The organism is Pseudomonas laurylsulfatiphila, from assembly GCF_002934665.1.
Taxonomy (GTDB): Bacteria; Pseudomonadota; Gammaproteobacteria; order Pseudomonadales; family Pseudomonadaceae; genus Aquipseudomonas; species Aquipseudomonas laurylsulfatiphila.
The window spans coordinates 115,343-346,028 of record NZ_NIRS01000007.1 but is presented as its reverse complement, the minus strand read 5'-3'; the positions used below and the strand labels follow the sequence as shown (position 1 = coordinate 346,028).

Below are 230,686 nucleotides of genomic sequence, written 5' to 3'. Positions count from 1 at the left end.
GAACACGCCGACCACATAGCCGGTTTTTTCATTGGCGAACCAGACGTCGAGCAGCGGTTTGTCCGCGCCCTGATCGACCAGCTTCTGGCCTTCGGCGACCAGTAGCGGCCATTGCTCGTTGCCCGGCTCGGCCTTGGCCTGCGCCGAGTAATGCTTGATGAGCAATTCGCCGATCTGGCGACCATCGAGTTGTTTGTTCCAGGTCGCGCCGGCGTCGCTGCTGTGCAACACCACGCCATCATTGCCCACCGCCCAGCCTTGGGCTGGCGTTGAAAAATTCACGGCGGTGAGATCGGCGCTGACCGGCACGGCGGCCTGCTGCCAATGCTGACCGGCATCATCGGAAAACAGAATATGGCCACGCTGGCCGACGGTAATCACGCGCCCGCCGGCGCGGGTCATGCCGGACAACGGGCTGTTGATCGCCAAGACACTGGCCCTGGCGGGCAGGTCCAGCACATCGACGTAATCGGCCGCCTGGGTGACGCCCTGCGACAGGCCGAGCACAACGCCGAACGCCAAACGCACAATATTATTTTTATACGAACACATGCTGCGTCCTCTTCGGAAAACCGCGTCGTGCAGGTCATGTGGGAGCGAGCCTGCTCCGGGCGGCGTTCCGACGATGGACGTTAACGATGACGCGTGCTTTCTGGATGCCCGCGTCGCCCTCTGGTCCATCGCGAGCAAGCTCGCTCCCACAGTGGATCGTGGCTTAGCGAATGCCGGCGCCTGCCAGCGATTCCGAAGACCACTGCGCCTTGGAGAGCGGCTCGATGTACTTGATGCCGCCGTAAGGACCGACCACACCGTTGATGTTGTACGAACCACCCACCAGGTCGTAGATCATGAAGGGCGTCGAATCCGGAACCTGCTTGTCATAGCTCTGGCTCAGGAAGGCGAAGGAACCGCGATAGAGCTGACCACGGGCGTCATATTGATCCGAGGCCAGAGCGGTCCAGCTGTCTTCGTCGAGGTAGAAGCGGCGCTTGGCGTAGATGTGACGGGCACCGGCCTTGAGGTTGCCTTCGACGACCCACACGCGGTGTTTTTCCCAGCGCACGAAGTCCGGCGCGAGGTGGTTGGCGGTGGTCAGCGACTTCGGATCCTGGACATAGGTCAGCTTGTAGGTGTTGTAGGGCACGATCATTTCCTGCTTGCCCACCAGCTTCCAGTCGTAGCGGTCCAGCGCACCGTTGAACACGAACACGTCATCGTAGGTGCCCGCGCCGGCGGTACCCGGGTTAGGCGTGTCGTAGGCCAGGCTTGGTGCCAGTTTCACCCGACGCTGACCCGGCAAGTACTGCCAGGCACGACGCGGCTGCTGCAACGGGTTGGCGGCGTCCTTGAGCATGATCGCCTCACCGGCCCGGCGCGCAGGGCCGGTATACGCCAGCTTCATCTGGTAGTACACGTCGGCGCTGCTGATCGGCTGCGAGAGGTTTTCGTAGATCGGGTAGGAGATGTTCGCTTGCCCGGTGGTTGCCAGGCTCGGCACGCCGGCGGAGTCGACGTTCCAGGAGTCGTACTTGGAGCTGATGCTGACGCCCTGGTAGCGCAACAGGAAGTTCCACATCGCTTCGTTGCCCGACTGCGGAATCGGGAACGGAATGCCCGGCAGCACGTTGTCGATGGCCAGGCCACCTTCGAGGGACTTGGCGCCGCTGGCGTTCTTCACGCCGTTATCCAGAATCGCTTGAGGCAGCGAAACGGTGCGGTGCGTCGGGAACACGTCGACACGGAACGTCGGGAAACGCTTGGCCAGTTCTACCGTGGTTGCCGTGAGCAGGCCCTTGTACTGATCGACGTTCTTGCCGTCGATCACCACCAGCGGTTTTTCACTGGCAAACGGATCCGGACGCATGCTGTCGCCGGCTTTGAAGCTGGCCGGTGCGGTGGTCAGGCCACCGTTGTAGGCGGGAATGGAACCATCGGCGTTCCCGGCTTTTTCGGCGCCCACCAGCGTCAGGCTGGTGCCCAGTTTGGCAGCTTCCTGGGCTGAAACAGCGGCCTGTGCCTGGGCGGCAAGGACCATGGCCAGCGAAGCGGCCAACACGGTTTGTACAAATTTCATCTTGTTATTCTCCTGCTTGCATTGAGCAAATCAGTGGTGAATCAGAATGTTGTTTTCATCGTCAGGTACACGGCACCACGGTCCTCGGTCGTGGCACCACCACCGGAGAAGGATGAGTAGCCGCCGGCGTAGCAGGCGTAGTTTTCGTTGCCGCTGAAGGCGTTCGGGGTGGAGCCGTCGCCGCCGTTCGGGCCGGTGCTCACACCGCTGACGTTGCACTTGTCGGTCTGGCCGAAGGAGTCCACGTACTTCAGGTCGACAAAGTATTTGTTGTAGACAATGGCGCCCACGCCCACGGCATAGTTGCCGGTGTCCTTGGCACCACCACCGGAGACCGGCGACACGCCATCGAGACCGACGTTGACGGACATCGGTGCGTTGAGGTCGACACCCGGGAACACCTGGTACCAGGTCGGTGTGAAGTTGACTGCCAGGCCCCAGTTGTCACGGGTCGGCGCGTCGATGCCGCGATAGCTGTCCTTGCCCTTGTAGAGCGCCTCGTTCTTGCTATCGAGCTTGAGCAGGTTGCTGTAGTACAGCTCGGCCAGCACGGTGGCCTGATCGAACACCGGCGTTTTCGGCAGGGTCATCAGGCCGTTGAGTGTCCAGTGCAGGGTGTCGCCTGTGGCGCTCATGCTGTCGCCACGGCTCGGGGTGTCGTAGACCACACCGGTGGCGTCCGTACGTGCAGGCAGCAGACCCAGACCTTGACCCAGGCCCAGCGGGCTGCGGGTACTGACGATCGCCGGGATACTGGCCAGCGGCATGTTGTGGCGAACGTTAAGGTCCGAACCGACGCTGATCCCGCCGACATCCTTGGACAGGCTCAGGCCAAGGATCTTGATGTTGTCGGCATAGGCCAGTTGATAGGTGGCGGTGTCCAGCGAATTGAGGGTGTTGATCACCGCCGGCACTTGCCCCGCCGGACGGGTGCCGTTCGGGTTGGCCGAGGTAATGCCTCTGGCGTCCAGATAGGCTTGCGGCAGGATTTCCGAGGTTTCGCGGTAGTAAACGCCGAGGGTGCCATCCAGCCACGCCGGCGACCACTTGGCCATGACGCCCCAGTCGCCGCTGTCATGCGGTGTCAGGTCCTTGCCGCGACGCACATTGGTCAAGGCGTTGCACGGTGCCAGGCCACAACCCAGCGGGCTGCCCGGTACCACGGCGTTGGTGTTGCCCAACAGGAACGATTGCGCGCCGAAGCCGACCAGGTCGGAACCACCGTAATAGGTGCCCGCTTCCGGCAAGCGCGCGGCATCCCAATTGAGGAAATACTGGGCACCCACGGTCAGCTCGGGATTGACGGTGAACGTCATCGACAGCTGGTTACGCGGAACGAACAGTTCCTTGGCCTCGGTACCCGGCGATGCGGCAAGCTTGGCCAGGTCGAGGCCGGACTGGCCATAGCTGACCGAGTGCACCGGGTTGAGAATGGTCTCGCCCCAGAACACGTTGTGCTGGCCGGCCTTGGCGCTGAACATCGACTCCTCGCCCACTTCGGTGCTGTAGAACACGAAGGCATCGAGGATTTCGCCCGACGGACCGCTGTAGTAGCGCTGGGCATAGTTGCTCAGGTGCGGGCTGCCGTTGCCGACGTTGTCATGGGTGACCCCGGCCAGGCGCGGGTCGTTGGCAATCAGGCCCGAACGCGCATCGTTGCCGTTGACGAACGGGTTGGAATTGGAGCCGGTGTTGTCATAGGCCTTGTCGTACCAGCTGGCGGCGCTGACGCGAAAACCCATGGCGTTCTTGTAGACCACGTCCATTTCGGTCAACAGGTCGACACGGTTGGTGATGTTCGTGCCGGCCTTGCGGAAGTTGTAGTCGCCGTCGTTGTTGTTCGGCGTTCCCAACATGCGTTTGTCGGCGCTTTCGGTACGCACGCCATAGTTGTACTTGATGGTGTTATCCACCCGTACGTTCCAGTCCGGATTCCCCGTCTCGATTTCGGCCCCATGGGCCACCGGTAAGCTTGCCGCGAGAATGGCCGAGGCGAGCAAGGTGTAGCGTGGAGCGGTGAAGCCGTGACTCTTGTTGTTGTGCATTGCGTTGTCTCCGCCTTTTTGTATTTGTTTTTAGCGCAGCCGCCCTCACGCAAACCTCTTCGTGTTTGCGTTTAAGGAATGAGGGCAAATGCCGGTGGCGTACTGCCAGTCCAGCTCCTTGTACTAGCGGTCCAGCTCCAGGATGAGTGCTTCGGCTTGCGGCCAGTGGCCAAATCCTGCGGCCGGATTGAGGTGACCGACATCGCCCAGATTGAGCAATTCGGCGCCCCAGCCTTCTGCCATGCGGGTGACCGCAGGCAGCGTGGCAAGGTGATCGTTGGTGCTGCCGGCCACGATGCTGCGAAATGGCAGCGGGCCTTGTGGCAGAGGATTCCAGCCCTGGCTACGCAGGGTTTCGGAGGATGGATAATTTGCCGGCCAGACCGCATCGAGGTCCGGTGGCGCGGCCAGCAAAGCGCCCTTGATCGGACGGCTGTAGTGCGCAGCCCAGTGCGCGACCATCAGTACGCCGGCACTGTGGGCGACCAGAATCACCGGCCCGTCGATCTGTTCGAGTTCGTGCTGGATGGCCCGCACGCGAGCCATGCAATCGAGCTTGTCGGTCTCCAGCGGAGGGACGCTACGTACGTTGCTCAGCCTGGCTTGCAGCAACGTTTGCCAATGTTCGGCCACGTGCTCGCGCAGACCTGGAACGATCAGAACGGTGGCGGCAGTTTGCAGTTTGTCCACGGTCAACACCTTCGCTTTCTCGATAACTCGACTGGCTGTTTTCGCCAGGGGCTTTTTGTAGGGTCGACATTAAATTGCGCCCACCCGAAGCGCTTTACATTGGACGTCAGGCACTTTTCTTTTGATGACAAATTGTCGGACACTCGGACGCGTGACCGCCGGTCTAAAAACCCCGCAGGTTGGCGCAAGGTCACTGTAATCAACGGATGAGCGCTGATGGCTCCATGCAGCGTAGAAGATGGGTGAGCGCACAGCATGAAAACCATCGACGACATGACAACTGTTCAACTGTTGATACGCTGGATATAGTCGCCACGCTCACGCCAATCACCACCGGCACAGGGAAGCCCTCGCATGACCAAGCTTGTTCGCGCCGCCGTCTTGACCAACTACCTTGAGGTCACCCAGTACCTGGGTTTCAACCCGCGCGACGTGCTGGCCGCTGTCGGCCTGAGCAGGGCCCAACTGCAAGCCCCTGAACACCGCATCCAGATCGATGCCGCCGTACGCCTGCTGGAAGACTCCGCCACCGCCAGCGGTTGCCAGACCTTCGGCCTGAGCATGGCCGAGTCGCGCCAGCTTTCGGACTTCGGCGTGGTCAGCCTGCTGCTCAGTCACCAGCGCACCCTGCGCGATGCCTTGCAGGTCGTGGTGGATTACCGACACCTGATGAACGACTCGCTGGCCATCTTCATCGAAGAGGCCGGCAAGATGGTGATCATTCGCGAAGAGGTGGTCACCGAAACACCCATGCCCAGCCGCCAGGCCACGGAGCTGGCCATCGGCGTGATGTTCCGGCTGTGCTCGGCCCTGCTGGGCTCACACTGGCACCCCTACAGCGTCAACTTCATGCACCAGGCACCGGACAACCTGCACCTGCACCGCCGGTTGTTTGGTTGCAAACTGGAGTTCGGCAGCGAGTTCAACGGCATCGTCTGCCCCGACATCAGCCTCGACATGACCAACCCCAACGCCGACCCGGCCATGGCCCGCTACGCCCAGAGCTACCTCGACTCGCTGCAGGGCCACGAAGGCACCTCGATGCTGTTCGAAGTACGCAAGGCGATCTACCTGCTGCTGCCCATGGGACGCGCCACCATCGAACAGGTCGCCCAGAGCCAGGGCATGAACGTGCGCACCCTGCAACGCCGCCTCAAGGACGACGGCTGCGCCTTCAACGACGTGATCAACGACGTGCGTCGAGATCTGGTGCTGCGCTACCTGGACAACCCGAACTACTCGCTGAGCCGCATTGCCGACATGCTTGGGTATTCGATGGCGAGTTCGTTTACGCGGTGGTTTATCAGTCAGTTTGGGATGCCGCCTGCGACTTGGCGGGCTCAGAAGCAGGGGGCTGCGAAAGTGCAGGTGGATGCTGTGGGGCAGGTTGTTCCGAAAGAAACCTGATTCGACGGAACAATGGAAATCCCGATATGGCACTTGCCGTTGAGCAGCAACTAAATGGCATGTAGAAGACGATGCTTGCGAAGTTGATATGCCCACTTAAATGCTTCGTTACATCCCGGCTCCTTGCAGTCAAAGGGCCGCTTGTCGGTATGTTCTACCTGATGTCGGGCGAGATCCCGTGAGTGCTTGAACGATTTCGGACATCCCGGCTCCGTGCAGGGAAAGCGCTCGCCGGTATGTGCTCCCTGATGTGCTGTAAGATGGTCTTTACGCCTGAACCATTTCGGACATCCCGGCTCCGTGCAGGGAAATGGCCGCTCGCCGGAATGTATTCGCAGATGTGTGGTGAGACTCCCTGACTGCGTGAACGATTTCTTACATCCCGGCTCCTTGCAGCGAAAGCGCTCGCCGGTATGTATTCGCAGATGTGTGGTGAGTCCCCCTGACTGCTTGAACGATTGCTGACATATCTCGCAGGTAAAGGGCCGCTCGCCGGTATGCTTTCTTAGATGCTGTTTAAGGTTTCCCTTACTTGAATAAGACCCGCCGCAGGTGAGACAGACATGAGGATTTGGCACTCCGGATGAAGCACCCGACGAGCCGGGGATGGAAGACGACGGATCGACCGTTGTCAGTGGAGCCAACTTTATTTCCTCCAAGCCTGAAGGTGCATCTAGATCCCCTGCCAAGCCTGCAAACGATAACAACCCTGCCTCAGACCCGATGGAACTCACAGACGCTTGGGAATCGACATCGTAACTTTCGATGATGGCCGACGATGCTAGGGCAGCGAGGGCTGGTTGAAGTTCTTCTACAATCAAACCCCGCGTGACCTGTTGTTTATCCGACGCCAATTCATCTTTGCTACGGAACACTCCACCAGCTTTTCGAAACTCTTCGGCAGACATCTTTCCTCGTCCATCACCGTCCGTAAAACTCAACGGCGAATTACCCACAAACCCATACAGATTCAACCCATCCACCGCCCCAGCCGGATCGGGATTGATCCAGCGACTCAACCACGGCGCAAAATACCGATAGCCGTAGTAATACAACCCGGTCGCATCCCGTTCCTTGCCCGAATAACGAAGGCTTTTCCAGGCGCCGCTCTGGTCGCTGTGGTCCTCCCACGCCGTGCCGCCGAACGGGTAATAGGCTTCGCGGCTCTGCACGTTGGCGTGGTCGTCGAGTTCCAGCGTGCCGGAGCCCAGATGGTCGGTCAGGTGGTAGCGCAACGCGAACGTCGGCGCATGCGGCCCTTGCAGCCATGTCACCCGATTGCGTCCGGCCTCCAGGTCAAGCACCTGATGCGCAGGGGTGCCGTTGCGAAAGTGGATTTCCAGCCCCGGCAGGTAGCGCACTTCGCTGGTCACGGTTCGAGCATCGGTCAGGGCCGTGCGGACTTTGCGCAGGCGCTTGCCCCCGCCGCCGTAGAGGTAGCGTTCGGTGTCGTCGGCTTCATTCTCCCGTTGTACCGGCGACACGCTGGTCAGTTGGTTGCGCAAATCCCAGGTCATGGTTTGGCCACGCTGCAGGAAGCGCAGGTTGCCATTGCGGTCGAAGTGGTTGTCGAAATCCGGCGGTTGATCATCTTCGAGCAGGCTGCGATTGCTGTTCGCGGCAACGGCCCAGCTCCGGGTGAAGGGTTGCGCGCCGAGATGCCGCAGTTCGGTCATGTTGCCGGCCGGGTCGTATTCGTACTCTTCGCGGTAATTGAGCACAGCGTTGGTATCGGTCGCGGTTCGATACTGACTGAAGGGATAAACCGAAGATCGCTCGGCCTCCCAACCCGTGGCACTGATCAGCTGGCCCAGGCTGTCATAGTCGAAGGTGCGCAACGCCTCTATGCGCTGGTTCTTGAAGAAGCGCACCGGCAATGCGTGGTCCTTGATGCCCACGATGTTGCCAGCTGCATCGACTTCGTAACTCAGATCCTGCACGGGCGACGCGCCAGGCAACCCGGCGGCCAATCGCAGCAAGCGGCCGTCGCTGGGGGCGAACTCGGCCTCGGTGACCACGCCGTTGCCGGCGGTTTCCCGTTCGACCTGATGGCTCGGGTTGTAGCGAATGTCGTGGACCAGGCACTGGCCGGGGGCCGGGCTATTCGCCGGTTGCAGCCAACCCTCCTTGAGCTGCCCAGCCACGGTGTAACCGAATCGCCGACGGTGGCCGCTGGCATCGACAAGGCTCAGCAAATCTCCGGCGGGGTCATAGCCCCAGCGGCTCTCCAGCCCCACCCCAGGGTCAAGTAATGCATCACGTGCCGACTCGTCCAGCGGCCAATCGGGCGTGTCCAACTCAGTGAGAAAGTGGCTGATTTCACTTTGCGCCAGCCCCATCAAATCGTACTCGGGCATATGCCGGGTGCCGGCCGGATCGTCGTGGCGAATCAGTCGACCACATTGATTGCCGACCTCGATATCGGCGGCGCCATACTTGAATCGCTCGACCACGCGGCCCGCCTCACCACGCGCCTGCTCCATCACTGCCGTTGAGCGTAGCGACGTGTCGTATTCAAAGTCCTGCCGCGAGCCTCGGCTGTCCCACTGGCTCAGGGTTTCACCGGCCTGCCCCAGCAGTAACACCCGCCAACCGGCATCGACACTATCCGTCGCCAGCACAGTCCCTGTCAGGCTGAAACCGTGCCCCATCGCCGGAATCGGCAACCGTGGATCCCACTGTTCGACCCCATGTCCCGCCGCATCGAACACCTGCCGCGTGACCCGCGCCTCGGGCGTTTGTCCGACCGCCGCGCGCCAGTAGGTCACACCACGCACAGCGAGCCCTCGCGGATCCATGACCGCGAGAGTGGGCGTGGCGTGATGCACAGAGGGGTTGTTCATCGACTCTGGATAGCATTCGCGGTCGGCCAGCGTCTACTGTCAGAAATTACAGGTGAAGCCAGGGCATGAACGTGCGCACCCTGCAACGCCGACGACGGCTGCGCCTTCAATCGCTGGCAAGCCAGCTCCCACAGGGGACCCTGCCCACGCTAAAACTGTAGGAGCCAGCTTGCTGGCGATGGACTCAAGTGCGCCGCGTTCATCCAGTTCACCCGCGTTATCGTTAACGACCATCGCTGGCAGGCCAGCTCCCACAAGGGGTGTGCCCACACCGAAACTGTAGGAGCCAGCTTGCTGGCGATGGGCTCCGGTGCGCCGCGTTTATCCAGCTCACCCGCTTCATCGTTAACGACCATCGCTGGCAGGCCAGCTCCCACAAGGGCCATGCCCACGCTGAAATTGTAGGAGCCAGCCTGCTGGCGATGGACTCCAGTGCACCGCGTTCATCCAGTTCACCCGCGTTATCGTTAACGACCATCGCTGGCAGGCCAGCTCCCACAAGGGCCATGCCCACGCTGAAATTGTAGGAGCCAGCCTGCTGGCGATGGACTCCAGTGCGCCGCGTTCATCCAGCTCACCCGCTTCATCGTTAACGACCATCGCTGGCAGGCCAGCTCCCACAAGGGCCATGCCCACGCTGAAATTGTAGGAGCCAGCCTGCTGGCGATGGACTCCAGTGCACCGCGTTCATCCAGTTCACCCGCGTTATCGTTAACGACCATCGCTGGCAGGCCAGCTCCTACAAGGGACCGAGCCCACGCTGAAATTGTAGGAGCCAGCCTGCTGGCGATGGACTCCAGTGCACCGCGTTCATCCAGTTCACCCGCGTTATCGTTAACGACCATCGCTGGCAGGCCAGCTCCTACAAGGGGCCATGCCCACGCTGAAATTGTAGGAGCCAGCCTGCTGGCGATGGACTCCAGTGCGCCGCGTTTATCCAGCTCACCCACGTTATCGTTGACGACCATCGCTGGCAGGCCAGCTCCCACAAAGGACCGAGCCTACGCTGAAACTGTAGGAGCCAGCCTGCTGGCGATGGACTCCAGTGCGCCGCGTTCATCCAGTTCACCCGCGTTATCGTTGACGACCATCGCTGGCAAGCCAGCCCCTACAAGGGACCGAGCCCACGCTGAAATTGTAGGAGCCAGCCTGCTGGCGATGGACTCCAGTGCGCCGCGTTCATCCAGCTCACCCGCGTTATCGTTAACGACCATCGCTGGCAGGCCAGCTCCTACAAGGGACCGAGCCCACGCTGTAACTGTAGGAGCCAGCTTGCTGGCGATGGACTCAAGTGCGCCGCGTTTATCCGGTTTATACGCGTTATCGTTGACGGCCATCGCTGGCAAGCCAGCTCCTACAAGGGGCCATGCCCACGCTGAAATTGTAGGAGCCAGCCTGCTGGCGATGGACTCAAGTGCGCCGCGTTTATCCGGTTCACACGCGTATCGTTAACGACCATCGCTGGCAAGCCAGCGCCTGCAAGCGACCGCGTCCGCGTCCAAACCTGTGAAAGCCCCCATAAAAAAACGGCGACTGCTGGTACAGTCGCCGCGAAAGACCGGTGTTTGTGACACCGGTCGAGAGCCCCACGGCATGAGGAGTCAACGCCGTGTGGCCCTGCCATAAAACGTATGGGTGATGACGCGTTCAGAGCCCCCAGCGCAGCAGCAGCAACACCAGCACGACGAGGAAGACCGTCTCCCCCACCATCAGCAGGATCGGCTTGATCCCGACCGCCGCCAGCTCGCGCAAGCGGGTCTTCATGCCCAGGGCGCTGATGGAAATCACCAGGCACCAGCGCGACAGTTCGTTGACCGAGCCTTGCACCGCAGGCGCTACCCATCCGGTGCTGTTGATGCAGGCCAGGATCAGAAAGCCGACGGCGAACCACGGCAACAACGGCGGGCGCTTGCCGGTCGGGTCGGCGCCTTGCATGCGGGTGATCATCGCGGCGGTGACGATCACCGGCAGCAGCATGGCAACGCGCATCAGCTTGACCACCGTGGCCGTGTCGCCGGTCTCGGTCGACATGCTGTAGCCGGCGCCGACCACCTGGGCCACGTCGTGGATCGTGGCGCCGAGGAACACGCCCGCCACCTGCGGCGACAACTGCAACCAGTTGGCGATCATCGGGTAGACGATCATTGCCAGGGTCGACAGCGCCGAGACGCCGATCACAGTGAACAGTGTGGCGCGCTCTTTCTGCGGATGGTTCGGCAGCGCCGCTGCCAGTGCCAGGGCCGCCGAGGCGCCGCAGATGGCGGTCGCGCCGCCGGTGAGCATGCCGAACAGGCGCTGGAACCCCAGGGCCTTGGCGGCGACCACCGACACACTGATGGTCACCACCACCAGGATCACCACCAGCGCGATCGGCTTCCAGCCCAGCGCGGCCATTTGCTCCAGGGTGATGCGCATGCCCAGCAGCGCCACGCCAATGCGCAGCACCGTGCGGGCGGTGAACTCGATACCGGCCTTGCACGGGCCGTCATCGGCGAGAAAATTCAGGGCCATGCCCAGCAGCAAGGCGAACAGCATGACCGGCGCACCGTAGTGCTCGGACAGGAACGACGCGGCGGCCGCCACGATCAGGCTGACGATAAACCCCGGTGCCAGTTCGCGCGTGCGACTGTGGATGCGGGTGAGAGCAATGGCGCTCATGGCGCGACCTCCTCGGAAACGATGACGATAAACGCCTGGCCGTCGATGATCTCGACCGGGTAGTTGGTGACTTTGACTTGCCTGGAGTTGAGCAAATAACCGCTGTGCAAATCGAAGCGCAGACCATGGGCGCAGCATTGAATCACCCGGCCCTCAAGGCGCCCGCCACACAGCGAAGCGCCCTGATGCGGGCAGCTGTCGTCGATGGCAAACAGCTGCCCGTCGACGTTGAACAACGCCAGGCTTTTGTCCTCGAATTCGAACAGCGCCCGGCCACCGGCCTGCGGGTGTTTGCCGGCCGGCACGGGAATGCGCCGGGTCATGCTGGCTGCCGCTCGCGATCACTTTCCTTGAGGGCCTCGTTCATGGCCCCGAGCAGCGCCTGAGCGGGTTGTGCACCGATCACTGTCATGCGGTTGTCGAACTTGAAGCTCGGCACGCCACTGGTCGCGCCGGGAGATCCTTCAAACGGCGTGGCATCGCCCTTCAGGCAATCGAGCAGCCCGTCCGGAGCGACGCCGCAGGAGCGGGCAATGGCCAGCAAGGTCTCGCGGCAACCGAGGTTTTCGCGTCTCAGGAAATAAGCGGCGAACAATCGTTCGAGCAACATTTCACGCTGACTGGCATTGCCCAGTTCGCTGACACGCTCGAACAAGCGATGGGCGTCTGCGGTGTTGGGCATCGTCTCGATACGGCTGAGGTCGATGGCCAGGCCAACCGCACTGGCAGCCTGCTGCACCTGGGCCTGGCGCATGGTCATGGCGTCGGCATTGCCCAGGCGCTTGCGGTAGAAATCGGCAAAGGGTTCACCCTCTACCGGTATCTGAGGCAACAACTGCACGCCATGCCACACCGTGGTGATCTGCACGTCCGGGTGGCGACTGCGAAACTGCACCTGCGCATGCTCCAGTTGGCGTTTGCCGATCAGGCACCAGGGGCAGATAAAATCGAAAAACACATCAATACGTAAACGACGACTCACAACTTCACCTCTAAACCCGCTTCACCGACAGGGTCAGGCACGCTCTGACCCTGAAGCCGGGCAATATCTCTGTGGTAATGACACTTGGCATAAAAGAACACCGCCGCCGCCGCGAGGCTGACCAGTGGCACCAGTTGAAACGCGGCATGCAGACCGATGAGGTCGGACACCCGGCCGGTGATGAACGGTCCCGGTGCCAGCCCCAGCATGTTGTTGGCCAGGGTCAGCGTGGCGAACGCCGTACCGTGCACCGAGTAATGTGTCAGGTTGGCAACCATCGCACCGGCGGGGCCGGTGGTGCCGGTGGCAATCGCCATGCCCAGGCAGATCAGCAGCAGTTGCACTGGCCCTGCCGGCAAGGCAAACGCCGCCGACAACAGCAGGCAACTGCCCAGGCAGAAACCGATGGCCAGGCTGACCTTGCGCTCCGGCGAGTTGCGGCACAGGCGATCGCTGAGCATGCCGCACAGGATCATGCCCGCACCGCTGCACAACACGATGACCGCCGCCATGCCGCCGGCCTTGTCGGTGGGCATGTCGTAGTAGCGGTTGAGGTAGCTGGGAATCCACACCATCACCGTGCCGCCGACGAACAACTGCAAGCCGCTGGCGATATAGGTCGACACCACCGAACGGCTGGACCAGAGCGTGCGCAGCGGACGCTTGACCGCGGCAGCCGTCTTGTTCGCAATCTGCGCGGCACGTTGTGGTGCAATGCGCGCTTCCTTGACGATGAGCGGATAGAGCACCGCCAGAAACAGGCCAAACAGCGACATGCCGGCGAACGACCAGCGCCAGCCGAGCTTGGCGGCAATCGCACCACCCAACGCCATGCCCAACACCGAACCGAACATCCCGCCCGCCATGAAGGCACTGGCCAGGGTGGCCCGCATGTGTTTGGGGAACACCGAAATCACCACCGCAATGCCCACGCTGCCGTAGGCGGCTTCGCCGACACCGACCATGAACCGCGCGATGAACATCTGCTGGTAGTCCTGCGCCAGCGCGCAACCCAGGGTTGCCACGCTCCACAGGAACGCCATCAGCGCCAGGCTCTTGACCCGGCCGAAGCGGTCGGCCATCAACGACAGGGGAAACGTCAGCAGGCCAACCATCAGGGCGACGATGCCGCTGAGCAGACCCAACTGTCCGTCGCTCAACGCCCACTCAGTCTTGAGCAGGGGGAATACCGCGTTCAGTACCTGACGCGACATGTAATCGGAAATCAACAGGCCGAACGTCAAGGCAAAGACGATCCAGGCATATTGGCGCGCAACGCCGACTCCGCTGGAGTCGTCATCGTCAGCGGCTATTGGGTGAAAGGCCATGCAGCCTCCTCAAGAGCTTTGTTTTATTTTTGTTATCAAGCGTGTAACGGTCAGGTGGACGAGAGGTCACGGCCTCTCGCCCCGACCCTCGGTCAACCGCGTTGCGGTACACCTTTTTGCCCAGCCTTGCGGTTGGGGGCCATGCCGTTGGCCAACAGGGTTTCTTCGATGGTTTCGTACTGCACGCCGATGCGGTAGATCTCGCGGGCTTCTTTGCCGGTGGCGATTTCGCGGCCCAGTTCATGAGCGATGCGCACGGTCTGCTGGATCTGTGCCACCGAGCCGAAACGGTCGCCCTTGTGATCAATGATAGTGTCTTCATTGCCCACGCGCGGGTGCATGCCCATGGCCATCGACATGGTGTTGAATGGCATGACGTTCTTGAGCAACGATTCGGAGGTCAGGGTGCAACCGTCCGGCGCGCGGTGGATGAAGTTGAAGAAGTTGAACGGGTTCGGGCCGTCGAAGCCGCCACCGATGCCGATCCAGGTCAGGTTCAGCGGGCCCTTGTAGATGCCTCTGCGCACCAGGCGCTCGAGGGTTTCCATGGCGTGCATGCCGGTCAACTGGAAGTGCGGCTGGATGCCGTTGTCCATCAGGCGCTTGAGGTGCTCGGCAACCCAGGCAGGGCCGGCCGGTACGGTCATTTCGCTGTAGGCAGCCTGAGTCAGCGGATTGGCCAGGGAAGTGCCTTCCAGGTATTCCGGATACAGCAGCTCCATGATGTTCATCTGGGTGGTGTTGATCGCCACGGTGACCTGATCCGGCTTGGGGGTCAGCTCGGCCAGCATGTGGCGAGTGTCGTCGGACAGCCACTTGGCCGCTTCGCCGTCGCTTTCCGGGGCGAAGGAAATCGAACCGCCGACCTGGATGATCATGTCCGGCACGGCTTCACGCACACCGGCGATCAGCTCGTTGAATTTCGACAGGCGCTTGGAGCCCTTGCCGTCCAGTTCACGCACGTGCAAGTGCAGAACCGTGGCGCCGGCTTCATAGCATTCGACCGCTTTCTGGACTTGCTCGTCCATGGTCAGCGGGATGTCTTCCGGGAAGTCTTCCGGCATCCACTCCGGGCCGTACGGGGCCACGGTGATGACTACCTTTTCCATGTTTTCCGGGTGCAGCGAATCGTCGAAGAATTGCATGGTCTACTCCAGTTCTTATGATTGTCCCGCCCACCCGGGGTCGAGCCGGGCTGGCGTGTTTACGAGTGCGAATGCAGGTGGCGTTCGATCAGAACGTCTTGTCGCCGATGATCCCGGCACGTTCCATCTTGCGATGGCAGGGCGGGTAATCCATGACGGCGTAATGCTGGGTACTGCGGTTGTCCCAGATGGCGATGCTGTTCGGCTTCCAGCGCCAGCGCACCTGATACTCAGGGATGTACGCCTGACTGATCAGGTAGCGCAGCAACTCGCCAGCGCCGGGGTTGGCGTCCTGGCCGAAGCGCACCCGCTCAGGGGTGTGGTAGTTGCTGAAGTGGGTGGTGAACGCGTTGACGAACAGCACCTTCTCGCCGGTTTCCGGATGGGTGCGCACCACCGGGTGTTCGGCGTCCGGGTACATCGCCTTGAGCGCCAGGCGTTTTTCAATCGGCATCGCCGCACCGAAGCTCGCTTCGATGCTGTGGCGGGCACGCAGGTCGGCGATCTTGACCTTTACGTCTTCCGGCAAGTTCGCATAGGCCTGGACCATGTTGGTCCACATGGTGTCGCCGCCCACTGGCGGGCATTCCACGCAACGCAGCACACAGCCCATTGGCGGTGCTTCGCGCCAGGTGGCATCGGTGTGCCAGGCGTTTTCATAGCGATCCATCGGCTGGTCAGGATTCTTGTAGATCCGCACCAGTCCAGGATGATCCGGATCACTGCCGGCCACCGGATGATCTTCCAGCTCGCCGAAGCGTCGGGCGAAGGCCACGTGCTCGGCGCGGGTGATGTCCTGATCGCGCAGGAACACCACGCGGTGCTTGAGCAACTGGGCACGAATCTCGGCAAACAGACCGTCGTCATGCACCGCGTCGGCCAGGTTGACGCCGATCAGTTCGGCGCCAATGCTGCAGGTCAATTGTTCGACTTTCATGGCTGGCCGCTCCTTAAACGACGAAAATCGAAGAGCCGGTAGTCTTGCGCGATTCAAGGTCGCGATGGGCCTGCACCGCGTCCTGCAAGGCGTAGTGCTGGTTGATCTCGATCTTGATCCGGCCGCTGCCGACGTGGTCGAACAACTCGCCGGCCAGGGCGGCTTTTTCGGCCGGGTCGCTGATGTAGTTGGCCAGGGCAGGACGGGTCAGGTACAGCGAACCTTTCATCGCCAGCATCACTGGATCGAATGCCGGGATCGGTCCGGATGCGGTACCCACGCAGACCATCAGGCCACGGGGTTTCAACGAATCCAGCGAACCCATGAAGGTGTTCTTGCCAACACTGTCGAACACCACGTTGACGCCCACGCCGTCGGTCAGTTCGCGAACGCGAGCGGCGACGTCTTCATGGCTGTAATTGATCGTATGGTCGCAACCGTGAGCCCGGGCGATTTCTGCCTTTTGCTCGGTCGAAACCGTGCCGATCACGTTCAGGCCCAGCAACTTGGCCCACTGCGAAACGATCAGGCCGACACCACCGGCAGCGGCGTGCAGCAGGATGCTGTCGCCGGCCTTGAAGTCGTAGATGCGGCGCATCAGGTACGAAGACGTCAAACCGCGCATGGTCATGGCGGCGGCGGTTTCGAAGCTGATGGTTTCCGGCAGCTTGATCAGCGGCGCGGCCGGGATCAGGCGCTCGGTGCTGTAGGCGCCGAGGGTATTGAGAAAACCGGTGTAGGTGACGCGGTCACCGACTTCGACGTTGGTGACCCCTTCACCAACGGCCTGGACCACGCCGGAAGCCTCGACGCCCATGCCATTAGGCAGCGGAATCGGATAGGTACCGTTACGGAAATAGGTGTCGGCGTAGTTCAAGCCAACCGCCACATGACGGAGACGAACCTGGCCTGGACCGGGTTCGCCGACTTCGACGTCCTCGTAACGTAGAACTTCGGGACCACCGGTTTCATAAAAGCGTACGGCTTTGGCCATTTTTCTTATTCTCCAATCTGCAATATGGGCGTGTTGCATCGAATTGCGCTGATTGGACTGTAGGACGAGGCCTGTTGAGACGCTTCTCATCAGACGACAATGGCTTTTCATTTGGTGACAGGCAGAAACGGGATCGTTCCAGCTGGTTCTGCCACCTGCGCTATCATCGCCCGCCTCGATGCCCCAAGAGTCTTGACCCCGGATGTCCGACACACTGCCACTGCCCGATTTTCACCCGGCCCTGCCACCGGTCCTGGCGGGCCCGCTGCTGCGGCGCCTCGAGCCCACGCGGCTGGTGCTGTGGCTGGTGGGTTCCCGGGCGCTGGCGCTGACCTTGCGCTTGCAGGGCGTCGGTGACATCCGCCTCGACAGCGGGCAATGCACGGTGATTGCCGTCGGGGCTCATGCCTTTGTGCACTTGATCGACGTGCGACTCGATTGCACCCTGCCCTGCGACGAGTCGATCGACTACGACCTGCTGATCGATGGTGCAGAACAAGGCATCGCCGACTGGGCGCCGCACCTGCTGTACGGCGATGCCCGCTGCCCGAACTTCGTCCTGCGCGCACGGGTCGATCAGTTGCTGCACGGCTCTTGCCGCAAGCCTCACCACCCAGCGGCAGACGGCTTGCTCTGCGTCGACCGGTTGCTGGCGCAGGAGCATGCAGCCAGGGACCGCCCGGCACTGCTGATGATGACCGGCGATCAGGTCTACGCCGACGATGTCGCGGGGCCGATGCTGCGGGCGATTCACGCCTTGATCGAGCGCCTGGGCCTGTTCGGCGAACACCTCGAAGGCGCCGTGGTCAGCGACAGCGCCAGACTCTACGAGCATCCGGCCAGCTACTACCACCGTGCGGATCTGTTGCCGGCGCTACAAAGCAATGAAACCCTGCGCGAGCGTTTCTTCGGTGGCGCACGCAAACCGATCTTCACCAGCAGCAGTGCCGACAATCACCTGGTGACCTTCGCCGAAGTCATGGCCATGTACTTGCTGGTCTGGTCGCCAGTGCCCTGGACCCTGATCGCGCCCCAGGCACCGACGCTGACGCCGGAACGGCTCAAGCGCTACGCCCTGGAAAAAACGCGCATCGATGCCTTCACGGCCGGCCTCGGCAACGTCGCGCGGGCACTGGCGCATCTGCCGACGCTGATGATGTTCGACGACCACGACATCACCGATGACTGGAACCTGTCCGCGCAATGGGAGGAAACGGCCTACGGCCATCCGTTCTCCCGGCGCATCATCGGCAACGCGCTGCTGGCGTACATGCTGTGCCAGGGCTGGGGCAACAACCCGGATGCCTTCGCTGCCACGCTGCACAAGGCCGCTGCGTTGAGCGCCAACACACAGGAGCGCCACCTCGACAGCAGGGTTCAGGACGACCTGATCGATGATCTGCTGAAATTCCAGCACTGGCATTACGTGCTGCCGACCACCCCGGCCATGGTCGTGATCGACACCCGCACCCGGCGCTGGCGCAGCGAAATGAACCTCAAGCAGCCTTCCGGCCTGCTCGACTGGGAAGCCCTGAGCGAACTGCAACAGGAACTGCTGGACCACCCGAGCGCGATCATCGTTTCACCGGCGCCGATCTTCGGCGTCAAACTGATCGAAACCGTGCAGCGGGTCTTCAGCTGGTGCGGTTATCCACTGCTGGTGGACGCGGAAAACTGGATGGCCCACCGCGGCGCGGCCCAAGTGATCCTGAACATATTCCGCCACTCGCGCACGCCGGGTAACTACGTGGTGCTGTCGGGCGATGTGCACTACTCCTTCGTCTACGAAGTGCTGATCCGCCATCGCAAGGCCGGGCCACGCATCTGGCAGATCACCAGCAGCGGCATCAAGAACGAATTCCCGGCCACCCTGCTCGAATGGTTCGACCGCCTCAACCGCTGGCTGTACTCGCCACGCTCGCCACTGAACTGGCTGACCAAACGTCGACGCATGCGCATCGTGCCGCATGTCCCGGAACACGCCGAAGCCGGAGAGCGGCTGTGGAACTCGGCGGGGATCGGGCAAGTGTTCTTTAATGAAAAGGGTCAGCCGCAGGACATTTTTCAACACAACGCCAATGGCTCGCCAAAGACACGAATGGTTGCGCCGGAGGGTGAGTACTAAAGGTATAACCCCTGTGGGAGCGAGCTTGCTCGCGATGGCGGCGTATCAGTCGACATCGATGTTGGCTTTGAGTCCGTCATCGCGAGCAAGCTCGCTCCCACAGTGATCCTCGTCAGGCACATAGGTAGAGGCAACTCGACATGAACCTCACCCGCACCCTGATCATCGGCAACTCCGGCTCCGGCAAGAGCTGGCTGGCGCAGCGGCTGGCCGAGCAATTGCGTGAGCCCTGGACCGATCTCGACCGGATTCACTGGCTGTCGGACGAACACAGCATCCCCCGCCCCCGCGCCGAAGCATTGGCCATGGCACGGATCGCGGCCGACGAACAGCGCTGGGTAATCGAAGGGGTTTACGGCTGGATCATCAGCGAAATCCTCCACCGCGCCACGGCCTTGATCTGGCTAAGTGTCGATGACAAGGAATGCGTCGCCAACCTTCACCAACGGGAAACACAGGATGACGAACGGTTGGTGGCATTGCTGGAGTGGGCGGGCAGCTATCGCACCCGTGACGACTCAAGTGGATTTGCTGCGCACCAGCGCCTTTTCGATGGGTTTTGCGGCGAAAAAATCCGATTGGCAGATCGAAAGGAAATCGCGGCGCTGATTCATCACCTGTAGGTTTGCGCAGCTGTGGTCGGACACAAACCCAATGGATGGCATGTAGCTCAGAATGGGATTACATCAGTCACGGAAACGTCCCGAGGAATATTCGGCGATACTCGATACAGACGTGGATGCACTGTCTGCGTAACAACCACTCGTAGGTATCGCCTTGCTAACATGTACTCATTTCTGTACGTTCTTTGCATCAAGCGAGGACAATCACATGGAAACCATCAACTACACCAACGCTCGGGCACACCTGGCGCAAACCATGGACCGGGTGAATGAAGATCGCGCCCCGCTACTGGTAACCCGTCAGAAAGGCGAGCCGGTAGTGATGATGTCATTGGCCGAATACAACGCTCTCGAAGAGACCGCCTATCTGCTGCGCTCTCCAGCCAACGCTGAACGCCTGATCAAATCAATCGGTAACCTGCGAGCCGGCAAAACCAAAGCCAGGCAACTGATTGAAGAATGAATATCGAGTTCACCCCTGAAGCCTGGGACGATTATCTCTGGTTCCAGCAGAACGATAAGGCCGGGCTCAAACGTATCAACCTGTTGATCAAGGCTATCCAGCGTGAGCCTTTCGACGGTCTGGGAAAACCCGAACCGCTCAAGCATAACTTGAGCGGATTCTGGTCACGCCGGATTACGGCTGAACATCGTCTGGTCTATGCCGTTGAAGACGGCGAAATACGCGTCGTGATGTGCAGATACCATTACTGAGCAGAACTTCAGCCCTCTTTCACCACACCACTCACCCCCCTGACAATCATCTCCACCTCCCGCCCATCAATCGTCAGCGGCGGTAGCAGGCGAATGGTTTTCCCCCGCGTGACGTTGATCAGCAAGCCATGATCCCGCGCAGCGATCAGGCTCAGGTCGCGGATCGGTTGCTTGAGTTCGATGCCGATCATCAGCCCCAGACCACGGATCGCCACGACGTTCGGGTTGCCCGCCAGTTCTGTGCGCAATCTGTCGAGCAGCCGAGCGCCCTGAAGGCGTGCGTTTTCCAGCAGCCCTTGTTCTTCAACGATATCCAGCACGGTGCAACCGACCCGGCAGGCCAATGGATTACCGCCGAAGGTGCTGCCGTGGCTGCCCGGTGTGAACAGTTCGGCCGCTTTGCCACGGGCCAGGCAAGCGCCGATGGGCACGCCGTTGCCCAGGCCTTTGGCCAGGGTCATGACGTCCGGAACGATACCTTCATGCTGGAAGGCAAACCACTGGCCGGTGCGGCCGATGCCGGTCTGGATTTCATCGAGCATCAACAGCCACGAGCGCTGGTTGCACAGTTCGCGCACGGCCTTGAGATAACCCGGTGGCGCCAGTTGCACGCCGCTTTCGCCCTGGATCGGCTCCATCAGTACCGCCACGATCCGTGAACCGTAAGCCTGTTGCACCTTGTCCAGCGCATCGAGGTCGCCGAACGGCACTTTGACGAAATCCCCCGGCAGCTGGTTGAACCCCAGACGCACCGCCGGGCCGTCGCTGGCCGACAAGGTGCCGAGGGTGCGGCCATGGAACGCGTTCTCCATGACCACCACCAGCGGCTGTTCGATACCTTTGTGCCAGCCATGCAGCCGGGCGATTTTCAGTGCGGTTTCGTTGGCTTCGGCCCCGGAGTTGTTGAAAAACACCCGGTCCATGCCCGCCAGCCGTGTCAGTTTTTGCGCCAGCCGTTGTTGCCAGTCGATGCTGTAGAGGTTCGACGTGTGCAGCAGCAACCCGGCCTGCTCGGTGATGGCGGCGACGATTTTCGGATGGGAGTGGCCGACGTTGGTCACCGCCACACCGGCGACCGCATCCAGGTATTCGCGACCGGCTTGATCCCACAGGCGAGTGCCCAGGCCCTTGTCGAAGCTCAAGGCCAGGGGTTGGTAAGTGCTCATCAGGCAGGCGGCGGTCATGACGTCAAGCTCCAGCAAGGGTCGGTGTTTTTGCAGTATGGTTAGCCACCTGAGCTGGATAAACCCTGTAAAACTTCAATCATTTAAAAGCTGGGCTTGATAATGGATCTGTTCCAGGCAATGAGCGTCTACGTCAAGGTGGTGGAGACCGGCAGCATGACCGCCGCCGCTTTGCAGTGCGATATGTCCACGACCATGGTCGGCAACCACCTCAAGGCCCTGGAGCAGCGGCTGGGTGTGCGCCTGCTCAACCGCACGACGCGGCGTCAGCGGCTGACCGAATTCGGCGTGGCGTATTACCAGCGTTGCCTGGAAGTGCTGGGGCTGGTGGCCGATTCCGAGCGTCTGGCCGAGCAGGCCCTCGACGAACCGAGCGGGACGCTGCGCATTACCGCTCCCCTGACCTTCGGCACCGAACGCCTGGCACCGGCACTGAGTGAGTTCAGCCGGCAAAACCCGCGGGTGAAACTCGACGTGGTACTGACCAACCGGCGCCCGGATCTGCTGGAAAACGGTCTGGACGTAGCCTTTCGCCTCGGCGCGCTGGAGCCCTCCAACCTGATCGCCCGCCCGCTGATCGACTACACCCTGACCATGTGCGCGTCACCGGACTATCTGGCCCGTCGCGGCACACCGCAAACGCCTGAAGACCTGCGACACCACGACTGCCTGTCCTTTGCCTATCCGGCCGGGGATGACTGGCAATCGGTGCAAAAGGAATGGCGCCTGGCCGGTCCCGAGGGCGAAGTCAGCGTGGGGGTCAGCGGGCCGATGCTGATCAACAGTTCGGCCGGTTTGCATCAGGCGGCGCGGACCGGCATGGGCATCGTGATGATGCCCGACGCCCTGGTCGAGCAGGACCTCAAGGACGGAAAGCTGTTGGCCTTGATGCCCGATTACTGCCCGCCCAGCCGGCCGATGCACCTGGTCTATGCCCAGGATCGCCACCGTCTGCCGAAACTGCGCCGCTTCGTCGAATTCGCCGTACAGAGGTGGGGCAAGCACTAGTCGGCCGAGCAGGCCATGCAGTCGCTGATCGCCATTTACCTCCCCGCCTTCACCAGCACCGGCTGTTCCTGATAACGATTCGGGTACAGCTGCTTCAACTGCGCGACCTTCGGCAAGTCATTGATCACGATGTACGGATAGGTCGGATGCTCGGTCAGGAAATCCTGATGTTCCTCCTCCGCCGGATAGAAACCGTTGAAGGTTTCAAGCTTGGTCACGATCGGTTTATCGAACGAATGGGCGGCGTCGAGCTGGGCGATGTAGGCCTGTGCGACCCGCTGCTGCTCGGCACTTTTGGTAAAGATCGCCGAACGATACTGGGTGCCGGTGTCCGGTCCCTGGCGATTGAGCTCGGTCGGGTTGTGCGCCACCGAGAAGTAGATTTGCAGCAAGGTGCCGTAGCTGACCTGGCTCGGATCGAAAGTCACTTCGACCGACTCCGCATGGCCGGTATTGCCGTTGCTGACACGCTCGTATTGCGCCGTGTCGGCCGCGCCACCGGCGTAACCGGAAACCGCATTTTTCACGCCTTTGACGTGCTGAAACACCCCTTGCACACCCCAGAAACAACCGCCGGCGAACACTGCTGTTGCGCTTTGAGCGTGAGTGGTTTCGTCGAGGGCCGGCGGCGGAATAACGACGGAGTCTTCAGCACCACTGAGAGAGAACGCCGAGCATGTCCCGATAACGCCAACGGTGGCCAGTGCCAACAGCGTACGGCGCCAGGTGAGCAGGTTTTTCATGTAAGGAACTCCTGAATGATCCAAAGGGGCAGGCAGTCAAAATTCAGACGGTTCGGGGCTCGAATTTCATCGCCAGGCCGTTCATGCAGTAACGCAGGCCAGTGGGTTTCGGGCCGTCATCGAAGACATGGCCCAGATGCCCGCCACAGCGCCGGCAGTGCACCTCTTCGCGGACCATGCCGAACGCACGGTCCTGGCGGGTCGCCACGGCCTTGTCCAGCGGTGCCCAGAAACTCGGCCAACCGGTACGGCTGTCGAACTTGGTGGCCGAGGAAAACAGCGGCAGGTCGCAACCGGCACAGGCGAATGTACCGTCGCGGTGCTCGTTGTTCAGCGGGCTGCTGTAGGCCCGTTCGGTGCCCTCCTCGCGCAGAATGTCGTACTGTTCGTCGCTGAGAATCGCGTGCCACTCGCTGTCGCTGTGGGTTACTTCGAACGCCTCGGCTGCGCTGGCCTCACTGATCAAGGCCGAGCCTGTGGAAAACTTCGGCAACAGGCCGATCGCCAGAGCTGCAACGCCCAGCCCGCCACTCGCTAGAAAAAATTGCCGTCGTGAAAACATGCTCGCCTCCAAAAATCCAGGGGTATTTCATGGAACACAGCCTAGGCTTTGGGTGATCGCCAAATCCTCACGGGAAGTTAAACAATTCGTGATAACTCGGACCCCGAAAAACCCGCACAATGCCTGTGCATTCCAATCACTGTAGGAGTGAGCCTGCTCGCGATGGAGGCCAACGATGACGCGGGACACCTGATACCCCTTGGTGCTCTCAGGTTCTTCGCGAGCAGGCTCGCTCCTACAGTGGCATTACGCACAATGCGCTGAAGGATTGACCTGGATGGAACAGACCAAACGCGTCCTCGTGGTCGAGGACGACCAGCACATCGCCGACCTGATCTGCCTGCACCTTCGCGATGAGCAGTTCGAGGTGGTGCACAGCGCCGATGGCGATGAAGGCATGCGCCTGCTGCAACAGGGCAACTGGGACGCACTGGTCCTCGACCTGATGCTGCCCGGTGTCGACGGCCTGGAAATCTGCCGCCGCGCGCGGGCCATGGCGCGCTACACGCCAATCATCATCACCAGCGCGCGCTCCAGCGAAGTGCACCGGATTCTCGGCCTCGAACTGGGTGCCGACGACTATCTGGCCAAACCCTTTTCCATGCTCGAGTTGGTGGCCCGGGTCAAGGCCCTGCTGCGCCGGGTCGATGCCATGGCGCGCAATCTGAAGATGGACGCCGGCAGCCTGCTCACCGACGGCCTGGCGATCGACCCGATCACCCGCGAGGTGTCCCTCGACGGACGACGCCTGGACCTCACACCCCGGGAATTCGACTTGCTGTACTTCTTCGCCCGCCAGCCCGGCAAGGTGTTTTCGCGCATGGACCTGCTCAACGCCGTGTGGGGCTACAGCCACGAAGGCTACGAGCACACGGTCAACACCCACATCAACCGCCTGCGCGCCAAGATCGAGGCCGACCCGGCGCAACCGGTGCGCATCCTCACGGTCTGGGGCCGCGGCTACAAACTCGCCACCGGGGAGGAGCCGCAGCCATGAGGCTGACCCTGACGCAACGCCTGTCCCTGGTGTTCGCCGTGCTGCTGCTGGTGTGCTGCGGCACGTCGGCGTGGATGCAGGTGCGCTCCAACCAGATGCATGAACAGGAAGTGGTGCAAGGCTTGTCCCGCGACCTGGCGCAGCACATCGCCAGCGACACGGTGCTGATGGACACCCAGGGTCTGATGCCCAATGCCGTGCGCGATTTGTTCAGCAAGCTGATGCAGGTCAACCCCAGTGTCGAGGTGTACCTGCTCGACACCGAGGGCAAGATTGTCGGCAGTGCCGCGCCCGAGGGCCGGATCCGTCGGGAGCGGGTCGACCTCGCGCCGATCCAGCGCCTGCTGCGGGGCGATCCGCTGCCCATTCCCGGCGACGACCCGCGCAGCGTCGATGCCCGTAAAGTATTCAGCGCAGCACCGCTGAAGGTGGATGGCAAACCGGCGGGCTATCTCTACGTGGTGCTGCTCGGTGAGGATCACGACCGCTTGGCCGAACGCGGTGCAACCAGCGCGGCGCTCAACACAGCGCTGCTGTCCATCGGCCTGGTGGCATTGCTGTGCCTGATTGCCGGCCTCACCGCGTTTGCCCTGATCACCCGGCCGTTGCGCCGCTTGACCGAAACCGTCAGCCAGTTCGACATCGATGGCGTACCGGTCACACCGGCCCTGCCCGTCGCGGTGGAAAAAGCCGCCAGTCACGATGAAATCGCCGTGCTCGATGCCGCGTTCCGGCAGATGCAGGCCCGCCTGGGCGAGCAATGGCGTTCGTTGACCCGCCAGGACCAGGAGCGCCGCGAGCTGGTGGCGAACATCTCCCACGACTTGCGCACGCCGCTGGCCTCGCTGCACGGCTATCTGGAAACCCTGTCGCTCAAGGACGCCACACTGTCCCCTGCCGACCGCCGGCGCTACCTCGGCATCGCGCTGGACCAGAGCCGCAAGGTCGGTGGTCTGGCGCAGTCGCTGCTGGAACTGGTGCGGCTGGAACACGGCTTCGTGCAACCGGTGCTGGAACGCTTTTCCCTGACGGACCTGGCCCAGGACATCTTCCAGAAATTCGAACTCACCGCCGAAGCGCGCCAGGTCGAACTCAAGGCCACGTTTGCGCCAAACGCCTCGGCGGCCTGCGCGGATCTCGGGTTGATCGAACGGGTGCTGACCAACCTGTTCGACAACGCCCTGCGCCATACACCGCCGGGTGGAGACGTCGAACTGGGCCTGCGTCCGCAAGGGTCATTCATCGAGGTCACGGTCAGCGACACCGGCCCGGGCATTGCCCCGGAACTGCGCGAAGGTTTGTTCCTGCGCCCGTTCAATATCGGCGGCGCACGGCGTGATGGCGGGTTGGGGCTGAGGATCGTGCATCGCATCCTGCAATTGCACGGGCGCGAGATTCAGTTGATCGATGTGCCGGGGCGGGGGGCGACCTTTCGCTTTTCGTTGCCGATCGATGAAGAGACAGCGTCGGCGTTGGCGGTGCGGTCGATGAATCTGAATACGCCGAGGCAAGCCTGACAGACCGCGGTGCCTGCTTCGCGAGCAAGCTCGCTCCCACATATGACCTGATTTGCCGCGGATGTTGTGATCGACAAATACCCCCTGTGGGAGCGAGCCTGCTCGCGAAGGGGGCCAGCCCAAACAACCGAGAATCCGGATCAGCCCCGATAGTCCGGTGCAATGCGCTCCAACATTCTCAACAACGCCGCCCAAGCCAGTTGCATGGCATCCGGATCGTTCAACTCCCCATCCTCCAACGGCCGCCCCGGATCATTGAACTGTCGCTCGGTGTGCGCGCAGACATCATGCGATGGCAGAACAATTTCACCGGCAGCCTGCGCAGCCAGTTGAATGTCGCAGGCCTTTTCCAGGTAATACATGCGCATGAACGCCTGCCCCACCGTCTCGCCCACCGTCAGCAAGCCATGGTTGCGCAGCATCATCACCGGCTTGTCACCCATGTCCGCCACCAGCCGTTGTTGCTCACTCAAGTCCAGCGCTACGCCTTCGTAATCGTGATAAGCGACGCGACCGTAGAACTCCATGGAAATCTGATTGACCGGCAACAACCCGCACTTCAACGCCGCCACCGCGCACCCGGATTTGGTGTGGGTGTGCAGCACGCATTGCGCGTCTTCCCGAGCACCATGGATCGCACTGTGGATCACGAAACCGGCCGGGTTGACCGGGTACGGCGATGGCTCCACAGCGTGGCCATCGAGGTCGATCTTCACCAGGTTGGACGCGGTGATTTCGTCGAACATCAGCCCATACGGGTTGATCAGAAAGTGATGCTCCGGCCCCGGAATGCGCACCGAGATGTGGGTGAAGATCAAGTCGGTCATGCGAAAGTGCGCAATCAAGCGGTAGCAGGCCGCCAACTCTTCACGCAGACGTTGCTCTGTCGATGTCATACCCCGGCAACCTCTTTCACAGTGCAATCTTCCAGCCCTTGCCCCAAGGCCTCCCAGCCATCGAAACCCCGGCGAGCGATGAACACCAGGCGTGTGGTGTTGGCCAGGGCGTCTTCCAGTGCCGGCAGAAACTGACTGCGGGTGCCGACATGTTGCAGCCAGTGCGCCGTGCTGCCCGGCGTCAGCAACACCAGGCCTTTGACCCGGAATACATCACTGGGCAGCGCCCTCAACCAGCCACGCAAGCACTCGACGTCGAGGGCCGCGTTGCTCTGCCACAGCCAGCTGCTGAACATCTCGCCGTGATCACCATCGGCCACCCGGGTCAGCGGTTTCTGTGCCCGAGGCTCAAGGTCCAGATCGGTATCCAGCCACAACGCATCGGGCAACTCGGCTTGCACACTTTCATGCACACGCGTCCTGGCGCCCAGTGCATCGCGCAACGCCTGCAACTGCGCCTCGTCGACCAGGTCGGTCTTGTTCAGCAACAGCAGGTCGGCAGCGGCCACCTGCGCCCGAGCCAGGCGCGCGTATTCACCGTCGAGTTGCAGATGGCGGGTGGCGTCGACCACGGTGATGACCATGTCCAGTTGCATCTGGCTGCGCAGTTGCGGGTAGGCCAGGGTTTGCACGATGCGCTGCGGGTCGGACACACCGCTGCACTCGATGACGATGCGCTCCAACCTTGGTTCAAGCTGCGCCAGGCTGGCGAGTTGCGCCAGCAGGTCTTCCTGCACCGTGCAGCAGATGCAGCCGTTTTGCAGGCTGTACACCGCGTCGGTGACTTCGGAAACGATGGCCGCATCGATGTTCAACTCGCCGAAATCGTTGACGATCACCGCCAGCCGACTGCCTTCGGCACGGCGCACCATACGGTTGAGCAAAGTGGTTTTACCGGCGCCGAGAAAACCCGACACCACGGTCACGGCGATACGTGGGGAAGTCATTCTGCCTTGCCCTCCAGCACCGGTGGTTCGCCCTGCCAGACGGCTTTTAGGCCGACGGTTTCCAGGGTTGAGTGGCGGTCGTAGACCAGTTGCCCTTCAACGAAGGTCAGCAGCACCTGGGTCTTGTGGATGTAGTTGCGTGCCGGTGCAGCGAACAGGTCGCGGTCGATGACGATCAGGTCCGCCGACTTGCCCACTTGCAGGCTGCCGGTGCTGTGTTCCAGGCCCATGGCCACGGCGCCGTTGCTGGTGATCACGGTCAGCGCCTGTTCGAGGCTGATCGGGTCGCCGAAGCACGCCGGGTCGTCGTTCCACGGGTTCTGCCGGGTGATCATGGTTTCCAGCGCCAGCCACGGGTCGATGGACGCCACCGGCCAGTCGGTGCCCATCACCGCAGTGCCACCGGCGGCGAGCACGCCTTTGAAGTCGTAGATGCGCTTGAGGCGTTCCTGGCCGTAACCGGAACGCGCACCGCTGGCGAATGGCGTCGGGTACCAGGCGGCCGGGGAAAACTCGGCGATGACATTCAGTTCCTTGAAGCGCGGCAGGTTGCCGGGGTGCAGCAAGGTGCTGTGGGCGCACTGGTGGCGCACACCGCTGAAACCGTTGCGACGACGGGCCTCGGCCACGGCATCGAGGAACACGTCGGACGCGCCGTCACCGGTGCAGTGGGCGATCACGCGTATGCCCTTGCGGTCCATGTCCACCACCATGTCGGTGATGTGTTCCGGGGTCAGGTTGAGCTTGCCGCGCCAGCTCTTTTCCTGCGGCCATGGGGTCAGTAGGTACGAAGACTTCGGCTCCACGGTGCCGTCGAAGTGGAACTTCACCGCGTTGGCGCTCAGGCGTGCGCTGCGGTAGTAGTGACGTTCGCCGGCCAGCAGCTCCCAGCGGCGACGCACCGGGAAGATGTCGTCCTGCCAACTGATCGCCGCTTCGATGCGCACGGTCAGTTCGCCGCTGTCGTCGAGTTCCTTGAGGGCCTGCAAACGCTGTTCGCAGACGTGCACGTATTTGCTCGCCGTGACACCGCGCGAACTCTGGAAGTGCACGCCATCGCGGTAGGCACGGCGCAACACGCTGACCGGTGTCGGTGGCATGGCGGCATGGATCATCGCGTAGGCACCGTCGATCATCAGGCCGGTGGGTTCGCCACTCAGCTCGTCACGCTCGAAATAACCGTTGCGCGGGTCGGACGTGTGGCGGTCGATACCGGCCAGTTCCAGAGCCTTGGAGTTGACCATCATGGTGCCCCACATGCGGTCGAGCAGTGCCACCGGGCGGTCCGGCATGACGCTGTCGAGCCACTCGCGACCCGGGGTCAGGCCGGCCTCGCGGAAGGTGTAGCGCACCCAGTACTGGCCGTAGATCCAGCCGTCGCCGGGATGGCTGTCGGCATAGGCGAGGATGCTTTCGCGCAACTGCTCCGGGGTCGGGTCTTCGATGCCGACGTCGAGGTCATCGGCGTAGCGCGGCGCCAGTGCGAGGTCGGGGTGCGTGTGCATGTCGTGCAGGCCCGGCATGCAGAATGCGCCTTGCAGGTCGTGCACACGGGTGCTCGGGCCCTTGAACATCTCGATCTGGCCGAGGCTGGCGACTGCGATCAACTTGCCGTCGCGGATGGCCACGGCCTCGGCCCACGGGTTGGCCGGGTCCTGGGTGTAGATACGACCGTTGGCCAGGATCAGGTCGGCGTAGGTCCCCTGCACGGAATGGGTAGAGGAAAAGTTATCGGACTCAGCCATGTAAGCCACCTTTGAGCTCAGGAGATTGAAAGGTCGGCCGGACGATGTGCGTGTCGGCGACCTGAAAAAATTGTTGTTGTTTTAGCCTGCCAGAAAGGTTGTGGCGTCGACCTCGATCATCACCGGCTCATCGCTGCTGCCGAGTTGCCCCAGCAGCTCGCGCAAACCGTCCAGGTCGCGTGCCCGGTGATGGGCCACATGACAGCTTTGCGCGAGGGCGGCGAAGTCCGGCGTGAGGATGTCCACCCCCAGCAACGGCACCGCCTTGGCGTTCATGTAGTCGCGGATTTCGGCGTAGCTGCTGTTGTTCCACAGCAGCAGGATCACGCCGACGCCGGCCTCTTTGGCGGCGATCAGTTCGGCACTGGAAAACTGCAAGCCACCGTCGCCGACCAACGCCACCACCGGGCGCAAGGGTTGGGCCAGCTTGGCGCCGATGGCGGCGGGCAAACCGTAGCCGAGGGTGCCGTAGCCGCTGCCAGCGTTGAACCAGCTATTGGGGGTTGGCGCCCGGTAGCCGAGCGCGCCCTGGTACACCGGTTGGGTCGAATCGCCGACGATCAGGGGCTGCGGCAAGTGATCGCGCAGGGTATCGAGCAGCGCTTGCATACGGGATTGTCTGGCGCTCCAGCCCGCGTGCTCGAGGGCGTTGACCTTGCTCACTCGCTCAGCCGCCCAGGCTGGATCGGCCTGGCGCTGCGGCAGGCGATCGAGCAACAACAGCAAGCCTTGACCGGCATCTCCCAGCAAGCCGACCGTGGCCGCTTGTACGCCGAGTATTTGCATGGGATCGATGTCCAGGCGAATCAACGGTGCCTTGAACTGCACAGGGCCCAGACCGAAAAAGTCGTAGTCGGTTTCCCCGAGCTCGGTGCCGACGGCCAGCACCAGGTCAGCCTCGGCAAACAGTTCGCGACCATGGGCCGAGGACTGCACACCGTCGAGCAACAAAGGATGTTCGGGGGCCAGCAAACCGCGGGCGTTGGTGGTCAGCGCCACGGGGGCCTGCAGGCGTTCGGCGAGTGCGGTCAGGGCTTCACTGGCCCGGCGTGCGCCACCACCGGCGAGAATCAAGGGACGCTTGGCGTTGTTGATCAGGGCCACGGCGTCATCGATGGCTTCCGGTGCCGGGGCCGGCGCGGCCGGCAATGAACGCGCACGCAGGTCCAGCCCGTCGGCAGACATTTCCAGCACATCCAGCGGAATCTCGATGTGCACCGGACGCGGCCGCGTACAGCCGAACAACGCAAAGGCCCGTGCCAGCACTTCCGGCAATTGCGACGGGTGTTGCAGCGTATGGCTGAAGGCGCAGACCCCGGCGACCAGCGCGCGCTGATCCGGCAGTTCATGCAGGTGGCCATGGCCCAGGCGCAGGTGTTCGCGACGGTTGCAGGTGGAAATCACCAGCATCGGCACCGAGTCGGCATAGGCCTGGCCCATGGCGGTGATGATGTTGGTCATGCCCGGTCCGGTGATGATGAAGCACACCCCGGGCTTGCCGCTGGCACGGGCATAACCGTCGGCCATGAACCCGGCGCCCTGCTCGTGGCGCGGGCTGATGTGCTTCAGGCGACTGCCGTGCAGGCCACGATACAACTCGACGGTGTGCACGCCGGGAATACCGAAGACGGTTTCAACACCATAGCCTTCCAGCAACTGAACGAGCGCCTCGGCACAACGGGTCATGCAGCACCTCTTGGATAAGGGGCCAGCTCGGCCCAACGACGAATGGGGCTAGTATTGTTGAATCAACCGATACAACAATCGATTTTTTTTGGCCTGACTGTTCGATTTACGTCACCATACAAGAGAGCTGTGGCGAGGGAGCTTGCTCCCGCTCGGTTGCGCAGCGACCGCAATGGTGGGGGCCGCTGCGCGCCCCAGCGGGAGCAAGCTCCCTCGCCACAGGGGTTCAGCGTTTGCCTGTTTCCTTCAACTTTGAGCGGGATGATTTATGCGTTTTCCTTCGATGACAGCCCTTCGTGCGCTGGATGCGGTTGCCCGTCTGGGCAGCGTGTCGGTCGCGGCCCGTGAACTGAACCTGACCCGCAGCGCCATCAGCCACCAGATCAGCAAGCTTGAGGAGTGCGTCGGTTTCGCCCTGACCGAGCGCATTGGCCGAGGCATCGGCCTGACGTATCAGGGCGAACGCTATGCGCGGGAAGTGCACGGGATTCTGTTGAACCTGCTCGACGCTGGGCAGTTGGTTGACGACCAGGAAATCTCCGGGCGGCTATGCGTCAGTTGTGCGCCGGGGTTCGCCACCTATTGGTTGTGTCACCACATCGGTGCTTTTTTGCGGCAGTACCCGCAAGTGCAACTCCAGCTGATTTCGCCCCGTACGCCGGATGACGTCAACAACCCGGCTGCCGACCTGAGCATCGCCTACGGGATTGGCGACTGGCCGGAAATGAATGTTGAAGAGATCGTGGCATTGCGTTTCTTCCCGGTGTGCAGCCCGCGGCTGATCAACGCCTTGGGCGGATTGAAAAGCCCACAGGAACTGAGCAGCTACCCCTTGCTGCACATGACCGACTACTCGGACTGGCGCGTGTGGCTGACCGCCGCGGGGGCTTCCGGGGTCAATGCGACGAGCGGCATCCTGTTCTCCGATGCGCACTGCGCCCAGTCCGCATGCATTGCCGGCCAGGGCATCGCCATCGGCGACAACCTGATCAGCGGTGATGCGTTATCCAAGGGTTTGCTGGTCCGCCCATTCGACATCGACATCGATTTGCACCGTGGCTACTACCTGGCGGCAGACCCGCAAAAGGCCGACCGCGCCGTGGTCCAGGCCTTCAGCAACTGGGTCAAGACACAGCTGCAGTCGTCCCGCCAGACCTGGCAGGACACCCTGTAAAAGCACATCACATTCCCCTGTGGGAGCGAGCTTGCTCGCGATGAGGCCACCACAGTCACCATTGATGTCGCCTGATAAATCGCTATCGCGAGCAAGCTCGCTCCCACAGGGTAGAAGCTCTATTTCGGGGCATCTGGCCGAGGCGAAATACACAGCTTATTTGTTCAATAAAACTAACCAATACGAGCAAAATAATTCCATTGATGTAGCGATATTTTTAACAATAATAAGTCCCCAAAGCCCATTTCGGATTCGCATCCGTCCTCGTACGTCTTATGGGCAATAAAAAGAGGAACCTCATTGTGTCCAGCCGTTCAGCGATCCAGCTCAGCGCTCAAGGTATCAGCCAGTATTACGGCCGTTTCGCGGCGCTGGATAACGTCGATCTCGACGTTCGCCAAGGCGAATTTCTTACCCTGCTGGGTCCGTCCGGCTCGGGCAAGACCACCTTGCTGATGATTCTGGCCGGTTTCCTCAGCCCGACCTCGGGCAAGCTGATGGAGCAAGGCGTCGACATCATCCGGCGCTCCGCCGAGAAGCGGAACTACGGCATGGTGTTCCAGGGTTATGCGCTGTTCCCGCACATGACCGTGGCCGACAACGTGGCCTACCCGCTGCGCATCCGCAAAGTCCCCGCTGAAGAACGCAATCGCCGGGTCAAGCACATCCTTGAAGTGGTCGGCCTCGGTGCACACATGCACAAGAAACCCGCCGAGATGTCCGGCGGCCAGCAGCAGCGCGTGGCGATTGCCCGGGCGCTGGTGTTCGAGCCGGAACTACTGCTGCTCGACGAACCGCTGTCGGCGCTGGACAAGAACCTGCGCGAACAACTGCAAACCGAGCTGCAACGCATCCACCGTCAGGTCGGTACCAGTTTCGTGTTCGTCACCCACGACCAGAACGAAGCGTTGGCGCTGTCCTCGCGCATCGCGATCTTCAACCACGGCAAGCTGACTCAGGTCGACACCCCGGAAAACATCTACAACCGCCCCGAGAGCCGTTTCGTCGCCGAGTTCCTGGGCAAGATGAACCTGTTCCCGCTGGACAACCTGACCCGCAACGGCCAGAACGCCAGCGGCCGCTGCGGCACCAGCGTATTGCATGCCCAGGCGCCGAACGCACTGAGTGCGGCACCGATCGTGCTGGCCGTGCGCCCGGAGCACATGGAACTGCACAGCGAGTGCCCGACTCGCGACGGCTACAACGTGATGCCCGCGCAACTCACCGACAAGGTCTATCAAGGCTCCAGCACCCATCTGGCACTCAAGGTCGGCGGCGACACGCTGCCGATCAACCTGTCCGTACCCGGCAATCACCCGGGCGCGTCGATGCCCAGCGGCGCGCCGGTGTGGCTGAGCTGGCCGGTGCAGCAAAGCTTCCTGCTTCAAGCCTGACCCCCAAAAAACTGCGTCACAAAGCTCTCTTCCAATGACAACAAAAAGGCCGGTGCCCACGCAGGCAACGGCCGACTGAGGACTTGCCCATGCGCCAGGATCACCAACAAGACTGCATCGAAGTGCTTATCGACAAGGCCCGCGACGGTCAGATCAACCGCCGCACCTTTATCCAGGCCATGGGCCTGCTGGCCGCGGTGCCCCTGGCGCTGCGCAGCGGCATCAGCTGGTCGGCGGACAAGCCGCTGGTGGTGGTCAACTGGGGCGGCGACGCCCTGAATGCATTCCGTTCGGCATGGACCGACACCTTCACCAAAAACACCGGCATCCAGGTGCGAATCGACGGTGCCGGCCCGACCGAGGGCGCCATCCGCTCGCAGCTGGCCAGCGGCCAACCGAGCTGGGACGTGGTCGACGTCGAGAGCTACAGCGCCATCGTGCTGGGTCGGGAAAAGATCCTGCAGCCACTGGACTACAACACCATCAAGCGCGATCAGGTGGCCCCGGCGCTCTCCTCCGATTTCGGCATCGCCAGCTACCAGTTCAGCTACGTGATGGCCTGGGACAGCGAAAAATTCGGTGAAAACGGGCCCAAGACCTGGGCCGATTTCTGGGACGTGAAGAAATTCCCCGGCAAGCGCACGCTGTACAAGTGGATGAACGGCATGCTCGAAGCGGCGTTGCTGGCCGACGGTGTTCCGGCTGACCAGCTGTACCCGCTGGACGTGCCACGGGCCATGAAGAAGATCGACGAGATCAAGCCGCACGTCCTGTCGTTCTGGAGTTCGGGTGCCGAAAGCCAGCAACTGATGGTCGACGGCGAAGTGTCGGTGGGTGCGATCTGGCACACCCGCGCCAAGCTGCTCAGCGAGGACACCGACAACCGCGTGCGCTGGAGCTTCGACAACGGCTTCATCAATTCCAGCAGTTGGGCGGTACTCAACGGCAACCCGGGCGGCACTCAACCGACCATGCAGTTCATCCAGCAAGCCTTGCAACCCGAAGGCCAGCTCAAGCTGTTCGAACTGCTGGGCAACGGGCCGTCCAACAGCGCCACGGAGAAGCTGATGTCGGCCAAGCAACGGGAAGCCAACTGCGCCTCTGAAGAAAACCTGAAGAAGCAGATCGCTCTCAACGCCCAGTGGTACGCCGACAACTACTCCAAAGCCCTGGAAGAGTACCTGACGCGGTTGTCCAAGTGAGCCTGTGACCATGACCACCACCCTGACCTCCACCCTGACCGCCCCCAAGCCCCGCTTCAGCTCGCCGGGCCTGGAGCGCGGCCTGCTGCTGTTTCCGCTACCGGTGTTGCTGCTGGTCTTCTACGTGCTGCCGTTCCTCGGCGTGGTCGGCTGGAGTTTCTCGCTGCCGACGCCGGGCATCGAGCAGTACCAGCGCATCGCCACCGACCCGGCGATCCACGAAATGCTCTGGCGCACCTTGCGCCTGTGTCTGACCGTCAGTGGCCTGGCCTTGATGATCGGTTACCTGCTGGCCTACTGCTGGGTGTTCAGCCCGCCGTTCTGGCAGCGCGTGGTGGAGATCTGCATCTTCATTCCGTTCTGGATTTCCGTGCTGGTGCGGGCCTTCGGCTGGTTGATCGCCCTGCGCAGCAACGGCGTGCTCAACAACGGGCTGATGGGCATGGGGCTGATCGACCAGCCGCTGCAACTGAGCCGCAATGAGATAGGCGTAGTCATCGGCATGCTCCACGTGATGATCCCGTATGCGGTGTTCCCGCTGCTGTCGACCATGCGTCAACTCGACCAACGTGTGCTCATGGCCTCTCGCGGCCTGGGGGCCGGTGCCTTGCGCACCTTCTGGCAAGTGCTGCTGCCGCAGACCCTGCCGGGCATTCTGGGCGCGTTCATCATGGTCTTCGTGTTCTGCCTGGGCTTCTTCATCACCCCGGTGCTGTTGGGTGGCGGGCAAACGGTGATGATCGCCGAGTATGTGTTCCTGCAAATGTTCCAGACCAGCAACTGGGGCTTGGGCGCGGCACTGAGCGTGGTGTTGCTGGCCTTGGTCAGCGCGCTGATCTGGGTGCTGTTGAAAATGACCCGCGTCAACCGACTGGTAGGCTGAGATCACTATGAATACCCATCGCACAAGCCTGAGTACGCGGCTGTTGGCCGTGGTCGCCATGGCCTTCATGCTGTTCCCGCTGCTGACGGTCATTCCGGTGTCGTTCACCAGCAAGCGCTTCCTGTCGATGCCCGAAGGCAACTGGTCGCTGCGCCACTACGAAGCGCTGGTGAGCAACCCGGACTGGTTCCACGCCATCAGCCAGAGCCTGACCATCGCCTTCGCCACCAGCGTCATCGCCACCTTGCTGGCCGCGAGTTTCAGCCTCGGCATCTGGTACATGCGCTCGAAATGGGCCACGGCCCTGATCGGCCTGGTGCTGCTGCCGATGGCGATCCCGCCGGTGATTTCCGCGCTGGTGCTGTACTTCATGGAGACCAAGCTCGGTCGCTTCGCCCCGGGCATGGGCTACGACACCCTGACCGGCGTGGTGATTGCCCACGTGATCATGGTGGTGCCGTACGGCGTAGTGACCATGTTGGTGGCTCTCAGCCAGATTGACCGGCGCATCGAACTGGCCTCGCGCAACCTTGGTGCCAGCCTGATGCAGACCACGTTCATGGTGATCCTGCCGAACCTGAAACTGGGCCTGGCCTCCACCGCGCTGTTGGGGTTTGCCCTGTCCTGGGAAGAAGTGGCGGTGACGCTGTTCATCACCAGCGTCAACGTCGACACCCTGCCCAAGCGCATCTGGAGCGGCTTGCGCGATAACGTCGACCCGAGCGTCGCGGCGATTTCGGTGTTGCTGATCTCGCTGACGTTGCTGGTGCTGATCGGACGGCTGGTGGTTCAGCATCTGGCGGATAAACGGGCGCAGAAACTCCTGCATCCGTAAGCACTTCAAAAAAAGCCCTGCGCTTGCCATACAAGCGTGGGGCTTTTTTTGTTTTTCCGCTGCCACTCCTGTAGGAGCGAGCCTGCTCGCGATGTTCTCAAGGGCACCGCGCTCATCCAGAATGAACGCGTTATCGTTAACGTCCATCGCGAGCAGGCTCGCTCCTACAGAGGAGCAAAAACATGACCAGCCGCCTGTTGATCCGTGACAACGCGGTCCCGGTCCAATAGATTAGGCGGCCTGAAAAAGCCCCCGGGCTTTCTCGCCCCTATTCAAGCTGAAAAAAGTAGTGAAATTTCAATGTCCGATTCCAACACCGCTGAATCCGTAGTCACCTTGTCGTCCAAAGCGGAATACGAAAACTCCATCAATCTTTCACAACACGTACCCCAGGCGAAAACCATCAGCGAGATGGTGCTGGACGCTTTCCAGTCCACCCGCGAAAGTGACCAGATCCGCGAACTGCGCGCCGCCATTCGTCAGGCCCACGACAGCTTCGACGACGACAAGGCCTATGAACTGATGGGCCAGCTCAAGCAACTCAAGGACGCCGAAGCCGCCGACATCGCCGCGCTGGAAGACCTGAGCAGCAAGTTCCCGATCAGCCGCATCCTCTCCAGCTTCAAGGACGACCCGGCGTTCCAGGAAATCGTCTACGGCCTGGCCCTGAAGGTGCTGAACCAGACGCACCAGGCCATCAGCAACCCGAGCGGCGGCAAGAGCAAGGCCGCCAAGGCCAAGAAAGAAGTCGAAGTGTTCACCATCAGCAAGGACGGCATCAGCGTCACCCTGCCGCTGCGCACCCCGCGCTCGCGACTGAACGTCGACCGTGAAGCCCTGGAGTTCCTCGGTTTCACCTTCGTTGGCGAAGGCGATGAAGCGGAACTGGAAAGCGAGACCTTCCTGGACAACAGCGGCGCCGAGCAAGCGGTCAACCGCAAGAACATCATCACCGCCCTGCAACAGCAGACGGCGTTCGATGGGTATAGCATCGCTGCGCAGTAAGGCGCCCCTCGCCACAAGGTCCTCAGCGACTGACTCAAGAGCCCCGCCATCCGTGCGGGGCTTTTTATTGCCCGTGATTCGGGCAAAACCGCGATTACTCTTCCAGTATCGACGCAGAACAACACTTCCCTTCACCCATGAGCACCACGGGTCCGCCTGCGGGGAGCGTCAACTCACTTTCCAGCCCAGACCTCGGTGGTGCAACTGCTGAGGTCATCATGAACACGACCCCTTTGTATCGCCAACTGGCCAATCACTATCTGGACGCTATCCGCAGCGGCACCTTGAAAACCGGCGAACGCTTGCCCTCGATCCGCTTGATGATGGAAAAACACGCCGTCAGCCTGTCGACCGCGGTGCAGGTGTGCCGGGAACTGGAAGACTGCGGCGTGCTGGAAGCCCGACCGCGTTCCGGCAACTACATTCGCCAGCCCGACACCCTGCCCAGGCCCGCCCCGGTTGCCTCGGCGCCAGCGCTGGATACCAGCGCCTATGTCGGCATTCATCAACAGGTTTCAACGGTGCTCAAGGCCAGTCAACGCGCAACGATCAAGGTCAATTTCGCCAGCGCCTACTGCGCGCCGGAGCTTTATCCGCTGAAGACCTTGCAAGACAACATGATCAAGTCGCTGCGCTACGACACCAGCCTGCTCGGCGCCGCGGGCTCGACCTGCGGCAACAGTGCATTGCGCCACCTCCTGGCTCGGCGGGCGCTGGCCAGCAAGACCCACCTGGCCCCGGAACGGATCGTGATCACCAACGGCGCCACCGAAGCGATCAACCTGGCCTTGCGTGCGGTCACCCGCCCCGGCGACACCGTGGCCGTGGAGTCGCCGACTTTCTACGGTCTGCTGCAAATTCTCGAAAGCCTGAGCCTGCGGGTACTGGAAGTCCCGGCCTCGGCCCACACCGGGCTCAATTTGTCGGCCCTGGAAGGGCTGCTGCAAGGCCCTGAACCGGTCAAGGCGTTGATCGTCATTCCCAACCTGCAAAACCCGCTGGGCAGCATCATGCCCGACGCCAACAAGGCACGACTGGTGAAACTGTGCGCCGAGCACAACACCGTGCTGATCGAGGACGACACCTACGGCGACCTGGTGGACACCGAGCAGCCGCTGTCCACGCTCAAACATTGGGACCGCACCGACAACGTGATCTATTGCGCCTCGCTGAACAAAACCCTGGCACCCGGCATGCGCCTGGGCTGGATCAGCGCTGGGAAATGGCACGACCGTGTGGAGATGCTCAAGCACACGCAGTCGCGGGGGTGCGAGCTGTTATCGCAACTGGCGGTCAGCGAATTCATGCGTACACCCTCTTATGAACGTTACCTGCGACGGCTGAGGAAAACCCTGACCGTACAACGCGCGCAGATGAGCACGGCGATCGCCCGCTATTTTCCCATCGGCACCAGTGTGACCCACCCGCAAGGCGGCACGTTGTTATGGGTGGAATTGCCTCGTCGGCATTCATCCATGGCGTTTTTTCACGAGGCGCTGAAGGTCGGCATCCAGATTTCCCCTGGGGATATCTTTTCCAACACCGAGCGTTTCGATCACTTTGTGCGCATTGGCTGCGGCGCGCCGTATTCGCCACGGATCGATGAGGCACTGCAGACGTTGGGACGTATCCTGAAAGCTCAGGGTTAACACCGGCACTGTGGGAGCGAGCCTGCTCGCGAAAGCGGTGTATCAGTCACATCGACTTTGAATGTACTGACGCCTTCGCGAGCAGGCTCGCTCCCACGGGTTGGGGGTGGTCTTCAGATTGGATTCTGGTGCAGGCAAATGATATGTGGGTCGTCATTCCAGTGCGGGAAGCGCTCGGCGATCAGCGGGTCGTGGCCGGGGATGACGTGGTCTTCGCCATCGGCCAGGCGGTCGATCTCGGTGAAGGCTTCGAGGGTTTGCGCCAGGTTATCGAGGATCGGAAACGGGCTGCGCTCACGAATGTTGACCCACAGGTGCGCGGCATCCGAGGCCAGTACAATCCAGCCGCGCTCGGTATTCACCCGTACCACCTGGCTGCCGGGCGTATGCCCGCCCACCGGATGCAAGGTCACGCCAGGAACCACCTCGACGACGCCCGTGTGCAAACGCATCCGCCCTTCGAACAGCGGCGGCAGCGCCGACATCACGTCCTCGACCTCGTAGGTTTTGTTCAGCGTGCGATGGGACATTTTCGGCCCGGTGCAAAAACGCAGTTCCGCTTCCTGCAAATGCACGGTCGCCTTCGGGAACAGCCCGAGGTTGCCGGCATGATCCCAGTGCAAATGGGTCAGGATCAGGTGTTCGACCCGGGCCGGATCGATGTCCAGCTGCCGCAGGGATTCTTCCGGCAGGCGGTACATCTGGCGATTGCGCCGGTCCGCCGTGGCCGGTTGGAAACAGGTGTCGACCACGATCACCTGCTGCTCGTTGCGGATGACCCAGAAGTAGTAATCCAGCGGCATCGGCGCATTCGGATCACCGCAACAGGCGTCGTAGAGAAAATTCTCCCGGGCGGTGCGCTGGGCGTTTGCGCCGACACGGATGGCGAACACTTCGTACACAGGCGTGGACATAGACACCTCCGGGCTCAGGCGGCCGCCGTGGTTTTGAGGGTCGGACGGAAGTCGAAATCGATCTGCTCGCTGATGCCCAGGTCCTGTGCCAGTTTATGCAGGCCGCTGTAGTCGCGCATGATGGTCGCGTTCCTGTTGCTTTCGCGGGTGTCGGCAATGATCAACGCCGCCTCCTCGGCCCCAAGCTGCGTCAGAATTGCCTCCCACATCGAGTAGTCCTGAGCGATAAAGGCACTCAGCGCCACCGACAGGTTACGTGCGAAAAACTCCCGCTGGGTCGGCTGCATATTGGCGTACATGACCTTCGCCACTTCGGCCAGCACCTTGCTGTGGGCGTATTCGTCGCGGTTGTGCTGCTCGGCCACCTGGCGGTTCTGCGGCTGGATGGTCTGGTCATCCGCCAACAGATCCAGATAGGCGTTGACGCTGATCTCGGCCACCACCGCAAAGGTGATCGCCGCCAGATCCCGCTGCCACTGCTCGGTCAGCTCTGCCTGCAAGGCCTTCAAGCGCAGGTAAGTGACGGACGGCGGCAGATCCAGATTCTGATCCAGCGCCCGCTCCAGTCTGGTCCGCTCGATGGCGCGCAGGTGCATCAGCGTGTGGTAGTGCTCGTCGATCAGGGTCTGTTGCATGGCCTCGCGAAAATGCCAGTCGTCCTTGCCAAGGTACTGATTGGCAATGACGCTGAGGGCCGGATTGACAATGTGTTCTTCGGCGGTGACGGTGCGCAGGTTGTAGCCGATCCAGCCCCAGGTCACCACGCTGCTTTTGAGCTCGTCACTCAAGGCCTGGAATGTCGGGTGATGGAAAAACGGCACCATGCACTCCGGGTAATCCGGGCGCAGCGGGTCGAATGCTTCAATGATCTGAGCCCTGTCCGGCGCACAAACGGCGGCGCGCCTGGTCCAGGCCTGGTTGAGCCGCACGATCAGTTGATGATCGACCTGGGCGATCTCGATTGCTGTTTGCATGACGCGATACCTGTAAGACGCGTACCCGCCAAGGGGTACGCCAAAAGAATGAAGGGCGCCGGAAAAATCAGGCCAGCCAATAGCGGGTCAGGTTGCGCGCCGGATCAGTGTAACGACTGCGGGCGTGAATCATCCGCCAGTTGTCCCAAATCAGCAGGCATCCGTCGGGAATCAGCACCGGAATGTTGTGCTCGACGAAGTACGCCTCGCCGAGCGCGGCAAACCTGGCCAGCGGCGAAGTGCTGTTGGCGACCAGGGATTGTTGTAGAGCTTCCCTGGACGGGTTTACATCGCCGTAGTGAAACTGGTTGTAGCTGAAACGGAAAATATCCCCATCCTCCGTGGGCGTGAGGATGTACTCCTTGACCCGCCGTTGGCCCGGTTCGCCCGGTTTGGCGGTGGCGACAAATTCTACCGGCGTGTCATCCAGCCATTCACGCAGCTGTGGGTCGCTGCGCTCCAGGGAGCGCAGGAACGCGTAACCATCCACCAGCCCGGTGTGCCCACCCCCGCACGTCGCCTGCTTATGGCAATGCAACGCCAGATAACGCGGCGGCGGCCCGTACACCGGCGCCTCGGTGTGCGGGCCAATGCCGTTCATGCTCTGGGAATACGGCAAGTCTTCGTAACCTGGCTTGCGAGTGATGGGAAAGGCCATCTGGCCGTTGAACTGCGGAATGATCGGACCGAACTCATGCAAGGTGCCTACGACATCATCGGCAAATTCTTCCGGGGTCAGCACAGTCCAGCCCAACGTCGACAGCTCTTCATGACGATGGCCGAGCGAAATGTAAGGTTGAGACGCAACAATCCCTTGATCTGACATGGTGAGATTCCTGGCAGGTGATCAGGCGGTTACGGTTGAGGTGTAAGCGGCAATGAAGTCGCGGCAGGCCCCGCCCGGTCGATATCGCCGCTCATCGATGCTCTGCACCGGGGTGATTTCGGCAGCGGTGCCGGTGAGAAAACACTCGTCGAAGTCGCCGAGTTCCGTAGGCAAAATCGTCCGCTCGACCACCTGATAATCCAGCGCCCTGGCCAGTTCGATCACGGTTTGCCGGGTAATGCCGTTGAGAAAACAATCCGGCAGCGGGGTGTGCAGCGTCCGGCCTTTGACGAAAAACACATTGGCGCTGGTGGCTTCGGCGACATGGCCGCGCCAGTCGAGCATCAGCGCATCGTGGTAACCCGTGTTCTCGGCGTCGTGCTTGCTCAGCGTGGCGATCTGGTAATGCCCGGAGGCCTTGGCCTCGAACGGGCTGCTGCAGGGTGGTGGACGGCGCCAGCTCGCGGTTTTCAAGCGGATGCCGGCCATGCGCGCTGCCGGGTCGAAATAGCTCGGCCACTGCCAGCAGGCGATGGCCAGGTGCACACGGTTGAAGCGCGCCGAGGTGGAGATCATTTCACTGCCGCGCCAGGCCACCGGGCGCAGATAACCGTCGACCACCTTGTTGCGTTGCAGCAGTTCATGGCTCGCCGCCTCCAGTTCGGCCAGCTCATAGGGGATGGCAAAGTCCATCAGGTGCGCCGAGCGGTACAGCCGCTCGCTGTGCTCGCGCAGCTTGAAGATCCTGCCGTTGTAGACCCGCTCGCCTTCATACACGGTGCTCGCGTAATGCAGGCCATGGGTCAGTACATGCAACTGCGCCCGGGACCACTCGACGAACTCGCCGTCGAGCCAGATAACACCCTCGCGCTGATCAAACGGGATACTGCTCATCTCCCTATCTCCCCATTGTTCATGAATGTTCCTACGCCGTTTCCAGCAACACCGGTATCAATTCCGGCACGGCGGCGAGCTCGGTCTGAAAGAAAAACGAGCGCTCGCCGAAGGCCGGTTGCAAGTCGTCGAACCAGGTCACCTGCGGATCGAAGCGCGCGTAGAACGTGCGCAACACCCATTGCGGATTGCGTGCCTGGAGGAACTGCAAGACAAAGACTTTTTCCCCGGCGACGGTCTCGATGCCGTTGATCAACACCTTGCCGTAGAAGGTGCTCATGGACGGCCCGCGCACCGTTCGCGCAAGCCCCGACACCGTGCGGTACGCCGCCTGGAAGATCTCGAAGGCCCGGGCCAGCGGCATCGCGAAGTAGTGGCTGGGGCCGGTGTCACGCTCGACGAACATGTAATAAGGCACAGCCCCGAGCCGCACGCCTTCGGTCCACAGCGCGGCCCAATCGGCGGGGCTTTCGTTGATGTGGCGGATCACCGGCGCCTGCATGCGCAGCGTCGCGCCCGTCGAGCGGATGCGCTCGACGGCCTGGCGGGCAATGGCCTGGCGGATCTCCACCGGGTGGTTGTAGTGGCCCATGATCGACAGGTTTTTACCCGCCGCGACGATGCGCTGGAACAGCGCCAGCAGCTCGGGCGCATCCTTGTCGCTGACAAAACGCTGCGGCCAGTACGCCACCGATTTGGTGCCGATGCGGATGCTCTTGAGGTGTGGCAATTGCAGCAGCGGCTCGATGTATCCGGCCAGCGAGCGGGTGTTCATGATCATCGGGTCGCCGCCGGTAATCAGCACATCCGTGACTTCGGTATGCACCCGCAGGTAACTGACCAGCTCCTGGGACTCGCGAGCGTTGAACTTGAGTTCTTCCTCGCCGATGAACTGCGCCCAGCGGAAACAGAAGGTGCAGTACGCGTGACAGGTCTGACCGGCACCGGGGAAAAACAGCACGGTCTCGCGGTACTTGTGCTGGATGCCCGGCAGGACTTTGCCATTGAGGGTGACGCCGTTGTGGGTCAACTGTCCGGCCGGATGCGGGTTCATGCGCAGCCAGATCGCCTCGATCCGGCGCTTGATCGCCGCGCTGTCATCCAGCTCGATCAGTTGCTTGAGCGAGGCATATTCCTCTGGCAGCAACATGTCCTTGTGGGGGAAGGTCATGCGGAAAACCGGATCGTCCGGAATGTTGTTCCAGTCGATCAGCGTGCCCAGCACATAGTCGTTGGTGCGAAACGGCATGACCCGGGCCACGACGGTCATGGCCTCCTGCAACGCCGGCGTCAGCTTGTGCCAGTAAGGTGTGTCGCGGATGGTGCGTGAGTTATAGGGTTTGTAGCGTTCGTGCTCCGACAGTCCTTGCATGGCCGCGCTCCTGGTGGTTGCCCTGAGTGTTGTTAGGCGATGGCCGGCGCTTTGCGCTCTATGTCCATCCACGCCCGGACGCTGTCGCGGTCCCACTGGCGACGCACATAAGCTTGGAGCCGTGCCGGCACCGAATCACCGTTGGCAACCAGGCGGTTGAGCATGATTGCCAGGTCGGTGTCGGCAATGCTCCAGTCACCGAACAGATGCTCGGCGCCCTCCTCCAGCAAATGGTCGGCGACGAACAACAGGCGCTCGACGGCGGCTTGGGCCTCATCGGACAGCGCAGTGTTTTTCTTGCCGAAGTACACCAGGTCAAACGGGCGCTCCTTGCGCACCACCAGCAAGTCACTGCGCAACCAGGCCTGCAATTGACGGGCGCGGGCGCGCTGCTGTAGGCCCTGTGGATAGAGTTTTTTATGCCCAGGGCAAAGTTCATCGAGGTACTCGGCAATCACCGAGGATTCCGACAAGGCAAAATCGTCGTGAACTAAGGTTGGAATTTTGCAGGTCAGCGAAAGATCGCGATAACTCGCCCTATAGTTTTCGCGTGATTTCAGATCAACCGTGACAAGTTCAAATGAAAGTTGCTTTTCCTTGAGCGCGACAAAAGCCGACATCGCAAAAGCGCTGACATGATCGGCGCCGACATACAGTTTGAGCTTCCTGTTTTCCATAGAGCACTCCATTCACTGACTGCAGGGATTAACGTGCATTGGAAGTGATCGTAGTTAGTTGAATGCAGGCTGAATAGATACAGAATTTGTCCGTTTCAATCGATACAGAAAGTTTGTTTACGTGGGTAAACACGCAGGCAAAAAGCGGGCTCGGGAGCGTGTTTCGACGGATACAAAAAACACAGGAGCCGGCTTGCCGGCGATGGCGATCTCAAGGTCGCTATCGCCGGCAAGCCGGCTCCTACGAAAAGCGGTGGTGGGGAAATTACGGCTGGGTGGTAATCAGGCCATGGCTGTCGGCAAAGTTCGACAGCAGTGCCATTTGTGGCATGTTGCTCATGTTCAGCATCGCCAGAGGCTCGTGTTTGCTGGTGTTGACGAAGCCATGCCGCGTCCAGGCCGGCACCAGCAGCACGTCGCCGCTGCTGACGCTGACCTCATCGGCATCGCCGAGGGTCAGCACGCCGCTGCCACACTGGATAACGAACAGATGCCACCAGGAATGGGCATGACCGTTGAGCGTCACACCGGGGTTCAGCCATTGCATGGCGATCGCCATCCCGGGCGTCACTGCACAGCCGTCAATGCTCTTGTCGTGAGCCAACGCGACAATATCAACGTCGCTGGCTTCGAGGGTCTGACGCAAACCCGCCAGTTCGGTGCCTTTCCACACCTTGGCACTTTGCTGTCGATGATGCAGGCTCTGACGAAAGTCCTTATATGAAAAAAACGCACCTTGAAAGTTATCCATTCGCACGTCCTTTCTTTTTATTTCCCACACTTTAGCGCTAAACCTTAAGTTATAGGTTCAGCGCTGTAAAGTCTGGAGGTAATTTACAAAACCGATGGACGCAAGGCGGCAATCATGTCCACTTCTATCGCGGCGTTCTTCGGTAGTTGATAAACACCTACTGTAGTGCGCGTATGTTTACCGGCATCGCCCAACACGTGGCTGAACACATCCGAGGCGCCGTTGGCCACTTCGCTCAAGTCGATAAAATCCGCCGTGGACTTCACATAGACCGTTACCCGGATCAATGACTTGATCTTGTCCAGCGAACCGATGGCATCGACGATCAACGCCAATCCGCGCATCGCACTGATGCTGGCGGCTGCTTGCGCATCGGCCATGCTGAGGTCCAGCCCGACGCGGCCGGGGTAATGGATCTTGCCGTTCATGCGTGGCACCAGGCCGCTGATGTACAGCTCATCGTGATGACGGATCAGCGGCGCGTAATGCCCGCCTGCGGTGTTTTCGCCGTAGATGTCATAGCCAAACTCTTTGGCCAGGGCGATGAAGCGTTCATCGCAGGTCATGTGCTGGATCATTGATCGAACCCTCTTAATCAGTAATGCAAAAAACGGGTGCTTGCGGGCTCAGCACACGGCGCGGGTGGCCGGTGCCAGGCAAGTCACCACAATGCGTGACTCAATCGACTCGGCCAGACGCAACAGGTCGTTGCTCAGTTGCCCGTAGTGTTCGTTGAACAACACGATTTGGCCGATGAATGAGAAGTTGTCTTTGACCAACGCGCTGACCGAGTCGCCAATCCGCTTGGCGTACTGCCCTTCCACCAGGTCGATGCGCAGTGCGCGGGCCAGAGCCTCGATGTCTGGCGTTGCCCGCAGGATGCCGCCGGCCGGCGCCCTGAGCAGGCGAATGCCGCAGTAGCCGCGAGCCACTGGCTCATGCTGCTCGGTCTTGCCCTCCACCGCCCAGCGCACCCAGCGTTCCCACGGATCGAAATTGACGAAGGCGCGCTTGGCCAGGTCCCAGATGTGCATGCCGCCGGGGCGCATGTTGGTTTCCACGGCGCTGGTCAGGTTGTCGCGGCGCAGGAACACTTCGTTGTGCCAGGCACCGTTGTCCCGGGACACCAGACCCGCCATATGCCGACCGGCTGCCATCAAGCGTGCCTGGACCTCAGCCGGCAGCGGTGCGGGGACGACTTGCTGGATCTCTGCGCGGTAGGCGCCTTCGGTGGTGGTTTTTTCAGTCACCCAAGTGCTGCCGGCCACGCAGTCCCAGCTGTATTCGCGGGCGTTCTGCACCAGCTCTTCAAGGACGATGCCGCCTTCGCGGTAGGGCTTGAGGGCGAGCCAGGCGTCATCGCACTCCGAAGGGTGATGGATCACGCGACAGCCTCGGCTCGCCCCTTCGCAGGCCGGCTTGATGAAGGCCTTGCCGCCCAGTTCGACGACGCGTTGGCGCAGTTCCGGCAGGCTGTCGACCCGCACGGAAAACACCGGCCGGTATTCTTCAGGGGAGGTGCTGGCAGTTGCTTCAAGCCTGCGAAAGATCTGCTTGTCCAGGCCCGCCCGCGCTTCGTCCCGGGTGATACCCGGCAGGCCGAAGTGACTGGCCAGCGCGGCACCGAGCAGCACGCCGCGATCGGAGAACGGCAGCACGCCGATCAGCTTCCAGCTGTCGGCATTCAGGCACCCCACCACCAGTTCAAGGGACGCCGCCACGTCTTTCTCGGCCAGCGAAGTGCTGCAGACGTGATCGGCCACCTGGTCGTCATGGGGCTGAATCTTCTCGACCAGCAGGATGAGCCTGGCGTTGTAGAGCGACTTGCACAGCTCGCGCAATTTCTGGATGTCGTGAACCCGATTGCCGTTGTAACCGACCACTACCACGCATGAAGTCGTATTCATAATGCCCCCGACCTGCAAAGTGAAAACCGCAACGGCGCTGACTCAGTCATGCAACGACGCATTGGATTTACGGTTGAGCCAGTACCAGGCCAGGATCCCGCCGGCGCCGATGGCGGCGAGGACCAGCGCGTTGTCCGGCGCCGGCACTACTCGCATGATCAACACGGTCAGCCCGGCCCCCACACCCAGGGACACTTCCTTGACGAACATGTTGTTTTGCTTGACCGAGAAGTAATCGAGGTAGCTGAAGGCGCATTCGGCGATCGACAGCAACGCCACCCAGATCAGCGCCCCGGCAAGGGTTTCGACGTGGAACGCGGCTGGCGAAGACAGCACGGCAAAGCCGCCGACGATGATCCCGATCACCGCCACGACCTTGAAGCGCCCGGTGCGCTCGATCAGCTTCATCACCGGCACCTGGGCGAAGACCACCACGGCGCTGTTGAGGATCAGCATCAGGCCGTACCAGGCCGGCAGCTCGCCGGTCTTGAGCAGGATCGCCTGTGGCAGGATCGAGAACACTCCGAACAGCTTGATGCCCATGATGATCCCGGCGATCACCCACGGCAGTTTGTTGCCCCAACTGCTGCCGACCTGGCTGGCTGGACGGGCCAGCACCGGTTCGGTGGTGAAGGTCGCGCCGAGGGCGATCGGCAGGCACAGCAACACGAACGCCGCCGCACCGAGGAAAAACATCGTTGGCGTGAGCAGTGGCGACAGCAGGATCAAACCGGCCATCAGGCTGCCCATGTTCATGGCGACGCGGTTGTAGGCCGCGCCTTCCTTGGTCTGGGCCGCTTCGCTCTTGATCAGGTAACCGGCAATGGCAATGCCGTAGGCAAAGAGTGCGGCGGCAAACATCACCATGCCTTGATTGCTGGTCAGCGCCAGCAGCACCAGGCCAAGGCCGGCACACAGCAGCGTGACGCTCAGGGAGCGGCGCCCAAGCACCAATAAAGTCAGGGGCAACAACAGCAACAAGGCACGATATCCAAGGGCCAGGATGCTGTTGGTGGCCGTGTCGAGCCAAACGTTGGCCTTGCCCAGCACCGCAAACAGCGAAACAGCCGTGATGATCCGGATCGTGAATAACCGCAGGTTAATGACCGGCTTGGCCACCGCGACCGTTGTTTCGACACTCATGCAGCGCACCTCAGGAACCGGATGAACGCCCGCCAACCAAGGCCGACATTCAGAAAAGTCTGTAAGGGCATGGTAGAGAGAGAGGCTTGTCCTGATCAGGGCAAGTTCGTATAGAATCCAACGAACTTTACTGCCGGAGAGACCAGTAAAATGCAGGTTCAACGTGCAGTCATCAAAGCCATTGAATTCCAGCCCGGCGCGCCGCTGGTGCAGCAGATCGTCGATCAGCTGACCCAGGCGATCAGTACCGGTGGCCTGCCCCACGGCGCCAAGCTGCCGCCGATTCGCGAACTCTCCGACTTGATGAACGTGGGCAAGTCTACGGTGGTGGATGCGCTGGACCGCTTGCGCGCCAAGGGGCTGGTGGTGTCGCGCCAGGGCTCGGGGCATTACGTGCATCGCTCCGAAGCTGCGCTGAAAAGTGGCACCGGCCCGGACCTGCAACCCCAGGACACCCTCAGCGTGATTCGTCGCGCACTGCTGCTGGACAATGGCGCACTGCGCCCCGGCTGCGGTTTTCTGCCAACCTCGTGGCTACCCGCCGAAGAATTGCAGAAAGCCGTGCGCGGCACCCTGCGAGCAACCTCGTTGCGCATGGGCGAGTACGGTGTGGCCGGCGGTTACGTGCCGTTGCGCCAGGCCTTGCGGGTCAAACTGGCGACCTTCGGCATCGAAGCGCCGGTGGACCAGATCATCACCACCGCCAACACCATGCAGGCCATCGACCTGCTGATGCGCCTGCTGGTCAAACCCGGCGACACCGTACTGCTCGACGACCCCTGCTACTTCAACATGCACGCCAACCTGGCGCTGCACGGGGCCAAAGTCATCACCATCGCCCGGGACTGCGACGGCATGGACCTCGACGCGCTCGAGCAACTGCTGATCGCCCACAAACCCGTGCTGTACATGACCAACAGTACACTGCATAACCCCACCGGCCACTCGTTCACCCCGGCCCAGGTCTACCGCTTGCTGGAACTGAGCCACCGCCACGGCTTCCACATCGTCGAAGACGATCTGTACTGCGACATCCAGCAACGCCGCACCCCGCGCCTGGCAGCCAGCGGGCTGGACAATGTGAGTTATGTGTCGGGCTTCTCCAAGACCCTGACCGCCAACAGCCGTGTCAGCTACACCGTGCTCTCACCACAACTGGCGGCGCGGATGGTCGCATTGAAGATGGCCTGCGGCGGCGTGACCTCGGAACTGGCGGAGCAGATCACCTGCACCATGCTCAGCGACGGCAGCTACGCCAAACATGCGCGGCGCACGGTGGACCGGTTGTATGAATCCAACAGTCGAGTGGCCGGTTGGTTGGCGGAGGCCGGCTGCTCGCTCTCCTCGTTGCCCGGTGAAGGGGTGTTTATCTGGGCGCGGTTGCCGGAGGGCTTGCATGCCGAGAACCTGGCTCGCCAAGGGCTGGAGAACAACATGGTATTGGCACCGGGCACCTTGCTGAGCAAAGCCCCGAATGCCAGTCAGTTCCTGCGCTTCAATGTGGCGCACAGCGATAGCTTGCAGGTGCGTGAGCGGTTTTTCCGGTTGCTGGATAAACCCCATAAATAACTGACTGCTCTCAATCCTGTAGGAGCTGGCTTGCCAGCGAAGAGGCCATCACAGCCAACATCCATGTCGCCTGACATACCGCCTTCGCTGGCAAGCCAGCTCCTACAAGGGTGTGCGCTGATTTTCGCGTTCAACGTAGTTCACCTGTGGGAGCCTGCTCGGGAAGAGGCCGTCACATCCAGCATCAATGTTGCCTGACACACCGCCTTCGCGGGCAAGCCCGCTCCCACAGGGATTGCGGTGTCCCGGCCATCCCCGGCCAGCAGATTGCTACGATTGCCGACCCCATCCTTGCCGGCTAACTTCGCCCCCCGTCGCTGCCAACTCAGCGACCGGGCCTGATAACCCGAGTAACATATAGGCGCCTCAGCGCCCCAAATCACGATTGCCGGCGTTTTTTTATGCCTGCGCACTCGTGCAATGGCGGCTGTGCGCGGGAGACCTTCGGGTCTGCCGGGTGCCTATGACCGGTTTATCAGCCTGTGCACAGCTGCCACCCATTCGCCTGATAACGAATGCGGCCGCTCTACTAAACCATAGGAGTTACTTATGAACGCTTTTGATCCGTCTGCTACACCAGTCATGCCCCTCCACCTCCAGCCCAACAGGAGGTGAAGCCCAATGACCAACCCCCAAGACCTGAAAACCATCGGCCTCACCCCCTTCTCCTACCACGCCAACGAACCACTGTTCCGCATCAACGCCGGCGTCCCGGTAATCGAAGCCCTCTACCACGCCTCCGACCTGCTCCACCTCGCCAAACTGCTCGCCTCAGACGCCGCCATGGTTCGCGACTCCGACCGGCACGCCTGGGCGTCGCACTTTTTGCAGGACATGAGCAAGGCGATCATCGATGACGTGGTGAAGGTGCTCGATGCGCCGTGTAACAACCGCGCATAAACAAAAAACCCCACCCTCCTCTCGAAGGGTGGGGCTTACAAGCTGACGATTGTTGTCACTTCAGGGCGGAACGAGGCAGTCGTTTTGTTGCAAGCTGGGATCAGGAAAACATTGCCCGCTGCTCAGCTTCGTAGTGCCGGGTCTGGAAAGGCATGAGGGTTTGGGCTTTCAGGCCGAGGCCCTCACTCAATCCCCAAGAGACAGCGAGCTCATCACGACGTCGACGTAATGGCGTGACGGCTTGTAGCGTCGCAACTTGCCTGGAAGTCGAATGTGCAAATAGCTCGAGGACATTTAGGGTCTCCGACACCCGGAGATCCGATAAGCAAGTAAATCGAGTGAATCGCTCGAGCAGATAGCCCGCGCGCCGAACCTCAACGTCGTCAGTGTGACGATTCAAAAAAGCGGTTATCTCGCTTTCAAGATTTGAGTCCGAGTACCAGACCGCTTTGGCGGCGCTCACGAGCGCTGCGTCATCCGCTTGATTCAAAGGTCTTGTTACCAGCGTGTCCAATGCGGCTGAGAGGACGTGGCCGTTAAGGGGCTTCGTCATCTGGGTTCTCCAGGTAATCGTGCAAAATATTCGTAAGAACGGAGATGGGTGGCTCTTTATTGCCAACATATACATCAATTGCCTGCAACGCCAGTCGACGGAATTCGCTGGTCAGTATGAAGCCCGCCCTTAGAAGTGCCTTGATATCACCAATGTCCTGATCAGTCGCTCTGCCCAGCTTGGAGATGGCAATGTCGACAGGTGCTGCAATATGAACGTGCAGCGGGGATTCAACCGGAAATTCCTCAAAGGGAAGGCTCCGCTCCCAATAGTCCTCGTGAATCGGGCCAAAACTGGTGTTGTATTGAAGGTCGTAGTTCAGCTCCATCAAACGACCTGATCGCTCATCGACATATTGTTCGGGTATCTCTGCAAGCATGGTTTGCAGGTGCAAACCGTCGGGGACATGAGCCTCATAAATCTCGGCATCGACGTCGGTGGAAACGCGATGATGGGTGTAAAGGTGAACAGCGCAGCCACCGAAGACGATGATTTTGACCGCCCCGGGTCCTGCGTTCTCAAGTTCCAGCTCCGCTTCGACAGATTTGAACATCGAAATCAAAGCCTGCCCTAACGCTGTATTCGTATTAACGCGCGGGGTGATTACCTATGGCAGTTCCATCGTAGAGCCTCTGGGATGCTTGTAATGACAGCATTCCGAGGCTAGAGATACGACTTCCGACCCTCAACCTGAAAGCCCCGCAGGACAGTGCTGGTACATTCGTAAGCATCTTCGCCTGTCCGCTCGCCCCATGGTCCGCGAGCCTGCTCGTGGTGGCGGTACCAGAAAAATCCCAACAAAAAGCCCCGCTCTTCTCTCGAAGGCGGGGCTTTTCTTTTCAGCATCCGACGCTTAAGGCGCGTACGTCAGCAGCAACTCGGTCGGCACTTTGAAGTCCAGGGACATCATCACGCTCAACGCGGTAATGGTGAAGATCGAGAACACGAACAGCTTGCGTGCCCAGACCGTGTCATCCACTGCCTTATAGCCGGTCCAGGCCATGTACAGCCAGTACATGCCCATGGCCGCGGCGACGGCGAGGTAGCTCATGCCGGCGTAGCCGCTGAAGGTCAGCATCAAGGTCGCCACCAGGAAGGCCAGGATGTAGATCAGGATGTGCTTCTTGGCCACTTCGATCCCGCGCTTCACCGGCAGCACCGGAATCGATGCGGCCAGGTAATCGTTGAAGCGAAAGATCGCGATGGCATAGGAATGCGGCATCTGCCACAGGCTGAACATCACCAGCAGGGTCAGCGCGGCCATGTCGAAGGTGTTGCTCACCGCGACGTAGCCGATGACCGGCGGCATGGCGCCCGACAGGCTGCCCACCAGCGTGCCGTGAACCGACTTGCGCTTGAGGTACAGGCTGTAGAAGCCGACGTAGATCACGAAGCCGATGACGGCGAACAGCGCGGCCAACGGGTTGGCCACCTTGTACAACAGGGCAACGCCGGCGACACCCAGGACGGTTGCATAGATCAGGGCCAGTTTCAGGGAGATCAAGCCCTGGACCAGCACCCGGTTCTTGGTGCGTTCCATCTTCAGGTCGATGTCGCGGTCGATGCAGTTGTTGAACACGCAACCGGAGGCAACCACCAGGGACGTGCCGATCATGGCGGCCAGGAAGATGGCCAGATCGACATGCCCTTTGGAGGCCAGGAAAAATCCGCCTGCCACAGAAAGCACGTTACCGAAAATGATCCCCGGTTTGGTGATTTGGATAAAGTGCTTAAGGGACATGCGGATCTACCTCACTTCGCCATCATGAACGTGTGGATGCTGAACATGATCCACAGCGACAAGCCAACCAGCAGGACAATCACGATCGCGGCAAAGACAAACGCAATCACGTTGTTACGCTGCGCGGCCGAACGGTCCAGGTGCAGGAAGTACACCAGGTGCACCAGCACCTGGATAACTGCGAACGCGACGACGATCATCAGGGTGATCGACTTCGGCAGCGTCGGGTACATCACCAGACCGAACGGGATCAGGGTCAGGATCACCGACAGGATGAAGCCGATGGCGTAGGACTTGACGCTGCCGTGTCCGGCGTCGTGGCTGTCATGGCCATTGTGGGAATGAGCTGCGTTAGCCATTTACATAGTCCCCATCAGATAAACAACGGTGAATACGCAGATCCACACTACGTCCAGGAAGTGCCAGAACAGGCTCAGGCAGCTCAGACGGGTCTTGTTGGTCGCCGTCAGGCCCTTTTTCTGCACCTGGTACATCATGATCGCCATCCAGATCAGACCGCTGGTCACGTGCAGACCGTGGGTGCCGACCAGGGTGAAGAACCCGGACAGGAAGCCGCTGCGGTTCGGGCCGTAGCCTTCGGAGATCAGCATGTGGAACTCGTTGATCTCCATGCCGATGAAGCCGGCACCGAACAGGAAGGTCATGGCCAGCCAGCCCAGGACCTGCTTCTTGTTGCCACGGAAGAACGCCAGCATGGCGAAGCCGTAGGTGATCGAACTCAACAGCAGCAGAGCGGTTTCGCCCAGTACGTATGGCAGTTCGAAGATGTCGTGGCCCGACGGGCCACCCGCTACGTTGTTAACCAGTACCGCGTACGCCGCGAAGATCGACGCAAACAGAATGCAGTCGGTCATCAGGTAGAGCCAGAAACCGTATACGGTCATCTCGCCCGAGTCGTGGTGATGGTCATCATGCCCATGTCCATCGACATGGGTGTGTCCAGCATTGGTCACTAAGTTCGACATGGTTTAAGCCTGTTCCAACGAGGTTTCAACACGGGTGGCGGTGGCCGGGATTTTCCCTGCCGCAACCAGACGCTTGTGCTGCTCGGCTTCGATGCGCTCGATCACGTCGACCGGCACCATATAGCCTTGATCATCACGGGCCGCGTGGATCGCGAAGTAGATCACGGTGCCTGCCAGGCTCGCGATTGCCAGCCACCAGATGTGCCAGATCATCGCAAAACCGAACACGGTCAACAGCGCGCCCATCACCACACCGGTCGCGGTGTTGTTTGGCATGTGGATCGGCTCGTACTTGGTCGGAACCTTGTACGCGGTGCCGTTTTCCTTGGCTTCGGTGAACGGGTCGACAACGTCGGCTTTAGGCAGCACGGCGAAGTTGTAGAACGGAGGTGGCGACGAGGTCGACCATTCCAGGGTGTGTGCATTCCACGGGTCGCCGTGTTCGCACATGTTTTCCGGCTTGTTGCGGTCACGCACGCTGACGTACAGCTGGATCAGCTGGCAAGCGATACCCACGGCGATCATCACCGCACCGAACATGGCGACGTACAGGTACGGCACCCACTCAGGGTTGGTGGTGGCGTTCAGACGACGGGTCATGCCCATGAAGCCCAGTGCATAGAGCGGCATGAACGCGACGAAGAAGCCCGAGATCCAGAACCAGAATGCAGCCTTGCCCCAACCTTCGTGCAGCTTGAAGCCGAACGCTTTAGGGAAGTAGAAGCCGAAACCGGCGATGTAACCGAATACCGCACCGCCGATGATCACGTTGTGGAAGTGCGCGATCACGAACAGGCTGTTGTGCAGAACGAAGTCAGCACCCGGGATGGCCAGCAGTACGCCGGTCATGCCGCCGATGGCGAAGGTCACCATGAAGCCCAAGGTCCACAGCACCTGGCTGGTGAAACGCAGACGGCCCTGGTAGATGGTGAACAGCCAGTTGAACAGTTTCACACCCGTCGGGATGGAAATCAGCATTGTCGCCAGACCGAAGAAGGCGTTGACGCTGGCCCCCGAACCCATGGTGAAGAAGTGGTGCAGCCAAACCATGAAGCCCAGGATCGAGATCGCGCCCGATGCGTAGATCATCGAGTGGTGGCCGAACAGTTTCTTGCCGGTGAAGGTCGAGATGACTTCGGAGAAGATACCGAACGCCGGCAGGATCAGGATGTACACCTCAGGGTGACCCCAGGCCCAGAACAGGTTCACGTACATCATCGGATTGCCACCAAGTTCATTGGTGAAAATGTGGAAATCCATGTAACGGTCGAGGGTCAGCAGTGCCAGGGTAGCGGTCAGGATCGGGAACGAAGCCACGATCAGGACGTTGGCCCAGGTGCAGGTCCAGGTGAAGATCGGCATGTCCATCAGCTTCATGCCAGGGGTACGCATTTTCAGCACGGTGGCCAGGAAGTTGACCCCCGTCAGTGTCGTACCCAGGCCCGATAGCTGTAGCGCCCAGATGTAGTAGTCCATCCCCACGCCAGGGCTGTATTGCAGGCCCGACAGCGGCGGATAGGCAACCCAGCCGGTCTTGGCGAATTCGCCGACGCCCAGGGACAGGTTGATCAGTACCACGCCGGAAACCAGCAGCCAGAAGCTCAGGGAGTTCAGGAACGGGAAGGCAACGTCACGCGCGCCGATCTGCAGCGGCACTGCAAGGTTCATCAGGCCGGTGAAGAATGGCATCGCCATGAAGATGATCATGATCACACCGTGGGCGGTGAAGATCTGGTCATAGTGTTCAGGTGGCAGGTAGCCAGGCGAACCCTCGGTGGCCATGGCCAGCTGGGTACGCATCATGATGGCGTCGGCAAAGCCGCGCAGCAGCATGACCATGGCGACGATGATGTACATCACGCCGATTTTCTTGTGGTCGACCGACGTCAACCACTCGGTCCACAGGTAGGTCCACTTCTTGAAGTAGGTGATTGCAGCGAACAACGCCAGACCACCGAGCGCGATCATGGAGATGGTCACCATGACGATCGGCTCGTGGAACGGGATCGCTTCCCAACTTAATTTACCAAACATCGTTTACTCCTCTGCCCCGGCAGCTGAATGCGAGTTCATGTCCGTAGCGGCCACTTCTTTCTCTTTCTTCTCGTGGTGCACCTTAGGACCCGGTTTCATGCCTTCGTACTTGTCGACGATGGTCTGGAACAGGTTCGGCGTCACCGAGGAGTAGAGCTCGACTGGGTTGTTCTGGCTTGGCTTGGCAAGGGCTGCGTATTCAGCTTGTTCAAGCTGTTTAGGTGCCTTTTTGACTTCACTTACCCAGGCGTCGAAATCTTCCTGGGAAGTTGCGATCGCTTTGAATTTCATGCCGGTGAAACCAGCGCCGCTGTAGTTGGCGGAGATACCGTCCATTTCAGCGTTTTCGTTGGCGATCAGGTGCAGCTTGGTCTGCATGCCCGCCATCGCGTAGATCTGGCCACCCAGCGCAGGGATGAAGAACGAGTTCATCACGGCGTCAGAGGTAATGCGGAAGTTGATCGGGGTGTGCGCCGGGAACACGATCTTGTTGACCGTGGCGATGCCTTGTTCCGGGTAGATGAACAGCCACTTCCAGTCCAGCGCGACCACTTCGATGGTCACCGGCTTCACGTCCGATTCCAGCGGCTTGTACGGGTCCAGAGCGTGGGTCGACTTGTAGGTGACGTAACCCAGGGCAATGATGATCAGCACTGGAACGGCCCACACCGCGATCTCGATCTTGGTGGAGTGGTTCCATTTCGGGGTGTAGGTGGCGTTGGTGTTGGACGCGCGGTATTTCCAGGCGAACAGGAAGGTCATGACGATGACCGGAATCACGACCAACAGCATCAGCAGCGTTGCGGTGATGATCAGGTTTCGCTCGTCCAGACCGACCTGGCCCTTGGGATTGAGCAAGGTCATGTTGCAGCCTGACAGCAACAACGTGCCGATCAGCGGCAATAAGCCTAGTAGTCTGGGGTACCTGTTTTTACTCATCTCACGACCTCTAAAGCAGCTTGCGCAATGCAGTTGGGTTTTGATCGCCAACACTTCACCCTGCCAAGGGTTGGCATTTTTCTTGGATTGAATAAGGGCATGCCCGTCGTGCGTCAGACGCTGTACGACAAATCCCGGGCCTGCGGTGAGTTCTTATTCGAATTCGTGGTCAAAGGCCTTGTTACAGACCAATTCCATTTGGTGCGGGTAGTTGGAGGCTCCGACACCTGGGCATCGCATGAAGCCACCAGACCTCTCGACACCCTGTTTCTGCTCATACCTGGTTAAGATTTGAGCAGCGTCGGGAATTCAGTGCGGGCGATTGTAGATATGTAGCGTTTTATAAACCATGTCTCATCCCGAAATAATTTTTATCCGAACCGGCAACAATCATTCACCGTTTTCGCAAAAGTGGCGCATCTTATCGAAATTGATTCTCAACAAAAACACCAAAATAAGTAGGTCTTCCGCCCACAGTTCAGACAGTATCGGGGGCCTCCCTGCTGCCCTTGATCCTGCCAGAGGCCCGGTATGACGGGGACTCCGGCCATTCGCCAGGCCCTGTTAAAACTGCCTGTTCGGGTTCGGAACGGAAAAAACCGGGAGCCTGCAAAACAGCCCAATTTCGTTACGATTCCATGTGCCAATCCGGCTTCCATGAACGCCCTGCGACACTGACTCTGTGACAACATGTCGCACATGTGTCGCACCCTTGGCTGCCCCACATCACGGCCTTTTTACCTGGTCTCTGGAATGCGCCGCTCACCACAAAAAAAGCCCCGTTCCTCTCTGCAAGGAACGGGGCTTTTTTGTCCGACAATGTGTGGCGGCAGATGACCTCAGCGCAGCGCTTTGCGGTTACGCGACGTCAACAGCGGCACCAGCACCACGATCAGTACGAACGCCACCAGCGCCCACTGCGCCAGCGACAAACCGAGGATCGGCGGGTATGGCGTGGAGCAGAAACCATCGACCTGGAAACCCAGCGGGAAGATCTTCGCCAGCGGCAAGTCATCGACAATCGGTTGCAGCACATCGATGCCGCAGCTGACCGCCGGATAGAACTGCGTATAGACGTGGTGCCCGGCAACGCCTGCGCCTGCCAGTGCACAGATCACCACCAGGGTTTCGAACACCGTGATGCTGCGACGGTTGCGCATGGCCGCGCCGATGAAGGCGAAGATCGCAATCAGCAGCAACGCATAACGTTGCAGGATGCACAGCGGGCAAGGCGCCTCGCCCAGGACAATTTGCATGTACAGCGCGCCGCCGATCAACGCCAGGCAAATGATGCCCAACAACACCAGGTAGCGCCGTTCACGCCCCAACCGCATGGATTCATCGCTCATCGCGTTTCCCTTCAAGATTCGAGTGCCCGCCAGTCTACACGCTGGCCCGGACCTTTGAGAGTCTGGAGCATGTCCGGGGGATTCGGGGGGAATAGACGACAAGGCGGTTAAGGAGGGATTAACTTTCGAGCGTTTTTTCAATTCAGGACCGCAGTGCGGCATTCGCGAGCAGGCTCGCTCCCACAATTTGGTCTGCATACGACGCGAACCAATGTGGGAGCGAGCCTGCTCGCGATGAAGGCGACGCGGTGAGGCTGGCTCACCGCGCCAACCGCTTACTCCAGCGCCGCTGCCGGCCCGAAGAACTCATAGCGGCTTTGCTTCTCCGGCACACCCAGTGCCTTGAGATGGCGCTTGATGGACGCCATGAAGCCTTTCGGCCCCAGGAAGTAAACATCCAGGTCACGCTGCTCCGGCAGCCATGCATTCAACTGCTGCTGGCTCAACAAACCGACCTTGTGCGCCGCCGGGCTCACGCCGTCGTCCTCGGAATAGCAGTAGAAGCGCTTGAGTTGCGGATGACGTTCGGCCAGGCCATCGATCCAGTCGCGGAAGGCATGGACGCTGCCGTTGCGCGCGCAGTGGATGAAATGCACTGGCCGCTGAGTTTCCAGCGCGGCTTCGAGCATCGCCAGTGTCGGGGTGATGCCGACGCCGCCGCTGATCAGTACCAATGGTTTGTCGCTGGCGGTCAAGGTGAACTCGCCCGATGGCGGGAACAACTGGATGCTGTCGCCGACATGCATCTGGTCATGCAGGTAGTTGGACGCGCGACCACCGGCTTCACGCTTGACGCTGATGCGGTACTGGCCTTTGTTCGCCAGCGCCGACAGCGAGTAGTTACGACGGACCTCTTCACCGTCGAGGATCAGTTTCATGCCGATGTACTGGCCGGGTTCTGCGGCCAGGATAGGGCCTTTGTCCGCCGGTTCGAAGTAGAACGAAGTGATCTCGGCGCTCTCCTCGACCTTGTCCACCACGATGAATTCCCGCGCCCCGCGCCAGCCGCCGTGGGCCTGTTCTTTTTGGTCGTAAACGCTGGCTTCGGCACCGATCAGGATGTCCGCCAGTTGGCCGTAGGCCGCGCCCCAGGCCGCGATCACTTCAGGGGTGGCGATCTCTTCGCCCAACACTTCCGCGATGGCCCGCAGCAGGCAGCTGCCGACAATCGGATAGTGCTCAGGCAGGATCTGCAGGGCCACGTGCTTGTTGATGATCTTGGCCACCAGGTCGCCCAACTGGTCGAGCTGGTCGATATGGCGCGCGTACATCAATACGCCGTTGGCCAAGGCACGCGGCTGGTCACCGCTGGCCTGGTGGGCCTGGTTGAACAGCGGGCGGACTTCCGGGTATTCGGAGAGCATCATGCGGTAGAAGTGCGTGATCAGCGCCTCACCACCGCTTTCGAGCAGCGGCACGGTGGATTTGACGATGGCACGGTCTTGAGCGCTCAGCATAAGGTGACTCCTGGTCTTCTTGGATTGCTAACGGATTACCCTGTGCGTATCAGCTTTCGTGCCAACTATTTAATCGTTAAAAATCAATACTTTAATAACGTAATAGTCATTTCGACACTGTCTGCTTTATAGTCATATCGACTACATGGAGTCACTATGACTGCAAAACCCCTGCTCACCGCCTTGCTGCCCCTGGTCTCCGACCTGTCCCGCGAACTGCCCGAGGGCGAGCGTTATCGCCGCCTGCTGGAGGCCATGCGCGCCCTGCTCCCGTGCGATGCCGCCGCCCTGCTGCGCCTTGATGGTGAATGGCTGGTGCCACTGGCCGTCGACGGCTTGAGTACCGACACCCTCGGTCGGCGCTTCAAGGTCAGTGAGCACCCGCGTTTCGCAGCGCTGCTCAGCGGCCCCGGCCCGACCCGTTTCGCTGCCGACAGCGACTTGCCTGATCCCTATGACGGTCTGGTCGATGGCCTGGATGATCATCTGGAAGTCCACGACTGCATGGGTTGCCCTTTGTTCATCGACGAGCGCCCATGGGGTCTGCTGACCCTCGACGCCCTCGATCCGGAGCGCTTCGAGCCGATCGAACTGGATGCCCTGCAAGCCTTCGCCAGCCTCGCGGCCGCCACGGTCAACGCCGCCGAGCGCATCGAGCGGTTGAACAACCGGGTCGAAGATGAGCATCAGCGCGCCGAGGTCTACCGCCAGGCCAGCGGCCAGCAGAATCGCGAGTTGATTGGCCAGAGCAAGGCCCACAAGCGTCTGGTCGAAGAAATCAGCCTGGTGGGCGGCAGCGACCTGACCGTGCTGATCACCGGCGAAACCGGGGTCGGCAAGGAGTTGGTGGCCCAAGCCATCCATGCCGCCTCGCCCCGCGCCGACAAACCGATCATCAGCCTCAACTGCGCCGCGTTGCCCGACACCTTGGTGGAAAGCGAGTTGTTCGGCCATGTCCGCGGCGCCTTTACCGGGGCGATGAACGACCGCCGTGGCAAGTTCGAGCTGGCCAATGGCGGCACGCTGTTTCTTGATGAAGTCGGTGAGTTGTCGCTGACCGTGCAGGCCAAGTTGTTGCGCGTGTTGCAGAGCGGTCAATTGCAGCGACTGGGTTCGGACCAGGAGCATCAGGTCGACGTGCGCCTGATCGCGGCGACCAACCGCGACCTCGCAGAGGAAGTGCGCAGCGGTCGTTACCGTGCCGACTTCTACCATCGCCTCAGTGTTTATCCGCTGCTGGTGCCGGCCCTGCGCGATCGCGGGCGCGATGTGCTGCTGCTCAGCGGTTATTTCCTCGAGCAGAACCGCTCGCGCATGGGCCTCAATAGCCTGCGCCTGAACAGCGACGCCCAGGCCGCGCTATTGGCCTACGACTGGCCCGGCAACGTGCGCGAGCTTGAACATTTGATCGGCCGCAGCGCCTTGAAAGCCCTGGGCAATTGCAAGGAACGGCCGAAGATTCTCAGCCTGAGCGCCGCCGACCTGGACTTGCCCAACGCCAGCGTTGAAACCGCTGCCGAGCAACCTGTCGCCACCGTCACTCAAGCGCCGATCGGCGATTTGCGTGAGGCCACCGAGCGATATCAGCGTCAAATGATCGGTGCCTGCCTGGAACGGCATAACAACAACTGGGCAAGCGCGGCCCGTGAGCTAGGCTTGGATCGGGCGAACCTGGGGCGAATGGCCAAGCGGTTGGGGATGAAGTAACCCGGCATTTGTTTTTTGTAGGAGCCGGCTTGCCGGCGATAGCGTCCTTGAGGGCGCCATCGCCAGCAAGCCGGCTCCTACCGTTCGAATCACCCTTTGGTGGACAATGGAGGCATTTGCCCTAAAGCCTGCCCCCGACAAGTCGATAACCCGGCATCGAAGTCATGGCGATCCCGAGATTGCCCGTCACCTTTTTCCAGAGAAGGTTCCTATGTCCTCCACCAAAGCCCGCGCAGACTCACTTTCGCTTCTGCTGTTTACCTTGCGCAGCGGCAAGCTGATGGCGATCAACCTGCTCAAGGTCAGTGAAATCATTCCCTGCCCGCCGCTGACCCGGCTGCCGGAGTCACACCCCCACGTCAAAGGCATCGCCACCCTGCGCGGTGCATCGCTGTCGGTGATCGACCTCAGCCGCGCCATTGGCGAGCGCCCGCTGGAAGACCCGAACGGCGGCTGCCTGATCGTCACGGATGTCAGCCGCTCCAAGCAGGGCCTGCACGTGCAGGCCGTGAGCAAGATCGTCCATTGCCTGACCACCGACATCCGCCCGCCGCCCTTCGGCTCCGGTGGTTTGCGCGCCTACATCACCGGCGTGACGTCGGTCGATGGCACCCTGGTGCAGGTACTGGACATCGAAAAAGTCATCCACGGCATCGCCCCGGCACAAATCGAGATGGCGCCGACCGAACTGAGCATGGAAGACGCCGAACTGCTCGGCAACGCGCGCATCCTGGTAGTCGATGACAGCCAGGTCGCCTTGCAGCAATCGGTGCACACCTTGCGTAACCTTGGCCTGCAATGCCATACCGCCCGCAGCGCCAAGGAAGCCATCGACTGCTTGCTGGATCTGCAAGGCACCGCGCAGCAGATCAACCTGATCGTCTCGGACATCGAAATGTCCGAGATGGACGGCTACGCCTTCACCCGCACCCTGCGGGAAACCCCGGACTTCGCGCATCTTTATGTCTTGCTGCACACGTCGCTGGACAGTGCGATGAACGCCGAGAAAGCCCGACTGGCGGGGGCTAACGCGGTGCTGACCAAGTTCTCTTCGCCGGAATTGACCCAGTGCCTGATCACTGCGGCCAAGGCTGTCGCCGAACAGGGATATTGAGCCTTGGCCGAGGACTTTTGCTGGCTGATGCGGCGCGACCTCACTGAAGTCGTGCCCTCACCCGATTGGCCAGCCGGCCTGCAACTGAGCGAATACCGTCCCGAAATCGGCGCAGCCGTGCACCGGTTGATGGAGTTCGGTTACCTCGAAGGTGGCGGTCGCGTGGCAGCGCTGGACATGTGGCAATGGCAGTTTGAAAACGACCCGGAATATGACCCGGCGCTGTGCTTCATCGCCCGGGATGCCGAAGGCATTGTTGGCGTATGCCAGTGCTGGACCAGCGCCTACATCAAGAACCTGGTGGTGCATCCACGGTTTCAGGGCCGAGGATTGGGACGTGCCTTGTTGTTGCAGGCGTTCAAGGTGTTCGAGCAACGGCGCGAAGGATGTGTGGATTTGAAGGTGCTGGAAGACAACCACCGGGCGCGGCGATTGTATGAAAGTGTCGGGATGCGTGCCGTTCGCCGGGAGCCGGTTCCAGACTGATACGCCGCAATCGCGAGCAGGCTCGCTCCCACAGGTTACCCGTCGTACACAGAATCTGTGGCCACACTCGGTTACTTTAAGAGCGGGCTTGCTCGCGATGAGGCGTCAAGTCTTCAGGCATACTCACCTTCCGGCCACAGCCCCAAGGACGCCTGAACCATGAAAACAGCAACACTGACTTTTCTCGGCCTCACCGCCCTCGCCTCTCAGGCCCACGCCTCCAGCCCCGATGCCTGGGCCGCCTACGACAAGGCCGTACTCGCCAGTTGCACCAAGGCCAGCAGCCTGAAAGACGCCAAACCCGTGGGCAACGCCGCACAGTTCGATGACCGGGTTGGCTATACCGCGCTCCTGCTCCAGGGCCAGTATCCGCAAAAGCACATGAAAGGTGCACAAGGCACCGAGCTGTGCCTCTACAACAAAAAGAGCAAAACCGCGTACGTCACCGAATGGGACTCCATCCGCCCGACCGCCAAGGCCAATTGAGTGGCGCACATTTCTTTGCGGGCAGTTTGATCAAAAACTTGGGCTACCGGCAATGGCCCATCGCGAGCAGGCTCGCTCCCACAAGGGATCTTCAGTGAACATGGAATTTGTGTACGACACAGATTCACTGTGGGAGCGAGCCTGCTCGCGATGACAGCAGGCCAGGCACTGGAAATTTCAGCGCTTGCCCATCGACCGACGAGTCCCCGGCGGAGCCATGCCCGGCGTCTTGGTGTGGCCGTTCTTGGCGCCGTTCTTGTACCACGGCTGGTTCGAGCCCTTGGCTGCCGCCAGTTCGCCCGGCTTGAACGGGAACTTGAATGCCGGGATTTCGGCTTTGGTTTCGCTGTCGGCGCTGGAGTCGACGCTGTCTGGCAGCTCTGCCTGCACGTCGCTCTGGGTGTCGGCGACCGGCGGTTGTTTCGGGGAAGTCATGAAAGCTCCGGGTGATGCATGAAATGTCGGGCCCGGTGAGTGAGCCGCGAAAGACGGCAGTATAACGGAACGGCAGCGACAAGCTTCAAGCGGCAAGCTTGAAGTTAAAAGCGATGAGGTCGACTTTTAAACTTGCAGCTTGCCGCGTGAAACTTGTAGCTTGCTAAGCATTCTTCACCGCCCGACGAGCCCGCCTCTCATGAAAAAGACTGTCCTGGCCTTCAGCCGCGTCACCCCGGCAATGGTCGAACGCCTGCAACAGGATTTCGACGTCATCGTGCCGAATCCGAAAAACGGCGACATCAACGCCCAGTTCAACGAAGCCCTGCCCCACGCCCACGGCCTGATCGGTGTCGGTCGCAAACTCGGCCGCGCCCAATTGGAAAACGCCGCCAGACTGGAAGTGGTGTCCAGCGTCTCGGTGGGCTACGACAACTATGACCTGGCCTACTTCAACGAACGCGGGATTATGCTGACCAACACGCCAGACGTGCTCACCGAAAGCACCGCCGACCTGGCGTTCGCGCTATTGATGAGCAGCGCGCGTCGCGTCGCCGAACTGGATGCCTGGACCAAGGCCGGGCAATGGCAGGCCACTGTCGGTGCGCAGCTGTTCGGTTGCGATGTGCATGGCAAGACCCTGGGCATTGTCGGCATGGGCAATATCGGCGCGGCCATCGCCCGACGCGGTCGCCTGGGGTTCAACATGCCGATCATCTACAGCGGCAACAGTCGCAAGACCGGGCTGGAACAGGAGCTCGGCGCGCAGTTTCGCAGCCTCGATCAATTGCTGGCCGAAGCCGATTTCGTCTGCCTGGTGGTGCCGCTCAGCGAGAAAACCAGACACTTGATCAGCCATCGCGAACTGGCGCTGATGAAGCCGAGTGCCATTCTGGTGAACATCGCCCGTGGCCCGATAGTGGATGAACCGGCGCTGATCGAAGCGCTGCAAAACAAGCGCATTCGTGGTGCCGGGCTGGACGTGTACGAAAAAGAACCGCTGGCCGAGTCGCCGCTGTTTCAGCTGAACAACGCCGTGACCTTGCCGCACATCGGCTCGGCCACCCATGAGACCCGCGATGCCATGGCCAACCGTGCCTTGGCCAACTTGCGCAGTGCCCTGTTGGGCGAGCGCCCGCAGGACCTGGTCAACCCGCAAGTCTGGAAGGGTTGATCTAAACGGGCAGGCGTTACAAGCGCCTGCCCTTCGCCCTCAGAAGTTCGATTAAAACAAACTTTAAATCAACTAATACACACTTTGCAATTCAGCACATCACCCTACAATAGAACCATCCGCTAAAATCCGTTACTTGAAAGGAAACCTTCCTCAACAATAACGGAGAAAAATCTTGAACTCACTCAATACCAACCAGGTCATTAGAATCAGCAAAACCTCGATTCTGCTATTTATCAGCTTTTTCGGGCTATTGACGACTTACAACAATTTCGCCGACTACTCCACAAACTACGAATATCTCGGCCATATACTGAGCATGGACACGACCCTGAACCAACTCAAGCACAGTAATAGAGCCATCACATCGCCCCTGCTTCATCATCGGATCTTTTGGCTGATCATTACACTTGAAATCATGTTTACACTCTTCTGCACAATAGGAACCTACCATCTTTATAAAAACATAAACACCAGCAAGGAAGCGTTCCACGAAGCAAAGAAATTTGCAGTTATCGGGTTACTGATTGCTATTTTTATATATTACGTTTGTTTTCAGGCCATCGGTATCGAATGGTTCAATATGGACGAATCAGAAAATTGGAACTACAGGGACTGGGGTCGGCAAGCCGTTGACTTCATACTGTTATCCCTGATCTATATTGCCTTGCCGATCGAGAGCGGAGAGCCGCCGATCTCGCCCGCCTCTGCTGAATCACGCTAACTTGCCAGTTCCCTGCGTCAACGGCACTTTGGGTTTGCGAAACACCAGTACGTTCCCCGACATCACCAACACCAGCCCCAACAGCGCCGGCATTGTCCATTGATAGCCCTCGGCAAACGCCGACACATTGAGCGCCACCACCGGAAACAGCACTGTGCAGTACGCCGCCCGCTCAGGCCCCATGCGGCCGACCAGTGTGAGATAGGCGGTGAAACCGATCACCGACCCGGGAATCACCAGGTACAACAGTGAGCCGATGTAACGCGCGCTCATTTCAATGTCGAAGGGAATGCCTTTGACCAGACACCACACCGAGAGCATCGCCGCCCCGTAGGCCATGCCCCAGGCATTGGTGGTCAGCGGCTTGAGACCGGCCTTCTGTTGCAGGCTTGAGAGCATGTTGCCCGCCGAGAAACACAAGGTGCCGCACAAGGCCAGGCCAAGGCCGAGCAAGGTTTCCGGACTGGCGGTGTGCCCGGCCAGTTCCGGCCAGAACAGCAGTCCCAACCCAAGCAGGCCCAGCGCACCGCCCATCAGCACGTTGCGGGCGATTCTCTGGCCGAAGAACACTCGCGCGTTGAGGGCATTCCACAGGGTGGCGGTGGAAAACACGACGGCCACCAGACCGCTGGGGATCCACTGGCTCGCGGTGAGGAAGCACATGAAGTTGACGCAGAACAGGCACAGGCCCTGAGCCAGGCAAATCAAGTGCCCGCGACGGTTCATCACTTGCAGGCGCCGACTGAGCAACAGGATCACGAACAACACCAGCGCGGCGAGGCCGAAGCGATAGACGATCGACACGGGAATCGCCACCACGCCCAGTTGCCATTTCAAGGCAATCCAGGTGGTGCCCCAGATCAGCACGGTCAGCAGGTACAAAGAAAGGTTCATGGCAAAGGCTCCTCGATAGGCGCCCAGTGTCCGGCGTCACGCCTTGGGGCACTTGCATAAACTTGCGCTTTTGTCTGGCGACGGGCTGGCAGGCGCACGTCTACGGAGTAGGATGCAGGGCGTTGGATGCAAGTGTTAGAGAACAACGATCATGGCCGCACTGGATACCCTACAGGTCTTTCAAGCCCTCAACCGCTCGCCGAATGCTCGTCTGGAGCACAGCGCCGAGCTGGGTGACGGCTTGTCTGCAGCCTTGTGGAGCAATCACCACGACGCCCAGGAATACGAAGCGCCCAGCCACCACACGTTGTCCTGTTACATAGCCGGCGGCACCGGCACCTTCCGTCGCGATCAGCCCGGCAACAAGGGCGGCCCGGACAAACTGTGCATCCTGCCGGCCGACCACCAGTCAGGCTGGGTGATCAACGGCGACATCCGCTTGGCACACCTGTATTTCAGCCCCGAACAATTTGCCCTCGGCTGCGTCACCCTGCTTGATCGCGAGCCACGGGAAATGCAGCTGCGCGAGCAGACCTTTCTCGATGACCCGCAGCAGGCGCTGCGCTTTCGGCAGTTGATCCGCTTGAACTGGGACGAGCCGGGCGAACGCCTTCTGACCAGCAGCCTGGCCCACGAACTGCTCAGCCATGCCCTGCTCAGCCAGGTCAACGCCCGGCAAGGCCTGCGCCTTAAAGGTGGATTGGCCGCGCATCAGCGCCGGCATCTGGTGGAGTACATCAACAGCCATCTGGACGAGGCCATCAGCCTCGGTCAGTTGGCGGCTTTGTGCGCGTTGTCGGAGTACCACTTCGCGCGGATGTTCCGCGAGAGCTTCGGCTTGCCGCCCCACCAGTACCTGTTGGCGCGGCGCCTGAACCGGGCGCGGGAATTGCTGCGCACGACCTCGCAACCACTGGGGGAGATTGCGCTGGCTTGTGGCTTCTCCAGTGCCAGCCACTTCACCAACCGCTTTCGCCAGGCATTGGGCGCAACGCCCGGCGAGTATCGACAGGCGTTTTTGCGCTAGAGCATTGCAATCCCTCTGGCTGCGATCTTTCAACCCACCACAGATCCCCTGTAGGAGCTGCCGCAGGCTGCGATCTTCCAACCCACCACAGATCCCCTTGTAGGAGCTGCCGCAGGCTGCGATCTTTACCTGCCACAGCAAGATCAAAAGATCGCAGCCTTCGGCAGCTCCTACATTAGAACTCCAGCTGCGATCTTTTAACCCACCACAGATCTCCTGTAGGAGCTGCCGCAGGCTGCGATCTTTTAACCCGCCACAGCAAGATCAAAAGATCGCAGCCTTCGGCAGCTCCTACATTAAAACTCCAGGGTGCTGGACAGTGTCACCTGCCGCGAATCCCCCATGGAAACAAAGAACCGGCTCGCCGCCGAGGTGTAGTAGGTGCGGTCAAACAGGTTCTTCACGTTGAGCTGCAACTTGACCTTCTGCCCGTCGACCTGGGTGTCGTAGGTGGCGAACGCATCGGCCACGGTGTAGCTCGGCAAGTCGAAATCGTTCACCGCGTTGCCCGCGCGCTCCCCCACAAAACGCGCCCCGGCGCCGACCCGCAGCTGATCACCGCCAATGACGCTGCCGAAGTCATAGACCGCTGACAACGAGCCGCTGTTCTTCGCCACGTTTTGCAGTTGATTACCCTTGTAAACCGGGTCTTCGGTGACTTCGGCATCGGTGTAGGCGTAGCTGCCGATCATGCTCCAGCGATCGGTGAGCTGACCGCTCAAGTCCACCTCAAGGCCACGGGAACGCACTTCGCCAGCGGCGCTGTAGATCGTGGTCGGGCCTTCGGCGTTGGCCACCAGCACATTGCGTTTCTTGATGTCGAACAGTGCGATGTTGCCGGTGACGCGGCCCGGCAGATCAAGCTTGGCCCCCAACTCCCAGGACTTGGCTTCTTCCGGCGCGATGCCGCCGTCAAGCACGGTACTGCTGCCGCTCAACGGCGCGATGGTCGAGTTGGGTTTGAACGACTCGGTGTAGCTGCCGTAGAACGACAAGGCATCGGTGTACTTGTACACAAGGCCCGCGCGCGGCACCCATTTCTGCCCGTTGCCGTCGGTGTTGGCGTGGAAGGGCACGCCTTTGCCGGCATATTGGTCGTACGCCTGGAAACGCGCGCCGGCCACCAGAATCCATTGCTCATTGAGGTGGATGGAATCCTGCAGGAAGGCCGAATCGCTGCGCAGTTCATCGGTCTGCGCGCTGTCGGCCGGGCTGACAGTGGTGCCCGGCACTTCCTGGCCATAGATCGGGTTCACGTAGCTGAACTGGGTGCGGCTTTTCTGGCGGATCAGGTCTTCGCGATAGATCTTGCGGTATTCGTCGTCGATGCCGAACAGCAGGTCGTGCTGCATACCCAGCACATTCACGTTGCCTTCTAGGCTGACGGTGGTGAATCGGTCGGTGCTGATCGCGTTTTGAGTACCGTCCATGCTGCGGGTCAGGGTGCCCTTTTTAGTGTCGATGGCGGTCACGCGCACCTGGCTGGCGTCGTAGGTTTCGCGGTTCCAGCTGTAGCCGAAATGGGCTTTCCAGTTGTCGTTGAGTTCGTGATCGGCCTCGAAGTGATAGAGGTCCGAACGCCCCTCCATGTTGTTGAACGGCTCGTCGAGACGCTCGTTGCGCGAGATGTCCAGCGGGTGGTTGGTCCGTGGGTCGATCAGCGTGCCACGGTCGAACGGTGTGAGGAATTCGCGATGCTCATAGGCGAACAGCAGCTTGGTGCTTTCGCCGTACCACGCCAGCGACGGCGCAATCAGGCTTTCGCGATGCACGCCAAAGTTGCGCCAGTAATCTTCGTCTTCGTAGTCCAGCACCATGCGGTAGGCCAGCCCGGAATCGCCGAGGGCACCAGTGCTGTCGAGAGTGCCGCCGCTGCCGTTCTTGCCGTCGCCATAGCTCGAACCGCGCGCGGTCAGCGCGTTGTACTGCTCAAGTTCGGGCTTCTTGCTGACCATGTTGACCACGCCGCCCGGATCCTGGATGCCGTAGAGCAACGAAGCCGGGCCCTTGAGCACTTCGACCCGGTCCACGCTGGCGTTGAGGCCGCGGCCCTGCACGATCGGCATGCCGTCGCGCATGATCGAGCCGTTACGGTTGTCGCCAAAACCGCGAACCATCACCGAGTCCTGGGTGCTGCCCAGGGTATTGGCCTGGGTGATACCGCTGACATTGGCCAGGGCGTCATCGAGATTGCGCGGCGCCTGATCGCGGATCACCTGGGCCGGGACAACATTGATGGTCTGCGGGATGTCCTGAATCGGAGCCGAAGAGCGCATCACTGAAGAGGTCGGCGGCGGCTGGTAGCTCATGGACTCATCCATCACCGAGGTGATGGTGGTCGCGCCCAGGTTCAACGCACCTTCAGTTGGCCGCGGTTCCAGCGCCATGGTATGGCCGTCGGTGCGGCGGAACGTCAATCCCGAGCCGGTGAGCAGACGTTGCAAGGCCTGTTCGGCGCTCATCTGGCCATTGACCGCCGGCGCATTGAGGCCGTACGGCGCTTCATCGGTATAGACGACGCTGATGCCGGTTACCCGGCTGAAATCACTCAGGGCCTGGGGCAGCGGTTTGGCGGTCAGCGAGAAACTGAACTGCGCACGCGGCTGGCTACTGCCCGTCTCTGCGGCCAGCGCCAGGCCAAGCGGCCACAACGCCGATGCCGAAAAACTCAATGCAGACACACCCAACCATTGTTTGACCGAACCCGATTTTGCCCTGGACTTCATGACTCATGACCTGTGTAGAACCGCAACGGATGCGAATGACTCGCAGTTTCAGTCACTACACGGATGGCGCTGGGGTTTACCTCACAACGATTTGAAAATATTTTTTTTCAGGGTGATGCGGTGTTTGAACTGGCCTCTTCGCGAGCAGGCTCGCTCCCACGGGTGAATGCATTCCAAATGTGGGAGCGAGCCTGCTTGCGAAATGGTCAGCAGCTTCAGCGCAAAATAATCAGATGCCCCAACACCTGATGCTGCTCAAACCCCAACACCCCCTGCAAAGAACTCAACACCGCCTGCGGGTTCCTGCTCGGGAAGCTGCCACTGACCCGGCGTGCCGCCAGTTCACTATTGAGTATTACGATACGTCCCGGGTAATAGCGCCCCAGATCCCGCACCACATCGGCCAGCGTCGATTTGTAGTAATTGAGCCAGCCCTGGCGCCAGGCCAACTGCGCCTCGCTGTCCACTGCGTGGAGCATTTGTGCCGAGCCTTCGCCGTAGGCGACTTGCTGGCCGGCGGTGAGGATTTGCTGTTCGGCGTCCTGATCCGCCAGCACCCCGACTCGCCCGGACAGCACCGTGACCTGTGCACCGTGGGGCTGCAAACGGACTTCGAACTGCGTGCCCAGGACTCGCGCCTGGCCTTTCTCGGCGTCCACCACAAACGGCTCACCGGTGTGTGTAACGCTGAAAAACCCGGCGCCGCGACGCAGTTGCACATGCCGCTCGCCGCGACTGAAATCCACGGCGATGGCACTGTCGGCATCCAGCGTCACCTGCGACTGATCGGCCAGAGTGACGGTGCGGATTTCCCCCGGTGCCGAGACGAAGTCCGCGCCCAGGTCATCGATCCAGCGCGAGGGCTGCCAGCCTGTACCGAGACTGACCATCAACAACAGACACGCCGCCATCGCCAGCGCACCGGACCAGCGCCCGACCGTGCGGCGTCGAGACTTGTCCATGGCGTTGAGATAGCTGTGCAAGGCCAGGGCATCTTCATCGGCGAGCGTGCGCGCCGGTCCTTCGCTCAGCTCCCACAAGACCTGCGCCCGGGCATAGGCCTCGGCATGGGCGGGATCGGCCTGCAACCAATGACTGAACGTCGCCTGATCAGCACTGCTGGGCTGGTCATGCAACAGACTCAGCCAGGCCAGCGCTGCCTGTTCCTGAGCGGGCGTCGGGGTGACGCGTTCGAAGTGGTTCACGGTGCTTTCCCTGGCGTACGCGGTTCGGGTTCCCGAAGGCTGGCCTTGCAGGCTTCGAGGGCGCGCATCATATGTTTTTCCACGGCACTTTGGGACAAGCCCATGGCCTTGGCGATCTCGGCGTATTTACGGCCGTGAATGCGATTGAGCAGAAAGATTTGCCGCGTGCGCTGCGGTAATGCGCGCAATGCGGCTTCGACGTGAAGCAGATCGTTGCCCGCCTCCAGCGCCGCTTGCGGTCCGCTGCCATGGCTGTCCGGCGCTTCCACCAGCATGCCTTCACTGGCCCGGACCCGCGTACCTTCACTGCGCAAATGATCGATGGCGATATTGCCGGCGCAGCGCAACAGATAGGTACTGAGTTCCTCGACTTGCACCAGCGGCCGCCGCCAGAACCGCAGGAACAAGTCCTGAACCAGGTCCGCCGCCGTCGCCCTGCAACCGACACGCCGACTCACCAGCGCTTCCATTTGCGAACGCTGGGAGAGAAACACCTGGAGAAAATGTGCACGGTCGCCGCGCTGTTGATCACGCTCGATATCGTGGGGGTCGGGTGGGAGAGTCATCATCGTTCATGTTTCGACCTGAAAACCGGGGAGGCCACGACAGCGTCAGGGGACCGGCAAGGCCGCAATATTAATGATAAATATTCTCATATGCAAAAAGATCGGGTGCTGCCCTCCATCTCGCGCATTGGCTCATCGCAAACCTGGCTGTCCGACAACCCATGCCAATGACCCTGGCTCCAAAAGCCACCTAAACAAAAACGGGCCTGCAATGCAGGCCCGTTCTCATGGGAAGGTAAAAAGTGAATCAGGTGTCAGCCGTTAAGCGCCGCCTGTTCGTTTTCCAGAAACTCTTCTTCCAGCAGCTGGTCGGCATGGGCGCCACTCTCGATGGGCACCACATTCGCTCGTTTGCCGCGTAATTTGCCGAACATATGCTCCAGCGCATGTTCAAGTTTGGTGGCTGCTCCGTCGATCGCCTGCTCCATGGTGGAGGCTTTATGGGTGACGGAAACCGGTTGATGGCCTTTTGGCCGCGCCTCCAGCTGGCAGCGCATGTCGTGGGGACCCGGCTTGTCGCCGTTCTCATCCCGCAGGTGAACCTCGACGCGTGTCAGGTCCTCTTCGTAGCGTTCGAGCGTGCTCTCAATGGTCGTACGTACCCACTCCTCCAGTCGTTTACTGCCTTGAATATGGTTATCGCTATTGACTTGGATTTGCATAGTTCATCCCTTATTTCAGCTAGCTCGCGAGAGGCCGGTCAGCTAAGCCCTTGGGCGTCATCACCGTGACCTCTTGGTTACACAATCGGTCTGTACGCTGAACAATTCAACCCCCTAAAAAAGATAAATTTTCAATCGCAAAAAAAGCCGGACAACCGGTAAAAGCGCTGGTAAGGTCGGGAGTTGGGTCGCCCTGCTCTTACGTAACAATTGCTCACATTTGCTGCTCCCCCAACGGGTGCAGGCTGCGAAAAACCCCCGCTTCCTCCACCAACCAATCGTGCACCGCGCGCACACCCGGATGGCTCAAAGCCCCTGGTGCGTAAAGCAGCATGTAGCGCTTGTGGTTCGGCACCGCCAGACCAAACGGCACGATCAACGCTCCACGCTCCAGCTCATAATTGAGCAAGGTTCGTCGGGCAATTGCCACGCCCATCCCGGCAATGGCCGCTTCGATGGTCAGGTGATTGCGATTGAAGGTATGCCCGCGTCGCACATCTGCCCCTTCGAAGCCGATGGCGTTGAGGTAAAACTCCCATTCCGCATATTCGTAGCTGCCGCGCCAGGCGGTGATGTCGTGCAACAACGGAAAGTGCATCAGGTCTGCCGGACCGTGCAGCGGCGGACGCCCACGCAACAGGCTCGGCGCACACACCGGAAAAATCTGTTCATCGAGCAAGGCTGTGGATAACAGGCCCGGGTAGCTGCCGTCGTTCAGGTCGATCGCCAGATCGAAGTCGCCCTCATGCAACGGCACGCTGCTGTCCTCGGCCACCAGGCGCAACTGGATGTCCGGAAAGCGCTGCTGCAAGCGCGGCAGGCGCGGCGTCAGCCATTTGCTCAGGAACGACGGAATCGAACGCACCCGCAGAATCCCGCTGATCATGCCCGCATCCAGTCGGCGCAATTCCGCGTCGATGCTGCCAAAGGCCTCGTTGACGGTAATGGCCAGGCGCTGGCCCTCGGCGCTCAGCTCCACGCCACGGGCGCGGCGGTGAAACAGGCGAAAGCCCAGGCGCTCTTCCAGCTGGCGGATCTGCTGGCTGACCGCCCCTGGTGTGATGTGCAGTTCTTCGGCGCAACGGGTGAACGACAGGTGCCGCGCGGCACAGGCAAACACGTTCAGCCAGACATAGGTCTGGGCATGTAATTGACGGCTCATCGTTTAGTCCTGCTAAAGGATGTCTTAGGAAATTTCGTTGGTCACGTAGGACCTTGGCGGGCAGTATCGCCGACATAGCGCTTGTCCTACAAAAATGGCGGCGATTCCCCTTCCATTGCTTGTACAGGCTTTAGCATGGCTATCAGTGTTTTCGATCTCTTCAAAGTTGGCATCGGACCGTCCAGTTCCCATACCGTCGGTCCGATGCGCGCCGCCGCGACCTTCGCTCAACAACTGCTCGAACAGGGTTTTCTGACGGACGTGCGACGCGTGGAGATTCGCCTTTACGGCTCTCTGTCGGCGACCGGCGTCGGTCACGCGACGGACCGCGCCTGCGTCATGGGCTTGATGGGAGAATGGCCCGACAGCATCGACCCCACCACCATCGACAGTCGCATTCACACCCTGCGCGAAACCGGCAAATTGCGTCTGGCAGGCGTTGCGGACATTGCCTTCGACTGGCAACGCGATCTCCTGCTGCTTGACGAGAGCCTGCCCTACCATCCCAATGCCATGTCCCTGACGGCTTTCAGTGAAACCGGCGAGTTGTTCGAGCAAACCTATTACTCGGTGGGCGGCGGCTTCATCATCGAAGCGGCCGAAGCCGAGTCCGGGATCGCACCGGCCGGCGATGTGGTGCTGCCTTACGATTTCTCCAGCGCTGCCGAATTGCTTAGGCTGTGCAACGAGCACGGGATGCGGGTCAGTGAACTGATGATGGCCAACGAACGGGCATGGCGTGGGGATGCCGAGATTCGCCAGGGCCTGTTGCATATCTGGTCGGTGATGCGCGAATGCGTCGAGCAGGGCTTGCGTCACGAAGGCATCCTGCCCGGCGGCCTGAATGTTCCACGCCGAGCGGCGAAACTGCATCGCAGCCTGCAGGAAATCGGCAAGCCGAATGTCATCACCTCCACCTTGTCAGCGATGGAATGGGTCAACCTGTACGCCCTGGCCGTGAACGAAGAAAATGCGGCAGGCGGGCGCATGGTCACGGCCCCGACCAACGGCGCAGCGGGCATCATCCCGGCGGTGCTGCACTACTACATGAAATTCAATGCCGATGCGTCTGACGACGACGTGGTCGCGTTCTTCCTGGGTGCAGCCGCTGTTGGCATCCTGTGCAAGAAAAACGCATCGATCTCGGGGGCCGAAGTCGGCTGCCAGGGCGAAGTCGGCTCTGCCTGCGCCATGGCCGCCGCAGGCCTGGCAGAGGTGCTGGGGGCCAGCCCGGAACAGTTGGAAAACGCCGCTGAAATCGGCCTGGAACACAATCTCGGCCTCACTTGCGACCCGGTGGGCGGACTGGTGCAAGTGCCGTGCATCGAACGCAACGCAATCGCCGCCGTGAAAGCCATCAACGCCACGCAAATGGCCCTGCGCGGTGATGGCAAGCACTTCATTTCCTTGGACCGGGTGATCCGCACCATGCGCGATACCGGAGCCGACATGCACGACAAATACAAAGAGACGTCACGGGGCGGTCTGGCGGTGAACTGGGTGGAGTGCTGACCGTTTTGGTTGCACGCCCGCCGTTATTGCCCTGAAACGTGCAGAAAACGCGGCCCCCTGTAGGAGCGAGCTTGCTCGCGAAAAACCCTCAGGCGCCGCAAGCCATCTGGTTTGACGCGTTATCGTTGACGACCATCGCGAGCAGGCTCGCTCCTACAGAACGTGTTTTTTGTCCGACGATTTTTCCGGCATGGGCCTTGCTACTTCCCTGCTGGAACAATGATGGCGAGATGGCCGGTGGTCTGGCGTTGCGAACCAACCTGATCACGGCCGGTCAACAACTGCACGTTCAATCAGGCGGTGACGCATCATGGACAACCCTTTCCAGCTCATTACCGATGCCTTTGCAGCGGATTACCAGATCAACCTGAGCATTCAGGGCCTGGACGGCAGCATCATGCTGACCCTTTCCAACAGTGGCCGCGTAGTGGCCAAACGCATGATCAGCGCCGAACAACGCAATGACCCCCAACGCCTCAAGCGCCTGGTTCAAAGCATTCAATTCGGCATTGCCATCGAACAGGGCCACAGCGCCGTGGCCATCCTCGAAGCCATGACCACTGGCAGCGGACCGGCCTTGCCGCCCCCTCCCCTCAAAGGGCGGCTGCGCCCCACGCTCGGGCTCTAGATTTCGCCTTTCTCGACCTCTGGATGTTCACTGGAACCCGCGCCGGTCTTGCGTTGCGGGTTTTCGATCTTCACCGAGGGAAATTGCGACGAAGCGTAACGCACCACCAGAATCGCAAATGCCAATAGCAAGATCCCGCCGCACAGGTAAATGATCCCCAGGTCCGGCGGGTTGTGGTGCGAAACGTTGGAAATCAGCAGCCGCGTCAGCGCGGTGATCGCCACGTAGATCAGGAAGCGCACGGGCATGTGGTTGGTCTTGAAGTAAATCCCGACCATCGCCCCCAACTCCAGGTAGATGAACAGCAGCAGGATGTCATCGATCTTGATGTGCCCCTCTTCGATCATCCCGAGAAACTCCATCACCGCTGCCCACGCGGTCACCGCACCGATGGCGAACAGCGCCAGGTAATGAAAGGTCTCGACGAACAGATTGCCCAGGGACTCGGCCAGTTCATGCACGCTCTGCCGCAGTTTTTCGGCCCAGTTGATTTTCACGATGATGCTTCCTTAGGTCGGCTCGACCGGATGATGCGGGTTGGACGTGACGGTTTTTCTGCATGCAGAAAAAAGGCCAGCCCATGATGGCGAGCTGCTCTGGATTGCGCGCCGTGGCGTTTGGTCGCACCTGTGCAGCGTCTCGCCTGACAAATGTCGAAACCGGTCTACATTAAAAAGCCACTACCCAAACGACAGGGTTTCGCTTATCCTTTTAGCTGTATATAGATACAGTAGTCGAAACTGACAACCAATGTGAAGGCATGTGAGGTGGTGAATGGCCGTCGAAGTGGTATACCGCAGCAGCCGAGATCTGGAGCGCTTGTTCATGGATAAAGCCGAAGCTGACCGTCATGACAAAATGCTCGAACTGGCCGAATTGCTGGCTGAAGTGTTGCAAAAAGCCGTTCCGTCCCTGACCGAGCAGCAAGTGGAAGAAGCCGGGATCTACATGGCGAAGAATCGCGATGTGTTCGCCAAGGCGTTCAAGAGCCAGCCGGACGCCCTGTCCGAACTGCTTGCGGCACCTGTTGAAGTCGCCGCGCCGGTTGCAGTGGCCGCTCCTGTGGAAGAGGCAAACGCTGAGCCGGTTGCCCCCGCCAAGCCAGCCAAGGCTGCGAAAACAGCAAAATAGGCGACAACCGAATTGAATAGGCCCTGAGTCCGATGGAGTCAGGGCCTTTTTCATGTCCGAAGATCAAAAGATCGCAGCCTTCGGCAGCTCTACAGGTGCTCGTCGATCCCTGTAGGAGCTGCCGAAGGCTGCGATCTTTTGCTCTTATTATCGATACAGCACCTTTTCCGCCAACTCGTCCGCCACCCGTGCCGGCGAACGTTTTTCCGCCTGGGCGTGGGCAAACACCTCGGTCAGGCGCGAGCTGATTTTCGACAGGTGTGCGGTGATGGTCGACAGTTCTTCACCACGGTGCTTGAGCGATACATAGATCAGCCCGCCAGCGTTGATCACGTAATCCGGTGCGTACAGGATGCCGCGACGTTCCAGTTGGTCGGCGACATCCAGATGCGTCAGCTGATTGTTAGCCGAACCGGCCACTGCCGAGCAGCGCAATTGCGTCACGCTGTGGCTGTTCAGCACCCCGCCCAACCCGCATGGCGCAAGAATATCGCAAGGCGTGCTGAGCAGTGCGTCGTTGGCAATGGGGTGAGCCCCGAGTTGTTCCATCGCCAGTTGTACCTTGCCGTGATCGATATCGCTGACCAGTAGTTCGGCCCCGGCGGCGTGCAACTGTTCTGCCAGGGCATAACCGACGTTGCCCAGGCCTTGAATGGCGACGCGCAGGCCTTCGAGGTTATCGCTGCCCAGTCTCGCCATCGCAGTGGCGCGAATGCCGGTGAATACGCCCATCGCCGCGTGCGGCGCCGGGTCACCTGCCGAGGTGGTGCTGGTGACGTGTTGGGTCTGTTGGGCGATGCAATCCATGTCCGCCACTGAGGTGCCGCTGTCGATGGCCGTGATGTAGCGCCCGTCCAGCTGATTGATACAGCGTCCGAAGGCTTCGAACAGCGCGGCGCGGTTGGCCACATGAACGGGGCGAATGATCACCGCCACGCCGCCGCCCTGGGCCAGGCCGGCCAATGCCGCCTTGTAACTCATGCCTTGGGCCAGGCGCACCGCATCCTCGACCGCAGACTCGTCGCTGGGATAGGCAAGATAACGACAACCACCCAGGGCAGGCCCCAGTCGGCTGTTATGAATGGCAATGACCGCCTTCAACCCGGTGACCGGGTCAACGCTCAGATGCAGCGATTCAAGGCGAGTGCTTTGCATGAGAGCGAACATCGTAGGGCTCCCGAATCACTTCTTGTAGACGCCAGTATAGGCTTGCGCCCGAAAATTGCAGAAGCGCACCGGAATAAGCGCGGCCGCGATGCAGGTTTTCGGAAATAACCGGAATTCGCGCTTGTACAGCACTGGACGAATGCCGGAGAGGGGACTAAAACGAGGCATTGCCCGGAGATTTTGATGACCCCGCGCCAATCGTTCTTCGCCTGCCTGCAACGTTCACCGCCCGCGCTGTTCGAGGCGGCGCTATGGATTGCGGTCGAGCATGACGGTGAAGTGAACCCCCAAGCGGTACTGGCCGATTTCCAGGAATTGCAGCAACGGGTCAGCGGTGGCTTGCCGATGCTGCCGGTCAGTGAACTGGCCCAACCGCTATTGCGGCGCATGAACGACCTGGGCTTTGCCCAGGACGATTTCACACCCTTGCGCCCGCAAGTGGCATTGCTCGACAAAGTACTGGAACGCCGACGAGGGCAACCCTTGACGCTGGGGTTGATTGCGCTGGAGTTGGCCAGGGGCCTGGAGATCCCCATGGTCGGGGTCAACTTTCCCGGGCATTTCCTGCTGCGGGTGCCGGGCGCCGATCATTTGCTCGACCCCTGCGGCGGCCGTCGCCTTTATCCGAACGATTGCCGAGAGTTGTTGCACCGCCAGTATGGCCCGAACATGAAGCTCAGCGCCGACCATCTGGTCACCGCCGAGCCGGTGCAGATGCTGCAACGGCTGTCGCGCAACCTGCGCCAGTTGTACCTCTCCCACGACGACTTCATCAATGCCCTGATCGACGCCGGGCGCGTCCTGGAACTGGGCAATGCCAGTACCGCCGACTATCTGGCCCGGGCCAGCCTGTACCAACGGCTGGACTGCCCGAACGCCGAGCGTTTTGACCTGGAGCATGCCCTGCTGCTCAGCGATGATCCCATCCAGCGGATTCGCCTCACGGAACGGCTGGGGCACCTACCGCCGAACGCCATCGTTCATTGATCAAAAATCATTGTGGGAACGAGCCTGCTCGCGAAGAGGGAGTGTCAGTCAAATCAATATGACTGACATGCCGCTATCGCGAGCAAGCTCGCTCCCACATTGGGTTGGTGTGAACCGTTATGGCGTATCTGGCTGATTCGCCGGATGCGCCTGGATGAACGCCGGATGCGTCGCCGCCAACACTGCCACTCGACGAATCCGCGGATAAGCCTCAAGAGAAACATTGAAACGCTCGGCCGCGTACAGCTGCGGGATCAGGTAGACGTCCGCCAGCCCCGGCTCGGGGCCGAAGCAGTAACCGTCATCGCCGATCAACTGCTCTACCGTGGCCAGGCCTTGGCCGACCCAGTGACCGATCCACTCCACCACCTGAGGTTCGTCGTGGCCCGACTGGCGCAGCCGGTTGAGCACGCTGACGTTGTGCAGCGGGTGCACATCGCAGCCGATCACTGCCGCCACGCCACGCTCATGTGCGCGGGTGGCGAGGTCCTTGGACAGCAGTGGCACCTGTGGATAACGTTCCTCCAGGTATTCGATGATGGCGGGAGACTGGATCAGCAACTCGCCTTCATCGGTACGCAAGGCCGGCACGCGGCCCTGCGGGTTGATGCCCAGATAAGGCGGCTGTCGATGCTCGCCGCCTTCGGGTGCGATCAGGTTGACTGGCAAGGATTGATAATCAAGGCCCTTGAGCGCCAACGCGATACGCACCCGGTACGACGACGTCGAACGGTAGTAAGTATAGAGTTCCATGCCCCGCTCCTCTCAGCGCGCCGGCAGCACTTTGCCACGGCACTCACCGAAACCGATGGACGCGAAACCGTCGCGACGGCAACGGCCGCGCAGGATGATTTCGTCACCGTCCTCAAGGAACTTGCGCACCTCGCCCGAGGCCAGTTCGATCGGCTTCTTACCGCCTTCGGTGATTTCCAGCAGGCTGCCGAACTGACCGCTCTCCGGCCCCGACAAGGTGCCCGAACCGAACAGGTCACCGGCCTGCAATTGGCAGCCGTTGACGCTGTGGTGCGCGACCATTTGCGCCACGGTCCAGTACATGTGCTGTGTGTTGCTCAGGGTCAGGCGATGGGCCGGCAGGTTCTGCTCGCGCATGGCCTCGGTGAGCAGCAGCACTTCCAGTTCGATGTCGAACCCGCCAGCGGCCTGATCGCGCTTGTCGAGCAGGTACGGCAGCGGCTGCGGATCGCCTTGCGGACGCGCTGGCTGGGCGCGACGGAACGGCTCCAGCGCTTCGGCGGTGACGACCCACGGCGAGATGCTGGTGATGAAGCTTTTCGACAGGAACGGCCCCAGCGGCTGGTATTCCCAGGCCTGGATGTCCCGTGCCGACCAGTCGTTGAGCAGGCAGAAACCGGCGATGTGATCGGCGGCGTCGCCGATGGCAATCGAGTCGCCCATGTCGTTGCCCTGGCCGATCCAGATGCCCAGTTCCAGTTCGTAGTCCAGGCGTGCGCAAGGGCCGAACGTCGGTTCGCTCTGACCGGCCGGCAACGTCTGGCCTTTCGGGCGGCGGACATCGGTACCGGACGGGCGAATGGTCGACGCACGACCGTGGTAGCCGATTGGCACGTACTTGTAGTTCGGCAGCAACGGGTTGTCGGGACGGAACAGTTTGCCAACGTTCTGCGCGTGCTCGATGCCGACGTAGAAGTCGGTGTAATCATTGATTTTTGCCGGCAGGTGCATTTCGCAATCCGCCGCCAGCGGCAGCAGTTTTGCGCCCTGGGCTTCGATCTTGCCGTGCAGGGTGCTGCCCTCGGCGAACAGTTCCAGCAAACGCTCGCGCAACGCGACGCGAGCCTCGCGGCCCAGTTCGAAGAAGGCATTCAACTGACCGCCAAGGGTCGCTTCGACCGCTGTTTTCGCGGCGCCATCGAACAACCCGGCCTCCAGGGCCGCTTGCAGGTCAAAGATATGCTCGCCAATAGCCACGCCACTGCGCGGTGCCGAGCCGTTGAGGCTGAACACGCCCAGCGGCAGGTTTTGCAGAGGGAAATCCGCATGGCCGTTGGCGGATACAACCCAGCTGCGAGTGATGGAAGTCTGCGTCATGGGTTATCTCCGGGTCGGGTCGAAAGTGGCGGGCAGCGTAGCCCAGCAGGCATCGTAAGTGTTTTGCAGTTGCGGGCAATCGAGGGCGAAACGGCTCGGACGCAATACCTGGCTGGTCTCGAACATGAATGCCATGGTGTTGTCTATTTTCGCCGGTTTGAGGTCAGCGTTAACCGCTTTGGTGCAAGTCTCTCCGTCGGGACCATGGGCGCTCATACAGCTGTGCAGCGAAGCACCGCCGGGCACAAAGCCTTCGGCCTTGGCGTCGTATTCGCCCTGGATCAAACCCATGAATTCGTTCATCAGGTTGCGATGGAACCACGGTGGACGGAAGGTTTTCTCGGCCACCATCCAGCGCGGAGGGAAGATCACGAAATCGAGGTTGGCCAGGCCATGGACGCTGGTAGGCGAGGTCAGCACGGTGAAGATCGACGGATCCGGGTGATCGAAACTGACGGTGCCGATGGTGTTGAAACGGCGCAGGTCATATTTGTACGGCACGTTGTTACCGTGCCAGGCAACCACGTTGAGCGGCGAATGATTGAGCTCGCATGCCCACAGCTGGCCGAGGAATTTCTGCACCAGCGTAGTGGGTTGTTGCAGGTTCTCGTAGGCCGCCACCGGGGTCACGAAGTCCCGCGGATTGGCCAGGCCATTGCTGCCAATCGGCCCCAGGTCCGGCAGACGCAACGGCGCGCCATGGTTTTCGGCGACATAACCACGGGCCTGCGGGTCGAGCAGTTCGATGCGGAATTTAAGACCGCGTGGCAGCACGGCAATTTCCAGCGGTTCCAGTTCAAGCACGCCGAGTTCGGTGGCAATGCGCAGGCGCCCCAGTTCAGGCACCAGCAACATCTCGCCGTCGGCGTTGAAGAACGCGCGCTCCATGGAACGGTTCGCGCGGTAGTTGTAGATGCTGATACCGGCCGGTTTTTCCGCGCCCGAGTTGGCGGCCATGCTCACCAGGCCGTCGATGAAGTCGGTCGGCTCGGCGGGAATGTCCAGCGGGTTCCAGCGCAGGCGGTTGGGGGTCACCTCACCCAGCGGGCCGCCGGCCAGTTGCCGGTCCAACTTGACGAATGCCGGGTGATTGGCCGACGGCTGAATGCGGTACATCCACGTCCGCCGCGCCTCGCTGCGCGGCATGGTAAACGCCGTGCCGGAGAACAGCTCGGTGTAGAGACCGTACGGGGCTTTTTGCGGGGAGTTCTGGCCGACAGGCAGTGCACCGGGCAAGGCTTCGCTGCTGAATTCGTTGCCGAAGCCTGACAGGTAGGCCAGCGCTGGCATTGTTGAATCGGGGTTCATGGAGCCTCCTGAACAGGGAGTCGGCAGTGGCCGCTCGCTCTGTTGCAGAGGTCGAGGCACGCCTGGGTTATTTTTATCGTAATTTGATTACGCATAACGTAATTTGATTGGAATTGACCGTCAAGCTATAAAGACGCCCATTCGTAACAGGATCAAACTGCCTCCATGCAAAAGCCCACCAGCGACAGCAACGGTAAACAGAAAGTCCGCTCGGCCGAGGTGGGCACTGACATCCTCAAGGCTCTGGCCGAGTTGTCGCCTTCGACTTCGCTGTCGCGCCTGGCCGAACACGTGCAGATGCCGGCGAGTAAGGTCCACCGCTATTTGCAGGCGCTGATCGCCAGCGGGTTTGCCGAACAGAACGCGGCGACCAACCATTACGGCCTGGGTCGTGAAGCCTTGCGCGTGGGGTTGGCAGCACTCAACAGTATGGACGTGCTGAAAGTCGCCGCCCTGCCCCTGGCCGAGCTGCGCGATGACTTGAACGAAACCTGCTTTCTGGCGGTATGGGGCAATCAGGGCGCGACCGTGGTGCACATCGAACCGGCAGTGCGTGCGGTGACGGTGGTGACACAACTGGGCTCGGTGCTGCCGCTGCTCAGCTCTTCGACGGGACTGGTATTTGGCGCCTACCTGCCGAAACGCGAGACCGAGGATCTGCGCGTGCAGGAGTTGCAGGCCCACGCAGCCCATGTGCTGGCAGACAATCAGGCCTACGCGGCCCAGTGCGAACAAATCCGCGCACGCGGTTTGCACCATGTACATGGTTTGCTGCTGCCAGGGGTGGATGCCTTGTCGGCACCGGTGTTCAACGCGATGGGCAGAGTGGTTGCCGTGCTGACGGTGGTGGGGCCAACATCGTTGTTCCATGCCGATGAAAACGGGCCGGCGGCGCAGCGGCTGTTATCCGCCAGCCGTGCTGTCAGTTGGCGCATGGGTTATGAACCCGCCGCCGCAACCTGATTGCGACAGCTGCGCCAACCAAGAGGGGGTTGGCACAGCTGCTTTTATGAAAACACCAATCAGCTCAAAAATTCCGGAGCGATTTCGATCACCAGGTCACTGATGTCCTTGATCGTAAGCTGCGGATGCAAATCAGATTCCTGGGCACTGTAAGCGATCGTATAAATACCCACTCCTTCGCCGTGATAGTAAGGAATTTCATTCTGTTGAAAACGAGCAAAGACATCTTCGGCCAGGCTTTGGGATTGAAGTATCTTTCGCCCACCCGCTTCCGCAACAAAACGGGTCAAGTACAGGTTATCGATATTGATTTCCGGTAGCTGATACTTCAACGCTGCGTGGACCGCTTCGATGCCGGATACTTTGATCGAGCGTTTTGAAAGGTTGATTGACGGCGCTTCGGTCAACCAACGGACGATTTCAATGACTATGCTTTCAAACGCTATCAGGTCCAGCCCTTCAACCCGATGCTCCGGCTCGAAAGAATACTGCCGATTGAAAACCCCATTGATACCCTGGATATAGTTTGGCAGTGTCTCTTTCTCAACCCACTCCAGTGTCTCATCGAATAACGTCCTGGATTCGCTGACGTCAGTGCCAACAAGATCAACCAGCGTACTCAAATAGGTCTTGAACGGGTTGATCCCGAGTTCTCCCAAGCGCGAAACCAACAGCACTTCGACTGCGAAATCCGCACGAATGCGCTTCAATAGCAAAACCTTATTGTAAGAAAAAAAACTGTCGCTCATACAGACTTCCTGTCTTGAATAGCCGAACATCCTGCTCGGCGAATCGAATCAATGTACTGACAGTACAACAAACTTCTGATCTGTCAGCGCCGGCAACCATACTAATCAACACGATTATTTATGCACGCAACAGTATGTTTTAATTCATGTCCCGACTAAAAACCAACACTTACCAAACTTGCATTATCAACCCCAACTTCTTCGCCATGGCAACTGCCTGTGTGCGTCGTTCCACACCCAACTTGCTGTGAATGCGCCGGGCATGGGTTTTCACCGTATGCAACGAAATGAACAGTTGTTCGGCGATTTGCTGATTGGAGTTGCCTTGGGCAATCAGGTCCAGTACTTCAAGCTCTCGCCCGCTCAGTAAACTGACATCGGAGTCCCTATCGACCACGGGCGCCGTTCCCTGTAGACGACAGATCAGACTCGGCTGGCGCAAATTCAAATCACGCAATGCCTGTTGCCCATGACAACGCTTCACCAACGCCAGGCCAGCCTCCAGTGCGGCATGAGCCATGTCCGGCTCGCCCGTCAGGTCCGCCACTTCGCAGATTGCCAATTGCAACTCCGCTTCCAGCGCCAGCATGGCCTGTTGTTGCGCCTGCTTGAGTAACGCCTTGAGGCGATCCAATGGATTTTGCGCCAATTGAAGTTGAGTCTCGGCCAACACCAACTGGTATTCGATACGCGCAATCAGTTGCAGCGTGGCGGGTGGTGCCTGGCGTGCATGGGCCCCGCGATAATGACGCAAGACTCGGGTCAGCGCTTCCCGGACCAACTCCGGGCGCCCTTGTTGCAGCCAGAAATGACTGCTGATTTGCAGCAGTACGCTGCGATACACCGTGTCGGGGATCTGCCGTTGCTGCATCAACCGTTCGGCTTCGCGCAGACGATCAAACGCATGGGCATAATCGCGCTGGTTGGCGGCCATCTGCGCCTGCCCGAGAAAGCCATACAGCGCGTGCTTGTCCTGGCTTTGCAGGCAGTCCTCCAGGCCGGACTGGAAGAAACCGGCGGCCAGCTCATCTTGTCCCTGACAGAGGGCCAACCGTCCTCGCCGCAGGGCAATTCGCCCCAATAGCGGCGTCGGTCGATCAGCCTCTCGAGACAACAGCGCAACCGTATCAGCCAACAAGCTCTCGGCGCGTCGGGGCGCTCCGCGCATCTCCAGCAACTGTGCGTGATCGAGTTCAAGCAGCCCTTCGAACAATAGCGAGCCTTGGGCGCGCGCCAGGCACAGTGCCTCACGATTGAACGCCTGTGCCACATCGAGTTCGGCGTTGAGCAATGCCTGCTGGGTCAGTCCTGAGAGGCACAACACTCGCGCCGGCCAGGCATCGACGCCCAGCTCGGCCAGCGCATCGAGAAAGTGCGTACGGGCCGCCTCCATACGGCCTTGCAAATGCAGCAGCCAGCCCTGTTGCGCCTGCCAGCGTGCCAGCAGTTGCCGTTGCTGCGCCTGCGTAGGCTGCGGGGCAAATCGTGCCAGTTGCTCAATGCACGCGGCGGCAGGATCGAAACGTCCGGCAAACAACAACGCCGCGCTGACCAGCCCCACCAATTGCGGTGTAACAAGGGTCAGCTCAGCCTGTTGACGCTCGTGGAGTTTCAACAGCAGACAGACATTTTCGCGCCGGAACAAATGTTCGAGGCTGAAGTGCTGCAAAAGACTGACCGCCACTTCGAACTCCTGCGCCAACAGCGCCTGCTCGAACGCACCTTGCCAGTCCTCTTCGGCGCTGAACCATTGGCACGCGCGGCGATGCCAGGATCGCCCGGCCGGGGTCGGCTCCTCCGCCATTGCCCGGGCCAGTGGCTCGCAGATCCGCAACCACTCGACGGAGTCTTCCCAAGGCTCAATGAAGCAGCCCATGTCCTGCAATGCGTGCAGCCACTGCGCTCCCTCACCCGTACCGAAAAGATGCTCGCACAAGCTGGCATTGAAGCGTGGCAGATGAACCAACACCTGCCAGACCTCAACCAACTCCGGCGGCAAGGTGTTGAACAACTCGTGCTGCAGATAATCGAGCAGCGTTGCCGAACGCCCCTGTTCACCCGACCACGGGCAACCATTGAGTAACGCGATCCGCACGCCAGCGCACCAGCCACCGCTACGCTCAACCACCCTCTTGGCGGTCCGGGCCGCCAGGGTTGGGTCGACATGACCGAGCAACTGCCCGACCTCGGCCTCGGTAAACGCCAGCGCCCGGCCTTCGCACTCGTACACCTCATCATCGAGCAGCAGCCGCGGCCAGTTGCAGGATGGTCGACGACGGGAACCCAGCCACCAGGTCAGCACCGGGTTGGCGACGGCCAACAGGCGATCGAGCATCCGGTCGAGTTCCGTGTTGGGTGCGCGGCAGTAATCATCCAGAAACAGCCAGGTCGGCGTCTGTAATCGGGCCAGATGCGCCAGCAGCCCGGGCTCATCCGCCGAGGGCAGATCCAGCGCTTGCGTCAGGCGCAACAGAAAATCGGCAGCACTCAACGACGCCCCCGCCAGCGGCAGCCAACAGACCCGACAGTGCTCCGGCGCCCGCAGCAGGCATTCGCTGAGCAACGCGCTCTTGCCACTGCCGGGCGGTGCGCAAAGCAACTTCACCCTCGCGGTCGACACCAGCATGGGCTCGACCAGCCGCTCGCGGGACAGATGATGGGACGACAGTCGGGGCACAAGGCCAGGGCGGTCCAGACAGTGCGTCATTGCAGTCATTGTGATGCGCCTTTTTTTATAATTCTGGCGCCACCCTAGACCCCTCCCGAGTGCTTGTTGAAGAAGTATTCAACACACTGATCGCCCCCTATAAAAAAGGTGACCGCAAAGTCACCCTTTTGTGTAGGAGCCTGTAGGAAACCTACCTGACCCCCGTGCTACGCAAGGCTGCCGGTGTGTAGTCCCCCGCTTTTGCATCGATGTTGAACTCGAAGCTGCGCTTTTCTTCGTTCTTCATTCCCAGTGCGATGTAGCGACCGGCAATCAGGTCATACAGCGCTTCGACGGTATAGGCCGGCACCTGGTGATCGTAGTAGAACTGGGCATGCCCTTCGGCGACGCGCCAGAGCTGTCCACGCCCGTCGTAGTGGTCGGCCAGCGCCACTTGCCAGCTGTCTTCGTCGATGTACATGTGGCGCTTGGCGTACACGTGCCGTTCGCTCGGCTTGACCGTAGCGACGACTTCCCAGACCCGGTGCAGCTCATAGCGAGTCAGGTCCTGGTTGATGTGCCCGGCCTTGATGACATCGGTGTACTTGAGGTCTGGCGAGTCGAGCTTGTAGCTGTTGTAGGGGATGTACATCTCCTTCTTGCCAATGAGCTTCCAGTCGTAGCGATCCGGCGCGCCGGAAAACATGTCGAAGTTGTCGGTGGTGCGCAGGCCATCGGATGAGGTGCCGACCCCGTCATAGGCGACCTGTGGCGCACGCCGTACCCGACGCTGACCGGCGTTGTAGATCCAGGCCTTGCGCGGTTCCTTGACCTGATCGAGCGTCTCGTGGACCAGCAGCACGTTGCCCGCCAGGCGCGCCGGTGCGGTGACTTCCTGCTTGAAGTAGTTGAGGACGTTATCGTCGCTGCCCGGTTTCAGATCACTGAGCAACGACGGCACGGCGACTTCGTCCTTGAAGCGGATCACTGTGAAATCACCATTGGATTGCGGTGTCGCCTGGGTGATGGTGCGACGCAGATTGCCGCCGTGGTAACGGGTGACGTGGTTCCAGATCACTTCCACGCCATTCTTCGGAATCGGGAACGCGTAATAGCGATTGCCGGTGAAGTTGGCCAGACCGTTACCGTCGTTGATCGGTGTTACGTTCAGCGCACTGCGCTTGGCCGACTCATAGATTTCTGCCGGTAACGCCACGGTACGATGGCTGGGATAGACCGGAATCTTGTAAGTCTCGGGATAGCGTTTGAACATCGCGATCTGGCCGTCGGAAAGCTTGTCCTTGTACTTGTCGACGGTCGCTGCGGTGATCACGAACAACGGCTTTTCGTTGGCGAACGGGTCGGCCAGGAAACCCTTGCTGTCCACCGCGCCAGCGTTTTTCGGGATGCCACCGGTCCAGGCCGGAATCGAACCATCGGCATTGCCGGCCTTCTCGGCACCGAGCGGGGTCAGGCTGGTGCCGAGCTTGTTGGCTTCCTCTGGCGACACCGCGGCCATCACCTTGGCGGCCAGCAGACTCAGAGCCAGAACGGTGCCCAATTGCAGAATCATCTTGCGCATTGAATTCATCCTTTTCAGCCAGATCAGAAGTTCACACCAAAGCTCAACGCCACGAAGTCACGGTCGGTGAGGACGTTGTAGTCCCCGCCGAAAAAGTCGGTGTAGCTGAGGCTCGCGGTATAGGTGTTGCGATAGTCCGCATCGACACCGAGGCTGATGGCCTTGGCGCCTTCGTTGAACAGACCGTTGGGGCCATAGCCGGAGACGTCGTGGGACCAGGAGAGATTGGGTCTGACGTTGATCCCGGCGATGAGGTTGTTGTAGTCGAGGATGGCCCGAGCGCGATACCCCCAAGAAGTCGAGGTCACAAAGCCGTCGGTATCGCCGTGGAAACCATACTGGCCATACACCGAGTCGCGGCCGTAGCGCAGTTTGCTGCGTGCTTCCAAACCACCGACCCGAACCACCGCCGCCTCGCCCACCAACGTCAGGCGATCTGCACCGGCGACCTGATCGATGAAGTGCGTCAGGGTGCTCTGGATCTGCGTCACTTCCTTGCGGCGGTAACCTTTGTTGTCAGCCCCCGGTGACGTGGCGATGGGCGACGCCGCACCGCCTGCGATCGGATTGAGCATGGCCAGAGTCAGGTCATTGGTGTTGACCTGCACCGGGAGGTTGGGGCGGTAGCTGATTTCCCCGCTCCACGCAGTGCCGGTCGATAAGGTGGTGGCGAAGCTGGCGCCGTAGAGGCGGATGTCCTCCGGGTATTCGAGGTAATACTGGCCGCGACCGAGCATCACACTCTGGGCCAGGCCTGAACCGCTGCCGGGGGCGATTCGGTTGGCGGTGGCGACGATTCCCGGAAGGCTTGCCAGCGTACTGAGCCCGGCGGTGGTGGTTCCGACGTTGGGGCTGCGGCTGTGGTAGTTCATGAAGTACAGCCCGTACTCGGTGTCGTCCCCCAGCCAGCGCAACGCCGTACCCCACTGTCCAGAATCCCGGGCATCACGGTCGCCGCCACGGGGAACGATCACGCCCTCTTTGCTGACCTCGAAGCCCTGGCCAAAGGCAGCCGCAATCGGCTGCAAGGGTGCAATGGCCGGGCTGGCGACGGTGTAGCCCTTGTTGCAGCCATCGGCCACCACATCGACACCAAAGAAGGTGCCGCAGTTATCGACGACCGTCTGATCCCATTCCAGTTGATAGAAGCCTTCCACTGTCAACTTCTCCGTCAGGCCCTGGGAGGCGAACAGCATGTTGACCGGGATCAGGCCCTCCTTGATCTCGGCTCCAGGGCGACGGAACGCGGACACATCGACCGGATTGATGCTGTTGATCGAGTTGCCGATGAAGGTGCTCTCACCCCAACTGACCACCTGCTTGCCGGCACGCACCGTGCCCGGCAAATCGGCGAGGGAGTAGTTGTGATAGACGAATGCGTCGAGGATTTGTCCGCCTGAAGACTTGGCGCCTTCTTTGCGATTGTGATCGCTGATGTCCTTGAATGGGCGGCTTTCATCCTTGAGCTCGAAGTCGTACCAGTACTTGCCACGCACAAACGCGCCTGTGTCGCCGTACTTCAGTTCGAGGTCGTGAATCCCCTTGAAGATCTTCGAGAAGGTTTCGCCCTTCTTGAAGTTCAGGCGCCCGTCGTCACCGGTCGAAGACTGACCGGAACCGCCATTGACGGTGCCTACCAGGGCATCATCCGCATCACGCATGCCCCAACTCGCGCCGACCGACAATGAGGAGTCGAACGTCCCCTCGATTTCCCCGATGCTGAACGAAATGGCCTGAGCCTGGGCACAGCAGCCCAATGCGACCGCGGCCGCCAGTGCCTGCGGTGTGAAGATGGCGCGCATTGTTGTTTTTGTCATGCGTCTTCCCCGGTGAGTGACAGAAGGCGTCACCCTACTGCCGGGGCACCGGGATCGATAAGCGCACCAAAGAGGTATTCGTGGTGTACCTCTAAAGGATGACTGGCACAGGGTCATCACCCGGACGTCGAGCAGCCGAATCCTGACTGTTGCCCGGGCTGCAACAGTGCATGTCGGGAATTAGTATTTTTCCTACAGTGCTGAGGGCTTATTCTTACCTGGCTGTCACGGAGCCTGCGCCGTGACTGAAGGATTTCAGATGAATCGAGGATTCGGTTCATCACCCCGTGTTCACTGACGTTGATTTGTAGCTCCTGATCCAACGTCTTACTTTGGCCGCTGCGTTTGCAGCGGCCTTTTTTATGGGACTCATTTTCAGCGTGGGCACGGTCTCCTGTAGGAGCTGGCTTGTCGGGTCGCCGCATCGCAGCGATGGTCGTTAACGATAACGCGTGTGAACCGGATAAACGCGGCGCACTTGAGTCCATCGCCAGCAAGCTGACGCCTACATTTCTTTCAGAACGCACCTACAAGCATAGGTAAACACCTATCGCACTCGGGCCATTAAGTTGACCAGCAAGTCGGCGAACAACCTTGATCTTCGTCCGGCTTCAAAATTACTTATTGCGAGTGCAACCATGAAGCCCATCAACTACAACCACTATCGCTCAGCCAGAAGCTTCAACAGCCGAATACGCTTTCTGGTTCTTCACTACACGGCCGCTGACTTTGCGAGCTCTGTCAGTGCCCTGACCGGCCCGAATGTCAGCGCGCACTATCTGGTTCCGGATATCACTGACCCCAGTTACCTGAAAGCCGGTTATACCGGGCAAGAAGTGTTCAACCTGGTGGGTGAAAGTCATCGCGCGTGGCATGCGGGCGTCAGTCAGTGGGGTAACCGCAGCAATCTGAATGACACGTCTATCGGCATTGAAGTGGTCAACCTGGCGACTGACAACAACGGCGAATTCACCTTCCCGCCGTATCACCCAGAGCAGATTGCCGCGATTGAACAACTGGCGCTGAACATCCTCAAGCGCTACCCGGATATCACGCCGACGCAGGTGTTGGGCCACTCCGATATTTCAATCGGCCGCAAAAGTGACCCGGGGCCAATGTTTCCCTGGCAGGCGCTGTACCTGAAAGGCGTCGGCGCCTGGTTCGATGAAGCCACTCGGAACGAGTATCTGAACCAATACACCACATCGGGCGTTCCAGGCCGAAGCGAATTGCTGGGGCTGTTCAAGTCCTATGGATACGAGGTTTCGGGCGCCTCGACGGAAGGTGGTTTTCAACAGTTGGTGCGGGCATTCCAGATGCATTTTCGCCCGGAAAAATTCGACGGAAAAATGGATGCACAGACAGCCGCCAATCTGAAGGCACTGGTATTCAAATACTTTTCCGGCTGATCGAGGGCAAACGATTTTCCAACCGACAGATGCAGCCACCGGCAAGGTCAGTCAATGTGACCTTGCCGACAAGGTCAGAGCGAATACTTCTGCAAATTCCCCATCATTTCCTTCAGCGCTTCGATGTTGTCCTTCGGATGCGCCGCGCCTTCGAAGTCACAAATCTGCTGCCAGTTCGCCGCCACGTCTTCCGGTGAGAAGCCGGCCCGTGGATCGAACCCGACACCGAGGCTGCGCTCCCAGCGGACCTTGCCCATCCAGCCACCGCCGACCTCGAACAGACCGGAGGTTTCCTGGCAGTTCTCGCTGGCCAGGTACACCACCAGGGGGCTGACCAGTTCCGGCTTGAGCTGTTCGAAGACTTGCGGCGGGATCAGGCCTTCGGTCATGCGCGTGCCGCCGGTGGGGGCGATGGCGTTGACCAGGATGTTGCTCTTGCGGCCTTCGATGGCCAGGGTGCGGGTCAGGCCATAGAGGCCGAGCTTGGCCATGCCGTAGTTGGACTGGCCGAAATTGCCATAGATACCCGAGGTCGACGCGGTGAAAATCACCCGGCCGTAGTTCTGCTCGCGCATGTGCGGCCAGGCGGCACGGGTGACTTTGTAGGCACCTTCGACGTGGACGCGGTAAACCAGGTCCCAGTCGGCGTCTTCCATTTTGTGGAAAGTCTTGTCACGCAGGATCCCGGCGTTGTTGACCACCACGTCGACGCGACCGAAGACGTCCAGGGCGTGCTGGACCAGCTTGTCACCGTCAGTGACCGAATCGTGGTTGGCCTCGGCGATGCCGCCGGCCTCGCGAATCTCCGCTACCACGCGGGCGGCGGCCGAAGCGTTGGCGCCTTCGCCCTGGGTCGAGCCGCCCAGGTCGTTGACCAGAACCCTGGCGCCCTGTTTGGCGAACAGCAGTGCATGCGCCCGTCCCAGGCCGCCACCGGCACCGGTGATGATCACGACTTTATCTTCGAAGCGCACAGACTCATTCATGGGGGGACTCCAGCAGGCCAAGGGACGATGAGTCCGAGTGTCCGGCACGGCGCAGCGGGTCACAATCAACACGGGGGAGGCTGAATGGTGCGCGATAAGGCTGGGGGATGATGATCGCGTCAACAGGTTGCGCAGCCCTTGTGGCGAGGGAGCTTGTCGGATCGCCGCACCTTCCCGCTCGGCTGCGAAGCAGTCCTAAAACCTGTGTCCCGGATTGAATGCCTCAGGGCCGCTTCGCGACCCGACGGGAGCAAGCTCCCTCGCCACAAAAGCCCAGCAGGTTCAATGCTGCGAATCAGGAGCAGGCGACTTTGCGTGGCGGCAAAAGCAGTTGATCGCGAAACGCCAGGTAGTGCCTGAGGACCTCGCAGGGTGCCTCGATTTGCGGGTAGTGACCGATGTCGGGCAACACCACGGTGTCCGCATCCGGAATCAGTTCCCGGTAACGCTCGACCATATGCACACCGGAGATCGGATCGACCCCGCCATCGATCACTCGCAGCGGCACTTCACCGCGCTGCATCGCGCGCACCCAGCGGTTGCGCCAGACACGTCGCTCCGGGATGTAGGCGATCAATTTGTGCATGATTCGTGGCCCGCGATGGCTTTCGACCAGGCTCCAGAAATCATCCATCTGGCTTTCACTGGGCCGGGTTCGCGGACCGAAAATCTGCCGAAAGCTTCTCACCAGGCCATCACGGCTGAAGGCGCGGCCGATCATCCAGCCCAAAGGGCTGAGCAAGAGTTTTTGCATCAATACCGGGCGGTGGGTTTCCGGAAACAAACCGCCGTTGAGAAACACACAACTGGCCAGCTCCACCCGCGACTCGTAATGCCGGGCCAGCAGTTCCTGGGCCACGCTGTCGCCATAGTCGTGGGCGAACAGGTGCACCGGCTGCTCGACATTCAGGTGCTCAAGCAGTGCCTGTTGCAGATCCGCTTGCTCCAGCAGGCTGTATTCGTGATTCGCCGGTTTGGCCGAATCGCCGAAGCCGAGCATGTCGCAAGCGATCACGCGAAAGCGCTGGGTCAATGGCTGCCACAGGTAATGCCAGTCCCAACTGGCGGACGGAAAACCGTGAATCAGCAACAGCGGCTCACCCTGCCCCGCCGTCCAGTAACGGATGCTGTGGCCACGGAACAAGAACGTCTGGCTGCGTTTGCGCCAGACACACAGAGGAATCTCGGCGAGTGCCATTAGAGTTTATAACCCGGGTCAAGTTTATCGAGCTTGCGCAGCAGCGCCGGCCACGCCAGCGCTCCGCCCATTCCTTGAGCACTTCTGGTGACACCCGCGATCATGGCTTTGGCGCCGGCCAGAATCTGCGGTTCGATGGCAATCAGTTCAGCCGCACCGTTTTGCGCCATGACCTGAATGTCACAGGCACGTTGAAAGGTAAACATCATCAGGAACGTATCGGCGATGGTGCTGCCGCAGGTCAGCAGACCGTGGTTATGCAGCATCAGGAAATTGTTTTCACCGAGGTCCGCCTGCAGCCTCACTTTCTCTTCATGGTTGAGCGCCACACCTTCGTAGGCGTGGTAGGCCAGGCTGGAAAGCACGAACAACGATTGTTGGCTGATCGGCAGAACGCCCTGCTTCTGGGCCGAGACCGCCACCCCTGAAGCCGTGTGGGTGTGCAGCACACAAACCACATCGTGACGCACTTCATGCACGGCGCTGTGGATGGTGTAACCCGCCGGATTGATCTCGTAAGGACTGTCCATCAGCTTGTTGCCGGCCTGGTCCACCTTGACCAGGCTTGACGCGGTCATTTCGTGAAACATCAACCCGAACGGATTGATCAGGAAATCTTCGGTGCCGGGCACCTTGGCGGAGATGTGGGTAAAGATCAGGTCATCCCAACCGTGTTGAGCGACCAGGCGATAACAGGCCGCAAGGTCAACGCGAGTCTGCCACTCGGCAGCACTGACCTGGTCTTTGACACTGTGTGGCGATTGGACGGGAGCGACAGTCACGGCAAGGAGCCTCGGTGTTTTTTATTATGGAGTGTTTCCTATGTTTACCGAGTCTAGTCAGCCCTTGAGGTTCGTGTAGTTGCATTGGCAGCCAGCTTGATGTCCCAGCGAGTCAGTCACCCTGCTGCTCTGGATCCATGTCAAACGACCGGCGCCAGCAAGGGGCTGACAGGCCGATTTTGCCGCACTGTCAGAACCCTGACTGGCGTTGATGGCGGGTTATCCGTCACTCGCGCAGTGCGCTGATCAGCTCCGCCAGCCAAGGCTCGGCGTCTGTTTCGGGGGTCACGCTTTCGCTGGCATCCAGGCGCAGCATTGGCAGCACTTCGCGAATGCCCAGTTCACCGAACAATTCACGCATCTGCTCGCCGCCGCCACAAAAAGTATCGCCATAACTCGCATCGCCCAATCCGATCACTGCCCCCGGCAAACCGCGCCAGGCCGCTGGCAATTGGTCACGAATGGTCGAATACAGTGGTTGCAGATTGTCCGGCAGCTCACCCATGCCGGTGGTCGAGGTCACCGCCAGAAAGGCTTCGGGGCCAAACGCCTGGATATCGGCGAGGGCCGCACGCGGGTTGTGCCAGGTTTCGAAACCGGCGGCTTTCAACAGGCTGGCGGCGTGGCGGGCAACTTCTTCGGCCGTGCCGTACACCGAGCCGGAAATGATGGCGACTTTCATCAATCTGATCCTGAATCCGAGTAAAAGACCCGGATATTAACAGCACAGTCGTGATTATTCTCTTAGAATGCAATTGACAATCAATCAGGAAAGGATGCTCCGATGATTAATGCCCAACTGCTGCAAATGGTGATCAACGCCTCCAACGACGGCATCGTGATTGCCGAAAAGGAAGGCGATCAGGACAAAATCCTCATTTACGTCAACCCCGCGTTCGAACGCCTGACGGGTTACTCCAGCGAAGAGATCCTCTATCAGGATTGTCGTTTCCTGCAGTCGGGGGATCGCGACCAGGAAGCCCTGCCGTTGATTCGCAACGCCTTGAACAGTGAAGGATCCTGCCGGGAAATATTGCGAAACTACCGCAAGGACGGCACACCGTTCTGGAATGAGCTGTCCCTTTCAACGGTGAAAAATCCAGCGGACGGGCAAACCTATTTTGTCGGTGTGCAGAAAGACGTCACGGTGCAGGTCAAGGCGCAACAGCGCGTGGCTCAACTGGAGGGGCAGGTCGCTGAACTCCAGGCCGAGCTTGCTGCGCTCAAGGCGACGAACGGCGCAAACGAAATTCAGAATTAATGGTCAGTAACTACAATCACCAATGACTTTGTAATTATATCTTTCGAGCTGGCCATGCAACGTGACGCACTCCTGACCCAGGATGAGCTGGATTTCATCCAGACCATGCAACACAACCCGCAACTCAATGTGCGGGATGCGACGTCGAGCCTGCTCGTCAACGGTGGATCGCAAATCCGTGACCTGCTCACCCGCCTGGCGGCCCATGAACAGGTCACCATTCAAGCCAGCTTCGAAAACCAGCAAATGACCTTCCCCCTGCACCTGGTGGAAGACGAGTTCCATGCGCTGCATTTGCGTCTCGGCGTGCCGAGCATCTATGAAGACGGGCCAATGGTCCGGCCCTGGCGTCTGGTACTGGACGAGCCGGTAGCGCTGGAAAACGCCCAGGGTCAACCCGGCACCCTGTGGGTACACGAAGTGTCGTGCAAAGGGGTTTTGCTGGAGGTTCGCAACAAGACCAAGCCACCGAAGCATTTCGCCTTGTGGTTCAGCCCCTCAGGCTATGAGCGGATTGCCTTGCGCGGCACCTTCGAGAAAGAAAACGAACAGGGCTTCTACGCCTATCAACTGAACCAGAGCGATACGGACGAAACCGAGCGTCTGCGCCAGTTCATCCTGCAACAGCATCGTTTGACCCATCCAACGCTGCATCTCTGAACTTCAAGTATCCAGATTTCCCGCCAGGAACTGCTTCAGACGCTGGCTCATGACCGTCCCTTCATTGCCCAGGCAACCGATCGATGACCCGGCCAGGCTTTCCTGGGCCAGGTCGGAAGCATCACCGGCCAACAACAATCGACACTCCAGGCCCATGGCCAGGCGATTCAAGCGCCGCGGCAACTCGGCATTCGGCACCTGATTGGAAAACAGCACCAGTGCCATGGGCTTGATCCTTTCACACATCAGCGCCAGTTCCTCGAATGGCTGGCCTATGTTCAATACGCGAATGGCCGATGGCCCGGAACTCAGGAACAGGGCGGCAACCAACAGCTCCAGCTCCCGGCAGTGACCATCCAGGGCACAGATGACCACGCGGCGCGGCAGTTTCTCGCGCGTCAACAGCAAGCGCTGCACTACCCGGGAACGCAGAAAACCATCCAGGAACAGCCACTCGCTGGTTACGCCGAACTGGTCCTGGCGTTGCAACAACTGCTTCCAGACGGGGATCAGAATGTCCTGAAACACCACCGAAAGGGCATAACTGGAAAAGATTTGCCCGTAAAGCTGCTCCAGCCGAAGGTCGTCAAACCCGTTGACCGCCGCAAGAACCTGCTGCTGCCACTGCGCGTAATCGGCTTCCACGAGGCTGTTGGGGATAATGTGCGACAACGCCTGGAGCGGCTCGCTCCTGGCCAGGATCTTGCCGATCCTGCTGACCGCGACACCGCGTTCGATCCAGCCGAGGATGCTACGGACACGCTCAATATCGGACATCGAATACAGTCGATGCCCGCTATCGGTGCGTGTTGGAACAATCAGGCCATAACGTCGCTCCCAGGCGCGAAGCGTGACCGGGTTGACGCCTGTCAGGCGCGCCACCTCGCGAATGGGGAAGAGCTCTTCCTGTTCGAGAGCGACGACCTGCGTGGATCCTGAAGCGACATCTGTATGTATCGGCATCCTGTTGAAACATCCCTGTATCGTCCGAGCGTTATTCTAACGCCCCCGCCCCGTAAAGTTTCCGTAAAAAATCGAAACTGCGGATGAGCGGATAAACGTCACAGACGCCACGGGCAGAATCAGGAATAATCCTTGCTTGTTTCAAGTCGCAGCCCACCACCCCGGCGCTGCGCCTGGCGAAGCGCCTATCCGGAGCGACGCAAATGCCTTATGGAGATACACAATGTCTACCCCACCCGTCACGCTGATGGTTGCGCGCCGCGTTGCCAATGGACGTTATCAGGACCTGATCGCCTGGCTGCGCGAAGGCGAACAATTGGCCACCGACTTTCCCGGCTACCTCGGCTCCGGTGTGCTCGCTCCGCCGCCCGAGGACGACGAATTCCAGATCATTTTCCGCTTCGCCGACGAGCAGACCCTGCACGTCTGGGAACATTCCGTCTCTCGCAGCGCCTGGCTCGGACGCGGCAGCGACCTGTTCGCCCACCCGACAGAACACCGGGTCAGCGGTATCGAAGGCTGGTTTGGCGTCGCCGGCCAACGCCCGCCGCGCTGGAAACAGGCCGTGGCGATCTGGCTGGCGTTCTTTCCGGTCTCGCTGCTGTTCAACTTTGTGCTGGGGCCGTTGCTGGGCGAGATGACACTACTGCCCCGCGTGCTCGTCAGCACCCTGTGCCTGACGCCGCTGATGGTGTATTTCTTCATTCCTTTGTCGACTCGACTGCTTGCTACCTGGCTGAACAACACGCCGGCACGCGCGTTGCCCACCGAGTCAGCCCCTCAAAATCACTAAAAGGTCGCAAGCTCCTACAAAAGCGGGACGCTAACGCGCCCTTGTAGGAGCTGCCGCAGGCTGCGATCTTTTCAGGGCATAGCACGGCTCGTCGCTGGTATAGTTTTGCTCTCACCGCGACGCGAGCCGTTCATGACTTCTTCCGCAGCCCCTATCCTGATTACCGGCGCCGGCCAGCGTGTCGGCCTGCACTGCGCCCGGCGATTGCTGGAAGACGGCCATCGCGTGATTTTCAGCTACCGCAGCGAGCGGCCCGGCGTACAAGCCCTGCGCGACCTGGGGGCCACCGCCGTGTTCGCGGACTTCGCCAGCGAGGCCGGGATCCTCGCCTTCATCAGTGAACTGAAAACCCACACCGACTGTTTGCGGGCGATTGTCCACAACGCCTCCGAATGGCTGGCCGAAACACCGGACACTGACGCCGCCGCATTCACCCGCATGTTCAGCGTGCACATGCTGGCGCCCTACCTGATCAACCTGCATTGCGCCGACCTGCTGCAACGCTCAAGCCCCGCAGACATCGTGCACATCAGCGATGACGTGACCCGCAAGGGCAGCAGCAAGCACATTGGCTATTGCGCCAGCAAAGCCGGACTCGACAGCCTGACCCTGTCCTTCGCCGCCAGGTACGCACCGGACATCAAGGTCAACGGGATTGCGCCGGCCCTGCTACTGTTCAACCCTGAAGACGACCCGGCCTACCGCGCCAAGGCACTGGCCAAGTCCGCGCTGGGCATCGAACCCGGCTGCGAAGTGATCTACCAGAGCCTGCGTTATCTGCTCGACAACCCTTATGTCACCGGCACCACCCTGACCGTCAACGGCGGAAGGCACATCAAATAAGTGTCCCGCGAGGATTTTCCATGACGTTATCCCTGCCCCAGAATTATCGAGAGATCCTCATCGGCCTCGGTGAGAATCCAGACCGCGAAGGCCTGCTCGACACCCCGGTGCGCGCAGCCAAAGCCATGCAGTACCTTTGCCATGGTTACGAACAAAGTGTCGAAGAGATCGTCAATGGCGCGCTGTTCGCTTCCGACAACGATGAAATGGTGATCGTCGACAACATCGAGCTGTATTCGCTTTGCGAACACCACATGCTGCCCTTCATCGGCAAGGCGCATGTGGCTTATATTCCAACCGGCAAGGTGCTGGGGCTGTCGAAGATTGCGCGGCTGGTGGACATGTTCGCCCGGCGCCTGCAAATCCAGGAAAACCTCACCCGGCAAATCGCCGATGCCGTGCAACAGGTGACCGGTGCGGCAGGCGTCGCAGTGGTCATCGAAGCGCAGCACATGTGCATGATGATGCGCGGCGTCGAGAAACAGAATTCGACCATGAACACCTCCGTGATGCTCGGCGCCTTCCGCGAGTCGAGCAACACCCGCCAGGAGTTCCTGCAATTGATTGGACGGAGCAAGTAGCAATGCCACAACTTCAGCCAGGCATGGCACGTATCCGGGTCAAAGACCTGTGCCTGCGTACCTTTATCGGCATCAATGAGGATGAAATCCTCAACAAGCAAGATGTGCTGATCAACCTCACCATTCTGTACGCGGCCCAGGAAGCGGTACGTGACAACGACATCGATCACGCGCTGAACTACCGCACGATCACCAAGGCGATCATCGCCCACGTGGAAGGCAACCGCTTTGCGCTGCTCGAACGCCTGACCCAGGAAATTCTCGACCTGGTGATGGCCAACGCATCGGTGCTCTACGCCGAAGTCGAGGTCGACAAGCCCCACGCGCTGCGATTCGCCGAGTCGGTGTCGATAACACTCGCAGCAAGCCGCTGAGCTTCAAGATTCAAGCTTCAAGCGGTAAGCTAGAAGCCACCGCAATCCAATTCTTGCAGCTTGAAGCTTGTCGCTCAAAGCTGTCTCGCAGAGACCCCCATGACCGATCAACAACGCCTGGAACTCGAAGCCGCCGCCTTTCGTCGGCTGGTGGCCCACCTGGACAGCCGCAAGGATGTGCAGAACATCGACCTGATGAACCTCTCGGGCTTCTGCCGCAACTGCCTGTCCAAGTGGTACAAGGCGGCGGCCGACGAGCGCCAGATCGACGTCAGCCTCGACGAAGCCCGCGAAGTGGTTTACGGCATGCCGTACGCCGAATGGAAAGCCCAATATCAGCAAGAAGCCAGCGCCGAACAACAGGCGGCGTTCGCCAAAGGAAAACCCAATGAGTGATTTGAACACCCTGCGCGCCAGCCTCAACAGCGGCGAACACGCCTTCGCCGATACCCTGGCGTTCATTGCTGGCGGTTACGACTACCAGCCCCAGGCCTTCATCAATGGCGGCGTGGAAAACGCGGTCGGGCAGAACGAAGGCTCATGCAAGACCCTGGGTCTGGCGCTGCTCGAAGGCTTGAGCGATGAGGAAGCCCTGCTGGCGTTCGGCGAGCATTACCGCTCGGTGCTGGCAACGCCAGAAGGCAGCGACCACGGCAACATCCGTGCGCTGATTGCCCACGGCCTGGCGGGTGTGAAGTTCGCCCAACAGCCGCTGACACGCCGCTGATTTGATTTGTAGGAGCGAGCCCGCTCGCGATGGACTGAAGAACGCCACGGGGTGTCAGGCTCCCAGCGTCATCGTTCACCACCATCGCGAGCAAGCTCGCTCCTACAGGTTTTGCGTTCATGGCGCGGAATTGATCACAAGCACAACCCGACTTTTAAGATTGACCCGGCAACTTTATTTCGTTTGCCCCGCAGCACCGCTCACGGCTTAGATAAAAAGAAGTCCTCCTTCTTCCGAGCCGGTCATTCATGCGCAGCGAAACCATCAGCCAGTCGATCAACATCGTTCACCCTGTCACGCTCAGCCACGGCAAGAATGCCGAGGTCTGGGACACCGATGGCAAACGCTACATCGACTTTGTCGGCGGCATCGGCGTGTTGAACCTCGGCCATTGCCATCCGCGCATCGTCGAGGCCATTCGCGAACAAGCCACCCGACTGACCCACTATGCGTTCAACGCGGCGCCCCATGTGCCTTACCTTGAACTGATGGATCGCCTCAGTGCGTTCATGCCGGTGGGTTACCCGGTCAGCGGCATGCTCACCAACAGCGGCGCGGAAGCGGCGGAAAACGCCTTGAAGATCGTCCGTGGCGCCACAGGTCGCAGTGCGGTCGTCGCCTTCGACGGGGCTTTCCACGGCCGCACACTGGCCACCCTCAACCTCAATGGCAAAGTGGCGCCCTACAAACAGAAGATCGGCGTGCTGCCGGGGCCGGTGTATCACCTGCCCTTTCCCGGTCCGGACAATGGCGTGACCTGCGCCGAAGCCCTCAAAGCCATGGAGCGCCTGTTCAGCGTCGAGATCGATGTCGAAGACGTCGCCTGCTTTATCGTTGAACCGGTGCAGGGCGAAGCGGGATTCCTGACCATGGACGTCGAGTTCGCCCAGGCCCTGCGCAAGTTCTGCGACGACAAGGGCATTGTGCTGATCGCCGATGAAATCCAGTCCGGTTTCGGCCGCACCGGCCAGCGCTTCGCGTTCTCACGGCTGGGCATCGAGCCGGATCTGATCCTGCTCGGCAAAAGTATCGCCGGCGGCGTGCCGCTGGGGGCGGTGGTCGGGCGCAAATCGCTGCTGGATAACCTGCCCAAGGGCGGACTGGGTGGCACTTACTCGGGCAATCCCATCGCCTGCGCCGCCGCGCTGGCGACGCTGGATGAAATGACCGATGCCAACCTGCACGCCTGGGGCACACAACAGGAAGAAGCGATTGTCGGCCGCTATGAGACCTGGCGCTTGAACAACCTGACGCCGTATCTGGGCCGTCTGACCGGCGTCGGTGCGATGCGCGGCATCGAGCTGATCAACGCCGATGGCTCGCCCGCACCGGCACAATTGACCCAACTGCTGGCGCTGGCCCGGGACGCGGGTCTGCTGCTGATGCCCAGTGGCAAATCGCGGCACATCATTCGCTTGCTGGCGCCGTTGACCATCGAGGCTGCGGTGCTGGAAGAAGGGCTGGATATTCTTGAAGCCTGCCTTGCAAAACTGACTCAAGCATAAAGCCCCTGTAGGAGCTGCCGAAGGCTGCGATCTTTTGATTTTGATTTTTACAAACAAGATCAAAAGATCGCAGCCTTCGGCAGCTCCTACAGAGTTGAGTGCATTGTTCTTCACCATAAAAAACCGGCCGAAGCCGGTTTTTTCATTTCGACGAAAGCAGAATCAAGCGTTCTGCAGATTGTCGAGGTAACGCTCGGCATCCAGTGCCGCCATGCAACCGGCGCCAGCCGAGGTGATGGCCTGGCGGTACACGTGGTCGGCCACGTCACCGGCGGCGAAGATGCCTTCGAGGTTGGTGGCGGTGGCGTTGCCGTCACGGCCGCCCTGCACAACCAGGTAACCGTCTTTCAACGTCAGCTGGCCTTCGAACAGCGCAGTGTTCGGGGTGTGGCCGATGGCGATGAACACGCCGTCGACTTTCACTTCGTCGAAGCTGCCGTCGTTGTTCTTCAGGCGGGCACCGGTCACGCCCATGTTGTCGCCCAGCACTTCGTCCAGGGTCGCGTTCAGCTTGAGCTCGATCTTGCCTTCGGCAACACGGGCGTTCAGCTTGTCGATCAGGATCTTCTCGGCGCGGAAGGTTTCGCGACGGTGGATCAGGGTGACTTTGCTGGCGATGTTGGCCAGGTACAGGGCTTCTTCGACAGCGGTGTTGCCACCGCCGACCACGGCAACCGGCTTGTTGCGATAGAAGAAACCGTCGCAGGTTGCGCAGGCGGAGACGCCTTTGCCCATGAACGCTTCTTCGGACGGCAGGCCCAGGTAACGAGCACTGGCGCCGGTGGCGATGATCAGGGCGTCGCAGGTGTAGGTCGCGCTGTCGCCAGTCAGGGTGTATGGCTTGGCAGCGAAGTCGACGGCATTGATGTGATCGAAAACGATCTCGGTTTCAAAACGTTCGGCGTGCTCGCGCATCCGCTCCATCAGCGCCGGGCCGGTCAGGCCGTGGACGTCGCCCGGCCAGTTGTCGACTTCGGTGGTGGTGGTCAGTTGACCGCCGGCTTGCATGCCGGTGATCAGCAGCGGCTTGAGGTTGGCACGGGCGGCATAGACCGCGGCGCTGTAACCGGCAGGGCCGGAACCGAGAATAATCACTCGCGAATGACGGACTTCAGACATGACCTGCTCCTGTTGACCGGCCCGGAACACCTGGCGCGGAACGCCGGATTGCCGGCTGGAATAAAAAAGAACGGTTGAAAGCACTTGGGGAAGGCTTGAACCCGACCGTCCTGTAAAAAGATTGGGTGCAGCGTATCGAGGGGGCGAAGATTAAGGAAATACGGATTAACAATCCAGCTCATAGGTGGTCTCTATGCAATCTGCCCGACGACATCGACGTCTTTGTTACAGTGAATGTCGATACCGCCACCGCGCTTTCGCCTGTGAAGCAAAGCCGGTAAGGTCGGCGCGTTTTCCCTCTGCCCGGAGCACCTTATGCCCGCCCCTGTTCTGTCCGGCCCGCAATACCTGCGTGAAGGCCTCAAGCTGGTGCTGAGCCCCAGCCTGCGTTTGTTTGTGTTGTTGCCGCTGGCGATCAACCTGGTGCTGTTCGTCGGATTGATCTACCTGGCCGGCCATCAATTCAGCCTGTGGGTCGACACGCTGATGCCGTCCCTGCCCGACTGGCTGAGTTTTCTCAGCTACATCCTCTGGCCGCTGTTCGTGGTGCTCGTCGTGCTGATGGTGTTCTTCACCTTCACCATGCTCGCCAACGTCATTGCCGCGCCATTCAACGGCTTCCTCGCGGAAAAAGTCGAAGTGGTTGTGCGCGGCACCGATGATTTTCCGGCCTTCAGCTGGGGCGAACTGATTGCGATGATCCCGCGCACCCTGGCCCGGGAAATGCGCAAGCTCGGCTACTTCCTGCCGCGGGCGATCGGGCTGTTCATCCTCTCGTTCATCCCGGTGGTGAACATCATCGCCGCGCCACTATGGCTATTGTTCGGGGTGTGGATGATGGCGATCCAGTACATCGACTACCCGGCGGACAACCACAAGCTGGGCTGGAACGAAATGCTTGGCTGGCTGCGCGAGAAGCGCTGGCAGAGCATGAGTTTTGGCGGGATTGTTTATCTGGTGTTGCTGATTCCGGTGGTCAACATCCTGATGATGCCGGCGGCAGTGGCCGGGGCTACGTTGTTCTGGGTGCGTGAGCGGGGTGCCGAGGCGCGGGGGATTCCTGCCCGATGACAGACGTCATGCAGGCAGCAAACTGGCAGAACCAGACCCTTCATCAGCGGACCTGATTCTCCCAGAGACGTTTGGTAAAAAACCTGCGGTAAGGACGCTTGATCCTTGCCGCAGATTCCTCAGGAGGGGCCGTACTCCGTCACCTTCGAATTTGACCGCCTGCAGCGGGGAGATGAAAACAGTTTCGCGAATTGCCCTCTCCGACTCGATTATTCAACTTGAAACATAATCATCCCGCTAGGCGAAGACATGCCGTTCACAAACGCCACCGCTTTGACGCCCTTGTGACCGCGGTCCCACGAACGGTTGTAACGCCAAAGACCAGGCATTAATTTTGTGGCCTCGCCCAGGAAACTACCGTCATAGTTCTGTATCTGAACAGCGCTCGCTGCAGGGTCACAGCCCACGACAATTGGCACAGGGCCTTGCCGGTATCGGCTATCGTCCATGGGTGCCGCAATCAATGGCGCATCGCTTTTTACGGACACAGTGAACCTTCGCTCTACGCTTGGATAGGAGGGCTCTCCATTCACAATCTGTCCAGTCCTGACGGACCACTGACCCACGATCCACTTATGGAGGTATCGCCACTTTTTGCCTTCAACGATAGCCTCGGCCCAGATGGTGTTATCCGGATTCAAAATGTGAACCTTGGCACCTTGTAAACAGTCCCCCGCTAACATCACGTATCCAGGGGCATGTTGACTGTCTTGTTGGGGGTGAAGAGTCGTTGGCGGATCCACCGCGACTGCGTCAGTTCCTTCTGCCACCTCTGACGAAAGTTGTAATTGATATGGATTTTTTGTCTGGTCGGTCATGATATTAGTGCTCCAGTTCGCGGCGGAATTGCCGGTAAGCGGTACCTTTTTAGCGCTGCGACAGCGTGCAAACAACCTCTCAAAACTGACAGTTCAGGCGAACGGTGCGCTGTTTCCTGAATCGGATTCTGCGTAACCGGCCTCGGTTTCAACTGCCCAGGCTTGATGAACACAAGTTTGCATCGTCACAAATCCATCATCCCGACGTCACACTGACGACATGGCCCCAGCCGACACTGAGGTCATGACGACAGCTCTGCATATCACCCTGATCACCGAAACCTTCCCTCCGGAAATCAACGGCGTGGCCAATACCCTGGGTCGCTTGTGCGACGGTTTGCGCGCGCGCGGGCATCAGGTGGAACTGGTGCGACCACGCCAGGGCTGCGACCAGCAGTTGGGCAGCGACGATGAATTGCTGCTGTGCCGCGGCTGGCCGCTACCGGGCTATCCCGGTCTGCAATGGGGTCAGTCGTCGATGCACAAGCTGCTGCGGCGCTGGACGCGTCACCGCCCGGATGTGCTCTACATTGCCACCGAGGGCCCGCTGGGCCTCTCGGCCTTGCGTGCGGCACGGCGTCTGGGGATTTCCGTGGTCAGCGGTTTCCACACCAATTTCCAGCAGTACTCCAACCAGTACGGCCTTGGCTTGTTCACGCGCCTGCTGACTCACTACCTGCGCTGGTTCCACAACCGCTCGACCATGACCCTGGTGCCCAGCGTCAGTCAGCGCATGGAGCTGGAACGACGGCATTTCGAGCGACTGGCGTTGCTCTCCCGAGGGGTCGACAGTGAGTTGTTTCACCCGGCCAAACGATTAAGTGCCCTGCGCGAGCAATGGGGACTGACCGAGGAAGACATCGCCGTCATTCACGTCGGACGCTTGGCCCCGGAAAAGAATCTTGGCTTGCTCAAACGCACCTTCAATACCCTCAAGGCCAGTTATCCCCAGCGCACCCTGAAACTGATCGTGGTCGGCGACGGTCCGCAGCGCCAGGAACTGCAAAACGAAATGCCCGAGGCGATTTTCTGCGGCACCCAGCGGGGTGAGGCCCTGGCTTGTCACTACGCGTCGGGCGACGTATTTCTGTTTCCGAGCCTGACTGAAACCTTCGGCAATGTGGTGCTTGAAGCGCTGGCCTCAGGGCTCGGCGTGGTGGCCTACGACCAGGCAGCGGCCGCCCAGCATATTCGTCATGGCTACAACGGTGTGTTGGCGATGCCGGGGGATGAAGAAGCGTTCTGCGATGCAGCGGCATGGCTGCTGGAGGACAGGGAGGCCTTGCGCAATGTGCGGCTCAATGCACGCCAGCATGCCAGTCGCCAGGGTTGGGCGACGATCATCGAGCAGTTCGAGGGACAGTTGCGGGGGGCTTGTGCCGGGGAGATGGTGGTGCCGAATGCACCCACCGTGCCTTGAATCTCTGGTGTTTTGGCGAACGTTATCGCCGGCAAGCCGGCTCCTACAGATTCTGAAAACACCTGTAGGAGCCGGCTTGCCGGCGATGGCGTCGATGCAGACGCTGCTTAAACCAGCGTCATCAACGCCTCGCGGCTGAACGGCAGGATGTCTTCCTCACGACCATCGCGCACTTTCTGTGCCCAGTCTGGGTCCACCAGCAACGCACGACCGACCGCCACCAGGTCGAACTCGTCGTTGTTCAGGCGCTCCAGCAGTTTTTCCAGGCTGGCCGGTTGTGCCACCTTGTCGGTGTTGACCATGAACTGCAGGAACTCGCCATCCAGGCCGACACTGCCCACGGTGATGGTCGGCTTGCCGGTGAGTTGGCGGGTCCAGCCAGCCAGGTTCAGCTCGGAACCCTCGAACTCCGGCTCCCAGAAGCGGCGGGTCGAGCAGTGGAAAATATCCACGCCAGCATCGGCCAACGGCTTGAGGAACTCGCCCAGCGCCTCCGGGGTTTGCACCAGACGGGCGGTGTAGTCCTGCTGCTTCCACTGGGAGAAGCGGAAGATGATCGGGAAACCTTCACCGACCGCGGCACGCACGGCCTGAATCAATTCAATGGCGAAGCGCGAACGGTTGGCCAGGCTGCCGCCGTATTCGTCGGTACGCTGGTTGCTGCCTTCCCAGAAGAACTGGTCGACCAGGTAACCGTGGGCACCGTGGATTTCCACGCCATCCATGCCGATGCTCTGGGCATCCTTGGCAGCCTGGGCGAATGCGGCAATCACGTCCTGAATATCCTGTTGGGTCATGCCGTGCACAACGACCTGGCCGTCCTTGATTTTTTCCGACGGGCCATAGCCTGGTACGTTGGCGTCCGGCTCGGTGCCGATACGACGTACGCTGCCCACATGCCACAACTGCGGAACGATCTTGCCGCCTTCGGTGTGAACGGCGTCGACGACTTTCTTCCAGCCGGCCAGGGCCGCGTCACCATAGAAATGCGGAACGTTCGGGTAGCCGTTGGAAGCCTTGTGACCGACGGTGGTGCCTTCCGTGATGATCAGGCCAACGCCTGCAGCGGCGCGGCGACGGTAGTATTCGATCACTTTGGAATTCGGCACGCCGCCCGGAGAAAAGGAGCGGGTCATCGGCGCCATGACGACACGGGTCGGCAATTCGAGGGTGCCGAGGTGGAACGGTTTGAACAGGGCTTTTACGGGCATGGGACGCTCCACGGAAGAAGGACTTTATGACGGTGATAATATGGAGAGTCCAACACATTGAACAGCATTATTGATCAGCGTGATTAAGGGTCAAAAGGCAGGGAGTACTGTAGGAGCAGCCGGTCGACGCTCGAGCGCTCGCGATGGGCTTGAGAACGTTGCGGGGTATCAGACTAGCAGCGTTATCGTTGACGACCATCGCGAGCAAGCTCGCTCCTACAGGGGGGGAGAATTTCAGCTCAGCGCTTTTTCAATCGCATGAACAATGGTCGGATCATCCGGCGCCGTACGTGGCGAGAATCGCGCCAGTACGCGGCCGTCCTTGCCCAGCAGGAACTTCTCGAAGTTCCAGGTGATATCGCCGGGGAATTCCGCGCCCTCGCCCGCCAGCAAGCGGTACAACTGATGACGGTCATGCCCGTTGACTTCCAGCTTGCTGGACAACGGGAAGGTCACACCATAGTTGAGGCTGCAGAAATCCTTGATCTCCTGCTCGGTCCCCGGTTCCTGCCCGGCAAACTGGTTGCACGGCAGGCCCAACACGCTGAAGCCTTTGCCCTTGTATTGTTGGTAGAGGTTTTCCAGCGCCGCGTACTGCGGGGTCAGGCCGCATTTGGAGGCGACGTTGACCACCAATACGACTTGGCCTTTGAAAGGTGCCAGAGGTAGCTCCTGTCCATCCAGGGCTGTCAATTTAAGGTCGTGAAAAGCACTCATGGCGTACTCCAGATTCCCGTGTTCTTCTCGAAACAGCCACTTGGCGGTGTCGTCAGGGACAGCCGCAGACTAAAAAGGCGCCCTCGGGGCGCCTCTCCAGTTATCTGAGCTTAGCGCAGAAATCAGTGATGATGGCCACCTTCGCCATGGACGTGGCCATGAGCGATTTCTTCCTGGCTGGCGTCACGGATGGCAACGATCTTGACCTGGAAATTCAGGCGCTGACCAGCCAACGGGTGGTTGCCGTCAACGGTCACGTCGTCGCCGTCCAGATCACGGATGGTCACGATCTGCATCTGGCCGTCCGGAGCGGAAGCGTGGAACTGCATGCCCACTTCCAGCTCGTCGACGCCTTCAAACATGCTGCGGCTCAGGGTGCTGACCAGTTCGGCAGCGTATTCGCCGTAAGCGTCTTCCGGTTCAACGGCTACGGTCAGCTCGTCGCCGACAGCCTTGCCTTCCAGAGCCTTTTCCAGGCCCGGGATGATGTTGCCTGCGCCTTGCAGGTAGACCAGCGGCGCGCCGCCGGCGGAGCTGTCGATGACCTCACCAGCGTCGTTGGTCAGGGTATAGTCGATGGAGACAGCCTTATTGGCGGCGATCAGCATGGGGCGAGACCTTTTGCATAAGAAGATTGAAAGGCCAAGTTTAGCGAAGCAATCGACCGAAAGCGAACACAACCCGGACAAACGGGATTCGACGGTCACAGGCTTCCATCAGGACGAGGACAGCCACTGGGTGGCCGAGCTTTCCTGCGGCCACACCCAACACCTGCGGCACCAGCCGCCTTGGCAATCGCGCGCCTGGGTCATGGACCCTGTGCAGCGACAGGAAAAAATAGGCCAGCCCTTTGATTGCGGTTGGTGCGCACAAGGCACGGTTAGCGATAACCTTGGCGACTGAATTTCGGTAATCGACCAGCCATAGGTCGTGACCATTGCCATGCACCTTCCAGAGAATCCGCATGCAAACTTTTTTTATCGCGCCCACCGACTTTGGTGTGGGTCTGACCTCCATCAGCCTCGGGCTGGTGCGTACCCTTGAGCGCGCCGGGCTCAAGGTCGGCTTTTTCAAACCGATTGCCCAGCCGCATCCGGGCGACACGGGCCCGGAACGTTCCACCGAACTGGTGGCGCGCACCCACGGCTTGAAACCGCCTCAGCCACTGGGCCTGGCGCATGTCGAGCGCATGCTCGGCGACGGCCAGCTCGATGAGTTGCTCGAGGAAATCATCACCCTGTATCAGCAGGCTGCCGTCGGCAAGGACGTGCTGATCGTCGAAGGCATGGTGCCGACCCGCAGCGCCAGTTACGCCGCGCGGGTCAACCTGCACCTGGCCAAGAGCCTCGACGCCGAGGTGATCCTGGTCTCGGCGCCGGAAAACGAAGTGCTGACCGAGCTCTCCGGTCGCGTCGAGTTGCAGGCGCAATTGTTCGGCGGCCCGAAAGACCCGAAAGTCCTCGGCGTGATCCTCAACAAGGTCAAGACCGAGGAAAGCATGGAGGCCTTCGCCACGCGCCTGAAGGAGCATTCGCCGTTGCTGCGCAGTGGTGATTTCCGCTTGCTCGGCTGCATTCCGTTCCAGCCGGAACTGAACGCCCCGCGCACCCGCGACGTCGCCGACCTGATGGGCGCGCAAGTGTTCAACGCCGGTGATTATGAAACCCGGCGCATGACCAAGATCATCATTTGCGCCCGCACCATGCGCAACACCGTGGAGTTGCTCAAGCCCGGCGTGCTGGTGGTGACCCCCGGCGACCGCGACGACATCATCCTCGCTGTCAGCCTCGCGGCCTTGAACGGCGTGCCGCTCGCCGGCCTGCTGCTGACCAGCGACACCCTGCCCGACCCGCGCATCATGGACCTGTGCCGCGGCGCCCTGCAGGCCGGGCTGCCGGTGCTGTCGGTGAGTACCGGCTCCTATGACACCGCCAACCTGCTCAATGGCCTGAACAAGGAAATCCCCATCGACGACCGCGAGCGCGCCGAAATCATCACCGATTTCATCGCTGGCCACCTCGATGCCAACTGGCTGCACCAGCGCTGCGGTACACCACGGGAGATGCGCCTGTCGCCAGCGGTGTTCCGCTATCAATTGATCCAGCGCGCCCAGGCGGCCAACAAGCGCATCGTGCTGCCCGAAGGCAGCGAGCCGCTGACCGTGCAGGCCGCCGCGATCTGCCAGGCCCGCGGCATCGCACGTTGCGTGCTGCTGGCCAAGCCCGAGGACGTGCAGGCCGTCGCCCGCGCCCAGGGCATCGAGCTGCCGCCAGGCCTGGAAATCATCGATCCGGACTTGATCCGCGAGCGCTACGTCGAGCCGATGGTCGCGCTGCGCAAAAGCAAAAGCCTCAACGCGCCAATGGCCGAGCAACAACTGGAAGACACCGTGGTGATCGGCACCATGATGCTGGCCCTGGATGAAGTCGATGGCCTCGTGTCGGGCGTGATCAACACCACCGCCAACACCATCCGCCCGGCCCTGCAGCTGATTAAAACGGCGCCCGGCTGCACCCTGGTGTCTTCGGTGTTCTTCATGCTGTTCCCCGAAGAAGTGCTGGTCTACGGCGACTGCGTGATGAACCCGCACCCGAGCGCCAGCGAACTGGCCGAGATCGCCCTGCAAAGCGCCGACTCGGCCGCCGCATTCGGCATCACCCCGCGGGTGGCGATGATCAGCTACTCCAGCGGCGAATCGGACAGCGGCGAGGAAGTCGAAAAGGTCCGCGAGGCCACTCTGCTCGCCCACGAACAACAGCACTCGCTGCTGATCGATGGCCCCTTGCAGTACGACGCCGCGGCCAACGAAAGCGTCGCCCGGCAGCTGGCGCCGAACAGTCAGGTGGCCGGTCGTGCCACGGTGTACGTGTTCCCCGATCTCAACACCGGCAACACCACCCACAAAGCCGTGCAGCGCAGTGCCGACTGCGTCAGCCTCGGGCCGATGCTGCAAGGCCTGCGCAAACCGGTGAACGATTTGCCGCGCGGCGCGCAGGTCGACGACATCGTCTACACCATCGCCCTGACTGCGATTCAAGCCGCCAACCGACCTATGGATGTGTAAATGCTGGACTTCCTACCCGCCCCGTTGCGCGGCGTGATCGCCTCGCTGCTGCTGGCATTGAACACGATTTTGCTCTGCTCGTTTCTGTTCTGCGTGGCGCTCGTCAAGGCATTGCCGTTCGCCCTCACCCAACGCATCGCGGGCTGGCTGATGAGCCATACCCATGAAGCCTGGATCAGCCTCAACAAAGGCTGGATGAACCTGGTTCGCCGCACGCGCTGGCATATCAGCGGCCTGCAAGGCCTCGACTACCGGCACTCGTACCTGATCACCAGCAACCACCAGAGCTGGGTCGACATCCTGGTGCTGCAATACGTGCTCAACCGACGCATTCAACCGTTGAAGTTCTTTCTCAAACAAGAGCTGATCTGGGTCCCGGTGATTGGTCTGGCCTGGTGGGCGCTGGGCTTTCCGTTCATGAAGCGCTACTCCAAGGCCTATCTGGAGAAGCACCCGGAGAAAAAAGGCAAGGACCTGGAAACCACCCGCAAGACCTGTGCGAAATTCCGCGACAACCCGGTGGGCATTTTCAACTTTGTCGAAGGCACGCGCTTCACAGAGGGCAAGCATGCCCAGCAGAAATCGCCTTTCAAGTACCTGCTCAAGCCCAAGGCCGGAGGCATTGCCTTTGTGCTGGATGCGATGGGTGAGCAACTGGAGTCCATCGTCAACGTGACCATCCACTACCCCGCCGGGCGTCCTGGCTTCTGGGACTTGTTGTGCGGGAACATTGCGGACGTGGTGGTGCACTTTGAAGAGCTGAAGATTCCGCCACAGTTCATCGGCAAGAACTACGACCAGGACGGTGAGTACCGCTTGCAGTTCCAGGGCTGGATCAACCAGTTGTGGCTGGACAAGGATGCTCTGCTTGCGCAGATGCATCGCGAGTATCCAGCGAAGTCTTGAGGTGCCTGTACTGGCCTCTTCGCTGGCAAGCCAGCTCCTACAGGAATTGCGCCGTACACAAGAAACGTGAACACCTCAAACACTGTGGGAGCTGGCTTGCCAGCGATGGCGATTTCAAGGACACAAAAAACCCGCCGATGATCACTCATCGGCGGGTTTTTCATTTCTGCCTAGCGCTTAAATCGCACCACGCTCGCGCAGCAGACCCAGCACTTGCTTGACGCCCATTTCCAGTGACACCGGTCGGAGCGTTATTGCACGCAAGCTTTACGAAGCCAGGCTGACGATTATCCACACGCAAACGCCATCTCAAGTTCAGCCTGACTCGGGCTTAGCTCTTAAGAGTGTCAAATAGCTAGTTAATCTGTATTAAACATCGGAGGTCAAACGTGAGGAGCAGAAAATCTAAACATACGGGCCGCTACACATAACCATCACTTCCTCCTGTACAGCAACCATATTCATCACCGCTGTCATCAGAGCCATCATCAACCTCAAGCGGCCCAATGGTTACAACTGGGATAACGTCAGGAGGTGGAGCCGGTAAAACAGGAGATATTGGGGCATATACCCCTCCACCACCAATATTCTCATCGAAAACAGGTACCGCTGAGGGCTGTAGCTCTCCGGTTTCAGATATCCAATTACAGGAAAGCATCTGATTGCCGTAGACATCCCTCAGGGTGTTTTTGTGGACAATCTGCATATCGGGCGCACATACATAGTCAAGGTAGCTTTCCAACCCTTTATCGCTGAAGAAATTCTTGGCATTTGTCGCAATAGTATCGAGGACTTCCGAGTTATAAATCGAATATATCCCGGTACCGATAGCTACAACACTCAAGGTAGCAACAACCGAAAATGGCGCAGCTAGCAAAACAGCCATGGTTGCAATCACCCCCGCAACATTACCTACCAGACTGACAACGTCACCCGTCTTGATTGCGCGCCCATCTCTGAAGTCGATCCCTATTTTTAGAAAAGTTATCGTACCGGCGACTACATTGGCGGGCATATTTACAATCGGAACATAAGGGCCTGCCAACTTTGTCACAGAGGTAACACTCGCTATCACAGCACCGGTTTGCGCCGACTGACTCAGCAACACCATTCCAGTTCCATTGACTAAAAACTGATCTGCTACTGCAGTCGCCCCTGAACCAATAGTTACACCATCATTGACGACAGCTACAAATATTTCGGCTTTCCCGGCCATATATTACTCCATAATCACAGTTTTGAACGCAAGCGTCATCCTTACCTGATCACACTTTACTGAAGGCGATCTCGCCGCATGTGGAATTCGCCCATCAAAAATCACCACACGCCGCGATTTTGGAAGTACTGATTTAATAATATTTTCTTTTTTGTCATCGTAAAATACAAGCTCACCTCCCCAGGAAGTTGGCCAGTGTTCATTACAAAATACGATCACTGTCATCCCTGGGTGCGTCTTGTTATCCCGATGTATAATCGTGTCCTGCCCAAATGTTTGCCCATTTGCATAAACACCTAACAATGTGATTTTGAAATCATGTAATATTGATAGCCTTTCCCAGAAGCCGACAAGAAAACGCCAAGATTCACTTTTACCTAATTCATCCAAACATGATTTCCGATCCGGCCGACCTTTACCCGCAATAAAAACATGCCAACAAGGTCTAACAAACGGAAGCTCCTCATAATTTGGCCAGTTGTATCTCCAAACTGAGCCCTTGAGTTGAACATTTATACATTCCTCCTCCTCCCGAGTTAAAAAGTCGTCAATTACAAATACCTCACCATCAACCTTATTTATTTTCACAAGCCATCCTTTTAGCTGCACACCTGTTCCAAACACCAGTCCAAAAAATAATATAGAGAAAATACAATGACGAAATAAACACCAAAGAAAGTATAAAATAATTATCAACATTAACTGAATTAATCCAGCGCAATATATCCTGACGACTTATCAACAACCCATAATTATCATCATATACTCCCCAAACAAATTTTTTACTTCGATCAGAATCTACCGCCACCCACAGCTTTCGCGGCTTATCAAAGTTCGCGTACACAACATCGCGACTCGAAGCCTCAATGATATATTTATAAGCAGCGTCATCAGCCCCAACCCTCAGATACAAAAAAGACGTAGTCTTTGAAGCTTGCGAAAGCCCTCTATATAAAAAAGCTTCTTTCATAACCAACTCATCAGAAACCGGAGGAACATCTACCAACTTACTAAAAATATAAAGAGAAAAAATAAAATACAACAATAAAAAAATTGCACAAAAAACGATCTCAAAAACACTAGAAACATAACCAACCGGAACTGGAAAAAATTTATTTCGCACACCTTGATCCTCGAACGCAAGCTTACTTCTTAAGCCACCACCTACTTCCTTGCAATTGCTTCACTTGATACAAGCTGAGCGAAAACGTTTCTACGCTACCGCAAACACTATTCTCATTTACAAAACAATTAAACTTCACAACTTCCGACTTTTTTGTAGTCCATTTCCGATCAAGGATTCTGGCTATTTCTTCTGACTTTAGATTTCACAGGCTTCCTGGTTCTGGGACCTGCTATGTGGATGCGTGAAAGACGCGGTGGTGCGTTTTCAGCAGCTGAAGATTCCGCCACAGTTCATCGGCAAGAACTACGACCAGGACGGTGAGTACCGCTTGCAGTTCCAGGGCTGGATCAACCAGTTGTGGCTGGACAAGGATGCTCTGCTTGCGCAGATGCATCGCGAGTATCCAGCGAAGTCTTGAGGTGCCTGTACTGGCCTCTTCGCTGGCAAGCCAGCTCCTACAGGAATTGCGCCGTACACAAGAAACGTGAACACCTCAAACACTGTGGGAGCTGGCTTGCCAGCGATGGCGATTTCAAGGACACAAAAAAACCCGCCGATGATCACTCATCGGCGGGTTTTTCATTTCTGCCTAGCGCTTAAATCGCACCACGCTCGCGCAGCAGACCCAGCACTTGCTTGACGCCTTCTTCCAGCGACACGGACTGGGTGTCGATCACCAGGTCGGCATCCAGCGGCACGTCGTACGGGAAGGACTCACCCGGGATGTTATCCCCGGCCGCCGCGTACAGGCCTTGCGGATCACGCTCGGCGCAGACGGTCGGCGAAGCCTGGACGTAGACCGTCAGCAGACGTTCCTTGCCGATCAGTTCCCGAGCCTGTTCACGACCTTCGGCGCTCGGCGCAACAAACGCCGCCAGGGTCAGCAGACCGGCTTCGTTGAACTGACGCGCAACGTGCGCGGCACGACGCCAGTTTTCGGTACGCCCGGCGCGATCCTGTGGCAGACCCTTGTTCAGGTCGTGACGCAGGTTCTGGCCATCGAGCACGAACACCGCACGGCCAAGGTCGAACAGCTTGCGTTCAACGGCATACGCCAGAGTGCTCTTGCCCGCGCCCGACAGGCCGCTGAACAACACGGTGGCCGGTTGCTGGCCGAAGCGCTGTGCGCGCTCTTCGGTGGCGACGTGGGCCAGCTTGCCGTGGTGCGTGCTGGTGCCATGGGCCAAAGGCTGGGCGACGATCATGCCGGCGCCGACGGTGCCGTTGGTCAAGCGATCGATGATGATGAAGGCACCGGTGGTGCGGTTGCTGTCGTAACCGTCGAGGGCAATCGGCGCGTCGAGCGCGATCTTGACCTTGCCGATTTCGTTCAACTGCAACGCGCTGGCCGGACCTTCTTCCAGGGTGTTCACGTCGACCTTGTTGACGATGCTGGCGATGGAGCCCGGCACGTAACTGGTGGCGCGCTTGATGTCGTATTTTTTGCCCGGCAGCATCGGCTCTTCAGCCATCCACACCAGCATGGCTTCGAAGCTGTCGGTCACCGGCGGTACGTTGTCGGCGTGAACCAACAGGTCGCCACGGGAGATGTCGATTTCGTCTTCCATGGTCAGCGTGACTGCCTGACCTGGACCTGCGTGTTCCAGCTCACCTTCGAAGGTGACGATGGACTTCACACGGCTGCTCTTGCCCGACGGCAGCACCACGACTTCGTCGCCTTTCTTGACGATGCCGCTGGCCAGCGTACCGGCGAAGCCACGGAAGTTCAGGTTCGGACGGTTGACGTACTGCACCGGGAAACGCAGGTCGGTGAAGTTGCGGTCGCCCGCCACTTCCACGGTCTCGAGGATTTCCATCAGCGACTGGCCGGTGTACCACGGCGAGCGCTCGGACTTGTTCACCACGTTGTCGCCCTTCAATGCCGACATCGGCACGAAGTGCATGCTGGTGGGCTTCATCTTCAGGCCTTCGGCGAACTGCAGGTAGTCGGCCTTGATCGACTCGAACACGCCTTGGTCGAAGTCCTTGAGGTCCATCTTGTTGATGGCCACGACTATGTGCTTGATGCCCAGCAACGAGGCGATGAAGCTGTGGCGACGGGTCTGGGTCTGCACGCCGTAGCGGGCGTCGACCAGGATGATCGCCAGGTCACAGGTGGACGCACCGGTGGCCATGTTGCGGGTGTACTGCTCATGGCCGGGGGTGTCGGCGATGATGAATTTGCGCTTGGCGGTGGAGAAATAGCGATACGCGACATCGATGGTGATGCCTTGTTCACGCTCGGCTTGCAGACCGTCGACCAGCAACGCCAGGTCGATGTCTTCGCCGGTGGTGCCGACTTTTTTCGAGTCGCGGGTGATCGCTTCCAGGTGATCTTCGTAGATCATCTTGGAGTCGTGCAGCAGGCGCCCGATCAGGGTGCTCTTGCCGTCGTCGACGTTACCGCAGGTCAAAAAGCGCAGCAGCTCTTTACGTTCGTGCTGGCCCAGGTAGGCGAGGATGTCCTCGCTGATCAAATCAGATTGATGCGACATGACAGCCCCTTAGAAATAACCTTGACGTTTTTTGTCTTCCATCGAGCCTGCGCCATCGTGGTCGATGACACGGCCCTGGCGCTCGGAAGTTCGCGTCAGGAGCATTTCCTGAATGATGTCCGTGAGGCTTTCGGCCTCGGACTCCACCGCGCCCGTCAACGGGTAGCAACCAAGGGTACGGAAACGCACTTTCTTTTTGACGATACGCGCTTTGTCTTCATCGCTCAGGTGCTCGAGGATGCGCTCGTCATCGATCATGATCAGCGTGCCGTTCTTCTCGATGACTTCACGCTCGGCGGCGAAGTACAGCGGGACGATCGGGATGCCTTCAAGGTAGATGTACTGCCAGATGTCCAGCTCGGTCCAGTTCGACAGCGGGAAGACGCGGATCGACTCGCCCTTGTTGACCTTGCCGTTGTACACGTTCCACAGCTCGGGACGCTGGTTCTTCGGGTCCCAGCGGTGCTTGCTGTCGCGGAACGAGTACACGCGCTCCTTGGCGCGGGATTTCTCTTCATCGCGACGGGCGCCGCCGAAGGCTGCGTCGAAACCATGCTTGTCGAGTGCCTGCTTCAGACCCTCGGTCTTCATGATGTCGGTGTGCTTGGCGCTGCCGTGGGTGAACGGGTTGATGTTCTGCGCCACGCCGTCCGGGTTGACGTGGGTGATCAGGTCGAGGCCCAGCTCGGCGACCATCTTGTCACGGAAGGCGTACATCTCCTGGAATTTCCAGCGAGTGTCGACATGCATCACCGGAAACGGCAGCTTGCCCGGGAAGAACGCCTTGCGTGCCAGATGCAGCATCACGGCGGAGTCTTTACCGATGGAGTACAGCATCACCGGGTTGTCGAACTCGGCGGCCACCTCGCGGATGATGTGGATGCTTTCCGCCTCCAGCTGTTTCAGATGCGTCAGTTTGTCGACCATGGCTACTCACGAAAGCTTTCTTATGAACGGCCAGCGGGCCGTGTTCGAGCGGGGATCCTAGCACAGCGACCTCTTCTAATCAGGACGCCAACTAGATCGAAAGAGCATATGAATATGCCCCGCTGTTTGGGCACATCGCCCCCTGTAGGAGCGAGCTTGCTCGCGATGGTCGTCAACGATAACGCTGGCAGCCTGACACCCCGCAGTGTTCTCAGGTTCATCGCGAGCAAGCTCGCTCCTACAGGGGGTCCCGGATTCAGATCGGGTTTGGACAATCGATGAAGATGTGCTCCAGCGCAAAGCGCCGCGCCAGATAATCCCCCAGCGCCTGAACGCCGTAGCGCTCGGTCGCGTGGTGACCGGCGGCGATGAAGCTGATGTCGTTTTCCCGTGCACTGTGGAAGGTCTGCTCGGAAGCCTCGCCACTGAGGTACAGGTCGACGCCAGCCGAAATGGCCTGATCGATGTATCCCTGGCCGCCACCGGTGCACCAGCCGACGCGGCGGATCATGGCGCTGCCTTCGATCAACAGCGGCTCACGGCCCATGACTTCCTGTACGCGGCGGGCGAAATCCCGGGGCATCATCGGCTCGTTCAGCGAACCGACCAGACCGACAATCTTCAGGTTATCCGGGTCCAGCGGACCTTCGACGGTGATGTCGAGCTGCCGCGCAAGCTGCACGTTGTTGCCGACGTCCGGGTGCAGATCCAGCGGCAGGTGATAGGCCAAGAGGCTGATATCGTGCTTGAGCAAGGTCTTCAAACGGCGCTGTTTCATACCGGTGATGCACGGGTTTTCACCCTTCCAGAAGTAGCCGTGGTGCACCAGTACCAGGTCGGCATTGGCCTCTACCGCGGCATCCAGCAACGCCTGGCTGGCAGTGACGCCACTGACAATGCGCATCACTTGCGGACGGCCTTCGACTTGCAAGCCATTGGGGCAGTAATCGGCGATTTTGGCGCTGTTGAGATAACGGTCGGCTTCTTCGACCAGGGTGCTCAGGGAGACAGCCATAAAAGACTCCTAAATATCCCGTTCAGAGGCGCGTGCGGCCTCGTATAATGCGCGTCATTATGAGCGGTCTCATACCGCCTGCAACTCTCTCAGGAACTGCTTAATGCTCAAGGCGCTGCGTTTTTCCGGCTGGCCGCTGTTGGCCGGCGTGCTTGTCGCTCTTTTGATAATCCAGCGTTACCCGCAGTGGGTCGGGCTCCCGAGCCTCGACGTCAATCTGCAGCAAGCGCCGCAAACCACCAGCATGCAACAGGGCCCGGTGTCTTATGCCGACGCGGTCACCACCGCAGCGCCGTCGGTGGTGAACCTGTACACCACCAAAGTCATCAACAAACCCAACCATCCGTTGTTCGAAGATCCGCAGTTCCGCCGTTTCTTCGGCGATAACTCGCCCAAGCAGAAACGCATGGAATCGAGCCTCGGTTCCGGCGTAATCATGAGCCCGGAAGGCTACATCCTGACCAACAACCACGTGACCAGCGGCGCCGACCAGATCGTCGTGGCGCTCAAGGACGGCCGGGAAACCCTGGCCCGGGTGATCGGCAGCGACCCGGAGACTGACCTCGCGGTGCTGAAAATCGACCTGAAAAACCTGCCGTCGATCACCGTCGGGCGCTCCGACAACATCCGCATCGGCGACGTGGCGCTGGCCATCGGCAACCCGTTCGGCGTCGGCCAGACCGTGACCATGGGCATCATCAGTGCCACCGGGCGCAATCAACTGGGCCTGAACAACTACGAAGACTTCATCCAGACCGATGCCGCGATCAACCCCGGCAACTCGGGCGGTGCACTGGTGGACGCCATTGGCAACCTGACCGGCATCAACACGGCGATCTTCTCCAAGTCCGGCGGCTCCCAGGGCATCGGCTTCGCGATCCCGGTAAAACTGGCGATGGAAGTGATGAAGTCGATCATCGAGCACGGCCAGGTGATTCGTGGCTGGCTGGGTATCGAAGTGCAGCCGCTGACCCAGGAACTGGCCGAATCCTTCGGTTTATCAGGGCGTCCGGGCATTGTCGTGGCGGGGATTTTCCGCGATGGTCCGGCACAGAAGGCCGGTCTGCAACTGGGTGACGTGATTCTTGCCATCGATGGCGAACCGGCCGGTGATGGCCGTCGCTCGATGAATCAAGTGGCGCGGATCAAGCCGACCGACAAGGTCACGATCCAGGTGATGCGTAACGGCAAGGAACTCAAGCTGACCGCGGAAATCGGTTTGCGTCCGCCGCCGGCACCGGTCAAAGAGAAAGAAGAAGAGTAAGCGGCCCCCAAAACCAATGTGGGAGCGAGCCTGCTCGCGATGGCGATTTAACAGTCAACGAAGATGTTGAATGTTATGGCCTTATCGCGAGCAGGCTCGCTCCCACAGGTTTTACAGGTCGCCGAGGCCGTCGATCAGCGCCTGGTTCTGCTCTGGCGTGCCGATCGAGATCCGCAGGAACTGGGCAATCCGCTCTTGCTTGAAGTGCCGGACGATCACGCCCTGCTCACGCAACTTCGCCGCCAACCCCGCCGCATCATGCTGGGGGTGACGGGCGAAAATGAAGTTCGCCGCAGACGGCAGCACTTCAAATCCCTTGGCCTGCAATTGCCCGACGACCTTCTCGCGATTCTCGATCACCAACCGGCAGGTCTTGTCGAAATACTCGCGATCCTCGAACGCGGCAGCGGCGCCGACATTCGCCATGCGATCCAGCGGATAGGAGTTGAAGCTGTTCTTGATCCGCTCCAGCGCCTCGATCAGGTCCGGATGCCCCACCGCCAGGCCAACCCGCAGACCGGCCAGGGAGCGGGACTTGGACAGGGTCTGGGTCACCAGCAGGTTGGGATAACGATTGACCAGAGTGATTGCCGTCTCGCCGCCGAAATCGATGTAAGCCTCGTCCACCACGACCACCGAATCCGGGCTGGCCTTGAGAATCTGCTCCACCGCTTCCAGCGCCAGCAGGCAGCCGGTCGGTGCGTTCGGGTTGGGGAAGATGATCCCGCCGTTCGGCCTGGCGTAGTCTGCCGGGTTGATCTGGAATTGCTCGTCCAGCGGCACCGCGTCGAAGTTGATGCCATACAGTCCGCAGTAGACCGGATAGAAGCTGTAGCTGATGTCCGGGAACAGCAGCGGCTGATCGTGCTGCAGCAAACCGTGGAAGATGTGCGCCAGGACTTCGTCGGAACCGTTGCCGAGGAATACCTGATTGCCTTGCACGCCGTAGTACCTGGCGACCGCGTTCTTCAGCAGGTCGCTGTTCGGGTCCGGGTACAGACGCAGGTTGTCGTTCAGTTCGGTCTGCATCGCGGCCAAGGCCTTGGGCGATGGACCGTACGGGTTTTCATTGGTGTTGAGCTTCACCAGCTTTGCCAGTTTCGGCTGCTCGCCCGGCACGTAAGGCACCAGATTCTTGACGAACGGGCTCCAGAATTTACTCATGCTCAGTTCCCCTGCTTGTCGTCAACGATGCGATATTCGGCGCTACGCGCGTGCGCGGTCAGCGACTCGCCACGGGCCAGCACGGATGCGGTCTTGCCCAGTTCCGATGCGCCCTGCTCGGAGCAGAAGATGATCGACGAACGTTTCTGGAAGTCATACACGCCCAGCGGCGAAGAGAAGCGCGCAGTGCCGGAGGTCGGCAACACGTGGTTCGGGCCCGCGCAGTAGTCGCCCAGGGCTTCGGAGGTGTGACGGCCCATGAAGATCGCGCCGGCGTGGCGGATCTGCGGGAGCCAGGCTTGCGGGTCGGCAACGGACAACTCGAGGTGCTCCGGCGCGATGCGGTTGGCCACTTCGATGGCCTGTTCCATGTCACGAACCTTGATCAGTGCACCACGGCCATTGATCGAGGTTTCGATGATTGCGGCACGCTCCATGGTCGGCATCAATTTGGCGATGCTGGCGGCGACCTTGTCGAGGAACCCGGCATCGGGGCTGACCAGAATGGCCTGGGCGTCTTCGTCGTGCTCGGCCTGGGAGAACAGGTCCATGGCAATCCAGTCCGGATCGGTCTGGCCGTCGCACACCACGAGGATTTCCGAAGGGCCGGCGATCATGTCGATGCCGACCTGGCCAAACACGTGGCGCTTGGCGGTAGCCACATAGATGTTGCCCGGGCCGACGACCTTGTCGACCTTCGGCACGCTTTCGGTACCGTAAGCCAGCGCAGCAACGGCCTGAGCGCCGCCGATGGTGAACACGCGGTCGACACCGGCGATGCAGGCCGCAGCCAATACCAGCTCGTTGATTTCACCACGCGGGGTCGGTACGACCATGACCACTTCGGTCACGCCGGCCACCTTGGCCGGAATCGCGTTCATAAGCACCGACGACGGGTACGACGCCTTGCCCCCCGGCACGTACAGACCGGCACGATCCAGCGGCGTGACTTTCTGGCCCAGTACGGTGCCGTCCGCCTCGGTGTAACTCCAGGAGTCCTGCTTCTGCTTCTCGTGGTAGCTGCGCACGCGGGCTGCGGCGACTTCCAGAGCTTCGCGCTGGGCCACGGAGATGCGGGTCAGTGCCAATTCCAGACGCTCGCGCGGCAGGATCAGGTCGGCCATGGACTTCACGTCCAGGCCGTCGAACTGACGGGTGAAGTCCACCAGCGCCGCGTCACCGCGCTCACGCACGGCCTTGATGATGTCCAGCACCCGCTGATTGACCGAGTCGTCAGACACACTTTCCCAGCTCAGCAGATGATCCAGATGATGCGCGAAATCCGGGTCAGCAGCGTTGAGTCGGCGAATTGCAGTCAGTGCGGTCATAGCGAGAGCCTCATAGGAATGGCAAAAAACTCAGGCGCCCGAAGCTAACATTCGATCCGCTTGGGCACCTGAGAATTCTGGCTATGAGGCGGATAGACGGCGCGCCTTGCGGTCGCGCAGGTGAATCAGCCGCGGTGTCGAGACTCCACTGCCTTGCGCAGGGTGTCGATCAACGCCTGGATACGGGCGTGCTGCATTTTCATCGAAGCCTTGTTGACGATCAGGCGGGAGCTGATGGCCGCGATGAAATCCTGTGGCTCCAGGCCGTTGGCCCGTAGCGTGTTACCGGTGTCGACCACGTCGATGATCTTGTCCGCCAGACCGATCAGCGGCGCCAGTTCCATCGAACCGTAGAGCTTGATGATATCGACCTGACGACCCTGTTCGGCGTAGTAGCGCTTGGCAACATTGACGAACTTGGTGGCGATACGCAGACGGCCCTTGGGCTCGACGGCACCGACTTTACCGGCGGTCATCAGCTTGCACTGGGCAATTTGCAGGTCCAGCGGCTCGTACAGGCCCTGGCCGCCGTATTCCATCAGCACATCTTTACCGGCGACGCCGAGGTCGGCAGCACCATGTTCGACATAGGTCGGCACATCGGTGGCACGCACGATCAGCAGACGGACATCGTCCTGAGTCGTGGGGATGATCAGCTTGCGGCTCTTGTCCGGATTCTCGGTCGGCACGATGCCCGCTTCAGCCAGAAGCGGCAAGGTATCGTCAAGGATGCGGCCCTTGGACAGTGCGATGGTCAACATGGGAAACGTCAGTCCTTATCAAGGTACTCATGCCCGGTCGCAAATGGCGCCGGACACACATCGAGCCGAAAACGGCTCGACTTCAACAAATCAACGGGCATGTCCTTATGCCCATGCAGCACTACTAGCCCGGAACGCGACGGATCTTGGCGCCCAGCATCTGCAGTTTTTCCTCGATGCACTCGTAGCCACGGTCTATGTGGTAGATGCGGTCGATCAGGGTGTCGCCCTCGGCAACCAGGGCCGAGATGACCAGGCTGGCCGAAGCACGCAGGTCGGTGGCCATCACTGGCGCGCCCTTGAGTTTCTCGGTGCCAGTGACGATCGCGGTGTTGCCCTCGACCTGGATCTTGGCGCCCATGCGGTGCAGTTCGTAGACGTGCATGAAGCGGTTTTCGAAGATCGTCTCGATCACAGCACCCGTGCCTTCGGCAATGGCGTTGAGGGAGATGAACTGCGCTTGCATGTCGGTCGGGAACGCCGGGTACGGAGCGGTCCGCACGTTGACGGCTTTCGGACGCTTGCCGTGCATGTTCAGCTCGATCCAGTCTTCGCCGCAGGTGATTTCGGCACCGGACTCCCGGAGTTTTTCCAGAACGGCTTCGAGGATGGTCGGATCCGTGTCCTTGACCTTCACGCGGCCGCCGGTCACGGCAGCGGCAACCAGGTAGGTACCGGTTTCGATACGGTCCGGCATCACTTTGTAAGTGGTGGTGTGCAGACGCTCGACGCCATCGATGGTGATGGTGTCGGTGCCGGCGCCGGAAACCTTGGCGCCCATGGCGTTCAGGAAGTTCGCCAGGTCGACCACTTCAGGTTCGCGCGCGGCGTTGGCCAGGACGCTACGGCCCTTGGCCAGCGCGGCAGCCATCATGATGTTTTCGGTACCGGTCACGCTGACGGTGTCGAAGAAGAAGTGCGCACCGCGCAAGCCGCCCTCAGGCGCCTTGGCCTTGATGTAGCCGCCTTCGACGTCGATGACTGCGCCCATGGCTTCCAGGCCACGGATGTGCAGGTCAACCGGACGCGAACCGATGGCGCAACCGCCAGGCAGCGCGACTTCGGCTTCGCCGAAACGGGCAACCATCGGGCCCAGCACCAGGATCGACGCACGCATGGTTTTAACCAGTTCGTACGGTGCTACCAGGGTCTTGATGGTGCGCGGGTCGATTTCGACGGCGAGTTTTTCGTCGATCACCGGCTCGATCCCCATGCGACCGAACAGTTCGATCATGGTGGTGATGTCGTGCAGGTGCGGCAGGTTGGCAACGGTCACCGGACCATCGCAAAGCAGCGTGGCAGCAAGGATCGGCAGGGCAGAGTTCTTTGCCCCGGAGATGCGGATTTCGCCGTCAAGACGAGCACCGCCAGTAATAATCAATTTATCCATAAGAATCTCGACGCCCTTGGGCTCAGGTGCGCTCGGCCCAGGCCGCGCTGCTGAAAAATTTCATTGTGACCGCATGGATGCTGCCATCGGTGATCCATGGGTTCAAATGGGCATAGATCTGCTGCTGACGCTTCACCGGGCTCATCGCCGCCAGTTCATCGCTAATCACATTCAGCTGGAAATTGCAGCCTTCGCCCTCGACTTCTACCAACGTTCCGGGCAGCTTTCCTTCAAGGAAGCTCTTCACTTCTACGGCCTGCATGCTCAACCTCAATCGGCGCCCTGTGCGCGCGGGTCGGACATCATACAAAAAAGCCCCGCGCCTGCGAACCCCGCGAAGCAGGACTCTGACGGGGGGCTTCTTTATAGATGCGGGTTAGGGATGCGCCAACAGCTCGGTCAGCTCGCTGACCTGAGCGATTTCACGCATGTCTTCCGGCATTCCACGGATGCTCAACGCCTTGCCGGCCGCCTGAGCATCGCGGATGAAGCACAGCAGCAACGACAAACCGACACTGCTGGACTTGGTCACCGCCGAACAATCGACCACCAGCGCCGCAGCCTTGCTGGCCTTGATCAGCGCCTTGCCCTGCTCACGCAGGCCAGGGCCGGTGCGGTAATCCAGCACGCCACTGAGTCGCAGCTCACCCGCTTCGTCCATCTGGACTGCCGACTCACTCATTGGGCTGACTGCTCTGGCTTCTTGTCGGTGGCTTCCTTGGCCTTGGCGACTTCCCCGGCCCAACCATTGATGGTCTTGTCCAGGTCGTTGCCATTGCGCTGCATCGCATCGGCGAACTGATCGCGGAACAGCTTGCCGATATTGATGCCGTTGATGATGACGTTACGCAGTTTCCACTCGCCATTGATCTTTTCCAGCGTGTAGGACACTGGATAGATCGCGCCGCTGCTGCCTTTGACAGTCATGCCAACGCTGGTCCGGTCGCCCGATTCGTCTTTGGCCGGTTCAACGGTGATGCCCTGGTTGTTGTACTCCAGCAAGGCATTGCCATAGAACTGGAACAAGCCCCGCTTGAAGTTTTCTTCGAAGGTCTTCATCTGCGCAGGCGTAGCTTTGCGCGAGTACTTGACCGTCATGATGCTCTTGGAAATACCCTCGGCATCCACGACCGGCCCGACGATGGTGTTCAGCGCCGTATAAAAGTCTTGCGGATCCTGCTTGTACTTCTCTTTGTTTGCCGCCAGGTCCGCGAGCATACGGTTGGTTGTGTCCTGCACCAGATCGTGCGCCGAAGGCGCCGCTACGGCGTGGGACACCAACGGAAACACCGCGAGCATTACCAACAGGCCACGTCGCAAGGTAGAGATCATTTAACAGTTCCTCATTTAGCTTCTTTGCTAACGGTATTGAGCAGGAATTTACCGATCAGGTCCTCGAGCACCAGCGATGACTGCGTGTCATGGATGGTTCCACCATCCTTGAGCAGGGTGTCTTCCCCGCCCACGCTGATACCGATGTACTTCTCGCCCAACAGTCCTGCGGTCAGGATAGATGCAGTGGAGTCCGCAGGCAGATTATCGATGCGTTTTTCCAGCTGCATGGTCACCCGACCGGTAAAGCTGTCGCGATCCAGATCGATGGCCGTGACCTTGCCGATGGTCACACCGGCCATGGTCACCTTTGCTCTGACAGTCAAACCGGCGATATTGTCGAAGTAGGCGTAAAGTTTATAGGTGTCGGTGCTCGGAGTCGGGGACAGCCCACTGACCCGCAACGCCAACAAGAGCAAAGCCAGGATGCCAGCCAGCAAGAAAAGGCCGACACCGATTTCCAGGGTGCGGTTTTGCATCAGAAATCTCCAAACATCAAGGCGGTCAGAATAAAGTCCAGGCCGAGCACTGCCAACGAGGCATAGACAACGGTCTTGGTAGTGGCACGACTGATCCCCTCGGAAGTGGGTTCGCAGTCATAGCCTTGGAATACGGCGATCCAGGTCACGACAAAGGCAAAGACGATGCTTTTGATGATCCCGTTGAGCACATCCTCAGTGAACGTCACGCTGTTCTGCATGTTCGACCAGTAGGAACCTTCATAGACCCCCAGCCAGTCGACAGCGACCCACGAGCCGCCCCAGATGCCCACCACGCTGAAAATCATCGCCAGCACCGGCAGGGAAATGAAGCCGGCCCACAAGCGTGGCGCGATGATGTACTTGAGCGGGTCAACCCCGATCATTTCCAGGCTGGACAACTGCTCGGTGGACTTCATGTTGCCGATTTCCGCGGTCAACGCCGAACCGGCGCGCCCGGCGAACAGCAAGGCGGTCACCACCGGCCCCAGTTCCCGCAGCAGCGTCAGCGCAACCATCTGCCCGACAGCCTGTTCCGAACCGTAGCTGGAAAGGATGTTGAAGCCCTGCAGCGCCAGCACCATGCCGATGAACACCCCGGAGACCACGATGATCACCAGGGACATCACGCCCACCGAATGCAGCTGCTTGACCAGCAGCCCGAAGCCGCCACCGATACCACCGCGACCAAGCAAGGCATGAAACAGGAACAAGGCCGAACGCCCGAACACCGCCAGCACATCGATGCCGGCCTGGCCGAAGCGGCGAACGCGTTCCATCAATGAAATTCTGCGCATCAGCGCTTCCCCAGAATATCTGCGCGGTAATCCGTCGCTGGAAAGTGGTACGGAACCGGGCCATCGGGTTCGCCAGTCATGAACTGGCGAATACGCGGTTCATCCGAGTTCATCAATTCGTCCGGGGTCCCCTGCCCCAACACCTGACCATCGCCCACCACATAAATGTAATCGGCAATGCTCGCGGTCTCGGCCAGGTCGTGGGAAACCACGATGCTGGTGATGCCCAGCGCATCGTTGAGCAAGCGAATCAGGCGCACCAGAACGCCCATGGCGATGGGATCCTGGCCAACAAAGGGTTCGTCGTACATGAGGATCTGTGGATCGAGCGCAATCGCCCGGGCCAGCGCAACTCGGCGCTTCATGCCGCCGGAAAGCTCGTCGGGCATCAGGTCGATGGCACCGCGCAAACCCACTGCCTGCAATTTGAGCAGGACGATGTCGCGGATCATTTCTTCCGGCAGTTGCGTGTGAACCCGCAGCGGAAACGCGACATTCTCGAAGACATCGAGGTCGGTAAACAGCGCGCCGCTCTGAAACAGCACGCCCATATGCTTGCGCGCATCGAACAGGTCGCTGCGCGACAGTTTTGGCAGGTTCTGACCGTTGACCCAGACTTCGCCCTTGGTGGGCCGCAGCTGGGCGCCCATCAGACGCAGAAGCGTGGTCTTGCCACACCCTGAAGGCCCCATGATGCCGGTGACCTTGCCGCGCGGGATACGGATATCGACATTGTTGAAAATGCTGCGCGCACCGCGCTTGAAGGACAGTCCCTTCAGCTCGACCGCGTAGGCGTTATCGGCACTCATCTAAACTCCTTGCGATGCAGCCTCTCACTCGGACGCCTGGCTTTCTGACAAAAGCACATACCTCCCGGGCAGGCCGAACTGGCGGCGAACTATATCACTGCAAAGGCTGCGCGCCCAAGGCCAAAGCCGGGTCATGTTCAACTGCATGACAGGTTGAAAGCCCCATTTAGAAGCTTTCAGGTAACTGAAAATAACAATGCGCGACGAACTTGCGTGAGGGATTCGATCATAACCGCTATAATCGCCGCCTTTTCATCAGGCTATACGATTTCTGACATGAGCCAATCCAACGACCTGATTCAATCAGCACAACGCACCATCCGCCTCGAAGTAGAAGCCGTGCAAGGCTTGCTACCCCATATCGACGCAGATTTCGTACGCGCTTGCGAGATGATTCTGGCCAGCAAAGGCCGCGTGGTCGTGGTTGGCATGGGCAAGTCGGGGCACGTCGGCAACAAGATCGCCGCAACCCTGGCCAGCACCGGCACCACGGCATTTTTTGTGCACCCGGCGGAAGCCAGCCATGGTGACATGGGCATGATCACCCGCGACGACATCATTCTGGCGCTCTCGAATTCCGGCTCCACCAATGAAATCGTCACCCTGCTGCCACTGATCAAGCGCCTGGGCATACAGTTGATCAGCATGACCGGCAACCCTGATTCGCCGCTGGCCAAGGCCGCCGAGGTCAACCTGAATGTTCACGTCGAACACGAAGCCTGCCCGTTGAACCTGGCACCCACCTCGTCGACCACCGCCGCCCTGGTCATGGGTGATGCCCTGGCGGTCGCGCTGCTGGAAGCCCGTGGCTTTACCGCCGAAGACTTCGCCTTTTCCCATCCCGGCGGCGCCCTGGGCCGACGCCTGCTGCTGAAAGTGGAAAATGTCATGCACGCCGGCCAGGAACTGCCGCAGGTCCGGCGCGGCACCCTGCTCAAGGACGCCTTGATGGAAATGACCCGCAAGGGCCTGGGCATGACCGTCATCCTCGAGGCCGACGGCAAGCTCGCCGGAATCTTCACCGATGGTGATTTGCGCCGCACACTGGACCGCAGCATCGACATCCACAGCGCTGTCATCGACCAGGTCATGACGGCCCATGGCAAGACCGCCCGCGCCGAAATGCTGGCCGCCGAAGCGCTGAAAATCATGGAAGACCATAAAATCAACGCGCTGGTCGTGGTCGACAGCGAAGACCGCCCGGTCGGTGCCTTGAACATGCACGACTTGCTGCGTGCAGGAGTAATGTAATGAGTGCGGACCTGCTGCAACGCGGCAAACAGATCAAACTGGCGGTGTTCGATGTCGACGGCGTGCTGACCGATGGACGCCTGTACTTCCTCGAAGACGGTAGCGAATTCAAGACGTTCAACACGCTCGACGGCCAGGGCATCAAGATGCTGATGGCCGCTGGAGTGCAAACTGCCATCATCAGTGGCCGCAAGACCCCGGTGGTCGAGCGGCGAGCCAAAAACCTCGGCATCCCGCACCTGTATCAGGGCCGCGAAGACAAACTGGTGGTACTCGACGAACTGCTGGCCCAACTGAATTTGAGCTATGAGCAGGTGGCCTACCTCGGCGACGACCTGCCGGACTTGCCGGTGATTCGCCGCGTAGGCCTGGGCATGGCGGTAGCCAATGCCGCCAGTTTCGTGCGCGAACATGCTCACGGCATCACCCTCGCCCGCGGCGGCGAAGGTGCCGCTCGCGAGTTCTGCGAATTGATCCTGCGCGCCCAGGACCGCCTCGATGCGGCCAATGCGGCGTACCTGTGAGCCCGATATGCTGAGCAAAAAGTTTCGCAACACCCTGCTGTACAGTTGCATCGCGGCGATATTCGCCGCGGTTGGCTACTGGAACATCAGCCCGGAACGCTTCCTCGACAAGCCGGTAACGCCGGTCGATGAAAGCGCGATCGACTATTACGCTATCAACGCCCACAGCGTGCAGTACCTGCCGGACGGCAAGCTGCAATATGATCTGGTGTCCGACAAGGTCGAGCACCTGAAGGCGACCGAGGTGACACTGCTGACCAACCCCGACCTGAACGTGTTCCGCGGCACTGAGTTCCCGTGGCACGTCCAGAGCCTGCGCGGCGAGGTCAACCCTGACGGCACGCAGGTCGAGCTGATCGATGATGTGCGCATCACGCGCTTCGACGAGAAAAACCGCAAGACCCTGATCACCAGCACCCGCATGACCGTGTTCCCGCAGCAGCAATATGCGCAGACCGAGCAAGACGTTAGAATCGACGGCGCTGGCGGTGTTTCGACTGGCAAGGGAATGAAAGCGTATTTGAAAGAAAGCAGGATACACCTGCTATCGAACGTAAGAGGACAGTATGAGGCTCGTTAAAACCCTCCCGATTTTGCTCAGTCTGGGCGCAGCACTGGGAAGCGTGAGCGCCTGGGCTCTGCCGGAAGACCAACAGCAGCCTATCCGCATTCAGGCCGACGATGCCCAACTGGACGACAAACAAGGTATTGCTACCTATAAGGGTGACGTGATCATCACCCAAGGCTCGATGAAGGTGACAGGCAACACAGTTACCATCACCCGCACCCCGACTGGCGACATTGACGTAGTGACCTCGGTGGGCAACCTGGCGTACTTCGAGCAATTGCAGACGGCTGGCGATACCAAGCCTGTTCAGGGCTGGGGCGTGACCATCCAGTATCACGCCACGCAAAATCGCGTCGTGCTGATCGACAAGGCCAAGGTTGTCGACAAGGACAACAACGTCACCCAAGGCGAGAAAATCGTTTACGACACCGAGAAGAAGCTGGCCAGCGCCGGGCGCGCCACCGGCAGCAAGGTCACCGAGTCGCGTCCGCGCATCGACATGGTGATCCAGCCGAAGAAGAAAACCGACGAGAAAAAGGCCCAGTAATGGCAACTCTGAAAGCTCAGCATCTGGCCAAGAGCTACAAGAGCCGCCAGGTCGTGCGTGATGTCAGCCTGTCCATCGACAGCGGTCAGATCGTCGGCCTGCTTGGCCCGAACGGCGCCGGCAAGACCACCTGCTTCTACATGATCGTCGGCCTGGTGCAAGCCGACCAGGGCCGCGTCCTGATCGATGACCTGGACGTCAGCCACCAGCCGATGCACGGCCGTGCAAAAGCCGGTATCGGCTATTTGCCGCAGGAAGCATCGATCTTCCGCAAACTGTCGGTGGCCGACAACATCATGGCCATCCTCGAGACCCGCAAGGAGCTCGACAAGGCCGGTCGTCGCAAGGAGCTGGAAAGCCTGCTGCAGGAATTCCACATCAGCCACATCCGCGACAACCTCGGCATGAGCCTGTCCGGTGGTGAGCGCCGCCGCGTGGAAATCGCCCGCGCCCTGGCCACCAACCCGAAGTTCATCCTCCTCGATGAACCGTTCGCCGGCGTGGACCCGATCTCGGTCGGCGACATCAAACAGATCATTTACCACCTCAAGGCCAAAGGCATTGGCGTGCTGATCACGGACCACAACGTTCGTGAAACCCTGGATATCTGTGAAACCGCCTATATCGTCAACGACGGCCAACTGATCGCCGAAGGTGACGCAGAGACCATCCTGGCCAACAATCTGGTGAAGGAAGTGTACCTGGGCCATGAGTTCCGCCTGTAAACGCTGAGGTGTGCCCAGGCAGCTGCCCGGGCACCCGTCTCGCGATTCATCGGCGCCTCATGCAAACCTGCATGTTCGGCTCCCAACAAGGGCAGCACCGCAACACAAATTTATAGTTTTTTATTGTTACAGCGCTCTAGGCAAATCCTTCAGTTTCAGGCATATAATTTGCTTATGTTTGGCGCCCCGGCGCCCTGTAGTGGATGGCGCATGTGCGCCGGCGAATAAGGTGTTAAGCCCCTGCCATGAAACCATCGCTAGTCTTGAGAATGGGCCAGCAGCTGACGATGACACCTCAGCTGCAACAGGCCATCCGCCTGCTCCAATTGTCGACCCTGGACCTGCAACAGGAAATCCAGGAGGCCCTGGAGTCCAATCCGATGCTCGAACGCCAGGAAGAAGGCGACGACTTCGACAATTCCGACCCCTTGGCCGACAACGCCGAACAAAAGCCCAACACCGATATCCAGGAACCCTCCTACCAGGAAAGCGCCCCGACGGTTGATAACCTCGAAGAGGGTGACTGGAACGAGCGCATCCCCAATGAACTCCCCGTCGACACCGCGTGGGAAGACGTTTACCAGACCAGCGCCAGCAGCCTGCCCAGCAATGACGATGACGAGTGGGACTTCACCACCCGCACCTCGGCCGGTGAAAGCCTGCAAAGCCACTTGCTGTGGCAACTGAACCTGGCTCCGATGTCCGACACCGATCGCCTGATCGCCGTGACCCTGATCGACTGCATCAACAATCAGGGCTATCTGGACGAAACTCTCGAGGAAATCCTCGAAGCCTTCGATCCGGAACTGGACATCGAACTGGACGAAATCGAAGCCGTCCTGCACCGCATCCAGCAATTCGAGCCGGCCGGCATCGGCGCACGTAACCTGGGCGAATGCCTGCTGCTGCAATTGCGCCAGTTGCCAGCCAAGACCCCTTGGCTGGCCGAAGCCAAGCGCCTTGTGACCGATTACATCGACCTGCTCGGCAGCCGCGACTACAGCCAGTTGATGCGCCGCATGAAGCTCAAGGAAGATGAGCTGCGCCAGGTCATAGAGCTGGTCCAGAGCCTCAACCCGCGCCCGGGCTCGCAGATCGAGTCCACGGAAGCCGAGTACGTCGTTCCTGACGTTATCGTACGAAAGGACAACGAGCGCTGGCTGGTGGAGTTGAATCAGGAGTCGGTGCCACGGCTGCGGGTCAACGCCCAGTACGCCGGTTTTGTTCGCCGCGCCGATACCAGCGCCGACAACACGTTCATGCGCAATCAGTTGCAAGAAGCCCGCTGGTTCATCAAGAGCCTGCAGAGCCGCAATGAAACCCTGATGAAGGTTGCCACCCAGATCGTGGAGCATCAGCGCGGGTTCCTCGAATATGGCGACGAAGCCATGAAGCCGCTGGTCCTGCATGACATCGCCGAAGCGGTCGGCATGCATGAGTCGACGATTTCACGGGTGACCACCCAGAAGTTCATGCACACCCCCCGGGGCATTTATGAACTGAAATACTTTTTCTCCAGTCACGTAAGCACCTCCGAAGGCGGCGAATGCTCGTCCACGGCGATCCGGGCGATCATCAAAAAACTGGTTGCCGCGGAAAATCAGAAAAAGCCGTTGAGTGACAGCAAGATCGCTGGTTTACTGGAGGCACAAGGCATTCAGGTGGCTCGCCGCACCGTCGCCAAGTACCGCGAATCCCTCGGGATCGCGCCTTCGAGCGAACGCAAGCGGTTGATGTAGAGCCACGCCACAGCGTTCCAGTGGTAGATCATCTGATCTACCGCTTTATGCACTGGCAACGAAGGAGAAGCTGTATGCAAGTCAACATCAGTGGACACCAACTGGAAGTGACCGAACCTCTTCGCACCTACATCGGCGAAAAACTCGAACGATTGGAGCGACATTTCGACAAGATCACTAACGTGCAGGTCACGATGACCGTCGAGAAGCTGAAGCAGAAAATCGAAGCCACGCTGCATATTCCCGGGAATGAAGTGGTCGCCAATGCGGAACATACCGATATGTACGCTGCGATCGATGCACTCACCGACAAGCTGGATAAACAACTCAAAAAGCATAAGGAAAAGACCCAGAGCCTCCTTCAGGGCGCAACCGGTCGTTAACACTCCCAACCCATGATCCGACTTGAAAGTATCCTGACCCCCGGCCGTTCCCTCGTGAACGTGCCGGGCGGCAGTAAAAAGAAAGCCCTCGAACAAATTGCCAATCTGATCGCCCGCGAAGTGCCGGCTCTGGAGATGCAAGATGTCTTCGAGGCGCTGATTGCCCGTGAAAAACTCGGCTCCACCGGTTTTGGCAACGGCATCGCGATTCCACACTGCCGTCTCAAGGGTTGTGTATCGCCCATCAGTGCCTTGATGCACCTGGACGCCCCAATCGATTTCGACGCCATCGACGGCGCGCCGGTTGACCTGCTGTTCGTACTGCTGGTCCCGGAAGCCGCTACCGATGCGCACCTTGAGCTGCTGCGACAGATCGCCAGCATGCTCGACCGCAAGGACGTTCGCGAAAAACTGCGTCATGCCGCAAGCAACGAAGCCCTGTATCAGGTTGTCCTGGACGAGCAAAACGGTCAGTAATCATGCGCTTGATCATCGTCAGTGGCCGTTCCGGCTCGGGTAAAAGCACCGCCCTCAATGTTCTTGAGGACAACGGCTACTACTGCATCGACAATCTGCCTGCCGGCCTGCTGCCGGAACTGGCCGAACGAGCGTTGATTCATACCGAGATGATGCAGCCGCTGGTGGCTGTTTCCATTGACGCCCGCAACCTGCCCAGCCACCTGTCACGCTTCCCCGAGCTGCTCGAAGAAGTCCGCAGCCGCCACATTCAGTGCGATGTCCTGTACCTGGACGCCGACGAAGAAACCCTGCTCAAGCGTTTCTCGGAAACCCGCCGACGTCACCCCCTGACCAACGCCAACCGCTCGCTGGCCGAGGCCATCAACGTCGAGAGCGTCCTGCTCGGGCCGATTGCCGACCTCGCCGATCTCAAGATCAACACCACCAGCCTGAACCTGTATCAGCTGCGCGACACCATCAAGCTGCGCCTGTTGAACCAGCCAGAACCCGGTACTGCGTTCCTGGTGGAATCCTTCGGATTCAAGCGTGGCATGCCGGTGGACGCCGACCTGGTGTTCGATGTGCGTTGCCTGCCCAACCCTTACTGGAAACCGGAATTGCGCGAACAGTCCGGGCTCGATCAACCGGTTGCCGAATACCTGGCGGCACAGCCGGATGTCGAAGAGATGTTCCAGGACATTTCCACATACCTGCTAAAGTGGCTGCCTCGTTTTGCCGCCAGCAACCGCGCCTACGTCACCATTGCCATTGGCTGCACTGGCGGACATCACCGCTCCGTCTACCTGACCGAGCGTCTGGGGCAGGTGCTGCAAAAAACCCTGAAGAACGTCCAGGTTCGCCACCGCGACCTCAGCTAAAGGATTCACATCGCGATGCCTGCTCTGGAAATCGAAATCATCAATAAACTGGGCCTGCACGCCCGTGCTTCTGCAAAATTCGTTGGGGTAGCGGGTCAGTTCCCGTGCCAGATCAGGGCGGGTCGCACACCAGCGTCCATGGTCGATGGCAAAAGCATCATGGCGATGATGATGCTGGCCGCCGGCAAAGGCACCACGATCCACTTGAGCACAGAAGGCGAGCAGGAACAGGAAGCCCTGGATGCGCTGGTGGCGTTGATCAACAATTTCTTCGACGAAGGCGAATAAAGATCAAAAGATCGCAGCCTGCGGCAGCTCCTACAGTGGTTTGCGCCGCAGGCCGCGATCTTTTCAGGCCAGCGCCGTATCCATCACCATCATCAAACAGAACCCCATCAGCAGCCCGAGGCTGGCAAGCTTGTCATGACCGTTGCGGCGCGATTCGGGAATGACTTCGTGGGTCACCACCAGCAACATCGCCCCTGCCGCCAGCGCCAACCCCAAAGGCAGCAGCAGCTCGGCCAGGCTCACCAGCCAAGCGCACAACAGCGCGAACACCGGTTCGACCAACCCTGATGCGGCACCGATCAGGAACGCCTTGACCCGGGACATCCCTGCCCCGGCCAGTACCAAGGCGATAACCAACCCTTCCGGCACATCCTGCAAGGCAATGCCCATGGCCAGGCTGTCGGCTTCAGGCATGCCGCCACCGGCAGAAACACCGACCGCCATGCCTTCCGGGATGTTGTGGGCGACGATGGCAAACACGAACAGCCAGATGCGCGGAGCAATGACCGGGCGCTCCAGGGTGCCGATCAGCATGTCCGGGCTGGCACCGGAGACCTTCCGGTCCACCAGGAACAACCCGAACGCGCCGAGCATAATGCCGAAGCTGATCAGCCCACTGGATGCCCAAGGCGACAGTCCAAGCCCTTCAGCGGCAGAGATGCCCGGAACGATCAACGAAAATGCCGTCGCCGCGAGCATCACGCCAGCGCCAAAACCAAGCAAAGTGTCGCTGAGCACCTGCGGCATGCGCCGAATCACCAACACCGGTACCGCGCCCAACGCGGTACCCAGGGCGCAGATCGCACCGCCCTGCAGTGCGCGCAGCAACCTCGGCTCAAGGTCGAGCCATGCCAATCCATGGGCAACCAATAGGCTCATGCCCGCCAGCAGTAACAGCGATCCAAACGCGTAACGAAACATCCGTCCATTTCCAATCGCCAGTGTTTCAGTGCCCATAGCCCAGCCCAGGTTTTTTTTATAGAAGACTTAAACCAGTGCGGCCTGATAGCGCGCAGCGACTTGCGGCCAATTAATCACGTTGTAAAACGCGCTGATGTACTCAGGACGGCGGTTCTGATAGCGCAGGTAATAGGCATGCTCCCAGACGTCGAGGCCCAGAATCGGCGTATTGCCGCTCATTAACGGGCTGTCCTGGTTACCGCTGCTTTCCACCACCAGGGTCTTTTGCGCCGTCACGCTGAGCCAGGCCCAGCCACTGCCGAAGCGGGTCAACGCAGCCTTGGTGAAGGCTTCCTTGAAACTGTCGAGTCCGCCCAATTGCTCGTCAATAGCCTTGGCCAACGCGCCTTCGGGTTTCCCTCCACCGCCGGGTGTCATGACCTCCCAGAACAACGAATGGTTGGCGTGGCCGCCTCCCTGATTGATCACCGCCGCGCGCAGTTTTTCCGGCAGTTGCTGAACGGCAGATACCAGCTTCTCCACGGGCCACTCGGCATACTCGGTGCCCTCGACGGCCGCGTTGAGATTGTTGATGTAGGTCTGGTGATGTTTGGTGTAGTGGATCTCCATGGTCTGCGCATCGATGTGCGGTTCCAGGGCGTCGTAGGCGTAGGGCAAGGCAGGCAAGCTAAAAGCCATGTTCAATGGACTCCATGATGATGAGGCGCGGACGAAGCGGCATCGATGTGCAGCAGTCGATGGGTACGCGGATATTCGCCGTGTTCACTGATGAAATTCAGCAGCTCGACGTAGGTCTTGCTGCTCTGGCGCAACGCGGCTTCACGCAATGTTTGTGGTAGCCGCGAGTCCTGCATGGTCTGCAACAGCCGTTGGTGGATGGCGCACAAATATTCGGCGCTCTCCTCCGGCTGGTTCAGGCGCAAGTGCAGGTCTGCCAGGTTGTGATGGGAAATCACGCAAGCTGCCACCGCTTCGCCGGCATCCGCCCAGCGCTCGAACAGCACCTGGGCCAGGGCCAATGCCTGCAGATACGCCTCCCGGGCATCGACCAGTTCACCCTGCATGAAAAAGCGATTGGCTCTGTCGATCGTGCGTTTCCAGTGCTCCATGGTGCGCCTCCAAAGCGGCAGCGGGGCTTACACGCCGCCCGCGGTGAGTTTTTCCGGGTTGAGCAATTCCTCCAGCTGGCCGCGCGACAGGTCGGTGTGTTCCAGCGCGACGTCAATCACCGGCCGACCTTGCTGATAGGCCTTCTTGGCAATCTCGGCAGCTTTCTGGTAACCGATGATCGGGTTGAGCGCGGTGACCAGTATCGGGTTGCGCGACAGCGCTTCCTTGATCCGGCCCTCATTGACCTTGAAGCTGGCAATCGCCTTGTCCGCCAGCAGGCGGCTGGAATTGGCCAGCAACTCGATACTGCTGAGCAGGTTCTGGGCGATGATCGGCAGCATCACGTTCAGTTCGAAGTTGCCCGACTGACCGGCGATGGTGATCACGCTGTCGTTGCCGATGACCTGAGCCGCGACCATTGCGGTGGCCTCCGGAATGACCGGGTTGACCTTGCCCGGCATGATCGAAGAGCCCGCTTGCAAGGCTTCCAGTTCGATCTCGCCAAGGCCGGCCAGCGGACCGGAGTTCATCCAGCGCAGGTCGTTGGCGATTTTCATCAGCGACACGGCAGTCGCCTTCAGTTGCCCGGAAACCGCGACGGCGGTGTCCTGAGAGCCAATGAGCGCGAACAGGTCCTTGCCCGGCTGGAACTGAACCCGGGTCAATGTGCTCAGCTGCTGGCTGAAGCGCGCCGCGAACTCGGGGTGGGCGTTGACGCCCGTACCCACCGCCGTGCCGCCCTGTGCCAGGGATTGCAGGCTTGGTAGCAAGTCTTGCAGATGACTGATGTTGGCCTTGAGCTGTTGCGCCCAACCGTTGAGCACCTGACTCATGCGCACCGGCATCGCGTCCATCAGGTGCGTACGCCCGGTCTTGACGTGGTGATGAACCTGCCCGGCCTTGCGCTCGATGACCTGCACCAGGTGCGTCAGCGCCGGCAACAATTGCTCATACAATGCCAGCGCCGCACTGACGTGGATGGTGGTCGGAATAATGTCGTTGCTGCTTTGGCCGCAGTTGACGTGATCGTTGGGGTTCACCGCCTCGCCGAGCAAGCGGCTGGCCAGCGTGGCGATCACTTCGTTGGCGTTCATGTTGGAACTGGTGCCCGAACCGGTCTGGAAGATATCCACCGGAAAGTGCTGCATGAAATCACCTTCGAGCAGGCCTTGGGCCGCGTCGACAATGGCCTTGCCCTGGGCTTCGCCGATCTGCTTGAGCTCGATGTTGGCGCGGGCTGCCGCGGTCTTGGCCAGGATCAGCGCGCGAATGAACTGCACGGGCATCGGCTTGCCGCTGATCGGGAAGTTATCCACCGCACGTTGAGTCTGTGCGCCGTAGAGGGCGTCTTCCGGGACCTGAAGCTCGCCCATGCTGTCGCGCTCAATGCGTGTCTTGGTCATCTGTAGATCCTTGCACCAGTTCAGTAAGAGGAATCGAGGGCTGCAACTCACAGGTCGCGAGTTGCCAGGTGTAGCTCTGCCAGCGCTTGAGGCGGCATTTGCACAAAGAGAGGCGCTCCAGTTCGCGCAGCGGGCGCCAGGCCTGGTCGAGACAGTGCGTGCGCCAATGCCACGGCAGCGCGACATCGGCGGCGGTGTCGAGCAATAAACGGAAGGAAGTTTCGGCGACGGTCCAGGGTGAGGTTGCCGTGCAGGCCGCCAGATACCTGCCTTCGGCCAGATAGTGGTCGATCAGGCGAGGCTCGTCGGGATTCATCGCGCAACGGATCTGGCGACTCATCCAGCGCCAGCTTTCGAGGTAAGGCAGCTCGTGCAAGACAGAACTCATGATCCGGGCCTATTCGGTAATGAGATTTATTATTAGATGATAATGAGAAACAGTACAATGGCAGTACGGCGCGCAATATCTTCTGTAGGAGCCCGGCTTGCCGGCGATGGCGGCTTTGAAATCGCCATCGCCGGCAAGCCGGGCTTCTACAGGGATTGAGTAAGCTCAATAAAAAAGGCGCACCACCCATTGGGTAGCGCGCCTTTTTTGTACAGCCGGAGGCGTTAGCTACCCGCCACCGTCATCCGCTCGATCAGCACCGAGCCTGTACGAATATTGCTACGCAACTCAAGATCATTACCCACGGCCACGATCTGCTTGAACATGTCGCGCATGTTGCCGGCGATGGTCACTTCCTGGACCGCGAACTGGATTTCGCCGTTCTCGACCCAGAAACCCGCTGCACCACGGGAGTAATCGCCGGTCACCATGTTGAGGCCCTGCCCCATCAATTCAGTCACCAGCAAACCGCGCCCCATGCGCCGCAGCAAGGCCGCCTGGTCTTCATCGCCATGGGTGACGAACAGGTTGTGCACGCCGCCGGCATTGGCGGTGCTCGGCATGCCGAGCTTGCGGCCGGAGTAGGTGCCGAGGATGTACGACACCAGCTCGCCTTTTTCGACGAACGGTTTGGCGTAGGTTGCCAGACCATCTCCATCGAACGCCGCGCTGCCCATGGCACGCATCAAGTGTGGGCGCTCGTCGATGGTCAGCCACTCTGGAAACAGCTTCTGCCCCAGCGTGCCTTCAAGGAACGACGACTTGCGATACAGGCTGCCGCCGGAAATCGCCGACATGAAACTGCCGAACAGGCCGCCCGCCAACTCTGCGGAAAACAGCACAGGCACCTCGCAGGTCGGCACCGGACGCGCGCCCAGACGGCTCGCCGCCCGTTGCGCGGCACGCTGGCCGATGCTCACCGGATCGGCCAGCAAGTTGCCCTGACGGTTCACGTCGTACCAGTAATCACGCTGCATCTGGCCGTCCGCTTCGGCAATCATTACGCAGCTGAGGCTGTGGCGAGTCGATGCATAACCACCGATAAACCCGTGACTGTTGCCATAAACGCGGCAGCCCTGATGGGTGCTGAGGGTGGTACCGTCGGCGTTCTTGATCCGGCTGTCGGCGGCAAACGCCGCGGCTTCACAGGTCAGGGCCTGCTCGATGGCTTGCTCCGGCGTGATGTCCCACTGGTGAAACAGGTCGAAATCCTGAAGATCCCGCGCCATCAACGCGGCATCTGCCAGGCCCGAGGCTTCGTCTTCCGAGGTGTGCTTGGCGATAGCCAGAGCGGCGGCCACCGTTTCGCGAATCGCTTCCGGACCGCTGGCCGACGTGCTGGCCGAGCCCTTGCGCTGGCCTACATACAGGGTGATGCCAAAACCCTGATCGCGGTTGAATTCGACCGTTTCGACTTCACGCTGGCGCACCGAAGTCGAAAGGCCCTGCTCCAGGGAGACGGCCACTTCACAGGCGCTGGCACCCTGGCGCCTGGCTTCAGCGATGATCTGCTCGACCTGTTCCTGCAGTGCCGGCAATGCTTGTGGGCCGACGCTTTCAACTGCACTCATGCTGTTCTCCACTCAAATTCTGCTTTCGGTAACGGTCATCGAGCGACCGGGCCGGACAAGCGGCCCCCGACTGGTTATCATGGCGGCGTTTCTTTGCGGACTGCCACCATGGTTGATTCTTACGACGACTCCCTCGATACGGGAGAAAAAAGCAAATCCCAGGTCAAACGCGAGCTGCATGCTCTGGTTGACCTCGGCGAGCGCCTTACAACGCTCAAGCCTGACTTGCTCAACAAACTGCCATTGACCGACGGATTGCGCCGGGCCCTGGCCGATGCGCCCAAACACACCGCGAACATCGCGCGTAAACGGCACCTTCAGTTCATCGGCAAACTGATGCGCGATCAGGACACTGACGCGATTCTGGTTCTGCTCGATCAACTCGATGCCTCCACCCGTCAATACAACGAACGCTTCCATAACCTGGAACGCTGGCGTGATCGTCTGATTGCCGGTGACGACGCCGTACTGGAAAAATTCGTCGTCGAATACCCCGACGCGGATCGCCAGCAACTGCGCTCCCTGATCCGTCAGGCCCAGCACGAGGTTGCGCAAAACAAGCCTCCTGCTTCCAGCCGTAAAATCTTCAAGTACATCCGTGAGCTGGACGAGACTCAACGCGGACTGCGTTAAGTCATCGCAGCCCTTGTAGGAGCTGCCGAAGGCTGCGATCTTTTGATCTTTAAAAAGCAAAGATCGCAGCCTGCGGCAGCTCCTACAAAGGCGGTGTATCTCCTTACGACCCCGTGCCACCCACGGTGATCGCATCAATCTTCAGCGTTGGCTGGCCGACACCCACCGGCACCGACTGCCCATCCTTGCCACATGTGCCCACGCCGCTGTCCAGCGACAGATCATTACCGACCATCGACACCTTGCTCATGGCTTCCGGCCCGTTGCCGATCAGGGTCGCGCCCTTGACTGGGGCGGTGATCTTGCCGTCTTCGATCAGGTACGCCTCGCTGGTGGAGAACACGAACTTGCCACTGGTGATGTCCACCTGACCGCCGCCGAGGTTGGCGCAATAGATGCCGCGTTTCACCGAGGCGATGATTTCTTGCGGATCACTTTCGCCGGCGAGCATGTAGGTGTTGGTCATGCGCGGCATCGGCAGGTGCGCGTAAGACTCGCGACGACCGTTGCCGGTGCGTGCCACACCCATCAGACGGGCGTTGAGCTTGTCCTGCATGTAGCCCTTGAGTACGCCGTTTTCGATCAGCGTGGTGCACTCGGTCGGCGTGCCTTCGTCATCGACGCTCAACGAACCGCGACGACCGGCCAGGGTGCCGTCATCGACGATGGTGCACAGCTTGGAGGCAACCATCTCGCCCATGCGCCCGCTATAAGCCGAACTGCCCTTGCGGTTGAAGTCGCCTTCCAGACCATGACCGACGGCTTCGTGCAGCAGCACGCCCGACCAGCCGGAGCCGAGTACCACCGGCAAGGTACCGGCAGGAGCCGGAATGGCTTCAAGGTTGACCAGCGCCTGGCGCAACGCTTCACGGGCATAGCCCATGGCGCGGTCTTCGCCGAGGAAATAGCGGTAATCGGTCCGGCCGCCACCGCCATGACCGCCGCGCTCGCGGCGACCGTTCTGCTCGACGATCACGCTGACGTTGAAACGCACCAGCGGACGTACATCCGCCGCCAGGCCGCCGTCGGTGGACGCCACCAGAATCCGCTCCCAGACACCGGCCATGCTCACGGTGACCTGCTGGATGCGCGGGTCAAGTGCACGGGTCGCGGCGTCGACGCGCTTGAGCAAATCAACCTTTTCGGCACGGGTCAGCACTTCCAGGGGGTTGTCCGGCGCATACAACTGCGCGACATCCTGGCTGGTGAATGCCTGCACCGTACCGTGTTGCCCAGCCCGGGAAATCGAACGGGCGGCACGCGCCGCCGCACCCAGGGCTTCAAGGGTGATGGCATTGCTGTAGGCAAAACCGGTTTTCTCACCCGATTGCGCCCGCACGCCGACACCCTGGTCAAGGTTGAAGCTGCCTTCCTTGACGATGCCGTCTTCCAGCGCCCAGGACTCGGAGATCTGCCCCTGGAAATACAGGTCGGCGGCATCGATGCCCGGCCCGGCCAGATCGCCGAGCACGCCTTGCAGGCTCTCGATCGTGACGCCACCGGGCGCCAGCAGGTGTTCACTGACTGAGGACAACAACTCGCTCATATGCTTTACGCCTTAAATTCGTGTTTCTGATGCAGGTCGCTGGGCGCCCTGCGAGAAAAAGCGCCGGTGACTGGACACCGGCATCCGCGCCCGGATGGACGCCTGTTCGCTGCTGTCGCGTTCGGCCAGCAGCACGGCCTCGCCTTGATCCTGTTGTGCCAGCACACGCCCCCACGGGTCGACGATGGCGGCATGTCCGAAGGTTTCCCGCGGCCCCGGATGCGTGCCGCCCTGGGCAGCCGCGAGCACATAACATTGGGTCTCGATGGCCCGCGCACGAATCAGCACATCCCAATGCGCCGCGCCGGTCACCGCCGTGAAGGCCGAGGGAGCGGTAATCAGTTCCGCGCCGGCAGCGCGCAGTTCGCTGTACAGCTCGGGAAAGCGCAGGTCATAGCAAACCGTCAGGCCGACCCGACCGACCGGTGTGTCCGCCACGACCACTCCACTGCCATAAGCATAGTCATCGGATTCACGGTAACGGCCACGATTGTCCGCCACATCCACATCGAACAGGTGCAGTTTGTCGTAGCGCGCCACCGTTTCGCCCTGGTCATCGACCAGCAACGAACAGGCATGCGCCTTCGCCGTCGGCTGATCCACCGGCGGCAACGGCAACGTGCCGGCCACTATCCATAACTTGAGGTCGCGTGCGGTCTGTTTCAACCAGGGCAGGATCGGGCCTTCGCCCAGGGCTTCGGCGCGCCCGATGTCGGCAACATCGCGCCGGCCCATGGCGGCGAAATTTTCCGGCAATACCGCGAGTTTCGCGCCGCCGACAGCCGCTTGTTCGAGCAATCGACGGGCCTGGGCCAGATTGGCCAGCACATCGCTCTGGCTGACCATTTGAATCACCGCTACAGACATGGCCTTTTCCTTATTGAAATCAACACAGACCTTGTAGGAGCGAGCTTGCTCCGGGCGGCGTTCCGACGATGGACGTGAACGATGACGCAGGCTGTCTGAAAAAACGCGTCGCATTCAAACTCATCGTCGGAACGCCGCCCGGAGCAAGCTCGCTCCTACAGGGGGGCGAGCCGCAATGGCCATGCTACTCCATAGGCCCGAAGGATGGTTTTTCAAAAAGCCTTGTCGAAGGTGATTTTCGGTTCTTTCCACGGTCCTTTGACGGTGTACTTCACACTGGCGAAACGGGAGACCCGGTCACCGATCAGCTTGTCGATCAGGAACAACGCCCCGCCGACCGCCGGTGCACCGACGATCAGCGCGGCAATCGGCAGGTTATTGGTCACCGGCAAGGTCACCATCAGTTTCGCATCGATCTGATCGGCCACCATGTTCAGCGTGCCATCGAGTTCGATGGTGCTCGATGGCCCCGTCAGCTGGATCGGTTGACGGGTGACATACACACCATTCGTCCCGACCAGCAGCCCTTTGACCCGGTCATAACTCAGGCCTTTGCCGAACAGGTCGGAGAAGTCCAGGCGCAGACGCCGGCCGATGGAGTTGAAGTTGAGCAAACCAAATACCCGCAGTGCCTGGGCACTGCCTTCGACTTCGACGAACTGCCCCTGATTGAGTGTCGCATCGAGCGAGCCGGAGAAACGCTTGGTCGCCACCCAGGCCGGCGAGCCGGGCCAGCGGCCATCGACATCCATATAAAAGTCCCGGCTGGTGACGCTCGGCGCAAACCCCCAGCCCTTGAGCACATCGGCGAGGTTCTTGCCGCTGATGCGGCCCTTGTACCAGCTGTTGCTGGCGCCGGGTACGCCTTCCCAGCCACCACTGCCCACCAGCAGCATGCCCTTGAGCCCCAGATCCAGCGAGTTGAACACAATGCCCCTGGCCGTGGGGCGAACCTTCAGCGACCAGGTACCGACCAGATCCTGGCCCTGGAATAACTGATTGATCGTGATGTCCATCGCGGGGATTTTCGTCGGGTCCACCGACGCCAGCGGATCCGGCGAGTTCTCATCGGCCAGTACGGTCGGGTCCGGTGCCGGCAGGCGCACGGTTTGCAGATTGATCGCGACTGGCGTGGCCTTCGAATCGGGCAGGTTGGCGCTGCCCTTGATCTGCTCGCTGTCGAGTTGCAGCGCCCAGGCGGAGGGTTTGCGCGCCAGCTGGATCGACGCCTGATCAAGCGTGGTGCCGATACCGCTGAGCTTGCCCACCTTGAAATCCGCACCGCTGAGCAATTGCTTGGCGCTGCCGCCGGGGTCCTGCCCGGCGTATTTATCCACCAGATCCTTCCACGGGCCTACGTCCAGTTCCGACAACACGCCCCGTACCCGCAGACCTTTGGTGCCCGGCAACACGGCCTCGCCGCCGCCGAGGAACAAGTCCCCGCGACCGTCGGCGAAATTGCTGGCCGGGGCCGCAAACGTGAAACTCGCCAGATCCCCGTAGTTGACCCAATAGCGCCGCTCGTCGCCTTGCAACGTCATACGAAACGTCGTGTCGCGCCCGGCATCGGCGGCCATGCCGAAGGGCGCAGGCAAATCGACCGCCACGCCCTTGAGGTTGGAGTTGACCAGCAATTGGCTGTCGGCGCCATTGAGGGTCAGTTGCAGTTGATAAGGGATCACGCCACTCACCGGCAGAGGCTGGGTCACCTTCAGCCAGTCGGTCAGTTTCTTGACCTCGACCTGGCCCGACGCGGTCACCCGGGTATTGAGCTTACCCGGGCTGCCATCGGCAAAAATCTGTGCGGTGACCGGCTTGTCGAATGCCCGGGCGCTGATGTTCTGCCCGCTCAGGCCTTTGGCGCTGTCAAAACGGAAGTCACCTTTGAGCTGGGTCAGCTCCAGCACCGGCTCGGCCAGTTTCAAGCGTGCCCTGGCGGTCTTGAAATCGACGAGGATCTTCGGTTCCTCGCCTTTTGCCAGCGGAATATCCAGCTTCAACTTGCCGCTCAGATCACCCTCGCCTTCCCACCCGGCAAAGGTCGCCCCGGTGCCGATCGGCGCTTCCTGAAGGATTTTCAGGCCATCGCCCAAACCGCCGGCAAATCCGCCATCGAGGAACAAATGAACGTTCTGCCCCGCAGGCACATGGGGAATGTTGACGTAAACATCGCTGACCTGGGTGTCGAGCAACTGGCCTTTGCTGGCCAGAATCCGCACGCCGCTGTCTTCGACAAACACATCTCCGCTGACCTTGCTGACATGGGGCCAGCCCGGCTGGAAGGCCAGTTCGGCATCGTGAACCTTGAAGTACAGGCTGATGCTGCGATCGACGTCTGCGGCACCGTGGTTGAGCGACCCTTGATACTGGAAGAAGCCCTGGTCCACCGCGCCCTTGAGAATCGCCGTGCGCAGCCATTCGTCCAGCGCCGGGCTGAGGACCGTCGGCAAGTACTTGGCGGTGTAGCGACCGTCGCCGTCCACCATGCCCACCCGCAGGTCCATGTAGTCTTCCTGGGTGTGATCGAAATGCAGGCGAATCAGGAAGTCGCCGGCAATCTTGCCCTCCTCGCCCAGCACCTTCAGATAGGGCGCAATCAGGGTGAAGCCTTCTTTATCGAGTTTCCAGGTCAGCCGCGCGTTGGCCTGAATGTACTGCCATGGCTTGGCGAAAATCGGGTCCAGGTGCAGCATGAAATCCTTGCTGTCCATACGCAGTTCGCCGTGCCCCAGGTCACCGCTGATGCTGCCACTGACATTTCGCGCCGCCGGCGCACCGTGATAGGCATCGAAACCCACCTGGTCGAGGTTGGCGGCAAAGCTGAACTTGCTGTCGTCGGTGGCATTGGGTCGCACGTCGATCAATACATTGCGCAGTCCGCCCTTCACCTTGAGCCGCTCGACAACGGTGGCAAAGCCTTGCGGAAACGGCGCCAGGGCATTAAGCAGCGGCGTGAGCGGGGTCAGGTCGACGCGGTCGGCCTGTAGATGCCAGAGTTCTTCGGTCTTGTCGGTGGCGGCGCTTTGCTTGAGCTGCAAATGCGTTTCCCAGCGGACGTCGCCCAGGTTCATTGCCAGGGAATCCAGGGTCACCTGCATGCCTTCGGCACTGCGCTCGAAGTATCCATTGAGCGCCAGGTTGTTGATCTGGATCGGCTTGCGCTCGGCGTAGGCGCCCTTGAGTTGTGGTGCATTCAAGCGCACTGCGGCACTTTGCAAGAGGCCTTTGCCCCAGGTCAGCCACAGCTCGCCGCCGGCCTTGATCTCGGAGAAATTCCATTGCTGGCTGACGCGCTCGGGCAGCCACTTCGACCAGTCGCTTTGCGGCAGGCTCAGGTAGAACTCGGCTTCACCATCCTGCCATTGGCTGGCTCGAATGCGGGTACGCAGGCTCATGGCTACAGGCTGGCCGTCGGGCAGGGTCAGGCGGGCGTCGAGACGCTGCCGCGACGCACCGGTTTTCAGATTCAGGCCGACGTAGGTCAAGGTCAGCGGCGAATGTGCAAAGGGCTGCAAGGTCACCTGGCTGTCGAGTACAGACAATTGCTGGATCATCTGCATGCGATTGAGCAATTGTTCCGGATCGGTCGGCTGATCCTGTTGCACCGGCAAACCTTCCAGCGCCCATTGACCGTCGTCGCCCTCCTTGAGGCTGATCTTCAGGCCGCTGAGTTCCAGATGAGCGATGCGTACCTGACGCGCCAGCAGGCTGGCCCAAAGGTCCGGCACCGCGCGCACCTGATCCAGGTGCAGGGCATTGGCGCCCTCGCCGACGGTCACGTCGTGCGCCATCAATACGGGGGCGAATCCACTCCAGTTGCCTTCCAGTTCGCCGATTTGCAGCGGCATGCCCAAGGCATCGATGGCTTTGGTTTCGATATCGGCACGGTACTCGGCGACCAGTGGTGTCAGTTCCCGGCCAAGGCTGACGTAGAGTGCCATCAATACCAAAACCAACGCGCACAGGCCCAGACCCCAGCGGGTCAGTGCGGCCAAAATGCGTGTCAGACGGTCCATGTCAGATGGCCCCCATGGCAAAAGTTTTGCAAAAAGCTGAGGCCAGCCATTCTCGAATAATCAAAACGAAACGCTTCAGAGCAGCACCACGTCGTATTGTTCCTGGGAATACATGGTTTCGACCTGGAAACGGATGGTGCGCCCGATAAACCCTTCCAGCTCGGCGACGTTGCCCGACTCCTCGTCGAGCAGGCGGTCGACAACTTTCTGGTTGGCCAATACACGATAGCCCTCTGCCTGATAGGCGCGAGCCTCACGCAGGATTTCGCGAAAGATTTCGTAACACACGGTTTCCGGCGTCTTGAGCTTGCCGCGCCCCTGACAGGCGTTGCACGGCTCGCACAAGACTTGTTCAAGGCTTTCGCGGGTGCGCTTGCGGGTCATCTGCACCAGGCCCAACTCGGTGATACCGATGATGTTGGTCTTGGCGTGATCGCGTTCCAGCTGCTTCTCGAGCGTGCGCAGCACCTGGCGCTGGTGCTCTTCGTCTTCCATGTCGATGAAGTCGATGATGATGATTCCGCCGAGGTTGCGCAGGCGCAATTGGCGGGCGATGGCCGTCGCGGCTTCGAGGTTGGTCTTGAAGATGGTTTCCTCGAGGTTGCGATGGCCGACGAACGCCCCGGTATTGACGTCGATGGTGCTCATGGCTTCCGCCGGGTCGACCACCAGATATCCGCCAGACTTGAGCGGGACCTTGCGTTCGAGGGCCTTCTGGATTTCGTCTTCGACGCCATACAGGTCGAAAATCGGCCGCTCGCCCGGGTAATGCTCCAGACGGTCGGCAATCTCCGGCATCAATTCGGCGACGAATTGCGTGGTCTTCTGGAAGGTTTCCCGGGAGTCGATGCGGATCTTCTCGATTTTCGGGCTCACCAGGTCACGCAGGGTGCGCAGCGCCAGACCGAGATCTTCGTAGATCACGCTGGGCGCGCTGATGGTTTTGATCTGGGCGCTGATCTGATCCCAGAGCCTTCGCAGGTAGCGGATGTCCATGAGGATTTCATCGGCGCCAGCGCCTTCGGCTGCCGTACGCAGGATGAAACCGCCGGCCTCCTTGATACCTTCCTTGGCCACGCAATCGGTGACCACTTGCTTGAGACGTTCGCGTTCGGCTTCGTCTTCGATCTTCAGGGAAATCCCGACATGGGCCGTACGCGGCATGTACACCAGGTAGCGTGAAGGGATCGACAGCTGGGTGGTCAGGCGTGCGCCTTTGGAACCGATCGGGTCCTTGGTCACTTGCACCACCAGGCTCTGGCCTTCGTGCACCAGTGCGCTGATGCTCTCGACCGCCGGGCCTTCGCGCAGGGAGATTTCCGACGCGTGAATGAACGCCGCGCGATCCAGGCCGATATCGACGAATGCCGCCTGCATCCCCGGCAATACCCGCACGACTTTGCCTTTATAGATGTTGCCGACGATCCCGCGCTTTTGCGTACGCTCGACGTGGACCTCTTGCAGGACACCGTTTTCGACCACCGCCACGCGCGACTCCATCGGCGTGATGTTGATCAGGATCTCTTCACTCATGGCAGGGTCTCGTTCAGGCATGTTCACGATAATGGCCGCATCTGTTCAGAACGTTGCTTAGTGTGCGTTCCGGGTTTGCCAACAGGGTATGCCGAAATGGCCGAGCAGTTCCGCGGTTTCGCAAAGCGGCAGTCCGACCACCGCTGAATAACTTCCATTGAGCCCGGCGACAAACACCGCACCCAGTCCTTGAATGCCATAACCGCCCGCCTTGTCCCTTGGTTCGCCACTGGCCCAGTAGGCTGCGGCTTCTTCACGACTGATATCACGAAAACGCACGCGACTGGTGACAACCCGGGACTCGCAGCGTTCGCCGTCCAGCAGCGCAATCGCGGTCAGGACTTCATGCTCACACCCTGACAACATCATCAGCATGGCGCAGGCATCCGCTTGATCAACCGGTTTGCCGAGAATTTTTCCATCAAGCACCACGGCGGTATCGGCGCCGAGCACGCAGAACGGTTCGTCAGACACGACGCTGCCGCGCCCGGCCTCGGCCTTGCCGCGTGCCAGACGCTCGACATAGGCCGACGGGGATTCTTGATCTATAGGAGTTTCATCGATGTCCGCACTGACGGCGGAGAACGGAACGCCGATCTGCGTGAGCAATTCACGCCGGCGTGGCGAGCCAGAGGCGAGGTACAACCGTTTCATCAAGACCTCTCCCTGTCTAATGCTTGAGCGAATTAATTGATTTTGTAGCGTCGACGCAATCCGCGCAAACCGAAACTGATCCAGGGCCAGAGCAATGCACTGACCAGTGCCGGCAGCACCAGCGCCAGCGTCGGCTGACGATTGCCAGTCAAGGCACTGAGCCAGAGTTGTACAAGCTGGGCGAGGCCGAAGATCACCAGGATCACCAGGCTCTGCTGCCACATCGGGAACATCCGCAGACGCTGCTGCAGCGCCAGTACCAAATAGGTGATGAGGGTCAGGATCAAGGCATTCTGACCCAGCAAGGTACCGTAGAGCACGTCTTCAGCCAGCCCCAGGCAGAACGCCGTCACCATCCCCACGGTCTGCGGCAGGTTCAACGCCCAGAATGCCAGCAACAAGGCCAGCCACAGCGGACGCAGGATTTCCATGAATTGCGGCAAAGGCGACACGCTGAGGAGTAGACCGACGGCGAACGTCAGCCAGACTATCCAGCCGTTTCGGGATGCTTTTACACCGCCCATTATTCTCTCCCCACTGGAGTGGCCGGCGCGGAGACTGGCGGTTTGGCGGCAGGCTTCGCGGCAGCGGGTTGCGCCGCCGGCGGTTTAGCCGCCGCAGGATGCGTGGCCGCAGGCTTGGCTGGCGTGGTGGCTGGCTTGGCGGGTGCGGTCGCCGCCGGAGCCGCCGTGGCAGGAACTGCCGGTGCGACGACCGGTGCCGCGGGAACTGCGGGGTTGACCAGCTTCGGAACTGTCGCCGGAATCATCGGGCCACCGCCCTGTGCATCCAGGCTTTCCTGGGCCTGGGCGGCAGCGTTGGCGCGCTCTTCCGGGGTACGGGTGTCGCTGAACACCAGCAGCAGGTAACGGCTGCGGTTCAAGGCGGCGGTCGGAATGGCGCGGACAATGGCAAACGGCTGGCCGGAATCGTGAATCACTTCCTTGACCGTCGCCACCGGATAACCGGCCGGGAAACGTTGGCCGAGACCAGAGCTGACCAGCAAGTCGCCTTCCTTGATGTCGGCGGTATCGGCCACATGACGCAACTCGAGGCGCTCCGGGTTGCCGGTGCCGCTGGCAATCGCCCGCAATCCGTTACGGTTTACCTGCACCGGAATGCTGTGGGTGGTGTCGGTGAGCAGCAGGACGCGGGAGGTGTAGGGCATCAACTCGACCACCTGGCCCATCAGGCCGCGGGCATCGAGTACCGGCTGACCGAGGACCACACCGTCGCGCTCACCTTTGTTGATGATGATGCGATGGGTGAAGGGGTTGGGGTCCATGCCGATCAACTCGGCCACTTCGACCTTCTCGTTGACCAGTGCCGAAGAGTTGAGCAACTCGCGCAGCCGAACGTTCTGCTCGGTCAGGGCGGCAAGCTTCTGCATGCGCCCCTGCAACAGCAGGTTCTCGGTCTTGAGTTTTTCGTTTTCAGCGACGAGTTCGGTCCGGCTGCCAAACTGACTGGCAACGCCTTCCCAGAGTCGTCCGGGCAGATCGGTGATCCAGTAGGCATCCATCAGCACCAGCGACATCTGGCTGCGTGCAGGCTTGAGCAGACTGAAACGGGCATCGACCACCATCAGCGCGACCGATAGCACGACCAGCACCAACAGGCGCACGCCCAGTGAAGGGCCCTTGGTGAAAAGCGGTTTAATAAGCCGCTCCTCCCAGGCAAATGTTCTGTTTATTCATACGGCAGCAATCCGGCCTGGATGCAGACTGACAGAAGATAAACGCGAACAGGCAGCACTGCAAAGTGCCGCCTGCGCGCTCAACAGCATAGAAGCGATCCGGCGACTTATTCGCTGGAAAGCAGGTCCATGGTGTGTTTATCCATCATTTCCAATGCACGGCCACCGCCGCGAGCAACGCAGGTCAGCGGGTCTTCGGCAACGATCACCGGCAGACCGGTTTCCTGGGCCAGCAACTTGTCCAGGTCACGCAGCAAGGCGCCACCACCGGTCAGCACCAGACCGCGCTCGGCGATGTCGGAAGCCAGTTCCGGAGGCGATTGCTCCAGGGCGCTTTTCACGGCCTGAACGATGGTTGCCAGGGACTCTTGCAGAGCTTCCAGCACTTCATTGGAGTTCAGGGTGAATGCGCGTGGAACGCCTTCGGCCAGGTTACGGCCACGAACGTCGACTTCGCGAACTTCGCCGCCCGGGTAGGCCGTGCCGATTTCCTGCTTGATACGCTCGGCGGTGGATTCACCGATCAGGCTGCCGTAGTTGCGACGCACGTAGGTGATGATCGCTTCGTCGAAGCGGTCGCCGCCAACGCGTACGGATTCGGCGTAAACCACACCGTTCAGGGAGATCAGCGCGATTTCGGTGGTACCGCCACCGATATCCACGACCATCGAGCCGCGGGCTTCTTCAACCGGCAGGCCGGCACCGATCGCAGCGGCCATTGGCTCTTCGATCAGGAACACTTCACGGGCACCGGCACCGAGGGCCGATTCGCGGATGGCGCGACGCTCAACCTGGGTGGATTTGCATGGAACGCAGATCAACACGCGCGGGCTAGGCTGCAGAAAGCTGTTTTCGTGAACCTTGTTGATAAAGTACTGCAGCATTTTTTCGCAAACGCTGAAGTCGGCGATCACGCCGTCCTTCATCGGACGAATGGCAGCAATGTTGCCCGGAGTACGGCCGAGCATGCGCTTGGCTTCGGTGCCGACAGCAACGACACTTTTCTGGTTACCGTGTGTCCGAATGGCCACAACGGAGGGCTCATTCAGGACGATACCGCGCTCGCGCACGTAAATAAGGGTGTTGGCAGTGCCCAGGTCAATGGAAAGATCGCTGGAAAACATGCCACGCAGTTTCTTGAACATGGGAAAGGGACCCTAGGCAACGCGTGGGTAAAAAAGTGCGGCAAACTCTAACAACGACAGGGATTTTGGGCAAGGCGCCAATATGTTAAATTGGCCGCTTTTCTGTGCACCAAGCCCCACAATCGCGGCCTTATGACCGTAGAAGTGCGGTAGTGTTCCGACAATCTAACACACGGACGCCGTCCGTTTTGTTTTCCACTGGAGAATCCCAATGGCGCTTGAACGCTCCGACGTGGAAAAAATCGCTCATCTGGCCTGTCTGGGCCTCAATGATGCCGATCTTCCACACATCACTTCGGCCCTCAACAGCATTCTCGGGCTGGTCGACGAAATGCAGGCGGTCAATACCGACGGTATCGAACCGCTGGCCCACCCGCTGGAAGCCAGCCAGCGCCTGCGCGCGGACGTCGTGACCGAGACCAATAACCGCGAGGCCTACCAGTCCATCGCACCAGCGGTCGAAAACGGCCTGTACCTGGTTCCGAAAGTCATCGACTAAAGGGAAAGAGCCTGCAATGCATCAATTGACTCTGGCCGAGATCGCCCGCGGACTCGCCGATAAAAAGTTTTCCTCCGAAGAGCTGACCAAAGTCCTGCTGGCGCGCATCGCCCAGCTCGATCCACAGCTCAACAGTTTCATCAGCCTCACCGAAGACCTGGCACTGACGCAGGCGAAAGCCGCCGACGCCCGCCGGGCCAATGGTGAGAGCGGCGCCCTGCTCGGCGCGCCGATCGCCCACAAGGACCTGTTCTGCACCCAGGGCATTCGCACCAGTTGCGGCTCGAAGATGCTCGACAACTTCAAGGCACCGTACGACGCCACTGTCGTCGCCAAGCTGGCCGCTGCCGGGGCCGTGACCCTGGGCAAGACCAACATGGACGAATTCGCCATGGGTTCGGCCAACGAGTCGAGCTACTACGGCGCGGTGAAAAACCCGTGGAACCTGGAACACGTGCCGGGCGGTTCGTCCGGCGGCTCCGCTGCGGCGGTTGCCGCTCGCCTGCTGCCTGCGGCGACCGGCACCGATACTGGCGGCTCCATTCGTCAGCCCGCTGCCTTGACCAACCTCACCGGCCTGAAACCGACGTACGGTCGTGTTTCGCGCTGGGGCATGATTGCCTACGCGTCCAGCCTCGACCAGGGCGGCCCGATGGCACGCACCGCCGAAGACTGCGCGATTTTGTTGCAAGGTATGGCCGGCTTCGATCCGAACGACTCCACCAGCATCGATGAACCCGTGCCGGACTACAGCGCCAGCCTCAATGGCTCGCTGCAAGGCCTGCGCATCGGTGTGCCGAAGGAATACTTCAGCGCCGGTCTCGACCCGCGCATTGCCGAACTGATCCACAACAGCATCAAGGAGCTGGAAAAGCTCGGCGCCGTGATCAAGGAAATCAGCCTGTCGAACATGCAGCACGCGATTCCTGCCTACTACGTCATCGCCCCGGCGGAAGCCTCTTCCAACCTGTCGCGTTTCGACGGCGTGCGCTTCGGCTATCGCTGCGAAGACCCGAAAAACCTGGAAGACCTGTACAAGCGCTCCCGTGGCGAAGGCTTCGGCGCGGAAGTGCAGCGCCGGATCATGGTCGGTGCCTACGCGCTGTCCGCCGGTTACTACGATGCCTACTACCTCAAGGCGCAGAAGATCCGTCGCTTGATCAAGAACGACTTCATGGCGGCCTTCAATGAGGTCGACATCATCCTCGGCCCAACCACGCCGAACCCGGCCTGGAAGCTCGGCGCCAAGAACAGCGACCCGGTAGCTGCGTACCTGGAAGACGTCTACACCATCACCGCCAACCTCGCCGGCCTGCCGGGCCTGTCGATGCCGGCCGGTTTTGTCGACGGTCTGCCGGTTGGCGTGCAATTGCTCGCGCCGTATTTCCAGGAAGGTCGCCTGTTGAACGTTGCCCACCAGTATCAGCTCAACACTGACTGGCACACCCGCACCCCAACCGGCTTCTGAGGAGACACACATGCAATGGGAAGTCGTGATCGGGCTGGAGATTCACACTCAGCTCACTACCCGGTCGAAAATCTTTTCCGGTAGTTCCACCCAGTTCGGCTCCGAGCCGAACACCCAGGCCAGCCTGATCGACCTGGGCATGCCCGGCGTACTGCCGGTGCTGAACCAGGAAGCGGTGCGCATGGCGGTGATGTTCGGTCTGGCGATTGACGCCGAGATCGGCCAGCACAACGTGTTCGCCCGTAAAAACTACTTCTACCCGGACCTGCCCAAGGGCTACCAGATCAGCCAGATGGAATTGCCGATCGTCGGCAAGGGCCACCTGGACATCGCCCTGGAAGACGGCACGGTCAAACGTGTCGGCATCACCCGCGCGCACCTTGAAGAAGACGCCGGCAAAAGCCTGCACGAAGAATTCAGCGGCGCCAGCGGCATCGACCTGAACCGTGCCGGTACGCCGTTGCTGGAAATCGTTTCCGAACCGGACATGCGCAGCGCCAAGGAAGCCGTGGCTTACGTCAAGGCGATCCACGCGCTGGTGCGTTACCTGGGCATCTGTGACGGCAACATGGCCGAAGGCTCGCTGCGTTGCGACTGCAACGTATCGATCCGTCCGAAAGGCCAGGTCGAGTTCGGTACTCGCTGCGAGATCAAGAACGTCAACTCGTTCCGCTTCATCGAAAAAGCGATCAACAGCGAAATCCAGCGTCAAATCGAGCTGATCGAAGACGGTGGCAAGGTGATTCAGCAGACCCGACTGTACGATCCGAACAAGGACGAAACCCGTCCGATGCGCAGCAAAGAGGAAGCCAACGACTACCGTTACTTCCCTGATCCGGACCTGCTGCCAGTCGTGATCGAAAACACCTTCCTCGACGACGTGCGCGCCACCCTGCCGGAATTGCCGCCGCAGAAGCGCGAGCGTTTCCAGGAGCAGTTCGGTCTGTCGGTCTACGACGCCAGCGTCCTGGCCACCAGCCGCGAGCAAGCCGATTACTTCGAGAAAGTCGCAAGCATCGGCGGCGACGCCAAGCTGGCAGCGAACTGGGTGATGGTCGAGTTGGGCAGCCTGCTCAACAAGCAAGGCCTGGACATCGAAGATTCGCCGGTTTCCGCCGAGCTTCTGGGCGGCATGCTGCTGCGCATCAAGGACAACACCATCTCCGGCAAAATCGCCAAGGTGGTGTTTGAAGCGATGGCGAACGGCGAAGGCAGCGCAGACGAGATCATCGACAAACGCGGCCTCAAGCAAGTGACCGACACTGGCGCGATCTCGGCGGTGCTGGACGAAATGCTCGCGGCCAACGCCGAGCAGGTCGAACAATACCGCGCGGCAGACGAAGCCAAGCGCGGCAAGATGTTCGGCTTCTTCGTCGGCCAGGCCATGAAAGCTTCCAAAGGCAAGGCCAACCCGCAACAGGTCAACGAACTGCTGAAAAGCAAGCTCGAAGGCTGATGAGAATGGAGCCAGCTCTAAATACTGGCTCTATTCCCTGTGGCGAGGGAGCTTGTCGGATCGCCGCACCGTCCCGCTGGTCTGCGAAGCAGACCCAAATAGGTCACCGCATTTTTTCAGAAAATGTGTTGTCTGATTTTGCGACCGCTTCGCGGTCGAGCGGGAGCAAGCTCCCTCGCCACAACTATTTTGCGAGCCTTCGAATGAAACGTCTGCTTGGCGCCTGCGCCCTCCTCTCGCTCCTGGCCGGCTGCGCCAGCACCGACACCGTCGACCCGCACGGCTACGACAAAACCGGCATGGCGTCGTACTACGGCTCCAAACACCAAGGCAAACGCACCGCCAGCGGCGAGCGTTTCAACAAGAATTCCATGACCGCCGCCCATCGCCAGCTACCCTTCGGTACGCGGGTGAAGGTCACCAATCTGAATAACGACAAGTCCTGCGTGGTACGCATCAATGATCGCGGACCGCACACCCGTGGCCGCCTGATCGACCTGTCCCAGGAAGCCGCCGAGCGCCTGGGCATGCTACGCAGCGGCACCGCGCGGGTTCGCGTGCAAGCCCTCGACGACTGACCGATGGAGCCCCGACCATTTTCGGACTAGCCGACTTACCCCTGATCAGCGTGATCGAATTGCTCAGCGGATTGTTCCTGCTGATTGTCGGCGCCGAATTGATGGTGCGCGCCGCCGTACGCATTGCCGCGCGGTTGCACATACGCCCGCTGATCATCGGCCTGACCATCGTCGCCCTCGGCAGCAGCGCACCACAAATGGCGGTCAGCCTGCAGGCGACCCTGGCGCACAATGCCGACATCGCCGTCGGCAGCGTGATCGGCAGCAGCATCTTCAACATCCTCGTCACCCTCGGGCTGTCCGCCCTGATCATTCCTTTGCGTGTTTCCCGGCAATTGGTGCGCCTGGATATTCCACTGATGATCGGTGCCAGCCTGCTGGTGTTCGTACTCGCCTGGAATGAAGAACTGACCCGTGTCGACGGCGTGATGCTGCTGACGGCACTGGCGATTTACCTGGGGTTGCTGCTGCGCCAGTCGAGACACTCGGCACGCCCGGTATCGAGCCATGACCATCATGCGCAAGCGCCATGGCTGAGCAGCCTGCTGATGATCGTCGCCGGGCTGGCGATGCTGGTGTACGCCGGGCACTTGCTGCTGGGCGCCGCGGTTGCGGTCGCCACCGATCTCGGGTTGTCGGAGCGGATCATCGGCCTGACCATCGTGGCCGTCAGCACCTCACTGCCTGAGCTGGCCACTTCGTTGATTGCGGCAATGCGCGGCGAACGCGATATCGCCGTGGGCAACGTGATTGGCAGCAACCTGTTCAACCTCCTGGGTGTGCTCGGCTTTACCGCGCTGGTGGCGCCATCGCCGCTGTCTGTGTCGCCCAATGCCCTAGATTTCGACCTGCCGGTGATGCTCGGCGTCGCGGCGCTGTGCCTGCCGGTGTTCTATTCCGGCTACCGGGTGACCCGCGCCGAAGGCCTGCTGTTTCTGGGTCTGTACCTGGCGTATGGGCTGCACGTGGTGTCGTTCACCACCGGCATGCCACTGGCCGGCAAGCTGGAACACCTGATGCTGTTTTTCGTCCTGCCGGCGCTGGTGGCGTTTTTGCTGTTCACGTCGCTACGCGCCTGGCATCGCCAACACCATAAGAAGGAAGTCCCATGACCGAGAACAAAAAAACCGGCGTTGAAGTTCGTCGCCAAGTAATGGGCGACGCCTTCGTCGACCGCGCACTGGGCAATGCCACCGAGTTCACCCAGCCGCTGCAGGACTTTGTCAATGAACACGCCTGGGGCGGCGTGTGGAATCGCGAAGGCCTGCCGCTGAAAACCCGTAGCCTGATCACCCTCGCCGCCCTGACCGCGCTCAAGTGCCCGCAGGAATTGAAAGGTCACGTGCGTGGGGCCTTGAACAACGGCTGCACCGTGGAAGAAATTCGCGAGGCGTTGCTGCATTGCGCGGTGTATGCCGGCGTGCCGGCGGCGATTGATGCGTTTCGCGCGGCGCAGGAAGTGATCGACAGCTACCAGAAGCCGGAGTGATCACCTCACTCGGCAACGCTTGTGGTTGAACGGTTCAACCACATATTTCGACAATAAAAGCCCCCCTGCCAAACCTGTTCCCGCACGCCTCTTTTCGACACACTGCGCCGACAAAAAAACCGACGGGGAACAGTCGGTGCAGCTTCGCTGTACTCAGGATCAGAACCTTTCCCCGCATCACAAGGAAGGTTCCCATGGGATTGAACGCCAGGTTCGTATTGTCAAAATTGATGTTATCCAGCCTGCTCGTCAGCAGTTCGATACATGCCTCAACCCAAGCGTGTTTCGACACCAGCAACCAGGACTTCAGCGAAGTACTTGCCTGCTACAAGAAAGCCGAAGACGCCAACCCACTGGTTTACTCCGTCAAAGGCAACACGCCATTTCCCGGTGTGGAGAAGCGCAGTTTCGACCTATCCTCCCAGCAATGGTCGCCACAAGGACTGGTAAGCCCCATCCAGTGGAAACACACTGTGGACATCTACATCCCGGACAATGCCCTGCACGGCCAGTCGCTGCTGGTGGCCAACAACGGAACCCCCAACGCCGGGCCAGACAACGCCGACGAACCGACGGACTTTACCGAAGCCATGGCCCTTGAAGTGGCGCGTAGAACACGCACTATTGTCATTTCCGTCAGCAACGTCCCGAACCAGTACCTGACCTATGCCGATGACGGCATAGCGCGCACGGAAGATGCCAGCGTCGCCCACAGCTGGAAACTCTTTCTCGAAGACCCCCACCAGCGCCCGTACATGTCGGTGCGCCTGCCGATGGTGGTGTCGATGGTCAAGGCCATGGACCTCGCGCAAAGGGAACTGCAGCCTTGGGGGATAGAGCGTTTCATCGCTAGCGGCGCATCAAAACGTGGCTGGACTACCTGGCTGACAGCCATCGCCGATGACCGGATCACAGCCATCGTGCCATTTGTCATCGATGTGCTGGGCATGGATAAAGTGCTTGAACACACCTATCAAAGCTACGGCAAGAACTGGCCACTGGCGTTCTTTGACTACCATCACGAGGGCATCACCCAACAGATCAAGACTGAAAATTTCGCCCGATTGATGAAAATCGAAGATCCGCTCAGCTACCTGCAGACCCGCTATGCCGATCGCCTGGCAATCCCGAAATACATCGTCAACGCCAGCAGCGACGATTTCTTCCTGCCAGACAATTCACAGTTTTTCTTCGATCAGCTACCAGGCCCGAAAGCCTTGCGAGTCGCTCCCAATGCGAGCCACTACGGCATCAACCGGTTCGTCGAGAACTCGCTGATACCGGTCATCAATCGCTGGCAACAGGACAAGCCTTTGCCGGTCATTTCCATGCGCGCCAACCCGCATGTTTCAACACAAAAGGTGGGGCTGCACTTTTCCGAAGCACCGGTGCGAGTGGTTCAGTGGACCGCGATAAATCCGGTCGCCCGGGACTTTCGTCACCCCTGCGGCATCCAATATGTGCCCGAAGACGTAAAGCTCACGGACCCGCTCAACGCCGACATGCAGATCGAAACACCGGAAATTGGCTGGAAAGCGACCTTTGTCGAAACGACCTTTGCCGATGGCTTCGTCGTGACAACCCCGGTGCAGGTCATGCCCACGCACTATCCGACCCAGGCACCTCCGGTGATCGAACCGGTGTGCAAAACCCTCGCAGATGAACTAGGGCGCTAAATCCACCCACCCCACTGCAAAAAGAAGATCCCCACATTGGTGGTGACCGCCGCCATCAGCGTGGTGATCACGATAATCGCCGCCGCCAGTTCATGATTGCCCTCGGCCGCCCGCGCCATCACAAAACTGGCAGCGGCGGTCGGGCTGCCGAAGTACAGAAACAGAATCCCCAATTCCGCGCCGCGAAAACCCCACAACCACGCGCCCAGCGTCGCCAGTATCGGCAAGCCGATCATCTTCACCAGGCTTGAACTCAGCGCCATGTTGCCGCTTTTACGCAGCGCCGCCATGGACAAGGTGCCGCCGATGCAGATCAGCGCCAGTGGCAAGGTGGTTTGCGCCAGATACTGGCCGGAGGTCTCCAGCCACCCCGGCAAGCCGATCTTGAAATAGGCGAAGGGCGCCGCCGCCATCACGCTGATGATCAACGGATTACTGAACACGCTTTTGCAGATGCTCCACGGATCGGACTTGATCACCGGGCTGTACACCGCCAGAACGATGGTCGAGAGCGTGTTGTAAAACAGGATCACCAGCGCCGCGAGGATCGCCCCGAGGGAAATCCCGTAGTCGCCGTACATGCTGGCCGCCAGCGCCAGGCCGATCACCCCGTTGTTACCGCGAAAGGCGCCCTGGGTGTAGATCCCCCGATCTTCCCGCGGACACTTCCAGATCGCCCAGCCCCAGGCGATGGCAAAGCCCACCAGGGTCGCGAGGGAGAAATAGATCAGCAGCGCCGGCTGCAACGCCGCGTGCAGGTCGGCATGCAGGATGCCCAGAAACAGCAGCGCCGGCATGGTGACGTTGAACACCAGGGCCGACGCCGTGTGGATGAAGTTGTCGTTGATCCAGTCGATGCGCTTGAGCAGCACACCCAGAAACAGCATGGCGAATACCGGCGCGGTGATGTTCAGGGTTTCGAGGAAAATTACCAGCATGCCGGAGAGGACCTTGGGGTGGGCGTCGTTAGGGGGCTAATGATAAGCCACTGGAGACTCCGGCGTCTGGTAGACCGCTATCGCTGGCAAGCCAGCTCCTACAGGATCGCGCCGAACACATATTCTGTAGGAGCTGGCTTGCCAGCGATGCAGCCGACGCGGTCTTACGTAATCGGCGCCGGGTTGAACAGGGTGATGTCGTTATGCAGCTTGTGCTGCTCCGCCCAGGTCTGCTTCTTGCCGCTGGCCACGTCCAGATAGTAGTGGAACAACTCCCAGCCGAGATCTTCAATGGAAGCGCGGCCGGTGGCAATGCGCCCGGCGTCGATGTCGATCAGGTCCGGCCAGCGCTGCGCCAATTCAGTCCGGGTCGACACCTTCACCACCGGCGCCATGGCCAGCCCGTAAGGCGTGCCGCGACCGGTGGTGAACACATGCAGGTTCATCCCCGCCGCCAGTTGCAGCGTCCCGCAGACAAAGTCGCTGGCCGGGGTCGCGCAGAAGATCAGGCCTTTGCGCTTGAAACGCTCGCCAGGGCCAAGCACGCCGTTGATCGCGCTGCTGCCGGACTTGACGATCGAGCCCAGGGACTTCTCGACAATGTTCGACAGCCCGCCCTTCTTGTTGCCCGGTGTGGTGTTGGCGCTGCGGTCCGCTTCGCCCTTGGCCAGGTAACGGTCGTACCAGTCCATTTCCCGCACCAGTTCCTGAGCGACTTCCTTGTTCTGCGCGCGGGACGTCAGCAGGTAGATCGCGTCGCGCACTTCGGTGACTTCGGAGAACATCACCGTCGCACCCGCACGCAGCAACAGATCCGAGGCGTAACCCAGCGCCGGGTTAGCGGTGATGCCCGAGAACGCATCACTGCCGCCACACTGCATGCCGAGAATCAGCTCGGACGCCGGCACGGTTTCCCGGCGACGCTGATCGAGCTTCTTCAAACGGGTTTCGGCCAGCGCCATGATCTGCTCGATCATCTCGGTGAAGCCGTGGCTGGAGTCCTGCAAGCGGTACAGCCATGGCTCGCTCAAGTCCACTGAACTGTCGTTCTCGTGCATCACCTGCCCGGCCTGCAATTTCTCGCAGCCCAGGCTGATCACCAGCGCCTCGCCGCCCAGGTTCGGGTTGCGCGCCAAGTTGCGCACCGTGCGAATCGGGATGTACGCGTCGGTCGCGGTGATCGCCACGCCACAGCCATAGCTGTGGGTCAGGGCTACTACGTCATCGACGTGCGGGTACTTGGGCAGCAACTCGGCCTTGATGCGCTTGACCGCATGATCGAGCACCCCTGTCACACATTGCACGGTAGTGGTGATGCCGAGAATGTTGCGCGTGCCGACGGTGCCGTCAGCATTGCGATAACCCTCGAAGGTGAAGCCTTCCAGCGGTGCTTGCGCGACTGGCACGTCGGTGGACAGCGGCAAGCTGTCCAGCGGTGGCGCGGTCGGCATGCGCAGTTGATCTTCCTTGACCCAGCTGCCGCGGGGAATCGGCTGCAAGGCGTAGCCAATGATCTGGCCGTAACGAATCACCTGGCCGCCCTCGGGAATGTCTTCCAGGGTGACCTTGTGGCTCTGTGGCACGAAGTCCACGGTCACCAGGCCGTCCGCAAATTCGGTGCCAGCCGGTACGCCCTGATCGTTGACCACGATCACTACGTTATCCCGCTCGTGCAGGCGGATGTAGCGCGGCGAATCGGAATGTTCAATCAACTGCATGACGCCGCTCCTCAGGAATGCGCTTGAGACAATTTGCCAGGGGCTTCAGTACCATTCGCGGGAGGCTCTTTGAGCACCACACGCTTGATCGGACCTACGATCACCAGGTAGCTGAACACCGCGACCAGCGCGTTGCAACCGACGAACACCAGCGCCCACTTGAACGAACCGGTGGAGCTGATGATGTAGCCGATGACGATCGGGGTGGTGATCGAAGCCAGGTTACCGAAGGTGTTGAACAGGCCACCGCTCAGACCGGCGATCTGCTTCGGCGAAGTATCGGACACCACGGCCCAGCCCAGTGCGCCAACGCCTTTGCCGAAGAACGCCAGGGCCATGAAGCCGACGACCATCCATTCTACGTCGACGTAGTTGCAGGCCACGATGCTGCTGGAAACCAGCAGGCCGGCAATGATCGGCGCCTTGCGGGCGAAGGTCAGGGAATGGCCTTTGCGCAGCAGGTAATCGGAAATCACTCCGCCGAGCACGCCACCGATGAAACCGCAGATCGCCGGCAAGGACGCGATGAAACCGGCCTTGAGGATGGTCATGCCGCGCTCCTGCACCAGGTACACTGGGAACCAGGTCAGGAAGAAGTAAGTGATGCCGTTGATGCAGTACTGGCCCAGGTACACGCCGAGCATCATGCGATTGGTCAGCAACTGACGGATGTAGTCCCATTTCGGGCCGTCGGTCTTCTTGCCTTTGCCCTTGTCCTGGTCCATGTCGACCATGCCGCCGTTGTCGGCGATGTGCTTGAACTCGGCATCGTTGATCATCGGGTGTTGGCGCGGGCTGTGGATAACCTTCAGCCAGATCCCGGAGAAGATGATGCCGATCACGCCCATGACGATGAATACATGCTGCCAGCCGAAGCTGTAGACGATCCAGCCCATCAGCGGTGCGAACAACACGGTGGCAAAGTATTGCGCCGAGTTGAAGATCGCCGAAGCGGTGCCGCGTTCAGCGGTCGGAAACCAGGCCGCCACGATGCGGGCGTTGCCGGGGAAGGATGGCGCTTCGGCCAGGCCGACCAGAAAGCGCAGCATGAACAGCGCAACCACCGCCGTGGACATGCCGAACTCGCCGACATAACCCTGCAGGACGGTGAACAGCGACCAGGTGAAGATGCTCAACGCGTAGATTTTTTTCGAACCGAAACGGTCCAGCAACCAGCCACCGGGGATTTGCCCGGCCACGTAGGCCCAACCGAATGCGGAGAAGATATAACCGAGGGTGACCGCGTCGATGCCGAGGTCTTTTTGCAGGCTCGAGCCGGCGATGGCGATGGTCGCGCGGTCGGCGTAGTTGATCGTGGTCACCAGGAACAGCATGAGCAGGATCAAATAGCGGACGTGAGTCGGCTTGGTCGTTTGCATGTAGATGTACTCCCACTGATTATTTTTATGCGCGGGTGAATCTTTGTTTCCCCTGTAGGAGCTGCCGCAGGCTGCGATCTTTTGATCTTTGGCGTCTTTGAGGTCGCCGAAAATCAAGATCAAAAGATCGCAGCCTGCGGCAGCTCCTACAGGGGGTGTTGCGTTTACGAACCGATGTAGCTGGTCTTCACGACCGTGTAGAACTCTTGCGCATAGCGACCTTGCTCACGTGATCCATAGGATGAACCTTTACGCCCACCGAACGGAACGTGGTAATCCACACCGGCGGTCGGCAGGTTGACCATCACCATCCCGGCCTGGGAGTGGCGCTTGAAGTGGTTGGCGTATTTCAGCGAGGTGGTGGCAATGCCCGCCGACAGCCCGAACTCGGTGTCGTTGGCCATGGCCAGCGCGGCTTCGTAATCGGCGACGCGGACGATGTTGGCCACCGGGCCGAAGATCTCTTCGCGGCTGATGCGCATCGACGCTTCACTGTCGGCAAACAGGGTCGGCGCGAGGAAGTAGCCCTCGGTGTCGCAGGTCACCAGACCACCACCGCTGACCAGACGTGCACCTTCGGACTGGCCGATGTCGATGTACTTCATGTCCTGTTCAAGTTGCGCTTGCGAGACCACCGGACCGATGTCGGTGCCAGCCTTCAACGCATGGCCGACCTTGATCGACTTCATGCGTTCGGCCATGGCTTCGACGAACTTGTCGTGAATGCCAGCGGTGACGATAAAGCGGCTGGAAGCGGTGCAACGCTGGCCGGTGGAGTAGAACGCGCTCTGTACCGAGAGCTCGACCGCTTGTTTGAGGTCGGCATCGTCGAGAATGATCTGCGGGTTCTTGCCGCCCATTTCCAGCTGCACCTTGGCCTGGCGCGATACACAGTTGACGGCGATCTGACGACCGACACCGACCGAACCGGTGAAGCTGATGCCATCGACTTTCGGGCTGTTGACCAGCGCTTCGCCGACTACGCGACCGCTGCCCATCACCAGGTTGAACACGCCGGCCGGGAAACCGGCGCGGGAGATGATTTCCGCCAGGGCCCAGGCGCAACCCGGCACCAGGTCCGCCGGTTTGAGCACGACGCAGTTGCCGTAGGCCAGGGCTGGGGCGATTTTCCAGGAAGGGATCGCGATCGGGAAGTTCCACGGGGTGATCAGACCGACCACGCCCAAGGCTTCGCGAGTGACTTCAACGTTGACGCCCGGACGTACCGACGGCAGGTAGTCGCCGGACAGACGCAGGCACTCGCCGGCGAAGAACTTGAAAATGTTGCCGGCGCGGGTCACTTCACCGATGGCTTCCGGGTGGGTCTTGCCCTCTTCCCGGGCCAGCAGGGTGCCGAGCTCTTCGCGGCGGGCGAGGATTTCAGTGCCGACTTTATCCAGGGAATCGTGGCGCGCCTGGATGCCGGAAGTGGACCACGCCGGGAACGCGGCACGGGCAGCGTCGATGGCAGCGTTGACCTGGGCCAGGTCAGCCTTGGCGTAGTCGCCGATGGCGTCGCTCAACTCGGACGGGTTGATGTTGGTCGAGTAATCGCTGGCCGCGACCCATTCGCCATTGATGTAGTTATCGAAACGCTTTGCATCTGCCACGAGATGTTCTCCTCACGCAAAAAACCGCTGATCGCTCAGCGGCTCTGGTTTTGTCGGATGTTACTGAGCACCTTGCTTGTCGATCAGCGCGGCGAGCATTTCGTACTCTTCGCCGGTCAGATCGGTCAGTGGTGCACGCACGGGACCGGCGTCGTAGCCGGCAATTTTTGCCCCGGCCTTGACGATGCTCACGGCATAACCGGCCTTGCGGTTACGGATGTCCAGGTACGGCAGGAAGAAGTCGTCGATGATCTTGCCGACGGTGGCGTGATCTTCGCGAGCGATCGCGTGGTAGAAGTCCATCGCGGTTTTCGGGATGAAGTTGAACACCGCCGAGGAGTAGACCGGCACGCCCAGTGCCTTGTAGGCCGCGGCGTAGACTTCGGCGGTCGGCAAGCCACCCAGGTAGCTGAAGCGATCACCGAGGCGACGACGGATCGACACCATCAACTCGATATCACCCAGGCCATCCTTGTAGCCGATCAGGTTCGGGCAGCGCTCGGCCAGACGTTCCAGCAGCGGCGCGGTCAGGCGGCAGACGTTACGGTTGTAGACCACCACGCCGATGTTGACCGATTTACACACGGCTTCAACGTGGGCGGCAACGCCGTCCTGGCTGGCTTCAGTCAGGTAGTGCGGCAGCAGCAACAGGCCCTTGGCGCCCAGACGCTCGGCTTCCTGTGCGTATTCGATGGCCTGGCGGGTCGAACCGCCCACGCCGGCCAGGATTGGCACGCTGGTGGCGCAAGTGTCGACCGCCGTCTTGATGATTTCCGAATATTCGCTGGCCGCCAGAGAGAAGAACTCACCGGTGCCGCCCGCGGCGAACAGCGCCGAGGCGCCGTATGGGGCCAGCCATTCGAGACGCTTGATATAACCCGCGCGATTGAAGTCGCCCTGAGCATTGAAATCGGTGACCGGGAAAGACAGCAGACCGGAAGAGAGGATGGACTTCAGTTCTTGTGGATTCATTATTCGAACACCCTGGATAGCGACGTTGTGTGAGAAAACCGTTCAGCCTGCGCTGAAGTTGTAGGTCATCGTACAACTTAAAATACAACCGTCAACTGCATTTCATCGCTGGGGGGTGGAAATTGTTCGACAAGAAGGGTCACAAGCCCGCGTTTAAGGGCCTTTCAGTGTCGAGAGAAGAAATGGAATGCGCGACGCATTCACAGCAGAGGAGATACGTTGTCGGAAGATCGATCAGCGACTGGCTGAAGAATGCGGCGTGCTTGCGGCCCAATCGCGAGCAGGCTCGCTCCCACAGGGGATCGCCTGCGCGCACAAACATCTGTGAACATCCGCAATCAACTGTGGGAGCGAGCCTGCTCGCGATGACGGCTTGCCAGACGATGAGTCGCCCGAAGCAGTAAGACTAACCCCGCTGCGCCTCAGCCTCTTCATGGGCATGGCGCAACCGCTCACGACTGTTGGTCAGGTGCAAACGCATGGCGGCCCGGGCCGCATCGGAATCCTGACGGGCAATGGCGTCGTAGATTTCCTCGTGCTCACGGCTCAGGCGACCCATGTAGTGCTGCTGGTCGTCATGGGCCAGGCGCGCGGAATTCAACCGTGTGCGCGGGATAATGCTGGTGCCCAGGTGGGTCATGATGTCGGTGAAATAACGGTTGCCCGTGGACAGCGCTATTTCGAGGTGGAAGGCGAAGTCCGAAGCCACGGCGTCACTGGCATGGGCGGCGCTTTCATTCAACGCATCGAGGGCGGCGCGCATGTTGGCCAGCTGTTCCGGACTGCGGCGTTGCGCCGCCAGGCCGGCGGACTCCACTTCCAGGCTGATGCGTAGCTCCAGGATCGCCAGCACATCGCGCAAGGTCACCACGGTCGCCGGGTCGATACGAAAGCCGCTCGGGCTCGGCGTGTCGAGCACGAAGGTGCCGATGCCATGGCGGGTTTCCACCTGGCCGGCCGCCTGCAGACGGGATATCGCTTCGCGCACCACCGTGCGGCTGACACCATGGGCATCCATGATGGCCGACTCGGTGGGCAACTTGTCGCCACGCTTGAGATGACCGTCGCGGATCTGCTCGGACAGCACCGTCACCAGTTCCTGAGCGAGGCTGCGACGCTTGCGTGGGAGGCGTGGTGTGTCGATCGGGTTTTCCATGGTGTACATCGGTCTCGAAAAGTTCGGCGGCTGAAAGCGCATCATAGCGCAACGCGGTTGTACGATCACCCATCCCCCTAAACCCCTGTAGGAGCTGCCGCAGGCTGCGATCTTTTGATCTTGCTTCTTTAAAATCAAGATCAAAAGATCGCAGCCTGCGGCAGCTCCTACAGGGGCGGGGGTGTTTATGCGGTCACGGCCTGCTCCACCAGATGACCATTCTCAATACGAACATGCCGCGGATGGAAGCGCTTGAGGCTGCTGCGATGGCCGACGCTGACAATGCTCAGCCCCGGCAATTCATCGATCAACGCCTGGTACAGCGTGGCCTCGTCTTCTTCGTCCATCGCCGAAGTCGCTTCGTCCATGTACAGCCATTGCGGTGCATAAAGCAGCGCACGGGCAAAGGCCAGGCGCTGCTGCTCACCCGGAGACAACATGCGCTGCCAGTGGTTGGCTTCGTCGAGACGGGCAATCAGGTGCGGCAAACGACAGGTTTCCAGCACCTGCACGTAGCGCTCCTTCGGATAGGTATCGCCGGGCTGTGGATAACTGAGGACATCACGCAGGGTGCCAATCGGCAGGTACGGTTTTTGCGGCAGGAACAGGTAACGTGCCGATGGCAGGCGAATACTGCCGTGGCCGGCCGGCCACAGATGCCCCATTGCCCGCAGCAGGGTGGACTTGCCGCTGCCGGAGCGACCGCTGAGCATCACACGGTCGCCCTCCTCCACGGTCATGTCGGCGTTGGTCAGCAGGTGACGACCTTCCGCCAGGTCGAGGCCAAGGTTGTGCACCTTCAGGACGGAGCCCGAATTCTGCACGTCGATGGCTGGCGCACGCTCTTCGTTGTCACGCATGGCCTGGTGGAAGCTCAGCAGACGATCGCAGGTGGCACGCCAGGAAGCGAGGCTCTGGTAGGCGCTGATGAACCAGCTGAAGCTTTCCTGCACATTGCCGAACGCCGAGCTGATCTGCATCAGTTCGCCCAGTTCGATCTTGCCAGCGAGGTAACGCGGCGAGGCAACGATGAACGGGAAGATGATGGCTGCCTGGCTGTAACCGGCGGTGAAAAACGTCAGGCGCTTGGACACCTTCATGATGTCCCAGAAGTTATGCCAGACCATCCCGAAGCGGCTGCTCAACCGACGATTTTCGTTCGGTTCGCCGTTGTACAACGCGATGCTTTCGGCATTCTCGCGAATCCGCACCATGGAGAAACGCAGGTCGGCTTCGAAGCGTTGTTGTTGGTTGTTCAGACCTATCAGGCGACGACCGATCAAATGCGTCAGCCAACTGCCCACCACGGCGTAGACCAGCACGCACCAGAACATGTAGCCGGGAATGGTGATGCCGAACACTTCGATACTGCCCGACACGCCCCACAGAATGATCGAGAACGACACCAGGCTGACGATATTGCGCAGCAGCCCGATACCCAGTTCAAGGGTGTTGGAGGTGAAGTTGTTGAGGTCTTCGGAAATCCGCTGGTCGGGGTTATCGGTGTAACCGCCCTGCTCCAGCTGGTAGTAGTTTTTGTCCGCCAGCCAACGGCTGAAATGCTTTTCGGTGAGCCACGCCCGCCAGCGGATCGTCAACATCTGCGTCAGGTAGAGCCGATACACCGCGCCGACGATCGCCACCGCCGCAATCGCACAGAAATACAGGATCAGTTGCCAGAACGCTGCCTCGTCCTTCTTTTGCAGGGCGTTGTAGAAGTCCTTGTACCAGGTGTTGAACCACACCGAGATCCCCACGCTGATCAGCGACAGCGCAATCACCGCGATCAGCAGTGTCCAGGCCTTGACCTTCTCTTCACTGCGCCAGTAAGGCGTGATCATTGCCCACACTTTGCGAAAAAACTGCCCGCGCACGGCGTCGTTGACCGCGGAATACTCAGCGTTCTGATTCATGGATAAGGCTCAATAAAGAAAAGAACACGCACGAACCGATCATAGATGATCGGTCCGGTTTGTCGCGAGATGCGGCCCGCATTCGTTCAGCGCAGGTTCAGCGGCGAACGGGGCGCTTCTGCAGTTTGCGCTGCAGGGTGCGACGGTGCATGCCCAGGGCGCGGGCAGTGGCGGAGATGTTGCCTTCGTGCTCGGTCAGCACGCGCTGGATGTGCTCCCACTGCAGGCGGTCCACTGACATCGGGTTTTCCGGCACCAGGCTGTCGAGGTCGGCGTGTTCGGACAGCAGCGCCGCCAGCACGTCGTCGGCGTCAGCCGGTTTGCACAGGTAGTTGCAGGCACCGCGCTTGATCGCCTCGACGGCGGTGGCAATGCTCGAATAACCGGTGAGGATCACCACGCGCATTTCCGGGTCCATTTCCAGCAGCTTGGGCAACAGCACCAGGCCCGAATCGCCGTCCATTTTCAGGTCCAGGGCGGCGTAATCCGGCAGGTCGGCCTTGGCCAGTTCCAGGCCTTCTTCGGCGGAACCGGCAGTACTGACGCGAAAACCGCGGCGGGCCATGGCGCGGGCCATGACGCGGGTGAATGTGGCGTCGTCATCGACCAGCAACAAATGCGGCAGTTCTTCGCCTTCGACTTGGATCTCTTCACTCATGTTCGTCTCCTCGGGCGACACGGGGAAGGCGCAGCTCGGTGAGCGTGCCGCCTTCCTCATGACTGTAGAGTTTCACTGAGCCGCCGGCGCGTGTCACGCTGGCCTTGCTCAAAAACAGGCCCAGGCCGAAACCTTTGCCCTTGGTGGTAAAAAACGGCTTGCCGATTTGCTCGGCGATGGCCAGCGGCACACCGGCGCCATGGTCACGGATGCTGATGGTGAGGTTTTCCCAATCCCAGTCCAGCGTCACCTGCAGCCCTTCGGGGCAGGCATCGGCGGCATTGTTCAGCAGATTGAGCAACGCCTGGGTCAAGTCCGGCGGCGGCGCCATACGGGGTACCGGGCCCTGGCCGAGGCGCTGGAAGCGATAGCTGGCTTCCGGGCGCATCAAGTGCCAGCGATTGAGGGCTTCATCAAGCCAGTCGGTGACGTCCTGCATCTCCACCGCCAACCGACGATTGGCCTCTGCGGCGCGCACCAGATGCTGCAAGGTCTCTTTACACAGTTTGACCTGATCCTGCAGCACGCTCAGGTCATCCTGCAACATCGGGTCAGGGTGGTCCTGGCGCATTTCCTTGAGCAACACACTCATGGTCGCAAGCGGCGTCCCCAGTTCATGGGCGGCGCCAGCGGCCTGGGTGGCGACGGCCAACAGTTGCTGATCGCGCAGGCCTTCTTCGCGGCGAATGGCGCGCAGCTCTTCCTGACGACGCAGTTCTTCGGCCATGCGTGCGGCGAAGAACGTGATGACCGCTGCCGCGAGGGCAAAACTCAGCCACATCCCGTACACCTGCAGGTTTTCCCGGGCGATGGGGAAGGTTTGCAGCGGGTAGAACTGCGCCAGCAGCAGTGTGTACATCGTCAGCGCGATCCCCGAGAGAATCACCGAATAACGCCATGGCAACGTCACGGCGGCAATGGTCAGCGGCACCAGGTAATAGGAGACGAAGGGGTTGGTCGAGCCGCCGGAGAAATACAGCAATGCGCTGTGGATAAACAGGTCGCAAGCCAGTTGCACGGCGTATTCGAGCTCGGTCACCGGCCACGAGGTACGCAGGCGAATCGCTGTGAACACGCACAGCAACATCGAACAGGCGAGGGTCGCAGCCAGTTGAAACCAGGGCAGAGGCAACAGTTCGAGCCAGTAGGCCAGGCCCACGGAACCGGCCTGGGCGGCCAGCACCAATGTGCGGATGAATGTCAGCCGCCAGAGGTTCTGGCGAGTGGCGGAAGTGATTTGAACGGGGGCGAGCATGAGCTCTCCTGATGAGCGCTCCAGGCGGATCGCAGGGAGTATAACCAAGCGCGGGGGCTGACAGGCAAAAGTGCGGCAAACGGCCACAGTGTAGGAGCGAGCTTGCTCGCGAAAAACCGGAGCGCGCCACGGGGTGCCAGACTTGCCGCGTAATCGTTGACGACCTTCGCAAGCAAGCTCGCTCCTACAAAGGGCTGCATGCACCTGTATAGAAGTTGTAACTGTGCGAACCAGAGCATAAAAGCTAGAGTCTGATGGTTTCACGCAGGTCCGGACCATACCCCTGCGCACCTTTCAAGGAGCCTTCATGCACACATTCCGCCGCAGCGCCGCCCTCCTCGCCCTGAGTCTCGGCACCGTCGCCAGCCTCCCGGCCCTGGCCGCCGACGAACTGCATTACAACCAGATTTCCCTGCGCGCCGAAGTCAGTCAGGAAGTGGCCCGCGACCTGATGATCGTGACGCTCTACACCGAAGAACAGAACAGCGATCCGGCCAAACTCGCCGCCGACGTCAGCACCACCATGAACAAGGCGCTGGCCCAGGCCAAGCAGGTCAAGGACATCACCCTGCGCCAGGGCAGTCGCAACAGCTACCCGATCTACGACACCAAGGGCCAGAAAATCACCGGCTGGCGTGAGCGCGCCGAATTGCGCCTGGAGAGCTCGGACTTCGCCGCGCTGTCGAAGCTGACCGGCGAACTGCTCACCGACCTGAAAATGGGTGGCATGGACTTCGCCATCGCCACCCCGACCCGCAAGGCCAGCGAAGACGCCTTGCTCAAGGACGCCGTGGCTGCCTTCAAGGCCCGCGCCCAACTGGCCACCGATGCCCTCGGCGGCAAGAGCTACAAAATCGTCAACCTGAACCTCAACAGCAACGGTTATCCACAGCCTTACCTGCGCGCACCGATGATGATGAAAGCGGCCGCCATGGACGCCGCCCCGGTGACACCGGATGTCGAAGCCGGCACCAGCCAGGTCAGCATGACCGCCGATGGCTCGATTGAAGTGCAGATGCCTTGAATCGATAGCCCGTAGACAAAAACGGCGATCATCAAAATGATCGCCGTTTTTTTTGGCAGTTTTCAGGCATGAGCTATAACTGGATAGGTCCACCCGAGAAATGCCGTCGATTGGCCACTATCGGTGCAACAATAACCACTCTTATTCACGCCATGCCCACCCCACAATCCGGGGTATGAATAAGTAACACCCCCGCCCCAAGCGGGAGCAACCCGAGTCAGGCGCGCACTGTAAAAGTGCGTCACTTGCACCGTAAAAACGCCGCGCAAACGGTCAAATGCGTCAGGAATTATACAAATGCGACATTAAGGTACGTTCGTGCCACCGTTTAAGGCTTGTAGTCACTCTGGATCTTGCATTGGGTATGGCCCCTGCATAAGTATCCGCAGGCACGACTCACGAGGTCGTCCTCTAATTCCAAAAATGACAACAAATCATGAGGCCACCATGCTTAAACAAGCGGTCATTCCGTTTTTAGTCGGCGCCAGCCTGTTGGCTAGTGCACCGTTCGCTCAAGCTGCGACTAACCTGGTGTTCTGCTCCGAAGGGAGCCCGGCCGGTTTCGATCCAGGTCAATACACCACCGGAACCGACTTCGACGCCTCTGCAGAAACCATGTTCAACCGCCTCACCCAGTTCGAGCGCGGCGGCACCGCTGTCATTCCAGGTCTGGCGACCAGCTGGGACGTCTCCGATGACGGCCTGACCTACACCTTCCATCTGCGTGAAGGTGTGAAGTTCCACACCACCCCGTACTTCAAGCCGACTCGTGAGTTCAACGCCGACGACGTGCTGTTCACCTTTAATCGCATGATTAACAAGGATGACCCGTTCCGCAAAGCGTACCCGACCGAATTCCCGTACTTCACCGACATGGGGATGGACACCAACATCACCAAGATCGATAAAGTCGACGACAAAACTGTCAAGTTCACCCTCAAGGACGTTGATGCCGCGTTCATCCAGAACATGGCCATGAGCTTCGCCTCGATCCAGTCCGCCGAGTACGCTGCCCAGTTGCTCAAGGAAGGCAAGGCCGCCGACATCAACCAGAAGCCGGTCGGCACTGGCCCGTTCGTGTTCAAGAGCTACCAGAAAGACTCCAACATCCGCTACACCGGGAACAAGGACTACTGGAAGCCTGACGACGTGAAGATCGACAACCTGATCTTCGCCATCACCACCGACCCGTCGGTACGTATCCAGAAGCTGAAGAAGAACGAGTGCCAGGTCACCCTGTTCCCTCGTCCGGCCGACCTGAAGGCGCTGAAAGAAGACAAGGATCTGAAACTGCCTGACCAGGCCGGTTTCAACCTGGGTTACATCGCCTACAACGTGATGCCCAAGGTCAAGGGTCAAACCGACGCCAACCCGCTGGCCGAGCTGAAAGTTCGCCAGGCACTGGACATGGCCGTCAACAAGCAACAGATCATCGACTCCGTGTACCAGGGCGCCGGCCAACTGGCCGTCAACGCCATGCCACCGACCCAGTGGTCCTACGACACCACCATCAAGGATGCGCCGTACAACCCTGAGAAAGCCAAAGAGCTGCTCAAGGAAGCTGGCGTGAAAGATGGCACCGAAATCGTGCTCTGGGCGATGCCGGTACAGCGTCCATACAACCCGAACGCCAAGCTGATGGCAGAAATGCTGCAGTCTGACTGGTCCAAGATCGGCCTCAAGGTCAAGATCCAGAGCTACGAGTGGGGCGAGTACATCAAGCGCTCCAAAGGTGGCGAGAACCAGGCGATGCTGATTGGCTGGAGCGGTGACAATGGTGATCCGGACAACTGGCTGAACGTGCTGTTCGGCTGCGACTCGCTGGAAGGCAACAACTTCTCCAAGTGGTGCGACAAGAAGTTCGACGACATCGTCAAGCAGGCCAAGCGCACTTCCGACCAGGCCAAACGCACCGAACTGTACAAGCAGGCGCAACACGTCCTCAAAGATGCAGTCCCAATGACACCTATCGCTCACTCGACGGTGTTCCAACCCATGCGCGCCAACGTGCAGGACTTCAAGATCAGCCCATTTGGCTTGAACTCCTTCTACGGCGTCAGCGTCAGCAAATAAGGTTTTGCAACGGCGACGTTTCTGACGTCGCCGTTGCTTTATCTACCGAGCAAGCAGGAATTTGCCTACATCCAAATCCGCAGCTGACTACAGCATCGGGTGAGGACGCGTCGCCATTTCCTACGAGTCTTTAGGACTCTACGTATTTACTGCCGGACCCGTGGCTCATACCGTCGGGATCCGACCAGTGCATGCGTGGGTCATCGGTTACTGCTGCGTGCATGGATTGAAATCAATGATGCCTCTACGTCTACGGACGGGACGACGGCTCGTTGACAACACTTTGAGAGAAAAGGGAGCGTTATGCGCCATACCTTAGTTTTATCCGCATTGCTGGGCACCGGCCTGTTGGCCGCCACTTCCATCAGCCAGGCCGCCAACAACAGCCTGGTATTCTGCTCCGAAGGCAGCCCCGCCGGTTTCGACACGGCGCAGTACACCACTGCGACCGACAACGACGCCGCCGAACCACTGTACAACCGGCTGGCAGAGTTTGAAAAAGGCGCGACCAACGTCGTACCGGGCCTGGCCACCAGTTGGGATATTTCCGAGGACGGCCTCAAATACACCTTCCACCTGCGCGAAGGGGTGAAGTTTCATACCACCAAGTACTTCACGCCGACCCGCGATTTCAATGCCGATGACGTGCTGTTCACGTTCAATCGCATGCTCGATCCGCAACAGCCTTTCCGTAAGGCTTATCCGACAGAGTTTCCGTACTTCAACGGCATGAGCCTGAACAAGAACATCGCCAAGGTTGAAAAGACCGGGCCGCTGACCGTGGCCTTTACGCTCAACAGCGTGGACGCCGCGTTCATCCAGAACATCGCCATGAGCTTCGCCGCCATCCTTTCGGCCGAATACGCCGACAAGCTATTGGCCGAAGGCAAGCCGAGCGACATCAACCAGAAGCCGGTCGGCACCGGGCCGTTCGTGTTCAAGAGCTATCAGAAAGACTCGAACATCCGTTACACCGGCAACAAGCATTACTGGGACCCGAGCCGGGTCAAGCTCGACAACCTGATTTTCGCCATCAATACCGACGCCTCGGTGCGCGTGCAGAAACTCAAGGCCGGCGAGTGCCAGATCACCCTGCACCCGCGCCCTGCCGACGTGACCGCACTGAAGAACGACCCGGCCCTGCAACTGATCGAGAAGCCTGGCTTCAACCTCGGCTACATCGCCTACAACGTGCGCCACAAGCCGTTCGACCAGCTCGAAGTGCGCCAGGCGCTGGACATGGCGGTGAACAAGCAAGGCATTCTCAACGCCGTTTACCAGGGCGCGGGGCAACTGGCAGTCAACGCCATGCCTCCGACTCAATGGTCCTACGACGACACGATCAAGGACGCCGCCTACAACCCGGAAAAAGCCAGGGAACTGCTCAAGGCTGCCGGCGTCAAGGAAGGCACTGAAATCACCCTCTGGGCCATGCCGGTCCAGCGTCCGTACAACCCCAACGCCAAGTTGATGGCCGAGATGCTCCAGGCTGACTGGGCGAAGATCGGCCTCAAGGTCAAGATCGTCAGCTATGAGTGGGGCGAGTACATCAAGCGCACCAAAAATGGCGAGCACGACATCAGCCTGATCGGCTGGACCGGTGACAATGGGGATCCGGACAACTGGCTGGGCACGCTCTACAGCTGCGACGCCATTGGCGGCAACAACTATTCGATGTGGTGCGATCCGGCCTACGACAAGCTGATCAAGCAGGCCAAAGTCGTCACCGATCGTGACCAGCGCACCCTGCTCTACAAACAGGCGCAGCAGTACCTCAAACAGCAGGTGCCGATCACGCCAGTCGCCCACTCAACGGTCAACCAGCCGCTGAGCGCCAAAATCGAAGGGTTCAAGGTGAGCCCGTTCGGTCGCAATGTGTTCTCGGGTGTCAGCATAGAAAAATAACCGATTAGCCAGAAATGCCGGGGGGCGGATTTTCCGCCCTCACGCAGACGCTTTGCCGTCTTTTGCCAATTTGGCTGACAGCAAACGTTTGCGATGCCGTGAATGAGTTCTAAACCAATAGCCGGATCACAAAAAAAGACCGGTATAAAAAAAGAAAGTAAGGAGCTTTACCCATGAAACTGAGCAGCACCGCGTTATTGGCCTTGGCCATAAGCAGCGTAACCGCCACGGCTTACGCAGAAACCCAAAGCCAGGCTTTCACCCCGGTTACCGTGAACGAGAAGAGCGCCCAAAGCGAAGCCACCGGCTTTGTCGAAGGCCAGTCGATCACCGGCACCACGCGTAACTGGTACGCCAATGAACAACTGAAACGTGGTGCAAAATTCAAATACAACGATCACGGCACGCTGGCCGAGACCGATCGTCGTATCAACTGGGTCCAGGGCACTATCGTCAAATACAACTCGGGCTTCACCGAAGGGACTGTCGGTTTCAGCACCGAAGTGGCGGCCTACAACGCCATCGCACTGGACCGGGACCGTAAAGACCTGGCATCCGGCAACGGTGGCGCACCGGGCTCTCGTCCAAGCGCGGGCAACAACCGTACCCTGACCAAAGAGGGCGGCGACGCTCAAGGCCAGTGGAGCAAAGTGGGCCTGGCCAACGTCAAGGCCCGCGTCTCCAACACCACCCTGACCGCCGGCCGCATGAACTTCAGCAGCCCGATGGTCGACGTGATCGGTAACCGCGCACTGCCTTCGAGTTTCGAAGGTGTGGCGATCCACAGCGAAGAGCTGAACAACCTGGCCTTCGACCTGGCCACCTTCGACCGCAACTCACCGCGTACCGAAGAAAGCCAGCGTAAATTCCGCACCGAATACGCCAACGGCATCGTCGAAACCGACCATGTCTACACCGGCGGTATCACCTACAACCCGCTCGCCAGCCTGACCACCAGCCTCTGGGCGACCCAGGCTGAAGACATCTGGAATCAGTACTACTTCGGCGCTTCCCACGTTCTGGGCGACAGCCAGGTACTGAGCCTGACCACCGGCCTGAACTACTACAAAACCCAGGACACCGGTAAGGCCTTGATCGGCACTATCGACAACGACACCTATTCCCTGTCGTTCGGTCTAACCCACCAGGCCCACACCCTGACATTCTCGTACCAGGAAGTGAACGGCAACGAATACTTCGACTACCTGCACGAAACCAACGGCATCTACCTGGCCAACTCCCTGCTGTCGGACTTCAACGGCCCGAACGAAAAATCGTTCCAGGTTGCCTACGGTCTGAACATGGCCGAATACGGCGTGCCAGGCCTGAAGTTCAACATCTACCAGGCGCGCGGCTGGGGTATCGACGGCACTCACTACACCGGCAACGGCGGCGTGGCTGGCAAGGGTTACGACGGCATCCAGTCCCAGGATGGCGAACACCACTATGAATACGGCATCGGCGCAACCTACGCCGTGCAGAGTGGCCCGCTCAAGGCCACCACGATCCGCGGTACCTACACCGCTCACCGTGCCAGCGAAAACCAGGCTGACGGCAGCATCAACGAGTTCCGTCTCGTGACCACGGTTCCGTTCAACATCCTGTAATGCACGTGCCGAACGGCTGATTCGATGACGAATCGACCGTTCGGCTTTTGTCCTTTAACTGATTGCAGAGGGTTCTTGATGAAAATGCTTCCCCTACGTGCGGCCATCGCGGCCGCGTTGCTCAGTGTCGCTGTCGGCGTCTCGGCCAAACCCTTGGTGGTTTGCACCGAAAACAGCCCCGAAGGCTTCGACATGGTCCAGTACACGACTGCAGTCACAGCCGACGCCGTGGCCGAAACCATCTTCAATCGCCTGGCGGACTTCAAGCCCGGCACCACTGATGTGATTCCGGCACTGGCCGAATCCTGGGACATCAGCGAGGACGGTCTGACGTACACGTTCCACCTGCGTAAAGGCGTCAAGTTCCACACCACCGAATACTTCAAGCCGACCCGCGACATGAATGCCGACGACGTGGTCTGGAGCTTCCAGCGCCAGCTGGACCCGAATCATCCGTGGCACAAACTGTCGAGCGTGGGCTTCCCGTACTTTGAAAGCATGGGCTTCAAGGAGCTGCTCAAAAGCGTCGAGAAGGTCGACGACAATACGGTCAAGTTCACCCTGACTCGTCGCGAAGCGCCCTTCCTGGCCGACATCGCCATGGCTTTCTCGTCGATCTACTCCGCCGAGTACGCCGATCAGTTGCTCAAGGCCAACAAGGCCGGCGACCTGAACAACAAGCCTGTCGGCACCGGCCCGTTCGTCTTCCAGCGCTACAACAAGGACGCCCAGGTTCGCTTCAAGGCCAACCCGGATTACTTCCGTGGCAAGCCACCGGCCGATGCGCTGATCCTGGCCATCGCCACCGACAACAACGTGCGCCTGCAGAAGCTCAAGGCCAACGAGTGCCAGGTCGCGCTGTATCCGAAGCCGGATGACATCCCGAGCATCAAGAAAGACGACAAGCTGAAAGTCGATGAACTGAATGCGATGACCGTCTCGTACGTCGCCATGAACACCACGCACAAGTACATGAGCGACGTACGGGTGCGCAAAGCCATCGACATCGCCTTCGACAAAGAGGCGTACGTCAATGCGCTGTTCGGCAAGGGCAATGCAACGGTCGGGGTCAACCCGTACCCAGACACCCTGCTGGGCTACAACCAAAGCCTGAAGAACCCGGCCCATGACCTGGACAAGGCGCGCGCCCTGCTCAAGGAAGCCGGCGTACCGGAAGGCACCACCTTCACCCTGTTCACCCGCAACGGTGGCGGTCCGACCAACCCGAACCCGATGCTCGGCGCGCAGATGATGCAAGCCGACCTGGCCAAGGTCGGGATCAAGATCGACATCCGCGTGATGGAATGGGGCGAAATGCTCAAACGCGCCAAAAACGGCGAGCACGACATGGTTTCCGCCGGATGGGCGGGCGATAACGGCGACCCGGATAACTTCCTGACGCCTATGCTCAGTTGTGAAGCGGCCAAGAACGGAGAAAACTACGCACGCTGGTGCAATGACAAGTTCCAGGCGCTGATCGATCAGGCCCGGGAAAAAACCGATCCGGCCGAACGTGCAGCGCTCTACGAGCAGGCCCAGGTTATTTTTAACCAGGACCAGCCATGGATCAGCATGGCGCACACTAGAATGTTTACCGCAATGCGCAACAACGTAGAGGGCTATCACATTAGCCCCCTCACCACGAACAACTTCGCCACCACCCAGGTGAAGTAGATAAGAAAACTCCCGGCATTCCTGACGCAGGGATGCCGGGCACGCCTAACCGGCTGATGAGGTACACCTTACGATGTTTAGTTTTATTGCCCGCCGACTGGGGTTACTGATCCCCACGTTTTTCGGCATCACCTTGCTGACATTCGCGTTGATTCGCATGATCCCTGGCGACCCCGTGGAAGTCATGATGGGCGAACGCAGAGTCGACCCGGAAATGCACGCTCAGGCAATGGAACGCCTAGGTCTGAACAAACCCCTGTATGCCCAGTACCTGGATTACATCGGCAAACTGGCCCACGGCGATCTCGGGGAATCCCTGCGTACCCGTGAAAGCGTCTGGAACGAATTCACCTCCCTGTTCCCCGCGACCCTGGAGCTGTCCATGGCCGCCCTGTTGTTCGCCGGCATCCTGGGCCTTCTGGCCGGGGTGATCGCGGCACTCAAGCGAGGGTCCCTGTTCGACCATGGGGTGATGGGTGTCTCCCTGGCGGGATACTCGATGCCGATCTTCTGGTGGGGCCTGATCCTGATCATGTTCTTCTCGGTGAGCCTGGGCTGGACCCCGGTATCCGGACGGATCGACCTGCTCTACGACATCGAGCCACGCACCGGCTTCATGCTGATCGATACGCTGCTGGCCGATGACGTCGGCGCGTTCGTCGATGCCCTGCACCACCTGATCCTGCCGGCCATCGTGCTGGGGACCATCCCGCTGGCGGTGATCGCGCGGATGACCCGCTCCTCGATGCTCGAAGTACTGCGTGAAGACTACATCCGCACCGCCAAGGCCAAGGGCCTGTCGCCGTCGCGCGTGGTGTTCGTGCACGGTCTGCGTAACGCGCTGATTCCGGTACTGACCGTGGTCGGCCTGCAAGTCGGCACCCTGCTGGCCGGTGCGGTCCTGACCGAAACCATCTTCTCCTGGCCCGGCATCGGCAAATGGCTGATCGAAGCCATTGGCGCCCGAGACTATCCCGTCGTGCAAAACGGCATCCTGTTAATCGCCTGCCTGGTGATTCTGGTCAACTTCGTAGTGGACATCCTCTACGGCTTTGCCAACCCACGCATCCGTCATCAGCGCTGAGATCATGACCATGACCACTCCAATTCCATCGGTAGCAGTCGATCAAAGCCTGCTGTACCCGTCTCCGTACAAAGAATTCTGGCAAGCGTTCTCCAAGAACAAAGGTGCCGTCGCCGGCCTGATGTTCATGCTGCTGGTGATTTTCTGCGCCATCTTCGCCCCGTGGGTCGCCCCTCACGACCCGAGCGAGCAGTACCGTGATTTCCTGCTGACCCCGCCGGCCTGGCTGGAAGGTGGGCAGATCCAGTTCCTGCTCGGCACCGATGAACTGGGTCGCGACCTGCTGTCGCGCCTGATCACTGGCTCGCGCCTGTCCTTGATGATCGGCTTGTCGTCGGTTGTCATGTCGCTGATCCCGGGGATCCTGATGGGTCTGTTCGCCGGGTTCTTCCCGCGCGTGCTCGGCCCGACCATCATGCGCCTGATGGACATCATGCTGGCCCTGCCGTCCCTGTTGCTGGCCGTGGCGATCGTCGCCATCCTCGGCCCTGGCCTGATCAACACCGTGATCGCCATCGCTGTGGTATCCCTGCCGTCCTACGTTCGTCTGACCCGCGCCGCGGTGATGGGCGAGCTGAACCGCGACTACGTGACCGCTGCACGCCTGGCCGGTGCCGGCCTGCCGCGCCTGATGTTCATCACCGTGCTGCCCAACTGCATGGCACCGCTGATCGTTCAGGCCACCCTGAGTTTCTCTTCGGCGATCCTCGATGCCGCCGCACTGGGCTTCCTCGGCCTTGGCGTACAACCGCCAACCCCTGAGTGGGGCACCATGCTGGCTTCGGCCCGCGACTACATCGAACGCGCCTGGTGGGTGGTGAGCCTGCCTGGTTTGACCATTTTGCTCAGCGTGCTGGCAATCAACTTGATGGGTGACGGCCTGCGCGACGCGCTGGACCCGAAACTCAAGAACGCCGCCTGAGGAGATTCCCATGTCACTGTTAGAAATCAAGAATCTCAACGTTCGCTTCGGCGACAAGAACGCCACGCCAGTGGTCGACGGCCTCGACCTGAAAGTGGACAAGGGCGAAGTGCTGGCCATCGTTGGCGAGTCCGGTTCCGGCAAGTCCGTGACCATGATGGCGCTGATGGGCCTGATCGAGCACCCCGGCATCGTTACCGCCGACTCACTCAGCTTTGACGGCAAGGACATGCTCAAGCTGAACAATCGCCAGCGTCGGCAGATTGTCGGCAAAGACCTGTCCATGGTCTTCCAGGATCCGATGACCGCGCTGAACCCGAGCTACACCGTCGGCTTCCAGATCGAGGAAGTGCTGCGCCTGCACCTGAAAATGTCCGGCAAGGCGGCCCGCAAGCGTGCCATCGAACTGCTGGAAAAAGTTGAAATCCCGGGTGCAGCCAGCCGTATGGACGCCTACCCGCATCAACTGTCCGGCGGTATGAGCCAGCGTGTCGCGATTGCCATGGCGATTGCCGGCGAACCGAAACTGCTGATCGCCGACGAACCGACCACAGCACTCGACGTGACGATTCAGGCGCAGATCATGGACCTGCTGCTGGCGTTGCAGAAAGAGCAGAACATGGGCCTGGTGCTGATCACCCACGACCTCGCGGTCGTGGCCGAAACCGCCCAGCGCGTGTGCGTGATGTACGCCGGCCAAGCGGTCGAAGTCGGTCAGGTGCCGCAACTGTTCGACATTCCGGCACACCCGTACAGCGAAGCGCTGCTCAAGGCGATTCCGGAACACAGCCTGGGGGCCTCGCGCCTGTCGACCCTGCCGGGCATCGTTCCCGGTCGCTACGACCGTCCGCAGGGTTGCCTGCTGTCGCCACGCTGCCCGTACGTGAAAGACAACTGCCGTCAACAACGTCCGGCCCTTGACCAGAAAAGCAACAGCCTCGCTCGCTGCTTCTACCCGCTGAACCAGGAGGTGGCGTAATGGCCGTCGTACTTACCGCCCGCGACCTGACCCGTCACTACGAGGTGTCCCGAGGCCTGTTCAAGGGTCACGCCACCGTGCGCGCCCTCAACGGCGTGTCGTTCGAACTGGAAGCCGGCAAGACCCTCGCTGTCGTCGGTGAATCCGGTTGCGGCAAATCCACCCTGGCCCGTGCCCTGACCCTGATCGAAGAGCCGTCCTCCGGCTCCCTGAAAATCGCCGGCCAGGAAGTCGCCGGTGCCGACAAGGCTCAGCGCAAGCAACTGCGCAAAGACGTGCAGATGGTGTTCCAGAGCCCGTACGCCTCGTTGAACCCACGGCAGAAGGTCGGCGATCAACTGGCCGAGCCGCTGTTGATCAACACCAACCTGAGTGCCGCGGAACGTCGCGAGAAAGTCCAGGCGATGATGAAGCAGGTGGGTTTGCGTCCCGAGCACTACCAGCGTTATCCGCACATGTTTTCCGGCGGTCAGCGCCAGCGGATCGCCCTGGCTCGCGCGATGATGCTGCAACCGAAAGTGCTGGTGGCAGACGAACCGACCTCGGCGCTGGACGTGTCGATTCAGGCACAGGTGCTCAACCTGTTCATGGATTTGCAGCAAGAGTTCAACACCGCCTACGTGTTCATCTCCCACAACCTGGCGGTGGTACGCCACGTTGCCGACCATGTGATGGTGATGTACCTGGGTCGCCCGGTGGAAATGGGCACGAAAGAGGACATCTACTCCCGTCCCCTGCACCCCTACACCCAGGCACTGTTGTCGGCGACGCCCGCCATCCACCCGGATCCGGACAAGCCGAAAATCAAGATCGTCGGCGAGTTGCCCAACCCGCTGAACCCGCCACCGGGTTGCGCCTTCCACAAGCGTTGCCCGTACGCCACCGAGCGTTGCAGCACTGAAGAGCCGGCCCTGCGCCTGCTCGACAACCGCCAGGTGGCTTGCCACTACGCCGAGCAATTCCTCGACGGCGCGGCATAAAAAACGCCTCGGTCATTGGGGCGCGCTTGAGTCAACCAAACCCCTTCTCATTCGATTGCGCATCAATCGATGCAGGAGGGGTTTTCTTTTGCCTGTCGAGTGGTGATTGAGCGTCGCTTTTTGCAGAAACGCACCTGTCATTCCTGAGAGCTTCGAACGCTCAGCCGTTTTGTTTGAATCCTGTCGGTGAGTCATGTGTCGTGAAGACAGGCTTGTCACGCGACACACGGCATAAACCCGCAAGCGTTCAAAAACTATCAGGACAGGTGAAGCCTCATGGGCACTCAAGCAACAGACGTAAACATGCTGGGCGCGGGTCAACTGGACCCGGAATTTGGTGTGTCTGGACAGATCAGACCTGACTTTCTGGCCGGCTCGGTCAGGGCCGTTGTGTTATCGGCTGAAGGTTCCCTGACCTACGCCACTCGGCAGGGAGAAGGTTTCACTGTGTACCGCACTGATTCTGACGGCATCAAGGACAAGGCGTTTGGCAATGACGGGAACACAGGTGAGTGGCAGTTTGTCAGCGGAAAAAAGGCAAGTCCGTCGCGTTTGCTACTGCAAGAGGATCGCAAGATCCTGGTGATCGGTGATACCCGAGAACCCGACGGTATTGGCCGGGCAGCACTGAGACGCTTTCATGCCAACGGCAGCCCTGACCTGGTCTTCGGCAGTGTCGTGATTCCTGTAGCACAGCATGATTATTCCCAAGTGGCGTTGATCGACGGTTGCCTGCAGGGTGATGGAAAAGTACTTGTGGCGTTCAGCTATTTCATCAGTGAGTCCGAAGGGGCACTGCTGGTTCGCCTGCACAGTAACGGCGAACTCGATACCGGTTTCGGCAATAGAGGTTTTGTCGAGATCGAAACCGCGGGCGACTTCATCCGGCTTTGCAGCGTTGTGATTCAAGACGGAAAAATCGTTGTTGGCGGAACCACCGCGTCCGGTCAGCTCGTTCTTGCACGTTATGGTCTGCAGGGGCAGGTCGATAGCCAATTTGGTGTCGATGGTTTTGCTTTCCTGGCATCAACGGATGGCTCACTCAAAATGAGTCAACTCATCGCACAGGCTGATGGCAAGCTGGTATGTGCCGGCGGTATCCAGGAGAGCATGGGCATGGCGATGAGGTTTACCGCGGAGGGGCACCCCGATAAGGAGTGGAATGGCGGGCTTCCTGTATTCACCAACACCGGTCCTGAAACATTCTGGCGATCCCTGGCCCAACAGCCGGACGGCAAGATAGTCGTGGTCGGATACAACCGGGCACTCCATATCATCGCTGGCAGGTTGTTGCCCAATGGAGACTATGACACCCACTTCGGCGGGACTGGGTCAGGGTGGGTTTCTTTTGGTCCCTCAGGAGGATTGCCGTGGGATGTGAAGGTCCAGAGCGGTGCTCGCATTATCGTTGGCGGCGAGGCTTTCATCGAAGCAGGGAATCGCGGCCCGGTAGTCTACGGGCTCCAGGCCTGATCCCGTTCTCGACGGCGCGGCATAAAAACAGTGGGAGCGGGCTTGCTCCCACAGGGTTGGAGTTGTAACCCAACCCCTTCTACCTCGATTGCCTATCAGTCATGCTCGCCATCGAGCGATTACGTCTGGCTATCACCCTCTTCTTCATCGGAGTCCGGCTCGTCGTCGGTCGAGTCATCGTCGTTGTCAGCACCACCCTGCCCCTGATCTCCCGGTTCCGATTCGGATTTAGCGAGCATCAACCCCGCGTATCCCGCTTGCCCGCTCGAAGCCTGCTCCCCGTGATCGATGCACTCGGCCCACGCCGTCGACGTCCCGAGCGATAGCATCACCAACACCTTCAACAGCAGTAAAACGCGAAACAACCTGTTCATAGCCGATTCCTTCCTTTCGTGGAGTGCCTGTCTGGCGCTGAGTGAAATCTAGTTCCGATCAGCCGGGTTCTCCAGATTGGACGCTGACGAGCGAGCAGAAATGCACCCGACAGAAAGACCGGTTTCAAATAAACCCAATAGCCGGATCAACTAAGCGAAACAGTTCGGCGAGGTTGCCCCTCAAGCTTGTCTGGAGCGCGAGGGCGGGTAGCCTGATAGATCATGGGTATGGACAGCAGCGCCAGTGCCGCACTGACCAGCCACACACTGTGCCCACCAAAGTGACCGTACAACTGACCGCCAAGCATCGGCGACAACAGCGCACTCGCACTCCAGCTCATGAAAAACACGCCAAAGTACTGGCCGCTTTTTCCACGTTGCGCATGCTGCATGACCCGTGCATTCAGTGGCGGTATGAACAGCGCCTCACCCAATGTCCAGACCACCGTCGACAGACAGGCGTAGAACAACCCGGAACCCAACGGCAACATACCGAGCCCACAGGCCAGCAACAGACTGCCCGCCACCAGTTGGCGACGCGTACCCCAGCGTTCGCCCCAATGGGTCAACGGAATCTGTAACGACACCACCAATACGGCATTCAATGCGAACTGCCAGCCGATCGCTTCGGTGCTCAGGCGATAGTAATCACGCAGGTAGTTACCCAGCGTGCTGTACACCGTGTCGAATGCCATCCCGAGCAAGAGCGTCGTCGCCAGTAACCAGAGAAAGGGTTTGTCGCGATACGGCACGCGTGAGCCTGAGCCGGTATCAGGTTTCTCGTCAGGCACCAGCACCGGTCGGCGCCATGTCGTGCGGACAAACCAGAGCAAGGCCAGCAGGGTCATGGCTGCGCTGGCGAAGAACACCCAGCGAAAATCGGTCTGCGCCAAAACGCCGCCCGCCACCCCGGCAACGGCCATTCCGAGGTTCCGGGCTACCCGGCTCAAAGCCTGTGCCCGGGAACGCTGCGCAATCTCGCAATACTCCATGATCAGCCGCTGATGCAGCGTACGGATCGCCCCGTCGACGGCCCCGCTGAGCAACAGCAGCCCGGCCAGCAACGGCACCTGCGTAACCAGCCCGAGCAGGATCAGAACCCACATCGACACAAAGAACAACGCCGCTGTGAGCCGTGCCGTGCGCACATGGTCACTGAGCAAACCACCGAGCATCGAGCCGACCAGCAATCCAGCGCCATAGGCCGACAACAGCCAGCCAACGGTTTCAATAGCCAGCCCCAGTTCCTGACGTAGGTACAGCGCCATGAACAACTTGACCATGCTGCTCAATCGATTGATGAACAACAGCGCCGCGAGAACCCAGGCCATCACGCCGAAATAGCCGTCCAGCCTCAGCAGATGAGTCAGCCGATGCGTCATTCCCTTGATCATCAAGATGGCCGCTGTTTGCGAAATGTGTCTTGAACACTAAACGCCAACGACTGAGTTGTCGCGGGCAAATCTCCCACACAGGGCAAAAGCAGAGGCGGGCTACAAATGCGAAGGAAAAGACCTACACAATCGCCTCCAGCGCAAAATCAATCCAAAAAAAAGCCCGCTGTTTTCACAGCGGGCTTTCGGGTGTCGCCATTCAGCGCTTAGTGATGCTCGCGGGTCGCGCGGAATTTCACGTCCGGCCAGCGCTCTTCCATCAGTGCCAGGTTGACCCGCGTAGGCGCGAGGTAGGTCAGGTGACCGCCGCCGTCCAGTGCCAGGTTTTCCACAGCCTTGTTGGAGAATTCCTCAAGCTTCTTCTTGTCGCTGCATTCGATCCAGCGCGCGGAATAAACAGTGATCGGCTCGTAGGAGCATTCGACCTTGTATTCCTCTTTCAAACGGCTGGCGACCACATCGAACTGCAGCACGCCAACGGCGCCGAGGATGATGTCGTTACTGCGTTCCGGGAAGAACACCTGGGTCGCGCCTTCTTCGGCCAACTGCTGCAAGCCCTGGCGCAGTTGCTTGGATTTCAGCGGATCCTTCAGGCGCACGCGGCGGAACAGTTCCGGGGCGAAGTGCGGGATGCCGGTGAAGCCCAGGACTTCGCCTTCGCTGAAGGTGTCGCCGATCTGGATGGTGCCGTGGTTGTGCAGGCCGATGATGTCGCCGGCAAACGCCTCTTCCAGTTGCTCACGCTCGGAAGAGAAGAAGGTCAGCGCGTCGCCGATCCGCACGTCCTTACCGGTACGCACATGGCGCATCTTCATGCCTTTTTCGTACTTGCCGGAGCAGATACGCATGAAGGCGATGCGGTCGCGGTGTTTCGGGTCCATGTTCGCCTGGATCTTGAAGATGAAGCCCGAGAACTTCTCTTCCACCGGCTCCACGGTGCGCTCGTTGGCCACCCGGGCCAGCGGGCGCGGAGCCCAATCAACCACGGCGTCGAGGACATGGTCGACACCGAAGTTGCCCAGTGCCGTACCGAAGAACACCGGGGTCAACTGGCCGTCGAGGAATTCCTGCTGGTTGAACTCGTGGCAGGCGCCCTGCACCAGTTCAAGCTGTTCGAGGAAACGTTCGTACTCGTCACCCAGGTGCGCACGCGCCTCGTCGGAGTCGAGCTTCTCGATGATCTTGGTTTCGGTGCGCTCATGGCCGTGACCGGCGGTGTACACGATGATGTAGTCGTCGGCGAGGTGATACACGCCTTTGAAGTCACGGTAGCAACCGATCGGCCAGGTGATCGGCGCGGCCTTGATCTTGAGGACGGCTTCGATTTCGTCGAGCAGTTCGATCGGGTCGCGGATATCACGGTCGAGTTTGTTGATGAAGCTGACGATCGGCGTGTCACGCAGACGGCAGACGTCCATCAGGGCGATGGTCCGTGGCTCTACACCTTTACCGCCGTCGAGAACCATCAACGCCGAGTCCACCGCGGTCAGGGTGCGGTAGGTATCTTCGGAGAAGTCTTCGTGGCCCGGAGTGTCGAGCAGGTTGATCATGTGCTCGCGATACGGGAACTGCATGACCGACGTGGTAATGGAAATACCACGCTGCTTTTCCATTTCCATCCAGTCGGAGGTGGCATGGCGGTCGGATTTACGAGATTTCACCGTACCGGCTACCGCGATCGCCTTGCCCATCAGCAAGAGTTTCTCGGTGATGGTGGTCTTACCGGCATCGGGGTGGGAAATAATGGCGAAAGTGCGGCGTTTCGCGACTTCGGCGGCCTGTTTGGTCATGGGAAATCGCCTGGCAGGTGATTCAAAAAAGGGCGGCGAGTATAGCTTAAAAAGTGATCTACGGACCACCGTCCATACACCCCGATCCCCCTGTAGGAGCTGCCGAAGGCTGCGATCTTTTGATCCTGTTTTTAGAAGCAAAGTCAAAAGATCGCAGCCTTCGGCAGCTCCTACAGGGTGGCCAAACAGTGTCTAACGTGGGAACCTTTTAAGGCACGGAGACGTCCACTCCCCTGTTACGACCACTCGTCGGGGGCCTGAAACACCTGCAATTCGGCCTGACGAGGCTGTGCTCATGGCTCGATTGCCGTGCGCCAACCCTCTGTAGGAGCGAGCCCGCTCGCGATGGACGTCAACGATAACGCTGGGTACCTGAATGTACGCGTTGTCTGGACGTTTTTCGCAAGCAATCTCGCTCCTGCAGTGGAACGCGCTCGGCATGAGCTGCTTCTCGCGATCATTTTTTCGGCAGCCAAGCAAGGCATTGCCACACGAAAATGTGTTCGCCGACTGAAAAAAGGAGTCCGCCTGTGGCTATCCGCTATGGCAAAGGGCTGATGGGAGGCGCGTTGGTAATCGCCCTTCTGGCCCTGCTGATCCAATGGATCGGCATCAACACGATCGAACACTACCGCGACGATTTGCTGTTTTACCTGCAAGCTCATCTGATTCTCGTCCTCGCTTCCATGCTCGCCGCCCTTGTCGTGGGCCTCCCCGCCGGTATCTTACTCAGCCGCCCGTCCATGGTCGGTCGCGCTGAACGCTTCATGCAGTTCTTCAACATTGGCAACACCGTTCCGCCTCTGGCCGTCCTGGCCATTGCCCTGGGCATCCTCGGCATCGGCAGCGGCCCGGCCATCTTCGCCCTGTTCCTCGCCTCCTTGCTGCCCATCGTGCGCAACACTTATGAGGGCCTGAAAAACGTTCAGGGCTCGCTCAAGGAAGCCGCCGTCGGCATCGGCATGACCCCGCGCCAGGTATTGTGGAGAGTCGAACTGCCGAACGCCGTGCCGATCATCATCGGTGGCGTGCGCGTGGCGTTGGCGATCAATGTCGGGACTGCTCCGCTGGCGTTCCTGATCGGCGCCAACAGTCTTGGCAGCCTGATATTCCCCGGCATTGCCCTGAACAATCAGTCGCAGTTGCTGCTCGGTGCCGCATGCACCGCGTTGCTGGCCCTATTGCTGGACGGCATGGTCACACTTGGCAGTCGCCTCTGGCTCGAACGCGGCCTGCGCCCGTCTTAAGCCTCGGCAAAGGAACTCTCATGAAGACAACAAGCTTTTTACTAGGCTGCGTTCTGCTGTGCGCAGGATTTGCCCAGGCCGCAGAAAAACCGTTGATCCGCATCGGCGCCCGGGTGTTCACCGAACAGACCCTGCTGGCGGAAATCACCGCGCAATACCTGCGTGCCAAGGGTTACGACGTGCAAGTGACCGGCGGTCTCGGCAGCAACCTCGCCCGCAGCGCCCACGAAAGCGGTCAACTGGACATGCTCTGGGAATACACCGGTGTGTCGCTGGTGGCCTACAACCATGTCACCGAAAAACTCGACAGCGAACAGTCCTACGCGCGGGTGAGAGAACTCGACGCACAAAAAGGCCTGGTCTGGCTCACTCCGTCGAAATTCAGCAACACCTACGCCCTTGCCCTGCCGAAAAATGTCGCTGACCAATACCCGCAGATCAACACCATCAGTGAGCTGAACAAGGTGCTGCACCAGGAGGCCAAGACCAACAATCTGGTGGCACTGGATACCGAGTTCGCCAACCGCTCGGACGGGCTCGAGGGCATGGTACAGCTGTACGACATGAACCTGACCCGCAAAAACATCCGGCAGATGGACGCCGGCCTCGTCTACACCGCGCTGCGCAATGGCCAGGTGTTTGCCGGCCTGGTCTACACCACTGACGGCCGCCTGAATGCCTTCAAGCTGAAATTGCTGGAAGACGACAAGCATTACTTCCCCGACTACACCGCCGCACCGGTGGTGCGTCAGGCCTGCCTTGACGCGCATCCGCAACTGGCCGCACAGCTCATGCCACTGGCGGAACTGTTCGACGACAACACCATGCGCGAGCTCAACGCGCGGGTGGATGTCGATCACCAGAGTCCTTCAGCCGTGGCCGCCGATTTCCTGCGCCAGCATCCATTGAACTGAGAAGGAGAAGTCATGGAATTCTTGAACGCCTTTTCCCATCTCGACTGGCAACAGGTGATGCATCTGACCGGGCAACACATCACCCTGGTCGGCATCGCCGTGACCCTGGCAATTCTGGTCGGCGTGCCACTGGGCATCCTAATGACGCGTTTCCCGAGCCTCGCCGGGCCTTTGCAGGCCAGTGCCACGGTGCTGCTGACGGTGCCGTCGATTGCCCTGTTCGGCCTGTTGTTGCCCTTCTACTCCAAATTCGGCCAGGGCCTCGGCCCGATGCCGGCGATCACCGCAGTGTTTCTCTATTCACTGCTGCCGATCATGCGTAACACCTACCTGGCCCTGACCAGCGTCGAGCCGGGCATCCGCGAAGCGGCGCGCGGCATCGGCATGACGTTCGGCCAGCGCCTGCGCATGGTTGAGCTGCCCATCGCCGTGCCGGTGATCCTTGCCGGCGTACGCACCGCCGTGGTCATGAACATCGGCGTCATGACCATCGCCGCCACCATCGGTGCCGGTGGCCTCGGTGTACTCATCCTCGCTTCCATCAGCCGCAGCGACATGTCGATGCTGATCGTCGGTGCCGTGCTGGTCAGTGTGCTGGCGATCATCGCCGACCTGATCCTGCAGGTACTGCAACGCTCGCTGACTCCAAAAGGACTGCTCAAATGATCGAACTTCAAAACCTCAGCAAGACCTTCCAAAGCAACGGCAAGGATGTGAAAGCCGTGGACTCGGTGAGCCTGACCGTCAATGAAGGCGAAATCTGCGTGTTCCTCGGACCATCGGGTTGCGGCAAAAGCACCACGCTGAAAATGATCAACCGCCTGATCAAACCCACCTCGGGCAAGATCCTGATCAACGGCGAAGACACCACCGGCCTCGACGAAGTGACGCTGCGCCGCAACATCGGTTACGTGATCCAGCAGATCGGCCTGTTCCCGAACATGACCATCGAAGAGAACATCGTGGTCGTACCGAAACTGCTCGGTTGGGACAAACAGAAATGCCACGACCGCGCCCGCGAGCTGATGAGCATGATCAAGCTCGAGCCCAAGCAGTACTTGCATCGCTATCCACGGGAGTTGTCCGGCGGCCAGCAACAACGGATTGGCGTGATTCGCGCCCTGGCGGCAGATGCGCCATTGCTGTTGATGGACGAACCATTCGGCGCGGTCGACCCGATCAACCGCGAGATGATCCAGAACGAATTCTTCGAGATGCAACGGGCGCTGAACAAGACCGTGATCATGGTCAGCCATGACATCGACGAGGCGATCAAGCTCGGCGACAAGATCGCGATCTTCCGCGCCGGCAAGCTTTTGCAGATCGATCACCCGGACACCTTGCTCGCGCACCCGGCAGATGAGTTTGTCAGCAACTTCGTCGGCCAGGACAGCACGCTCAAGCGCCTGCTGCTGGTGAAAGCCGAAGACGCGGCGGACAACGCGCCCTCCGTCAGCCCGCAAACCCCGGTGGCCGAGGCGCTGGAATTGATGGACGAGCATGACCGTCGCTACGTGGTGGTGACCTGCACAGAGAACAAGGCCCTGGGTTACGTAAGACGTCGCGACTTGCACCGTCAGACCGGCACCTGCGCGCAATACCAACGCGAGTTCAACGCCACGGCGGCGTACGACGAACATTTGCGCATCCTGCTGTCGCGCATGTACGAGTTCAATCGTTCGTGGTTGCCGGTGATGGATGCCGAGCGGGTGTTTTTGGGTGAGGTGACGCAGGAGTCGATTGCGGCCTACCTGAGTTCGGGACGTTCGCGGGGGATGAAAACCAATATTGTCTCGCCGGCCGAGGCGGTTGTCGCCTGACAGCTCACATTACCGGGTAAAAATACAAAACCTGTGGGAGCGAGCTTGCTCGCGATGGCGCCATTTCAGGCAACTACGATGCCGGCTGTGAAAATGTCATCGCGAGCAAGCTCGCTCCCACAGGTTCTTTGCGATTTTCCAGTGATTCGCAGGCCGGAAAAAAATATCAACAGTAGCGTCTGCAATAGCTATCTGGAAACACGCTCCGGAATAGTCAAATCCCCTCTCAGCCTACCTTTTCGCCGCCAACGTCGCCCATATTGTCGCCATCGTACTTCCTAGTGACTTAGCGTACAAAAGCATCGAACGTGCAGGTATTTTTAACACTTCGCAATTCTTCGGGAACATTCGACTGTCATCTGAGTCGGTTACAAAGAGTGATGCCCGCAACGCGCGTCAGAAGAGTGCAAAAACGCGACATTTTTTGTTGATCTCAAGCCCCTCACGCCCTAAAGTTCGCGCCGAACGTCCATGCTGGAAACGATCCATCCGGCTCAAGTACTGACGACGAGACAGCAAGGCCAAGGGAAAGCTGCACTTCCCATGGCCTTTTTGCTTTCGGCGACATGCCTTGGGAAGTAGGCGAACCAAAGTGGGGATACGGAGGACGTTCATTTGCACCCATTGATTACTAACGTTTGCCAGTAGGAGCTCCCAGGTATGTCGATCCAGGTCGAAGACTATTTCGCGCGTGAAACCTTTCAGAAAATGAAGGCATTCGCCGACAAACAGGAAACCCCGTTCGTGGTGATCGACACCGCGATGATCGCCCAGGCCTACGACGACCTGCGCGCCGGTTTCGAATTCGCCAAGGTCTACTACGCGGTCAAGGCCAACCCTGCCGTCGAAATCATTGACCTGCTCAAAGAGAAAGGCTCGAGCTTCGACATCGCCTCGATCTATGAGTTGGACAAAGTGCTGGGCCGTGGCGTCAGCGCCGACCACATCAGCTACGGCAACACCATCAAGAAATCCAAGGATATCCGCTACTTCTACGACAAGGGCGTGCGCCTGTTTGCCACCGACTCCGAAGCCGATCTGCGCAACATCGCCAAGGCCGCCCCGGGTTCGAAAGTCTACGTGCGTATCCTGACCGAAGGCTCGACCACCGCCGACTGGCCGTTGTCGCGCAAATTCGGCTGCCAGACCGACATGGCCATGGACCTGTTGATCCTCGCTCGTGACCTGGGCCTGGTGCCTTACGGCATCTCGTTCCACGTCGGCTCGCAGCAGCGCGACATCAGCGTCTGGGACGCGGCGATCGCCAAGGTCAAAGTGATCTTCGAGCGCCTGAAAGAAGAAGACGGCATCCAACTGAAGCTGATCAACATGGGCGGCGGCTTCCCGGCCAACTACATCACCCGCACCAACAGCCTGGAAACCTACGCGGAAGAAATCATCCGCTTTCTCAAGGAAGACTTCGGTGATGACCTGCCGGAAATCATCCTGGAACCGGGTCGTTCGCTCATCGCCAACGCCGGCATCCTGGTCAGCGAAGTGGTGCTGGTCGCACGCAAATCCCGCACCGCGGTAGAGCGTTGGGTGTACACGGACGTGGGCAAGTTCTCCGGCCTGATCGAAACCATGGACGAAGCCATCAAGTTCCCGATCTGGACCGAGAAGAAAGGCGAGATGGAAGAAGTGGTCATCGCCGGCCCTACCTGCGACAGCGCCGACATCATGTACGAAAACTACAAGTACGGCCTGCCGCTGAACCTGGCCATCGGTGATCGCCTGTACTGGCTGTCGACCGGTGCGTACACCACCAGTTACAGCGCTGTTGAGTTCAATGGTTTCCCGCCGCTGAAATCGTTCTACGTTTAAGCATCGCGCTTGAAGCCAGATAAAACCCGTGACTGTTCACGGGTTTTTTTATGCTGGCTAATCGCACAGATGCTCTTTAAACGAACTTGCGTGACATCACCAACAGTTGATCGGACATGTCGCTGACCTCCAGAAGTGGACCTTCGGCCATTGTCAGTAGCGCATTGGATCGCGCCCATGTGGACCGAGGATGGTTGCTTGTCAACTTGCACTGGGATAACGCCAACAGGTACTGGTACCGATAGCAAAAGTCGGTGAGGTTATCCACCGCACTGGCTGCATTCGTCCGCATGTTGTTCAATCGGACCAGGTAATGGCGCGCATTCTGTTTCCTTTCTTCTTGGGAGTAATACCGATTGGGGTCATGTTCCATGCCGGGCAAGTCGATTTTTCCAACCGCATAGTAGGACTCGATCTTGGTGATCGGCTCATGGCAACTGCACAGATGGATAGACAACGACTCAATGAACCGCACAAAAATATTGTGCAGCGTGGTGCCAATTGAAATCACGGCCTGCTTAAAGGCCTGGATGACCGCTTCAGATTGCGCCAGCCGCCGCCCGACTTCAAACATTAGATCACCCACATCACCAGGCATACCCGCGCCCCACCCTGGCGACTTCGCCAGGGTGAACTTCATAGGATCAATATCGGCGATCTTTAATCGCAACCCCTGTTCGCCCTGGGTCAATACGCGAAACTCATCAATAAACAAGCGAGCATCAGCTATAGAGTGGCGACAGGCATGACCCAGCATAGGGACAGAAGTTTTTATCGCCTGCCAGGCAAGGTTATTGGCCTCCCCGGCTTTTATCAGCAGCAGTGCGTCAGGAGGAAGTAGCATCTTGTGTCCTGAGCGCGCAATGAGCTCCGTGTATTTCTTTATCTCTTCCAACGCCGGCGAAAGACTGCCCAGGAAGCCGATATAGTTCTTGAGAGAGTCAAAACCATCCTCATCCAACAAATAATTCTGCATACGGTGTACGCCTCTACAACGAAGTGAACGCAGGATACCAGCAGTCTCTATGCACCGCCTGGCATCCTTTTTTTTGTCAAAAAAATCATGCGCCCCTTATGACTCACAAATTAGGGCGTGAAATCGGTAGTAGGTAGGCAATAAACGCCTCGATTTCAATCAGGATCTTATCAACCTCAGCCTCGCTGTAACTTCCAACACTCGCCACCTTCGACATGAACAGGGAGAACGCCTCAATGACCTTTTTATATACTGGCTTGATCAACAAGTGCTGCTCATCAAGACCGTGAACAACGTCGATGAACTCTTGTTTTTTACCTGCCACACGAACAATTTCCTCCTGCTCGACAATTTTCGAACGCAGGGCAGCAACCGTCTCTCGCAACTCTCTGCTTCGGTCCAACATGAACAAAAACGAAATATTCTTAATGACCCCTTCCACTGCTTTTTTCAGTTGCTCGATAGCCAACAATACCAACTGAGCTTCGACAGGGGCAAGGCGCATCTCATTGACTTTATCAATGGTCAAACTGACTTCCTTGCCAATCTCTTCGATACCCGCCTTCTCGATGATTTGAATGGCTTCCTGGATCAGCGTCTGATCCTTAAGAGTTTTTTCCAGTTGTCCATCCAACGTAGACTTGACTGCCTGTGCAGATTTAATATCGACCGCCAACTTCGTATGAATATCAGTGGTCACCCGGCGATCAAAAATATAATCAATGCGGCCATAACTCCTGGAGAGGGAGGACAGCTCCTGCGCAACGGACTCATGCACATCACGCAACAGTTGCGTACCATCGGCGACTATTTCCTCAATGGTTTCTTCATCGCCCGCACCATTGACTTCTCGTGCCAGTTCTTTTTTTACCTGCGCCAACTGAGTGCGAATACTCTCAAGTCGCCGCTTGCTCCCGACTGCCGACTCTTGTAATACCCGAGAACTGTCGAACACATTGTCAATTAACCGCTCAAACTGGGCATTGACTTCAGGTAAATACTGATACAGCTCGGACAGTACTGTCGCCCTGGAGAAATCAATGCGCATCTGTTTTTTTGCGTTGGATAACAGCAAAATATCCAGCGTTGCGTAGCCTTGAACCTCTTCCGACTCACCACTTCGAAACGCCAAGATTTTCGCCACGCCACCCACTCCTTGAGATTGATATTCTTTATCTGCCTCAGCAAAAATTCGCACCAATTCACCCGCATCGGCTTCTACCTTTACCCACGACTCAACGACCCGAGCAAATGTTGTCATAAACTTATAAAGCTTTAACCCATCATTAATTTTTGCCATTTCCTCAACAGACTGGCTGACATAGTAATCAATCACATTCCAGACATGGCGCAGGTTGTTAGTCGCCACTTCCGCATTGAGCGAGGCCACCTTACAGTTCTGTAGGTCCTGCTCCACTCGCTTCAAAGATCCCAGCGTAATATTTTTACTATAGAGGCTGTTGATATCCGCCTCCTGCGCTTTATTCTGCCTATTCCTTTCCGCCCGAACGTTTTCGGCCTCCACTCCCAAGTAGATAGCCATACCAAAACCGATAATATTGAGCGTCGCCGCAGAGGCCAACGATTTTTCTACCAGTGCCTTGTATTCATTATTTAGTTTTTCAATAACCTCCGCGCGCTCTGATATCTTCTTATCGAGCAAGGCAATTTCGTGAGGGTATTTATTGGTACTGATGAACTCCAAACGTTTCTTTATTTCCGGGATAATCGTCTTTTCCAAGGCATTGCCAAACTCATCCAGGTCCAGCTTTATTTTGTTGGTTCTGAGTTGATAAGCATTTATTTCATCGCGAATATCCTTCAAGTAGTCAGCCAAGCCGACCACTGTCTCTTGTTCCAACGCTATACCGGGAAATACACCTTTCCACTCACGCTCAAGCTTTTCTAAATCCCCATAGGTTTTGATACTGTGTTTTTTTATCAACTGTATCGCTTCATCGCTGTCATAAAAACGTGCCATTTCTCGCCCCCAAATACGCATGGAGGCACCAAAGTATTGAAGGTCCGTGCCCGTCAACATGATGCGCTCACGCAAGGGAGTCCAAGTTGATGCATGATTACGAATCAGTTTGAATGTTGATAAAAAGTCATTGGGCGTCAACCCTGTACCGCCATCGTCTTCAGCACCATAACGCAGAAAATCCTTGACGTCTTGCAGACTCGTCGGGAATGAAAAACCGATAGAGACATACCGCTTTAGGCTAACAATCTCTTTCTTTGTCAACAGCAACCCTGGCTCTCGGATCACACCTTCTCCCTGACCGGTTGATACGTCAGCCAGGACTTTTGGAACGTCTACCGCAAGGTCCGATACTTTCTCATAATCCGCACCTTCTAACATGCCATCCCACAGCGCTTCATTACTCATAATTAAATCCATTTAATTAATATTATCCAGCTCGCAGTTCAGTATTGCGACAATGCAAACTGCTAACTCACGAGATTTTCAATATGAATCAACTTACATAACCCCGTCAAAAAAACAACCATTAGAAAATAATAACAACACCAACTTACAAGCACTTTAAAGATCCATAACTCGATCCGCCGTCAACCCTTCAACCAGGCGACATGGCCAGAATTCATATATAATGAAGAACAAATAAAACAACGACAGCCGTACCCAAATTGAACCCAAAGCGGCTTGCGCCGATCAGTTAAGGGGCTAAATCGGTGGGTGCGAGCTTGCTCGCGATGAGGTCAGCACATTCATTATCAATGTTGGCTGATCCGCCGCTATCGCGACGGTATGGCGATCCGACAAGCTCGCTCGCGCATGGGTTTCGCTCAACTGACCGGCATGACCCAAAGCGGCCTGTTTTTTGTACGCAAACGTGCAGTGCGCCTATGAGGTCAACGCCTGTGCCTGCTCAAGGTAGGCCTCGGCCAACGCGAGCAAGCCGACATGCCGCAAGGTTTGGGCTGCCTTGCGCAAGAACTTGGCATTGCCGCCTGTCAATGCCCTGTGCAACCAGACCAGCGCCTGGTCCGACTGCCCTTGCTCAAATAAGCAGGCGCCATAACTGAACTGGCCGCGAAAGTCCCCGCCTTCAGCCGAACGCCGATACCATTCAAGCGCACCTTTTGGGTCAGCCGGGCAGTACCGACCTTCTTCCAAATACCGGCCCAGCAGGTTCATCGACTTGGCATGGCCCAAGTGCGCGGCACGGTGATAACACGCCAGTGCCTGCGTGTGGTCTTCTATCACCCCGCGTCCGGTGGCGAGCAGGTTGGCGTAGTTGTACAAGCCCCAGTCCAGCCCACCGCCAGCAGCCTGGCGGTAATGCCGTGCCGCGGCAGTGGCATCGGACACACAACCCCAGCCGTGTTCATGGCAACGACCGAGCATGTTGTGCGCCATCAGGTGCCCGCCGTTGGCGGCGATCTGGAACCAGCGCAAGGCGAGCGCCTCGTCCTTCGCGATGCCCTGCCCTTGCAGCAGGATCTGCCCCAGCAATGCCTGGCCGTCGAGGTTGCCAGCTTTGGCTGCCAGCAGAATCGCTTGGGCCGCACGTGCGGGGCTTTCGGCAAGCATGGCGCGCAGTTGCTCGCCGCTGAGGATTTCTTCGCGACGCAGTCGAAAGTTCACCGCCTAGACCTCGACCCAGCGACGCAACAGATTGTGATAGGTGCCGGTCAGGCGGATCAGCGATGGATGATCAGGGACATCGCGGGTCAGTTGCTGGATGGCCCCGTCCATCTCGAACAACAGGGCGCGCTGGCTGTCTTCACGCACCAGGCTTTGCGTCCAGAAAAACGAGGCGAGTCGCGTTCCGCGTGTCACCGCGTTGACCTTGTGCAGGCTGGTGCCGGGGTACAGCACCATGTCGCCGGCGGGCAGTTTCACTCGCTGGGTGCCGAAGGTGTCCTGGATTTCCAGCTCGCCGCCGTCGTAATCCTCGGGTTCACTGAAGAACAGCGTGGCGGACAGATCCGTACGCACCCGCTCGATGCTGCCTTTGGGCTGACGCACCGCGTTGTCGATATGGAAATCGAAACTGCCGCCGGCGGTGTAACAGTTCACCAACGGAGGAAAGACTTTGTGCGGCAGTGCAGCCGACATGAACAGCGGATTTTTCCACAGCCGCTCCAGCATCGCCGCGCCGATCTCCTTGGCCAACGGATGCCCTTCAGGCAGTTGCAAATTGTGCTTGGCCTTGGCCGACTGGAAGCCGGCGGTGATCTTGCCATCGGCCCAATCAGCCTGTTCCAGAGCCTCGCGAATGCGCTGCACCTCGTCTTTCTCGAACAGGCCTGGAATGTGCAGCAACATGACAAGACACCTGAAAACAAAGGGATGGCAATGGTATTGATTCTTATTGCCAATGTAAAACCCAACAGACGAACGAGACAGCAAAAACCGTAAGGGTAAATTGTAAAGAATGTAAATTCGGCGCGAATAGTAATATTTCGCAATTGATACAAATACGTGTTTACCCTATATTCCGCCGCCTCAAATCCTTGGGGAGGGGAATTCAAATGTCGCGTCAACAACCACAAGTACCGGTCAGTTCACCACGTCTGCTCGCATCGGCCATCGGCATGGCGATTACTGCCGGCTCTGCGGGCCACATGGTTTTCGCGGCAGAAAAAACCGACGGAAAAACACCGGACAATGTGATTTCGCTGGGCGCCACCGCCATCACCGGCGAAGCCCAGGACGAGACAACCTACAACGTAGAGAAAGCCTCCTCGCCCAAGTACACCGCGCCGCTGATCGACACGCCGCGCTCGGTGACCGTTGTTCCGCAACAAGTCTTGAAAGACACCGGTTCGCTCAACCTGCAGGACGCGCTACGCACGGTTCCAGGCATCACCTTCGGTGCCGGTGAAGGCGGCAACCCGCAAGGCGACCGTCCGTTCATCCGTGGCTTCGACGCCCAGGGCGACACCTATCTGGACGGCGTGCGCGATACCGGCTCCCAGAGCCGCGAGATCTTCGCCGTTGAATCGATTGAAGTCAGCAAAGGCCCGAACTCCGCGATCGGCGGCCGCGGCGCAGCGGGCGGCAGCATCAACCTGGTCAGCAAGAAAGCGCACCTGGGCGATTCGCTCGACGGCGGTTTCACCTGGGGTTCCGACCAGACCCAGCGTTATACTTTCGACGGCAACTACCAGTTCACCGACACCGCCGCTGGCCGTCTGAACCTGCTGAGCCACGAGAGCAACGTCGCCGGGCGTGACAGCGTCGACTACGACCGCTGGGGTGTTGCACCGTCCCTGGCCTTCGGCCTGGGTACGGACACTCGTGTCAACCTCGACTACTACCACCTCGAAAGCAACGACACGCCGGATTCGGGCATTCCGTATTCGATCCCGGCCGGTGGCTCGGCTGCGCGTACCAAAGCCAATCCGGACAAGCCGAATGACGGCGGCGACAGCAGCAACTTCTATGGCCTGAACGACCGCGACTTCCGCAAGACCCGTGTCGATACGGCGACCTTCGCCATCGAGCACGACCTGAGCGACGCGCTGACCATCAAGAACACCCTGCGTCACGGCACCAGCATGCAGGATTACATCCTGACCCAGCCGGATGACAGTAAAGGCAACGTCAACAATGGCAGCGTCTGGCGCCGCGCTAACACCCGCGTGAGCAACACCGAAACCACCACCAACCAGACCGACCTGTTTGGTGATGTCTACATCGCCGGGTTCAAGAACAGCTTCTCCACCGGTGTCGAGTACACCCATGAGGAAAACGAAAAATCCTCGTACAACGTCAACACCGACACCACCCCGGGAACAGCCGCAGCGACCACTAACTGCTCGCCGGCACTGATCGGCGCGCCAAGCGGCTACAACTGCACCTCGCTGTCCAATCCGAACCCGAATGACCCGTGGAACGGTGCCATCTCGCGTAACTACGCCGGTACCGACACCAAGGCCAACACCTACGCACTGTATGTGTTCGACACCCTGACGTTGTCCGAGCAATGGCTGGTGAACATGGGCCTGCGCTACGACCATTTCGACACCAGCTACAAAACCTTCAACGGTTCCAGCGTGACCACGTCCAAGGGCGATGACACCAGCGAATTCGTCACCGGTCAGTTCGGCGTGGTGTACAAACCAGCGGAAAACGGCAGCATCTATGCGTCCTACGCGACGTCCGCCACGCCACCGGGTAACACCCTGGGCGAAGGTTCGGAAGGCAACCCGTTAGGTGGCACGCCGGATCGCAACGGCAACCTGCTGAAAAGCGACATGGAGCCGGAAACCACCAAGAACTACGAAATCGGTACCAAGTGGGACCTGTTGAACGATCGCCTGTCCGTGACCGCCGATATCTTCCGCACCGAGAAAGACAACGCTCGTGTGCAGACCAACACCACCACTTATGAGAACGCCGGCAAAACCCGCGTTCAAGGTATCGAACTGTCGGCCAGCGGCAAGCTCACCGACAAATGGCAAGTGTTCGCCGGGTACGCCTACATGGACAGCGAGCAAGTCGATGGCGGCGACCTGCCAGCCAACAAAGCCAACGATGGCAACGAACTGCCTAACACGCCGAAAAACAGCGCCAGCCTGTGGACGACCTATCAGGTCACGCCGAGGCTGACCATCGGCGGCGGTGCGTTCTATGTCGATGACGTGTTCGGCAACGTAGCCAACACCACCATGGTTGACTCCTACGTTCGTTACGACGCAATGGCAGCCTACAAGCTGAGCAAAAACGTCGACCTGCAACTGAACGTGCAGAACCTGACCGATGAAACCTACTACGACAAGGCGTTCTCGACTCACTTCGCCAACCAGGCGGCCGGTCGCACCGCTTTGCTGAGCACCAACTTCCACTTCTGATGGAAATTTGACTACGCAACCTCTTCTGTAGGAGCGAGCTCGCTCGCGATGGTCGTCAACGATGACGCGGTTAGCCTGAAACCCCACGTCGTTCTTGAGTTCAGCGCGAGCAAGCTCGCTCCTACAGAGGTCGGTGTTGGCGCAAGCCCCGTTCATCCAGGTGAACGGGGCCTTTGTGCGTAAAAAAGAATGCTTCTCGACAACCCCACGGCATAATGCGCGCCGTGCTGAATCAATTTGAACGAACAAGGCGAGCGACGTGTTGAAGAAAACCCTGTTCCAGTTGCACTGGTTTTTCGGCATCAGCGCCGGGCTGGTCCTGGCCCTGATGGGCATCACCGGGGCGATGGTGTCGTTTCAGGATGAAATCCTGAACGTGCTCAACCCTTCTGTGTTGCAGGTCGAAAAACAGGTCGCCGGTGTGCTGCCGCCTGCCGAACTGGTGGAGCACATCGAAGCCGCGTCGGGCAAAAAAGTCTCGATGCTCACCGTGGAAACCGACAGCGGCAACGCCGCCAAAGTGTGGTTCACTCCGCCGCCGGGTGAACGCCGTGGCAAGATGCGCTACTTCGATCCGTACACTGCAGAGTTCCTCGGCGACGCCGCCGGCCAGGATTTCTTCGGCCTGATGCTGCAACTGCACCGCTTCCTCGCCATGGGCGACACGGGTCGGCAGATCACCGGCGCGTGCACGTTGATCCTGGTGTTCTTCTGCCTGTCCGGCCTGTACCTGCGCTGGCCGCGCCAGTGGAGGAGCTGGCGCGCCTGGCTGACCCTGGACTGGAAGAAAAAGGGTCGCAGCTTCAACTGGGACTTGCACTCGGTGGCCGGCACCTGGTGCCTGGTGTTTTACCTCCTGGCAGCGCTGACCGGGTTGTCCTGGTCCTACGAGTGGTACAACAAGGGCCTGACCCGGTTGCTCTCCGACTCACCGCAGAACGAACGCGTTCGTGGCGGACGTGGCCCTGCGCCGCAAGGTCCGGCACCGACGGCCGATTACGCGGCGATATGGAGCAGCATCTACAGCGCGGCCGGCCCGCAACTCAGTTCCTATAACGTGCGCATGCCGCCAGTGGCCGGCCAGCCGGCGACCGTTTATTTCCTGCTGAAAACCTCGCCCCACGACCGCGCCCTGAACCAGATCACCCTCGACCCGGCCACCGGCGTGGTCAAACGGGTTGACCGCTACAGCGACAAGAGCCTCAAGGCGCAACTGCTGACCAGCATCTATGCGCTGCACGTCGGCAGTTACTTCGGCATCGTCGGGCGCATCATCCTGACCCTCACTGCGCTTAGCATGCCGCTTTTCTTCGTCACCGGCTGGTTGCTGTACCTGGATCGTCGCCGCAAAAAACGCCAGATCAAGGACGCTCGCCAAGGTCTCGTAACACCAGCTGATGACGCGCCGGCCTGGCTGATCGGCTTCGCCAGCCAGAGCGGGTTCGCCGAGCAACTGGCCTGGCAGACCGCCGGGCAATTGCAGGCTGCGGGCCTGCCAGTGAAGGTGCAGCCGCTGGCGGACGTCAGCGAACGGGATTTGCAGGACTCGAATAACGCACTGTTCGTTGTCAGTACGTTCGGTGACGGCGAAGCGCCGGACAGCGCCAGGGGTTTCGAACGCAAGGTACTGGGCCGCACGCCGAGCCTGGAACGCTTGAACTATGCGGTCCTCGGCCTCGGCGACCGGCAATATCAACACTTCTGCGGATTCGCCAAACGCCTGCACACCTGGCTCGGCGAACACGGCGGCACGACCTTGTTCGCCCCGGTGGAAGTGGACAGCGGCGATCCTTACGCCTTGCGCCACTGGCAACAGCAACTGGGCCTGCTGACCGGCCACGCGCCCGTCGACACCTGGCAAGCGCCCAGCTACGACAACTGGACCCTCGCCCGCCGTGAACTGCTGAACCCGGAAAGCAGCGGAACCCCTGTGTACTTGCTGGGCCTCAACGCGCCAACCACCAGCAGTTGGCTGGCCGGTGATCTGGTAGAAGTGTTGCCGCGCAATTGCCCGTGGGCCATCGAGCACTTCCTCGACGGCCTGGGGATTCACGGTGAGACCAAGGTGCAGCTCAACGGCCTGGAGGAAACCCTCGAACAGGCCCTGGCCAGCCGCCAGTTGCCAGAGAATCGCGCCCATCTAGTCGGCCTGCACGCGCAGGCACTGGCAGAGGCCCTCGTGCCGCTAGCCATGCGCGAGTACTCCATTGCATCGATCCCGGCCGATGGCGTGCTGGAACTGATCGTGCGCCAGGAAGTGCATGCCGACGGCAACCTCGGCGTCGGTTCCGGCTGGTTGACCGAACACGCCTCTGTGGGCAGTTCCATCAGCCTGCGCGTGCGGCGCAACAGCGGTTTCCATCTACCGGCCCAACCGGTGCCGATGATCCTGCTGGGCAATGGCACGGGGCTGGCCGGGTTGCGCAGCCTGCTCAAGGCACGGATTGCCGAGGGTCAGCAACGTCACTGGCTGCTGTTTGGCGAGCGCAATCGCGAGCACGATTACCTGTGCCGTGACGAGTTGGAAGAATGGTTGATTGCCGGGGACATCGAACGCCTCGACCTGGCGTTTTCCCGGGACCAGGTCGAAAAGATTTACGTACAGGATCGTCTGCGTGAATCGGCGGCCGAGCTCAAGAAGTGGCTGGCAGACGGTGCGGTCATCTACATCTGCGGCAGCCTTCAAGGCATGGCTTCGGGTGTGGACCAGGTACTCAACGAGGTGCTGGGCGCCGCCGAAGTGGAGCGCCTGATCGAACAGGGCCGCTACCGCCGCGACGTTTACTGACCCCCCCACAGGGGGCTTTGTGTCCAGCGATCAAACCGGCTGCAACTTCTGCTCGAACACCGACACCCCATCCAGATCGCGCAACACCACGCTCAACTCCCCGCTCTGCCCATCGATGTTCACCTCGCCAAAAAACTGAAACCCGGCAAACGGCGAGAGGTTCTGCGCCGGTGGGGCCTTTTCGAACACCGCTTCAGGACCAAAGGTTTTATCCAGCGGATTCGGTCCGTAGCTGCCGGCATTCAAAGGCCCGGCGACGAACTCCCAGAACGGTTCGAAATCCTGAAACGCCGCCCGATCCGGATGGTAATGATGGGCCGCGCAGTAATGCACATCCGCAGTCAGGAACAGGAAATTGCGCACCTGCTGCGCCCGCAGAAAACCGAGCAATTCGGCGATTTCCAGTTCGCGCCCCTGGGCCGGGCCGGGGTCACCGTTGGCCACCGCGTCCCACCGCGTGACACCAGGGCTGACTTCGCCGTCCCCTTCGCCGAGGCCGATAGGCATGTCGGCGGCGATCACTTTCCATTGCGCATTCGAGGCCTGCATTTCGCGCTTGAGCCAGTCCAGTTGCTCACGACCGAGGAATGGCTTGGCCTCGCCCAGATTGTCGTCATTGGCCCCGCGATAACTGCGCATGTCCACCACGAACACATCGAGCATGGGCCCGTAACCGAGCTTGCGATAGATGCGCCCGCCGCCATCGGCGCTCTGCCAGCGCATCGGCGCGTATTCGAGCCAGGCCTGGCGTGCGCGGTCCACCAGGCTGTGGATATCTTTGCTCTGGTAACGCGCACCCAGCTGCTTGCCGGGCGACCAGTTGTCCACCACTTCGTGGTCGTCCCACTGCCAGATCTGCGGGACCTCGGCGTTGAAGCGACGGATGTTTTCGTCCATCAGGTTGTAGCGGTAATTACCACGGAACTCATCGAGGGTCTCGGCGCTTTTGCTCTTGGCCTCGGTGGTGATGTTGCGCCATACCCGGCCGCCTTCTGTGGTGAGCTGCGCCCGGATCGGGATATCGGCGTAAATGACGTCGCCGCTGTGGATAAAGAAGTCCGGCAGCCGCCGGCGCATCGCCTCGTAGATGCGCATGCCGCCAAAGTCCGGGTTGATGCCGAAGCCCTGGCCGGCGGAGTCGCCGCTCCAGACAAAACGGATGTCGCGCCGGGTCTGCGGCACGCTGCGCAAGTGACCGAACCAGGGCTCGCTGGCGACGCCGCTCTGGGCGTCTTCAAACTGCACGCGATAGAAAATCGCCTGGTCGGCAGGCAGCCCGGTGAGCTCGACCCGGGCGGTGAAATCGGTGCGCGCATCGGCTAGGGGCGAGACGAATCGCCGAGGGTTGGGAAACAGGCTGCGGGTGTCCCACTCCACCACCATCCGTGCGGGGCGGTCGCAGCGGCTCCAGATGATCGCCCGGTCGCCCAGCAGGTCGCCGGACTGCACGCCGTCGGTGAGTTGCGGCCGATCCTTGACCGAAGCGATCACCGCCGGCGCCAGCCCCGGCAACAACAGCCCGGCGCCGACCGCTTGCATGATACGACGGCGCCCGAGGTTGAAATCGCTCATGGTGTTCTCCCTGTGACAGAGAAAAGATCGCAGCCTGCGGCAGCTCCTACAGGTGTTCACAATCTGCCCATGTAGGAGCTGCCGAAGGCTGCGATCCTTTGATCTATGCCTTGGCCGGCTCCAGTGCCAACTCCACAGTCTCCGACCGCTTGACCAGCGCATACACCACCGCCGTCAACAGACTCCCCGCGACGATCGCCAGCAGATACAACAGCGCATGGTTGATCGCATTCGGGATCGCCAGCACGAACAAACCTCCGTGGGGTGCCATCAGTTTACAGCCGAAATACATCGACAGCGCACCGGTCAGCGCACCGCCGGCGATACTTGCCGGAATCACCCGCAACGGATCTTTCGCGGCAAACGGAATCGCCCCTTCGGAAATGAAGCACAACCCCAGCACCAGCGCCGCTTTACCGGCTTCGCGTTCAGTCTGCGCAAACTTGCGCCGGGCAATGAACGTGGCGATGCCAAGACCAATCGGCGGCACCATACCGGCGGCCATGGTCGCCGCCATCGGCGCGTAACTCTGCGAGGCCAGCAAGCCGACCGAGAAAGCATAGGCTGCTTTATTGATCGGCCCGCCGAGGTCGACGCACATCATGCCGCCCAGCAGTACACCGAGCAGGATCGCGTTGGTGGTGCCCATGCTGTCGAGGAAGTGCGTGAGCCCGGCAAGCATCCCGGCGACCGGTTTGCCGACCACGTAGATCATCACCAGACCGGTGAACAGGCTCGCCAGCAGCGGGATGATCAGGATCGGCTTCAGCGCCTCAAGGCTCTGCGGTAAGCGTGCATATTTATTGATCGCCCTGGCCGCATAACCGGCGAGGAAACCGGCGATGATCCCGCCGATGAAGCCGGCGCCCAGGGTGCTCGCCAACATGCCACCGATCATCCCCGGCGCGAGGCCAGGACGGTCGGCAATGGAATAGGCGATATAGCCTGCCAGCAGCGGCACCATCAGCTTGAACGCAGTGTCGCCACCGATCTGCATCAACGCCGCTGCCAGCGTGCCCTCTTCCTTGAAAGCGGTGATACCGAACACGAACGACAAGGCGATCATCAAGCCACCGGCGACCACCATCGGCAACATGAACGACACGCCGGTCAACAGGTGTTTATAGACGCCCGTCTTCTCCTGTTTGGCCGTTGTTTGGGCAGCGTTCGCTGCACTTTCCTGTTGACCTTCGGCCAAGGCTTTTTTCAAGGTCGCTTCGGCTTGCTTGAGGGCAATGCCGGTGCCACAGCGATAGATTTTCTTGCCGGCGAAACGCTCGGTGGCGACTTCGATATCGGCCGCCAGCAGCACCACATCGGCCTCGGCTATCGCTTGCGCGCTCAATGGATTACGCGCGCCGACCGAGCCCTGGGTTTCCACCTGCAGGTCATAGCCCAGGCGTTTGGCCGCTTGCTGCAAGGCTTCGGCGGCCATGAATGTGTGAGCGACACCCGTCGGGCACGCGGTGACGGCCACCAGTCGCGGCGCGTTCTGGACAACCGCCACGGGTTCGACAACGGCTTCATCAGCGGCGTAAACCTGTGCTTCCCGGGCACCACGTCGCAGTAGGGCTTCCACGTCTTGCAGGGCCTGGGCCGGGGTGCTCTGGAACACGCGCTTGCCGACAAACCGCGCCATGTCCACTGGCGCGCTGGTCACCAGCAGCACCCACTCTGCCGCGTCGAGGGTGGCCGCCGACAATTGCTTTTCGGGATGTGCGGCATCGCTGATTTCGACACTGGTGCTCCAGCCCTGACGCTGGGCCGCGGCATCGAGCAGCCGGGCACACAGCACACTGGTGACCATGCCGTTCGGGCAGGCCGTAACGATGGCTAACTTCATGACAAACCCTCTTATTGTTCTGTCAGGGGACGCACGCGCACACCCTGTTCGAGCTGCGCCAGTTGCGCTGCATCGCCAATGCCGAATCCGATCTGGGTCACTGCCATCGCGGCAATCGCCGTGGCAGTGCGCAAGGTTTGCTCCGGCGTATCGGCACTGAGCAAACCGTGAAGCATCCCCGCCAGCAATGAATCACCCGCTCCCACCGTACTGGCAACGCTGACCCTGGGGGGCGTGGCATGCAGCGCCGAGCCGACGCTGAACCAGTTCACGCCTTCGGCGCCGTGGGAAATCACCACATGCTCGATGCCTTGGGCGTGCAAACGCTCCGCCGCCAAGGCCTGCGCACTGATCGACACAACCTCGCAGCCCAGCACCTCGGCCAGCTCTTCAGTGTTGGGTTTGATCAGCCAGGGGCCCGCTTTGAGCGCTGCACGCAACGCATCGCCGCTGGTGTCGAGGGCAACGTTCAGACCCAGCGTCTTCAAGCGCACAATCAGCGCCTGCAACCACTGCGCGTTGACGCCCAAGGGCAAGCTTCCGGCAACCACCACCGCATCGTGACCCGGGGCAATCTGCTCCAGTCGATTCATCAAGGCCTGCTGTGCCGCTTCGCTGACCTGCGGCCCCGGTCCGTTGATGTCGGTGATGCGTCCGTCGCTTTCCGCCAGTTTGATGTTGCTGCGGGTCTCGCCTGGAACACGGATGAAGGCGTCGACAAAACCGCGTTTGGCGAACAGCGTTTCAAACGCTTGCAGGTTGTCTTCGCCAAGAAAGCCACTGACGGTCAACTGATGCCCAAGGTCCGCCAGCACTTGCGCCACGTTTACGCCTTTGCCGGCGGCGTGGGTATGCATGACATCGCTGCGATTGACCTGACCGGCTTCAAGGCGCGGCAACTGGACGGTCAGGTCCAGCGCCGGGTTGAGGGTCAGGGTGAGAATACGGGCCATTACAGAGCCTCCACGAGTGCGCGCACTTCATTGGCGCTGCCCACGGCCAGGGCCTGTCGGGCAAGGGTTTGAGTCTGAGTGAAGCTTAGTTCGCGAATCCGCGCCTTGACCTCGGCGATACTGCGAGCCCCGACGCTGAGTTCATCCACCCCGAGGCCGACCAGCACCGGCACTGCCAGCGGATCGGCCGCCAGCTCACCGCACACACCGACCCATTTGCCGTAGGCATGGGCCGCGCGCACGGTGATGTCGACCAGTTGCAGCACCGCCGGATGCAAGCCATCGGCCTGGGCCGAAAGCGTCGGGTGGCCACGGTCGATGGCCAAGGTGTATTGCGTCAGGTCGTTGGTACCGACGCTGAAAAAGTCGACCTCTTTGGCCAGCACCGGCGCCAGCAATGCCGCCGACGGCACTTCGATCATGATCCCCAGTTGCAGGTCGGCAACCGGGATCTCCTGACGCAGGCGTTCGGTCATGTCACGGGCCTGGCGCCATTCATCAACGCTGCCCACCATCGGGAACATGATCCGCAGCGGCCGGTTGTCGGCAGCCCGCAGCAAGGCGCGCAGTTGTGCTTCCATGATCTGCGGGCGCTGCAAGGTCAGGCGAATGCCGCGCACGCCGAGAAAGGGGTTTTCTTCCTTCGCAATCGGCCAGTACGGCAGCGGTTTGTCGCCACCGACATCGAGGGTCCGCACCACCAGCGGCCGCCCGGCCAGACCGTCGAGGACGCGACGGTACTCGACTTCCTGGGTCGCCTCGTCGGGCGCTTGCGGGTGGGCCATGAAAATCAGTTCGGTGCGCAACAGGCCGATACCTTCGGCGCCCTGCTCCACCGCACTGGTGACGCCGGCGCTTTCGCCGACATTGGCAAACACTTCGACAGCATGGCCGTCGGTGGTCAGTGCCGGCTGGTAGCGTTGCTCGGCGGCTGCCTTCAAACGCTGCTCGCGGGTATCGCGTTCGGCCGTCGCGCGCTGCAAGGTCATCACGTCGGCGTCCACATGCAGACGCCCACGCTGGCCATCGAGCAGCAATGGCGTACCCGACGCCAGCAGCAACACGCCGGGGCCGGCGCCGACCAATGCCGGAATGCCCAGGGCCCGGGCGACAATCGCACTGTGCGCCGTAGCGCCGCCCCGTGCGGTGAGAATTCCGGCCACGCGAGCCGGGTCGAGACGCGCAACGTCGGACGGGCCGACCTCGTCCATCACCAGAATGTACGGCTGATCCGGTTCGCTCGGGGTTTCGATACCACTGAGTTGCAGCAATACCCGACGCCCAATGTCGCGCAAGTCGGCAGCGCGTTCGGCGAGCAAGGCATCCTGCAACGCTTCCTGCTGTCGGGCCGCCGCTTCAATCACGACCATCCACGCGGCCTCCGCGCTTTCGCCCTGCTTGAGGCGCGTATCGACTTCATCGGTCAGCTCCGGGTCGTCGAGCATCTCCTGGTGGGTGATGAAGATTTCGCGAATGGCTTTGCTTTTGCTGCGCTCGATCAATCCCTGGATGTCCCGGCGCACCTGCGCCAGCGCGTGCTGGAGACGTTCACGCTCGATGGCGGCGGACTCACCGCGTAGTGGGTAATCGATGGTTTGCAGAACTTGAATATGCGCCGGGCCGATGGCGATGCCCGGTGCGGCGGCAATGGCCTGAACCACGCTGCCGGATATCGGGGCGAGGATCACTTCGGCCATATCGGCAACGACTTCCCGTGCCTGGCTGACTGGCGGCAGCGGCTCGACCTCTTCACCGAGGCCTTCTTCGATGGCGGCCAACAGGGCCGGCAACGCATCCGCCGCGATGCCCGGTTCGGCGATGAATTCCAGGACCTGCCCGCGACGGGCGCCGAGGCTGAGCAGCTTGCTCAGGCTCTTCACCGACACCGCGCTGTCGTGGCCATCGACGATTCGCACGCGGATTTCACCCTCAAAACTTTTCGCCAGTTGTGCGAGGATCTTCGCCGGCCGCGCATGCAAACCGTGGGCATTGGCCAAGGCAATGCGCGCACTGGGCCAGTCGGCGGGCACTTCACCACCGAGCACTTCGAGGACTTTGCGGCTGCTGGTGGCGCGCCCCAATTCATGGCCACGTCCTTCGATCAACAACGCGCACAGACGCTCGAGCAGGGCTTGATGGGCCTCACCGAGGCTCGCCAGGCAGAACAGTCCATTAAGTGGCTGCCCGAGATAGCGCAGCGGTTTGTCCGGGGTGACGAAGGCCAGGCCGGGGCGCTTCACCGTTTGCTCGCTGTGCAGCCACCACAGGCCATCGCCCAACGGCAGCGCTTCAACCTGTTGCAGTACGGCGGAGAAACCATTGCTCACGCAGTCGGCCTGCCGCAGCAAACGTGCGCCGCGCCACACCAGTTCTTCGAAATCTTCGGCCGCCACACCGAGGCCGATCATCTGCGCATCCAGCGCCAGCTCCTGCGGCGCGCCTTGCAGCAATTTCAGCAGCGCTTCAGCGGAACCGGCGCGACGCAGGGCCTGGCCCAGATCCGTCTCACCGAGCGCGCGGGTGAGCAATTGCAACAGGCGCAGATGCTCATCGGATTTGGCGGCGATACCGATCGCCAGGTAAACGATATGGCCGTCGCCCCAGTCCACACCCTCAGGGAACTGCATCAGGCGCACACCGGTGGTGAACACCAGGTCGCGGGTTTCAGGGGTACCGTGGGGGATGGCAATACCTTGACCGAGAAAGGTCGAGCCCTGGTCCTCCCGCGCCTGCAATCCGGCCAGATAGCCCTCGGCAACCAGGCCGTCGGCGACCAGATGCCGGGCCAGCAATTGCAACGCTGCGGACTTATCCACGGCCGACTGGCCCATGGAAATCTGCTCTACAGTGAGCTCGAGCATGCTTTCTCCTTTTTGGCGCCTTGGGGTGCCAGGTATTGTTTTGAATGAGTCAGCTCAGGCGCTTGGTCGTCACTTTTGGCGGTTTCACGGCAGAACCGGCCAAAGGCGCCTTTAACGTAGAAAATACGCTTGCTGAAACGTTTAATCTAGAATGAATGGCACGTTACTCGATAATGTCCCATCCTTGAAGCTCAACTTGTCGGATGCGTTGCGACAATGGTCGCCTGCCTTAATCGGTTAGGATTGACGAAAATGTCGAGGCAATCTCGAAAAAACAAGGAAACAGCGGGTTGAAACTCAGTGATATTGCCCAGTTGGCCGGTGTGTCCGTCACCACCGCCAGCTATGTCATCAATGGCAAGGCCGAACAACAGCGCATCAGCAGCGCCACCGTCGAACGCGTGCGCGCGGTCGTCGAACAACATGGCTTCACGCCTAATCCACAGGCCGCCGGCTTGCGCAGCCGACACACGCGCACCTTGGGGTTCATTCTGCCGGATCTGGAAAACCCCAGTTACGCACGAATCGCCAAATTGCTGGAACAAGGCGCCCGCGCCCGCGGTTATCAGTTGCTGATCGCCAGTTCCGACGATGCCCCGGACAGCGAAAGGCAATTGCTGCAACTGTTCCGCGCCCGACGTTGTGACGCGCTGATTGTCGCCAGTTGCCTGCCGGCCGGCGACGACAGCTATCGCCAGTTGCAGGCCAAGGGCATACCGATCATCGCCATCGACCGGGTCATGGACCCCGAGCGCTTCTGCTCTGTGATCAGCGACGACCGCGAGGCCAGCCTGCAACTGACCCGCAGCCTGCTGGAGCCGCTGCCCAAACAGATCGCCCTGATCGGTGCCCGCCCGGAGCTGAGCATCAGCCGGGAACGTACCGCGGGCTTCAAAGAGGCCCTCACCGGGTTCAACGGCGAAGTACTGATCGAAGAAGGCGAATCCTTCAGCCGCGAGTGCGGCAAACAATTGATGGAAGAGTTGCTGCTGCGCCTGGGCCATTTGCCCGACGCGCTGGTGACCACCTCCTACGTACTGCTTCAGGGCGTGTTCGATGCGCTGCACGACTTCCCGTTGAAAAACCGCCCGCTGCGCCTCGGTACGTTCGGCGACACCCAGCTGCTGGACTTCCTGCCGCTGCCGGTCAATGCCATGGCCCAGCAACACCAGTTGATCGCCGACAAAGCCCTCGCGCTCGCTCTGGCGGCCATCGAGCAGTCGGATTACCGGCCCGGCGTACAAGCCATTGCGCGCACGTTCAAGCAGCGTATTCGCCAGGACTGAACCGTGGAGCTGATCGATACCCACACCCATCTGGATTTTCCGGACTTCGACGCCGACCGCCAGGCGTTGCTGGCCGAAAGCCGCGCCCTCGGGGTGCGGCGGATCGTGGTGCTGGGGGTTTACCAGGCCAATTGGCAGCGGGTCTGGGAGCTGGTGCAGAGTGACCCCGACCTGCACGCCGCGTTCGGGCTGCATCCGGTGTATCTGGACGATCATCGCCCGCAACACCTGAGCGAACTCGGTGACTGGCTGACCCGTCTGGCTGGCCATCGGCAACTGTGTGCCGTGGGCGAGATCGGCCTGGACTACTTCATCGAATCCCTCGACCGCGACCGCCAACAGGCGTTGTTCGAGGCGCAATTGCAACTGGCGGCGGACTTCAATCTTCCGGCATTGATCCATGTGCGGCGTAGCCATGCGGCGGTGATTGCCACGCTCAAACGGTTTCGCCTGAAACGTGCCGGGATCATCCACGCCTTCGCCGGTAGCAAGGAGGAGGCGCGGGAATACATCAAGCTCGGTTTCAAGCTCGGCCTTGGCGGCGCCCCGACCTGGCCACAGGCGCTGCGCATGCACCGCGTGCTCGCCGAACTGCCACTGGATTCGGTGGTGCTGGAAACCGACTCGCCGGACATGCCGCCCGCCATGTTCCCCGGCCAGCGCAACAGCCCGGCACACTTGCCGGCCATCTGCGCGGCACTGGCGCCATGGATGGCAATCAGCCCGGCACGACTGGCGGCTGCCAGCACCGCCAACAGCTGCGAAGTGTTCGGCTGGTAATCAGTCAGCGTGAGCCCTGGCAGCTTCCAGAATCAGCGTCAGGTGCTGACGCCGGCGGAAGTAACGAACCACCGCGAAGTACACGAACAAGACGATCAGCGAAGCATTCAGCTGTTCGATGACGCTGAGCATTCCCACCCACTCCATCACCAACGCCACCAGCAAAGCCGTGCAGACCATCACCCGCAGGCTGGCGCGCAACAGCGAAAAAGAGTCGAGAGACTTGAAGCGCTTGATCTGTTCCGGACAACGTAACTGAACGTGTTTCCGGCAGTGGGCACAGGCAAACGCTTCATTGATCGCAATGGCGTTGAGTTGCCAGGGTTGAAGCAGCAACGTGCGCTGACAATGCGCACAGCGCCCCTGGACTCCTGTTGTTGCAGCAGACATGACCAAGCTCCTCCATGGGGGTAAGCCGCGTAACTCTTCCTTGATTGAAAACCAATAGCCAGCGCACAGAGAGAATCAGGAAGATTCTCTCCGCGAAAGGGAAAAAGTATTACGAAACATTCTGACAATACACCAAAATCGTGGGAGCGGGCTTGCCCGCGAAAGCGATCGTCCTGCCGCCGTCTTCGCGGGCAAGCCCGCTCCCACAGGGTCCCGAGGAAACTGTCAGACCCGGAATGCACTGATCAACTGTTTCAACTCCACCACCTGAGCCGACAACGCCCGGCTGGCGTCTTCGGTCTGATGCGCACCTTCAGCGGTACGCTCACCGGCGCGATTGATCTCGACGATGTTCTGGTCGATGTCGTGGGCCACGGCGGTTTGTTGCTCCACGGCGGCGGCAATCTGCTGGTTCTGGTCGACGATCATGCCGACCGCGCCCAGGATGTTTTCCAGCGCCCGCTGGACCTTTTCCGACTGCCCCACCGTGCCATTGGCCATTTCATGGCTGGTGCCCATGGCCTTGACCGCCGCGCCGACTCCACCATGGAGCTTGGCGATCATCTGCTCGATTTCTTCGGTCGATTGCTGGGTACGCTTGGCCAGGGTCCGGACTTCATCGGCTACCACGGCGAAACCGCGCCCCTGCTCACCGGCCCGTGCAGCCTCGATAGCGGCATTGAGCGCCAACAGGTTGGTCTGCTCGGCGATACTCTTGATCACTTCCAGAACGCGGCTGATGGACTGGCTGTCGCTGGCCAGTTGATTGATCACCAGCACCGACTGATCGATTTCGCTGGCCAGTGCGGCGATGCTGCCTTGCTGCGACTCCACCAGGCCGCGACCGCTGATGGTTTCGTCGTTGACGCTGTGGGCGCTGCTCACCGCCGCCGCAGCACTGCGCGCGACCTCCTGGGAAGTGGCCGACATCTGGTTCATCGCCGTGGCCACTTGTTCGATCTGTGTGCGCTGCCCGGCGACGGCCTGGTTGCTTTGCGCGGAAACGCTTTGCACCTGACCAGCCTGGCGCTCGACTTCACTGACGGTCTGGCCCACCCGCTCGATCAGGTCATGGATTTTCTTCACGGTGCCGTTGAACACCTCGCCCAACTCGCCCAGCTCGTCCCGGCTATGGGCGCTGAAGGTCACGGTCATGTCGCCGGCCGCCACCTTGTCCATCACCGCTCCCAGGCGCTTGAGCGTGGTGCGGGTCGAGGCATAGAAAGCGCCGTAGAGATAAAAGATCAACACGAATACGACTGATAACGCCACGGCCTGCAAGACCATGTGCGTGCGGTTCTGGTCCAGGCGTTGCTGCAACTGCGGCCCCAGATACTTGAGGGTTGCTTCGTTGAGTTGGTAAGTCTGGTCCATCAGGGCGCTGACCTGATCGTAAAAGCCCTGCCACGGCGCATCGAGGGTATCGGCCATGACCACTTGCTCTTCGAACAGCTCGCTGGCTTTCTTCAAGGATGCCCGGCTGCTATCGGCCTGAGCGGCCAGGGTATCGCGGGCGGCTTTGCTGGAACCCAAGGCGTCCTGCAACTTCAGGCCATATTCGGCCTGGAGCTTTTCAATCTGCGCCAGCAATTCATCGAAACGGGTACTCGACGCCGAGTTGATGAAACCCTGCCCCAATGAGTAAGACCCCATGGCCCGACCTTCGCCCAGAATCTGGGTGACACGTGGGGTGACGAGGGTGACGAGTTCACTCAACTGGCGCATGTCGCTCTGGTTGTCGCGACTGAGGCCGGACTGGCTGGTGATGAGCTGACTGAAAATCTGCGCGCTGCCCACCAGTTTGCCAATCAAGGCACTTTTGCTTTGCAGGGAGTTTTCCGTTTGCTGGGCCTTGAACGCGGCGATCATCTCGTCGCGCTTGCCATCAAACACCGCGACCTGCTCCGGGTCGCTGGTCATCGCCGTCAGCCCTTGCAGGCGAGTCAGAATATTCTGTTCAAGGATGCTGATCTTCGATTCGACATTGCCGGCCTTGCCGGATTGGCCGAGGCTGACATTGATTTGCACCAGGTTGTTCAGGGTTTCCAGATCGCGACGTAACGTCAGGCTGCTGCCCAACAGGTCGAGACTTTGCAGTTCGATGCGCGTGCCCTGGAATTCGCGGTAGGAGTCACGCACCAGATAGAAGTTGGTCACCAGCATCGGCACCAGGAACAGTACGCTGATCAGGCTGAACTTCATGCCGAAGCTCAGGCGATTCATCAGTGCGACAGCGGGATAGAGCAAGCTCTTCACTGGATGTCTCCCTTCAATTTCTTATTTTTTTTATTGGCAGGCGCAGACAGACAGCAGATAGCCACTATTCGGCGCTATCTCTGTATAACTTATATCGGCTGGATGTTTTGTAACTTAAAGTTAACGACAGGGCAAAGCACTCCAGGCAAGTAATCGCCCTGTGGCGAGGGAGCTTGTCGGGTCGCCGCACCGCCCCGTTCGGCTGCGCAGCAGTCGTAGGTCGTAGATCCCCGGTTCAACTGTCAAATCGCCTAGGGCGGCTTCGCCACCCAACGGGGGCAAGCCCCCTCGCCACAATGGCTCAGTGCAGGCCTAAGGCAGCACCGTCCACAACGCAAACCCGGCATACCAGAGCACTGCGGCACGCAGCAGCAGGTCCCAGATGCGGTCCAGGTTGTTGATACCTTCTGCACCGGCCACCGGTGCCGGAATTTCACCGGCCACCAACCCGACTTTCACGATCAATTGCGCGGCGCTGATGTTCCAGTTCAGCAGCTCATGCAGCATCACCCGACTGACCGCGACAAAATTACCGACCAACGCCAGGCTCGCTGCCAGCAGACGCACCGGCAACCAGTCGAAGGCGTGACGCAGTTGCCCGGCGCGCTCGACCAGCGCCGGGTTTTTCCCGTGTTCTTCGGCCAGCGCCAGCAGCCGATAACTCAGCGCCGCGACCGGCCCCAACAGGAAGTACCAGAAAATCACCGCGAAAAAGCTCTGGTAGGCCTCCCACAGCAAATGCCCTTCGACCTGCTCCAGCAACTGCTCGCCACTGTCTGCACAGATATCCAGATCGCGCTTGGCGACAAGGGCCGCTGCTTGCAGATCCTCCCGACGCCAGGCATCACGGAACGGCCCGAGATCGCCCAGCAGATCACCGCGCCCCAGGCTGTAGATCACGACCAGCAAATGGATCGGCAACGCGAGCAACCCGTAGGCCACCGGCTCGATGACGACCAGCAGCAAACCCAGCAACGCCACCGGCAACAAGACCACGACAGACAACACCAGCCATGGCCGGCCCGAAAGCCGCGGGCTGGCCTCAAGCTTGTTCAGCTCCTGTATCCAGCCACTGTCACGCTGAACCCGATGGCGCAGGGCCGAGAACTTTTCGATCCACACCGCCAACAGCAACACCAGAAAACTCATTGCCCATCCTCTTGTGCCAGAGCGGCGCGATAACGTGCCCAGTCGAACGCCGGCCCCGGATCGGTTTTACGCCCGGGTGCAATGTCGCTGTGCCCGCAGATACGCTCTGTTGTGATCGCCGTGAACGTCCGTTGCAATTGACGGGTCAGGGCCGTCAACGCGCCGTATTGCGCGTCGGTGAACGGCAGATCATCCGTGCCTTCGAGCTCGATGCCCACGGAAAAATCGTTACAGGTTTCCCGCCCCTCGAAGCTCGAGACCCCTGCATGCCACGCACGCTCAAGGCATGAAACAAACTGGGTGACCGTTCCGTCACGCTCGATCAGAAAGTGCGCGGACACCCGCAAATCCGCAATCCCTTCAAAATAGGGATGTTCAGTGACATCCAGGCGATTCTGGAAAAATTCCTGCACCTTGCCCGTGGCGAACTGCGCCGGTGGCAGGCTGATGTTATGGATCACCAGCAGGGAAATCTCGTCTGTGGGGCGCGCATTGAAGTTGGGTGAGGGGCAGACATGCACACCCTGAATCCAACCGCTCGCGGGGTCCAACTGCATACCGATTCCTTCAACGTCGACTGTATTGGCACAGTATGCCGCGATATTCCCCCAAGGCGCGATCACTTGCCGTGCTTGAGACGCTTGAGGTTGCCGATCACCCGCTCGAGAGCTCGCTCGAACAGCAAGGTGTCGTCAAGCACTCGCGCCACCCCATTGCGCAGCTCCAGGGCCAGGTCAGGGCGACTGCGCTCGAGCACTTTCATGCCGGTGCGGTTGACGAAGATGTATTTGCCCGTGGTTGCAATGATGGCCACCAGTTTCCAGCGAAGGCTGTTTTCCGGGTCTTCCTGAAACTCGACCCAACAGCCCGGAAGCATTTTATCGACCTGACGCAAACCCGCATCGTCCGCCAGCAAACGTATCGGCTCACTGTGCACCTGACTTTCCTCGGCCATGTTCAGGACGACAGGCGTCAGCACCTCGATCATCAGCGACGCACTGGCGGGCGAGTCCCCCGCTGCCTGAACGTGCAGGTTTTCCAGCTCGCTGAAAAACTCGCTGGCGGCAAACGGATCGAACGCCGACGAGTTCAGCCCGTCGCGCAACGACTTGAGCAAATCCGGTACCAGGGCCAACATCCTGGTCACATCGGACTCGTGGTGGCGCTGAACGCTCCAGACCAATTGCTCCAGGGTACGCACATCGGCATGCCACTCAGCCGACTGATCGCCATGCTTGAGGTACGTCAGCAGCAGTACCTTGCTCCAGGCCTCCTGGACAAACCCCAGCACGCCTTGCGGCAGGAACTTGCCAAACAACGCCTGATTCAACACCTGCTCGACACGCTGGCGGGCCAGCCCGGTCTTGGCTCGTCCTTCCTCGGCATCACGAATGCGTTGCTCGAGCAACTCGCTACGACGGCGCTCGTCCTGGGTAAACGCGAGAAAGTCGGCCAGCAGTTCGGAAAATATCGCGGGGTCATCGACAAAGTCATTCAACAAACGTTGTACGACCTGATCGATGCGCACGTACAGGTTGTCACGCTGATGATCGTCACAGGCGTCCCAACCCATTGCCGCGCTGGCGATTTCGTTGAGCAGGCGTCGTGCCGGATGACTGCTGCGACTGAAGAAACTCTTGTCGAGCACCGCCACCTTGACCAGGGGAATCTGCAATCGGCCGATCAGCGCCTTGAGCGGATCCGGCAGATTGCGATCATCGAGCATGCATTCAAACAGCATGGCGACCAGGTTGATCACATCTTCATCGGCCTCCCCGAAAACCCGCGACCTGCCACTTTTGACGCTGACCCGGGTCAGTAACTGTTCGAGCTGGTTGCGCAGGTCAAAATCGTCCACGACTGCCGGGGCCGGCACGTATTGCTGCAAATGCGACAGCAGGCGCAACAGATCGCGCGTGGAAATCGGCAGCGCAGTGGCACTGACTTCCAGCGTTGGCGACAGGCTGCCGCGAACGTTGAACAGCAGGGCCTGCAACGCGGCGAAAACCGCCTGGACATTGTCATCGATGGGCAAGCAGACCGGGGTGGCGCCCTCATCGATCGATTCGACGGGGGTGCTGTCGGGCCGATCCATGGTACGGCGCACCGGGGCCGGTTTAAGGTCGGGCAACACACCGGTAGCGAGCAGCAGTTGATTGGCTTCGGCGTAAAGCTGATCGGTCTCGCTGAGGACATAACGCTCGAACAACCCGAGGATAATCAGCTTGACCTTGATCTCCAGCCCCTGCTGGCGTGCAGCCTGCAAGAAGTATTCGCAGAGCATCGCCGGGCTCAGGGGGTTGTGCAGATCGCCCAACGCCTTGCCCGACAAGGCACAGAGTCGGGCCGTCAGTTGATCCAGGGCCACCCCGTCGCGGTCCAGCACCCGGCTGACCATCGCTTCCACCGCGGCTGTTCGCTCCCGCTCGTCATCGGTTTGCGCGAAGGATGCATCGGCCGCCAAGGCCTGGGGCATGGCCGCAATGGCGGGGTCGTATTGGGCAAGCCGGATGAACGCATCGAAAAACTGCTCGAGAAACACCCGCTCGATGCTTTGATGCTTGAGACGCAAATCGCGCATTGTTTGAAAGAAGATGTTCTGCTCGACGTCACAGCGGGCTCGGTCAGCCATTTCGAAGAGGGTGTCGTCGGCGTTATCGAACAACGCCTGCAATCCGTGTCGCAGCTGTTGCGCGGCCTTGTCGCGAACCTGGAGAAGAATTGCCGGCAGTCGGGGGAGTGGCGAGTGAGCCACCTGGTCGGTAGTTGCCTTGTGCAAAGGCACTACATTCCCGTCGTTGTGCATTCGGCCTCCCTGGAACGGTGATGCTTTGACTCGTCAAAGCGATGACGTCAAATACAAGGCAAATTATCTTGTAAAAGCTCACCTTTGCACCAGAAGACTCTGCACTTCATCTCAAACAGGCGTTTGCTCGGTAGCGCTGGCCCGCACCGCCCCCCTCAGGGATTCGACCAAATGCAGGCGCCATTGCCAACGTAACGCTCTGATGCCTTGGGTTGGTCCGTGCCATGGCCCTATAATCGAGCCACTTTGTTTGTGGAGTCCGTTATGCCGAATCTACGTCTCGCCGATCTGACCGCCGAAATCGAAGCCAACGTGCGCCGTGCGTTGCTTGAAGACATCGGCAGCGGCGACATTACCGCGCAGTTGATCCCGGCCGAACGCCTGGCCAAAGCCACCATCATCACCCGCGATGCGGCCGTCATCAGCGGCACCGCCTGGGTGGATAACGTGTTTCGGCAACTGGACCCACGAGTGGCAGTGCACTGGCAGGTTGCCGACGGTGAACGGGTGACGCCCAATCAGGTGCTGTTCCACCTCGAAGGCCCGGCGCGCTCACTGTTGACCGGTGAACGAAGCGCCCTGAATTTCCTGCAACTGCTCTCCGGCGTGGCGACCCGCGCGCAATACCTGGCGGACTTCGTGGCCGAGACTCAGGTCAAGTTGCTCGACACCCGCAAGACGCTGCCGGGGCTGCGTCTGGCGCAAAAGTACGCCGTTACCTGCGGCGGCTGCCACAACCACCGCATCGGCCTGTATGACGCCTTCCTGATCAAGGAAAACCACATCGCCGCCAGCGGCGGCATCGCGCAGGCCATCGCTGCCGCGCACAAGATCGCCCCGGGAAAACCGGTCGAGATTGAAGTGGAAAGCCTGGATGAACTGAAAGAAGCGCTGGCGGCCGGTGCCGACATCATCATGCTCGACGAACTGAGCCTGGACGACATGCGCGAAGCCGTGCGCTTGAACGCCGGCAAGGCCAAGCTGGAAGCCAGCGGCGGGATCAACGAGAGCACGCTGCTGCCGATTGCCCGGACCGGGGTGGATTACATTTCGATCGGTGCAATGACCAAGGATGTGAAGGCGATCGATCTGTCGATGCGCTTGAGTATCTGAGAAGCAAAGCAATCGTGCAGGAGCCCGGCTTGTCGGCGATAGCGTCCTTGAGATCGCCATCGCCGGCAAGCCGGGCTCCTACAAAAGCGGCCTGGCAGGCAGGCGGCTCAAACCACCAGATTGTTCATCTCGCAGTATTCTTCCCACTCGACGCCCAAAACTTCGGCCGCCTCTTTGTGCAACTGCAGGCGGGCGGCCTCGTACTCCTCCGGGGTCGAGGTGTACTTGAGCGTCAACTCCCACGGCTGCAAGCCCTGGGCTTCGGCTTCATCCTCGAAGGCCCATTGAATCTGGTCTTTCTGATCGTCCGGACTCAAGTCCTTGATCTCGTCCATCAATTCGGGCGCGTCCAGCACGTACTTCTTGAGGGCTTCTTCGTGTCTTTCTTCTTGGCTCAATTCTTTTACGGTCATGTTGTTCTCGCTGATCTGGGGAATGGAAGATGGATCTGGATCATCAAGGATCTCTCTGACGCAGAAGAACCGCTTGTAGTCAGGTCTGTCTGGCCTTCAGAACCATTCGGGATCATCTGAAAACTGCTGGGCGAAGCTCATGCAGCTTCCGAATATAGGATGTTTGTCGGACGATTTGCACGTCTCTTTACATCTCCCCACAAAAAGTTGTGCACAGGATGTGCTGATGGCGGCGGGAACATAAATTCAAATCCCAAGTCATAGCGATGTGCCATATCGGCACTTCACAAGGAACCTCAGTGATGCGCAGCATTTCCAGATCTTCGTCTGTTGTGCTTACAACCGCATTGTTCGCCAGCCTGGCACTGCCGTTTCCGGTGCTGGCCGCTATCGAAGTGAGCAGCGATCCCCCCTCGTTTGGCGACAAGATCCCGGCTCTCCACTACGAGTACGACAAGTACACCCTGGTCAAAACCGGGATAAGTGCCGATGACCTGCAAAGCATGCAAAAGTCGCTGAAGGACACCTCAGGGAATGTCGAAGACCTGGAGAAAACCGTCAGCGAACAACAACGCACGATTGAGGATCTCAAGCGCAGCAACGGTTCCAGCTCAAGCTCCAGCGGCAGGGAAATCGACGAGCTCAAGCGCAAGGTGGCCGAGCAGGACCGCGAACTCGACAACCTCAAGCGGACCGTCGAGGACTTGAGCAGAAAGGTGAAATAACCAGAGGGGAGATGGTGCCCGAGACAGGAATCGAACCTGCGACCTTCGCGTTACGAGTGCGCTGCTCTACCGGCTGAGCTACACGGGCGGTGCGCTAAACCTAGCATTGCTATCGAGGTCCGGCAACTTCGCGCAATGTCTCGATGTTTCGCAGACAAAAAAATGCCCCGCCGTTTTCACGGCGGGGCATTTTTTACAACGTTGAAGCGGTCAGGCGTGAGGCGCGATTAAACGCCCGAAGCCTTGGCAGCTGCCACGTCTTTGATGGACAGCTTGATACGGCCGCGGTTGTCCACGTCCAGTACCAGCACTTCCACTTCCTGGCCTTCTTTCAGGATGTCGGTCACTTTCTCTACGCGAGCGTCGCTCAGCATCGAGATGTGAACCAGACCGTCCTTGCCTGGCAGGATGTTGACGAATGCGCCGAAGTCGACGATGCGCTCTACCTTGCCGACGTAGATCTTGCCGATCTCGGCCTCAGCGGTGATACCCAGAACGCGCTGACGTGCGGCTTCAGCAGCTTCCTTGGTTTCGCCGAAGATCTTGATCGAACCGTCGTCTTCGATGTCGATCGAAGCCTTGGTTTCTTCGCAGATCGCACGGATGGTCGCGCCACCTTTACCGATAACGTCACGGATCTTGTCGGTGTCGATCTTCATCGCGATCATGGTCGGAGCGTTGGCCGACAGTTCGGTACGCGACTGGCCAATGATCTGGTTCATCTGGCCGAGGATGTTCAGGCGCGCTTCCAGGGCTTGGCCCAGAGCGATCTCCATGATTTCTTCGGTGATGCCCTTGATCTTGATGTCCATCTGCAGCGCGGTGACGCCTTTGGCGGTACCGGCTACCTTGAAGTCCATGTCGCCCAGGTGGTCTTCGTCACCCAGGATGTCGGTCAGGACGGCGAACTTCTCGCCTTCTTTAACCAGACCCATGGCGATACCGGCAACCGGAGCCTTCATTGGAACGCCAGCGTCCATCAGGGCCAGGGAAGCACCGCAAACGGAAGCCATCGAGCTGGAACCGTTGGATTCGGTGATTTCCGACACTACACGGATGGTGTACGGGAAAACGTCAGCGGCAGGCAGCATGGCCGAAACCGAACGACGGGCCAGACGGCCGTGACCGATTTCACGACGACCAGCGCCACCCATGCGACCACACTCGCCCACCGAGAACGGAGGGAAGTTGTAGTGCAGCATGAACGGGTCTTTTTTCTCGCCTTCCAGGGTATCGAGCAGCTGTGCATCACGGGCAGTACCCAGAGTTGCAACGACCAGGGCCTGGGTTTCGCCACGGGTGAACAGGGCCGAACCGTGGGTCTTTGGCAGAACACCGACTTCGATGTTCAGCGGACGTACGGTGCGGGTGTCGCGACCGTCGATACGCGGCTTGCCGTTTACGATGTTTTCGCGAACGGTGCGGTATTCAATTTCACCGAAAGCTGCTTTGACTTCGCTGGAAGAAGGCTGGCCTTCTTCACCGGACAGCTTGGCAACGACTTGGTCCTTCAGCTCGCCCAGGCGAGCGTAACGGTCGGCCTTGACGGTGATGGTGTAGGCCTGGGAGATCGCTTCGCCGAACTCGGCACGGATAGCGCCCAGCAGTTCGGTGGCTTCTGGCGCAGGAGCCCAGGTCCAGGTTGGCTTGGCAGCTTCGGCAGCCAGTTCTTTGACCGCGTTGATCACAACCTGGAACTCGTCGTGAGCAAACAGTACCGCGCCCAGCATCTGGTCTTCGGTCAGCTCTTTGGCTTCCGATTCAACCATCAGCACGGCGTCCGAAGTACCGGCAACGACCATGTCCAGGCTCGAAGCAGCTTGCTGCTCGTAAGTCGGGTTCAGCAGGTAGCCGGTGCTTTCGTGGAAAGCAACGCGGGCAGCGCCGATCGGGCCATCGAAAGGGATACCGGAGATGGCCAGGGCAGCCGAGGTACCGATCATCGCAGCGATGTCCGGATCGGTCTTCTTGCTGGTGGAAACGACGGTGCAGACAACCTGCACTTCGTTCATGAAGCCTTCAGGGAACAGCGGACGGATCGGACGGTCGATCAGTCGGGAAGTCAGGGTTTCTTTCTCGGAAGGACGGCCTTCGCGCTTGAAGAAACCGCCAGGGATCTTACCCGCAGCGTAAGTCTTTTCCTGGTAGTGAACAGACAGAGGGAAGAAGCCCTTGCCTGGATCGGCTTGCTTGGCACCGACTACGGTCACCAATACGCTGACGTCGTCGTCAACGGTGACCAATACTGCGCCGGAGGCCTGACGGGCGATACGGCCAGTCTCGAGGGTAACGGTCGACTGACCGAACTGGAATTTTTTGATTACCGGGTTCACGGTGTCCTACCTTCTTTGTGGCTCTTGGGGGAACTGGTTTCTTGCGAAATTCTTGGGCAATGTCGGGAATCGGCCCGACCGGTTTGTCCAGGTGTTACTCAGGCAAAGCAGGTATCCAGATAAAACTTGAGGCTGGGAGCCTGCCATGCGCCGGCGGGAAACCCGCTGGTGCACGACAGACAACCAACCTCTAGCGCAATCGCTTATTAGCGACGCAGACCCAGGCGACCGATCAGAGTCTGATAGCGACCCAGATCCTTGCCTTTCAGGTAGTCCAGCAGCTTACGACGCTGGTTAACCATGCGGATCAGACCACGACGGGAGTGGTGGTCTTTACCGTTGGCCTTGAAGTGACCTTGCAGCTTGTTGATGTTGGCGGTCAGCAGTGCAACTTGCACTTCTGGCGAACCAGTGTCACCAACAGCTTGCTGGTAGTCAGCAACGATTTGAGCTTTTTCTTGAACGTCGAGAGCCATGAGGCAATCCTTTTATCAGGAAACTGTTTCAGAAAAACAGTTTCAACAGGCCAGGGACAAATCCCTGTATCTAAAAATGAGTAGTGACCGTGCCTGTTAACAGCCACCCTCGTTCGGTCATTCTGACCGAATCAGTCGACGTGGCGCGATGCGCCCGTCTTCGCTCACTTCACCGATACCGATGAAGCGACCATTGTGATCCTGTACCCGCACCATGCCGAACTTCGGAGCATCCGGGGCACGTACCGGCTGGCCGTTGAGCCAGTAGAACGCGCTTGCTTCGGAGAACTGCAACAGTGGCCAATCCAGCAGGCCGCTGTCCGATGGCATCAGGAAGCGATCGACCGCTTCGTTGCCGCCTTCGGCATGTACCGCTTCCAGCTCTTCGAGAGTAACAGTCTGCGCCAGGGTGAATGGCCCGGCCTGGGTACGTCGCAGTTCTGCAACGTAAGCGCCACAACCGAGTTGCTCACCGATATCCTCCACCAGGGTACGGATATAGGTGCCTTTGCTGCAATCCACCGCCAGCCGCGCAGTATCACCTTCGAAGGCCAGCAATTCCAAGCGCGTAATAGTAACAGAACGCGGTTCGCGCTCCACTACTTCGCCTGCACGAGCCAGCTTGTACAGCGGCTGGCCATCACGCTTGAGCGCCGAGTACATCGGCGGTATCTGACTGATTTGCCCACGAAATTTCGGCAGTACAGCCTCGATATCGGTGCGACCAACGGTCACCGGGCGTTCCTGCAAAACTTCACCTTCGGCATCCGCCGTGGTGGTGGTCTTGCCCAGTTGCGCCAGGGTTTCGTAACCCTTGTCGGAATCGAGCAGGTATTGCGAGAACTTGGTGGCCTCGCCGAAGCACAGCGGCAACACGCCGGAGGCCAAGGGATCGAGACTGCCGGTATGACCTGCCTTTTCGGCGTTCAGCAACCAGCGAACCTTCTGCAAGGCCGCGTTGGAGGTGAACCCCAGCGGCTTGTCGAGAAGGATAATGCCGCTGACGTTGCGACGGATACGTTTGACCTGAGCCACCGATTACTCCTTGGTGTCTTCGGCTTCTGCCGCAACCGGATGCTGATTGTCTTCAGCCACTGCGCGCTCGATCAATGCCGACAGATGCGCACCACGCACGACGCTTTCGTCGTAGTGGAAGTGCAGCTGTGGAACGCTGCGCAGCTTCATCTCGCGCGCCAGCTGCATGCGCAGGAAACCGGCGGCGGAGTTCAGCACCTTGATGCTTTGTGCGATTTCTTCGGCGCTGTCCTGCCCCATCACGGTGATGAAGATCTTGGCGTGACCGACGTCACGGCTGACTTCCACTGCGGTGATGGTGACCAGGCCGACGCGCGGGTCTTTGACTTCACGACGGATCAGTTGTGCCAGCTCACGCTGCATCTGATCGCCGATACGTTGGGTACGGCTGTATTCTTTTGCCATGTCTTGTTACCTGTAACTGCCCCACGGTGAAACCCGCAAGGTCTGAAAGCGGCAAACGCCCGGCCTGACAAAAGCCAGACCGGGCGTTGCGTTTAGAGTCCTGGTGACGAATTGCGCATTTGCATGCGGCTACCCGTCACGGCTCCTGAAGTGCGCGAATTAGAGGCTGCGAGCAACCTGCACCTTCTCGAAGACTTCGATCTTGTCACCGACCTTGACGTCGTTGTAGCTCTTCACGCCGATACCGCACTCCATGCCGGCACGTACTTCGGAAGCGTCATCCTTGAAGCGGCGCAGGGATTCCAGCTCGCCTTCGAAGATAACGATGTCTTCACGCAGTACACGGATTGGACGGTTACGGTGCACAACACCTTCGATAACCATGCAACCGGCGATCGCGCCAAACTTCGGCGAACGGAACACGTCACGCACTTCGGCGATGCCCAGGATGTTCTCGCGAACATCGCTGCCGAGCATACCGGTCAGGGCTTTCTTGACGTCTTCGATGATGTCGTAGATCACGTTGTAGTAACGCATATCCAGACCTTCCTGCTCGACGATCTTGCGCGCGCCGGCATCGGCACGCACG

At 60.0% G+C, this 230,686-nt stretch carries 209 protein-coding genes, 1 tRNA gene and 3 pseudogenes (2 of these 213 cut by a window edge); 86 read left to right on the top strand and 127 right to left on the bottom strand.

Going from position 1 to position 230,686, the window contains the following annotated elements:
• The 4 genes from CD175_RS26480 to CD175_RS26465 form a co-directional block, all read right to left on the bottom strand.
• A protein-coding gene (locus CD175_RS26480; RefSeq protein ID WP_104451041.1) for a WD40/YVTN/BNR-like repeat-containing protein crosses the window boundary here: on the bottom strand, window positions 1-552 show its 5' portion. The gene continues 540 nt to the left of window position 1, outside the view; the window shows 552 of its 1,092 coding nt (coding positions 1-552); its start codon is at window positions 550-552; the stop codon falls past the left edge of the window.
• Between the two features lie 163 nt (window positions 553-715).
• On the bottom strand, window positions 716-2,074 hold the full coding sequence (locus CD175_RS26475) for a DUF1329 domain-containing protein (protein WP_007971965.1): 1,359 nt from the start codon (window positions 2,072-2,074) through the stop codon (window positions 716-718).
• Between the two features lie 41 nt (window positions 2,075-2,115).
• Window positions 2,116-4,119: a DUF1302 domain-containing protein gene (locus CD175_RS26470; protein ID WP_104451040.1), complete on the bottom strand. Its 2,004-nt coding sequence runs from the start codon at window positions 4,117-4,119 to the stop codon at window positions 2,116-2,118.
• A 123-nt stretch (window positions 4,120-4,242) separates the two neighbouring features.
• Complete coding sequence (locus tag CD175_RS26465; RefSeq protein ID WP_015093602.1) at window positions 4,243-4,809, bottom strand: RBBP9/YdeN family alpha/beta hydrolase; 567 nt, start codon at window positions 4,807-4,809, stop codon at window positions 4,243-4,245.
• A 354-nt stretch (window positions 4,810-5,163) separates the two neighbouring features.
• On the opposite strand from CD175_RS26465, the gene CD175_RS26460 reads away from it, so the two are divergent.
• A complete protein-coding gene (locus CD175_RS26460) occupies window positions 5,164-6,216 on the top strand; it encodes an AraC family transcriptional regulator (protein WP_104451039.1) in 1,053 nt (350 codons plus the stop codon).
• Between the two features lie 50 nt (window positions 6,217-6,266).
• Here CD175_RS26460 and CD175_RS26455 read toward each other — a convergent pair whose 3' ends face one another.
• The 8 genes from CD175_RS26455 to CD175_RS26405 all read right to left on the bottom strand — a co-directional run bounded on the left by CD175_RS26455 (window position 6,267) and on the right by CD175_RS26405 (window position 17,103).
• Window positions 6,267-8,984 carry a C2H2-type zinc finger protein gene (locus CD175_RS26455; RefSeq protein WP_240629029.1) on the bottom strand — a complete coding sequence of 906 codons (2,718 nt, stop codon included), beginning with the start codon at window positions 8,982-8,984 and terminating at the stop codon, window positions 6,267-6,269.
• 1,722 nt (window positions 8,985-10,706) lie between these two features.
• A complete protein-coding gene (locus CD175_RS26435) occupies window positions 10,707-11,717 on the bottom strand; it encodes a YeiH family protein (protein WP_104451034.1) in 1,011 nt (336 codons plus the stop codon).
• The gene (locus CD175_RS26430) at window positions 11,714-12,040 is read right to left on the bottom strand and encodes a Rieske (2Fe-2S) protein (RefSeq protein WP_104451033.1); all 327 of its coding nucleotides are present in this window, start codon (window positions 12,038-12,040) and stop codon (window positions 11,714-11,716) included. The genes CD175_RS26435 and CD175_RS26430 overlap by 4 nt, the downstream gene beginning before the upstream one ends.
• Window positions 12,037-12,699, bottom strand: a complete 663-nt coding sequence (locus tag CD175_RS26425) for a DsbA family oxidoreductase (protein WP_104451032.1) — start codon at window positions 12,697-12,699, stop codon at window positions 12,037-12,039. The genes CD175_RS26430 and CD175_RS26425 overlap by 4 nt, the downstream gene beginning before the upstream one ends.
• A complete protein-coding gene (locus CD175_RS26420) occupies window positions 12,696-14,027 on the bottom strand; it encodes an MFS transporter (RefSeq protein ID WP_104451031.1) in 1,332 nt (443 codons plus the stop codon). Before CD175_RS26420 ends, CD175_RS26425 begins: the two co-directional genes overlap by 4 nt.
• 92 nt (window positions 14,028-14,119) lie before the next feature.
• Complete coding sequence (locus CD175_RS26415) at window positions 14,120-15,172, bottom strand: beta-keto acid cleavage family enzyme (RefSeq protein WP_007979210.1); 1,053 nt, start codon at window positions 15,170-15,172, stop codon at window positions 14,120-14,122.
• Between the two features lie 88 nt (window positions 15,173-15,260).
• Window positions 15,261-16,109 carry a TauD/TfdA dioxygenase family protein gene (locus CD175_RS26410; protein WP_007979208.1) on the bottom strand — a complete coding sequence of 283 codons (849 nt, stop codon included), beginning with the start codon at window positions 16,107-16,109 and terminating at the stop codon, window positions 15,261-15,263.
• Between the two features lie 13 nt (window positions 16,110-16,122).
• Complete coding sequence (locus CD175_RS26405; RefSeq protein WP_007979206.1) at window positions 16,123-17,103, bottom strand: quinone oxidoreductase family protein; 981 nt, start codon at window positions 17,101-17,103, stop codon at window positions 16,123-16,125.
• A 202-nt stretch (window positions 17,104-17,305) separates the two neighbouring features.
• Between CD175_RS26405 and CD175_RS26400 the strand changes: the two genes are divergently transcribed.
• From CD175_RS26400 to CD175_RS26385, 4 genes are all read left to right on the top strand, one after another.
• Window positions 17,306-19,228 (top strand): alkaline phosphatase D family protein, encoded by a 1,923-nt coding sequence (locus tag CD175_RS26400; protein WP_104451030.1) that lies wholly within the window; start codon window positions 17,306-17,308, stop codon window positions 19,226-19,228.
• 140 nt (window positions 19,229-19,368) lie between these two features.
• Entirely contained in the window at window positions 19,369-19,851 is a 483-nt protein-coding gene (locus CD175_RS26395; RefSeq protein ID WP_104451029.1) for a P-loop NTPase family protein, read from the top strand.
• Window positions 19,852-20,059: 208 nt separating this feature from the next.
• Entirely contained in the window at window positions 20,060-20,314 is a 255-nt protein-coding gene (locus tag CD175_RS26390; protein WP_057716335.1) for a type II toxin-antitoxin system prevent-host-death family antitoxin, read from the top strand.
• Window positions 20,311-20,565 (top strand): Txe/YoeB family addiction module toxin, encoded by a 255-nt coding sequence (locus tag CD175_RS26385; RefSeq protein WP_015093589.1) that lies wholly within the window; start codon window positions 20,311-20,313, stop codon window positions 20,563-20,565. Before CD175_RS26390 ends, CD175_RS26385 begins: the two co-directional genes overlap by 4 nt.
• Before the next feature lie 8 nt (window positions 20,566-20,573).
• On the opposite strand, the gene CD175_RS26380 is transcribed toward CD175_RS26385, so the two are convergent.
• The gene (locus tag CD175_RS26380; RefSeq protein ID WP_104451028.1) at window positions 20,574-21,749 is read right to left on the bottom strand and encodes an aspartate aminotransferase family protein; all 1,176 of its coding nucleotides are present in this window, start codon (window positions 21,747-21,749) and stop codon (window positions 20,574-20,576) included.
• Window positions 21,750-21,851: 102 nt separating this feature from the next.
• Between CD175_RS26380 and CD175_RS26375 the strand changes: the two genes are divergently transcribed.
• A complete protein-coding gene (locus CD175_RS26375) occupies window positions 21,852-22,757 on the top strand; it encodes a LysR family transcriptional regulator (RefSeq protein WP_104451027.1) in 906 nt (301 codons plus the stop codon).
• Window positions 22,758-22,792: 35 nt separating this feature from the next.
• On the opposite strand, the gene msrA is transcribed toward CD175_RS26375, so the two are convergent.
• The gene (gene msrA / locus CD175_RS26370; protein WP_104451026.1) at window positions 22,793-23,500 is read right to left on the bottom strand and encodes a peptide-methionine (S)-S-oxide reductase MsrA; all 708 of its coding nucleotides are present in this window, start codon (window positions 23,498-23,500) and stop codon (window positions 22,793-22,795) included.
• A gap of 43 nt (window positions 23,501-23,543) precedes the next feature.
• Window positions 23,544-24,062 carry a peptide-methionine (R)-S-oxide reductase MsrB gene (gene msrB / locus CD175_RS26365; RefSeq protein WP_104451025.1) on the bottom strand — a complete coding sequence of 173 codons (519 nt, stop codon included), beginning with the start codon at window positions 24,060-24,062 and terminating at the stop codon, window positions 23,544-23,546.
• Window positions 24,063-24,339: 277 nt separating this feature from the next.
• Here msrB and CD175_RS26360 point away from each other — a divergent pair, with 277 nt between their 5' ends.
• Both CD175_RS26360 and CD175_RS26355 read left to right on the top strand, forming a co-directional pair.
• Complete coding sequence (locus tag CD175_RS26360) at window positions 24,340-25,059, top strand: response regulator transcription factor (RefSeq protein ID WP_104451024.1); 720 nt, start codon at window positions 24,340-24,342, stop codon at window positions 25,057-25,059.
• Window positions 25,056-26,576 (top strand): sensor histidine kinase, encoded by a 1,521-nt coding sequence (locus tag CD175_RS26355; protein ID WP_104451023.1) that lies wholly within the window; start codon window positions 25,056-25,058, stop codon window positions 26,574-26,576. The genes CD175_RS26360 and CD175_RS26355 overlap by 4 nt, the downstream gene beginning before the upstream one ends.
• 140 nt (window positions 26,577-26,716) lie before the next feature.
• Here CD175_RS26355 and CD175_RS26350 read toward each other — a convergent pair whose 3' ends face one another.
• The 4 genes from CD175_RS26350 to CD175_RS26335 form a co-directional block, all read right to left on the bottom strand.
• Window positions 26,717-27,472 carry a class II aldolase/adducin family protein gene (locus CD175_RS26350; protein WP_104451022.1) on the bottom strand — a complete coding sequence of 252 codons (756 nt, stop codon included), beginning with the start codon at window positions 27,470-27,472 and terminating at the stop codon, window positions 26,717-26,719.
• On the bottom strand, window positions 27,469-28,419 hold the full coding sequence (locus tag CD175_RS26345) for a CobW family GTP-binding protein (RefSeq protein ID WP_104451021.1): 951 nt from the start codon (window positions 28,417-28,419) through the stop codon (window positions 27,469-27,471). The genes CD175_RS26350 and CD175_RS26345 overlap by 4 nt, the downstream gene beginning before the upstream one ends.
• Complete coding sequence (locus tag CD175_RS26340; protein ID WP_104451020.1) at window positions 28,416-30,164, bottom strand: amidohydrolase; 1,749 nt, start codon at window positions 30,162-30,164, stop codon at window positions 28,416-28,418. The genes CD175_RS26345 and CD175_RS26340 overlap by 4 nt, the downstream gene beginning before the upstream one ends.
• 81 nt (window positions 30,165-30,245) lie before the next feature.
• Window positions 30,246-31,850, bottom strand: coding sequence for a 5-guanidino-2-oxopentanoate decarboxylase (locus CD175_RS26335; protein WP_104451019.1), 1,605 nt, complete (start codon window positions 31,848-31,850; stop codon window positions 30,246-30,248).
• A 268-nt stretch (window positions 31,851-32,118) separates the two neighbouring features.
• On the opposite strand from CD175_RS26335, the gene CD175_RS26330 reads away from it, so the two are divergent.
• From CD175_RS26330 to CD175_RS26300, 7 genes are all read left to right on the top strand, one after another.
• Window positions 32,119-33,024 carry a LysR substrate-binding domain-containing protein gene (locus CD175_RS26330; protein ID WP_104451018.1) on the top strand — a complete coding sequence of 302 codons (906 nt, stop codon included), beginning with the start codon at window positions 32,119-32,121 and terminating at the stop codon, window positions 33,022-33,024.
• A gap of 302 nt (window positions 33,025-33,326) precedes the next feature.
• Window positions 33,327-34,418, top strand: a complete 1,092-nt coding sequence (locus CD175_RS26325; RefSeq protein ID WP_104451017.1) for an ABC transporter ATP-binding protein — start codon at window positions 33,327-33,329, stop codon at window positions 34,416-34,418.
• Between the two features lie 89 nt (window positions 34,419-34,507).
• On the top strand, window positions 34,508-35,620 hold the full coding sequence (locus tag CD175_RS26320; RefSeq protein ID WP_104451016.1) for an ABC transporter substrate-binding protein: 1,113 nt from the start codon (window positions 34,508-34,510) through the stop codon (window positions 35,618-35,620).
• Window positions 35,621-35,630: 10 nt separating this feature from the next.
• Entirely contained in the window at window positions 35,631-36,503 is an 873-nt protein-coding gene (locus CD175_RS26315; RefSeq protein WP_095965821.1) for an ABC transporter permease, read from the top strand.
• A gap of 7 nt (window positions 36,504-36,510) precedes the next feature.
• A complete protein-coding gene (locus CD175_RS26310; RefSeq protein ID WP_015093575.1) occupies window positions 36,511-37,338 on the top strand; it encodes an ABC transporter permease in 828 nt (275 codons plus the stop codon).
• A gap of 300 nt (window positions 37,339-37,638) precedes the next feature.
• Window positions 37,639-38,343, top strand: a complete 705-nt coding sequence (locus CD175_RS26305; RefSeq protein WP_007970398.1) for a hypothetical protein — start codon at window positions 37,639-37,641, stop codon at window positions 38,341-38,343.
• Between the two features lie 218 nt (window positions 38,344-38,561).
• Window positions 38,562-39,992, top strand: coding sequence for an aminotransferase-like domain-containing protein (locus CD175_RS26300; protein WP_104451015.1), 1,431 nt, complete (start codon window positions 38,562-38,564; stop codon window positions 39,990-39,992).
• 113 nt (window positions 39,993-40,105) lie between these two features.
• Here CD175_RS26300 and CD175_RS26295 read toward each other — a convergent pair whose 3' ends face one another.
• From CD175_RS26295 to CD175_RS26250, 10 genes are all read right to left on the bottom strand, one after another.
• Window positions 40,106-40,906, bottom strand: coding sequence for an N-acyl homoserine lactonase family protein (locus tag CD175_RS26295; protein WP_104451014.1), 801 nt, complete (start codon window positions 40,904-40,906; stop codon window positions 40,106-40,108).
• 14 nt (window positions 40,907-40,920) lie between these two features.
• A complete protein-coding gene (locus CD175_RS26290; RefSeq protein ID WP_104451013.1) occupies window positions 40,921-41,880 on the bottom strand; it encodes a diiron oxygenase in 960 nt (319 codons plus the stop codon).
• Between the two features lie 67 nt (window positions 41,881-41,947).
• The gene (locus CD175_RS26285; protein ID WP_104451012.1) at window positions 41,948-42,706 is read right to left on the bottom strand and encodes a TauD/TfdA family dioxygenase; all 759 of its coding nucleotides are present in this window, start codon (window positions 42,704-42,706) and stop codon (window positions 41,948-41,950) included.
• A gap of 21 nt (window positions 42,707-42,727) precedes the next feature.
• Window positions 42,728-43,600: a branched-chain amino acid aminotransferase gene (locus CD175_RS26280; RefSeq protein WP_104451011.1), complete on the bottom strand. Its 873-nt coding sequence runs from the start codon at window positions 43,598-43,600 to the stop codon at window positions 42,728-42,730.
• Between the two features lie 31 nt (window positions 43,601-43,631).
• Window positions 43,632-44,972 carry a KamA family radical SAM protein gene (locus CD175_RS26275; protein ID WP_104451010.1) on the bottom strand — a complete coding sequence of 447 codons (1,341 nt, stop codon included), beginning with the start codon at window positions 44,970-44,972 and terminating at the stop codon, window positions 43,632-43,634.
• A 32-nt stretch (window positions 44,973-45,004) separates the two neighbouring features.
• On the bottom strand, window positions 45,005-45,649 hold the full coding sequence (yfcF, locus tag CD175_RS26270) for a glutathione transferase (protein ID WP_104451009.1): 645 nt from the start codon (window positions 45,647-45,649) through the stop codon (window positions 45,005-45,007).
• Window positions 45,650-45,914: 265 nt separating this feature from the next.
• The gene (locus tag CD175_RS26265; protein WP_104451008.1) at window positions 45,915-46,400 is read right to left on the bottom strand and encodes a cupin domain-containing protein; all 486 of its coding nucleotides are present in this window, start codon (window positions 46,398-46,400) and stop codon (window positions 45,915-45,917) included.
• 83 nt (window positions 46,401-46,483) lie between these two features.
• Window positions 46,484-46,978: a RidA family protein gene (locus CD175_RS26260; protein WP_104451007.1), complete on the bottom strand. Its 495-nt coding sequence runs from the start codon at window positions 46,976-46,978 to the stop codon at window positions 46,484-46,486.
• Between the two features lie 48 nt (window positions 46,979-47,026).
• Window positions 47,027-48,307 (bottom strand): ATP-grasp domain-containing protein, encoded by a 1,281-nt coding sequence (locus CD175_RS26255; protein WP_104451006.1) that lies wholly within the window; start codon window positions 48,305-48,307, stop codon window positions 47,027-47,029.
• Between the two features lie 42 nt (window positions 48,308-48,349).
• Window positions 48,350-49,450, bottom strand: coding sequence for an MFS transporter (locus CD175_RS26250; RefSeq protein ID WP_104451005.1), 1,101 nt, complete (start codon window positions 49,448-49,450; stop codon window positions 48,350-48,352).
• A gap of 150 nt (window positions 49,451-49,600) precedes the next feature.
• Between CD175_RS26250 and CD175_RS26245 the strand changes: the two genes are divergently transcribed.
• Both CD175_RS26245 and CD175_RS26230 read left to right on the top strand, forming a co-directional pair.
• Window positions 49,601-51,019, top strand: a complete 1,419-nt coding sequence (locus tag CD175_RS26245) for an aminotransferase-like domain-containing protein (RefSeq protein WP_104451004.1) — start codon at window positions 49,601-49,603, stop codon at window positions 51,017-51,019.
• A 621-nt stretch (window positions 51,020-51,640) separates the two neighbouring features.
• Complete coding sequence (locus CD175_RS26230) at window positions 51,641-51,919, top strand: DUF3077 domain-containing protein (protein ID WP_015093561.1); 279 nt, start codon at window positions 51,641-51,643, stop codon at window positions 51,917-51,919.
• A gap of 100 nt (window positions 51,920-52,019) precedes the next feature.
• Here CD175_RS26230 and CD175_RS26225 read toward each other — a convergent pair whose 3' ends face one another.
• From CD175_RS26225 to cyoA, 7 genes are all read right to left on the bottom strand, one after another.
• The gene (locus CD175_RS26225; protein WP_104451003.1) at window positions 52,020-52,472 is read right to left on the bottom strand and encodes a hypothetical protein; all 453 of its coding nucleotides are present in this window, start codon (window positions 52,470-52,472) and stop codon (window positions 52,020-52,022) included.
• Window positions 52,456-53,025: a DUF6036 family nucleotidyltransferase gene (locus CD175_RS26220; RefSeq protein ID WP_102674858.1), complete on the bottom strand. Its 570-nt coding sequence runs from the start codon at window positions 53,023-53,025 to the stop codon at window positions 52,456-52,458. Before CD175_RS26220 ends, CD175_RS26225 begins: the two co-directional genes overlap by 17 nt.
• A 300-nt stretch (window positions 53,026-53,325) precedes the next feature.
• Window positions 53,326-54,213, bottom strand: coding sequence for a heme o synthase (cyoE, locus tag CD175_RS26215; RefSeq protein WP_104451002.1), 888 nt, complete (start codon window positions 54,211-54,213; stop codon window positions 53,326-53,328).
• A gap of 11 nt (window positions 54,214-54,224) precedes the next feature.
• Entirely contained in the window at window positions 54,225-54,572 is a 348-nt protein-coding gene (gene cyoD, locus CD175_RS26210) for a cytochrome o ubiquinol oxidase subunit IV (protein WP_007970373.1), read from the bottom strand.
• Entirely contained in the window at window positions 54,573-55,199 is a 627-nt protein-coding gene (locus CD175_RS26205; protein ID WP_104451001.1) for a cytochrome o ubiquinol oxidase subunit III, read from the bottom strand.
• Between the two features lie 3 nt (window positions 55,200-55,202).
• Window positions 55,203-57,233: a cytochrome o ubiquinol oxidase subunit I gene (cyoB, locus tag CD175_RS26200; protein WP_104451000.1), complete on the bottom strand. Its 2,031-nt coding sequence runs from the start codon at window positions 57,231-57,233 to the stop codon at window positions 55,203-55,205.
• A 3-nt stretch (window positions 57,234-57,236) separates the two neighbouring features.
• Complete coding sequence (gene cyoA, locus CD175_RS26195; RefSeq protein ID WP_007970370.1) at window positions 57,237-58,172, bottom strand: ubiquinol oxidase subunit II; 936 nt, start codon at window positions 58,170-58,172, stop codon at window positions 57,237-57,239.
• A gap of 27 nt (window positions 58,173-58,199) precedes the next feature.
• On the opposite strand from cyoA, the gene CD175_RS26190 reads away from it, so the two are divergent.
• Window positions 58,200-58,460 carry a hypothetical protein gene (locus CD175_RS26190; protein WP_104450999.1) on the top strand — a complete coding sequence of 87 codons (261 nt, stop codon included), beginning with the start codon at window positions 58,200-58,202 and terminating at the stop codon, window positions 58,458-58,460.
• Window positions 58,461-59,011: 551 nt separating this feature from the next.
• Here CD175_RS26190 and CD175_RS26185 read toward each other — a convergent pair.
• Together CD175_RS26185 and hmpA are read right to left on the bottom strand one after the other, a co-directional pair.
• Complete coding sequence (locus CD175_RS26185) at window positions 59,012-59,521, bottom strand: disulfide bond formation protein B (protein WP_007970367.1); 510 nt, start codon at window positions 59,519-59,521, stop codon at window positions 59,012-59,014.
• Between the two features lie 275 nt (window positions 59,522-59,796).
• Window positions 59,797-60,978, bottom strand: coding sequence for an NO-inducible flavohemoprotein (gene hmpA / locus CD175_RS26180; RefSeq protein ID WP_104450998.1), 1,182 nt, complete (start codon window positions 60,976-60,978; stop codon window positions 59,797-59,799).
• A 156-nt stretch (window positions 60,979-61,134) separates the two neighbouring features.
• Between hmpA and norR the strand changes: the two genes are divergently transcribed.
• The 4 genes from norR to CD175_RS26160 all read left to right on the top strand — a co-directional run bounded on the left by norR (window position 61,135) and on the right by CD175_RS26160 (window position 64,771).
• A complete protein-coding gene (gene norR, locus CD175_RS26175) occupies window positions 61,135-62,685 on the top strand; it encodes a nitric oxide reductase transcriptional regulator NorR (RefSeq protein WP_104450997.1) in 1,551 nt (516 codons plus the stop codon).
• Between the two features lie 211 nt (window positions 62,686-62,896).
• Complete coding sequence (locus CD175_RS26170) at window positions 62,897-63,799, top strand: chemotaxis protein CheV (RefSeq protein ID WP_007970363.1); 903 nt, start codon at window positions 62,897-62,899, stop codon at window positions 63,797-63,799.
• 27 nt (window positions 63,800-63,826) lie between these two features.
• On the top strand, window positions 63,827-64,285 hold the full coding sequence (locus CD175_RS26165) for a GNAT family N-acetyltransferase (RefSeq protein WP_205886357.1): 459 nt from the start codon (window positions 63,827-63,829) through the stop codon (window positions 64,283-64,285).
• 159 nt (window positions 64,286-64,444) lie between these two features.
• Window positions 64,445-64,771: a hypothetical protein gene (locus tag CD175_RS26160; RefSeq protein WP_104450995.1), complete on the top strand. Its 327-nt coding sequence runs from the start codon at window positions 64,445-64,447 to the stop codon at window positions 64,769-64,771.
• Window positions 64,772-64,948: 177 nt separating this feature from the next.
• Here the strand turns inward: CD175_RS26160 and CD175_RS26155 are convergent, their stop codons facing one another.
• Window positions 64,949-65,206 carry a hypothetical protein gene (locus CD175_RS26155; RefSeq protein WP_102701095.1) on the bottom strand — a complete coding sequence of 86 codons (258 nt, stop codon included), beginning with the start codon at window positions 65,204-65,206 and terminating at the stop codon, window positions 64,949-64,951.
• Window positions 65,207-65,405: 199 nt separating this feature from the next.
• Here CD175_RS26155 and CD175_RS26150 point away from each other — a divergent pair, with 199 nt between their 5' ends.
• Both CD175_RS26150 and CD175_RS26145 read left to right on the top strand, forming a co-directional pair.
• A complete protein-coding gene (locus CD175_RS26150; protein ID WP_104450994.1) occupies window positions 65,406-66,380 on the top strand; it encodes a 2-hydroxyacid dehydrogenase in 975 nt (324 codons plus the stop codon).
• A gap of 175 nt (window positions 66,381-66,555) precedes the next feature.
• A complete protein-coding gene (locus tag CD175_RS26145; protein WP_104450993.1) occupies window positions 66,556-67,104 on the top strand; it encodes a DUF2165 domain-containing protein in 549 nt (182 codons plus the stop codon).
• Here the strand turns inward: CD175_RS26145 and CD175_RS26140 are convergent.
• On the bottom strand, window positions 67,096-67,998 hold the full coding sequence (locus CD175_RS26140; RefSeq protein WP_104450992.1) for a DMT family transporter: 903 nt from the start codon (window positions 67,996-67,998) through the stop codon (window positions 67,096-67,098). The genes CD175_RS26145 and CD175_RS26140 overlap by 9 nt on opposite strands.
• A 151-nt stretch (window positions 67,999-68,149) precedes the next feature.
• Here CD175_RS26140 and CD175_RS26135 point away from each other — a divergent pair, with 151 nt between their 5' ends.
• Window positions 68,150-69,025, top strand: coding sequence for a helix-turn-helix domain-containing protein (locus CD175_RS26135; RefSeq protein WP_104450991.1), 876 nt, complete (start codon window positions 68,150-68,152; stop codon window positions 69,023-69,025).
• A gap of 296 nt (window positions 69,026-69,321) precedes the next feature.
• Here the strand turns inward: CD175_RS26135 and CD175_RS26125 are convergent, their stop codons facing one another.
• From CD175_RS26125 to CD175_RS26105, 5 genes are all read right to left on the bottom strand, one after another.
• Complete coding sequence (locus CD175_RS26125; protein WP_104450990.1) at window positions 69,322-71,751, bottom strand: TonB-dependent siderophore receptor; 2,430 nt, start codon at window positions 71,749-71,751, stop codon at window positions 69,322-69,324.
• A gap of 215 nt (window positions 71,752-71,966) precedes the next feature.
• Window positions 71,967-72,956 carry a FecR family protein gene (locus CD175_RS26120; RefSeq protein ID WP_104450989.1) on the bottom strand — a complete coding sequence of 330 codons (990 nt, stop codon included), beginning with the start codon at window positions 72,954-72,956 and terminating at the stop codon, window positions 71,967-71,969.
• Window positions 72,953-73,525: an RNA polymerase sigma factor gene (locus tag CD175_RS26115; protein ID WP_104450988.1), complete on the bottom strand. Its 573-nt coding sequence runs from the start codon at window positions 73,523-73,525 to the stop codon at window positions 72,953-72,955. The genes CD175_RS26120 and CD175_RS26115 overlap by 4 nt, the downstream gene beginning before the upstream one ends.
• Window positions 73,526-73,776: 251 nt before the next feature.
• A complete protein-coding gene (locus CD175_RS26110; protein ID WP_007970346.1) occupies window positions 73,777-74,184 on the bottom strand; it encodes an HPF/RaiA family ribosome-associated protein in 408 nt (135 codons plus the stop codon).
• A 214-nt stretch (window positions 74,185-74,398) separates the two neighbouring features.
• The gene (locus CD175_RS26105; RefSeq protein WP_104450987.1) at window positions 74,399-75,346 is read right to left on the bottom strand and encodes a LysR substrate-binding domain-containing protein; all 948 of its coding nucleotides are present in this window, start codon (window positions 75,344-75,346) and stop codon (window positions 74,399-74,401) included.
• A 135-nt stretch (window positions 75,347-75,481) separates the two neighbouring features.
• On the opposite strand from CD175_RS26105, the gene CD175_RS26100 reads away from it, so the two are divergent.
• The gene (locus tag CD175_RS26100) at window positions 75,482-76,858 is read left to right on the top strand and encodes an L-serine ammonia-lyase (protein ID WP_104450986.1); all 1,377 of its coding nucleotides are present in this window, start codon (window positions 75,482-75,484) and stop codon (window positions 76,856-76,858) included.
• A 310-nt stretch (window positions 76,859-77,168) separates the two neighbouring features.
• Window positions 77,169-77,486 (top strand): DUF3509 domain-containing protein, encoded by a 318-nt coding sequence (locus CD175_RS26095; protein WP_104450985.1) that lies wholly within the window; start codon window positions 77,169-77,171, stop codon window positions 77,484-77,486.
• On the opposite strand, the gene CD175_RS26090 is transcribed toward CD175_RS26095, so the two are convergent.
• Window positions 77,483-77,983, bottom strand: a complete 501-nt coding sequence (locus tag CD175_RS26090; protein ID WP_007970338.1) for a phosphate-starvation-inducible protein PsiE — start codon at window positions 77,981-77,983, stop codon at window positions 77,483-77,485. The two genes, CD175_RS26095 and CD175_RS26090, sit on opposite strands and share 4 nt — an antisense overlap.
• Window positions 77,984-78,260: 277 nt before the next feature.
• Between CD175_RS26090 and CD175_RS26085 the strand changes: the two are divergent.
• A pseudogene (locus tag CD175_RS26085) lies at window positions 78,261-78,500 on the top strand (YebG family protein); the annotation flags it as partial.
• Window positions 78,501-78,764: 264 nt separating this feature from the next.
• On the opposite strand, the gene CD175_RS26080 reads toward CD175_RS26085, so the two are convergent.
• Window positions 78,765-79,784: a Glu/Leu/Phe/Val dehydrogenase family protein gene (locus CD175_RS26080; protein WP_007970336.1), complete on the bottom strand. Its 1,020-nt coding sequence runs from the start codon at window positions 79,782-79,784 to the stop codon at window positions 78,765-78,767.
• A 183-nt stretch (window positions 79,785-79,967) separates the two neighbouring features.
• Between CD175_RS26080 and CD175_RS26075 the strand changes: the two genes are divergently transcribed.
• Window positions 79,968-80,771, top strand: coding sequence for a SirB1 family protein (locus CD175_RS26075; RefSeq protein ID WP_104450983.1), 804 nt, complete (start codon window positions 79,968-79,970; stop codon window positions 80,769-80,771).
• 117 nt (window positions 80,772-80,888) lie between these two features.
• On the opposite strand, the gene maiA is transcribed toward CD175_RS26075, so the two are convergent.
• Genes maiA through hmgA form a run of 3 tightly spaced genes read right to left on the bottom strand, consistent with a single transcriptional unit; the run spans window position 80,889 to window position 84,149 of the window.
• The gene (gene maiA / locus CD175_RS26070) at window positions 80,889-81,524 is read right to left on the bottom strand and encodes a maleylacetoacetate isomerase (protein WP_104450982.1); all 636 of its coding nucleotides are present in this window, start codon (window positions 81,522-81,524) and stop codon (window positions 80,889-80,891) included.
• A 12-nt stretch (window positions 81,525-81,536) separates the two neighbouring features.
• Window positions 81,537-82,841, bottom strand: coding sequence for a fumarylacetoacetase (fahA, locus tag CD175_RS26065; protein WP_104450981.1), 1,305 nt, complete (start codon window positions 82,839-82,841; stop codon window positions 81,537-81,539).
• Between the two features lie 3 nt (window positions 82,842-82,844).
• Window positions 82,845-84,149 carry a homogentisate 1,2-dioxygenase gene (hmgA, locus tag CD175_RS26060; RefSeq protein WP_104450980.1) on the bottom strand — a complete coding sequence of 435 codons (1,305 nt, stop codon included), beginning with the start codon at window positions 84,147-84,149 and terminating at the stop codon, window positions 82,845-82,847.
• Window positions 84,150-84,314: 165 nt separating this feature from the next.
• Here hmgA and CD175_RS26055 point away from each other — a divergent pair, with 165 nt between their 5' ends.
• A complete protein-coding gene (locus CD175_RS26055) occupies window positions 84,315-85,112 on the top strand; it encodes an IclR family transcriptional regulator (RefSeq protein ID WP_104450979.1) in 798 nt (265 codons plus the stop codon).
• Window positions 85,113-85,171: 59 nt separating this feature from the next.
• Here CD175_RS26055 and CD175_RS26050 read toward each other — a convergent pair whose 3' ends face one another.
• The 4 genes from CD175_RS26050 to CD175_RS26035 all read right to left on the bottom strand — a co-directional run bounded on the left by CD175_RS26050 (window position 85,172) and on the right by CD175_RS26035 (window position 91,907).
• The gene (locus tag CD175_RS26050; RefSeq protein WP_104450978.1) at window positions 85,172-85,861 is read right to left on the bottom strand and encodes a hypothetical protein; all 690 of its coding nucleotides are present in this window, start codon (window positions 85,859-85,861) and stop codon (window positions 85,172-85,174) included.
• Window positions 85,862-86,030: 169 nt separating this feature from the next.
• Window positions 86,031-88,577, bottom strand: a complete 2,547-nt coding sequence (locus CD175_RS26045) for a helix-turn-helix transcriptional regulator (RefSeq protein ID WP_104450977.1) — start codon at window positions 88,575-88,577, stop codon at window positions 86,031-86,033.
• Between the two features lie 142 nt (window positions 88,578-88,719).
• On the bottom strand, window positions 88,720-90,090 hold the full coding sequence (locus tag CD175_RS26040; protein ID WP_104450976.1) for a DUF1329 domain-containing protein: 1,371 nt from the start codon (window positions 90,088-90,090) through the stop codon (window positions 88,720-88,722).
• 23 nt (window positions 90,091-90,113) lie between these two features.
• A complete protein-coding gene (locus CD175_RS26035; protein ID WP_104450975.1) occupies window positions 90,114-91,907 on the bottom strand; it encodes a DUF1302 domain-containing protein in 1,794 nt (597 codons plus the stop codon).
• Between the two features lie 638 nt (window positions 91,908-92,545).
• Between CD175_RS26035 and CD175_RS26030 the strand changes: the two genes are divergently transcribed.
• Window positions 92,546-93,316, top strand: coding sequence for an N-acetylmuramoyl-L-alanine amidase (locus CD175_RS26030; protein WP_104450974.1), 771 nt, complete (start codon window positions 92,546-92,548; stop codon window positions 93,314-93,316).
• Window positions 93,317-93,390: 74 nt separating this feature from the next.
• Here the strand turns inward: CD175_RS26030 and CD175_RS26025 are convergent, their stop codons facing one another.
• From CD175_RS26025 to CD175_RS26010, 4 genes are all read right to left on the bottom strand, one after another.
• Window positions 93,391-94,302 (bottom strand): SDR family oxidoreductase, encoded by a 912-nt coding sequence (locus tag CD175_RS26025; RefSeq protein ID WP_104450973.1) that lies wholly within the window; start codon window positions 94,300-94,302, stop codon window positions 93,391-93,393.
• Window positions 94,303-94,597: 295 nt separating this feature from the next.
• Window positions 94,598-95,500, bottom strand: a complete 903-nt coding sequence (locus CD175_RS26020; protein ID WP_104450972.1) for an alpha/beta fold hydrolase — start codon at window positions 95,498-95,500, stop codon at window positions 94,598-94,600.
• A complete protein-coding gene (locus tag CD175_RS26015) occupies window positions 95,500-96,282 on the bottom strand; it encodes a class II aldolase/adducin family protein (RefSeq protein ID WP_102701466.1) in 783 nt (260 codons plus the stop codon). Before CD175_RS26015 ends, CD175_RS26020 begins: the two co-directional genes overlap by 1 nt.
• Window positions 96,283-96,508: 226 nt before the next feature.
• Window positions 96,509-96,964, bottom strand: a complete 456-nt coding sequence (locus tag CD175_RS26010) for a flavodoxin (RefSeq protein WP_104450971.1) — start codon at window positions 96,962-96,964, stop codon at window positions 96,509-96,511.
• Window positions 96,965-97,066: 102 nt separating this feature from the next.
• Here CD175_RS26010 and CD175_RS26005 point away from each other — a divergent pair, with 102 nt between their 5' ends.
• Both CD175_RS26005 and CD175_RS26000 read left to right on the top strand, forming a co-directional pair.
• Window positions 97,067-97,543 carry a PAS domain S-box protein gene (locus CD175_RS26005; protein WP_104450970.1) on the top strand — a complete coding sequence of 159 codons (477 nt, stop codon included), beginning with the start codon at window positions 97,067-97,069 and terminating at the stop codon, window positions 97,541-97,543.
• Between the two features lie 54 nt (window positions 97,544-97,597).
• Window positions 97,598-98,203, top strand: coding sequence for a hypothetical protein (locus tag CD175_RS26000; protein WP_104450969.1), 606 nt, complete (start codon window positions 97,598-97,600; stop codon window positions 98,201-98,203).
• 3 nt (window positions 98,204-98,206) lie between these two features.
• On the opposite strand, the gene CD175_RS25995 is transcribed toward CD175_RS26000, so the two are convergent.
• Window positions 98,207-99,166, bottom strand: coding sequence for a MerR family transcriptional regulator (locus CD175_RS25995; protein WP_104450968.1), 960 nt, complete (start codon window positions 99,164-99,166; stop codon window positions 98,207-98,209).
• Window positions 99,167-99,389: 223 nt separating this feature from the next.
• On the opposite strand from CD175_RS25995, the gene CD175_RS25990 reads away from it, so the two are divergent.
• The 7 genes from CD175_RS25990 to CD175_RS25960 all read left to right on the top strand — a co-directional run bounded on the left by CD175_RS25990 (window position 99,390) and on the right by CD175_RS25960 (window position 103,989).
• Window positions 99,390-99,959, top strand: coding sequence for a putative antibiotic biosynthesis monooxygenase (locus tag CD175_RS25990; RefSeq protein WP_104450967.1), 570 nt, complete (start codon window positions 99,390-99,392; stop codon window positions 99,957-99,959).
• A 132-nt stretch (window positions 99,960-100,091) separates the two neighbouring features.
• Window positions 100,092-100,802 carry a dihydromonapterin reductase gene (gene folM, locus CD175_RS25985; RefSeq protein WP_104450966.1) on the top strand — a complete coding sequence of 237 codons (711 nt, stop codon included), beginning with the start codon at window positions 100,092-100,094 and terminating at the stop codon, window positions 100,800-100,802.
• A 20-nt stretch (window positions 100,803-100,822) separates the two neighbouring features.
• Window positions 100,823-101,383 (top strand): GTP cyclohydrolase I FolE, encoded by a 561-nt coding sequence (folE, locus tag CD175_RS25980; RefSeq protein ID WP_102701473.1) that lies wholly within the window; start codon window positions 100,823-100,825, stop codon window positions 101,381-101,383.
• A 2-nt stretch (window positions 101,384-101,385) separates the two neighbouring features.
• On the top strand, window positions 101,386-101,757 hold the full coding sequence (folX, locus tag CD175_RS25975; RefSeq protein ID WP_007970304.1) for a dihydroneopterin triphosphate 2'-epimerase: 372 nt from the start codon (window positions 101,386-101,388) through the stop codon (window positions 101,755-101,757).
• Window positions 101,758-101,856: 99 nt separating this feature from the next.
• A complete protein-coding gene (locus CD175_RS25970) occupies window positions 101,857-102,153 on the top strand; it encodes a DUF1244 domain-containing protein (RefSeq protein ID WP_007970303.1) in 297 nt (98 codons plus the stop codon).
• The gene (locus CD175_RS25965; RefSeq protein ID WP_104450965.1) at window positions 102,146-102,484 is read left to right on the top strand and encodes a HopJ type III effector protein; all 339 of its coding nucleotides are present in this window, start codon (window positions 102,146-102,148) and stop codon (window positions 102,482-102,484) included. Before CD175_RS25970 ends, CD175_RS25965 begins: the two co-directional genes overlap by 8 nt.
• 248 nt (window positions 102,485-102,732) lie before the next feature.
• The gene (locus tag CD175_RS25960; RefSeq protein WP_104450964.1) at window positions 102,733-103,989 is read left to right on the top strand and encodes a 2-aminoadipate transaminase; all 1,257 of its coding nucleotides are present in this window, start codon (window positions 102,733-102,735) and stop codon (window positions 103,987-103,989) included.
• 162 nt (window positions 103,990-104,151) lie between these two features.
• Here the strand turns inward: CD175_RS25960 and trxB are convergent, their stop codons facing one another.
• Window positions 104,152-105,108, bottom strand: a complete 957-nt coding sequence (gene trxB / locus CD175_RS25955) for a thioredoxin-disulfide reductase (RefSeq protein WP_104450963.1) — start codon at window positions 105,106-105,108, stop codon at window positions 104,152-104,154.
• A gap of 315 nt (window positions 105,109-105,423) precedes the next feature.
• Here trxB and cysZ point away from each other — a divergent pair, with 315 nt between their 5' ends.
• The gene (gene cysZ / locus CD175_RS25945; RefSeq protein ID WP_104450962.1) at window positions 105,424-106,179 is read left to right on the top strand and encodes a sulfate transporter CysZ; all 756 of its coding nucleotides are present in this window, start codon (window positions 105,424-105,426) and stop codon (window positions 106,177-106,179) included.
• 209 nt (window positions 106,180-106,388) lie between these two features.
• Here the strand turns inward: cysZ and CD175_RS25940 are convergent, their stop codons facing one another.
• Complete coding sequence (locus CD175_RS25940) at window positions 106,389-106,997, bottom strand: hypothetical protein (RefSeq protein ID WP_146094607.1); 609 nt, start codon at window positions 106,995-106,997, stop codon at window positions 106,389-106,391.
• 220 nt (window positions 106,998-107,217) lie between these two features.
• Between CD175_RS25940 and CD175_RS25935 the strand changes: the two genes are divergently transcribed.
• Complete coding sequence (locus CD175_RS25935; protein WP_104450960.1) at window positions 107,218-108,417, top strand: glycosyltransferase family 4 protein; 1,200 nt, start codon at window positions 107,218-107,220, stop codon at window positions 108,415-108,417.
• 107 nt (window positions 108,418-108,524) lie between these two features.
• Here CD175_RS25935 and CD175_RS25930 read toward each other — a convergent pair whose 3' ends face one another.
• The 3 genes from CD175_RS25930 to CD175_RS25920 all read right to left on the bottom strand — a co-directional run bounded on the left by CD175_RS25930 (window position 108,525) and on the right by CD175_RS25920 (window position 110,953).
• Entirely contained in the window at window positions 108,525-109,628 is a 1,104-nt protein-coding gene (locus tag CD175_RS25930; RefSeq protein WP_104450959.1) for an NADH:flavin oxidoreductase, read from the bottom strand.
• Between the two features lie 234 nt (window positions 109,629-109,862).
• Window positions 109,863-110,345: a glutathione peroxidase gene (locus tag CD175_RS25925; protein WP_008046206.1), complete on the bottom strand. Its 483-nt coding sequence runs from the start codon at window positions 110,343-110,345 to the stop codon at window positions 109,863-109,865.
• A gap of 122 nt (window positions 110,346-110,467) precedes the next feature.
• Window positions 110,468-110,953, bottom strand: coding sequence for an FKBP-type peptidyl-prolyl cis-trans isomerase (locus CD175_RS25920; protein ID WP_007942189.1), 486 nt, complete (start codon window positions 110,951-110,953; stop codon window positions 110,468-110,470).
• Here CD175_RS25920 and CD175_RS25915 point away from each other — a divergent pair.
• The 3 genes from CD175_RS25915 to CD175_RS25905 all read left to right on the top strand — a co-directional run bounded on the left by CD175_RS25915 (window position 110,922) and on the right by CD175_RS25905 (window position 114,315).
• Window positions 110,922-111,248 (top strand): DUF3565 domain-containing protein, encoded by a 327-nt coding sequence (locus CD175_RS25915; protein WP_104450958.1) that lies wholly within the window; start codon window positions 110,922-110,924, stop codon window positions 111,246-111,248. The two genes, CD175_RS25920 and CD175_RS25915, sit on opposite strands and share 32 nt — an antisense overlap.
• 61 nt (window positions 111,249-111,309) lie before the next feature.
• The gene (pta, locus tag CD175_RS25910; RefSeq protein WP_104450957.1) at window positions 111,310-113,409 is read left to right on the top strand and encodes a phosphate acetyltransferase; all 2,100 of its coding nucleotides are present in this window, start codon (window positions 111,310-111,312) and stop codon (window positions 113,407-113,409) included.
• The gene (locus CD175_RS25905) at window positions 113,410-114,315 is read left to right on the top strand and encodes a 1-acylglycerol-3-phosphate O-acyltransferase, YihG family (RefSeq protein ID WP_104450956.1); all 906 of its coding nucleotides are present in this window, start codon (window positions 113,410-113,412) and stop codon (window positions 114,313-114,315) included.
• 421 nt (window positions 114,316-114,736) lie between these two features.
• Here CD175_RS25905 and CD175_RS25900 read toward each other — a convergent pair whose 3' ends face one another.
• From CD175_RS25900 to CD175_RS31485, 3 genes are read right to left on the bottom strand one after another with little or no spacing between them, the layout of a single operon-like run.
• Entirely contained in the window at window positions 114,737-115,531 is a 795-nt protein-coding gene (locus CD175_RS25900) for a hypothetical protein (protein ID WP_104450955.1), read from the bottom strand.
• Window positions 115,532-115,534: 3 nt separating this feature from the next.
• Window positions 115,535-116,119 carry a 2OG-Fe(II) oxygenase gene (locus CD175_RS25895; RefSeq protein WP_104450954.1) on the bottom strand — a complete coding sequence of 195 codons (585 nt, stop codon included), beginning with the start codon at window positions 116,117-116,119 and terminating at the stop codon, window positions 115,535-115,537.
• Window positions 116,106-116,654: a hypothetical protein gene (locus CD175_RS31485; RefSeq protein WP_146094606.1), complete on the bottom strand. Its 549-nt coding sequence runs from the start codon at window positions 116,652-116,654 to the stop codon at window positions 116,106-116,108. The genes CD175_RS25895 and CD175_RS31485 overlap by 14 nt, the downstream gene beginning before the upstream one ends.
• A 220-nt stretch (window positions 116,655-116,874) precedes the next feature.
• Here CD175_RS31485 and CD175_RS25890 point away from each other — a divergent pair.
• Window positions 116,875-117,075, top strand: a pseudogene (locus CD175_RS25890) (acyltransferase); the annotation flags it as partial.
• Window positions 117,076-117,253: 178 nt separating this feature from the next.
• Here CD175_RS25890 and cysN read toward each other — a convergent pair.
• The 3 genes from cysN to CD175_RS25875 form a co-directional block, all read right to left on the bottom strand.
• Window positions 117,254-119,152, bottom strand: a complete 1,899-nt coding sequence (cysN, locus tag CD175_RS25885; RefSeq protein WP_102701496.1) for a sulfate adenylyltransferase subunit CysN — start codon at window positions 119,150-119,152, stop codon at window positions 117,254-117,256.
• A 9-nt stretch (window positions 119,153-119,161) separates the two neighbouring features.
• The gene (gene cysD / locus CD175_RS25880) at window positions 119,162-120,079 is read right to left on the bottom strand and encodes a sulfate adenylyltransferase subunit CysD (RefSeq protein ID WP_007970286.1); all 918 of its coding nucleotides are present in this window, start codon (window positions 120,077-120,079) and stop codon (window positions 119,162-119,164) included.
• Between the two features lie 256 nt (window positions 120,080-120,335).
• Complete coding sequence (locus CD175_RS25875; RefSeq protein ID WP_104450953.1) at window positions 120,336-121,094, bottom strand: Nif3-like dinuclear metal center hexameric protein; 759 nt, start codon at window positions 121,092-121,094, stop codon at window positions 120,336-120,338.
• A 103-nt stretch (window positions 121,095-121,197) separates the two neighbouring features.
• Between CD175_RS25875 and algW the strand changes: the two genes are divergently transcribed.
• Window positions 121,198-122,358, top strand: coding sequence for a Do family serine endopeptidase AlgW (algW, locus tag CD175_RS25870; RefSeq protein WP_007970284.1), 1,161 nt, complete (start codon window positions 121,198-121,200; stop codon window positions 122,356-122,358).
• A gap of 111 nt (window positions 122,359-122,469) precedes the next feature.
• Here algW and hisC read toward each other — a convergent pair whose 3' ends face one another.
• The 10 genes from hisC to CD175_RS25815 all read right to left on the bottom strand — a co-directional run bounded on the left by hisC (window position 122,470) and on the right by CD175_RS25815 (window position 130,418).
• Window positions 122,470-123,522 (bottom strand): histidinol-phosphate transaminase, encoded by a 1,053-nt coding sequence (gene hisC, locus CD175_RS25860; protein WP_104450952.1) that lies wholly within the window; start codon window positions 123,520-123,522, stop codon window positions 122,470-122,472.
• A gap of 2 nt (window positions 123,523-123,524) precedes the next feature.
• A complete protein-coding gene (hisD, locus tag CD175_RS25855) occupies window positions 123,525-124,850 on the bottom strand; it encodes a histidinol dehydrogenase (RefSeq protein WP_104450951.1) in 1,326 nt (441 codons plus the stop codon).
• Between the two features lie 125 nt (window positions 124,851-124,975).
• A complete protein-coding gene (gene hisG / locus CD175_RS25850) occupies window positions 124,976-125,611 on the bottom strand; it encodes an ATP phosphoribosyltransferase (protein WP_007970278.1) in 636 nt (211 codons plus the stop codon).
• A gap of 124 nt (window positions 125,612-125,735) precedes the next feature.
• The gene (gene murA, locus CD175_RS25845) at window positions 125,736-127,001 is read right to left on the bottom strand and encodes a UDP-N-acetylglucosamine 1-carboxyvinyltransferase (RefSeq protein WP_007970276.1); all 1,266 of its coding nucleotides are present in this window, start codon (window positions 126,999-127,001) and stop codon (window positions 125,736-125,738) included.
• Between the two features lie 22 nt (window positions 127,002-127,023).
• Window positions 127,024-127,263 (bottom strand): BolA family protein, encoded by a 240-nt coding sequence (locus tag CD175_RS25840; RefSeq protein ID WP_015093504.1) that lies wholly within the window; start codon window positions 127,261-127,263, stop codon window positions 127,024-127,026.
• A gap of 114 nt (window positions 127,264-127,377) precedes the next feature.
• Window positions 127,378-127,683 (bottom strand): STAS domain-containing protein, encoded by a 306-nt coding sequence (locus tag CD175_RS25835; RefSeq protein ID WP_007970274.1) that lies wholly within the window; start codon window positions 127,681-127,683, stop codon window positions 127,378-127,380.
• Window positions 127,680-128,333, bottom strand: coding sequence for an MlaC/ttg2D family ABC transporter substrate-binding protein (locus tag CD175_RS25830; RefSeq protein ID WP_104450950.1), 654 nt, complete (start codon window positions 128,331-128,333; stop codon window positions 127,680-127,682). The genes CD175_RS25835 and CD175_RS25830 overlap by 4 nt, the downstream gene beginning before the upstream one ends.
• A gap of 11 nt (window positions 128,334-128,344) precedes the next feature.
• Window positions 128,345-128,812 carry an outer membrane lipid asymmetry maintenance protein MlaD gene (mlaD, locus tag CD175_RS25825; RefSeq protein WP_007970271.1) on the bottom strand — a complete coding sequence of 156 codons (468 nt, stop codon included), beginning with the start codon at window positions 128,810-128,812 and terminating at the stop codon, window positions 128,345-128,347.
• Window positions 128,812-129,609, bottom strand: a complete 798-nt coding sequence (gene mlaE / locus CD175_RS25820; RefSeq protein WP_007970268.1) for a lipid asymmetry maintenance ABC transporter permease subunit MlaE — start codon at window positions 129,607-129,609, stop codon at window positions 128,812-128,814. The genes mlaD and mlaE overlap by 1 nt, the downstream gene beginning before the upstream one ends.
• A complete protein-coding gene (locus CD175_RS25815) occupies window positions 129,609-130,418 on the bottom strand; it encodes an ATP-binding cassette domain-containing protein (RefSeq protein ID WP_104450949.1) in 810 nt (269 codons plus the stop codon). The genes mlaE and CD175_RS25815 overlap by 1 nt, the downstream gene beginning before the upstream one ends.
• 276 nt (window positions 130,419-130,694) lie before the next feature.
• Between CD175_RS25815 and CD175_RS25810 the strand changes: the two genes are divergently transcribed.
• The 10 genes from CD175_RS25810 to CD175_RS25765 all read left to right on the top strand — a co-directional run bounded on the left by CD175_RS25810 (window position 130,695) and on the right by CD175_RS25765 (window position 137,780).
• Window positions 130,695-131,669: a KpsF/GutQ family sugar-phosphate isomerase gene (locus CD175_RS25810; protein WP_104450948.1), complete on the top strand. Its 975-nt coding sequence runs from the start codon at window positions 130,695-130,697 to the stop codon at window positions 131,667-131,669.
• On the top strand, window positions 131,669-132,193 hold the full coding sequence (locus tag CD175_RS25805; protein WP_008018712.1) for a KdsC family phosphatase: 525 nt from the start codon (window positions 131,669-131,671) through the stop codon (window positions 132,191-132,193). Before CD175_RS25810 ends, CD175_RS25805 begins: the two co-directional genes overlap by 1 nt.
• A gap of 7 nt (window positions 132,194-132,200) precedes the next feature.
• Window positions 132,201-132,773: an LPS export ABC transporter periplasmic protein LptC gene (gene lptC / locus CD175_RS25800; protein WP_104450947.1), complete on the top strand. Its 573-nt coding sequence runs from the start codon at window positions 132,201-132,203 to the stop codon at window positions 132,771-132,773.
• Complete coding sequence (gene lptA / locus CD175_RS25795) at window positions 132,760-133,308, top strand: lipopolysaccharide transport periplasmic protein LptA (protein ID WP_104450946.1); 549 nt, start codon at window positions 132,760-132,762, stop codon at window positions 133,306-133,308. The genes lptC and lptA overlap by 14 nt, the downstream gene beginning before the upstream one ends.
• Window positions 133,308-134,033 carry an LPS export ABC transporter ATP-binding protein gene (gene lptB, locus CD175_RS25790; protein WP_046040048.1) on the top strand — a complete coding sequence of 242 codons (726 nt, stop codon included), beginning with the start codon at window positions 133,308-133,310 and terminating at the stop codon, window positions 134,031-134,033. Before lptA ends, lptB begins: the two co-directional genes overlap by 1 nt.
• Before the next feature lie 245 nt (window positions 134,034-134,278).
• Window positions 134,279-135,772, top strand: coding sequence for an RNA polymerase factor sigma-54 (locus CD175_RS25785; protein ID WP_095944267.1), 1,494 nt, complete (start codon window positions 134,279-134,281; stop codon window positions 135,770-135,772).
• A gap of 74 nt (window positions 135,773-135,846) precedes the next feature.
• A complete protein-coding gene (gene hpf, locus CD175_RS25780; RefSeq protein WP_007941242.1) occupies window positions 135,847-136,155 on the top strand; it encodes a ribosome hibernation-promoting factor, HPF/YfiA family in 309 nt (102 codons plus the stop codon).
• A 12-nt stretch (window positions 136,156-136,167) separates the two neighbouring features.
• Entirely contained in the window at window positions 136,168-136,632 is a 465-nt protein-coding gene (gene ptsN / locus CD175_RS25775; RefSeq protein ID WP_007986694.1) for a PTS IIA-like nitrogen regulatory protein PtsN, read from the top strand.
• A 2-nt stretch (window positions 136,633-136,634) separates the two neighbouring features.
• On the top strand, window positions 136,635-137,492 hold the full coding sequence (rapZ, locus tag CD175_RS25770) for an RNase adapter RapZ (protein WP_104450945.1): 858 nt from the start codon (window positions 136,635-136,637) through the stop codon (window positions 137,490-137,492).
• Window positions 137,493-137,507: 15 nt separating this feature from the next.
• Window positions 137,508-137,780 (top strand): HPr family phosphocarrier protein, encoded by a 273-nt coding sequence (locus tag CD175_RS25765; RefSeq protein WP_104450944.1) that lies wholly within the window; start codon window positions 137,508-137,510, stop codon window positions 137,778-137,780.
• Window positions 137,781-137,843: 63 nt separating this feature from the next.
• On the opposite strand, the gene CD175_RS25760 is transcribed toward CD175_RS25765, so the two are convergent.
• From CD175_RS25760 to pmbA, 6 genes are all read right to left on the bottom strand, one after another.
• Window positions 137,844-138,737: a ZIP family metal transporter gene (locus CD175_RS25760; protein WP_104450943.1), complete on the bottom strand. Its 894-nt coding sequence runs from the start codon at window positions 138,735-138,737 to the stop codon at window positions 137,844-137,846.
• A gap of 30 nt (window positions 138,738-138,767) precedes the next feature.
• Window positions 138,768-139,379 (bottom strand): superoxide dismutase, encoded by a 612-nt coding sequence (locus CD175_RS25755; protein ID WP_102702545.1) that lies wholly within the window; start codon window positions 139,377-139,379, stop codon window positions 138,768-138,770.
• Window positions 139,380-139,381: 2 nt separating this feature from the next.
• Window positions 139,382-139,810 carry a DUF2753 family protein gene (locus CD175_RS25750; protein ID WP_104450942.1) on the bottom strand — a complete coding sequence of 143 codons (429 nt, stop codon included), beginning with the start codon at window positions 139,808-139,810 and terminating at the stop codon, window positions 139,382-139,384.
• Between the two features lie 27 nt (window positions 139,811-139,837).
• Complete coding sequence (locus tag CD175_RS25745; protein ID WP_104450941.1) at window positions 139,838-141,214, bottom strand: class II fumarate hydratase; 1,377 nt, start codon at window positions 141,212-141,214, stop codon at window positions 139,838-139,840.
• Window positions 141,195-141,602, bottom strand: coding sequence for a FagA protein (locus CD175_RS25740; protein ID WP_104450940.1), 408 nt, complete (start codon window positions 141,600-141,602; stop codon window positions 141,195-141,197). The genes CD175_RS25745 and CD175_RS25740 overlap by 20 nt, the downstream gene beginning before the upstream one ends.
• Before the next feature lie 224 nt (window positions 141,603-141,826).
• Window positions 141,827-143,173 (bottom strand): metalloprotease PmbA, encoded by a 1,347-nt coding sequence (gene pmbA, locus CD175_RS25735; RefSeq protein WP_104450939.1) that lies wholly within the window; start codon window positions 143,171-143,173, stop codon window positions 141,827-141,829.
• A 108-nt stretch (window positions 143,174-143,281) separates the two neighbouring features.
• Here pmbA and yjgA point away from each other — a divergent pair, with 108 nt between their 5' ends.
• Window positions 143,282-143,806 (top strand): ribosome biogenesis factor YjgA, encoded by a 525-nt coding sequence (gene yjgA / locus CD175_RS25730; protein ID WP_007970253.1) that lies wholly within the window; start codon window positions 143,282-143,284, stop codon window positions 143,804-143,806.
• Between the two features lie 103 nt (window positions 143,807-143,909).
• Here yjgA and tldD read toward each other — a convergent pair whose 3' ends face one another.
• From tldD to mreB, 8 genes are all read right to left on the bottom strand, one after another.
• Window positions 143,910-145,352 (bottom strand): metalloprotease TldD, encoded by a 1,443-nt coding sequence (tldD, locus tag CD175_RS25725; protein ID WP_007970251.1) that lies wholly within the window; start codon window positions 145,350-145,352, stop codon window positions 143,910-143,912.
• Window positions 145,353-145,364: 12 nt separating this feature from the next.
• Complete coding sequence (locus CD175_RS25720) at window positions 145,365-146,219, bottom strand: carbon-nitrogen hydrolase family protein (RefSeq protein WP_104450938.1); 855 nt, start codon at window positions 146,217-146,219, stop codon at window positions 145,365-145,367.
• Between the two features lie 212 nt (window positions 146,220-146,431).
• A complete protein-coding gene (locus CD175_RS25715) occupies window positions 146,432-150,235 on the bottom strand; it encodes a YhdP family protein (protein ID WP_104450937.1) in 3,804 nt (1,267 codons plus the stop codon).
• A gap of 75 nt (window positions 150,236-150,310) precedes the next feature.
• Window positions 150,311-151,768, bottom strand: coding sequence for a ribonuclease G (rng, locus tag CD175_RS25710; protein WP_007970246.1), 1,458 nt, complete (start codon window positions 151,766-151,768; stop codon window positions 150,311-150,313).
• 57 nt (window positions 151,769-151,825) lie between these two features.
• A complete protein-coding gene (locus CD175_RS25705; protein WP_104450936.1) occupies window positions 151,826-152,422 on the bottom strand; it encodes a Maf family protein in 597 nt (198 codons plus the stop codon).
• A 32-nt stretch (window positions 152,423-152,454) separates the two neighbouring features.
• Window positions 152,455-152,946 carry a rod shape-determining protein MreD gene (mreD, locus tag CD175_RS25700; protein WP_007970244.1) on the bottom strand — a complete coding sequence of 164 codons (492 nt, stop codon included), beginning with the start codon at window positions 152,944-152,946 and terminating at the stop codon, window positions 152,455-152,457.
• Window positions 152,946-154,082 (bottom strand): rod shape-determining protein MreC, encoded by a 1,137-nt coding sequence (gene mreC / locus CD175_RS25695; protein ID WP_104450935.1) that lies wholly within the window; start codon window positions 154,080-154,082, stop codon window positions 152,946-152,948. The genes mreD and mreC overlap by 1 nt, the downstream gene beginning before the upstream one ends.
• 143 nt (window positions 154,083-154,225) lie before the next feature.
• The gene (gene mreB / locus CD175_RS25690) at window positions 154,226-155,263 is read right to left on the bottom strand and encodes a rod shape-determining protein MreB (protein WP_002555108.1); all 1,038 of its coding nucleotides are present in this window, start codon (window positions 155,261-155,263) and stop codon (window positions 154,226-154,228) included.
• Window positions 155,264-155,474: 211 nt separating this feature from the next.
• Here mreB and gatC point away from each other — a divergent pair, with 211 nt between their 5' ends.
• The 7 genes from gatC (at window position 155,475) to CD175_RS25655 (ending at window position 162,429) form a co-directional block, all read left to right on the top strand.
• Complete coding sequence (gene gatC / locus CD175_RS25685; RefSeq protein ID WP_007976465.1) at window positions 155,475-155,762, top strand: Asp-tRNA(Asn)/Glu-tRNA(Gln) amidotransferase subunit GatC; 288 nt, start codon at window positions 155,475-155,477, stop codon at window positions 155,760-155,762.
• A gap of 16 nt (window positions 155,763-155,778) precedes the next feature.
• A complete protein-coding gene (gene gatA, locus CD175_RS25680; protein WP_104450934.1) occupies window positions 155,779-157,230 on the top strand; it encodes an Asp-tRNA(Asn)/Glu-tRNA(Gln) amidotransferase subunit GatA in 1,452 nt (483 codons plus the stop codon).
• 10 nt (window positions 157,231-157,240) lie between these two features.
• Window positions 157,241-158,686: an Asp-tRNA(Asn)/Glu-tRNA(Gln) amidotransferase subunit GatB gene (gene gatB, locus CD175_RS25675; RefSeq protein WP_104450933.1), complete on the top strand. Its 1,446-nt coding sequence runs from the start codon at window positions 157,241-157,243 to the stop codon at window positions 158,684-158,686.
• 203 nt (window positions 158,687-158,889) lie between these two features.
• Entirely contained in the window at window positions 158,890-159,264 is a 375-nt protein-coding gene (locus CD175_RS25670) for a septal ring lytic transglycosylase RlpA family protein (protein WP_104450932.1), read from the top strand.
• Between the two features lie 50 nt (window positions 159,265-159,314).
• On the top strand, window positions 159,315-160,376 hold the full coding sequence (locus CD175_RS25665; RefSeq protein ID WP_007976473.1) for a calcium/sodium antiporter: 1,062 nt from the start codon (window positions 159,315-159,317) through the stop codon (window positions 160,374-160,376).
• A complete protein-coding gene (locus CD175_RS25660; RefSeq protein WP_007976475.1) occupies window positions 160,373-160,753 on the top strand; it encodes a carboxymuconolactone decarboxylase family protein in 381 nt (126 codons plus the stop codon). Before CD175_RS25665 ends, CD175_RS25660 begins: the two co-directional genes overlap by 4 nt.
• A gap of 194 nt (window positions 160,754-160,947) precedes the next feature.
• A complete protein-coding gene (locus CD175_RS25655; RefSeq protein ID WP_104450931.1) occupies window positions 160,948-162,429 on the top strand; it encodes a PhoPQ-activated pathogenicity-related family protein in 1,482 nt (493 codons plus the stop codon).
• Here the strand turns inward: CD175_RS25655 and CD175_RS25650 are convergent.
• The 10 genes and pseudogenes from CD175_RS25650 to CD175_RS31815 form a co-directional block, all read right to left on the bottom strand.
• Window positions 162,426-163,367, bottom strand: a complete 942-nt coding sequence (locus tag CD175_RS25650; RefSeq protein WP_104450930.1) for an AEC family transporter — start codon at window positions 163,365-163,367, stop codon at window positions 162,426-162,428. The two genes, CD175_RS25655 and CD175_RS25650, sit on opposite strands and share 4 nt — an antisense overlap.
• Before the next feature lie 164 nt (window positions 163,368-163,531).
• Window positions 163,532-165,085: a galactarate dehydratase gene (gene garD, locus CD175_RS25645; RefSeq protein WP_104450929.1), complete on the bottom strand. Its 1,554-nt coding sequence runs from the start codon at window positions 165,083-165,085 to the stop codon at window positions 163,532-163,534.
• Between the two features lie 11 nt (window positions 165,086-165,096).
• Window positions 165,097-166,542 carry an MFS transporter gene (locus CD175_RS25640; RefSeq protein WP_146094608.1) on the bottom strand — a complete coding sequence of 482 codons (1,446 nt, stop codon included), beginning with the start codon at window positions 166,540-166,542 and terminating at the stop codon, window positions 165,097-165,099.
• Window positions 166,543-166,628: 86 nt separating this feature from the next.
• Window positions 166,629-168,074, bottom strand: a complete 1,446-nt coding sequence (locus CD175_RS25635) for an aldehyde dehydrogenase family protein (protein ID WP_104450928.1) — start codon at window positions 168,072-168,074, stop codon at window positions 166,629-166,631.
• A 60-nt stretch (window positions 168,075-168,134) separates the two neighbouring features.
• Window positions 168,135-169,046 (bottom strand): 5-dehydro-4-deoxyglucarate dehydratase, encoded by a 912-nt coding sequence (kdgD, locus tag CD175_RS25630; protein ID WP_007976489.1) that lies wholly within the window; start codon window positions 169,044-169,046, stop codon window positions 168,135-168,137.
• 406 nt (window positions 169,047-169,452) lie between these two features.
• On the bottom strand, window positions 169,453-170,202 hold the full coding sequence (locus CD175_RS25625) for a FadR/GntR family transcriptional regulator (RefSeq protein WP_015093478.1): 750 nt from the start codon (window positions 170,200-170,202) through the stop codon (window positions 169,453-169,455).
• 185 nt (window positions 170,203-170,387) lie between these two features.
• Window positions 170,388-172,115 carry an ABC transporter ATP-binding protein/permease gene (locus CD175_RS25620; RefSeq protein ID WP_104450927.1) on the bottom strand — a complete coding sequence of 576 codons (1,728 nt, stop codon included), beginning with the start codon at window positions 172,113-172,115 and terminating at the stop codon, window positions 170,388-170,390.
• 97 nt (window positions 172,116-172,212) lie between these two features.
• On the bottom strand, window positions 172,213-172,773 hold the full coding sequence (locus CD175_RS25615; protein WP_007973041.1) for a response regulator transcription factor: 561 nt from the start codon (window positions 172,771-172,773) through the stop codon (window positions 172,213-172,215).
• Window positions 172,766-174,028 (bottom strand): ATP-binding protein, encoded by a 1,263-nt coding sequence (locus tag CD175_RS25610; RefSeq protein WP_102698840.1) that lies wholly within the window; start codon window positions 174,026-174,028, stop codon window positions 172,766-172,768. The genes CD175_RS25615 and CD175_RS25610 overlap by 8 nt, the downstream gene beginning before the upstream one ends.
• An 86-nt stretch (window positions 174,029-174,114) precedes the next feature.
• Window positions 174,115-174,228, bottom strand: a pseudogene (locus CD175_RS31815) (outer membrane lipoprotein carrier protein LolA); the annotation flags it as partial.
• A 107-nt stretch (window positions 174,229-174,335) separates the two neighbouring features.
• Here CD175_RS31815 and CD175_RS25600 point away from each other — a divergent pair.
• The 10 genes from CD175_RS25600 (at window position 174,336) to CD175_RS25555 (ending at window position 187,749) form a co-directional block, all read left to right on the top strand.
• Window positions 174,336-175,052: an SIMPL domain-containing protein gene (locus tag CD175_RS25600; RefSeq protein WP_104450925.1), complete on the top strand. Its 717-nt coding sequence runs from the start codon at window positions 174,336-174,338 to the stop codon at window positions 175,050-175,052.
• A 447-nt stretch (window positions 175,053-175,499) separates the two neighbouring features.
• Window positions 175,500-177,125, top strand: coding sequence for an ABC transporter substrate-binding protein (locus CD175_RS25595; protein WP_007973045.1), 1,626 nt, complete (start codon window positions 175,500-175,502; stop codon window positions 177,123-177,125).
• A gap of 303 nt (window positions 177,126-177,428) precedes the next feature.
• Entirely contained in the window at window positions 177,429-179,030 is a 1,602-nt protein-coding gene (locus CD175_RS25590; protein ID WP_104450924.1) for an ABC transporter substrate-binding protein, read from the top strand.
• A gap of 173 nt (window positions 179,031-179,203) precedes the next feature.
• Window positions 179,204-180,637 carry an OprD family porin gene (locus tag CD175_RS25585; protein WP_104450923.1) on the top strand — a complete coding sequence of 478 codons (1,434 nt, stop codon included), beginning with the start codon at window positions 179,204-179,206 and terminating at the stop codon, window positions 180,635-180,637.
• Window positions 180,638-180,715: 78 nt separating this feature from the next.
• Window positions 180,716-182,311: an ABC transporter substrate-binding protein gene (locus CD175_RS25580; RefSeq protein ID WP_104450922.1), complete on the top strand. Its 1,596-nt coding sequence runs from the start codon at window positions 180,716-180,718 to the stop codon at window positions 182,309-182,311.
• Window positions 182,312-182,384: 73 nt separating this feature from the next.
• Window positions 182,385-183,395 carry an ABC transporter permease subunit gene (locus CD175_RS25575; RefSeq protein ID WP_104450921.1) on the top strand — a complete coding sequence of 337 codons (1,011 nt, stop codon included), beginning with the start codon at window positions 182,385-182,387 and terminating at the stop codon, window positions 183,393-183,395.
• 10 nt (window positions 183,396-183,405) lie between these two features.
• Window positions 183,406-184,317: an ABC transporter permease subunit gene (locus CD175_RS25570; RefSeq protein WP_104450920.1), complete on the top strand. Its 912-nt coding sequence runs from the start codon at window positions 183,406-183,408 to the stop codon at window positions 184,315-184,317.
• 10 nt (window positions 184,318-184,327) lie between these two features.
• Window positions 184,328-185,296, top strand: coding sequence for an ABC transporter ATP-binding protein (locus CD175_RS25565; protein ID WP_007973051.1), 969 nt, complete (start codon window positions 184,328-184,330; stop codon window positions 185,294-185,296).
• The gene (locus CD175_RS25560) at window positions 185,296-186,276 is read left to right on the top strand and encodes a peptide ABC transporter ATP-binding protein (protein WP_015093469.1); all 981 of its coding nucleotides are present in this window, start codon (window positions 185,296-185,298) and stop codon (window positions 186,274-186,276) included. The genes CD175_RS25565 and CD175_RS25560 overlap by 1 nt, the downstream gene beginning before the upstream one ends.
• A gap of 276 nt (window positions 186,277-186,552) precedes the next feature.
• Window positions 186,553-187,749, top strand: coding sequence for a hypothetical protein (locus CD175_RS25555; protein WP_104450919.1), 1,197 nt, complete (start codon window positions 186,553-186,555; stop codon window positions 187,747-187,749).
• A gap of 119 nt (window positions 187,750-187,868) precedes the next feature.
• Here CD175_RS25555 and CD175_RS25550 read toward each other — a convergent pair whose 3' ends face one another.
• From CD175_RS25550 to CD175_RS25540, 3 genes are all read right to left on the bottom strand, one after another.
• The gene (locus CD175_RS25550; RefSeq protein WP_104450918.1) at window positions 187,869-188,123 is read right to left on the bottom strand and encodes a hypothetical protein; all 255 of its coding nucleotides are present in this window, start codon (window positions 188,121-188,123) and stop codon (window positions 187,869-187,871) included.
• Window positions 188,124-188,269: 146 nt separating this feature from the next.
• On the bottom strand, window positions 188,270-189,505 hold the full coding sequence (locus CD175_RS25545) for an MFS transporter (RefSeq protein ID WP_104450917.1): 1,236 nt from the start codon (window positions 189,503-189,505) through the stop codon (window positions 188,270-188,272).
• A gap of 218 nt (window positions 189,506-189,723) precedes the next feature.
• A complete protein-coding gene (locus CD175_RS25540; RefSeq protein ID WP_007973058.1) occupies window positions 189,724-191,307 on the bottom strand; it encodes a peptide chain release factor 3 in 1,584 nt (527 codons plus the stop codon).
• Between the two features lie 557 nt (window positions 191,308-191,864).
• Between CD175_RS25540 and CD175_RS25530 the strand changes: the two genes are divergently transcribed.
• The 5 genes from CD175_RS25530 (at window position 191,865) to CD175_RS25505 (ending at window position 197,112) form a co-directional block, all read left to right on the top strand.
• The gene (locus tag CD175_RS25530; protein WP_205886356.1) at window positions 191,865-192,554 is read left to right on the top strand and encodes an ABC transporter permease; all 690 of its coding nucleotides are present in this window, start codon (window positions 191,865-191,867) and stop codon (window positions 192,552-192,554) included.
• Window positions 192,555-192,574: 20 nt separating this feature from the next.
• Window positions 192,575-193,468: a glycine betaine ABC transporter substrate-binding protein gene (locus CD175_RS25525; protein WP_104450914.1), complete on the top strand. Its 894-nt coding sequence runs from the start codon at window positions 192,575-192,577 to the stop codon at window positions 193,466-193,468.
• Window positions 193,469-193,480: 12 nt separating this feature from the next.
• Window positions 193,481-194,134, top strand: a complete 654-nt coding sequence (locus CD175_RS25520) for an ABC transporter permease (RefSeq protein WP_104450913.1) — start codon at window positions 193,481-193,483, stop codon at window positions 194,132-194,134.
• Window positions 194,131-195,288 (top strand): osmoprotectant ABC transporter ATP-binding protein OsmV, encoded by a 1,158-nt coding sequence (locus CD175_RS25515; RefSeq protein ID WP_104450912.1) that lies wholly within the window; start codon window positions 194,131-194,133, stop codon window positions 195,286-195,288. The genes CD175_RS25520 and CD175_RS25515 overlap by 4 nt, the downstream gene beginning before the upstream one ends.
• A 660-nt stretch (window positions 195,289-195,948) precedes the next feature.
• Window positions 195,949-197,112 (top strand): type III PLP-dependent enzyme, encoded by a 1,164-nt coding sequence (locus CD175_RS25505; protein WP_104450910.1) that lies wholly within the window; start codon window positions 195,949-195,951, stop codon window positions 197,110-197,112.
• A gap of 76 nt (window positions 197,113-197,188) precedes the next feature.
• On the opposite strand, the gene CD175_RS25500 is transcribed toward CD175_RS25505, so the two are convergent.
• From CD175_RS25500 to CD175_RS25485, 4 genes are all read right to left on the bottom strand, one after another.
• Window positions 197,189-198,088, bottom strand: a complete 900-nt coding sequence (locus tag CD175_RS25500; protein ID WP_104450909.1) for a hypothetical protein — start codon at window positions 198,086-198,088, stop codon at window positions 197,189-197,191.
• A gap of 103 nt (window positions 198,089-198,191) precedes the next feature.
• The gene (locus tag CD175_RS25495; protein ID WP_104450908.1) at window positions 198,192-200,477 is read right to left on the bottom strand and encodes an alpha-xenorhabdolysin family binary toxin subunit A; all 2,286 of its coding nucleotides are present in this window, start codon (window positions 200,475-200,477) and stop codon (window positions 198,192-198,194) included.
• 477 nt (window positions 200,478-200,954) lie between these two features.
• On the bottom strand, window positions 200,955-201,698 hold the full coding sequence (locus CD175_RS25490) for a tetratricopeptide repeat protein (protein WP_104450907.1): 744 nt from the start codon (window positions 201,696-201,698) through the stop codon (window positions 200,955-200,957).
• Between the two features lie 3 nt (window positions 201,699-201,701).
• Window positions 201,702-202,382, bottom strand: a complete 681-nt coding sequence (locus CD175_RS25485; protein ID WP_007973074.1) for a Fe2+-dependent dioxygenase — start codon at window positions 202,380-202,382, stop codon at window positions 201,702-201,704.
• A gap of 206 nt (window positions 202,383-202,588) precedes the next feature.
• On the opposite strand from CD175_RS25485, the gene CD175_RS25480 reads away from it, so the two are divergent.
• Window positions 202,589-204,913 carry a TonB-dependent receptor gene (locus CD175_RS25480; protein ID WP_104450906.1) on the top strand — a complete coding sequence of 775 codons (2,325 nt, stop codon included), beginning with the start codon at window positions 202,589-202,591 and terminating at the stop codon, window positions 204,911-204,913.
• A 259-nt stretch (window positions 204,914-205,172) separates the two neighbouring features.
• Window positions 205,173-207,701 (top strand): PepSY domain-containing protein, encoded by a 2,529-nt coding sequence (locus CD175_RS25475; RefSeq protein WP_104450905.1) that lies wholly within the window; start codon window positions 205,173-205,175, stop codon window positions 207,699-207,701.
• Window positions 207,702-207,731: 30 nt separating this feature from the next.
• Here the strand turns inward: CD175_RS25475 and CD175_RS25470 are convergent, their stop codons facing one another.
• From CD175_RS25470 to ptsP, 4 genes are all read right to left on the bottom strand, one after another.
• Window positions 207,732-209,273 (bottom strand): alkaline phosphatase D family protein, encoded by a 1,542-nt coding sequence (locus tag CD175_RS25470; RefSeq protein ID WP_104450904.1) that lies wholly within the window; start codon window positions 209,271-209,273, stop codon window positions 207,732-207,734.
• A 103-nt stretch (window positions 209,274-209,376) separates the two neighbouring features.
• Window positions 209,377-211,116 carry a PTS fructose-like transporter subunit IIB gene (locus CD175_RS25465; RefSeq protein WP_104450903.1) on the bottom strand — a complete coding sequence of 580 codons (1,740 nt, stop codon included), beginning with the start codon at window positions 211,114-211,116 and terminating at the stop codon, window positions 209,377-209,379.
• A gap of 11 nt (window positions 211,117-211,127) precedes the next feature.
• Window positions 211,128-212,069 (bottom strand): 1-phosphofructokinase, encoded by a 942-nt coding sequence (gene pfkB / locus CD175_RS25460; RefSeq protein WP_104450902.1) that lies wholly within the window; start codon window positions 212,067-212,069, stop codon window positions 211,128-211,130.
• Window positions 212,069-214,930 (bottom strand): phosphoenolpyruvate--protein phosphotransferase, encoded by a 2,862-nt coding sequence (gene ptsP / locus CD175_RS25455; RefSeq protein WP_104450901.1) that lies wholly within the window; start codon window positions 214,928-214,930, stop codon window positions 212,069-212,071. The genes pfkB and ptsP overlap by 1 nt, the downstream gene beginning before the upstream one ends.
• Window positions 214,931-215,220: 290 nt before the next feature.
• Between ptsP and cra the strand changes: the two genes are divergently transcribed.
• Both cra and CD175_RS25445 read left to right on the top strand, forming a co-directional pair.
• A complete protein-coding gene (gene cra, locus CD175_RS25450; protein WP_104450900.1) occupies window positions 215,221-216,216 on the top strand; it encodes a catabolite repressor/activator in 996 nt (331 codons plus the stop codon).
• A gap of 3 nt (window positions 216,217-216,219) precedes the next feature.
• Window positions 216,220-216,996 carry a TatD family hydrolase gene (locus CD175_RS25445; protein WP_104450899.1) on the top strand — a complete coding sequence of 259 codons (777 nt, stop codon included), beginning with the start codon at window positions 216,220-216,222 and terminating at the stop codon, window positions 216,994-216,996.
• Here CD175_RS25445 and CD175_RS25440 read toward each other — a convergent pair whose 3' ends face one another.
• The 5 genes from CD175_RS25440 to CD175_RS25420 form a co-directional block, all read right to left on the bottom strand.
• Window positions 216,997-217,386, bottom strand: a complete 390-nt coding sequence (locus CD175_RS25440; protein ID WP_104450898.1) for a hypothetical protein — start codon at window positions 217,384-217,386, stop codon at window positions 216,997-216,999.
• 225 nt (window positions 217,387-217,611) lie between these two features.
• Window positions 217,612-218,316 carry a methyl-accepting chemotaxis protein gene (locus tag CD175_RS32170; protein WP_371919027.1) on the bottom strand — a complete coding sequence of 235 codons (705 nt, stop codon included), beginning with the start codon at window positions 218,314-218,316 and terminating at the stop codon, window positions 217,612-217,614.
• A gap of 1,638 nt (window positions 218,317-219,954) precedes the next feature.
• Complete coding sequence (gene ampE, locus CD175_RS25430) at window positions 219,955-220,791, bottom strand: regulatory signaling modulator protein AmpE (protein WP_104450896.1); 837 nt, start codon at window positions 220,789-220,791, stop codon at window positions 219,955-219,957.
• Window positions 220,788-221,348 carry a 1,6-anhydro-N-acetylmuramyl-L-alanine amidase AmpD gene (ampD, locus tag CD175_RS25425; protein WP_095965940.1) on the bottom strand — a complete coding sequence of 187 codons (561 nt, stop codon included), beginning with the start codon at window positions 221,346-221,348 and terminating at the stop codon, window positions 220,788-220,790. Before ampD ends, ampE begins: the two co-directional genes overlap by 4 nt.
• Window positions 221,349-221,410: 62 nt before the next feature.
• The gene (locus CD175_RS25420) at window positions 221,411-223,597 is read right to left on the bottom strand and encodes a DUF1631 domain-containing protein (RefSeq protein ID WP_104450895.1); all 2,187 of its coding nucleotides are present in this window, start codon (window positions 223,595-223,597) and stop codon (window positions 221,411-221,413) included.
• Between the two features lie 264 nt (window positions 223,598-223,861).
• Here CD175_RS25420 and nadC point away from each other — a divergent pair, with 264 nt between their 5' ends.
• Entirely contained in the window at window positions 223,862-224,710 is an 849-nt protein-coding gene (nadC, locus tag CD175_RS25415) for a carboxylating nicotinate-nucleotide diphosphorylase (protein WP_104450894.1), read from the top strand.
• Window positions 224,711-224,817: 107 nt separating this feature from the next.
• Here nadC and CD175_RS25410 read toward each other — a convergent pair whose 3' ends face one another.
• The gene (locus CD175_RS25410) at window positions 224,818-225,123 is read right to left on the bottom strand and encodes a DUF6388 family protein (protein ID WP_104450893.1); all 306 of its coding nucleotides are present in this window, start codon (window positions 225,121-225,123) and stop codon (window positions 224,818-224,820) included.
• A 302-nt stretch (window positions 225,124-225,425) separates the two neighbouring features.
• On the opposite strand from CD175_RS25410, the gene CD175_RS25405 reads away from it, so the two are divergent.
• Window positions 225,426-225,848 carry a hypothetical protein gene (locus CD175_RS25405; protein ID WP_104450892.1) on the top strand — a complete coding sequence of 141 codons (423 nt, stop codon included), beginning with the start codon at window positions 225,426-225,428 and terminating at the stop codon, window positions 225,846-225,848.
• A gap of 12 nt (window positions 225,849-225,860) precedes the next feature.
• Here CD175_RS25405 and CD175_RS25400 read toward each other — a convergent pair.
• The 6 genes from CD175_RS25400 to infB form a co-directional block, all read right to left on the bottom strand.
• Window positions 225,861-225,936, bottom strand: a tRNA-Thr gene (locus tag CD175_RS25400).
• A gap of 139 nt (window positions 225,937-226,075) precedes the next feature.
• Window positions 226,076-228,181, bottom strand: a complete 2,106-nt coding sequence (pnp, locus tag CD175_RS25395; protein ID WP_104450891.1) for a polyribonucleotide nucleotidyltransferase — start codon at window positions 228,179-228,181, stop codon at window positions 226,076-226,078.
• Between the two features lie 206 nt (window positions 228,182-228,387).
• Window positions 228,388-228,657, bottom strand: coding sequence for a 30S ribosomal protein S15 (rpsO, locus tag CD175_RS25390; RefSeq protein ID WP_015093441.1), 270 nt, complete (start codon window positions 228,655-228,657; stop codon window positions 228,388-228,390).
• 117 nt (window positions 228,658-228,774) lie between these two features.
• Window positions 228,775-229,692: a tRNA pseudouridine(55) synthase TruB gene (truB, locus tag CD175_RS25385; RefSeq protein WP_015093440.1), complete on the bottom strand. Its 918-nt coding sequence runs from the start codon at window positions 229,690-229,692 to the stop codon at window positions 228,775-228,777.
• Between the two features lie 3 nt (window positions 229,693-229,695).
• Complete coding sequence (gene rbfA / locus CD175_RS25380) at window positions 229,696-230,097, bottom strand: 30S ribosome-binding factor RbfA (RefSeq protein WP_007973108.1); 402 nt, start codon at window positions 230,095-230,097, stop codon at window positions 229,696-229,698.
• A 159-nt stretch (window positions 230,098-230,256) separates the two neighbouring features.
• Window positions 230,257-230,686: the 3' portion of a translation initiation factor IF-2 gene (gene infB / locus CD175_RS25375; RefSeq protein ID WP_007973110.1), read on the bottom strand. Its footprint extends 2,096 nt past the window's final position; 430 of the gene's 2,526 nt are visible here — the last part of the coding sequence; its start codon lies beyond the right edge, outside the window — the gene reads right to left on this strand; it ends in the stop codon at window positions 230,257-230,259.

Bases quoted from the DNA above. Each gene is read 5' to 3' on its own strand.
- msrA (WP_104451026.1), bottom strand. From the start codon at position 23,500: ATGAAAAACCTGCTCACCTGGCGCCGTACGCTGTTGGCACTGGCCACC.
- msrB (WP_104451025.1), bottom strand. From the start codon at position 24,062: ATGTTTTCACGACGGCAATTTTTTCTAGCGAGTGGCGGGCTGGGCGTT.
- CD175_RS25840 (WP_015093504.1), bottom strand. From the start codon at position 127,263: ATGCAGGCCGTAGAAGTGAAGAGCTTCCTTGAAGGAAAGCTGCCCGGA.
- CD175_RS26475 (WP_007971965.1), bottom strand. From the start codon at position 2,074: ATGAAATTTGTACAAACCGTGTTGGCCGCTTCGCTGGCCATGGTCCTT.
- CD175_RS25500 (WP_104450909.1), bottom strand. From the start codon at position 198,088: ATGCAGAATTATTTGTTGGATGAGGATGGTTTTGACTCTCTCAAGAAC.
- CD175_RS25515 (WP_104450912.1), top strand. From the start codon at position 194,131: ATGATCGAACTTCAAAACCTCAGCAAGACCTTCCAAAGCAACGGCAAG.
- CD175_RS25615 (WP_007973041.1), bottom strand. From the start codon at position 172,773: ATGAGTGAAGAGATCCAAGTCGAAGGCGAAGAACTGCCGCATTTGTTG.
- CD175_RS26035 (WP_104450975.1), bottom strand. From the start codon at position 91,907: ATGACAAAAACAACAATGCGCGCCATCTTCACACCGCAGGCACTGGCG.
- CD175_RS25660 (WP_007976475.1), top strand. From the start codon at position 160,373: ATGACCGAGAACAAAAAAACCGGCGTTGAAGTTCGTCGCCAAGTAATG.
- cyoB (WP_104451000.1), bottom strand. From the start codon at position 57,233: ATGTTTGGTAAATTAAGTTGGGAAGCGATCCCGTTCCACGAGCCGATC.
- CD175_RS25545 (WP_104450917.1), bottom strand. From the start codon at position 189,505: ATGACGCATCGGCTGACTCATCTGCTGAGGCTGGACGGCTATTTCGGC.
- CD175_RS26115 (WP_104450988.1), bottom strand. From the start codon at position 73,525: ATGATGACTCTCCCACCCGACCCCCACGATATCGAGCGTGATCAACAG.
- CD175_RS26265 (WP_104451008.1), bottom strand. From the start codon at position 46,400: ATGGATAACTTTCAAGGTGCGTTTTTTTCATATAAGGACTTTCGTCAG.
- CD175_RS25480 (WP_104450906.1), top strand. From the start codon at position 202,589: ATGTCGCGTCAACAACCACAAGTACCGGTCAGTTCACCACGTCTGCTC.
- CD175_RS25905 (WP_104450956.1), top strand. From the start codon at position 113,410: ATGCTGGACTTCCTACCCGCCCCGTTGCGCGGCGTGATCGCCTCGCTG.
- murA (WP_007970276.1), bottom strand. From the start codon at position 127,001: ATGGATAAATTGATTATTACTGGCGGTGCTCGTCTTGACGGCGAAATC.
- CD175_RS26460 (WP_104451039.1), top strand. From the start codon at position 5,164: ATGACCAAGCTTGTTCGCGCCGCCGTCTTGACCAACTACCTTGAGGTC.
- CD175_RS25875 (WP_104450953.1), bottom strand. From the start codon at position 121,094: ATGGCTGTCTCCCTGAGCACCCTGGTCGAAGAAGCCGACCGTTATCTC.
- CD175_RS26150 (WP_104450994.1), top strand. From the start codon at position 65,406: ATGAAAAAGACTGTCCTGGCCTTCAGCCGCGTCACCCCGGCAATGGTC.
- CD175_RS26345 (WP_104451021.1), bottom strand. From the start codon at position 28,419: ATGACTTCCCCACGTATCGCCGTGACCGTGGTGTCGGGTTTTCTCGGC.
- CD175_RS25505 (WP_104450910.1), top strand. From the start codon at position 195,949: ATGTCGATCCAGGTCGAAGACTATTTCGCGCGTGAAACCTTTCAGAAA.
- CD175_RS26095 (WP_104450985.1), top strand. From the start codon at position 77,169: ATGGACAACCCTTTCCAGCTCATTACCGATGCCTTTGCAGCGGATTAC.
- CD175_RS25935 (WP_104450960.1), top strand. From the start codon at position 107,218: ATGGCCCCAGCCGACACTGAGGTCATGACGACAGCTCTGCATATCACC.
- CD175_RS26045 (WP_104450977.1), bottom strand. From the start codon at position 88,577: ATGACTGCAATGACGCACTGTCTGGACCGCCCTGGCCTTGTGCCCCGA.
- CD175_RS25655 (WP_104450931.1), top strand. From the start codon at position 160,948: ATGGGATTGAACGCCAGGTTCGTATTGTCAAAATTGATGTTATCCAGC.
- mreB (WP_002555108.1), bottom strand. From the start codon at position 155,263: ATGTTCAAGAAACTGCGTGGCATGTTTTCCAGCGATCTTTCCATTGAC.
- CD175_RS25765 (WP_104450944.1), top strand. From the start codon at position 137,508: ATGCCTGCTCTGGAAATCGAAATCATCAATAAACTGGGCCTGCACGCC.
- CD175_RS25405 (WP_104450892.1), top strand. From the start codon at position 225,426: ATGCGCAGCATTTCCAGATCTTCGTCTGTTGTGCTTACAACCGCATTG.
- CD175_RS25835 (WP_007970274.1), bottom strand. From the start codon at position 127,683: ATGAGTGAGTCGGCAGTCCAGATGGACGAAGCGGGTGAGCTGCGACTC.
- algW (WP_007970284.1), top strand. From the start codon at position 121,198: ATGCTCAAGGCGCTGCGTTTTTCCGGCTGGCCGCTGTTGGCCGGCGTG.
- mlaD (WP_007970271.1), bottom strand. From the start codon at position 128,812: ATGCAAAACCGCACCCTGGAAATCGGTGTCGGCCTTTTCTTGCTGGCT.
- CD175_RS32170 (WP_371919027.1), bottom strand. From the start codon at position 218,316: ATGTCGGCCACTTCCCAGGAGGTCGCGCGCAGTGCTGCGGCGGCGGTG.
- CD175_RS26420 (WP_104451031.1), bottom strand. From the start codon at position 14,027: ATGGCCTTTCACCCAATAGCCGCTGACGATGACGACTCCAGCGGAGTC.
- pmbA (WP_104450939.1), bottom strand. From the start codon at position 143,173: ATGAGTGCAGTTGAAAGCGTCGGCCCACAAGCATTGCCGGCACTGCAG.
- CD175_RS26415 (WP_007979210.1), bottom strand. From the start codon at position 15,172: ATGCAATTCTTCGACGATTCGCTGCACCCGGAAAACATGGAAAAGGTA.
- mreD (WP_007970244.1), bottom strand. From the start codon at position 152,946: ATGGGCGGTGTAAAAGCATCCCGAAACGGCTGGATAGTCTGGCTGACG.
- CD175_RS26205 (WP_104451001.1), bottom strand. From the start codon at position 55,199: ATGTCGAACTTAGTGACCAATGCTGGACACACCCATGTCGATGGACAT.
- lptB (WP_046040048.1), top strand. From the start codon at position 133,308: ATGGCAACTCTGAAAGCTCAGCATCTGGCCAAGAGCTACAAGAGCCGC.
- CD175_RS25620 (WP_104450927.1), bottom strand. From the start codon at position 172,115: ATGAATCAGAACGCTGAGTATTCCGCGGTCAACGACGCCGTGCGCGGG.
- cysN (WP_102701496.1), bottom strand. From the start codon at position 119,152: ATGTCGCATCAATCTGATTTGATCAGCGAGGACATCCTCGCCTACCTG.
- gatC (WP_007976465.1), top strand. From the start codon at position 155,475: ATGGCGCTTGAACGCTCCGACGTGGAAAAAATCGCTCATCTGGCCTGT.
- CD175_RS26100 (WP_104450986.1), top strand. From the start codon at position 75,482: ATGGCTATCAGTGTTTTCGATCTCTTCAAAGTTGGCATCGGACCGTCC.
- CD175_RS25900 (WP_104450955.1), bottom strand. From the start codon at position 115,531: ATGGCCGGGAAAGCCGAAATATTTGTAGCTGTCGTCAATGATGGTGTA.
- cyoE (WP_104451002.1), bottom strand. From the start codon at position 54,213: ATGTCCCTTAAGCACTTTATCCAAATCACCAAACCGGGGATCATTTTC.
- CD175_RS25580 (WP_104450922.1), top strand. From the start codon at position 180,716: ATGAAAATGCTTCCCCTACGTGCGGCCATCGCGGCCGCGTTGCTCAGT.
- CD175_RS26285 (WP_104451012.1), bottom strand. From the start codon at position 42,706: ATGTCAGATCAAGGGATTGTTGCGTCTCAACCTTACATTTCGCTCGGC.
- nadC (WP_104450894.1), top strand. From the start codon at position 223,862: ATGCCGAATCTACGTCTCGCCGATCTGACCGCCGAAATCGAAGCCAAC.
- CD175_RS26050 (WP_104450978.1), bottom strand. From the start codon at position 85,861: ATGAGCGACAGTTTTTTTTCTTACAATAAGGTTTTGCTATTGAAGCGC.
- CD175_RS25565 (WP_007973051.1), top strand. From the start codon at position 184,328: ATGTCACTGTTAGAAATCAAGAATCTCAACGTTCGCTTCGGCGACAAG.
- CD175_RS25745 (WP_104450941.1), bottom strand. From the start codon at position 141,214: ATGACCAAGACACGCATTGAGCGCGACAGCATGGGCGAGCTTCAGGTC.
- CD175_RS26250 (WP_104451005.1), bottom strand. From the start codon at position 49,450: ATGAGTGTCGAAACAACGGTCGCGGTGGCCAAGCCGGTCATTAACCTG.
- CD175_RS26005 (WP_104450970.1), top strand. From the start codon at position 97,067: ATGATTAATGCCCAACTGCTGCAAATGGTGATCAACGCCTCCAACGAC.
- CD175_RS26190 (WP_104450999.1), top strand. From the start codon at position 58,200: ATGCAGTTGGGTTTTGATCGCCAACACTTCACCCTGCCAAGGGTTGGC.
- CD175_RS26470 (WP_104451040.1), bottom strand. From the start codon at position 4,119: ATGCACAACAACAAGAGTCACGGCTTCACCGCTCCACGCTACACCTTG.
- yfcF (WP_104451009.1), bottom strand. From the start codon at position 45,649: ATGGAAAACAGGAAGCTCAAACTGTATGTCGGCGCCGATCATGTCAGC.
- CD175_RS25705 (WP_104450936.1), bottom strand. From the start codon at position 152,422: ATGAAACGGTTGTACCTCGCCTCTGGCTCGCCACGCCGGCGTGAATTG.
- CD175_RS25495 (WP_104450908.1), bottom strand. From the start codon at position 200,477: ATGAGTAATGAAGCGCTGTGGGATGGCATGTTAGAAGGTGCGGATTAT.
- CD175_RS26305 (WP_007970398.1), top strand. From the start codon at position 37,639: ATGTCCGATTCCAACACCGCTGAATCCGTAGTCACCTTGTCGTCCAAA.
- tldD (WP_007970251.1), bottom strand. From the start codon at position 145,352: ATGAGCGAGTTGTTGTCCTCAGTCAGTGAACACCTGCTGGCGCCCGGT.
- CD175_RS25915 (WP_104450958.1), top strand. From the start codon at position 110,922: ATGGAGACAGCCTTATTGGCGGCGATCAGCATGGGGCGAGACCTTTTG.
- CD175_RS26170 (WP_007970363.1), top strand. From the start codon at position 62,897: ATGTCCTCCACCAAAGCCCGCGCAGACTCACTTTCGCTTCTGCTGTTT.
- CD175_RS25440 (WP_104450898.1), bottom strand. From the start codon at position 217,386: ATGTCTGCTGCAACAACAGGAGTCCAGGGGCGCTGTGCGCATTGTCAG.
- CD175_RS25715 (WP_104450937.1), bottom strand. From the start codon at position 150,235: ATGGACCGTCTGACACGCATTTTGGCCGCACTGACCCGCTGGGGTCTG.
- rapZ (WP_104450945.1), top strand. From the start codon at position 136,635: ATGCGCTTGATCATCGTCAGTGGCCGTTCCGGCTCGGGTAAAAGCACC.
- ampE (WP_104450896.1), bottom strand. From the start codon at position 220,791: ATGAGTTTTCTGGTGTTGCTGTTGGCGGTGTGGATCGAAAAGTTCTCG.
- maiA (WP_104450982.1), bottom strand. From the start codon at position 81,524: ATGGAACTCTATACTTACTACCGTTCGACGTCGTCGTACCGGGTGCGT.
- lptA (WP_104450946.1), top strand. From the start codon at position 132,760: ATGAGGCTCGTTAAAACCCTCCCGATTTTGCTCAGTCTGGGCGCAGCA.
- CD175_RS25485 (WP_007973074.1), bottom strand. From the start codon at position 202,382: ATGTTGCTGCACATTCCAGGCCTGTTCGAGAAAGACGAGGTGCAGCGC.
- hisG (WP_007970278.1), bottom strand. From the start codon at position 125,611: ATGTTGACCATCGCACTGTCCAAGGGCCGCATCCTTGACGATACCTTG.
- rbfA (WP_007973108.1), bottom strand. From the start codon at position 230,097: ATGGCAAAAGAATACAGCCGTACCCAACGTATCGGCGATCAGATGCAG.
- CD175_RS25520 (WP_104450913.1), top strand. From the start codon at position 193,481: ATGGAATTCTTGAACGCCTTTTCCCATCTCGACTGGCAACAGGTGATG.
- CD175_RS26380 (WP_104451028.1), bottom strand. From the start codon at position 21,749: ATGACCGCCGCCTGCCTGATGAGCACTTACCAACCCCTGGCCTTGAGC.
- CD175_RS26275 (WP_104451010.1), bottom strand. From the start codon at position 44,972: ATGCAAGGACTGTCGGAGCACGAACGCTACAAACCCTATAACTCACGC.
- hisC (WP_104450952.1), bottom strand. From the start codon at position 123,522: ATGAGTAAATTCTGGAGCCCGTTCGTCAAGAATCTGGTGCCTTACGTG.
- yjgA (WP_007970253.1), top strand. From the start codon at position 143,282: ATGGTTGATTCTTACGACGACTCCCTCGATACGGGAGAAAAAAGCAAA.
- CD175_RS25760 (WP_104450943.1), bottom strand. From the start codon at position 138,737: ATGGGCACTGAAACACTGGCGATTGGAAATGGACGGATGTTTCGTTAC.
- CD175_RS26080 (WP_007970336.1), bottom strand. From the start codon at position 79,784: ATGTTCGCTCTCATGCAAAGCACTCGCCTTGAATCGCTGCATCTGAGC.
- CD175_RS26335 (WP_104451019.1), bottom strand. From the start codon at position 31,850: ATGACCCGTTGTGCCGAGGCGCTCGTTCAGTTGCTGGAAGGCTATGGT.
- CD175_RS25575 (WP_104450921.1), top strand. From the start codon at position 182,385: ATGTTTAGTTTTATTGCCCGCCGACTGGGGTTACTGATCCCCACGTTT.
- cyoD (WP_007970373.1), bottom strand. From the start codon at position 54,572: ATGGCTAACGCAGCTCATTCCCACAATGGCCATGACAGCCACGACGCC.
- hmpA (WP_104450998.1), bottom strand. From the start codon at position 60,978: ATGCTGAGCGCTCAAGACCGTGCCATCGTCAAATCCACCGTGCCGCTG.
- hpf (WP_007941242.1), top strand. From the start codon at position 135,847: ATGCAAGTCAACATCAGTGGACACCAACTGGAAGTGACCGAACCTCTT.
- CD175_RS26160 (WP_104450995.1), top strand. From the start codon at position 64,445: ATGAAAACAGCAACACTGACTTTTCTCGGCCTCACCGCCCTCGCCTCT.
- CD175_RS26280 (WP_104451011.1), bottom strand. From the start codon at position 43,600: ATGAGCAGTATCCCGTTTGATCAGCGCGAGGGTGTTATCTGGCTCGAC.
- CD175_RS26245 (WP_104451004.1), top strand. From the start codon at position 49,601: ATGCAGGTTCAACGTGCAGTCATCAAAGCCATTGAATTCCAGCCCGGC.
- rpsO (WP_015093441.1), bottom strand. From the start codon at position 228,657: ATGGCTCTCGACGTTCAAGAAAAAGCTCAAATCGTTGCTGACTACCAG.
- CD175_RS25990 (WP_104450967.1), top strand. From the start codon at position 99,390: ATGTCTACCCCACCCGTCACGCTGATGGTTGCGCGCCGCGTTGCCAAT.
- gatB (WP_104450933.1), top strand. From the start codon at position 157,241: ATGCAATGGGAAGTCGTGATCGGGCTGGAGATTCACACTCAGCTCACT.
- CD175_RS25420 (WP_104450895.1), bottom strand. From the start codon at position 223,597: ATGCACAACGACGGGAATGTAGTGCCTTTGCACAAGGCAACTACCGAC.
- CD175_RS26185 (WP_007970367.1), bottom strand. From the start codon at position 59,521: ATGAGCGATGAATCCATGCGGTTGGGGCGTGAACGGCGCTACCTGGTG.
- CD175_RS25755 (WP_102702545.1), bottom strand. From the start codon at position 139,379: ATGGCTTTTAGCTTGCCTGCCTTGCCCTACGCCTACGACGCCCTGGAA.
- mlaE (WP_007970268.1), bottom strand. From the start codon at position 129,609: ATGCGCAGAATTTCATTGATGGAACGCGTTCGCCGCTTCGGCCAGGCC.
- CD175_RS26360 (WP_104451024.1), top strand. From the start codon at position 24,340: ATGGAACAGACCAAACGCGTCCTCGTGGTCGAGGACGACCAGCACATC.
- CD175_RS25600 (WP_104450925.1), top strand. From the start codon at position 174,336: ATGCACACATTCCGCCGCAGCGCCGCCCTCCTCGCCCTGAGTCTCGGC.
- CD175_RS26105 (WP_104450987.1), bottom strand. From the start codon at position 75,346: ATGAGCCGTCAATTACATGCCCAGACCTATGTCTGGCTGAACGTGTTT.
- pta (WP_104450957.1), top strand. From the start codon at position 111,310: ATGCAAACTTTTTTTATCGCGCCCACCGACTTTGGTGTGGGTCTGACC.
- CD175_RS25805 (WP_008018712.1), top strand. From the start codon at position 131,669: ATGAGTGCGGACCTGCTGCAACGCGGCAAACAGATCAAACTGGCGGTG.
- ptsP (WP_104450901.1), bottom strand. From the start codon at position 214,930: ATGCTCGAGCTCACTGTAGAGCAGATTTCCATGGGCCAGTCGGCCGTG.
- CD175_RS25970 (WP_007970303.1), top strand. From the start codon at position 101,857: ATGACCGATCAACAACGCCTGGAACTCGAAGCCGCCGCCTTTCGTCGG.
- CD175_RS26125 (WP_104450990.1), bottom strand. From the start codon at position 71,751: ATGAAGTCCAGGGCAAAATCGGGTTCGGTCAAACAATGGTTGGGTGTG.
- CD175_RS26225 (WP_104451003.1), bottom strand. From the start codon at position 52,472: ATGACGAAGCCCCTTAACGGCCACGTCCTCTCAGCCGCATTGGACACG.
- CD175_RS26165 (WP_205886357.1), top strand. From the start codon at position 63,827: ATGCGGCGCGACCTCACTGAAGTCGTGCCCTCACCCGATTGGCCAGCC.
- CD175_RS26385 (WP_015093589.1), top strand. From the start codon at position 20,311: ATGAATATCGAGTTCACCCCTGAAGCCTGGGACGATTATCTCTGGTTC.
- CD175_RS26390 (WP_057716335.1), top strand. From the start codon at position 20,060: ATGGAAACCATCAACTACACCAACGCTCGGGCACACCTGGCGCAAACC.
- rng (WP_007970246.1), bottom strand. From the start codon at position 151,768: ATGAGTGAAGAGATCCTGATCAACATCACGCCGATGGAGTCGCGCGTG.
- CD175_RS26025 (WP_104450973.1), bottom strand. From the start codon at position 94,302: ATGAATGAGTCTGTGCGCTTCGAAGATAAAGTCGTGATCATCACCGGT.
- CD175_RS26300 (WP_104451015.1), top strand. From the start codon at position 38,562: ATGAACACGACCCCTTTGTATCGCCAACTGGCCAATCACTATCTGGAC.
- gatA (WP_104450934.1), top strand. From the start codon at position 155,779: ATGCATCAATTGACTCTGGCCGAGATCGCCCGCGGACTCGCCGATAAA.
- CD175_RS26330 (WP_104451018.1), top strand. From the start codon at position 32,119: ATGCGTTTTCCTTCGATGACAGCCCTTCGTGCGCTGGATGCGGTTGCC.
- CD175_RS25470 (WP_104450904.1), bottom strand. From the start codon at position 209,273: ATGAGCGATTTCAACCTCGGGCGCCGTCGTATCATGCAAGCGGTCGGC.
- CD175_RS25550 (WP_104450918.1), bottom strand. From the start codon at position 188,123: ATGAACAGGTTGTTTCGCGTTTTACTGCTGTTGAAGGTGTTGGTGATG.
- CD175_RS25920 (WP_007942189.1), bottom strand. From the start codon at position 110,953: ATGCTGATCGCCGCCAATAAGGCTGTCTCCATCGACTATACCCTGACC.
- CD175_RS26010 (WP_104450971.1), bottom strand. From the start codon at position 96,964: ATGAAAGTCGCCATCATTTCCGGCTCGGTGTACGGCACGGCCGAAGAA.
- CD175_RS25940 (WP_146094607.1), bottom strand. From the start codon at position 106,997: ATGACCGACCAGACAAAAAATCCATATCAATTACAACTTTCGTCAGAG.
- CD175_RS26040 (WP_104450976.1), bottom strand. From the start codon at position 90,090: ATGCGCAAGATGATTCTGCAATTGGGCACCGTTCTGGCTCTGAGTCTG.
- CD175_RS25555 (WP_104450919.1), top strand. From the start codon at position 186,553: ATGGGCACTCAAGCAACAGACGTAAACATGCTGGGCGCGGGTCAACTG.
- CD175_RS25785 (WP_095944267.1), top strand. From the start codon at position 134,279: ATGAAACCATCGCTAGTCTTGAGAATGGGCCAGCAGCTGACGATGACA.
- CD175_RS25525 (WP_104450914.1), top strand. From the start codon at position 192,575: ATGAAGACAACAAGCTTTTTACTAGGCTGCGTTCTGCTGTGCGCAGGA.
- CD175_RS25815 (WP_104450949.1), bottom strand. From the start codon at position 130,418: ATGAGTGCCGATAACGCCTACGCGGTCGAGCTGAAGGGACTGTCCTTC.
- folM (WP_104450966.1), top strand. From the start codon at position 100,092: ATGACTTCTTCCGCAGCCCCTATCCTGATTACCGGCGCCGGCCAGCGT.
- CD175_RS26340 (WP_104451020.1), bottom strand. From the start codon at position 30,164: ATGGCTGAGTCCGATAACTTTTCCTCTACCCATTCCGTGCAGGGGACC.
- CD175_RS25560 (WP_015093469.1), top strand. From the start codon at position 185,296: ATGGCCGTCGTACTTACCGCCCGCGACCTGACCCGTCACTACGAGGTG.
- CD175_RS26110 (WP_007970346.1), bottom strand. From the start codon at position 74,184: ATGCAAATCCAAGTCAATAGCGATAACCATATTCAAGGCAGTAAACGA.
- CD175_RS25595 (WP_007973045.1), top strand. From the start codon at position 175,500: ATGCTTAAACAAGCGGTCATTCCGTTTTTAGTCGGCGCCAGCCTGTTG.
- CD175_RS25465 (WP_104450903.1), bottom strand. From the start codon at position 211,116: ATGAAGTTAGCCATCGTTACGGCCTGCCCGAACGGCATGGTCACCAGT.
- kdgD (WP_007976489.1), bottom strand. From the start codon at position 169,046: ATGAATCCACAAGAACTGAAGTCCATCCTCTCTTCCGGTCTGCTGTCT.
- CD175_RS25650 (WP_104450930.1), bottom strand. From the start codon at position 163,367: ATGCTGGTAATTTTCCTCGAAACCCTGAACATCACCGCGCCGGTATTC.
- CD175_RS26310 (WP_015093575.1), top strand. From the start codon at position 36,511: ATGAATACCCATCGCACAAGCCTGAGTACGCGGCTGTTGGCCGTGGTC.
- CD175_RS26030 (WP_104450974.1), top strand. From the start codon at position 92,546: ATGAAGCCCATCAACTACAACCACTATCGCTCAGCCAGAAGCTTCAAC.
- CD175_RS25625 (WP_015093478.1), bottom strand. From the start codon at position 170,202: ATGGAAAACCCGATCGACACACCACGCCTCCCACGCAAGCGTCGCAGC.
- CD175_RS26230 (WP_015093561.1), top strand. From the start codon at position 51,641: ATGACCAACCCCCAAGACCTGAAAACCATCGGCCTCACCCCCTTCTCC.
- CD175_RS26395 (WP_104451029.1), top strand. From the start codon at position 19,369: ATGAACCTCACCCGCACCCTGATCATCGGCAACTCCGGCTCCGGCAAG.
- hmgA (WP_104450980.1), bottom strand. From the start codon at position 84,149: ATGAACCCCGATTCAACAATGCCAGCGCTGGCCTACCTGTCAGGCTTC.
- CD175_RS26000 (WP_104450969.1), top strand. From the start codon at position 97,598: ATGCAACGTGACGCACTCCTGACCCAGGATGAGCTGGATTTCATCCAG.
- CD175_RS26255 (WP_104451006.1), bottom strand. From the start codon at position 48,307: ATGAATACGACTTCATGCGTGGTAGTGGTCGGTTACAACGGCAATCGG.
- CD175_RS26140 (WP_104450992.1), bottom strand. From the start codon at position 67,998: ATGAACCTTTCTTTGTACCTGCTGACCGTGCTGATCTGGGGCACCACC.
- lptC (WP_104450947.1), top strand. From the start codon at position 132,201: ATGCTGAGCAAAAAGTTTCGCAACACCCTGCTGTACAGTTGCATCGCG.
- CD175_RS25410 (WP_104450893.1), bottom strand. From the start codon at position 225,123: ATGACCGTAAAAGAATTGAGCCAAGAAGAAAGACACGAAGAAGCCCTC.
- CD175_RS26435 (WP_104451034.1), bottom strand. From the start codon at position 11,717: ATGAGCGCCATTGCTCTCACCCGCATCCACAGTCGCACGCGCGAACTG.
- CD175_RS26410 (WP_007979208.1), bottom strand. From the start codon at position 16,109: ATGAAAGTCGAACAATTGACCTGCAGCATTGGCGCCGAACTGATCGGC.
- CD175_RS25810 (WP_104450948.1), top strand. From the start codon at position 130,695: ATGAGCCAATCCAACGACCTGATTCAATCAGCACAACGCACCATCCGC.
- CD175_RS26260 (WP_104451007.1), bottom strand. From the start codon at position 46,978: ATGATCCAGCACATGACCTGCGATGAACGCTTCATCGCCCTGGCCAAA.
- norR (WP_104450997.1), top strand. From the start codon at position 61,135: ATGACTGCAAAACCCCTGCTCACCGCCTTGCTGCCCCTGGTCTCCGAC.
- CD175_RS26375 (WP_104451027.1), top strand. From the start codon at position 21,852: ATGGATCTGTTCCAGGCAATGAGCGTCTACGTCAAGGTGGTGGAGACC.
- folE (WP_102701473.1), top strand. From the start codon at position 100,823: ATGACGTTATCCCTGCCCCAGAATTATCGAGAGATCCTCATCGGCCTC.
- pfkB (WP_104450902.1), bottom strand. From the start codon at position 212,069: ATGGCCCGTATTCTCACCCTGACCCTCAACCCGGCGCTGGACCTGACC.
- CD175_RS26055 (WP_104450979.1), top strand. From the start codon at position 84,315: ATGCAAAAGCCCACCAGCGACAGCAACGGTAAACAGAAAGTCCGCTCG.
- ptsN (WP_007986694.1), top strand. From the start codon at position 136,168: ATGATCCGACTTGAAAGTATCCTGACCCCCGGCCGTTCCCTCGTGAAC.
- cysD (WP_007970286.1), bottom strand. From the start codon at position 120,079: ATGGTCGACAAACTGACGCATCTGAAACAGCTGGAGGCGGAAAGCATC.
- CD175_RS25540 (WP_007973058.1), bottom strand. From the start codon at position 191,307: ATGACCAAACAGGCCGCCGAAGTCGCGAAACGCCGCACTTTCGCCATT.
- CD175_RS26355 (WP_104451023.1), top strand. From the start codon at position 25,056: ATGAGGCTGACCCTGACGCAACGCCTGTCCCTGGTGTTCGCCGTGCTG.
- CD175_RS25610 (WP_102698840.1), bottom strand. From the start codon at position 174,028: ATGCTCGCCCCCGTTCAAATCACTTCCGCCACTCGCCAGAACCTCTGG.
- CD175_RS26220 (WP_102674858.1), bottom strand. From the start codon at position 53,025: ATGTTCAAATCTGTCGAAGCGGAGCTGGAACTTGAGAACGCAGGACCC.
- CD175_RS26430 (WP_104451033.1), bottom strand. From the start codon at position 12,040: ATGACCCGGCGCATTCCCGTGCCGGCCGGCAAACACCCGCAGGCCGGT.
- CD175_RS26350 (WP_104451022.1), bottom strand. From the start codon at position 27,472: ATGACATCGACAGAGCAACGTCTGCGTGAAGAGTTGGCGGCCTGCTAC.
- CD175_RS26315 (WP_095965821.1), top strand. From the start codon at position 35,631: ATGACCACCACCCTGACCTCCACCCTGACCGCCCCCAAGCCCCGCTTC.
- CD175_RS25570 (WP_104450920.1), top strand. From the start codon at position 183,406: ATGACCACTCCAATTCCATCGGTAGCAGTCGATCAAAGCCTGCTGTAC.
- hisD (WP_104450951.1), bottom strand. From the start codon at position 124,850: ATGACCGCACTGACTGCAATTCGCCGACTCAACGCTGCTGACCCGGAT.
- CD175_RS25530 (WP_205886356.1), top strand. From the start codon at position 191,865: ATGGGAGGCGCGTTGGTAATCGCCCTTCTGGCCCTGCTGATCCAATGG.
- CD175_RS25930 (WP_104450959.1), bottom strand. From the start codon at position 109,628: ATGCCCGTAAAAGCCCTGTTCAAACCGTTCCACCTCGGCACCCTCGAA.
- cyoA (WP_007970370.1), bottom strand. From the start codon at position 58,172: ATGAGTAAAAACAGGTACCCCAGACTACTAGGCTTATTGCCGCTGATC.
- CD175_RS26135 (WP_104450991.1), top strand. From the start codon at position 68,150: ATGGCCGCACTGGATACCCTACAGGTCTTTCAAGCCCTCAACCGCTCG.
- trxB (WP_104450963.1), bottom strand. From the start codon at position 105,108: ATGTCTGAAGTCCGTCATTCGCGAGTGATTATTCTCGGTTCCGGCCCT.
- CD175_RS25590 (WP_104450924.1), top strand. From the start codon at position 177,429: ATGCGCCATACCTTAGTTTTATCCGCATTGCTGGGCACCGGCCTGTTG.
- CD175_RS25585 (WP_104450923.1), top strand. From the start codon at position 179,204: ATGAAACTGAGCAGCACCGCGTTATTGGCCTTGGCCATAAGCAGCGTA.
- CD175_RS26295 (WP_104451014.1), bottom strand. From the start codon at position 40,906: ATGTCCACGCCTGTGTACGAAGTGTTCGCCATCCGTGTCGGCGCAAAC.
- CD175_RS25960 (WP_104450964.1), top strand. From the start codon at position 102,733: ATGCGCAGCGAAACCATCAGCCAGTCGATCAACATCGTTCACCCTGTC.
- CD175_RS25670 (WP_104450932.1), top strand. From the start codon at position 158,890: ATGAAACGTCTGCTTGGCGCCTGCGCCCTCCTCTCGCTCCTGGCCGGC.
- cysZ (WP_104450962.1), top strand. From the start codon at position 105,424: ATGCCCGCCCCTGTTCTGTCCGGCCCGCAATACCTGCGTGAAGGCCTC.
- CD175_RS26400 (WP_104451030.1), top strand. From the start codon at position 17,306: ATGTCCGACACACTGCCACTGCCCGATTTTCACCCGGCCCTGCCACCG.
- CD175_RS25750 (WP_104450942.1), bottom strand. From the start codon at position 139,810: ATGGAGCACTGGAAACGCACGATCGACAGAGCCAATCGCTTTTTCATG.
- garD (WP_104450929.1), bottom strand. From the start codon at position 165,085: ATGCAGTTGATTGAACATTCCGATTCGCCGCGCTACATCCGCCTGCAC.
- CD175_RS25925 (WP_008046206.1), bottom strand. From the start codon at position 110,345: ATGAGTGCTTTTCACGACCTTAAATTGACAGCCCTGGATGGACAGGAG.
- CD175_RS26020 (WP_104450972.1), bottom strand. From the start codon at position 95,500: ATGGCACTCGCCGAGATTCCTCTGTGTGTCTGGCGCAAACGCAGCCAG.
- CD175_RS26155 (WP_102701095.1), bottom strand. From the start codon at position 65,206: ATGACTTCCCCGAAACAACCGCCGGTCGCCGACACCCAGAGCGACGTG.
- CD175_RS26290 (WP_104451013.1), bottom strand. From the start codon at position 41,880: ATGCAAACAGCAATCGAGATCGCCCAGGTCGATCATCAACTGATCGTG.
- fahA (WP_104450981.1), bottom strand. From the start codon at position 82,841: ATGACGCAGACTTCCATCACTCGCAGCTGGGTTGTATCCGCCAACGGC.
- CD175_RS25995 (WP_104450968.1), bottom strand. From the start codon at position 99,166: ATGCCGATACATACAGATGTCGCTTCAGGATCCACGCAGGTCGTCGCT.
- CD175_RS25830 (WP_104450950.1), bottom strand. From the start codon at position 128,333: ATGATCTCTACCTTGCGACGTGGCCTGTTGGTAATGCTCGCGGTGTTT.
- CD175_RS26405 (WP_007979206.1), bottom strand. From the start codon at position 17,103: ATGGCCAAAGCCGTACGCTTTTATGAAACCGGTGGTCCCGAAGTTCTA.
- CD175_RS25720 (WP_104450938.1), bottom strand. From the start codon at position 146,219: ATGTCTGTAGCGGTGATTCAAATGGTCAGCCAGAGCGATGTGCTGGCC.
- CD175_RS25965 (WP_104450965.1), top strand. From the start codon at position 102,146: ATGAGTGATTTGAACACCCTGCGCGCCAGCCTCAACAGCGGCGAACAC.
- CD175_RS26075 (WP_104450983.1), top strand. From the start codon at position 79,968: ATGACCCCGCGCCAATCGTTCTTCGCCTGCCTGCAACGTTCACCGCCC.
- ampD (WP_095965940.1), bottom strand. From the start codon at position 221,348: ATGCAGTTGGACCCCGCGAGCGGTTGGATTCAGGGTGTGCATGTCTGC.
- CD175_RS25740 (WP_104450940.1), bottom strand. From the start codon at position 141,602: ATGAGTTCTGTCTTGCACGAGCTGCCTTACCTCGAAAGCTGGCGCTGG.
- CD175_RS26320 (WP_104451016.1), top strand. From the start codon at position 34,508: ATGCGCCAGGATCACCAACAAGACTGCATCGAAGTGCTTATCGACAAG.
- folX (WP_007970304.1), top strand. From the start codon at position 101,386: ATGCCACAACTTCAGCCAGGCATGGCACGTATCCGGGTCAAAGACCTG.